General features: G+C 58.9%; 207 protein-coding genes, 2 tRNA genes, 1 pseudogene and 1 riboswitch (2 of these 211 only partly in view). Of the genes and pseudogenes, 129 read left to right on the top strand and 81 right to left on the bottom strand.

The features are described from left to right. The 11 genes from gap to LCH65_RS08020 form a co-directional block, all read left to right on the top strand. A protein-coding gene (gene gap / locus LCH65_RS08070; protein ID WP_003433596.1) for a type I glyceraldehyde-3-phosphate dehydrogenase crosses the window boundary here: on the top strand, positions 1 to 693 show its 3' portion. The gene continues 309 nt to the left of window position 1, outside the view; the window shows 693 of its 1,002 coding nt (coding positions 310–1,002); the start codon falls outside the window, past its left edge; its stop codon occupies positions 691 to 693. Between the two features lie 173 nt (positions 694 to 866). Next, positions 867 to 1,265, top strand: coding sequence for a YbaN family protein (locus LCH65_RS08065; RefSeq protein ID WP_050557974.1), 399 nt, complete (start codon positions 867 to 869; stop codon positions 1,263 to 1,265). Between the two features lie 98 nt (positions 1,266 to 1,363). Further along, a complete protein-coding gene (locus tag LCH65_RS08060) occupies positions 1,364 to 1,720 on the top strand; it encodes a DUF5064 family protein (protein WP_003433598.1) in 357 nt (118 codons plus the stop codon). Between the two features lie 189 nt (positions 1,721 to 1,909). Continuing rightward, positions 1,910 to 3,418: a sigma-54-dependent transcriptional regulator gene (locus LCH65_RS08055; RefSeq protein WP_003433599.1), complete on the top strand. Its 1,509-nt coding sequence runs from the start codon at positions 1,910 to 1,912 to the stop codon at positions 3,416 to 3,418. Positions 3,419 to 3,588: 170 nt separating this feature from the next. Then, positions 3,589 to 5,319 carry a PAS domain-containing sensor histidine kinase gene (locus LCH65_RS08050; protein WP_074805725.1) on the top strand — a complete coding sequence of 577 codons (1,731 nt, stop codon included), beginning with the start codon at positions 3,589 to 3,591 and terminating at the stop codon, positions 5,317 to 5,319. Further along, complete coding sequence (locus LCH65_RS08045; RefSeq protein ID WP_003365327.1) at positions 5,304 to 5,693, top strand: response regulator; 390 nt, start codon at positions 5,304 to 5,306, stop codon at positions 5,691 to 5,693. Before LCH65_RS08050 ends, LCH65_RS08045 begins: the two co-directional genes overlap by 16 nt. A gap of 9 nt (positions 5,694 to 5,702) precedes the next feature. After that, a complete protein-coding gene (locus LCH65_RS08040; protein ID WP_003365329.1) occupies positions 5,703 to 7,832 on the top strand; it encodes an EAL domain-containing protein in 2,130 nt (709 codons plus the stop codon). A 328-nt stretch (positions 7,833 to 8,160) separates the two neighbouring features. Further along, the gene (gene gcvH / locus LCH65_RS08035; RefSeq protein WP_003365331.1) at positions 8,161 to 8,544 is read left to right on the top strand and encodes a glycine cleavage system protein GcvH; all 384 of its coding nucleotides are present in this window, start codon (positions 8,161 to 8,163) and stop codon (positions 8,542 to 8,544) included. A gap of 10 nt (positions 8,545 to 8,554) precedes the next feature. After that, complete coding sequence (gene gcvP / locus LCH65_RS08030) at positions 8,555 to 11,419, top strand: aminomethyl-transferring glycine dehydrogenase (protein WP_072365564.1); 2,865 nt, start codon at positions 8,555 to 8,557, stop codon at positions 11,417 to 11,419. A gap of 80 nt (positions 11,420 to 11,499) precedes the next feature. After that, entirely contained in the window at positions 11,500 to 12,624 is a 1,125-nt protein-coding gene (gcvT, locus tag LCH65_RS08025) for a glycine cleavage system aminomethyltransferase GcvT (protein ID WP_003365335.1), read from the top strand. 411 nt (positions 12,625 to 13,035) lie between these two features. Beyond that, a complete protein-coding gene (locus tag LCH65_RS08020; RefSeq protein ID WP_003365337.1) occupies positions 13,036 to 13,248 on the top strand; it encodes a cold-shock protein in 213 nt (70 codons plus the stop codon). A gap of 141 nt (positions 13,249 to 13,389) precedes the next feature. Here LCH65_RS08020 and lptG read toward each other — a convergent pair whose 3' ends face one another. After that, positions 13,390 to 14,451 carry an LPS export ABC transporter permease LptG gene (gene lptG / locus LCH65_RS08015; protein WP_003433604.1) on the bottom strand — a complete coding sequence of 354 codons (1,062 nt, stop codon included), beginning with the start codon at positions 14,449 to 14,451 and terminating at the stop codon, positions 13,390 to 13,392. After that, positions 14,438 to 15,565 carry an LPS export ABC transporter permease LptF gene (gene lptF, locus LCH65_RS08010; RefSeq protein WP_003316899.1) on the bottom strand — a complete coding sequence of 376 codons (1,128 nt, stop codon included), beginning with the start codon at positions 15,563 to 15,565 and terminating at the stop codon, positions 14,438 to 14,440. The genes lptG and lptF overlap by 14 nt, the downstream gene beginning before the upstream one ends. A 319-nt stretch (positions 15,566 to 15,884) precedes the next feature. Between lptF and LCH65_RS08005 the strand changes: the two genes are divergently transcribed. From LCH65_RS08005 to rlmF, 5 genes are all read left to right on the top strand, one after another. After that, a complete protein-coding gene (locus tag LCH65_RS08005) occupies positions 15,885 to 17,375 on the top strand; it encodes a leucyl aminopeptidase (RefSeq protein WP_003365340.1) in 1,491 nt (496 codons plus the stop codon). 57 nt (positions 17,376 to 17,432) lie between these two features. After that, on the top strand, positions 17,433 to 17,861 hold the full coding sequence (locus LCH65_RS08000) for a DNA polymerase III subunit chi (RefSeq protein WP_002552284.1): 429 nt from the start codon (positions 17,433 to 17,435) through the stop codon (positions 17,859 to 17,861). 7 nt (positions 17,862 to 17,868) lie between these two features. Next, a complete protein-coding gene (locus LCH65_RS07995) occupies positions 17,869 to 18,303 on the top strand; it encodes a hypothetical protein (RefSeq protein WP_003433605.1) in 435 nt (144 codons plus the stop codon). A 188-nt stretch (positions 18,304 to 18,491) separates the two neighbouring features. Next, entirely contained in the window at positions 18,492 to 21,338 is a 2,847-nt protein-coding gene (locus LCH65_RS07990; RefSeq protein ID WP_226439291.1) for a valine--tRNA ligase, read from the top strand. Positions 21,339 to 21,495: 157 nt separating this feature from the next. Then, positions 21,496 to 22,482, top strand: coding sequence for a 23S rRNA (adenine(1618)-N(6))-methyltransferase RlmF (gene rlmF / locus LCH65_RS07985; RefSeq protein ID WP_226439290.1), 987 nt, complete (start codon positions 21,496 to 21,498; stop codon positions 22,480 to 22,482). Positions 22,483 to 23,084: 602 nt separating this feature from the next. On the opposite strand, the gene LCH65_RS07980 is transcribed toward rlmF, so the two are convergent. Further along, complete coding sequence (locus LCH65_RS07980) at positions 23,085 to 23,366, bottom strand: HU family DNA-binding protein (RefSeq protein WP_002552279.1); 282 nt, start codon at positions 23,364 to 23,366, stop codon at positions 23,085 to 23,087. A gap of 393 nt (positions 23,367 to 23,759) precedes the next feature. Here LCH65_RS07980 and yejK point away from each other — a divergent pair, with 393 nt between their 5' ends. Continuing rightward, positions 23,760 to 24,761: a nucleoid-associated protein YejK gene (gene yejK, locus LCH65_RS07975; RefSeq protein ID WP_003365349.1), complete on the top strand. Its 1,002-nt coding sequence runs from the start codon at positions 23,760 to 23,762 to the stop codon at positions 24,759 to 24,761. A gap of 5 nt (positions 24,762 to 24,766) precedes the next feature. Further along, complete coding sequence (locus tag LCH65_RS07970) at positions 24,767 to 25,117, top strand: glutaredoxin family protein (protein WP_054984368.1); 351 nt, start codon at positions 24,767 to 24,769, stop codon at positions 25,115 to 25,117. 61 nt (positions 25,118 to 25,178) lie between these two features. Here the strand turns inward: LCH65_RS07970 and LCH65_RS07965 are convergent, their stop codons facing one another. The 4 genes from LCH65_RS07965 to LCH65_RS07950 all read right to left on the bottom strand — a co-directional run bounded on the left by LCH65_RS07965 (position 25,179) and on the right by LCH65_RS07950 (position 27,532). Then, entirely contained in the window at positions 25,179 to 26,111 is a 933-nt protein-coding gene (locus tag LCH65_RS07965) for a glutathione S-transferase family protein (RefSeq protein ID WP_226439289.1), read from the bottom strand. Positions 26,112 to 26,175: 64 nt separating this feature from the next. Then, the gene (locus LCH65_RS07960) at positions 26,176 to 26,517 is read right to left on the bottom strand and encodes a GIY-YIG nuclease family protein (protein WP_003365356.1); all 342 of its coding nucleotides are present in this window, start codon (positions 26,515 to 26,517) and stop codon (positions 26,176 to 26,178) included. Next, entirely contained in the window at positions 26,510 to 27,001 is a 492-nt protein-coding gene (locus LCH65_RS07955; RefSeq protein ID WP_003365358.1) for a nuclear transport factor 2 family protein, read from the bottom strand. The genes LCH65_RS07960 and LCH65_RS07955 overlap by 8 nt, the downstream gene beginning before the upstream one ends. 87 nt (positions 27,002 to 27,088) lie before the next feature. Next, positions 27,089 to 27,532 (bottom strand): helix-turn-helix domain-containing protein, encoded by a 444-nt coding sequence (locus LCH65_RS07950; RefSeq protein WP_003365360.1) that lies wholly within the window; start codon positions 27,530 to 27,532, stop codon positions 27,089 to 27,091. Positions 27,533 to 27,580: 48 nt separating this feature from the next. On the opposite strand from LCH65_RS07950, the gene LCH65_RS07945 reads away from it, so the two are divergent. Further along, complete coding sequence (locus tag LCH65_RS07945; RefSeq protein WP_054996219.1) at positions 27,581 to 28,519, top strand: aromatic alcohol reductase; 939 nt, start codon at positions 27,581 to 27,583, stop codon at positions 28,517 to 28,519. A 42-nt stretch (positions 28,520 to 28,561) separates the two neighbouring features. Here the strand turns inward: LCH65_RS07945 and LCH65_RS07940 are convergent, their stop codons facing one another. From LCH65_RS07940 to LCH65_RS07920, 5 genes are all read right to left on the bottom strand, one after another. Then, entirely contained in the window at positions 28,562 to 29,791 is a 1,230-nt protein-coding gene (locus tag LCH65_RS07940; protein ID WP_180336154.1) for a CynX/NimT family MFS transporter, read from the bottom strand. Positions 29,792 to 29,958: 167 nt separating this feature from the next. Further along, complete coding sequence (locus LCH65_RS07935) at positions 29,959 to 30,723, bottom strand: amino acid ABC transporter ATP-binding protein (protein WP_003365366.1); 765 nt, start codon at positions 30,721 to 30,723, stop codon at positions 29,959 to 29,961. Between the two features lie 10 nt (positions 30,724 to 30,733). Further along, positions 30,734 to 31,831, bottom strand: coding sequence for an amino acid ABC transporter permease (locus LCH65_RS07930; protein WP_003433619.1), 1,098 nt, complete (start codon positions 31,829 to 31,831; stop codon positions 30,734 to 30,736). A gap of 10 nt (positions 31,832 to 31,841) precedes the next feature. Next, entirely contained in the window at positions 31,842 to 33,023 is a 1,182-nt protein-coding gene (locus tag LCH65_RS07925) for an amino acid ABC transporter permease (protein ID WP_003365371.1), read from the bottom strand. Between the two features lie 70 nt (positions 33,024 to 33,093). Then, complete coding sequence (locus LCH65_RS07920) at positions 33,094 to 34,122, bottom strand: amino acid ABC transporter substrate-binding protein (RefSeq protein ID WP_003365373.1); 1,029 nt, start codon at positions 34,120 to 34,122, stop codon at positions 33,094 to 33,096. 485 nt (positions 34,123 to 34,607) lie between these two features. On the opposite strand from LCH65_RS07920, the gene LCH65_RS07915 reads away from it, so the two are divergent. Both LCH65_RS07915 and rhlB read left to right on the top strand, forming a co-directional pair. Further along, positions 34,608 to 35,267, top strand: coding sequence for an alpha/beta hydrolase (locus LCH65_RS07915; RefSeq protein ID WP_003365375.1), 660 nt, complete (start codon positions 34,608 to 34,610; stop codon positions 35,265 to 35,267). A gap of 115 nt (positions 35,268 to 35,382) precedes the next feature. After that, a complete protein-coding gene (gene rhlB, locus LCH65_RS07910; protein ID WP_161428607.1) occupies positions 35,383 to 36,840 on the top strand; it encodes an ATP-dependent RNA helicase RhlB in 1,458 nt (485 codons plus the stop codon). 3 nt (positions 36,841 to 36,843) lie between these two features. Here rhlB and moaE read toward each other — a convergent pair whose 3' ends face one another. The 5 genes from moaE to LCH65_RS07885 form a co-directional block, all read right to left on the bottom strand. After that, positions 36,844 to 37,293 (bottom strand): molybdopterin synthase catalytic subunit MoaE, encoded by a 450-nt coding sequence (gene moaE, locus LCH65_RS07905; protein ID WP_058397465.1) that lies wholly within the window; start codon positions 37,291 to 37,293, stop codon positions 36,844 to 36,846. Between the two features lie 2 nt (positions 37,294 to 37,295). Further along, entirely contained in the window at positions 37,296 to 37,541 is a 246-nt protein-coding gene (gene moaD / locus LCH65_RS07900; protein WP_003365381.1) for a molybdopterin converting factor subunit 1, read from the bottom strand. Next, positions 37,538 to 38,023 carry a cyclic pyranopterin monophosphate synthase MoaC gene (moaC, locus tag LCH65_RS07895; RefSeq protein ID WP_003341741.1) on the bottom strand — a complete coding sequence of 162 codons (486 nt, stop codon included), beginning with the start codon at positions 38,021 to 38,023 and terminating at the stop codon, positions 37,538 to 37,540. The genes moaD and moaC overlap by 4 nt, the downstream gene beginning before the upstream one ends. A 115-nt stretch (positions 38,024 to 38,138) precedes the next feature. Beyond that, positions 38,139 to 39,533: a PhoH family protein gene (locus LCH65_RS07890; protein WP_003365383.1), complete on the bottom strand. Its 1,395-nt coding sequence runs from the start codon at positions 39,531 to 39,533 to the stop codon at positions 38,139 to 38,141. Positions 39,534 to 39,827: 294 nt separating this feature from the next. Next, positions 39,828 to 41,006, bottom strand: coding sequence for a polysaccharide deacetylase family protein (locus LCH65_RS07885; RefSeq protein WP_226439288.1), 1,179 nt, complete (start codon positions 41,004 to 41,006; stop codon positions 39,828 to 39,830). Between the two features lie 202 nt (positions 41,007 to 41,208). On the opposite strand from LCH65_RS07885, the gene yaaA reads away from it, so the two are divergent. From yaaA to LCH65_RS07810, 15 genes are all read left to right on the top strand, one after another. Further along, entirely contained in the window at positions 41,209 to 41,988 is a 780-nt protein-coding gene (gene yaaA / locus LCH65_RS07880) for a peroxide stress protein YaaA (RefSeq protein WP_003433624.1), read from the top strand. An 815-nt stretch (positions 41,989 to 42,803) separates the two neighbouring features. Further along, positions 42,804 to 44,120: a nucleotide sugar dehydrogenase gene (locus LCH65_RS07875; RefSeq protein WP_003365389.1), complete on the top strand. Its 1,317-nt coding sequence runs from the start codon at positions 42,804 to 42,806 to the stop codon at positions 44,118 to 44,120. 97 nt (positions 44,121 to 44,217) lie between these two features. Then, a complete protein-coding gene (alg8, locus tag LCH65_RS07870) occupies positions 44,218 to 45,702 on the top strand; it encodes a mannuronan synthase (RefSeq protein ID WP_170846032.1) in 1,485 nt (494 codons plus the stop codon). A gap of 40 nt (positions 45,703 to 45,742) precedes the next feature. Beyond that, a complete protein-coding gene (locus LCH65_RS07865) occupies positions 45,743 to 46,915 on the top strand; it encodes an alginate biosynthesis protein Alg44 (protein WP_003365396.1) in 1,173 nt (390 codons plus the stop codon). A 2-nt stretch (positions 46,916 to 46,917) separates the two neighbouring features. Continuing rightward, positions 46,918 to 48,330, top strand: coding sequence for an alginate biosynthesis TPR repeat lipoprotein AlgK (algK, locus tag LCH65_RS07860; RefSeq protein ID WP_003433625.1), 1,413 nt, complete (start codon positions 46,918 to 46,920; stop codon positions 48,328 to 48,330). Next, positions 48,327 to 49,811: an alginate export family protein gene (locus LCH65_RS07855; RefSeq protein ID WP_003433626.1), complete on the top strand. Its 1,485-nt coding sequence runs from the start codon at positions 48,327 to 48,329 to the stop codon at positions 49,809 to 49,811. Before algK ends, LCH65_RS07855 begins: the two co-directional genes overlap by 4 nt. A 26-nt stretch (positions 49,812 to 49,837) precedes the next feature. Next, complete coding sequence (algG, locus tag LCH65_RS07850; RefSeq protein ID WP_003433627.1) at positions 49,838 to 51,448, top strand: mannuronan 5-epimerase AlgG; 1,611 nt, start codon at positions 49,838 to 49,840, stop codon at positions 51,446 to 51,448. 14 nt (positions 51,449 to 51,462) lie between these two features. Then, positions 51,463 to 52,902, top strand: a complete 1,440-nt coding sequence (locus LCH65_RS07845; RefSeq protein ID WP_003365406.1) for an alginate biosynthesis protein AlgX — start codon at positions 51,463 to 51,465, stop codon at positions 52,900 to 52,902. 8 nt (positions 52,903 to 52,910) lie between these two features. Next, positions 52,911 to 54,047 carry a mannuronate-specific alginate lyase gene (locus LCH65_RS07840; protein ID WP_003365409.1) on the top strand — a complete coding sequence of 379 codons (1,137 nt, stop codon included), beginning with the start codon at positions 52,911 to 52,913 and terminating at the stop codon, positions 54,045 to 54,047. Positions 54,048 to 54,236: 189 nt separating this feature from the next. Further along, the gene (locus LCH65_RS07835) at positions 54,237 to 55,793 is read left to right on the top strand and encodes an MBOAT family protein (RefSeq protein WP_226439287.1); all 1,557 of its coding nucleotides are present in this window, start codon (positions 54,237 to 54,239) and stop codon (positions 55,791 to 55,793) included. Between the two features lie 10 nt (positions 55,794 to 55,803). Next, on the top strand, positions 55,804 to 56,979 hold the full coding sequence (locus tag LCH65_RS07830) for an alginate O-acetyltransferase (RefSeq protein ID WP_003365413.1): 1,176 nt from the start codon (positions 55,804 to 55,806) through the stop codon (positions 56,977 to 56,979). A gap of 12 nt (positions 56,980 to 56,991) precedes the next feature. Beyond that, positions 56,992 to 57,660, top strand: coding sequence for an alginate O-acetyltransferase AlgF (locus LCH65_RS07825; RefSeq protein WP_054080674.1), 669 nt, complete (start codon positions 56,992 to 56,994; stop codon positions 57,658 to 57,660). Between the two features lie 118 nt (positions 57,661 to 57,778). Then, positions 57,779 to 59,230, top strand: a complete 1,452-nt coding sequence (locus LCH65_RS07820; RefSeq protein WP_003415201.1) for a mannose-1-phosphate guanylyltransferase/mannose-6-phosphate isomerase — start codon at positions 57,779 to 57,781, stop codon at positions 59,228 to 59,230. 152 nt (positions 59,231 to 59,382) lie between these two features. Continuing rightward, entirely contained in the window at positions 59,383 to 59,847 is a 465-nt protein-coding gene (locus tag LCH65_RS07815; RefSeq protein ID WP_003365419.1) for a hypothetical protein, read from the top strand. Between the two features lie 17 nt (positions 59,848 to 59,864). Further along, positions 59,865 to 60,683, top strand: coding sequence for an SDR family oxidoreductase (locus tag LCH65_RS07810; protein ID WP_226439286.1), 819 nt, complete (start codon positions 59,865 to 59,867; stop codon positions 60,681 to 60,683). Between the two features lie 112 nt (positions 60,684 to 60,795). Here the strand turns inward: LCH65_RS07810 and LCH65_RS07805 are convergent, their stop codons facing one another. The 4 genes from LCH65_RS07805 to LCH65_RS07790 are packed head-to-tail and all read right to left on the bottom strand — an operon-like array spanning position 60,796 to position 65,551. Continuing rightward, a complete protein-coding gene (locus tag LCH65_RS07805; RefSeq protein ID WP_044309205.1) occupies positions 60,796 to 61,656 on the bottom strand; it encodes an HlyD family secretion protein in 861 nt (286 codons plus the stop codon). 25 nt (positions 61,657 to 61,681) lie between these two features. Then, a complete protein-coding gene (locus LCH65_RS07800; protein WP_003365425.1) occupies positions 61,682 to 61,882 on the bottom strand; it encodes a DUF1656 domain-containing protein in 201 nt (66 codons plus the stop codon). Next, positions 61,872 to 64,058, bottom strand: a complete 2,187-nt coding sequence (locus tag LCH65_RS07795; protein WP_226439285.1) for an FUSC family protein — start codon at positions 64,056 to 64,058, stop codon at positions 61,872 to 61,874. Before LCH65_RS07795 ends, LCH65_RS07800 begins: the two co-directional genes overlap by 11 nt. Continuing rightward, positions 64,055 to 65,551: an efflux transporter outer membrane subunit gene (locus LCH65_RS07790; protein WP_072365536.1), complete on the bottom strand. Its 1,497-nt coding sequence runs from the start codon at positions 65,549 to 65,551 to the stop codon at positions 64,055 to 64,057. The genes LCH65_RS07795 and LCH65_RS07790 overlap by 4 nt, the downstream gene beginning before the upstream one ends. Positions 65,552 to 65,734: 183 nt before the next feature. Here LCH65_RS07790 and LCH65_RS07785 point away from each other — a divergent pair, with 183 nt between their 5' ends. After that, on the top strand, positions 65,735 to 66,682 hold the full coding sequence (locus LCH65_RS07785) for a LysR family transcriptional regulator (protein ID WP_017277809.1): 948 nt from the start codon (positions 65,735 to 65,737) through the stop codon (positions 66,680 to 66,682). Positions 66,683 to 66,769: 87 nt separating this feature from the next. Continuing rightward, the gene (locus LCH65_RS07780) at positions 66,770 to 67,744 is read left to right on the top strand and encodes a D-glycerate dehydrogenase (RefSeq protein ID WP_003433636.1); all 975 of its coding nucleotides are present in this window, start codon (positions 66,770 to 66,772) and stop codon (positions 67,742 to 67,744) included. Between the two features lie 47 nt (positions 67,745 to 67,791). On the opposite strand, the gene LCH65_RS07775 is transcribed toward LCH65_RS07780, so the two are convergent. Next, positions 67,792 to 68,694: a DMT family transporter gene (locus tag LCH65_RS07775; protein ID WP_003365436.1), complete on the bottom strand. Its 903-nt coding sequence runs from the start codon at positions 68,692 to 68,694 to the stop codon at positions 67,792 to 67,794. 136 nt (positions 68,695 to 68,830) lie between these two features. Between LCH65_RS07775 and LCH65_RS07770 the strand changes: the two genes are divergently transcribed. Beyond that, on the top strand, positions 68,831 to 69,706 hold the full coding sequence (locus LCH65_RS07770; RefSeq protein ID WP_060708721.1) for an AraC family transcriptional regulator: 876 nt from the start codon (positions 68,831 to 68,833) through the stop codon (positions 69,704 to 69,706). Here LCH65_RS07770 and LCH65_RS07765 read toward each other — a convergent pair. From LCH65_RS07765 to LCH65_RS07755, 3 genes are read right to left on the bottom strand one after another with little or no spacing between them, the layout of a single operon-like run. Beyond that, a complete protein-coding gene (locus tag LCH65_RS07765; protein ID WP_003433638.1) occupies positions 69,695 to 70,027 on the bottom strand; it encodes a DUF3325 domain-containing protein in 333 nt (110 codons plus the stop codon). The two genes, LCH65_RS07770 and LCH65_RS07765, sit on opposite strands and share 12 nt — an antisense overlap. Further along, positions 70,027 to 71,568, bottom strand: a complete 1,542-nt coding sequence (locus LCH65_RS07760) for a PepSY-associated TM helix domain-containing protein (protein ID WP_226439458.1) — start codon at positions 71,566 to 71,568, stop codon at positions 70,027 to 70,029. Before LCH65_RS07760 ends, LCH65_RS07765 begins: the two co-directional genes overlap by 1 nt. Positions 71,569 to 71,588: 20 nt before the next feature. Beyond that, positions 71,589 to 71,933 carry a DUF3649 domain-containing protein gene (locus LCH65_RS07755; protein WP_003365446.1) on the bottom strand — a complete coding sequence of 115 codons (345 nt, stop codon included), beginning with the start codon at positions 71,931 to 71,933 and terminating at the stop codon, positions 71,589 to 71,591. A gap of 200 nt (positions 71,934 to 72,133) precedes the next feature. On the opposite strand from LCH65_RS07755, the gene LCH65_RS07750 reads away from it, so the two are divergent. From LCH65_RS07750 to LCH65_RS07725, 6 genes are all read left to right on the top strand, one after another. After that, positions 72,134 to 72,637 (top strand): sigma-70 family RNA polymerase sigma factor, encoded by a 504-nt coding sequence (locus tag LCH65_RS07750; RefSeq protein ID WP_003433640.1) that lies wholly within the window; start codon positions 72,134 to 72,136, stop codon positions 72,635 to 72,637. Further along, positions 72,634 to 73,611, top strand: a complete 978-nt coding sequence (locus tag LCH65_RS07745) for a FecR family protein (protein WP_226439284.1) — start codon at positions 72,634 to 72,636, stop codon at positions 73,609 to 73,611. The genes LCH65_RS07750 and LCH65_RS07745 overlap by 4 nt, the downstream gene beginning before the upstream one ends. Before the next feature lie 269 nt (positions 73,612 to 73,880). Further along, positions 73,881 to 76,229: a TonB-dependent Fe(3+) dicitrate receptor FecA gene (gene fecA / locus LCH65_RS07740; protein ID WP_044309214.1), complete on the top strand. Its 2,349-nt coding sequence runs from the start codon at positions 73,881 to 73,883 to the stop codon at positions 76,227 to 76,229. Between the two features lie 273 nt (positions 76,230 to 76,502). After that, positions 76,503 to 76,931 carry an HPF/RaiA family ribosome-associated protein gene (locus LCH65_RS07735; RefSeq protein ID WP_226439283.1) on the top strand — a complete coding sequence of 143 codons (429 nt, stop codon included), beginning with the start codon at positions 76,503 to 76,505 and terminating at the stop codon, positions 76,929 to 76,931. Positions 76,932 to 77,789: 858 nt separating this feature from the next. Beyond that, on the top strand, positions 77,790 to 78,122 hold the full coding sequence (locus LCH65_RS07730) for a DUF3509 domain-containing protein (protein ID WP_226439282.1): 333 nt from the start codon (positions 77,790 to 77,792) through the stop codon (positions 78,120 to 78,122). A gap of 263 nt (positions 78,123 to 78,385) precedes the next feature. Beyond that, positions 78,386 to 78,718, top strand: coding sequence for a YXWGXW repeat-containing protein (locus tag LCH65_RS07725; protein WP_003365453.1), 333 nt, complete (start codon positions 78,386 to 78,388; stop codon positions 78,716 to 78,718). Positions 78,719 to 78,779: 61 nt separating this feature from the next. On the opposite strand, the gene LCH65_RS07720 is transcribed toward LCH65_RS07725, so the two are convergent. Then, positions 78,780 to 79,268: a phosphate-starvation-inducible PsiE family protein gene (locus tag LCH65_RS07720; protein ID WP_003316964.1), complete on the bottom strand. Its 489-nt coding sequence runs from the start codon at positions 79,266 to 79,268 to the stop codon at positions 78,780 to 78,782. A 411-nt stretch (positions 79,269 to 79,679) separates the two neighbouring features. Here LCH65_RS07720 and LCH65_RS07715 point away from each other — a divergent pair, with 411 nt between their 5' ends. From LCH65_RS07715 to LCH65_RS07685, 7 genes are all read left to right on the top strand, one after another. Next, positions 79,680 to 79,946, top strand: coding sequence for a YebG family protein (locus LCH65_RS07715; RefSeq protein ID WP_003365454.1), 267 nt, complete (start codon positions 79,680 to 79,682; stop codon positions 79,944 to 79,946). Positions 79,947 to 80,651: 705 nt separating this feature from the next. Further along, positions 80,652 to 81,902, top strand: a complete 1,251-nt coding sequence (gene wecB / locus LCH65_RS07710) for a UDP-N-acetylglucosamine 2-epimerase (non-hydrolyzing) (protein ID WP_003365455.1) — start codon at positions 80,652 to 80,654, stop codon at positions 81,900 to 81,902. A gap of 167 nt (positions 81,903 to 82,069) precedes the next feature. Beyond that, entirely contained in the window at positions 82,070 to 84,286 is a 2,217-nt protein-coding gene (locus LCH65_RS07705) for a cellulose biosynthesis cyclic di-GMP-binding regulatory protein BcsB (RefSeq protein ID WP_226439281.1), read from the top strand. Positions 84,287 to 84,298: 12 nt separating this feature from the next. Then, entirely contained in the window at positions 84,299 to 86,419 is a 2,121-nt protein-coding gene (locus LCH65_RS07700; RefSeq protein WP_003433646.1) for a glycosyl transferase family protein, read from the top strand. Continuing rightward, complete coding sequence (locus tag LCH65_RS07695) at positions 86,416 to 88,380, top strand: tetratricopeptide repeat protein (protein ID WP_080480070.1); 1,965 nt, start codon at positions 86,416 to 86,418, stop codon at positions 88,378 to 88,380. The genes LCH65_RS07700 and LCH65_RS07695 overlap by 4 nt, the downstream gene beginning before the upstream one ends. A gap of 31 nt (positions 88,381 to 88,411) precedes the next feature. Further along, entirely contained in the window at positions 88,412 to 89,284 is an 873-nt protein-coding gene (locus tag LCH65_RS07690; protein ID WP_096107222.1) for a hypothetical protein, read from the top strand. 81 nt (positions 89,285 to 89,365) lie between these two features. Next, positions 89,366 to 90,169: a transglutaminase family protein gene (locus LCH65_RS07685; RefSeq protein ID WP_003365462.1), complete on the top strand. Its 804-nt coding sequence runs from the start codon at positions 89,366 to 89,368 to the stop codon at positions 90,167 to 90,169. A 229-nt stretch (positions 90,170 to 90,398) separates the two neighbouring features. Here LCH65_RS07685 and LCH65_RS07680 read toward each other — a convergent pair whose 3' ends face one another. The 3 genes from LCH65_RS07680 to LCH65_RS07670 form a co-directional block, all read right to left on the bottom strand. Then, positions 90,399 to 90,956 (bottom strand): hypothetical protein, encoded by a 558-nt coding sequence (locus tag LCH65_RS07680; RefSeq protein ID WP_096107223.1) that lies wholly within the window; start codon positions 90,954 to 90,956, stop codon positions 90,399 to 90,401. A gap of 212 nt (positions 90,957 to 91,168) precedes the next feature. Next, entirely contained in the window at positions 91,169 to 92,080 is a 912-nt protein-coding gene (locus LCH65_RS07675; RefSeq protein WP_096107224.1) for an SDR family oxidoreductase, read from the bottom strand. A gap of 110 nt (positions 92,081 to 92,190) precedes the next feature. Further along, complete coding sequence (locus LCH65_RS07670) at positions 92,191 to 92,643, bottom strand: flavodoxin (RefSeq protein ID WP_003433653.1); 453 nt, start codon at positions 92,641 to 92,643, stop codon at positions 92,191 to 92,193. Positions 92,644 to 92,849: 206 nt separating this feature from the next. On the opposite strand from LCH65_RS07670, the gene LCH65_RS07665 reads away from it, so the two are divergent. From LCH65_RS07665 to LCH65_RS07635, 7 genes are all read left to right on the top strand, one after another. Beyond that, positions 92,850 to 93,455 carry a hypothetical protein gene (locus tag LCH65_RS07665; RefSeq protein ID WP_003365472.1) on the top strand — a complete coding sequence of 202 codons (606 nt, stop codon included), beginning with the start codon at positions 92,850 to 92,852 and terminating at the stop codon, positions 93,453 to 93,455. Between the two features lie 151 nt (positions 93,456 to 93,606). Beyond that, positions 93,607 to 94,173 (top strand): antibiotic biosynthesis monooxygenase, encoded by a 567-nt coding sequence (locus LCH65_RS07660; protein ID WP_003346204.1) that lies wholly within the window; start codon positions 93,607 to 93,609, stop codon positions 94,171 to 94,173. A 233-nt stretch (positions 94,174 to 94,406) separates the two neighbouring features. Next, positions 94,407 to 95,117: a dihydromonapterin reductase gene (folM, locus tag LCH65_RS07655; RefSeq protein ID WP_003433655.1), complete on the top strand. Its 711-nt coding sequence runs from the start codon at positions 94,407 to 94,409 to the stop codon at positions 95,115 to 95,117. Between the two features lie 21 nt (positions 95,118 to 95,138). Then, positions 95,139 to 95,702: a GTP cyclohydrolase I FolE gene (folE, locus tag LCH65_RS07650; protein ID WP_003433656.1), complete on the top strand. Its 564-nt coding sequence runs from the start codon at positions 95,139 to 95,141 to the stop codon at positions 95,700 to 95,702. Next, the gene (gene folX, locus LCH65_RS07645) at positions 95,702 to 96,073 is read left to right on the top strand and encodes a dihydroneopterin triphosphate 2'-epimerase (RefSeq protein ID WP_003316983.1); all 372 of its coding nucleotides are present in this window, start codon (positions 95,702 to 95,704) and stop codon (positions 96,071 to 96,073) included. The genes folE and folX overlap by 1 nt, the downstream gene beginning before the upstream one ends. A gap of 43 nt (positions 96,074 to 96,116) precedes the next feature. Next, positions 96,117 to 96,416, top strand: coding sequence for a DUF1244 domain-containing protein (locus LCH65_RS07640; RefSeq protein ID WP_003365478.1), 300 nt, complete (start codon positions 96,117 to 96,119; stop codon positions 96,414 to 96,416). After that, positions 96,409 to 96,750: a HopJ type III effector protein gene (locus LCH65_RS07635; protein ID WP_003365480.1), complete on the top strand. Its 342-nt coding sequence runs from the start codon at positions 96,409 to 96,411 to the stop codon at positions 96,748 to 96,750. Before LCH65_RS07640 ends, LCH65_RS07635 begins: the two co-directional genes overlap by 8 nt. 261 nt (positions 96,751 to 97,011) lie before the next feature. Here the strand turns inward: LCH65_RS07635 and trxB are convergent, their stop codons facing one another. After that, positions 97,012 to 97,974, bottom strand: a complete 963-nt coding sequence (gene trxB, locus LCH65_RS07630; RefSeq protein WP_003316986.1) for a thioredoxin-disulfide reductase — start codon at positions 97,972 to 97,974, stop codon at positions 97,012 to 97,014. 359 nt (positions 97,975 to 98,333) lie between these two features. Here trxB and cysZ point away from each other — a divergent pair, with 359 nt between their 5' ends. Both cysZ and LCH65_RS07620 read left to right on the top strand, forming a co-directional pair. Beyond that, positions 98,334 to 99,095 (top strand): sulfate transporter CysZ, encoded by a 762-nt coding sequence (cysZ, locus tag LCH65_RS07625; RefSeq protein ID WP_003433659.1) that lies wholly within the window; start codon positions 98,334 to 98,336, stop codon positions 99,093 to 99,095. 182 nt (positions 99,096 to 99,277) lie between these two features. Next, the gene (locus LCH65_RS07620) at positions 99,278 to 99,622 is read left to right on the top strand and encodes a hypothetical protein (RefSeq protein WP_096136846.1); all 345 of its coding nucleotides are present in this window, start codon (positions 99,278 to 99,280) and stop codon (positions 99,620 to 99,622) included. A 97-nt stretch (positions 99,623 to 99,719) separates the two neighbouring features. Here the strand turns inward: LCH65_RS07620 and LCH65_RS07615 are convergent, their stop codons facing one another. Then, positions 99,720 to 100,316 (bottom strand): hypothetical protein, encoded by a 597-nt coding sequence (locus tag LCH65_RS07615; RefSeq protein ID WP_096136847.1) that lies wholly within the window; start codon positions 100,314 to 100,316, stop codon positions 99,720 to 99,722. A 321-nt stretch (positions 100,317 to 100,637) separates the two neighbouring features. On the opposite strand from LCH65_RS07615, the gene LCH65_RS07610 reads away from it, so the two are divergent. Continuing rightward, positions 100,638 to 100,937 carry a hypothetical protein gene (locus tag LCH65_RS07610; protein WP_096136848.1) on the top strand — a complete coding sequence of 100 codons (300 nt, stop codon included), beginning with the start codon at positions 100,638 to 100,640 and terminating at the stop codon, positions 100,935 to 100,937. A gap of 80 nt (positions 100,938 to 101,017) precedes the next feature. After that, positions 101,018 to 102,238 carry a glycosyltransferase family 1 protein gene (locus LCH65_RS07605; RefSeq protein WP_096136849.1) on the top strand — a complete coding sequence of 407 codons (1,221 nt, stop codon included), beginning with the start codon at positions 101,018 to 101,020 and terminating at the stop codon, positions 102,236 to 102,238. On the opposite strand, the gene LCH65_RS07600 is transcribed toward LCH65_RS07605, so the two are convergent. The 3 genes from LCH65_RS07600 to LCH65_RS07590 form a co-directional block, all read right to left on the bottom strand. Beyond that, positions 102,207 to 103,310, bottom strand: a complete 1,104-nt coding sequence (locus tag LCH65_RS07600; protein WP_044309923.1) for an NADH:flavin oxidoreductase — start codon at positions 103,308 to 103,310, stop codon at positions 102,207 to 102,209. The two genes, LCH65_RS07605 and LCH65_RS07600, sit on opposite strands and share 32 nt — an antisense overlap. A gap of 157 nt (positions 103,311 to 103,467) precedes the next feature. Then, the gene (locus LCH65_RS07595) at positions 103,468 to 103,956 is read right to left on the bottom strand and encodes a glutathione peroxidase (RefSeq protein WP_003365493.1); all 489 of its coding nucleotides are present in this window, start codon (positions 103,954 to 103,956) and stop codon (positions 103,468 to 103,470) included. Between the two features lie 131 nt (positions 103,957 to 104,087). Then, positions 104,088 to 104,573 carry a peptidylprolyl isomerase gene (locus tag LCH65_RS07590; RefSeq protein WP_003365497.1) on the bottom strand — a complete coding sequence of 162 codons (486 nt, stop codon included), beginning with the start codon at positions 104,571 to 104,573 and terminating at the stop codon, positions 104,088 to 104,090. 14 nt (positions 104,574 to 104,587) lie between these two features. Between LCH65_RS07590 and LCH65_RS07585 the strand changes: the two genes are divergently transcribed. From LCH65_RS07585 to LCH65_RS07575, 3 genes are all read left to right on the top strand, one after another. Beyond that, a complete protein-coding gene (locus LCH65_RS07585; protein WP_003365499.1) occupies positions 104,588 to 104,893 on the top strand; it encodes a DUF3565 domain-containing protein in 306 nt (101 codons plus the stop codon). Between the two features lie 78 nt (positions 104,894 to 104,971). Continuing rightward, a complete protein-coding gene (pta, locus tag LCH65_RS07580; RefSeq protein ID WP_003408730.1) occupies positions 104,972 to 107,062 on the top strand; it encodes a phosphate acetyltransferase in 2,091 nt (696 codons plus the stop codon). A 63-nt stretch (positions 107,063 to 107,125) separates the two neighbouring features. Next, positions 107,126 to 108,034 carry an acyltransferase gene (locus LCH65_RS07575; RefSeq protein ID WP_226439280.1) on the top strand — a complete coding sequence of 303 codons (909 nt, stop codon included), beginning with the start codon at positions 107,126 to 107,128 and terminating at the stop codon, positions 108,032 to 108,034. A gap of 109 nt (positions 108,035 to 108,143) precedes the next feature. On the opposite strand, the gene LCH65_RS07570 is transcribed toward LCH65_RS07575, so the two are convergent. From LCH65_RS07570 to rutR, 6 genes are all read right to left on the bottom strand, one after another. Beyond that, positions 108,144 to 108,833, bottom strand: coding sequence for an OmpA family protein (locus LCH65_RS07570; protein WP_003433676.1), 690 nt, complete (start codon positions 108,831 to 108,833; stop codon positions 108,144 to 108,146). A 113-nt stretch (positions 108,834 to 108,946) separates the two neighbouring features. Continuing rightward, on the bottom strand, positions 108,947 to 109,873 hold the full coding sequence (locus LCH65_RS07565; protein WP_096136852.1) for an ABC transporter permease: 927 nt from the start codon (positions 109,871 to 109,873) through the stop codon (positions 108,947 to 108,949). Then, positions 109,873 to 110,982: an ABC transporter permease gene (locus tag LCH65_RS07560; RefSeq protein WP_226439279.1), complete on the bottom strand. Its 1,110-nt coding sequence runs from the start codon at positions 110,980 to 110,982 to the stop codon at positions 109,873 to 109,875. The genes LCH65_RS07565 and LCH65_RS07560 overlap by 1 nt, the downstream gene beginning before the upstream one ends. After that, positions 110,975 to 112,486, bottom strand: coding sequence for an ABC transporter ATP-binding protein (locus LCH65_RS07555; RefSeq protein ID WP_054080656.1), 1,512 nt, complete (start codon positions 112,484 to 112,486; stop codon positions 110,975 to 110,977). The genes LCH65_RS07560 and LCH65_RS07555 overlap by 8 nt, the downstream gene beginning before the upstream one ends. Further along, positions 112,483 to 113,574 carry a BMP family ABC transporter substrate-binding protein gene (locus tag LCH65_RS07550; protein WP_003365515.1) on the bottom strand — a complete coding sequence of 364 codons (1,092 nt, stop codon included), beginning with the start codon at positions 113,572 to 113,574 and terminating at the stop codon, positions 112,483 to 112,485. Before LCH65_RS07550 ends, LCH65_RS07555 begins: the two co-directional genes overlap by 4 nt. A 213-nt stretch (positions 113,575 to 113,787) precedes the next feature. Beyond that, positions 113,788 to 114,516: a pyrimidine utilization regulatory protein R gene (gene rutR, locus LCH65_RS07545; protein WP_024661845.1), complete on the bottom strand. Its 729-nt coding sequence runs from the start codon at positions 114,514 to 114,516 to the stop codon at positions 113,788 to 113,790. 293 nt (positions 114,517 to 114,809) lie between these two features. Here rutR and rutA point away from each other — a divergent pair, with 293 nt between their 5' ends. From rutA to LCH65_RS07515, 6 genes are all read left to right on the top strand, one after another. Continuing rightward, on the top strand, positions 114,810 to 115,892 hold the full coding sequence (gene rutA, locus LCH65_RS07540; protein ID WP_003433682.1) for a pyrimidine utilization protein A: 1,083 nt from the start codon (positions 114,810 to 114,812) through the stop codon (positions 115,890 to 115,892). Continuing rightward, entirely contained in the window at positions 115,892 to 116,629 is a 738-nt protein-coding gene (rutB, locus tag LCH65_RS07535) for a pyrimidine utilization protein B (RefSeq protein WP_151342608.1), read from the top strand. The genes rutA and rutB overlap by 1 nt, the downstream gene beginning before the upstream one ends. 10 nt (positions 116,630 to 116,639) lie before the next feature. Continuing rightward, positions 116,640 to 117,023, top strand: coding sequence for a pyrimidine utilization protein C (rutC, locus tag LCH65_RS07530; protein WP_003365523.1), 384 nt, complete (start codon positions 116,640 to 116,642; stop codon positions 117,021 to 117,023). A gap of 41 nt (positions 117,024 to 117,064) precedes the next feature. Further along, entirely contained in the window at positions 117,065 to 117,844 is a 780-nt protein-coding gene (rutD, locus tag LCH65_RS07525; protein ID WP_058397483.1) for a pyrimidine utilization protein D, read from the top strand. Positions 117,845 to 117,857: 13 nt separating this feature from the next. Then, entirely contained in the window at positions 117,858 to 118,394 is a 537-nt protein-coding gene (rutF, locus tag LCH65_RS07520; RefSeq protein WP_058397484.1) for an NADH-dependent FMN reductase RutF, read from the top strand. Between the two features lie 242 nt (positions 118,395 to 118,636). Further along, positions 118,637 to 119,830 carry an HD-GYP domain-containing protein gene (locus LCH65_RS07515; RefSeq protein ID WP_003433690.1) on the top strand — a complete coding sequence of 398 codons (1,194 nt, stop codon included), beginning with the start codon at positions 118,637 to 118,639 and terminating at the stop codon, positions 119,828 to 119,830. Between the two features lie 24 nt (positions 119,831 to 119,854). Here the strand turns inward: LCH65_RS07515 and LCH65_RS07510 are convergent, their stop codons facing one another. The 5 genes from LCH65_RS07510 to LCH65_RS07490 form a co-directional block, all read right to left on the bottom strand. After that, positions 119,855 to 122,584 carry a LuxR C-terminal-related transcriptional regulator gene (locus tag LCH65_RS07510; RefSeq protein ID WP_175550565.1) on the bottom strand — a complete coding sequence of 910 codons (2,730 nt, stop codon included), beginning with the start codon at positions 122,582 to 122,584 and terminating at the stop codon, positions 119,855 to 119,857. 209 nt (positions 122,585 to 122,793) lie between these two features. Further along, positions 122,794 to 124,158: a DUF1329 domain-containing protein gene (locus LCH65_RS07505; protein ID WP_226439278.1), complete on the bottom strand. Its 1,365-nt coding sequence runs from the start codon at positions 124,156 to 124,158 to the stop codon at positions 122,794 to 122,796. A 28-nt stretch (positions 124,159 to 124,186) separates the two neighbouring features. Then, positions 124,187 to 126,124: a DUF1302 domain-containing protein gene (locus LCH65_RS07500; RefSeq protein ID WP_003365537.1), complete on the bottom strand. Its 1,938-nt coding sequence runs from the start codon at positions 126,122 to 126,124 to the stop codon at positions 124,187 to 124,189. A 309-nt stretch (positions 126,125 to 126,433) separates the two neighbouring features. Further along, entirely contained in the window at positions 126,434 to 128,116 is a 1,683-nt protein-coding gene (locus LCH65_RS07495; RefSeq protein WP_003433695.1) for a fatty acid--CoA ligase, read from the bottom strand. 169 nt (positions 128,117 to 128,285) lie between these two features. Then, complete coding sequence (locus tag LCH65_RS07490; protein ID WP_054080648.1) at positions 128,286 to 128,918, bottom strand: LysE family transporter; 633 nt, start codon at positions 128,916 to 128,918, stop codon at positions 128,286 to 128,288. 237 nt (positions 128,919 to 129,155) lie between these two features. Here LCH65_RS07490 and LCH65_RS07485 point away from each other — a divergent pair, with 237 nt between their 5' ends. Together LCH65_RS07485 and LCH65_RS07480 are read left to right on the top strand one after the other, a co-directional pair. Next, positions 129,156 to 130,154 (top strand): class I SAM-dependent methyltransferase, encoded by a 999-nt coding sequence (locus LCH65_RS07485; RefSeq protein WP_054080647.1) that lies wholly within the window; start codon positions 129,156 to 129,158, stop codon positions 130,152 to 130,154. Positions 130,155 to 130,193: 39 nt separating this feature from the next. Further along, positions 130,194 to 130,387, top strand: a riboswitch (yybP-ykoY riboswitch). A 13-nt stretch (positions 130,388 to 130,400) separates the two neighbouring features. After that, positions 130,401 to 130,985 carry a TMEM165/GDT1 family protein gene (locus LCH65_RS07480; protein WP_003365548.1) on the top strand — a complete coding sequence of 195 codons (585 nt, stop codon included), beginning with the start codon at positions 130,401 to 130,403 and terminating at the stop codon, positions 130,983 to 130,985. A gap of 54 nt (positions 130,986 to 131,039) precedes the next feature. Here the strand turns inward: LCH65_RS07480 and LCH65_RS07475 are convergent, their stop codons facing one another. From LCH65_RS07475 to LCH65_RS07460, 4 genes are all read right to left on the bottom strand, one after another. Continuing rightward, positions 131,040 to 131,858, bottom strand: a complete 819-nt coding sequence (locus tag LCH65_RS07475; protein WP_003365550.1) for a M48 family metallopeptidase — start codon at positions 131,856 to 131,858, stop codon at positions 131,040 to 131,042. Positions 131,859 to 132,041: 183 nt separating this feature from the next. Beyond that, the gene (locus tag LCH65_RS07470; protein ID WP_003365552.1) at positions 132,042 to 132,671 is read right to left on the bottom strand and encodes an SOS response-associated peptidase; all 630 of its coding nucleotides are present in this window, start codon (positions 132,669 to 132,671) and stop codon (positions 132,042 to 132,044) included. 28 nt (positions 132,672 to 132,699) lie between these two features. Beyond that, entirely contained in the window at positions 132,700 to 132,960 is a 261-nt protein-coding gene (locus tag LCH65_RS07465; RefSeq protein ID WP_003365554.1) for a DUF2007 domain-containing protein, read from the bottom strand. Beyond that, positions 132,960 to 133,142 (bottom strand): CPXCG motif-containing cysteine-rich protein, encoded by a 183-nt coding sequence (locus tag LCH65_RS07460; protein WP_002552181.1) that lies wholly within the window; start codon positions 133,140 to 133,142, stop codon positions 132,960 to 132,962. Before LCH65_RS07460 ends, LCH65_RS07465 begins: the two co-directional genes overlap by 1 nt. A 106-nt stretch (positions 133,143 to 133,248) precedes the next feature. On the opposite strand from LCH65_RS07460, the gene LCH65_RS07455 reads away from it, so the two are divergent. Beyond that, complete coding sequence (locus LCH65_RS07455) at positions 133,249 to 134,412, top strand: 1-acyl-sn-glycerol-3-phosphate acyltransferase (protein WP_032609513.1); 1,164 nt, start codon at positions 133,249 to 133,251, stop codon at positions 134,410 to 134,412. A 307-nt stretch (positions 134,413 to 134,719) separates the two neighbouring features. Next, a complete protein-coding gene (locus LCH65_RS07450) occupies positions 134,720 to 134,926 on the top strand; it encodes a hypothetical protein (RefSeq protein ID WP_046719914.1) in 207 nt (68 codons plus the stop codon). A 77-nt stretch (positions 134,927 to 135,003) separates the two neighbouring features. Here LCH65_RS07450 and LCH65_RS07445 read toward each other — a convergent pair whose 3' ends face one another. Continuing rightward, entirely contained in the window at positions 135,004 to 135,585 is a 582-nt protein-coding gene (locus LCH65_RS07445) for a YajG family lipoprotein (protein ID WP_003365560.1), read from the bottom strand. 228 nt (positions 135,586 to 135,813) lie between these two features. On the opposite strand from LCH65_RS07445, the gene LCH65_RS07440 reads away from it, so the two are divergent. Together LCH65_RS07440 and mqo are read left to right on the top strand one after the other, a co-directional pair. Then, complete coding sequence (locus LCH65_RS07440) at positions 135,814 to 136,047, top strand: hypothetical protein (RefSeq protein WP_003365562.1); 234 nt, start codon at positions 135,814 to 135,816, stop codon at positions 136,045 to 136,047. A 721-nt stretch (positions 136,048 to 136,768) separates the two neighbouring features. Continuing rightward, positions 136,769 to 138,277, top strand: coding sequence for a malate dehydrogenase (quinone) (gene mqo, locus LCH65_RS07435; RefSeq protein WP_046719915.1), 1,509 nt, complete (start codon positions 136,769 to 136,771; stop codon positions 138,275 to 138,277). 88 nt (positions 138,278 to 138,365) lie between these two features. On the opposite strand, the gene LCH65_RS07430 is transcribed toward mqo, so the two are convergent. Continuing rightward, the gene (locus LCH65_RS07430; RefSeq protein ID WP_226439277.1) at positions 138,366 to 139,262 is read right to left on the bottom strand and encodes a homocysteine S-methyltransferase family protein; all 897 of its coding nucleotides are present in this window, start codon (positions 139,260 to 139,262) and stop codon (positions 138,366 to 138,368) included. 110 nt (positions 139,263 to 139,372) lie between these two features. Here LCH65_RS07430 and LCH65_RS07425 point away from each other — a divergent pair, with 110 nt between their 5' ends. After that, on the top strand, positions 139,373 to 140,194 hold the full coding sequence (locus LCH65_RS07425) for an ABC transporter substrate-binding protein (protein ID WP_096120489.1): 822 nt from the start codon (positions 139,373 to 139,375) through the stop codon (positions 140,192 to 140,194). After that, entirely contained in the window at positions 140,191 to 141,024 is an 834-nt protein-coding gene (locus LCH65_RS07420) for an amino acid ABC transporter permease (RefSeq protein WP_003365574.1), read from the top strand. Before LCH65_RS07425 ends, LCH65_RS07420 begins: the two co-directional genes overlap by 4 nt. Before the next feature lie 198 nt (positions 141,025 to 141,222). On the opposite strand, the gene LCH65_RS07415 is transcribed toward LCH65_RS07420, so the two are convergent. From LCH65_RS07415 to LCH65_RS07405, 3 genes are all read right to left on the bottom strand, one after another. Next, complete coding sequence (locus LCH65_RS07415) at positions 141,223 to 141,510, bottom strand: PA4642 family protein (RefSeq protein WP_003365576.1); 288 nt, start codon at positions 141,508 to 141,510, stop codon at positions 141,223 to 141,225. A gap of 66 nt (positions 141,511 to 141,576) precedes the next feature. Continuing rightward, the gene (locus LCH65_RS07410) at positions 141,577 to 142,080 is read right to left on the bottom strand and encodes a hypothetical protein (RefSeq protein WP_003365577.1); all 504 of its coding nucleotides are present in this window, start codon (positions 142,078 to 142,080) and stop codon (positions 141,577 to 141,579) included. A 66-nt stretch (positions 142,081 to 142,146) separates the two neighbouring features. Then, on the bottom strand, positions 142,147 to 142,704 hold the full coding sequence (locus tag LCH65_RS07405) for a hypoxanthine-guanine phosphoribosyltransferase (protein ID WP_003433705.1): 558 nt from the start codon (positions 142,702 to 142,704) through the stop codon (positions 142,147 to 142,149). A gap of 207 nt (positions 142,705 to 142,911) precedes the next feature. On the opposite strand from LCH65_RS07405, the gene upp reads away from it, so the two are divergent. Together upp and LCH65_RS07395 are read left to right on the top strand one after the other, a co-directional pair. Further along, complete coding sequence (gene upp / locus LCH65_RS07400) at positions 142,912 to 143,550, top strand: uracil phosphoribosyltransferase (protein ID WP_003365583.1); 639 nt, start codon at positions 142,912 to 142,914, stop codon at positions 143,548 to 143,550. 4 nt (positions 143,551 to 143,554) lie between these two features. Next, positions 143,555 to 144,832 (top strand): uracil-xanthine permease family protein, encoded by a 1,278-nt coding sequence (locus LCH65_RS07395; RefSeq protein ID WP_003365584.1) that lies wholly within the window; start codon positions 143,555 to 143,557, stop codon positions 144,830 to 144,832. A 196-nt stretch (positions 144,833 to 145,028) separates the two neighbouring features. Here LCH65_RS07395 and hemH read toward each other — a convergent pair whose 3' ends face one another. Both hemH and LCH65_RS07385 read right to left on the bottom strand, forming a co-directional pair. After that, positions 145,029 to 146,051, bottom strand: coding sequence for a ferrochelatase (gene hemH / locus LCH65_RS07390; RefSeq protein WP_024661430.1), 1,023 nt, complete (start codon positions 146,049 to 146,051; stop codon positions 145,029 to 145,031). A gap of 27 nt (positions 146,052 to 146,078) precedes the next feature. Further along, a complete protein-coding gene (locus LCH65_RS07385; RefSeq protein WP_096107988.1) occupies positions 146,079 to 146,981 on the bottom strand; it encodes a TIGR01777 family oxidoreductase in 903 nt (300 codons plus the stop codon). Positions 146,982 to 147,269: 288 nt separating this feature from the next. Here LCH65_RS07385 and LCH65_RS07380 point away from each other — a divergent pair, with 288 nt between their 5' ends. The 12 genes from LCH65_RS07380 (at position 147,270) to LCH65_RS07325 (ending at position 157,214) form a co-directional block, all read left to right on the top strand. Continuing rightward, positions 147,270 to 148,256: an FAD-dependent oxidoreductase gene (locus tag LCH65_RS07380; protein WP_003365592.1), complete on the top strand. Its 987-nt coding sequence runs from the start codon at positions 147,270 to 147,272 to the stop codon at positions 148,254 to 148,256. After that, the gene (locus LCH65_RS07375; protein WP_002552164.1) at positions 148,253 to 148,468 is read left to right on the top strand and encodes a TIGR02450 family Trp-rich protein; all 216 of its coding nucleotides are present in this window, start codon (positions 148,253 to 148,255) and stop codon (positions 148,466 to 148,468) included. The genes LCH65_RS07380 and LCH65_RS07375 overlap by 4 nt, the downstream gene beginning before the upstream one ends. A gap of 107 nt (positions 148,469 to 148,575) precedes the next feature. Further along, positions 148,576 to 149,538, top strand: a complete 963-nt coding sequence (locus LCH65_RS07370; protein ID WP_003365594.1) for a DUF523 and DUF1722 domain-containing protein — start codon at positions 148,576 to 148,578, stop codon at positions 149,536 to 149,538. A gap of 3 nt (positions 149,539 to 149,541) precedes the next feature. Continuing rightward, on the top strand, positions 149,542 to 150,444 hold the full coding sequence (locus LCH65_RS07365; protein WP_044309899.1) for a MerR family transcriptional regulator: 903 nt from the start codon (positions 149,542 to 149,544) through the stop codon (positions 150,442 to 150,444). A 9-nt stretch (positions 150,445 to 150,453) separates the two neighbouring features. Then, positions 150,454 to 151,902 carry a deoxyribodipyrimidine photo-lyase gene (gene phrB / locus LCH65_RS07360; protein ID WP_044309898.1) on the top strand — a complete coding sequence of 483 codons (1,449 nt, stop codon included), beginning with the start codon at positions 150,454 to 150,456 and terminating at the stop codon, positions 151,900 to 151,902. Next, positions 151,895 to 152,317 carry a nuclear transport factor 2 family protein gene (locus LCH65_RS07355; protein WP_003433711.1) on the top strand — a complete coding sequence of 141 codons (423 nt, stop codon included), beginning with the start codon at positions 151,895 to 151,897 and terminating at the stop codon, positions 152,315 to 152,317. The genes phrB and LCH65_RS07355 overlap by 8 nt, the downstream gene beginning before the upstream one ends. Then, the gene (locus LCH65_RS07350; RefSeq protein ID WP_003433712.1) at positions 152,314 to 153,102 is read left to right on the top strand and encodes an SDR family NAD(P)-dependent oxidoreductase; all 789 of its coding nucleotides are present in this window, start codon (positions 152,314 to 152,316) and stop codon (positions 153,100 to 153,102) included. Before LCH65_RS07355 ends, LCH65_RS07350 begins: the two co-directional genes overlap by 4 nt. Beyond that, positions 153,099 to 154,346, top strand: a complete 1,248-nt coding sequence (locus tag LCH65_RS07345) for an FAD-dependent oxidoreductase (protein WP_058397495.1) — start codon at positions 153,099 to 153,101, stop codon at positions 154,344 to 154,346. The genes LCH65_RS07350 and LCH65_RS07345 overlap by 4 nt, the downstream gene beginning before the upstream one ends. Beyond that, complete coding sequence (locus LCH65_RS07340) at positions 154,343 to 155,143, top strand: DUF1365 domain-containing protein (RefSeq protein WP_003433714.1); 801 nt, start codon at positions 154,343 to 154,345, stop codon at positions 155,141 to 155,143. Before LCH65_RS07345 ends, LCH65_RS07340 begins: the two co-directional genes overlap by 4 nt. Then, the gene (locus LCH65_RS07335) at positions 155,130 to 156,398 is read left to right on the top strand and encodes a cyclopropane-fatty-acyl-phospholipid synthase family protein (RefSeq protein ID WP_003433715.1); all 1,269 of its coding nucleotides are present in this window, start codon (positions 155,130 to 155,132) and stop codon (positions 156,396 to 156,398) included. Before LCH65_RS07340 ends, LCH65_RS07335 begins: the two co-directional genes overlap by 14 nt. Beyond that, positions 156,391 to 156,900: a DUF2878 domain-containing protein gene (locus LCH65_RS07330; RefSeq protein WP_226439276.1), complete on the top strand. Its 510-nt coding sequence runs from the start codon at positions 156,391 to 156,393 to the stop codon at positions 156,898 to 156,900. Before LCH65_RS07335 ends, LCH65_RS07330 begins: the two co-directional genes overlap by 8 nt. Then, positions 156,855 to 157,214: a YkgJ family cysteine cluster protein gene (locus LCH65_RS07325; RefSeq protein ID WP_044309893.1), complete on the top strand. Its 360-nt coding sequence runs from the start codon at positions 156,855 to 156,857 to the stop codon at positions 157,212 to 157,214. Before LCH65_RS07330 ends, LCH65_RS07325 begins: the two co-directional genes overlap by 46 nt. Positions 157,215 to 157,652: 438 nt before the next feature. Here the strand turns inward: LCH65_RS07325 and LCH65_RS07320 are convergent, their stop codons facing one another. From LCH65_RS07320 to hemA, 6 genes are all read right to left on the bottom strand, one after another. Continuing rightward, positions 157,653 to 158,171: an acyloxyacyl hydrolase gene (locus LCH65_RS07320; RefSeq protein WP_002552154.1), complete on the bottom strand. Its 519-nt coding sequence runs from the start codon at positions 158,169 to 158,171 to the stop codon at positions 157,653 to 157,655. A 118-nt stretch (positions 158,172 to 158,289) separates the two neighbouring features. Further along, positions 158,290 to 159,105, bottom strand: coding sequence for a glutamate racemase (murI, locus tag LCH65_RS07315; protein WP_003365613.1), 816 nt, complete (start codon positions 159,103 to 159,105; stop codon positions 158,290 to 158,292). After that, the gene (locus tag LCH65_RS07310; RefSeq protein ID WP_161428593.1) at positions 159,098 to 159,868 is read right to left on the bottom strand and encodes a molybdopterin-synthase adenylyltransferase MoeB; all 771 of its coding nucleotides are present in this window, start codon (positions 159,866 to 159,868) and stop codon (positions 159,098 to 159,100) included. Before LCH65_RS07310 ends, murI begins: the two co-directional genes overlap by 8 nt. Next, the gene (gene prmC / locus LCH65_RS07305) at positions 159,862 to 160,695 is read right to left on the bottom strand and encodes a peptide chain release factor N(5)-glutamine methyltransferase (RefSeq protein WP_096105094.1); all 834 of its coding nucleotides are present in this window, start codon (positions 160,693 to 160,695) and stop codon (positions 159,862 to 159,864) included. Before prmC ends, LCH65_RS07310 begins: the two co-directional genes overlap by 7 nt. Beyond that, on the bottom strand, positions 160,696 to 161,778 hold the full coding sequence (gene prfA, locus LCH65_RS07300) for a peptide chain release factor 1 (protein ID WP_003404940.1): 1,083 nt from the start codon (positions 161,776 to 161,778) through the stop codon (positions 160,696 to 160,698). Further along, on the bottom strand, positions 161,775 to 163,052 hold the full coding sequence (gene hemA / locus LCH65_RS07295; protein WP_003433718.1) for a glutamyl-tRNA reductase: 1,278 nt from the start codon (positions 163,050 to 163,052) through the stop codon (positions 161,775 to 161,777). The genes prfA and hemA overlap by 4 nt, the downstream gene beginning before the upstream one ends. Positions 163,053 to 163,278: 226 nt before the next feature. Between hemA and LCH65_RS07290 the strand changes: the two genes are divergently transcribed. The 10 genes from LCH65_RS07290 (at position 163,279) to LCH65_RS07245 (ending at position 172,086) form a co-directional block, all read left to right on the top strand. Continuing rightward, the gene (locus tag LCH65_RS07290; protein ID WP_226439275.1) at positions 163,279 to 165,006 is read left to right on the top strand and encodes a tetratricopeptide repeat protein; all 1,728 of its coding nucleotides are present in this window, start codon (positions 163,279 to 163,281) and stop codon (positions 165,004 to 165,006) included. Positions 165,007 to 165,010: 4 nt separating this feature from the next. After that, positions 165,011 to 165,628: a lipoprotein insertase outer membrane protein LolB gene (gene lolB, locus LCH65_RS07285; RefSeq protein ID WP_226439274.1), complete on the top strand. Its 618-nt coding sequence runs from the start codon at positions 165,011 to 165,013 to the stop codon at positions 165,626 to 165,628. Between the two features lie 2 nt (positions 165,629 to 165,630). Then, positions 165,631 to 166,479, top strand: a complete 849-nt coding sequence (gene ispE, locus LCH65_RS07280) for a 4-(cytidine 5'-diphospho)-2-C-methyl-D-erythritol kinase (RefSeq protein ID WP_054080641.1) — start codon at positions 165,631 to 165,633, stop codon at positions 166,477 to 166,479. Between the two features lie 37 nt (positions 166,480 to 166,516). After that, positions 166,517 to 166,591: transfer RNA gene (locus LCH65_RS07275), tRNA-Gln, on the top strand. Positions 166,592 to 166,636: 45 nt separating this feature from the next. After that, positions 166,637 to 167,578, top strand: a complete 942-nt coding sequence (locus LCH65_RS07270; protein ID WP_003317125.1) for a ribose-phosphate pyrophosphokinase — start codon at positions 166,637 to 166,639, stop codon at positions 167,576 to 167,578. A gap of 124 nt (positions 167,579 to 167,702) precedes the next feature. Continuing rightward, positions 167,703 to 168,317, top strand: coding sequence for a 50S ribosomal protein L25/general stress protein Ctc (locus LCH65_RS07265; protein WP_003365632.1), 615 nt, complete (start codon positions 167,703 to 167,705; stop codon positions 168,315 to 168,317). A 164-nt stretch (positions 168,318 to 168,481) separates the two neighbouring features. Next, positions 168,482 to 169,066, top strand: coding sequence for an aminoacyl-tRNA hydrolase (pth, locus tag LCH65_RS07260; RefSeq protein ID WP_103735737.1), 585 nt, complete (start codon positions 168,482 to 168,484; stop codon positions 169,064 to 169,066). A 21-nt stretch (positions 169,067 to 169,087) separates the two neighbouring features. Beyond that, complete coding sequence (gene ychF, locus LCH65_RS07255) at positions 169,088 to 170,188, top strand: redox-regulated ATPase YchF (protein ID WP_226439273.1); 1,101 nt, start codon at positions 169,088 to 169,090, stop codon at positions 170,186 to 170,188. Between the two features lie 228 nt (positions 170,189 to 170,416). After that, positions 170,417 to 171,181, top strand: coding sequence for a serine O-acetyltransferase EpsC (epsC, locus tag LCH65_RS07250; protein WP_226439272.1), 765 nt, complete (start codon positions 170,417 to 170,419; stop codon positions 171,179 to 171,181). Positions 171,182 to 171,195: 14 nt separating this feature from the next. Then, the gene (locus LCH65_RS07245; protein ID WP_226439271.1) at positions 171,196 to 172,086 is read left to right on the top strand and encodes a VOC family protein; all 891 of its coding nucleotides are present in this window, start codon (positions 171,196 to 171,198) and stop codon (positions 172,084 to 172,086) included. Positions 172,087 to 172,228: 142 nt separating this feature from the next. On the opposite strand, the gene LCH65_RS07240 is transcribed toward LCH65_RS07245, so the two are convergent. After that, on the bottom strand, positions 172,229 to 173,647 hold the full coding sequence (locus LCH65_RS07240; RefSeq protein WP_072365486.1) for a mannose-1-phosphate guanylyltransferase/mannose-6-phosphate isomerase: 1,419 nt from the start codon (positions 173,645 to 173,647) through the stop codon (positions 172,229 to 172,231). A gap of 276 nt (positions 173,648 to 173,923) precedes the next feature. Between LCH65_RS07240 and LCH65_RS07235 the strand changes: the two genes are divergently transcribed. Further along, entirely contained in the window at positions 173,924 to 175,072 is a 1,149-nt protein-coding gene (locus LCH65_RS07235; protein ID WP_072365484.1) for a glycosyltransferase family 1 protein, read from the top strand. 43 nt (positions 175,073 to 175,115) lie between these two features. Here LCH65_RS07235 and LCH65_RS07230 read toward each other — a convergent pair whose 3' ends face one another. The 3 genes from LCH65_RS07230 to LCH65_RS07220 are packed head-to-tail and all read right to left on the bottom strand — an operon-like array spanning position 175,116 to position 179,609. Continuing rightward, positions 175,116 to 176,522 (bottom strand): TolC family outer membrane protein, encoded by a 1,407-nt coding sequence (locus tag LCH65_RS07230; RefSeq protein WP_096136862.1) that lies wholly within the window; start codon positions 176,520 to 176,522, stop codon positions 175,116 to 175,118. Continuing rightward, a complete protein-coding gene (locus LCH65_RS07225) occupies positions 176,519 to 177,841 on the bottom strand; it encodes an HlyD family type I secretion periplasmic adaptor subunit (protein WP_072365480.1) in 1,323 nt (440 codons plus the stop codon). The genes LCH65_RS07230 and LCH65_RS07225 overlap by 4 nt, the downstream gene beginning before the upstream one ends. Before the next feature lie 13 nt (positions 177,842 to 177,854). Then, positions 177,855 to 179,609, bottom strand: a complete 1,755-nt coding sequence (locus tag LCH65_RS07220) for a type I secretion system permease/ATPase (RefSeq protein WP_072365477.1) — start codon at positions 179,607 to 179,609, stop codon at positions 177,855 to 177,857. 817 nt (positions 179,610 to 180,426) lie between these two features. On the opposite strand from LCH65_RS07220, the gene LCH65_RS07215 reads away from it, so the two are divergent. The 7 genes and pseudogenes from LCH65_RS07215 to rfbA all read left to right on the top strand — a co-directional run bounded on the left by LCH65_RS07215 (position 180,427) and on the right by rfbA (position 190,011). Continuing rightward, on the top strand, positions 180,427 to 181,245 hold the full coding sequence (locus LCH65_RS07215) for a hypothetical protein (RefSeq protein ID WP_175550570.1): 819 nt from the start codon (positions 180,427 to 180,429) through the stop codon (positions 181,243 to 181,245). A gap of 17 nt (positions 181,246 to 181,262) precedes the next feature. After that, a complete protein-coding gene (locus LCH65_RS07210) occupies positions 181,263 to 182,723 on the top strand; it encodes a DUF4214 domain-containing protein (RefSeq protein ID WP_072365472.1) in 1,461 nt (486 codons plus the stop codon). Between the two features lie 146 nt (positions 182,724 to 182,869). Beyond that, the gene (locus LCH65_RS07205; protein WP_226439270.1) at positions 182,870 to 185,314 is read left to right on the top strand and encodes a glycosyltransferase family 2 protein; all 2,445 of its coding nucleotides are present in this window, start codon (positions 182,870 to 182,872) and stop codon (positions 185,312 to 185,314) included. Then, positions 185,311 to 187,701, top strand: coding sequence for a glycosyltransferase family 2 protein (locus tag LCH65_RS07200; protein ID WP_072365467.1), 2,391 nt, complete (start codon positions 185,311 to 185,313; stop codon positions 187,699 to 187,701). The genes LCH65_RS07205 and LCH65_RS07200 overlap by 4 nt, the downstream gene beginning before the upstream one ends. Positions 187,702 to 187,748: 47 nt before the next feature. Further along, a pseudogene (locus LCH65_RS07195) lies at positions 187,749 to 188,219 on the top strand (GDP-mannose 4,6-dehydratase); the annotation flags it as partial. Next, entirely contained in the window at positions 188,216 to 189,121 is a 906-nt protein-coding gene (rfbD, locus tag LCH65_RS07190) for a dTDP-4-dehydrorhamnose reductase (RefSeq protein WP_226439269.1), read from the top strand. The pseudogene LCH65_RS07195 and the gene rfbD, both read left to right, overlap by 4 nt. A gap of 8 nt (positions 189,122 to 189,129) precedes the next feature. Then, positions 189,130 to 190,011, top strand: coding sequence for a glucose-1-phosphate thymidylyltransferase RfbA (gene rfbA / locus LCH65_RS07185; RefSeq protein WP_096136867.1), 882 nt, complete (start codon positions 189,130 to 189,132; stop codon positions 190,009 to 190,011). A 109-nt stretch (positions 190,012 to 190,120) separates the two neighbouring features. Here the strand turns inward: rfbA and LCH65_RS07180 are convergent, their stop codons facing one another. From LCH65_RS07180 to LCH65_RS07150, 7 genes are all read right to left on the bottom strand, one after another. Next, positions 190,121 to 191,581 (bottom strand): hypothetical protein, encoded by a 1,461-nt coding sequence (locus LCH65_RS07180; RefSeq protein ID WP_072365459.1) that lies wholly within the window; start codon positions 191,579 to 191,581, stop codon positions 190,121 to 190,123. Next, entirely contained in the window at positions 191,578 to 192,432 is an 855-nt protein-coding gene (locus LCH65_RS07175; protein ID WP_072365457.1) for a polyprenol monophosphomannose synthase, read from the bottom strand. The genes LCH65_RS07180 and LCH65_RS07175 overlap by 4 nt, the downstream gene beginning before the upstream one ends. A 9-nt stretch (positions 192,433 to 192,441) precedes the next feature. Beyond that, positions 192,442 to 192,915, bottom strand: coding sequence for a GtrA family protein (locus LCH65_RS07170; protein ID WP_226439268.1), 474 nt, complete (start codon positions 192,913 to 192,915; stop codon positions 192,442 to 192,444). A gap of 272 nt (positions 192,916 to 193,187) precedes the next feature. Beyond that, positions 193,188 to 195,713: a glycosyltransferase family 1 protein gene (locus LCH65_RS07165; protein WP_058445638.1), complete on the bottom strand. Its 2,526-nt coding sequence runs from the start codon at positions 195,711 to 195,713 to the stop codon at positions 193,188 to 193,190. Next, the gene (locus LCH65_RS07160) at positions 195,713 to 197,377 is read right to left on the bottom strand and encodes a class I SAM-dependent methyltransferase (RefSeq protein ID WP_096136868.1); all 1,665 of its coding nucleotides are present in this window, start codon (positions 197,375 to 197,377) and stop codon (positions 195,713 to 195,715) included. The genes LCH65_RS07165 and LCH65_RS07160 overlap by 1 nt, the downstream gene beginning before the upstream one ends. Further along, positions 197,374 to 198,591, bottom strand: a complete 1,218-nt coding sequence (locus LCH65_RS07155) for an ABC transporter ATP-binding protein (RefSeq protein ID WP_226439267.1) — start codon at positions 198,589 to 198,591, stop codon at positions 197,374 to 197,376. Before LCH65_RS07155 ends, LCH65_RS07160 begins: the two co-directional genes overlap by 4 nt. Continuing rightward, positions 198,588 to 199,382 carry an ABC transporter permease gene (locus LCH65_RS07150; RefSeq protein ID WP_046236391.1) on the bottom strand — a complete coding sequence of 265 codons (795 nt, stop codon included), beginning with the start codon at positions 199,380 to 199,382 and terminating at the stop codon, positions 198,588 to 198,590. The genes LCH65_RS07155 and LCH65_RS07150 overlap by 4 nt, the downstream gene beginning before the upstream one ends. 510 nt (positions 199,383 to 199,892) lie before the next feature. Between LCH65_RS07150 and gmd the strand changes: the two genes are divergently transcribed. The 3 genes from gmd (at position 199,893) to LCH65_RS07135 (ending at position 203,048) form a co-directional block, all read left to right on the top strand. Next, entirely contained in the window at positions 199,893 to 200,924 is a 1,032-nt protein-coding gene (gene gmd / locus LCH65_RS07145; protein ID WP_003414986.1) for a GDP-mannose 4,6-dehydratase, read from the top strand. Next, entirely contained in the window at positions 200,924 to 201,820 is an 897-nt protein-coding gene (locus LCH65_RS07140) for a GDP-mannose 4,6-dehydratase (RefSeq protein WP_072365449.1), read from the top strand. Before gmd ends, LCH65_RS07140 begins: the two co-directional genes overlap by 1 nt. Before the next feature lie 115 nt (positions 201,821 to 201,935). Continuing rightward, complete coding sequence (locus LCH65_RS07135) at positions 201,936 to 203,048, top strand: glycosyltransferase family 4 protein (RefSeq protein WP_072365447.1); 1,113 nt, start codon at positions 201,936 to 201,938, stop codon at positions 203,046 to 203,048. Between the two features lie 63 nt (positions 203,049 to 203,111). Here LCH65_RS07135 and LCH65_RS07130 read toward each other — a convergent pair whose 3' ends face one another. Continuing rightward, entirely contained in the window at positions 203,112 to 205,169 is a 2,058-nt protein-coding gene (locus LCH65_RS07130; protein WP_054080635.1) for a methyl-accepting chemotaxis protein, read from the bottom strand. 669 nt (positions 205,170 to 205,838) lie between these two features. Here LCH65_RS07130 and LCH65_RS07125 point away from each other — a divergent pair. Further along, a tRNA-Met gene (locus tag LCH65_RS07125) sits at positions 205,839 to 205,915 on the top strand. Positions 205,916 to 206,064: 149 nt separating this feature from the next. Here the strand turns inward: LCH65_RS07125 and LCH65_RS07120 are convergent. Continuing rightward, positions 206,065 to 206,961 (bottom strand): LysR family transcriptional regulator, encoded by an 897-nt coding sequence (locus tag LCH65_RS07120; protein WP_072365445.1) that lies wholly within the window; start codon positions 206,959 to 206,961, stop codon positions 206,065 to 206,067. A 130-nt stretch (positions 206,962 to 207,091) separates the two neighbouring features. On the opposite strand from LCH65_RS07120, the gene lldD reads away from it, so the two are divergent. Together lldD and LCH65_RS07110 are read left to right on the top strand one after the other, a co-directional pair. Then, a complete protein-coding gene (lldD, locus tag LCH65_RS07115; protein ID WP_072365443.1) occupies positions 207,092 to 208,234 on the top strand; it encodes an FMN-dependent L-lactate dehydrogenase LldD in 1,143 nt (380 codons plus the stop codon). Positions 208,235 to 208,360: 126 nt separating this feature from the next. Continuing rightward, positions 208,361 to 208,624, top strand: a complete 264-nt coding sequence (locus tag LCH65_RS07110) for a hypothetical protein (RefSeq protein WP_003365686.1) — start codon at positions 208,361 to 208,363, stop codon at positions 208,622 to 208,624. Between the two features lie 163 nt (positions 208,625 to 208,787). Here the strand turns inward: LCH65_RS07110 and LCH65_RS07105 are convergent, their stop codons facing one another. Beyond that, on the bottom strand, positions 208,788 to 210,668 hold the full coding sequence (locus LCH65_RS07105) for a methyl-accepting chemotaxis protein (RefSeq protein WP_072365441.1): 1,881 nt from the start codon (positions 210,666 to 210,668) through the stop codon (positions 208,788 to 208,790). A gap of 376 nt (positions 210,669 to 211,044) precedes the next feature. Between LCH65_RS07105 and LCH65_RS07100 the strand changes: the two genes are divergently transcribed. After that, on the top strand, positions 211,045 to 212,967 hold the full coding sequence (locus LCH65_RS07100; RefSeq protein WP_054080631.1) for a methyl-accepting chemotaxis protein: 1,923 nt from the start codon (positions 211,045 to 211,047) through the stop codon (positions 212,965 to 212,967). Between the two features lie 545 nt (positions 212,968 to 213,512). Continuing rightward, on the top strand, positions 213,513 to 214,946 hold the full coding sequence (cysQ, locus tag LCH65_RS26220) for a 3'(2'),5'-bisphosphate nucleotidase CysQ (protein WP_072365440.1): 1,434 nt from the start codon (positions 213,513 to 213,515) through the stop codon (positions 214,944 to 214,946). Between the two features lie 237 nt (positions 214,947 to 215,183). Here cysQ and LCH65_RS07085 read toward each other — a convergent pair whose 3' ends face one another. The 4 genes from LCH65_RS07085 to LCH65_RS07070 all read right to left on the bottom strand — a co-directional run bounded on the left by LCH65_RS07085 (position 215,184) and on the right by LCH65_RS07070 (position 221,724). Continuing rightward, the gene (locus tag LCH65_RS07085; RefSeq protein WP_072365438.1) at positions 215,184 to 215,963 is read right to left on the bottom strand and encodes a hypothetical protein; all 780 of its coding nucleotides are present in this window, start codon (positions 215,961 to 215,963) and stop codon (positions 215,184 to 215,186) included. 189 nt (positions 215,964 to 216,152) lie between these two features. Beyond that, on the bottom strand, positions 216,153 to 218,189 hold the full coding sequence (locus tag LCH65_RS07080; protein WP_072365436.1) for a glycosyltransferase family 1 protein: 2,037 nt from the start codon (positions 218,187 to 218,189) through the stop codon (positions 216,153 to 216,155). 310 nt (positions 218,190 to 218,499) lie between these two features. Continuing rightward, positions 218,500 to 220,356 (bottom strand): glycosyltransferase, encoded by a 1,857-nt coding sequence (locus tag LCH65_RS07075; RefSeq protein ID WP_226439266.1) that lies wholly within the window; start codon positions 220,354 to 220,356, stop codon positions 218,500 to 218,502. Positions 220,357 to 220,959: 603 nt separating this feature from the next. Beyond that, positions 220,960 to 221,724, bottom strand: coding sequence for an SDR family oxidoreductase (locus LCH65_RS07070; protein WP_003433744.1), 765 nt, complete (start codon positions 221,722 to 221,724; stop codon positions 220,960 to 220,962). Between the two features lie 227 nt (positions 221,725 to 221,951). Here LCH65_RS07070 and LCH65_RS26215 point away from each other — a divergent pair, with 227 nt between their 5' ends. The 9 genes from LCH65_RS26215 (at position 221,952) to LCH65_RS07030 (ending at position 230,278) form a co-directional block, all read left to right on the top strand. Next, positions 221,952 to 222,080, top strand: coding sequence for a hypothetical protein (locus tag LCH65_RS26215; RefSeq protein ID WP_003365695.1), 129 nt, complete (start codon positions 221,952 to 221,954; stop codon positions 222,078 to 222,080). Between the two features lie 142 nt (positions 222,081 to 222,222). Beyond that, entirely contained in the window at positions 222,223 to 223,491 is a 1,269-nt protein-coding gene (locus tag LCH65_RS07065; protein WP_003433746.1) for an OprD family porin, read from the top strand. A gap of 178 nt (positions 223,492 to 223,669) precedes the next feature. Further along, positions 223,670 to 224,497, top strand: a complete 828-nt coding sequence (locus tag LCH65_RS07060; RefSeq protein WP_054080629.1) for an NAD(P)-dependent oxidoreductase — start codon at positions 223,670 to 223,672, stop codon at positions 224,495 to 224,497. Positions 224,498 to 224,539: 42 nt separating this feature from the next. Next, the gene (locus LCH65_RS07055) at positions 224,540 to 225,424 is read left to right on the top strand and encodes an SMP-30/gluconolactonase/LRE family protein (protein WP_024663310.1); all 885 of its coding nucleotides are present in this window, start codon (positions 224,540 to 224,542) and stop codon (positions 225,422 to 225,424) included. A gap of 57 nt (positions 225,425 to 225,481) precedes the next feature. Further along, positions 225,482 to 226,507 carry a TRAP transporter substrate-binding protein gene (locus LCH65_RS07050; RefSeq protein ID WP_003433751.1) on the top strand — a complete coding sequence of 342 codons (1,026 nt, stop codon included), beginning with the start codon at positions 225,482 to 225,484 and terminating at the stop codon, positions 226,505 to 226,507. 62 nt (positions 226,508 to 226,569) lie between these two features. Further along, positions 226,570 to 227,097, top strand: a complete 528-nt coding sequence (locus LCH65_RS07045) for a TRAP transporter small permease (RefSeq protein ID WP_003365702.1) — start codon at positions 226,570 to 226,572, stop codon at positions 227,095 to 227,097. Further along, positions 227,098 to 228,378 carry a TRAP transporter large permease gene (locus LCH65_RS07040; RefSeq protein WP_003433753.1) on the top strand — a complete coding sequence of 427 codons (1,281 nt, stop codon included), beginning with the start codon at positions 227,098 to 227,100 and terminating at the stop codon, positions 228,376 to 228,378. It abuts the gene before it with no gap. Positions 228,379 to 228,462: 84 nt separating this feature from the next. Next, on the top strand, positions 228,463 to 229,434 hold the full coding sequence (locus LCH65_RS07035; RefSeq protein ID WP_054080628.1) for a DMT family transporter: 972 nt from the start codon (positions 228,463 to 228,465) through the stop codon (positions 229,432 to 229,434). Beyond that, positions 229,409 to 230,278 carry an aldose 1-epimerase gene (locus LCH65_RS07030; protein ID WP_054080627.1) on the top strand — a complete coding sequence of 290 codons (870 nt, stop codon included), beginning with the start codon at positions 229,409 to 229,411 and terminating at the stop codon, positions 230,276 to 230,278. The genes LCH65_RS07035 and LCH65_RS07030 overlap by 26 nt, the downstream gene beginning before the upstream one ends. A 31-nt stretch (positions 230,279 to 230,309) precedes the next feature. Here the strand turns inward: LCH65_RS07030 and LCH65_RS07025 are convergent, their stop codons facing one another. Continuing rightward, on the bottom strand, positions 230,310 to 230,686 hold the 3' portion of the coding sequence (locus tag LCH65_RS07025; RefSeq protein WP_054080626.1) for a hypothetical protein. Its footprint extends 187 nt past the window's final position; 377 of the gene's 564 nt are visible here — the last part of the coding sequence; its start codon lies off the right edge, out of view — the gene reads right to left on this strand; it ends in the stop codon at positions 230,310 to 230,312.

Raw genomic sequence — 230,686 nt, 5'->3', positions numbered from 1 at the left:
ACCAGCCGCGACAAGGCTGCCGCGCACCTCACCGCCGGTGCACGCAAGGTGATTATCTCCGCGCCAGCCAGCGGTGCCGATGCCACCATCGTCTATGGGGTCAACCACGACACGCTGCGCCAGTCGCACCAGATCATCTCCAGCGCCTCGTGCACCACCAACTGCCTGGCCCCGGTCGCTCAAGTGCTGCATCGCGAGCTGGGTATCGAAAACGGCCTGATGACCACCATTCATGCCTACACCAACGACCAGAACCTGATCGATGTCTACCACACCGATCCGTACCGCGCCCGCTCGGCGACGCAGTCGATGATCCCGAGCAAGACCGGCGCTGCCGAAGCGGTGGGCCTGGTACTGCCGGAGCTGGCAGGCAAACTCACCGGCATGGCGGTACGCGTACCGGTCATCAACGTTTCGCTGGTCGACCTGACCGTGACCCTGAAGCGTGAAACCACGGTCGATGAAGTCAACGCGCTGCTGAAAGAAGCCAGTCAGCATTCCAAAGTGCTCGGTTACAACGCCCTGCCGCTGGTCTCCCACGACTTCAACCACAACCCGCTGTCGTCGATCTTCGATGCCAACCACACCAAGGTCAGCGGCAAGCTGCTCAAGGTACTGTCGTGGTACGACAACGAATGGGCGTTCTCCAATCGCATGCTCGACAACTGCCTGGCACTGCATAACGCGCAGTAACGGCGCAGCCGCGCTGAAGCATGTGCAGCGAGAGGTGTCCGGGTCATGGACGCTCGCGACCATGCTCAGCGCATGTCAGATCGATGCACTGCGGGTGGTGAAACTGTGCAGGCATGAAAAAGCGCCCGGTGCTGTTAAGCTGACCGGGCTCCCCGAACCTGCCTGTAGAGACCATGACGTACAAACCACCCGGCTCAAGACTTTCACGCCTTTTATACGGCATCCTCGCCTATACCGCGTTGGGCATAGGCATCGTTGCGATCTTCGTTCCCGGCCTGCCAACCACCGAGTTCATTCTGCTGGCCGCCTGGGCGGCAACACGCAGTTCGCCGCGGCTGAACGCCTGGCTGGAAAACCACCGCGTGTTCGGGCCGATACTGTACAACTGGCGTAATGGCCGACTGGTCGCGCGCAAGGCCAAGATCAGCGCCACCATCAGCATGCTCGTCTGTGCCGTGGTGATGCTGAGCCTGATCGGCCATGCCTGGTGGCTGTACCTGGCACTCTCGGGGATGGCGCTGGGCAATCTATGGATCTGGTCGAGGCCGGAACCGGACAAGATCGATCGTTAAGCGCAGGCATGAAGCGAGCGGTACTCTGCGCAAGGCTGAACCGTCCGCTCGCGAGGGGTGTCTGACTGAGCACACTCACCACTTGATGGAGTCACTTCATGTACGAGCCAGGCCATCTGCACCTCACCCACGTGGCGCTTCAACCGTCGGATATCAGCTATGACATCCACTTGCGCTACAACGTGGAGGAAGATCCCAAGCAAGGCACGTCCATGCACTTCACCATGCAGGGCGCAATCAACGGCAAGTCGTTCGAAGAGCAATTCCAGCTGCCCCGTGACCTCGCCTTCAACTTCGCCCACGACGCGAGTCGCATCGCAATAAGGCATGGCTTGCCCAACTCGGCCGCACTGCCCATCGCCCAGCACAAGGACTACGACCGAATGTTCGCGGACATTCGCGACAAACTCCACGCCAAGTCAGGTGACCCGGTGAAGCCGGAGCATCTGGAGTAAGCCAGCGCTGTCGAGGCCCGTAGAACGCCAGCGGGCAGTAGCGGGAGGAATCAGGCACGGAAAACACCATCGTGCCCACGCTGGAGCGTGAGCAGCGATAGGTGTGTGCAAGTCCACAAGCGGATTTCACCAAACCTGCCGCCACAAGGCATACTTGCCGCCCTCTCATTCGCGAACCGTCATCGCCCCATGCGCATCCATGTCAGCTTCATCGACCGCGTCGGTATCACCCAGGAAGTGCTGGCGATTCTGGGTGGACGCAATCTGAATCTGGACGCAGTGGAGATGGTGCCGCCCAATGTGTACATCGATGCGCCGACGCTCAGCCATCAGATGCTCGAAGAGCTCAAGGACGCGCTGTTTCGGGTCAGAGGTGTGGAAGCGATCACTGTGGTCGATATCCTTCCGGGGCAGCGTCGCCACCTGCAACTGGACGCGTTGCTAGCCGCCATGACTGACCCGGTGCTGGCTCTGGACAGCGCCGGGCACGTGCTGCTGGCCAACCCGGCACTCATCGCGCTGATTGGCCGGGAGCCCGCGGGTGAATCCATCGGTGAGCTGTTCAGCGACCCCAGTCTGCATGTCGCGTTGCTGGAAAACGGCTTTCGTCTGCCGCTGCGCGAGATCAACCTGAACGGTGAAGCCCTGCTGCTGGACGCCACGCCGATTACCGAAGCCGGCGCGCTGATTACCCTGTACCTGCCCAGCCGAATCGGCGAACGCCTGTCGGCCTTGCACCATGATCACGCCGAAGGTTTCGACGCCTTGCTTGGCGACTCAGCCGCCATTCGCACCCTCAAGGCACGGGCGCAACGGGTGGCGGCGCTGGATGCACCGCTGCTGATTCAGGGTGAAACCGGCACCGGCAAAGAGTTGGTTGCCCGCGCCTGTCACGCCAGCAGCGCCCGCCACGGCGAGCCGTTCCTGGCTCTGAACTGCGCAGCGCTGCCGGAAAACCTCGCTGAAAGCGAACTGTTCGGCTATGCCCCGGGGGCCTTTACCGGGGCCCAGCGTGGCGGTAAACCGGGGCTGATGGAACTGGCCAACCAAGGCACCGTATTCCTCGATGAAATCGGCGAAATGTCACCCTATCTGCAAGCCAAATTGCTGCGTTTTCTCAACGATGGCAGCTTCCGCCGCGTCGGTGGTGATCGGGAAGTAAGGGTCAATGTGCGCATTCTCAGCGCCACCCACCGCGATCTGGAAAAAATGGTCAGCGAAGGCTCCTTCCGTGAAGACCTGTTCTACCGCCTCAACGTCCTCAATCTGGAGGTTCCGCCGTTGCGCGAGCGCGGTCAGGACATTCTGTTACTGGCCCGATACTTCATGGAACAGGCGTGCGCACAGATTCAGCGTCCGGTCTGCAGGCTCGCACCCGGCACCTACCCTGCCCTGCTCGGCAACCGCTGGCCAGGCAACGTGCGGCAATTGCAAAACGTGATTTTTCGCGCGGCCGCCATCTGCGAACACACTCAAGTGGATATAGGCGACCTGGATATCGCTGGCACCGCCGTGGCGCGTCAGAACGACAGCTCGATCGACAGTCTCGAACATGCCGTCGAAACCTTTGAGCGCAATCTGCTGGAAAAGCTCTATGCGGACTACCCTTCCACCCGCCAACTGGCCAATCGCCTGCATACCTCGCACACCGCAATCGCTCATCGCCTGCGAAAATATGGAATTCCCGACAAGCGTTAGTCGATTAGCGTCATTTATCGAAAATATATTCCGAGAAGTTTCATTTAATAACTAATCTGCCGATAACGATCTGGTATTGTCCATGAACCTCTTATCATCCATTTGAATGGATGTCCGTAGTGTGATTACGGCCGTAATGGCATAAAGGTCAGGTAGTACCGGGAAGTCATATGCCAACCTCGCCAGTGGACCGCCCGCTCGTCGATGCCCAGTCTCGCGCTGAAAAAATCGTCGAATCCCGCCGCCAGAAAATCCTCCTCAAGACTGGTGCACTGCAGGATGCCATTTTCAACAGCGCCTATTTCTCCAGCATCGCAACAGACGAACACGGCGTTATCCAGATATTCAATGTCGGCGCCGAACGCATGCTCGGTTATCACTCCGAGGACGTTGTCGACAAAATCACACCTGCCGACATCTCCGACCCCGCCGAGCTCATCATCCGCGCAGCAGCCCTCAGCCATGAACTCAACACCCCCATCACGCCGGGCTTCGAGGCTCTGGTGTTCAAGGCTTCGCGTGGCATCGAAGACATCTACGAACTCACCTACATCCGCAAGGATGGCAGCCGCCTGTCGGCCATGGTCTCGGTCACATCGCTGCGCGACAGCGCTGAAACCATCATCGGTTATCTGCTGATCGGCACCGACAACACTGCGCGCAAACAGGAAGAAGAAGCTCAGGCACTGCTGGATCAGCGCTTGCGGGACCAACAGTTCTATACCCGCTCGCTGATCGAATCGAACATCGATGCGCTGATGATGACCGACCCGCAAGGCATCATTTCCGACGTCAACAAGCAGATGATGGCGCTGACCGGACGCACCCGCGACGAATTGATCGGTGCGCCCTGCAAAAACTTCTTCACCGACCCGGCGAGTGCCGATGCCGCGATCAAGCGCGTGCTCAGCGAGCACAAGGTCAGTGACTACGAACTTACCGTGCGGGCCTATGACGGCACTGAAACCGTGGTGTCCTACAACGCTGCCACGTTTCACGACCGTGACCGCAAGCTCAAGGGTGTCTTCGCCGCAGCCCGCGACGTGACCGAGCGCAAGCGTTTCGAGCGAACACTGGAAGAAAAGAATATCGAGCTGGAACACGCCAGCCACATGAAGTCCGAGTTTCTTGCCACCATGTCGCACGAACTGCGCACGCCGCTGAACGCCGTGATCGGTTTTTCCGAGGCACTCAGGGACGGCATGGTCGGCGACATGACCGATGCCCAGCGACGCTACATAGGCGATATCTTCAATAGCGGCCAGCATCTGTTGTCACTGATCAATGACATCCTCGACCTGTCCAAGGTCGAGGCCGGCATGATGACGCTGGAGCTAGAATCGGTGGATCTGGACGAACTGCTCGGCAACAGCCTGCTGATCGTTCGCGAGCAAGCCGCACTGCAACATATCCAGCTGAAGCTGGAAACAGAGGCCGACTTCGGCGTGCTTGAGCTCGACCGGCGCAAGACCAAACAAATCGTCTACAACCTGCTGGCCAACGCCGTGAAATTCAGCGAGCCCGGTGGCTGGGTGACACTGGCGGTGCGTCTGGTGCCGCTTGCTCAGGCAGGCCTTATCGACGGTGACTGGCCGACATACGGATTTGCGCTTCCCTCCAGCGACTGTGAGCAGTTTCTGGAACTGAGTGTGAGCGACACCGGAATCGGCATCGCCCAAAGCGACATGAACAAGCTGTTCAAGGCGTTCAGCCAGATCGACAGCGGCCTGGCACGCAAATTCGAAGGCACCGGACTGGGCCTGGCGATGGTCAAGCAGCTCGCCGAACTTCACGGCGGCTGCGTCGCAGTGGCCAGCGTGAAAGACCTCGGCGCACGCTTCGTTGTGTGGCTGCCCATCCGCTCACCTGAATCAGCGGAGGCACGATGGCCCAGATCCTGATCATTGAAGACAACGCGGCGAATATGCGTCTGGCAGAGCTGTTGCTGACCAGCGCCGGGCACGCTGTGCTGTCGGCCGTCGATGCCGAAAGCGGCCTGAAACTGGCTCGCGAGCGCCAGCCCGACCTGATCCTGATGGACATCCATCTGCCGGAAATGGACGGCCTGACCGCCACGTCGCTATTGAAGAAAGACGCCGGCACAGCCGCGATCCCGGTGATCGCACTGACCGCGATGGCCATGAAGGAAGACAAGGAGAAGATCCGCCTGGCGGGCTGCAACGCTTATGTTATCAAGCCGTTGCGCTACAAGGAGTTGTACCGGGTCATCGACACCCTGCTGGAAAAAAATCTGCCTCAACAGTCCATTACCTGAGCATTCGATATGACCCAGAGCGCCGCGACCATCCTGATTATCGATGACGACGTCCATGTCCGGGACCTGCTGGAGGTGCTCTTGCAGAACCAGGGTTATCGGACACTGACGGCGGAATCAGGCGAGATGGCGCTGGCCATGGTCAAACAACAGGCACCCGACCTGATCCTGCTCGATATCATGATGCCGGGCATGGACGGCTATGAAGTCGCCACCCAGCTCAAGGCCGAAAAGGGCACCGCCAATATACCGATCATCATGCTCTCGGCTCTCGACGAGCAGAGTGCCCGCCTCTCGGGACTGGAGGCCGGGGCCGAGGAATACCTCAACAAGCCTGTGGACAGCGCCGAACTGTGGCTGCGTGTGCGTAATCTGCTGCGCCTCAAGTCCTTTGGCGACTACCTGAAAAGCCACAGCCTGATCCTCGAAGACCAATTGCAGCAGCGCACCATCGATCTCGAGCGCTTTCGCACGGTGATGGACGCTTCCGAAGACGCGATTTTCCTGATCAACCGCAACACCATGAGCCTGATCGAATTCAACCGCCGCGCCTGCCAGTTGCTCGGCTACACCGCTGAGGAACTGTCACACAAGACGCCTGCCGAACTGGGCGAAACGTCCATGGAGCAGCTTGAGGTCGTGTACGACCAGATCATTGCCGGCAAAGGCCCCAGCGAGCCACTGGAAACCCAGATTCGCGACAAGAGTGGCCGGGATGTCGAGGTCGAAATCCATCGCCAGGCGTACCGCACCGGCGAGGACTGGGTCATCGTCGGCATCGTGCGCGACATCACCCGGCGCAAGGAAAGCGACCAACGCCTGCTGACCATGGCCCACTACGACACGCTGACCGGCCTGCCCAACCGGGACCTGTTTTTTACCAGCCTGCAAATGGGCATGACCCAGGCGGCCATCAGTCGCTGGAAGCTGGCGGCCCTGACGGTCAATATCGACGGTTTCAAGAACATCAACGAAACCTGGGGGCATGTGTTGGGCGATGAGGTGCTGCTGGAAGTCAGCCGCCGACTGTCGAACTGCCTGAATGCCAGCGACACCCTTGGCCGCGTGGACGGCGATCAGTTCGCCCTGATTCTGATGCTTCGTCCCGGCCAAGCGGATACCCGGCAAACGCTCGAGCGCATCCGCAACGCATTGCGAGCGCCCTTCCACATAGAAGGCCAGAGCCTGGTCATGACCGCCAGCATCGGTATTGCGCTGTACCCGGAGGACGGCGAAGACTCACGCGAGCTGATCAGACACGCCTACACCGCCATGAACAGCGCCCGAAAAATCGGCCCGGACAACTACCGGTTCTATACGCCGCAGATGAACGCCGATGTTTCGGCACGCCTGGACCTTGAGGCTGCCCTGCGCGAAGCCGTGCGTAATCAGTCCTTCGAAATCGTCTACCAACCCAAGCTGGACCTGAACAACGACCGCATATGCGGGCTTGAGGCGCTGTTGCGCTGGCCACGCCCAGGCCACCCAGGCGTTTCGCCCGCTGTATTCGTTCCTGTACTGGAAAGCCTCGGCCTGATCGGTGAAGTCGGCAACTGGGTGGTCGACAGCGTCTGCGCGCAGATCGCGCGCTGGCAACGCTCCGGGCTGGGCTTGTTTCAGGTAGCGGTCAACATTTCGGGGCAACAGATTTCCAGCAGCAGCCTGGTTGCCGACATTCGTCAGGCCCTCGAAAAACACAATGTTGCGCCGCAGTGGCTTGAGGTCGAACTGACAGAAAGTTCGCTGATGGAAAATACCACGCACACCATCGCCACCCTGGGAGCGCTGCGGGCCAATCGCGTGAGTATTTCCATCGATGACTTCGGCACCGGCTATTCAAGCCTGGCGTACCTGCGCCGCTTTCCTATCGACAAGCTTAAAATCGACATCGCATTCATTCGTGAAGTGACCAGCAATCCACAGGACGCGGCCATTGCCAGAGCCATCATCGAGCTGGCTCACAGCCTCGACCTGCAGGTGATCGCCGAGGGTGTGGAAACCCCGGAACAACTGGCGTTCCTGAGGGAAAACCACTGCGATCAAATCCAGGGTTATCTGATCAGCAAGCCGCTGCCGCTTGAAGAGCTCGAAACGTTTTTGTGCTCACCGGAAAAGAAAGCCGCGTCAGGTAAAGGGTGACGCGCGACTGATGCGTTCAGCCTGCTTGATAACGATGACCACTGCGGGATGGATGCACTCACTGCAACCCACTCGTAACGAAAACGCTCCACTGTAACGATTTCACTCCAAAACACTTCCTTCCGTGCGTATCAAGGCCTTGATCAGTCAGGTATTTTCAAATACCTGACGACTGTAGCGTTTTCGCTACACCCAAGATCTAAAGGCTCAGTTAAAAAACATACAACCCTTTGATTTAATTAAAAAAACAAAACATGGCCGCTAAATTGCTAAGTCATAGCTCATATTGTTCGCGTGCTGCGCGAGCCCTGTTCTCCTAGGAGTTTGTATGAGCGATTTGCGATTCACCGTTGACCATGAATGGCTGCGTGCCGAAACCGACGGCAGCGTGACGGTCGGCATTACGCCCTATGCGCAGGAATCGCTGGGCGACGTAGTCTTCGTGCAGCTCCCGGAATTACAGGCCTACACTCAACACGCTGAAGTGTCAGTGGTGGAATCGGTGAAAGCGGCCAGCAGCATCAACATGCCGCTGGACGGTGAAGTCGTCGAGGTCAATTCCGCCCTCGACGCCACACCGGAGCTGGTCAATGAAGATGCCCTGGGTGCGGGCTGGTTCTTCCGCTTCGTTCCACAAGATGCCAACGCCATTAACGGCCTGTTGGATCAGGACGCCTACGACCGCCTGATCAAAGCCAACGCCGAAGCCTGAGGAGCACGCCATGACTGACCGTATTGAACTGAGCACTGCCAACGAATTCATCGCCCGTCACATTGGCCCCCGGGCGGCCGACGAGCAGGCCATGCTGCAAACACTGGGTTTCGATTCAATTGATGCGCTGAGCGAAAGCGTCATTCCGGAAAGCATCAAGGGCACCAGCGTTTTGAACCTGCCTGCCGGGCAGAGCGAAGCTGATGCGCTGGCCTCCATCAAGGCCATCGCCAGCAAGAATCAGCTGTTCAAGACCTACATCGGCCAGGGTTACTACAACACCCACACGCCAGCACCGATCCTGCGCAACCTGCTGGAAAACCCGGCCTGGTACACCGCCTACACGCCCTATCAGCCAGAAATTTCCCAAGGCCGCCTGGAGTCACTGCTCAATTTCCAGACACTGATCAGCGACCTCACCGGCCTGCCGATTGCCAACGCCTCTCTGCTCGACGAAGCCACCGCGGCCGCCGAGGCAATGACCTTTTGCAAACGCTTGAGCAAAAACAAGGCTAGCCAACAGTTTTTCGCGTCCAGCCACTGCCACCCGCAGACCCTCGACGTGCTGCGTACCCGCGCCGAGCCGCTGGGCATCACCGTGGTCGTAGCCGACGAGCACGAGCTGGGCGATGTCAGCGATTACTTCGGCGCGCTGCTGCAATACCCGGCCAGCAATGGTGACGTATTCGATTACCGAGAGCTGGTCGAGCGCTTCCACGCGGCCAATGCACTGGTCGCCGTGGCTGCCGACCTGCTGGCCCTCACCCTGCTGACCCCGCCAGGCGAATTCGGCGCTGACGTGGCAATCGGGAGCGCGCAACGCTTCGGCGTGCCGCTGGGCTTCGGCGGCCCGCATGCGGCCTACTTCTCGACCCGCGATGCCTTCAAACGTGACATGCCCGGCCGTCTGGTCGGCGTGTCGGTAGATCGTCACGGCAAGCAGGCCCTGCGTCTGGCCATGCAGACCCGCGAACAGCATATTCGTCGCGAGAAGGCCACCAGCAACATCTGCACCGCGCAGGTGCTGCTGGCCAACATCGCCAGCATGTACGCGGTCTATCATGGTCCGCGCGGCCTGACACAGATCGCCAATCGCGTTCACCACCTGACCGCAATTCTGGCTGAAGGCCTGAGCAGCCTGGGCCTGAAGGCCGAGCAGGCATTTTTCTTCGACAGCCTGACCCTGCACACCGGCGGCAGAACCGCTGCACTGCATGCCGCCGCACGCGCCAGGCACATCAACCTGCGCGAAATCGATGACCAGCGTCTGGGTCTGTCGCTGGACGAAACCACCTCGCAGTCGGCCGTCGAAACCCTGTGGGCAATCTTCGCCAGCGAAGGCCAGAGCTTGCCGGACTTCGCCGCATTGGCAGACAGCGTGCAATCGCGTCTGCCGGCCGGGCTGTTGCGTCAGTCAGCGATCCTCAGCCACCCGGTGTTCAACCGCTATCACTCGGAAACCGAGCTGATGCGCTACCTGCGCAAACTGGCCGACAAGGACCTGGCGCTGGATCGCACCATGATTCCGCTGGGCTCGTGCACCATGAAGCTCAACGCTGCCAGCGAAATGATCCCGGTGACCTGGGCCGAGTTCGGCAACCTGCACCCGTTTGCTCCGGCCGAGCAAAGCGCCGGTTACCAGCAACTGACCGACGAACTGGAGGCCATGCTCTGTGCGGCCACCGGTTATGACGCGATCTCGCTGCAGCCGAACGCCGGTTCACAGGGTGAATACGCCGGACTGCTGGCGATCCGCGCCTATCACCAGAGCCGTGGCGATGAACATCGCGACATCTGCCTGATCCCGTCCTCGGCGCACGGTACCAACCCGGCGACTGCCAACATGGCGGGTATGCGCGTCGTAGTGACTGCTTGTGATGCACGCGGCAACGTCGACATGGAAGACCTGCGCGCCAAGGCCATTCAGCATCGTGACCAGCTTGCGGCAATCATGATCACTTACCCGTCGACCCACGGCGTGTTCGAAGAAGGCATTCGCGAAATCTGTGGCATCGTTCATGACAACGGTGGCCAGGTCTACATCGATGGCGCAAACATGAACGCCATGGTTGGTCTCTGCGCTCCGGGCAAGTTCGGCGGCGACGTGTCGCACCTCAACCTGCACAAGACGTTCTGCATCCCCCACGGCGGTGGCGGCCCGGGCGTTGGCCCGATCGGCGTAAAATCCCATCTCGCGCCGTTCATGCCCGGCCATGCACGCATGGAGCGCAAGGAAGGCGCGGTCTGCGCAGCACCGTTCGGCAGCGCCAGCATTCTGCCCATTACCTGGATGTACATCCGCATGATGGGCGGTGACGGCCTCAAACGCGCTTCGCAACTGGCGATTCTCAACGCCAACTACATCTCGCGCCGCCTGGAGGAGCATTACCCTGTGCTCTACACCGGCAGCAATGGTCTGGTCGCCCACGAGTGCATCCTAGACCTGCGCCCGATCAAGGACAGCAGCGGCATCAGCGTCGACGACGTGGCCAAGCGCCTGATCGATTTCGGCTTCCATGCCCCGACCATGTCGTTCCCGGTCGCCGGGACGCTGATGATCGAGCCGACCGAGAGTGAATCCAGAGAAGAACTGGACCGCTTCTGCGATGCCATGATCAAGATCCGCGAAGAAATCCGCGCAGTTGAAAACGGCACCCTGGACAAGGATGACAACCCGCTGAAAAACGCGCCGCATACCGCTGCCGAAATCGTCGGCCAATGGAGCCATCCTTACAGCCGCGAACAGGCGGTGTACCCGGTCGATTCGTTGATCGAGAACAAGTACTGGCCTCCGGTCGGTCGTGTCGACAACGTCTTCGGCGACCGCAACCTGGTCTGCGCCTGCCCGTCCATCGAGAACTATCAGGAAGCGTGACAGCCCCGCCTGGCATTGCCTGATCGCGCTGCGCGCACAGGCAATGCCATTGGCACGGCCCGCTCAACAAGGAATCGAACATGTCCACAGAATCACTGCTGACCACTCCCCTGCACGCCCTGCACCGCGAACTCGGCGCGAAGATGGTGCCCTTCGCCGGTTACGATATGCCTGTTCAATACCCGGCTGGCGTAATGAAAGAGCACCTGCACACCCGCGCACAGGCCGGTCTGTTCGATGTCTCGCACATGGGCCAGATTCGCCTCACCGGTACGGACGCGGCCAAGGCACTCGAAGCCCTGGTGCCGGTGGACATCATTGACCTGCCGGTCGGCATGCAGCGTTACGCGATGTTCACCGACGAGAACGGCGGCATTCTCGATGACCTGATGGTGGCCAATCTCGGCAACGACCAGTTGATGCTGGTGGTCAACGCGGCCTGCAAGGATCAGGATCTGGCGCACCTGTGCAAGCACCTGGCCGGGCATTGCAAGATCGAACCACTGTTCGAAGAACGCGCCCTGCTTGCGCTGCAAGGGCCGGCCGCGGTGACCGTACTGGCACGCCTCGCCCCGGAAGTTGCCAAAATGACCTTCATGCAGTTCGCCAGCGTCACGCTGCTCGGCGTCAAATGCTATGTCAGTCGCTCGGGTTATACCGGTGAAGACGGCTATGAAATTTCAGTGCCTGCCGAACAGGCTGAAGCCCTGGCACGCCGCCTCCTGGATGAGCCGGAAGTGGCACCGATCGGTCTGGGCGCACGTGATTCGCTGCGACTGGAAGCCGGTCTGTGCCTGTACGGCCATGACATGGACACACATACCTCGCCGATCGAGGCCAGTCTGTTGTGGGCCATTTCCAAAGTGCGTCGCGCCGACGGTGCGCGTGCAGGCGGCTTTCCGGGCGCCGAGCGAATCTTTGCCCAGCAACAGAACGGCGTCAGCAAGAAGCGAGTCGGCCTGCTCCCCCAGGAGCGCACACCCGTGCGTGAAGGTACCGAGATCGTCGATGAACAGGGCGCTGTTATCGGCACCGTATGCAGCGGCGGTTTTGGACCGTCGCTGACCGGGCCGCTGGCCATGGGTTATCTGCATAACGATTACACGGCGCTGAATACATCTGTCTGGGCAATGGTGCGCGGCAAGAGAGTCCCCATGCTCGTCGCAAAAATGCCTTTTGTTGCGCAACGTTACTTCCGCGGTTAAATAGCGGCGTCAAAAAAACAGCAACACTTCGGTGTTGCTGAAGCGCTGTTCCCCAGCAGTGTTTCGTCAGTATTTCGAACACGTGAACAGCCTGTCATATATGCAAAAAATGCACCTATAAAGTGCAAAATGTTATGACGGATCAATCACCGTGCACGCGGCGCAAACACTGCACATACAAGGCCAAAGCCCCGGAAACAGGGTGCCAAGCAAGGGGGTTGTATTTGTAACGGGACTTGGCGTAGAGTTTCCGAACTGTGTTTGCATGGGTCGCCGAATCTGGACCTGGGCAGTAGCTCTAGGTTTGCTACAACCCGTTCTACGTTTCTTACTTCCTGCAACCAGCCCCAGTGCTCTTTCATACGAAAGAGGCTGTAACCAATTCAAGTCAAGCGTCAAGGAAATAAGAAAATGGCTGAACGTCAGAGCGGTACCGTCAAGTGGTTCAACGACGAAAAAGGTTTTGGTTTTATCACTCCTGAGAGCGGGCCGGATCTGTTCGTACACTTCCGCGCCATTCAGGGTAACGGCTTCAAGAGCCTGAAAGAAGGTCAGAAAGTTACCTTCGTTGCGGTGCAGGGCCAGAAAGGCATGCAGGCTGACGAAGTTCAAGCCGAAGGCTGATAACGACGCACCCACGCAGATACAAGAAGGCCTCTGGCAGCGATGCCAGGGGCTTTTTTGCATGCGGGATTTGCAGGGCTCCGCAAGCGCCCATGAAAAAAGCCGACCCAAGGGTCGGCTCTTTTCAATAAGGCGGATGCATTACCCGGCGCGGCGTAACAGAAGTACCCCGGCCAGCGCACAGGCGGCAGCAGGCAGCAGCACTGCCAGCAAAGGCGGGAAGCCGAACAGCAAGCTCGATGGACCGAGCAGGTCCTGAATGATGCGGAAGGTAAAGCCGACCACCACACCGGTGAACACGCGCTGCCCCAGCGTAACCGAACGCAGCGGGCCGAAGATGAACGAGATCGCCATCAGCACCAATGCGACGGTCACCGCCGGTTGCAGGACCTTGGTCCAGAATGCCAGCCAGTAGCGGCCATTGCTCAAGCCCTGATCAGCCAGGTAATGCGCGTAGCTCCAGAGGCCGCTGATGGACAGCGACTCGGGCGGCATGATCACCGTGCTCAGCAGTTGTGGGCTCAGCGCCACGTCCCAACGCTCGACCGGGGTGTTGATGACCTTGGTGCTGCCGTCATTGAAGTGCGTGGTGGTGACGTCCTTCAATTCCCAGTAATCGGTTTTGAAGTTGGCTTCTTTGGCAAAGCTGGAGGTCAGCATGTGGCGCTGATCGTCGAAACGATAACGTGTCACACCGAGCATCAGGCCATTGGGCTGTACCGTGTTGATGTGGATGAACTCATCGCCCTGGCGGTGCCACAGACCATGACGGGCGCTCTGCGCATCACCTGAGCCCTGCGCCAGCGAGCGCGCGGCCTGGGCCTGGTTCTCGGCGTAGGGAGCGACGTATTCGCCGACCAGCACGCCCGCGATCATCAGCAGCAGCATAGGCTTCATGACCGCCCAGACGATGCGCCCGATGGACACACCCGCCGCACGCATGATGGTCAGCTCGCTGCTGCTGGCCAGCGTACCCAGACCGATCAGGCAACCGATCAGGGCGGCCATCGGCAAGGTGTCGTAGACACGACGTGGCGCCGTCAGCATGACGTAGCTGAGGGCATCCGCCAGTGTGTAGGTGTCGCTGATATCGCCCATCTCGTCGATGAACGCGAACAGCGAGACCAGACCCAGAATGATGCCCAGAACCGCGAGAATCGCCAGCAGGACGCTTTTGCCAATGTATCGATCAAGCTTGACCACGAGTCACCTCCGTGACGCTGCGACGACTCGCCATCTTCAGACGCAGAGGCTCCCAATAGAACAGCAACAGGCCGATGGACAGGTAGATGGCATGCACCCACCACATCCCCAGACTGAGTGGCAGCTTGCCTTTCTCCAGCGAACTGCGCACCGAAATCAGAATGGCCAGGTACGACATATACAGCAGGATCGCCGGCAGCAGTTTCAGGTAACGGCCCTGACGCGGATTGACCCGTGACAGCGGAATGGCCATCAGTGTCACGATGAACACCGACAGCGGCAGCGAAATACGCCACTGCAACTCGGCCACGGAACGCGGTGCCGGGTTGCCGATCAGCTCGCTGGTCGGAATGGCTTCACGGTCGGTGATTTCTTCACTGATTTCCGGCTTGGGCAGCATCGCCCCGTAGGTGTCGTACTTGATCACGCGATAGTCGGCCGCCCCGGGATTGCCGTCATAGCGATAGCCGTTCTCGAGGATCAGGAAGCGACTGCCGTTGGGCCGTACCTCCTGGTGGCCCTTCTCCGCGACCAGCACGGTGATGCCGTTGTCCTTGCTCTTGTCGCTGGACATGCGCTTTTCAGAGATGAACACACCGGCCAGTTGCGAGCGGTCCTCCGACAGTTCCTTGGTGTAGGTGATACGCGTACCGTCGCGCAGCGCCTGAAAACGGCCCGGCACCAGCGTGTCGAACTCGGTCATGGCGTCCTGCTGATTGATCAGCAGCGAAAACTGCGTAGCGCCCTGCGGAGCCAGGCTGAAGCTCAGCCAGGCAACCAGCAGACCGACCAGCGTGGCCGGCCCCATGGTGATGGCCAGCAGACGCTGCTGACTCATGCCGGTGGCGGCCAGCACGGTCATCTCGCTTTCCAGGTACAGGCGTCCGTACGCCATGAGGATGCCGAGGAACAGGCCAAGGGGCAGAATGACCTGCAGAAAGCCCGGCAGGCGGAAGCCCATGATCAGGAACAGTACGCCCGGATCGAGTGCACCGGATGCGGCCTGCGCCAGGTACTTGATGAAGCGTCCGCTCATGATGAAGACCAGCAGTACGGCGCTGACCGCACTCAAGGTAAGCAGCACTTCTCGGGACAGATAACGGAAGACAATCAAACCAGACACTCCAGAGTTGTCAGGCTCAGGCAGCCAAACAGGGAAAATTTGTGAGCCACGGCAACCAGAGCTTCACGCCGAAAAAAGGCGTGGGCCTCAAAAAATATGCGGCATTATCCTGTGATTGTGTGTTTCTGTCACTGCGCACCGGGGATAGTTCGCACATAGACGCCAGACAGGCAGCTCTGCGGGGTTGTCAGCAGTCGTGCAGCGGGGTCAAACTGCAAGGCTTAGCGCAGGCATCGCCCCTGAAAACACTCAGGCCATGCCGCGTACGACATTTATATTGCGACTCTCATCGTCTATTCGGGGACCCCACATGGAATTGGTTGTTAAAAGCGTAAGCCCAGAAACCTTGAAAACCGCAACGCTGGTGGTCACCGTCGGTGAAAGCCGTGTACTGGCCGGTGCGGCCAGAACGGTGGATATCCTCAGCGGCGGAGCCATTTCGCTGATCCTCAAGCGCGGCGATCTGGCCGGCAAGGTCGGCCAGAGCCTGCTGTTGCACAATCTGCCCAACATCAAGGCCGAACGCGTGCTGCTGGTGGGTACGGGCAAGGAAGACGAGCTGTCGGACCGTCAGTTGAAAAAACTCGTCGGCGCAGCGCTCACCTGCCTCAAGGGCCTGGGCGGTACCGATGCAGCGATCGCGCTCGATGACCTGGCGGTGAAAAACCGCGACACCTATGGCATGGCTCGTCTGCTGGTCGAAGCCCTGGCCGACGGTGAATACGTCTTCGACCGCTTCAAGAGCCAGAAGGCCGAAGTTCGCGCCCTGAAGAAAATCACTCTGCTGACCGACAAGGTCAAGGCGGCCGATGTCGAACGCGCGTCGACTCACGCTCAGGCAATCGCCACCGGCATGGCACTGACCCGCGACCTCGGCAATCTGCCGCCGAACATCTGCCATCCGACCTACCTGGGCGAAGAAGCCAAGGCGCTGGGCAAGGCACACAAGAACCTGAAAGTGGAAGTCCACGACGAGAAGAAACTGGCCGACCTGGGCATGGGTTCTTTCCTCGCGGTAGCACAGGGCAGCGCCCAGCCGCCGCGCCTCATCGTCATGAACTATCAGGGTGCCAAAAAAGGCGACCAGCCGTTCGTGCTGGTCGGTAAAGGCATCACCTTCGATACCGGCGGCATCAGCATCAAGCCTGCCTCGGGCATGGACGAGATGAAGTTCGACATGTGCGGCGCTGCCAGCGTGTTCGGCACCCTGCGTGCGGTGCTCGAATTGAAGCTGCCGATCAATCTGGTGTGCATTCTGGCCTGTGCCGAAAACATGCCGAGCGGCACCGCGACACGTCCGGGCGACATCGTCACGACCATGAGCGGCCAGACCGTCGAAATCCTCAACACCGACGCCGAAGGCCGTCTGGTGCTGTGCGATGCACTGACCTACGCCGAGCGTTTCAAGCCGCAGGCGGTCATCGATATCGCAACCCTGACCGGCGCCTGCGTCGTTGCACTGGGCGGCCACACCTCCGGCCTGCTGGGCAATAACGACGCGCTGATCAATCAGTTGCTCGACGCGGGCAAACAGGCCGATGACCGTGCCTGGCAGTTGCCGTTGTTCGATGAGTACCAGGAGCAACTCGATAGCCCGTTCGCCGACATCGCCAACATCGGCGGCCCGAAAGGCGGCACCATCACCGCGGCCTGCTTTCTGTCGCGCTTCACCAAGGCCTACCACTGGGCTCACCTGGACATCGCCGGCACTGCATGGCTGAGCGGCGGCAAGGAAAAAGGCGCCACCGGGCGTCCGGTTCCGCTGCTGACCCAATACCTGCTCGACCGCGCCGGCGTATAAAAAGAGACCCTGGCGTATCGACTGCACAGTCGATACGCCTCCGGTTCTGGAACCCACATGACTCAAGTCGACTTCTACATCCTGCCCAGCGCCGATCCTGCGGCCCGCCTGGACTTTGCCTGCAAGCTGACGGAAAAGGCCTGGCGCCTGGGTCACAAGGTCTATCTGCATTGCAGCGATGCTGCGCAGCGTGAGGACCTCGATGCCCGGCTCTGGCGTTTCAGAGGTGAAGTGTTTCTACCCCATGGCGACGCCGAGAGCGATCACGATGCTGCCGTGGTACTGGGCCTGGGCGACGACTCGGGCGAACACAGTGACCTGCTGGTCAACCTCGACCTGAGCATTCCGGCCTTCTTCAAACGTTTCGCCCGCGTGGCCGAAGTCGTTGTCGAAGACCCCGCCATACGTCTTGCCGCACGCGAGAGTTTCCGTTCTTATCGCGAACAGGGCTATCCTCCGCAAGATCACCGACTGCAGCGCCTTTGAGGACACGATGGATACTTCAAAAAAAGCTGAATCCGCGCACTTGCTGAACGACCTCGAGTCGATCCGCCAACTGCTCGGCGATGACCCCGCACACTCCCCCGTGTCGAACGACACGGCTCGTCCCGAAGGCCAGATTCCCCTGTTGTTCGATGTCGTCGGCGCTCGCCCCGACGCGGCGTATCAACAGGACTTCGACGAAGACGACATCCCGACACTGACACCTGATGCCCATACAGCGCCCGCCCCGCAGGTGCAGCAGACAGCCCAGCCGCAAGCGCAGCCCAACCCTGATGCACTGTTACATCTGGACAGCGAGTTGCGCGCAGCCGCGCAATTGATCATGCAGGATGTGATCGACGACTTCGCCCCGCATATCGAAAACGAAATCAAGCGTCGGCTGGAGGCAAGGCTGGAGCGGCTATTGGCGCAGCAGCAGAAGTGAAGTTTCTGGCTCGGGACCTGCACCTTGGGTAACTGACTGCGAGCGTATCAGAGCCGCCAGCGGACCCTCGGACCACTCGCCGCCTACTGACAGATCTGCCAGTTGTGGCCCGGCACTTATGGCTTGTCGCTGGCCGTCAGGTCTATACTTACCGGTTTCCGAATCAATGCCACAGGTTCCCGCCGCGCATGGACAAGACTTACCAGCCGCACGCCATCGAAACTTCCTGGTACCAGACCTGGGAGTCCGAGAACTACTTCGCTCCGCAAGGCGTGGGTGACTCGTACACCATCATGATCCCGCCGCCGAACGTCACCGGCAGCCTGCACATGGGCCACGGTTTCAATAACGCGATCATGGATGCACTGATCCGTTTCCGTCGCATGCAGGGCCGCAATACGCTGTGGCAACCGGGCACCGACCACGCCGGCATCGCCACGCAGATGCTGGTCGAGCGTCGTCTCGAAGCGCAAGGCGTAAGCCGTCATGAACTGGGCCGCGAGAAGTTTCTGGACAAGATCTGGGAATGGAAAGCCGAGTCCGGCGGCAACATCAGCCGTCAGATCCGCCGCCTGGGCTCGTCCGTCGACTGGAGCCGCGAGCGCTTCACCATGGACGACGGCCTGTCCGAAGCGGTGAAGGAAGCCTTCGTGCGCCTGCATGAAGACGGCCTGATCTACCGTGGCAAGCGCCTGGTCAACTGGGACACCAAGCTGCACACCGCCATTTCCGACCTCGAAGTGGAGAACCATGACGAGAAAGGTCATCTGTGGAACCTGCGTTATCCACTGGCTGACGGCGCAAAGACCGCCGAAGGTCTGGATTACCTGATCGTGGCCACCACTCGCCCGGAAACCATGCTCGGTGATGCCGCCGTCGCCGTGAACCCGCAGGACGAGCGCTACAAGGCACTGATCGGCAAATTCGTCGAATTGCCTCTGGTAGGCCGCCGCATCCCGATCATCGCGGATGATTACTGCGATCCCGAATTCGGCACCGGCTGCGTAAAAATCACCCCGGCCCACGATTTCAACGACTATGAAGTCGGCAAACGCCACAACCTGCCGCTGCTGAACATTTTCGACAAGAATGCCAACGTATTGCCCGCCGCTCAGGTGTTCAACCTCGATGGCACGCTGAACGAAAGCGTCGATGGCAGCCTGCCTGCCGCCTACGCCGGGCTGGACCGCTTCGAAGCGCGCAAGCAGATCGTTGCTGCATTCGATGCCGCCGGGTTGCTGGTCAGTGTCGATGATCACGCCCTTAAGGTGCCGAAAGGCGACCGTTCTGGCACCATCATCGAGCCGTGGCTGACCGATCAGTGGTACGTCTCCACCAAGCCATTGGCCGAGCCTGCGATTGCCGCTGTCGAAGACGGCCGCATCGCGTTCGTGCCCAAGCAGTACGAAAACATGTACTTCTCGTGGATGCGCGACATCCAGGACTGGTGCATCAGCCGTCAGCTCTGGTGGGGCCACCGCATTCCGGCCTGGTACGACGACTCCGGCAAGGTTTACGTCGGCCGCGACGAAACCGAGGTCCGGGCGAAAAACAACCTGGGGCCGGAAATCGCGCTGCAGCAGGACAACGACGTACTGGACACCTGGTTCAGCTCGGGCCTGTGGACCTTCTCCACGCTCGGCTGGCCGGAAAAGACCAAGGCACTGGAGACCTTCCACTCCACCGACGTGCTGGTCACCGGCTTCGACATCATCTTCTTCTGGGTCGCCCGGATGATTATGCTCACCATGCACCTGGTGAAGAACGAGGACGGTACGCCGCAAGTCCCGTTCAAGACCGTCTATGTGCATGGTCTGGTGCGCGACGGTCAGGGCCAGAAGATGTCCAAGTCCAAGGGCAACGTGCTTGACCCGCTGGACATCGTCGACGGTATCGACCTCGAAACGCTGGTAGAGAAACGCACCAGTGGTTTGATGCAGCCGCAACTGGCGAAAAAGATCGAGAAGCAGACCCGCCAGGAATTCGCCGAGGGCATCGCCAGCTATGGCACCGATGCCCTGCGCTTTACCTTCTGCTCACTGGCGTCCACCGGTCGCGACATCAAGTTCGACATGGGCCGCGTTGAAGGCTACCGCAACTTCTGCAACAAGATCTGGAACGCAGCGCGCTACGTACTGGACAAGGGCGAAGACTGCGGCCAGAACGGCGAAGCGGTCGAACTGTCGCTGGCTGATCGCTGGATCATCTCGCAGTTGCAACGCACCGAAGCCGAAGTGACCCGCCAACTGGATCAGTTCCGCTTCGACCTCGCTGCCCAGGCATTGTACGAGTTCATCTGGAACCAGTATTGCGACTGGTATCTGGAGCTGTCCAAGCCCGTACTGTGGGACGAAACAGCACCGGTCGAGCGTCAGCGCGGCACACGCCGCACGCTGGTCCGCGTTCTGGAAGTCGCGCTGCGTCTTGCGCACCCGTTCATGCCGTTCATCACCGAAGAAATCTGGCAGCGCCTCGCGCCGCTGGCCGGTGCGCAAGGCAAGACCATCATGCTGCAACCCTGGCCGGTGGCCAACGAAGCACGCATCGATCAGGCGGCCGAAGACGACATCGAATGGCTCAAGGGCCTGATGCTCGCCGTGCGTAACATCCGTGGCGAGATGAACATCGGTCCGGGCAAGCCGCTGCAACTGTTCCTCAAGAACGTCAGCACCGAAGATCAGCGTCGTTTGAGCGAAAACGATTACCTGCTCAAGAAGCTCGCCAAGCTCGAATCCATGACCGTGCTGACAGAAGGCGCAGAAGCACCGCTGTCCGCCACCGCGCTGGTCGGTGACATGGAAGTGCTGGTGCCGATGGCCGGGCTGATCGATAAAGGGGCCGAACTGGCGCGCCTGGACAAGGAAATCCAGCGTCTGCAAGGCGAAGTGCAACGCGTCGGCGGCAAGCTGTCCAACGCCGCCTTCGTCGACAAGGCACCGCCTGAAGTCATCGCCAAGGAACGCGCCAAGCTGACCGAAGCCGAACAGGCACTGGGCAAGCTGGCCGAGCAACACGCACGCATCGCCAGCCTGTAAGGTGGCCAGAAAAGCCAGCCCGATTATGGGCTGGCTTTTTGTTATCTGAACTTCTGTACTGACTTATTCGCGAGCAAGGCCTATCACGCCGAAGGCGACACTTCGCTTGCTCGCGAATAAGCCAGGCAACTCAACCTCACGGCTGACAATCGAATCCATGACCGATACCCGCAAACCACCGCGCAAGAAGCCTCAGCGGCCAGCCAAACCTACTGCGCCGCGTGAAAAGGCCACCTTGCACCCGCGCAATCGGCATCAGGGCCAGTACGACTTTGCGAAGCTGATTAAATCCAGCCCCGAACTGGCAGCCTTCGTGATCCTCAATCCTTACGGCAAGGAAAGCATCGACTTCGCCAATCCGCAGGCGGTACGGGTGTTCAACCGCGCGCTGCTCAAAGCGTTCTATGGCATTGCCCATTGGGACATTCCGGCCGATTACCTGTGCCCGCCGATTCCGGGGCGCGCGGACTACCTGCACTTCCTCGCCGACTTGCTGGGAGAGGACAATGAAGGCGTGATCCCACGCGGCGCATCCATCAAGGCGCTGGACATCGGCACCGGAGCCAATTGCATCTACCCGCTGCTGGGGCATAGCGACTATGGCTGGCAGTTCGTGGGTTCGGACATCGACAGCACGGCCATCGCGGCGGCTACCACGATCATCAAAGCCAATGGCCTCAGCAAGGCCATCAGCGTGCGCCAGCAGGGCAATCGCAAGCAAATCCTGCTCGGGTTGCTCGACAACAGCGAACGCTTCCACGTGAGCCTCTGCAACCCGCCCTTCCATGCTTCGCTGGAAGAAGCGCAGCGTGGCAGCCAGCGCAAATGGCGTGCACTGGGCAAGGCGGATCCCAAGCGCAAGCTGCCGGTTCTCAACTTCGGCGGGCAATCTCAGGAGTTGTGGTGCGAAGGCGGCGAGATTGGCTTCGTGACCCAATTGATCCAGGAAAGCGCCACATTGCCGGGCCAGGTGGTGTGGTTCAGTACCTTGGTGTCCAAGGCATCCAACCTGCCACCGATCCAGAGCGCCCTGAAAAAAGCCGGCGCGCTTGAAGTGAAGGTAGTCGAGATGGGCCAGGGCCAGAAACAAAGCCGCTTCGTGGCCTGGACCTTCCTTGACAAGGCACAACGCACACCCCACTGATAAGGCTATCGTGCCGCATCGACGATCGTGCGACGCCACGTCGGCAGGCCTTAATCTCGACTATCGTGCGACGCCGCGTCGGCAGGCCTTAATCTCGATTATCGTGCGACGCTCCGCGTCGCATGCCGTTCTGGACGCTCTGCGTCCTCTCTTGAGTATGCAGTGCAGCACAGATCTGTCACGCGGAGCGTCACGCAAGGCATTCCCACGCTGGAGCGTGAGGAACGATAATCTCAACTACCGTACGACGCTCCGCCGACATGCCTTAGCCACGACTATCGTGCGACGCTCCGCGTCGCATGCCGTTCTGGACGCTCTGCGTCCTCTCTTGAGTATGCAGTGCAGCACAGATCTGTGACGCGGAGCGTCACGCAAGGCATTCCCACGCTGGAGCGTGAGGAACGATAATCTCAACTACCGTACGACACTCCGCCGACATGCCTCAGCCTCGACTATCGTGCGACGCTCTGCGTCGGCATGCCGTTCTGGACGCTCTGCGTCCTCTCTTGAGTATGCAGTGCGGCACAGATCTGTGATCAGACGCCCACAAAAAAGCCGTGCCCGGTTAACCGGTGCACGGCTTTTTCACAGCAAGCGGTTGCTTACTTGTTGATCGAGTCGGTCAGCACTTTGGCTGGAACGAACTTGATAACTTTCTTGGCAGCGATTTCGATGGCAGCGCCAGTCGAAGGGTTGCGGCCAGTGCGAGCCGGACGCTCTGCAACTTTCAGTTTGCCGATACCTGGCAAAGTGATTTCCACGCCGTTTTCCAATTGGTCGGCAACAATTTGGCCCAATTGCTCAAGAGCATTACGCGCGGTGGTTTTTGGCGCGTCGATAGCTTCAGCGATATCGGCGATCAATTGGTCTTTAGTAAGAGCCATGGTGGTGTTCCTTCCCTATCAAATTCATTTGGATTGCAGAGCGCAACGTCGGCCCGTGGCCAGGCAACGAACCTGGCCACCCGCTAGCAGCCACGATTAATCGCGAAAGTGTAGATACTGAAACCGGGTAATGGTTCGACCTACGTGTGCGCTAACTGCATGCTTGACGCGCTAAGTGCGCAAGACCGCGCAAAACTAGCACAGAGCCGGGCAAATATCCGCCTCTACCTATCCTTTTGGTCAGGTTTTAATGCTAATTGCACAAAAAACACCCAGCAAACACTCGCTGCAGGCGAAAACCAGCCTGCCCCGGGCCATCAGGCGCATGCGTGCGTTACACTGGGCACCTTGCAACGAGCCGCACGCTCTTCACCTTTTTCAGCCGAGAAGCCCATGCCGATCCGTCACTGCATCGTCCACCTGATCGAGAAGAAACCCGACGGTACGCCCGCTGTTCTCCATGCACGCGACTCCGAACTCGCTGAGTCCCAGGCCATCGAGAACATGCTGGCCGACCTCAACGAAAGCTATAACGCCAAACAGGGCAAGGCATGGGGCCTGTTCCATCCCGAGTCCGGCGCACATCCATTCAGTGGCTGGCTGAAGGAATACATCGACGGTGGCAGCGACTTCACGGCGTTCTCGCGGGTGTCGGTCGAGCACCTGCAAAAGCTCATGGAAGAATCCAATCTGTCAGTGGGTGGCCACGTGCTGTTTGCCCATTATCAGCAAGGCATGACCGACTACCTGGCCATCGCCCTGCTGCACCACAGCGAAGGCGTGGCAGTGAATGCCGAACTGGACGTGACCCCGTCCCGACACCTGGACCTTGGCCAATTGCACCTCGCCGCCCGGATCAATATTTCCGAGTGGCAGAACAACAAACAGTCCAAACAATACATCTCGTTCATCAAGGGCAAGAACGGCAAGAAGGTTTCCGAGTACTTCCGCGACTTCATCGGTTGCCAGGAAGGCGTGGATGGCCCCGGCGAAACCCGCACCCTGCTCAAGGCGTTCAGTGATTTCGTTGAAAGCGAAGACCTGCCGGAAGAATCGGCTCGCGAAAAGACCAAGACCTTGGTCGACTACGCCAGCAGTCAGAGCAAGATGGGCGAACCGATGGGCCTGGAAGAGCTGTCCGAGCTGATCGACGAAGATCGTCCGCGCGCGTTCTATGATCACATCCGCAACAAGGATTACGGCCTGTCCCCGGAAATACCGGCGGATAAGCGCACCCTCAATCAGTTCCGCCGCTTCACCGGCCGCGCCGAGGGCCTGTCGATCAGTTTTGAGGCCCACCTGTTGGGCGACAAGATCGAATACGACGAAACCGCCGGCACCCTGATCATCAAGGGGCTGCCGACGCAACTGACCGACCAGTTGAAGCGGCGGTAATCAACATGCTGCTGCGCACCCTGAAGAAGTTCGCCCTGATCATGCTGGTGGTGGTGATTTACCAGAACTGGGGCAGGATCGAGAATTTCGTCAACCCTCCCCCGGCAGACGTCGCGCAGCGCTACAGCCAGGCAAAAGTGGTGATGTACGCCACCGACTGGTGCGGCTACTGCAAGCAGACCCGGCGTTTTCTGGACAGCAAGGGGATTGCGTATCAGGAGTTCGACATCGAGAAGTCGGAAGAAGGCCGCAAGGCCTATGAAGCGCTGGGCGGCAGAGGCATCCCGCTGATCGACGTCAACGGCACGCTGATCAGGGGGTTTGACCCGGATCAGATACTGGCGGCGCTGAAGTAGCCTACCTGACTATTGTGCCAATGCTCTGCGTCCTCCTTGCGACGCAGAGCATCGTAGAACCTCAGCGCTTCTCGATCCGATAGCCCATTCTCGGGAAGTGTACGTGCACGACACCTGCACGTTCGTCCTCGCGGCGCAGGATCAGTTCTTCGCGGCCGGTAAATACCAGCTCGCCCTCAACCGCTTCGACGCCATAGTCGACTGCAGAAACCGCGACCTTGTCGCCTGCCTTGAAGCCATTTGGATCGACGAAGGTTTCATCCGGCAACGACGCAGGCGTGGCGTTTCTGGCGATGTCGATGGCATCTGCCGAGCTCAGTTCGCTGAACGTGCCATGGCCAAAACCCAGCACACGATCGAGCCAGACCCTGACACTCGGATAATCATCGACAAAGGGTGCAGTGACCGGCGTCTGCTTGAGAAACCACAATGTATGGGCGACCGAGAAATCGGCAATCGACGGTACGCCGAACAGGAAGTCACCGCCGTGCGAGAGTTGCAGTTCCAGACGCGACATCAGCGTAGGCCATTGGTGTTTGACCTGCTCCACAGGCGGGCGCGACGCAGTGCCGCCATTGAACAGCGTCGAACGGTCGGCGACGAACGCCTTGGCGGCGTCTGGTGGCACCTTGGCAAAGCGCACAGCCATTGATTCAGGCTGAAACACCAGGCTAACAGCATGCATGAACAACACCGAATCGGCCCAGGCGGCCAGGCCGGCAACTGTGAACTCCTGCCCCTTCGGATAAAACGCCGGCGACGCTTTTTCCTGCTCCAGACGCCGCGCCATCAGCGCAGTGTCACAGTAGATGTCCGCACCCGCCTGCAACACCGGGGTTCTGCGATAACCGCCCGTCAATGCAGTCAGGTCAGGCTTGGGCATGATCGAAGGGATAGTCACCGAACGCCATGTGAGGCCTTTGAAGCCCAGCATCAGGCGGGCTTTTTCGGCGAACAGCGACGTGGGGTAGTGGTGAAGGATCAACTCGGACATGTTCAGCCTCTGTGCACATGGGAAAAACACAGCTTAACCCGCAGCACCCTGCCCGCACACAGCCTCAAACTGATGGGACAGCATCACGCTCATGGATCGATGACGTTGCGTAGCTGGCAGCCAACGCCTCTTTGGCGCTTTTTTTGAGCTTCTTGATCAGCCGCTCATGGCGCAACGCCTCGCCCTTGCTGGGCCATTGTTCAACGTAGACCAATGCCATCGCCGGACTCGAAGAGAAAAAGCGCGCGCCCTTGCCGCTCTGGTGCATAGCGAATCGGCGCTGCGGATCATCACTGATGCCACAGTACAGCGAGCCGTTGGCAGCGCGCACCAGATAGACAAACCAGGGTTTGCCGACCGCCTGTTCGGCAGTCGGCGCACTCGCGGTGCTGGCAACCTCAGGCACGGCGATTCTCTGAAAAGGTCTTCAGACCCTTGAGCGCCTGAGCCCTCACGGCATTGCGTACCAAAGGCGTCCAGCCAAGCAACAGGCCCTTCAAACCCAAGGCCTGACGCGACCAGCGCCATATGTCGAAATGATCGTGATGCTCGCAGATCTTGCCATCGCGGAACACGAACCGGGCCTGAATATCGTTCACCACCGTGCGCCCGGTCTGGCTGAACAGGTACGTCGCCACCCAGTGCGCACTGCCAGTCTGGTCATCGGCTCGCACCTGATCGAAGACCACCGAGAAATTCTTCGCCCGGGAAGTCAGCATGCGCCACATGTCGCCGACCTGAGCGCCACGCAATTCACCAAAGGCCGGGTCGCTGAACAGCACGTCATCGGTATAACAGGCACTCATCGCCTCGGCATCCAGCTGCGCAAACGCCTCATAAAAGCGGGTGATCAGTGCGCTGTTGGCCTGACTTTGTTCCTCGTAGTTCATGCGTGCACATCCCTTGGCGAATTATCCGTGCACGATAAGCGGCGCCGCTGAAAATGGCGAGGGTTGATGGCGCATCAGCCATCACTTTTACCTGTCCGGATAACGATTTCGCGCTGCACTGAACGCCTCTGAATTTTCAATCACCCAAGTCCACAGCGGAATCATTTGTACCAGCAGCCCCATGCCCAGGTCGGTCAACGAATATTCCACCCTGAGCGGCTTCTCGCAGTAGTCATGACGGGTGATCAACCCGTCCTGTTCAAGCTGGCGCAAGGTATGAGTGAGCATGCGCTGAGTGACACCGTGCAGCTTTCGGCGCAATTCGGCATGGCGCAAAGGGCTGCTGACGCCGAGGGCATGTACCACGCCCAATGACCACCGGTTTCCGGCGTGGCCGAGAATATCGCGCTTGAGACCATCCTCATCATCGCTGAGCGCAGCACAGGCCGCTTCGGAGCGTCTGACCACTTCCTGCGCGTCCAGCCCGCCCGGTATCACCGATGTGCCTACTTTTTGTATGTCGACAGGCATGCCAGCATCTCTCCCGCCTGAATTGAAAGACTGTCCAAAGGGGTCACCATGCAAGCCGATAACGCAAACGTCAAACAACGCATTCTGGTAATAGGCGCAGGAGAGCTTGGGCTCGCCGTGCTGCGAGGGCTGGTCGAGAAAGCCGGAGCATATGACTTGAGCATTGCCGTGCTGCTACGCCAGAGCAGCTTGAGCACTCAAGCGCCCGCCAAGCGTGTGGAAATCGAAGAAATCCGCGCGCTGAACATTGCCATCGAAACCGCCGATCTGGCCGATGCCACCGTGGACGAACTAGCCACTGTCATGAAGCGCTATGACACGGTAATCAGTTGTGCGGGTTTTGCCGCTGGCCGGGGCACTCAACGCAAACTGACCGATGCGGCGCTCAAGGCCGGCATAAAACGCTACCTGCCCTGGCAGTTCGGCGTTGACTACGACCTTATAGGCCGGGGCAGCCCTCAGGATCTGTTCGATGAGCAACTCGATGTACGAGAAAAGCTGCGCGCCCAGCAGCAAACCGAGTGGTTAATCGTTTCGACCGGTATGTTTACAAGCTTCCTGTTCGAACCCGCGTTCGGTGTCGTCGATCTGCAAGGCGGTCGTATCAATGCGCTAGGCAGCCTCGATACGGCCGTGACAGTCACCACCGCAGAGGACATTGGCAGGCTGACCGCTGCCATCGTGATGCACGAGCCGCGCATAGTGAATCAGGTGGTGTACACCGCTGGCGACACATTGACGTACGCCGGGCTGGCCGATCTTGTGGAGCGTGTAACGGGGCGCGACATCGAGCGGCACGTATGGAGTGTTGCGCAGTTGCAGGCCGATCTGACGGAAATGCCGGATGACAATCTGCGCAAATACCGGGCAGTCTTTGCCATGGGCCGAGGCGTGGCATGGGACGTCGCCCGTACCTACAACGCGAAATCAGGGCTGAGCGTCACCAGTGCCGAACAATGGGCCCTGGCCAATCTGGCTCAGACCTGAAGCAGCTCAAGCCCGGTCCGAACGATCAACAATCATCGAAAATCAAACCTTCTCGCTACTGACCTGCACCTGCAGCGCCCGACCGGCACCCATGCCCGCGATGATGGCGCCCAGCCCGAGTACCGCGAAGATCCAGCCAATCGCGCTCCAGCTGCCGGTCATGTCATGCACCACGCCCACGGCAAACGGGCCGGTCGAGGCGATGGTGTAGCCGAAGCCTTGCGCCATGCTCGACAGATTGGCAGCGACATGTGAGTCACGCGAGCGTAGGACGATCAAGGCCAGCGCCAGACTGAACGTGCCGCCCTGCCCGATCCCCAGCAGGATCGCCCAGCCCCACAGACCACCGAGTGGCGCGTACAGGCAGCCGAACAGGCCGATCAGGGTCAGCGACATGACCAGCATGATCGCCAGACGCTGATCCTTGCCGCGTGTGGCCAGATAGGGCACCGCCAGCGCGCTGAGGACTTGCGCGATGATCGAGCCGGACAGCAGCAGACCGGCCTGGGTCGGCGTCAGGCCGCGACCGATGAGGATCGACGGCAACCAGCCGAAAACGATGTACGACAGCGACGATTGCAGGCCCATGTACAGCGTGACCTGCCAGGCCAGTGGATCACGCAACAAACCGCGGACCCGGTAGACATCGCGATGCGTGCCATGCACCTCACGCGCCTGCGGAAGCCACAGCGCTGCGGCAATCAGCGCAGGAACCAGCCAGAAACCCAGGCCAATCTGCCAACTGCCACCAACGTACTGACTCAGCGGCACCGTCGAACCCGCTGCAATTGCTGCGCCCAGGCACAAGGCCATGGTGTAGACACCGGTCATGGCTCCGGCCTTGCGCGGGAAATCACGTTTGACGATACCCGGCAGCAGCACGCCGATGATTCCGATGCTCGCGCCCGCCAGCAGACTGCCGGAAAACAGCCCGATCTGGCCAAACAGACTGCGCACTGCCAGACCTGCTGCCAGCGTCAGAAGCACCACCAGAACCACGCGCTCACTGCCAAACCGGCGGGCAAGAATCGGTGCCAGCGGCGCGAACAAGCCCAGACACAGGACCGGCAAGGTGGTCAGCAGTCCGGCTTCGGCGGCGGACATGCCGAGGCTGTCTGAAACTGTATTGAGCAGTGGCGCAATGCTGGACAACGCTGGGCGCAGGTTGAGGGCAACCAGCACCAGGCCCAGCAACAGCAGCCAGGGGCGCTTCAAAGCAGAATGGGGTTGATCGGTAGTCGGTTGGGGGCTGGGTTGAGCCTTGGCAGTCATCAGTTTCTCGGTCATCAGGTATGTCGACCCTTTTCAGGGGGTCGGTATCCTGTTGGAGAATCATCGCGAATACAAGGTTCAGCGTAATTGCATACAACCCGAACAGCACCGACAGGCATAAAAAAACCGGGCACATGGCCCGGTTTCCTTGTTCAGCAGATGTCCACTCAGTGAATGATCTGGCTGAGGAATAGCTTGGTACGGTCGCTCTGCGGGTTATCGAAGAAGTCGTTCGGCGCAGCCTGTTCGACGATTTCGCCCTTGTCCATGAAGATCACCCGGTTTGCCACGGTACGGGCAAAGCCCATCTCGTGGGTTACGCACAACATGGTCATGCCTTCTTCAGCCAGACCGACCATGGTGTCGAGCACTTCCTTGACCATTTCCGGGTCAAGCGCCGAAGTCGGCTCATCGAACAGCATGATTTTCGGCTTCATGCACAAGGCACGGGCAATCGCCACACGCTGCTGCTGACCACCGGAAAGCTGACCCGGAAACTTGTGGGCCTGCTCCGGAATACGCACACGCTCCAGATAGTGCATGGCGATTTCTTCAGCCTTCTTTTTCGGCATGTTACGCACCCACATTGGCGCCAGCGTGCAGTTCTGCAGGATGGTCAGGTGCGGAAACAGGTTGAAGTGCTGAAACACCATGCCCACTTCACGGCGAATGGTTTCGATCTGCTTCAGGTCCGAGGTCAGCTCGGTGCCGTCGACGATGATACGACCCTGCTGATGCTCTTCCAGACGGTTGAGGCAGCGAATGGTGGTGGACTTGCCCGAACCCGACGGGCCGCACAGCACGATACGTTCACCCTGACGCACATTCAGGTTGATGTCCTTGAGTACATGGAACTGGCCGTACCACTTGTGTACGCCCTCCATGCGGATCATGCCTTCAGCGCCCAGAGGCTTATTGATAACTTCACTCATCACAAAACTCCTAACGCTTGTGGCCTGTGTCCAGCTTACGTTCCAAATGCATGGAATAGCGGGACATACCGAAACAGAAGATCCAGAACACCAGGGCCGCGAAGACGTAGCCTTCAGTGGCCATACCCAGCCATGCCGGGTCGGCGGTAGCCTGCTTGACGCTGTTGAGCAGGTCGAACAGACCGATAATGATCACCAGACTGGTGTCTTTGAACAATGCAATGAAGGTGTTGACGATGCCGGGAATAACCATCTTCAGCGCCTGCGGCAGGATCACCAGCCCCATGCTGCGCCAGTAACCCAGGCCCATCGCCGAGGCTGCTTCGTACTGGCCCTTGGGAATGGCCTGCATGCCGCCACGCACCACTTCGGCAATGTACGCGGACTGGAACAGGATGACGCCGATCAGCGCACGCAGCAGCTTGTCGAAGTTCATGCCCTCTGGCATGAACAGCGGCAGCATGACCGACGACATGAACAGCACGGTGATCAGCGGCACGCCGCGCCAGAACTCGATGAACGTCACGCACACCACGCGCACAGCGGGCATGTTTGAGCGACGACCGAGCGCCAGAACTATACCCAGCGGCAAGGCACCGACGATACCCACGGTAGCGATCACCAGGGTCAGCATCAGACCGCCCCACTGGCTGGTCGGTACGTTGGTCAGACCGAACGCGCCGCCATGCAGCAGGTAGAACGCAACAACCGGATAGATCACCAGGAAGGCGATACCGTAGACAGCCTTGCGTGGAAACTTCGAAATGAACAGCGGCGCAGCGCCGACGATCGCCAGGATAGCGGTCAGGTCGACCCTCCAGCGCAGCTCATTGGGAAAGTAGCCGTACATGAACTGACCGAAGCGCTGCTCGATGAACACCCAGCAGGCGCCCGCCTTGGTGCAGTCTGCCTTGGTCGTGCCGACCCAGTTGGCGTCCAGCAGGGCCCAACTGATGATAGGCGGCACGACCAGATAGATCAGATACAGGGAGAACAGGGTCAGCAGGGTGTTGATCCAGCTGGAGAACAGGTTCTGCCGCATCCACGCCATCGGGCCGAACACTTTGCCCGGTGGTGGCATATCAGGTTTGAAAGTATGAGTTGTCATGCGCTTTTCCTCACCGCTCGATCAGCGCAATGCGCTTGTTGTACCAGTTCATCAGCAGGGAAATGCTGATACTGATCGCCAGGTACACACTCATGGTGATGGCAATGACTTCAATCGCCTGCCCGGTCTGGTTGAGCACCGTACCGGCAAACAGGGAAACCATTTCCGGATACCCGATGGCTGCTGCCAGAGAAGAGTTTTTCGCCAGGTTCAGGAACTGACTGGTCAGCGGCGGAATGATCACGCGCAGCGCCTGCGGAATGATCACCTTGCGCAGCGTCGGCCCAGGGCGCAGGCCCAGTGAGCGGGCAGCTTCGGTCTGACCGTGGCTGACCGACTTGATGCCGGAACGCACGATTTCAGCGATGAACGCCGCGGTGTAGATGGTCAGTGCCAAGGTCAGGGAGATCAGTTCAGGGATCAGCACCCAGCCGCCCGTGAAATTGAAGCCCTTCAGTTGTGGCAGTTCCCAATGCACCGGGCTGCCGAAGATCAGCATGCTCAGACCGGGGATGACCAGCAACAATGCCAGGCCGACCCAGAACTTGTGAAACGGCTGGCCAGTGGCTTCGAAGCGTTTGTTGGCCCAGCGCACCATCATGACGATGGCGATCACGGCAACAACCAGACTGACCAGGAATGCCCAGGCGCCTTCGGCAGGCAACGCTCTGGGCATGTTAAGCCCGCGGCTGCTGACGAAGAACATGTCCAGATAACCATGCGCCTGACGCGGACCGGGCAGCGTGAGGAATACGGCGGTGTACCAGAACAGGATTTGCAGCAGTGGCGGAATGTTGCGGAAGACTTCGACATACACGGTGGCCAGCTTGCTGATCATCCAGTTCGGAGACAGGCGAGCGACACCAATGACAAAGCCCAGCAAGGTCGCCAGGACAATACCGATAACCGACACCAGCAAGGTATTCAGCAAACCGATGACGAACACACGGGCATAACTGTCCGCTTCGCTGTAGTCGATCAGGTGCTGAGCAATACCGAAACCGGCACTGTTTTCAAGAAAACCGAAGCCCGAGGTAATACCACGGTGTTGCAGGTTGGTCTGGGTGTTGTCGAAGATGAACCAGCCCAACGCGATCACCGCCACGACAGTGATGATCTGAAATAACCACGCGCGCACTTTCGGATCGCTCAGAGAGAGCTTTTGCTTGGGTGCGACGATTTGCTTTTCCATGAAATGCCCCAGGAAAAATCCAACAGAACAACGCCCGACAGGCTGGGAAGCCTGTCGGGCGCCGGGTCAATCAACGAATAGGTGGAGCGTACTGGATGCCACCGGCATTCCACAGGGCATTCTGACCACGCTTGATTTTCAGCGGGGTGCCTTCGCCCAGGTTGCGTTCAAACACTTCGCCGTAGTTACCGACCTGCTTGACGATCTGCACGACCCAGTCTTTCGGCAGCTTGAGGTCCTTGCCGTAAGTACCGTCGGCGCCCAGCATACGGGCTACGTCGGGGTTCTTGGTCGACTTGGCTTCAGCTTCAACGTTCTTGGAAGTGATTTTGGCTTCCTCGGCGTTGAGCATGGCGAACAGGGTCCAGCGAACGATCGAGAACCAGTCTTCGTCGCCTTTACGCACGACAGGGCCCAGAGGCTCCTTGGAGATCACTTCAGGCAGAACGATGTAATCGTCCGGCTTGGCCAGCTTGCTGCGCTGTGCGTAGAGCTGCGACTGGTCGGAAGTCAACACGTCGCAACGGCCGCCTTCCAGCGACTTGGCGCTTTCGTCAGAGGTGTCGAAGGTGATCGGGGTGTATTTCAGGCCGTTCGAACGGAAGTAGTCGGAGACGTTCAGCTCGGTGGTGGTACCGGCCTGGATGCAGATGGTTGCACCGTCCAGTTCCTTGGCGCTTTTCACGCCCAGCTTGTTGTTTACCAGGAAGCCGATACCGTCGTAGTAGGTAACGCCGGTGAACACCAGGCCCATGCCCGCATCACGGGAACTGGTCCAGGTGGTGTTACGCGAAAGGATATCGATCTCGCCGGATTGCAATGCGGTGAAGCGCTCCTTGGCGTTCAACTGGCTGAACTTGACCTTGGTGGCGTCGCCGAACACAGCGGCTGCAACGGCACGGCAGACGTCAGCGTCGATACCGGTAATCTTGCCGGTGGAGTCCGGAACGGAAAACCCTGGCAGGCCATCGCTGACGCCGCACTGGATGAAACCCTTCTTCTGAATAGCGTCAAGCGTGGCACCGGCGTTGGCAGCCCCGGTCACACCGAATGCGGCCAAGGCGGTGACGACAGCCAGGGTAGATTTCAACATCTTCATTCAAAAACCTCCAGTTTGCTCTTTGTTGTGTAGGTGTCTCAGTCGCGTCGCACCTTTGTGAGGCGCTAATGACCCGTGCTGGCTTATTTTTGGGTCATGCAACGCTGGGCCTGAATCATGAATTGCCTGCAGGATCATCCCGTCATTCGTCTTCATCATTCAGAATCGGCCCCGTGGACTGAAACCCCATGATTTTCCCGGACCGGAGCGGTACAGGTTGAATCGTGCCGCGAATCCTGACGCATGGACTCCCGAGCTGCTTTTCGATCGCTATAAGTAATAGCCTTATAGTGTTACCGAACGATGTGAGCGACTCGACTCCAGTCCTGCTGTAGCAAAGCCCGTACCAGCATGCTGGCTAAGTCGAATTAGCGACAGGTCAAGACAAAAACTTGTAACCTTGCGACATCTTCTTTCATTTTTAATCTACCCGCGCACCTTATTAATGCGCTCAAAAAGAGCCCGCGCACACAAATGGAGCAGTCATGAGCGATTCTTTGATCATTGAACCTTCCAGCCCCGCCGACGCCTGCGTTATCTGGCTGCATGGATTGGGTGCCGACCGCTATGATTTTCTGCCGGTCGCCGAGGCGCTGCAGGAGTCGTTGCGCACCACCCGCTTCGTACTGCCTCAGGCACCGACGCGCGCCGTGACCGTCAATGGCGGTTATGAAATGCCCAGCTGGTATGACATCAAGTCCATGAGTTCAGAGGCCCGGGCCATTGATCATGATCAGATGGAAGCCTCGGCGCAGAAGGTGCTGGACCTGATCGAGCAGCAGCGCGACAGCGGCATCGACCCGGCGCGAATCTTCCTGGCCGGTTTTTCCCAGGGGGGCGCGGTGGTCTTGCACGCTGGCTACCGTCGCTGGCAGGGCCCATTGGGCGGCGTACTCGCGCTGTCCACTTATGCCCCTACATTCAGCAACGAGATGACCCTGTCGGCGAGTCAGCAACGCATCCCGGCCTACTGCCTGCACGGCAAGCACGACGCGGTTGTGCATTACCCAATGGGCCGCGCCGTCTACGACCACCTCACCGCCCAGGGTGTAACCGTTCAATGGCAGGAATACCCAATGGAGCATCAAGTGTTACCGGAGGAAATTCGCGACATCGGCGTCTGGCTGGCTGAACGGCTTCGCTGAAGCGCTCTGAGCCCCTTGCGACGGACCGCTTTTGTAGCTCGCCATGGATGGCACTACGCCGAGCACGGTTCTTGCTTTACACTGCTCGGCGTACATTCCTTAACCAATTGATGAGATGACCGTGCTCAAAGCACTTAAAAAGATGTTCGGTAAGAGCGAGGCTGAGCAGCCTGCGCCTACTCCGATAACCTCTATTCCCACCTCTCCCGCTGCCACAGGCGACACACCGGATCATGCTGTCCAGACTCAGGCTCTGGACACAACCAGCGAGCCCTCCAAAGCCAGAGCGCCGCGCACCGACAAGCCGAGGGCCGAGCGCCCGCGTCGCGAGCGCGTGACAAAACCGCCCGCGCCGGCCTGGAAACTCGAAGATTTCGTCGTCGAACCCCAGGAAGGCAAGACCCGCTTCCACGACTTCAACCTCGCGCCTGAACTGATGCATGCGATTCAGGACCTGGGTTTCCCGTACTGCACACCGATCCAGGCGGGCGTACTGGGCTTCACCCTCAAGGGCAAGGATGCGATCGGACGCGCCCAGACCGGCACCGGCAAGACCGCTGCGTTTCTGATCTCGATCATCGAACAGCTGACCCAGACGCCGCCGCCTGCAGAACGCTACATGGGTGAGCCGCGCGCGCTGATCATCGCACCGACCCGCGAGCTGGTGGTGCAGATCGCCAAGGACGCCGTCGACCTGACCAAGTACACCAACCTGAACGTCATGACGTTCGTCGGTGGCATGGACTTCGACAAGCAGCTCAAACAACTCGAAGCACGGCACTGCGACATCCTGGTCGCCACGCCTGGCCGCCTGCTGGACTTCAACCAGCGCGGCGAAGTGCATCTGGACATGGTCGAAGTGATGGTCCTCGACGAAGCCGACCGCATGCTGGACATGGGCTTCATCCCGCAGGTACGTCAGATCATTCGTCAGACGCCGCACAAGGGTGAGCGCCAGACCCTGCTGTTCTCCGCGACCTTCACCGAGGACGTGATGAACCTCGCCAAGCAGTGGACGACGGACCCTTCGATCGTCGAGATCGAATCGCTGAACGTTGCCAGTGACAACGTCGAACAGCATATCTATGCCGTCGCCGGCGCCGACAAGTACAAGCTGCTCTACAACCTGGTGACCGACAACGGTTGGGAACGGGTGATGGTCTTCGCCAACCGCAAGGACGAAGTCCGGCGCATCGAAGAGCGTCTGGTGCGCGATGGCGTTAACGCGGCGCAGCTGTCAGGCGATGTGCCTCAGCACAAGCGCATCAAGACCCTTGAAGGCTTCCGCGAAGGCAAGATCCGCGTGCTGGTCGCCACCGATGTGGCCGGTCGCGGCATTCACATCGACGGCATCAGCCACGTGATCAACTTCACCCTGCCCGAAGTGCCGGACGATTATGTGCACCGCATCGGCCGTACCGGTCGCGCCGGCGCCGATGGCGTGTCGATCAGTTTTGCCGGTGAGGATGACTCTTACCAGTTGCCCGCCATCGAGGAAAAACTGGGCCGCAAGATCAGTTGCGAGACACCGCCGACTCATTTGCTCAGGGCCGTGGTACGCAGCAACGCCTGATGCTTACTTCCAGCGATCAGCCGCTTGGTGATCGCTGTGACGACCTTCCACCCAGCGCGTGCCTTCTGACGTGTTTTCACGCTTCCAGAACGGCGCGCGGGTCTTGAGGTAGTCCATGACGAAATCACAGGCTTCGAACGCCGCCTGACGGTGCGCGCTGGCAACGCCGACGAACACAATCGGCTCGCCAGGCTCCAGCGCCCCTACCCTGTGCAACACATCGACGCGCAGCAACGGCCAGCGCTGTTCGGCCTCGGTAACGATTTTTGCCAGTGCCTTCTCGGTCATCCCCGGATAGTGCTCCAGAAACATGCCGGACACTTCGCGCCCGTCATTGAAATCCCGAACATAGCCGACAAAACTGACCACTGCGCCGATGCCGAGGTTGGCAGCATGCAGCGCGTTGACTTCAGTGCCTGGGTCGAAGGCTGCCGCCTGGACGCGAACGCTCATCATCAACCTCCGGTCACGGGCGGAAAGAACGCGACTTCATCGCCATCGGCCAACGGCTCGGTCGGCTTGCACAGTTCCTGGTTGCGAGCACACATCAGGTTCTGTTCGGCAAGCACCTGCCAGGCCTCGCCACGCTGCAGCAGCGTCTGGCGCAACGCATCCAGCGTAGCGAACTCGCCTTCGACGGACTCGTTGTCCACGCCCAGGACTTCACGGTAACGGGCAAAATACTGGACCTGAACCTTCATGACGATACCTGTGCCTGATCGGCAATGAAGTGACCGCTCTTGCCGCCCAGCTTCTCCAGCAGCCGGACCGACTCGATGACCATGCCCCGGTCTACGGCCTTGCACATGTCGTAAATGGTCAGCGCGGCAACGCTGGCGGCCGTCAGGGCTTCCATTTCCACACCGGTCTGCCCGGCCAGCTTGCAGCTCGCGGTGATGCGCACGGCATCATCACCCTCAGCGGCGAGGTGGACCTTGATGCTGGTGAGCATCAATGGATGGCAAAGCGGGATCAGATCGCTGGTTTTCTTCGCCGCCTGAATACCGGCGATACGTGCGACGGCAAACACGTCACCCTTGGGATGACCACCGCTGACGATCATTTGCAGCGTCGTCGGCAGCATGCGCACAAAGGCTTCGGCCACCGCCTCACGGGACGTCACGGCTTTATCCGTGACATCAACCATATTGGCGCGACCCTGGGAATCGAGATGAGTGAGCACAACGTTACTCCTTGGCAGAAGCAAGAAGTGTAGAGGGAGTGGCAGTTACACGCTACAAGCCGTGAGCTGCAAGCAAGGAACCCATTCACACATGGGCTCCCCGCATGCATCTGATTTACAAATGACTCTCCGCGTATTCGGCCAGTATCGAGCGAGGCACGCCCTGCAGGGTGATGTGCACGCCGTTCGGGAAGTCCTTGAAGCGCTCCGTCAGGTAGGTCAGCCCAGAACTGGTGGCCGACAGGTAAGGGGTGTCGATCTGCGCCAGGTTGCCCAGGCAGACCACTTTGGAACCGGCACCGGCACGCGTGATGATGGTTTTCATCTGGTGCGGGGTCAGGTTCTGGCATTCATCGATCAGAATCAGACTTTGCTGGAAGCTGCGACCTCGAATGTAGTTGAGGGATTTGAACTGCAACGGCACCTTGCTGAGGATGTAATCGACACTGCCATGGGTGTTTTCGTCATCCATGTGCAGCGCTTCGAGGTTATCGGTAATAGCGCCGAGCCACGGCTCCATCTTCTCCGCCTCGGTGCCGGGCAGGAAACCGATTTCCTGATCCAGCCCCTGAACGCTGCGGGTGGCGATGATGCGCCGATAGCGCTTGGTGACCATGGTCTGCTCAATGGCAGCGGCCAGGGCCAGAATGGTTTTACCCGAGCCCGCAGCGCCTGACAGGTTGACCAGATGAATATCCGGGTCGAGCAACGCAAACAGCGCCAGCCCCTGATAGATATCGCGCGGCTTCAGCCCCCAGGCCTCCTGATGCAGCAAAGGCTCCTGGTGCATGTCGAGAATCAGCAGTTCGTCGTTCTTGACGCCTTTGATCCAGCCGACAAAACCCTGCTCATCGACAATGAACTCGTTGATATGAACCGCCGGCAGCATTTCAGTGAGCTGCACGCGGTGCCAGGTACGACCACGCTCCTGACGCGTATCGACCTTGCTGACGCGGTCCCAGAACGAACCGGTCATGTCATGGTAGCCACGCGACAACAGTGAAACGTCGTCGACCAGTTGGTCTGTACTGTAATCCTCGGCAGCAATGCCACAGGCGCGCGCCTTGAGGCGCATGTTGATGTCTTTAGTCACCAGCACGACGCTCAAGTCCTTGTTGCGCGCATGCAGGTCAATCAATTGGTTGATAATGATGTTGTCGTTCAGGTGCTCGGGCAGCAGGCTGTTGGGTTCCTCGCGTTTGCTCATCAAAATCGACAGGTAGCCCTTGAGCACGCCTGTACCACGATCGATGGGCACGCCCTTCTCGACTTCCTCCGGCGAAGCTTCGCCCAGGGTCTTGTCGATCAGACGGATGGCCTGACGGCATTCGGCAGCAACCGAATGTTTACCGGCCTTGAGTTTGTCCAGTTCCTCCAGAACCGTCATGGGGATGGCGACGTGGTGTTCTTCGAAGTTCAGCAGTGCGTTTGGATCATGAATCAATACGTTGGTATCGAGCACGTAAAGGATTGGCTGGTTGGTGGAAGGGGTGCGTCCGTGGTCATCCATACTCGCTCACCTTTGTAGAAGCCGGGCGACGCAGAACCACGACAGTACTGCGCCACGAAAAGGCCGCCGGATTCTCCCCTTCAGGCAGGGCAGAAATGTCGCTCAAGGTGGGTCTTGGAAGACGCCACCTGTGTTGCAGGTTTCGGCGGTCTGTATTCGTAATACAGCAAAAGGGATGACAGAAAAAAGCTCTTTGACAGTTTTTTGAAGTTTATTTCACAGCCTGACGAATAGGACTTGGCGGACGTACCCCGCACGTTTAAAGTCGGAAGTCCGCCCACGCCGAATCTGCCTTCATTCCCCTTCCGGCGCAGCCTCTTCACTGCTCTGCAGCCCTTGTTCTTCGGGCGCTTCAGAGATATTTCGGCAATCGTCCCAGATCAACTCGCTTTGCGCGGTATTGGCCAGCAGCAATGGCAGCGCCGACTGCGCCTTGTTGGCCACATCGTGGAATACCACCGTCCCTTTGCGCCAGAGCAGCATGAGGGTCAGTACACGGTCGCCCACCTGCTCTGCAGAAAGCCTTCCGGTGTCGTCTTCGGCGTCGATATTCCACAATGACACGCGCAAATGCTCGGTGCGGAAGAAGTTGCCGCTGTCGGCACGTCGATGGCCATAAGGAGGGCGAAACAGCGGCACGAAGTTGTCCGGCAACACCTGCTGAACCAGTGCCGCGCTGCGTTGCACTGAATTCTGCCAGTCCAGCCACTGACTGTGCGAACGGAACTCCCAGCCCTGGATGCCCACACACTGCTGGCGATACAGCGCCTGCAAACCTGCAACCGACGTGCTGTCGAGACGCTCCTGAAGACTCTTGCCCAGCACGAAGAAGGTGGCGGTCATTTTCTGCTGGCGCATAAAGTCAGCCAGCCAGTCGGTACCACCGTCGGCCGGGCTCGGGCCACTTTCGAAGTTGAGCATGAAGGTGCGATCCGGCATTTCGTCGCCGCTCATCTCATCGGAGTTGTAGCGTTCGATCTCGCTGCTGGTCTGCGGAAACAGGGCTGCCATGAACAGCAGCTCGTTCAGGTAACGCTGGTGGAATGCGGCGCTGGGTCTGGCCCAGTTGGCGTAGAACGAATCGTTGGATACCTGGTATTCCTCGGCGCGCTGCCGCAACTGATCCATGTCCTCGACCAGCACACAGAAATTGGCGTCCTGCTCACAGCTCTTCTGCGCGTTCTGGTAGTTCTCCAGCAACCGCAGCCACAGCCGATGACGAACCACATTCAACGACGGCACGTTGACGAAGCGCAGGCCGAGGCGCTGCTTGAGACCCTCCTCATCGAGCTTTTCGCTCAGGTACAACTCGTGGGCAAAAGCGAGGATCTCCGCACGCGACGCGACGTCGAACAACCCCGGCGTCTCGAGCCGTTCAGGCCAGACGCTGCGGTCAATGGTGGCGATGACCGGCGCTGCCGCCTGCGCCTGAAGCCAGAACAGACCTGCACACACTGCTAAAACGATACGCAAACCCGATGTCCTCTCGATCAACCATTAACGTCATGACCAGCGCGCCACTATAGCTGATATGCGCCGGGCTTCTTATGTCGGCGCGCATACAAAGCCGCAGGTCATGCTGGCATCACCCGCGGAACGGTCTCTATCGCCACCATAGCTGGAGTCGCAGGCTGTCAGCCCCTAGAATCCACGGACGATAAAAGGAGACGATTTCATGCTGATGGTGATTTCCCCGGCAAAAACCCTCGATTTCGAGACACCGCCCACGACCGGCCGCTTCACTCAGCCGCAGTACCTGGACCATTCCCGGGTGTTGATCGAGCAGCTGCGTGAACTGACGCCGGCGCAGATCAGCGAACTGATGCACCTGTCCGACAAGCTGGCCGGATTGAACGCGGCACGCTTTGGCAGCTGGAACCCGGACTTCACCCTCGACAACGCCAAGCAGGCACTGCTGGCCTTCAAGGGTGACGTCTATACGGGCCTGGAAGCGGAAACGCTGAGCGAAACGCAGCTCGACTACGCGCAGGGCCACTTGCGCATGCTGTCAGGTCTGTACGGCCTGTTGCGTCCACTGGACCTGATGCAGCCCTACCGGCTGGAAATGGGCACCCGGCTGGCCAACGCTCGCGGCAAGGACCTCTACGCCTTCTGGGGCACGCGGATCAGCGAATGGCTGAATGAAGCGCTGGCAGACCAGGGCGACGACCTGCTGCTCAACCTGGCCTCGACTGAATACTTCTCTGCCGTCAAACGTTCGTCGCTCAAGGCAAGGATCATCGACACCGAGTTCAAGGACTTCAAGAACGGCCAGTACAAGATCATCAGCTTCTATGCGAAAAAAGCCCGCGGCATGATGAGCCGCTTCGTTATAGAAGAGCGCATCAACGATCCCGAAGCATTACAGGCGTTCGATGCACAGGGCTATCGTTACAACCGCGAACAGTCGACCCCTGACAAGTTGGTGTTTTTGCGCAACATCGCAGAACACTAGATGATGTAACCGTCGTGTAACAGAGCGCTGTTACACGGCCTGTCCTACGATCCAACACCAAATGCCAACTTCATGACGCCAGACAAACGTCAACTTTTCGATTCGCCACTCACGTGCGATTTTTTCTTAAAAAAAAATCCATTTTTTTAACTAGTGGCGTTTCAGCTTTTTACAGTAGTGGCACTTTCATATTCACCCCTCTACACCCCTCGTAAATCGAGGCTTTTACGAAAAAAGCCATCATCTCGATACCCTCCCTGTGACAAATCGGATACCGCAAAATCTGCAAATCAGGACGAGTGGCCAGGAACTAAATACGAATTCATACGCTCCTACATCCCGTAACAATTCTGGGCTGACGTGTAAGAGATCACTTACAGGTCGCCTCGAAAAACGGGAAGTTACCGACACGGAAGCCAGGCCCACGTGATCCTGGCGTCAGGTACCAGAACTAAACTCACATCACTAGTTGATGTTGTAGACAGGCGAAGCGCCGAACCGGTGTGATGCGCAGGATTCGAACAGGACGGCCCTGGCTTGCGCCAGAGGCATGCTTACCGAGGTCCGCCGTCAATCGTCGAACAAGGAGTGGTTTACTGCATCCAAGGAGAGCAAGGCCCTGACCGAACGGACAGGTTACTTGCCGCTTGCACTTAGTGTCATTTGAGTTCGCCTTACTTGTTTTGGGCACTCACTCATTAAATATGCCTGCGTTAGTTCCACGGCGTTGTTAGCCGTGAGGGATGGCGCGTGACATCTGCTGGCCAAAATTAATATCCAGCCAATTTATGGCGTGAAAAATCGAGGAGAATACGATGCGTATCAGCATATTTGGTTTGGGTTACGTCGGTGCAGTCTGTGCCGGTTGCCTGTCTGCCCGCGGTCACGAAGTAGTTGGTGTGGATATTTCCAGCACCAAGATCGACCTGATCAACAACGGCAAATCACCTATCGTTGAACCGGGTCTGGAAGAGCTGTTGCAGAAAGGTATCAGTACCGGAAAACTGCGCGGCACTACAGACTTCGCCGAAGCCATTCGCGCCACCGACCTGTCGATGATCTGCGTCGGTACGCCGAGCAAGAAGAACGGCGATCTGGAACTGGATTACATTGAATCGGTGTGCCGCGAAATCGGTTATGTCCTGCGTGACAAAGCCACTCGCCACACTATCGTGGTTCGCAGTACCGTACTGCCGGGCACTGTTGCCAACGTTGTTATCCCGATTCTGGAAGACTGCTCCGGCAAGAAAGCCGGTGTTGACTTCGGCGTCGCCGTCAACCCTGAGTTCCTGCGCGAAAGTACTGCGATCAAGGACTACGACCTGCCGCCAATGACCGTGATCGGCGAGTTCGACAAAGCGTCGGGCGACGTTCTGCAATCGCTGTACGAAGAACTCGATGCACCGATCATTCGCAAGGACATCGCTGTTGCCGAGATGATCAAGTACACCTGCAACGTGTGGCACGCCACCAAGGTTACTTTCGCCAACGAAATCGGCAACATTGCCAAGGCCGTCGGCGTCGATGGCCGTGAAGTGATGGACGTTGTCTGCCAGGACAAGGCGCTGAACCTGTCCCAGTACTACATGCGCCCTGGCTTCGCATTCGGCGGCTCCTGCCTGCCGAAAGACGTTCGTGCCCTGACCTACCGCGCCGGCAGCCTGGACGTTGAAGCTCCCCTGCTCAACTCGCTGATGCGCAGTAACACGTCGCAAGTACAGAACGCTTTCGACATGGTTGCCAGCTACGACACCCGCAAGGTTGCACTGCTGGGCCTGAGCTTCAAGGCCGGTACTGACGATCTGCGTGAAAGCCCGCTGGTAGAGCTGGCCGAAATGCTGATCGGCAAGGGCTTCGACCTGAGCATCTTCGACAGCAACGTTGAATATGCACGCGTTCACGGTGCCAACAAGGACTACATCGAATCCAAGATTCCGCACGTTTCCTCGCTGCTGAACTCGGACTTCGACCAAGTCATCAATGACTCCGACGTCATCATCCTCGGCAACCGCGATGAGCGTTTCCGCGCCCTCGCCAACAAGACCCCTGAAGGCAAGCGCGTCATCGATCTGGTGGGCTTCATGGCCAACGCCACCAGCGAAGACGGTCGTGCCGAAGGTATCTGCTGGTAAATCAGCCGCAAGCCACAAGCGCCAGGCTCCAGGCCACAGGCTCAAGCAATGTGCTTGCAGCCTGGGGCTTGAGGCTCGCAACTGACTTAGGGATACGATTATGCAGAGGCTCAAGCACGGCCTGTTACAGGCCGCAGGTTGGCTGTTCTATTTAAGTTTACTCATGGGCCTTGCCGCGGCATTGCCTACCAGTATCTTCGACTCACAGTCGAAGAACTTTATATTCCTGATTGGCGCCGTTGGTATCTGGCGCTACTCGATGGGGATCACGCACTTCGTGCGCGGGATGATTTTCCTGTACATCGTCTACCCGCACTTGCGCCGCAAGGTTCGCAAGCTGGGCAGTGCAGCAGACCCGTCCCATGTGTTTCTGATGGTCACCAGCTTCCGAATCGACGCACTGACCACCGCACAGGTCTACAACTCGGTTATCCGCGAAGCCATCGACTGCGGCCTGCCGACGACTATCGTCTGCTCGCTGGTGGAAATGTCCGATGAGCTGCTGGTCAAGAGCATGTGGGCGAAGTTCAACCCGCCGGAGCGCGTCAAGCTGGACTTCGTACGCATTCCGGGCACCGGCAAGCGCGACGGTCTGGCCTATGGCTTCCGCGCTATCTCGCGTCACTTGCCTGACAGCCGTGCCGTGGTTGCAGTGATCGACGGCGACACCGTGCTCAACGAAGGTGTGGTCGCCAAGACCGTACCGTGGTTCCAGCTGTTCGACAACGTCGGCGGCCTGACCACCAACGAGTTCTGTGAAGTACGTGGTGGCTACATCATGAGCGAGTGGCACAAGCTGCGTTTCGCTCAGCGTCACATCAACATGTGCTCGATGGCCCTGTCCAAACGCGTGTTGACCATGACCGGTCGCATGTCGGTGTTCCGCGCAACCGTGGTAACCGACCCCGAGTTCATTGCCGACGTGGAAAGCGACTCGCTCAATCACTGGCGTCTGGGCACCTTCCGCTTCCTGACCGGCGACGACAAGTCCAGCTGGTTCAGCCTGATGCGCCTGGGTTACGACACGTTCTACGTGCCGGACGCAGCGATCAACACCGTGGAACACCCGCCCGAGAAGAGCTTCCTGAAAGCCAGCCGCAAGCTGATGTATCGCTGGTACGGCAACAACCTGCGTCAGAACTCGCGTGCACTGGGTCTGGGCGTACGTCGCCTGGGGATTTTCACCAGCATCGTACTGTTCGACCAGCGTGTGTCGATGTGGACCTCCATCCTCGGTCTGACCGTCGCACTGATCGCCAGCTTCAAGTATGGCGGCGCGTTCCTGTTGATGTATCTGCTGTGGATCGGCATGACCCGTCTGATCCTCACCTTGCTGCTGTCCCTCTCGGGACACAGGATCGGGCCTGCCTACCCGATCATTCTCTATTACAACCAGATCGTCGGCGCGCTGATGAAGATCTATGTCTTCTTCCGCCTGGACCGCCAGTCCTGGACTCGCCAGGACACCAAACTAAGCCGCGACATGGCCAGCTTTCAGGGCTGGTTCAACACGTGGTCGTCCCGAACCATGACTTTCTCGGCTGGCACCATCTTCGTCGCTGTGCTGTTGACGATGGTTTGACCGGGCCAACGGATTAATCGCTTAAGTAGGAAAAATAGCCATGAATACAGCCGTGAATGCGAACGTCGTACATGAATCCGAAGCCCAGCGCCAACACGCGCGGATCAAGATCCCTGCCAAGCTGCGCCTGCTGAATGATCAGCCCAACGCGCCACTGGTACGTGTCGAAGACCTGTCGGCCGGTGGCCTGAGCTTCGTTGCTCCGTCCGGGCAGAAATTCAGCGAAGGGCAGATCGTCAAGGGACGCCTGCAATTCATCATCGACAACCTTGGCCTGGCCATGGACGTCGATCTGCAGGTGCGCTCGATCGACAACGCCAGCAACCGCATCGGTTGCCAGTTCCAGAATCTGGAACCTCAGGACATCGCTACCCTGCGCCACCTGATCACCTCGCACCTGTCCGGCGAAGTCGTCACCCTGGGCGAAGTGCTGGCCACGCTGCAGCGCGATAACTTCACCAAGGCACGCAAGGTCAAGGGCAAGGACAGCGGCATGAGCGCCATGGGTCGCCTGCGCGCCGTGACCTTCAGCCTGGGCGTGTTCATTGTCGGTCTGGCCGCTTTCGGCTTCATCTTCAAGACGATCTACGGCCTGTACTTCGTCAGCCATGCATCGGCTGGTCTGGTCACCATTCCAAGCATGGACGTGACCATGCCGCGTGAAGGTACCGTACAAAGCCTGGTCGCCCAGAATGGCGAAGCCGCCAAAGGCGCGCCACTGGCGTCCTTCAACACCAGCATGCTGGAAATGCTCAAGGGCAGCCTGACCGGTGAAGACCTGCAGCCGGCCAAGATCGAAGAGCTGTATGGCAAGCAGATGAGCGGCACCATGACCAGCCCGTGCGATTGCGTCGTGGCTCGCCAGCTGGTTGCCGACGGTCAGTTCGCGTCCAAGGGCCAGGTGATCTTCCAACTGGTTCCACGCAACGCGCCGGCCACGGTTGAAGCTCGCTTCACCTATCGCCAGTTCAACGACGTCAAGCCAGGCACACGTGTCAGCTTCCAGATCGCTGGCGAAGACAAACTGCGCACAGGTCAGATCATCAGCAGCACCAACCTGAGCGACGCCGACCTGTCCACCGACATCCGCGTGCAGATCAAGCCTGACGAAAGCCTGAGCAGCTCGCTTGCCGGTCGCCCTGTCGAAGTGGTCAGCGATCGCGGCCCGTCCGTGAACTGGCTGATCGATAAAGCAATGGCTGCGGGTCTGTAACCATGAACAGCCCACTACGACGCCTGTCGACCCCCACGCTACTGAGCCTCGCCGTCGCGCTCGGCCTGAGCGGCTGTGCCGGCCTGCCTGATCAACGCCTTGCCAATGAAGCCCTGAAAAACGGCGACACTGCATTGGCGGAGCAGAACTATCGGCAGCTGGCGGACCTGGGCTACAGCGACGCGCAAGTCGGCCTGGCTGATATTCAGGTCGCGACTCGCGACCCGGCTCAGCTCAAGCAGGCCGAGGCTACCTACCGCGCTGCCGCGCAGACCTCCCCTCGGGCGCAGTCGCGCCTGGGCCGTCTGCTGGCTGCCAAGCCCGACGCTACCGAAGCCGAACATCGCGAAGCCGAAGGCCTGCTGAAAAAGGCCTTCGCCAATGGCGAATCCGGCACGCTGATCCCGCTGGCGATGCTGTATCTGCAATACCCGCACACCTTCCCTGAAGTGAATGCGCAGCAGAAGATCAGTGAGTGGCGCGCTGCCGGTTATCCGGAGGCAGGTCTGGCTCAGGTGCTGCTGTATCGCACTCAAGGCACATATGCTCAACACCTCGATGAGGTCGAGAGCATCTGCAAACAGGCGCTGTCGGCCACGGATATCTGCTACGTCGAACTGGCCACTGTCTACCAGACACGTGGCCAGGCCGAGCAGCGCACGGCCTTGATCGAAAAGCTCAAGAGCGACTACGCCGCTGGCCGCGTCAATGCTCAACGTGTGGACAGCGTCGCGCGTGTACTGGGTGACTCCACCATCGGTACACCAGACGAAAAGACCGCTCAGCAATTGCTGGAAAACGTTGCGCCGGGCTACCCGATCTCGTGGGTCACGCTGGCCAAACTGCTTTACGACTTCCCCGAACTGGGTGACGTCAACAAGATGATGGAATACCTGAACAACGGCCGCGCGGCAGACCAGCCTCGCGCCGAGCTGCTGCTTGGACGCCTGTACTACGAAGGTAAATGGGTCACGCCCGATGCCTTCAAGGCCGAGGAGCACCTGAAGAAAGCCACCGCCACGGAAATCTCTGCCCATTACTACCTGGGTCAGATCTACCGTCGCGGCTACCTGGGCCAGGTCTACTCGCAAAAAGCCGTGGACGAGCTGCTGACCGCCGCCCGTGGTGGCCAGAACAGCGCCGACTTCGCCCTTGCGCAACTGTTCTCGCAGGGCAAGGGCACTATGCCCGACCCGGTCAACGCCTGGGTGTTCGCGCAACTGGCGCTGGCCAGTCAGACCCCGCAAGCGACCGAGCTTGCCGAGGCCCTCAATACACAACTGCCGCCTGAAAAGCTCGCCACCGCCAAAGACCTGTTGGCACGCGAGCAAAAAGTCCGGGGCGCTAACGCCACTCAGAACGCGATGGCATTGCAGGCCCTGCAAGAAGAAAAAGACGGTGAGGAAGCATTATGAAGTTGAATCCCCTGATGGCCGCCGGCATGGGCCTTGGCTTCACCCTGTTGTGGGCCTGCCCGACACTGGCAGCGCTGACCGAACAACCGCAAAATTTCGGTATCGAAATCAAAGCCACGGCGCAGGCCGAGGATGATCGCGATCTGGGCACCCGTTCGGGCGGCGACGTCAACGGTGTGGGCCTGGACCTGCGTCCCTGGGTCTATGGCGAGCGCGGCGACTGGAGCGGTTACGCGATGGGCCAGGTGGTCACCGCCACCGACATCATTCAGACCGACCCGCTGGAGCAGAGCAACAGCGACGGCAGCGGCACCCAGACTTCGCGTGGCACGGCCAGCGAGCGCGAAGCCGACAAGACCTACGCCGCACTGCGTGAGTTCTGGATCGGCTACAGCGGTTTCACGCCCTACCCTGGCGAGATCCTGAAAGTCGGTCGTCAGCGTCTGCGCAACGACGACGGTCAATGGCACGACACCAATATCGAGGCCATCAACTGGTCGTTCGATACCACGCTGCTGCGCGCTGAACTGGGTGCTGCCCAGCGTTTCAGCGAATACCGCACCGACCTGACCGAACTGGCACCTGACGACGAAGATCGCAAGCACCTGTTCGGCTCGGTCAGCTACCAGTGGACACCAGGCCATTGGGCCGGTATCCGTGCTCACCACAGTGCCGACGACGGCAAGCTCAAGTCGCAGGGCCAGGTGCTGGATGATCTGGACAAGACCTCCAATGGCGATCTGACCTGGGTCGGCCTGCAGGCTGACAGCGATGCCTACAACTATCGCAGCAACACCAATCAGCTCAACTACTGGGGCAGCCTGACCTGGCTGAACGGAACGCGCGACGAGATCGGCGTGACCTCCGCTCCCAACGACCAGTTCATCGCCGGCGAAAAGAACAGCCGTGACATGAATGGCTGGGCCACCGACCTGGGCCTGCGCCTGCGTCTGGACCCGCAATGGCAAGTCGGCGCCGCCTACTCGCGCGCCAGCAAGGACTACGTCCAGAACGGTCTGGAAAGTAACCGCTCCAACTGGACCGGTACGCGTTCGCGCATCCACCGTTTCGGTGAAGCCTTCCAGGGCGAAATGGCCAACGTGGAAACCGGCTCGCTGTTCGCCTCCTGGCAGATGAACGAGGAATACGACGCGTCGCTGATCTACCACAAGTTCCGTCGCGTGGACGGCAACACCGGTATCGGTGGCTCGGGCATCAACGCGGTGAACGACAACCAGAACGGTACGTTCAGCTCGCTACCGCTGGAAGACGGCAGCAAGGACCTGGGTCAGGAAATGGACCTGGTCGTGACCAAGTACTTCAAGCAAGGCCTGCTGCCGGCTTCGCTGAGCCAGTCGTTCGATGAACCTTCGGCACTGGTGCGCCTGCGCGCAGGTGTCTTCAAGCCAGGCGACGCGTATCAGAACAACGTGGACAGCTACATGCACCGCGCTGTTGTCGACGTCATCTGGCGCTTCTGATGCGAACCGCCAAAGGAGTGCCAGAGATGAACAGTCATACAAGCAACGGGCGTAGCCGACACTGGCCGCACACCCTGCTCGAAAGCGCACTGCTGACCAGCGCCCTGCTGCTGGCCAGCGGTGTGGCGCTGGCCAACGCGCCTGTCGTACCCGACACACAGAAGGCGGTGGTCAAGGAGTTGCACCAGGCCAAGACCTACACCATCACCAGCCCGCCGACCGAGCCGTTGGAAATGGCCAAGCCGGTGTTGCCCGACCTCAAGGGCTACACCGCCGAAGCCGCCCTGAAAAAGATCGTGCGCAACAAACCGGGCAAGGTCACTGTTTCACGGATGATGGAAGAAACCGGCCTGAAGGAATTCATCGGCGGCGATAACAAGATGGCCGAATGGGTCAACCGTCAGCGCGGCATCCCCCAGGCCATCATGATTTCCGACGGCTACGTGAGCCTGCAGGACCTGGCCAGGAAGGTGCCCAAGCAGTTCCTCAACGAGGTTTCGCCAGGTGTCTACGTGGCGCGCCTGCCAATCCTGATCAAGGAAACCGGGATCTTCGAGATCGACAGCAAGACCAAGGAGTTGCGTCTGTCTCAGGAAAAGGGCTCGTTCATCGTCAGTGAAGGCAAGATGCTGATCACTCACACTCAGGTCAACGCCTGGAGTGAAACCCGCAACAGCCTGGCGACCTATCGCAAGCCTGACGAGTTTCGCCCTTTCCTGCTGACCTGGGGTGGCTCGGAAACCTGGATCGCCAATACCAAAATGGCGAGCATGGGCTACGACCAGAGCAAGTCCTATGGCATCAGTATTTCCCAGTACACACCCAACACCGCGAAGATTCTCAAGCGTGCCGAACCGACGGGCTGGATCATCGATTCAGAGTTCTCGGACATGTGGTACGGCTTCTACTGCTATGAAACCCGCGACTTCGTGGTCAAAGGCAACACCTACCGCGACAACATCATTTACGGCATTGACCCGCACGACCGTTCGCACGGTCTGATCATCGCCGAAAACGACGTTTACGGGACCAAGAAGAAGCACGGGATCATCATTTCCCGGGAAGTCGACAACAGCTTCATCTTCCGCAACAAGAGCCACAACAACAAATTGTCCGGCGTGGTTCTGGACCGTAACAGCGTCGGCAACATCGTCGCCTACAACGAGATTTACCAGAACCACACTGACGGCATCACCCTGTACGAAAGCGGCAACAACCTGCTGTGGGGCAATCGCGTGATCGCCAACCGCCGCCACGGTATCCGCGTGCGCAACAGCGTGAATATCAAGCTGTACGAGAACGTCGCCATGGGCAACGGCCTGATGGGCGTTTACGGCCACATCAAGGACTTGAGCGACACCGACCGCGACATTGAGCTCGATCCGTTCGACGCTCAGGTCTCGCTGATCATGGTTGGCGGCGAACTGTCCAGCAATGGTTCCGGCCCGCTGTCCATCGACTCGCCACTGAGTGTCGAGCTGTATCGCGTCTCGATGCTGATGCCTACCAAAGAAGTCGGCATCAGCCTCAACGGCGTCCTCGGTGAGCGCCAGGACGAAATCCTCGACCTGCTGGTACGCCAGAAGAAAGCCGTATTGATCGACCCCGTCGAAAGCCAGACCGAGCTGCGGGAATGAGGAAGGGTATTGTTATGCACGCACATCTGATCAAGCTGTTGAGCCTGTCCAGCCTCACCGCCGCCTTGATGGCCGCCGCTGGTGTCGCTCGGGCAGACGACTCGCAAGCGCCGACGTTCAAGGCCGAGCCTTGCTGCTCACTGTGCCCGGCCGCACATGATGCGAAAAACTACACCACGCGCTATCAGCAGAACTTCACCACGCTGGTCCAGGCTCAGGGTGACTGGCTGTTCCGGACTCAGGAAGACCTGCGCACCGAGTTCGACACCACGCCTGCCGGCTATCGCCGCATGAAACAACTGCACGATGCGTTCAAGAGCAAAGGCGTAGAACTGGTCGTGGTGTATCAGCCGACCCGTGGCCTGGTGGATCGCAACAAATTGTTCCCGGCCGAACGCGACAAGTTCGACTACGACAAGGCGCTGAAAAACTATCAGGCCATGCTTGGCCGCTTCAGCAAGATGGGCTACTGGGTCCCTGACCTGTCGCCGTTGACCAACGAGCAGCAGGCGCATGACTTCTACTTCCGCGGTGACCAGCACTGGACGCCGTATGGCGCACAGCGTACGGCGAAGATCGTCGCCGAAACCGTGAAAAAGATTCCGGCCTACGGCGATATCCCCAAGCGTGAGTTCGAAAGCCATATTTCCGGGCGCATGGGCAAAACGGGCACTTTGCACAATATGGCAGGTCAATTGTGCGGTACCAGCTACGCGATCCAGTACATGGACCAGTTCACCACCGAGCCCAAGGGTGAGGCGGGCGACGGCGACCTTTTCGGCGATTCCGGTAACCCGGAAATCACCCTGGTCGGTACCAGCCACAGCGGCAAGAACTACAACTTCGCGGGCTTCCTGCAGGAATACATGGGCGCTGACGTGTTGAACGTGGCGTTCCCTGGTGGTGGCCTGGAAGGTTCGATGCTGCAGTACCTGGGCAGTGAAGACTTCCAGAAGCGTCCGCCGAAGATTCTCATCTGGGAATTCTCGCCGCTGTATCGCCTGGATCAGGAGACCATCTATCGCCAGATGATGTCGCTGCTGGACAACGGCTGTGAAGGCAAGCCTGCCGTCATGAGCGCCAGCACCACGCTAAAGCCGGGTACCAACGAATTGCTGGTCAATGGCAAGAATGGCATCAAGGACATTCGCAACGGCAGCAATCAGATCGACATCAAGTTTGACGACACCTCGGTCAAAGTCCTTCAGGCCAGACTCTGGTACATGAACGGTCGCCATGAGGATCTGAAAATCGAGAAACCGGAAACGTCAGACACCGATGGACGCTTCGCCTTTGAATTGCGCGAGGATGAGGATTGGGCCAACCAGCAACTGCTGGCGCTGGAAGTCCAGGGACCGGAAGCAGGCACGGCACCACAAAAAGTCGAAGCCAAAGTATGCAAACGCAACGTGTTCCCGAGCGCTGCGACACACACCGCTCAAGCCGGACTATGAGGTGACTTATGCAGACTCCTAAACTGATACGCCCTACCCTGCTGTCGATGGCAATCCTGTCATCGATGGCCTGGGCCACGGGCGCGTCCGCCGCACTGGTTCCACCCAAGGGCTATGACGCCCCGATCGAAAAAATGAAGACGGGCGATCACAACTTCAGCTGTGAAGCCATTCCAAAGCCCTACACCGACAAGCTGGTCTTCCGCAGCAAGTACGAGGGTTCGGACAAGGCACGCGCAACGCTCAATGCGGTATCCGAAGAAGCGTTCCGCGACGCGACCAAGGACATCACCACCCTTGAGCGTGGCGTCAGCAAAGTCGTGATGCAGTACATGCGCGACGGTCGTCCGGAACAACTCGATTGTGCGCTGAACATGATGACCACCTGGGCCAAGGCCGATGCGCTGGAGTCGCGCGAGTTCAACCACACCGGCAAATCCATGCGCAAATGGGCACTGGGCAGCATGTCCTCCGCCTACCTGCGTCTGAAGTTCTCCGAGTCGCACCCGCTGGCCAATCGTCAGCAGGACGCGAAGATCATCGAGACCTGGTTCAGCAAGCTGGCCGATCAGGTGGTCAGCGACTGGAGCAATCTGCCGCTGGAAAAAATCAACAACCACTCGTACTGGGCTGCCTGGTCGGTGATGGCAACCGCTGTCGCCACCAATCGTCAGGACCTGTTCGACTGGGCCGTGAAGGAATACAAGGTCGCTGCCAATCAAGTCGACAAGGACGGTTTCCTGCCCAACGAGATGAAGCGCCGTCAGCGGGCACTGTCGTATCACAACTATGCACTGCCGCCGCTCGCGATGATTGCCAGCTTCGCCCAGGCCAATGGCGTGGACCTGCGTCCGGAAAACAATGGCGCCTTGAAGCGTCTGGGCGACCGGGTGCTGGCCGGCGTCAAGGATCCTTCGATTTTCGCTGAACACAACGGCGAGAAACAGGACATGACGGACCTGAAGAAAGATCCGAAATTCGCCTGGCTCGAACCGTACTGCTCGCTCTACACCTGCAGCCCGGATGTGCTTGAAGAGAAACACGAAAAGCAGCCATTCAAGACATTCCGTCTGGGCGGTGACCTGACCAAGGTCTACGACCCGACGCACGAGAAAGGCGACAAGGGCGATAACGACGGTTCGTGATTCACAGAGTTCTTTGTGGGAGCGGGCTTGCTCGCGAAGAGGCACGCCCAGGCGCTGAATCCGTAAGACCGGACCTCGCCTGAGCTGCTTCACCGACAAGCCGTAACGCGACGTGTTTTACCCCCCAATTTCAACGGGGGGTTTGGGGGGGCTTTAGCCCTTGAATGTTGGACAAACGGAGAGATAAGGATGGTTTTCTCATCCAACGTGTTCCTGTTCCTGTTCATGCCGATTTTCCTCGGCTTGTACTACCTGAGCGGGCAACGCTATCGCAATCTGCTGCTGCTGATTGCCAGCTATATCTTCTACGCCTGGTGGCGAGTGGACTTTCTGGCGCTGTTCGTCGGCGTGACCGTCTGGAACTACTGGATCGGTCTCAAGGTGGGCGCAGCAGGTGTGCGGACCAAGCCGGCACAGAAATGGTTGCTGCTTGGCGTGATAGTGGACCTGTGTATTCTGGGCTACTTCAAATACGCCAACTTCGGCGTGGACAGCATCAACGCAGCCATGACCTCGATGGGTCTGGAACCGTTCATCCTGACTCACGTGCTGTTGCCGATCGGTATCTCGTTCTATGTCTTCGAGTCCATCAGCTACATCATCGACGTTTACCGCGGCGATACTCCGGCCACGCGCAATCTGATCGACTTCGCTGCATTCGTCGCGATCTTCCCGCACCTGATCGCCGGCCCTGTGCTGCGTTTCCGCGATCTGGCCGACCAGTTCAACAACCGTACACACACGCTGGACAAGTTCTCCGAAGGTGCCACGCGCTTCATGCAGGGCTTCATCAAGAAAGTGTTCATCGCCGACACCCTGGCGGTGGTCGCCGACCACTGCTTCGCCCTGCAAAACCCGACCACCGGCGATGCCTGGCTGGGTGCGCTGGCCTACACCGCGCAACTGTATTTCGACTTCTCCGGTTACAGCGATATGGCTATCGGTCTGGGTCTGATGATGGGTTTCCGCTTCATGGAAAACTTCAAACAGCCCTACATCAGCCAATCGATCACCGAGTTCTGGCGTCGCTGGCACATCAGCCTGTCCACCTGGCTGCGTGACTATCTGTACATCACGCTGGGCGGCAACCGCGGCGGCAAATTCGCGACCTACCGCAACCTGTTCCTGACCATGCTGCTCGGCGGTCTGTGGCACGGTGCCAACGTCACCTACATCATCTGGGGTGCCTGGCACGGCATTTGGCTGGCGATCGAAAAAGCGGTCGGTATCAACACCAAACCCTACAGTTTCAACCCGATCCGCTGGGCACTGACCTTCCTGCTGGTGGTCATAGGCTGGGTCATCTTCCGCGCTGAAAACCTGCATGTCGCCGGTCGTATGTACAGCGCCATGTTCAGCTTCGGCGAGTGGCAGCTGTCGGAACTCAACCGCGCCAGCCTGACCGGTCTGCAAGTGGCAACACTGGTGGTGGCGTATCTGACGCTGGCGTTCTTCGGTCTGCGCGACTTCTACCAGAACCGCGAAAAAGACACCGGCAAGAGCGCCAAGGCTGACGGTCCTGCGACCGCTCAACCGGGCACCATCAAGGCCGTTCCCGGCGATGCTCCCGGCAGTCTGCACCTGCCAGGCTACACCGTGGGCAGCGAAGCTCAGGTGCAGCCCGCGTACTGGGTTGCCGACTGGCCACGTTACGCCATGCGTGCACTGATCCTGCTGCTGTTCGTGGCTTCGATTCTCAAACTTTCGGCGCAAAGCTTCTCGCCGTTCCTTTACTTCCAGTTCTGAGGAGCCTGACATGACGCGTTCATTACGAATCCTCTACATCGCCATCTTCCTGGCCATTCTGCTGGTCCTGGGCGTCTGGTCGCTGCGCAGCTTCAGCACCTTCTCGACGTCGGCAGAGACCACTGTGCTCAACGGCAAATGGACCAAGGCGGCGGAAACTCATTACGACGATGAGTTCCCGATCAAGCGCCTGGGCACCAACCTCTGGGCGGCGCTGGATTTCAAACTGTTCAACGAAGGTCGTCCGGGCGTCGTGCTCGGCAAGGACCAGTGGTTGTACACCGACGAAGAGTTCGATGCGGTTGCCAACGGCGAGCAGAACGAAGCCGACAACCTGGCGATCATTCAGGGTGTGCGTGACGCGCTGGAAAAACAGGGCACCAAACTGGTCCTGGCGATCGTTCCGGCGAAGACCCGTCTGTACCCGGAACACATCGGTGACAACAAGCCTGCCAGCCTGCACACCGACCTGTATCAGCAGTTCCACGCGCAGGTCGCCAAGGCCGGGATCTTTGCCCCGGACTTGCTGGCGCCGCTGCAAGCTGCCAAGCAACAGGGCCAGGTTTTCCTGCGCACCGACACCCACTGGACGCCAATGGGTGCCGAAGTCGCCGCGCAGCAACTGAGCGCCGCGATTGCCCAGAAAACACCACTGGAAGGTGAACCTGAGCAGTTCGTCACACAAGCCAAGGGAACCGAAGCCTACAAAGGTGACCTGACTACATTCCTGCCGCTCGATCCGTTGTTCAGCAACATGCTGCCCAAGCCGGACGAGTTGCAGAAACGCAGTACCGATCCGGTAGCAGGCGAGGCGGCAGGCGGTGACGCACTGTTCGCAGACAGCGACATCCCGGTGGGTCTGGTGGGCACCAGCTACAGCGCCAACCCTAACTGGAACTTCGTCGGCGCCTTGAAAGAAGCGCTGCGCAGCGATGTCGTCAACTACGCCGAAGACGGCCATGGCCCGATCCTGCCGATGCTCAAGTACCTGCAGACCGATGCCTTTAAGAACACCCCGCCGCAAGTGGTGATCTGGGAGTTCCCGGAGCGCTACCTGCCGGCACACAACGATCTTGGCGAGTTCGATCCGAAGTGGATCGCCGAGCTGAAGAAATCGCGTGACACCCAAGAAAACGTGGCGCTCAACGCCAAACAATCCGAGTCGCCCAACCGGGCGCAAAACTGAGAGGACTGACTCATGACTTTCAACACTACTGCCAACCGTTCGGCCGCAAAACGCATTTTCAAAACCTGCGCAATGGCCGCAGGTCTGGGCCTGATGTCCCTGCAGGCTTTCGCCGGTGACTCCGCCCTGTACGGCCCGACCGCACCGAAAGGCTCGACCTTCGTGCGTGTCTACAACGCCAGCAACGCTGAAATCAGCGCCACCGTTGGCAACACCAATCTCAACGAAGTGGCGCCACTGGGCAGCACTGCGTTCAGCTTCATGCCGCAGGGCGACTACACCGCCAAGCTGGGCAGCCAGAGCCTGCCGGTGAAACTGGCGGGTGATCACTACTACACCATCGTCAACAACGCCAGCGGCAAGCCACAGCTGGTCGAAGAGCCACCGTTCAAGAACAAGCAGAAATCCCTGGTTCGCGTGCAGAACCTGAGCGACAAGTCGCTGACCCTGAAAACTGCTGACGGCAAGACCGAAGTGGTCAACACCGTTGCGGCCAAAGGCACCGGCGAGCGTGAAATCAACCCGGTCAAAGTCAGCCTGGCGCTGTACGACGGCGACAAGAAAGTCACCGATTTGAAACCTGTGGCACTGGAGCGTGGCGAAGCCGCTGTGCTCTACATCACCGGCAGTGGCAGCAGCCTCTCGCCAGTGTGGGTCAAGCCACCGGTCGCTACCCGCTAAACGGATTATGCCGGTCGGTTCAGGGCATCAGCGTTGAACCGACCCGCGCGGAACAAGAACAAGACAGAAACGACAGACACCTCGTACGGCCCTAATTGAATGCTTTTGGAGAAACAAAATGATTCCAGTTATCTTGTCAGGCGGTAGTGGTTCACGACTCTGGCCGCTTTCGCGTAAACAATTCCCTAAACAGTTCCTGGCGTTGACCGGCGAGCACACCCTGTTCCAGCAAACCCTGGAGCGTCTGGTGTTCGAGGGCATGCAGGAGCCTATCGTGGTCTGCAACAAGGACCACCGTTTCATCGTCAACGAGCAACTCGCTGCGCTGAACCTGGAAACCCAGGCGATCCTCATGGAACCGTTCGGCCGCAACACGGCACCCGCCGTTGCACTGACTGCCATGAAGCTGGTCAACGAAGGCAACGACGGCCTGATGCTGGTGCTGCCAGCCGACCACGTCATCGAAGACCAGAAAGCCCTGCAACGCGCACTGGCACTGGCGACCGTCGCCGCAGAGCGTGGCGAAATGGTGCTGTTCGGCGTACCGGCCAACAAGCCTGAAACCGGCTATGGCTACATCAAGTCCACCGCCGATGCCCTGCTGCCGGAAGGCGTCAGCCGCGTGTCGCAGTTCGTCGAAAAACCTGACGAAAAACGCGCCAAGGAATTCGTCGAAGCCGGTGGCTACTACTGGAACAGCGGCATGTTCCTGTTCCGCGCCAGCCGCTTCCTGGAAGAACTGAAAAAGCATGATCCGGACATCTACGACACCTGCCTGCTGACCCTTGAGCGCAGCGTGCAGGACGGCGACGCCCTTGAAATCGACTCCTCGACCTTCGCCTGCTGCCCGGACAATTCCATCGACTACGCGGTCATGGAAAAAACCCAGCGCGCCTGCGTCGTACCTCTGTCGGCCGGCTGGAGCGATGTCGGCTGCTGGTCGTCGCTGTGGGAAGTCAACGCCAAGGACGCCAACGGCAACGTCACCAAAGGCGACGTCGTCATCCAGGACAGCCGCAACTGCATGATCCACGGCAACGGCAAACTGGTGTCGGTGATCGGTCTGGACAACATCGTGGTCGTCGAAACCAAGGACGCGATGATGATTGCCCACAAGGACAAGGTCCAGGGCGTCAAGCAAATGGTCGCCACCCTGAACGAACAGGGCCGCACCGAGACCCAGAACCACCTCGAAGTGTACCGTCCGTGGGGCTCCTACGATTCGGTGGACATGGGCGGTCGTTTCCAGGTCAAGCGTATCTCCGTCAAGCCGGGTGCCTGCCTGTCGCTGCAGATGCACCACCACCGCGCCGAACACTGGATCGTGGTATCCGGTACTGCGCAGGTGACCTGTGACGAGAACGTGTTTCTGCTCACCGAAAACCAGTCCACCTACATCCCGATCGCCTCGGTCCATCGCCTGCGCAACCCAGGCAAGATCCCGTTGGAAATCATCGAAGTACAATCGGGCAGCTACCTGGGCGAAGACGACATCGAGCGTTTCGAAGACATCTACGGTCGCTCGAACGCGCTGGAAGCGGGTGTGAAGACGCAAACTATCGCTCGTTGATAGGGTTTTAGCTGCACGCTACAGGTAACACAGCCCTCGACAACTCTTTGCGCAGATTTATACGCAGAGAGTTGTCGGGGGCTTTTCATTTGCGCGACGTCCCCCTCCCAGGTTCTGTAGGATGTCCAGCATTACCTTTGCTGGAGACCTGCATGTTTATCGGCATCCTGTTGATCCTGACCTGGCTCATCCTTCTGCTCCGCTACCCGGCGAAGGCCTTGCCCGTCTCGCTGGCTGCGGCGGTCGGGCTTGGGGCGGTGGCGGCCATCGTCATCTGGCAGGACAGCCGGGAAACACGCCAGCTTGAGCGTCTGGATATCCGCCTGAGTTACGATCCGCAAAACTGCCCGGCAGATCGTCCGTTGCAGGTCAGCATCACCAACACCAATCAGGTCACCCTGCAGGAACTGCGTTGGCGAATAGCGGCCTATGCGCCTGGTGATTCAGTGAATCTGATCGACAACACCTACGCATCCGCACGCTATCGCGGCCCCGGTGAACTTCAGGCCAAAGGCACGTGGCAGGATTGCGTGCCGGTGCCGGCACTGCGCAACGGGTACCGCCCGCAAACCCTGGAATTTCGCGCAGAACATCTACAAGGCAGTTTCTCGGACTGACCACAAGGATCTCCCTCATGCCCATCGCTTTGATTACAGGCTGTTCCAGCGGAATCGGCCGTGCTCTGGCCGACGCGTTCAAGGCCACTGGCTATGAAGTCTGGGCCACTGCGCGCAAGACCGAAGATGTCGCGGCACTCAGTGCAGCGGGTTTCATCGCCGTACAACTGGACGTCAACGACAGCCTGGCGCTGGAGCAACTGGCCGCCGGTCTGGAGCACAGCGGCCTGGATGTGTTGATCAACAACGCTGGCTATGGCGCGATGGGTCCCCTGCTCGACGGCGGTGTGCAGGCCTTGCAGCGACAGTTCGAAACCAATGTGTTTTCCGTCGTCGGGGTGACCCGGGCGCTGTTTCCGGCACTGCGCCGCAACAAGGGGCTGGTGGTGAACATCGGCAGCGTATCCGGTGTGCTGGTCACGCCGTTCGCGGGCGCTTATTGCGCATCCAAGGCGGCGGTGCATGCGCTCAGTGATGCGCTGCGTCTGGAGTTGGCGCCATTCGGCGTACAGTTGATGGAGGTTCAGCCAGGCGCGATCGCGTCGAGCTTTGCGCAGAATGCCAGCCACGAAGCCGAGCAGCTGATCAGTGAGCAATCGCCGTGGTGGCCGATTCGCGAAGGCATTCGTGCACGCGCCAGAGCTTCACTGGACAACCCTACCCCCGCCACAGCATTCGCTCGTGACTTGCTCAAGGCCGTGCGACATACCCATCCGCCACGCCTTCTGCGTCTTGGCAACGGCTCACGCCTGCTGCCGCTGATGGCGTGGTTGCTGCCCAAAGGGCTACTGGATATGGGCCTGAGAAAACGCTTTGGATTGAACACCGACTTGTGACGCAGAGCGTCACGAACTGCATTCCCACGCTGGAGCGTGCGGAACGATCACCTGCCTATCGTGCGACGCTCCGCGTCGGCACGCCGTTCTGGACGCTCTGCGTCCTCAAGCATCAGCCGTCTACCGGCCTGACAATCACCGTGCAGGTCATTCCCGCTGCCAGAAGTACGCCTTCAGGTATAGCGTCCAGATGGATACGCACCGGCACTCGCTGGGCCAGACGCACCCAGTTGAAAGTCGGGTTGACGTCGGCGATCAGTTCGCGGCTTTGCGGGTTGTCACGGTCGTAGATGCCGCGTGCAATGCTTTCGACATGGCCCTTCAGCACCTCGCCGCTCATCAGTTGCAGGTCCGCAGCATCACCCACTTTCAGATGCGGCAATTTGGTTTCCTCGAAGAAGCCGTAGACCCAGAACGAGTTCATGTCGACCACGGCCATCTTCGCTTCACCGATACGCGCATAGTCACCGCGATGGACATTGAGGTTGGTGACGTAACCGTCCACCGCCGCCAGTACCCGCGTGCGTGACAGGTTAAGCTCGGCCGCCTCCAGTTGCGCCTGGGCCAACTGGTAATCGGCCAGGGCCGAGGTGGCTACGTTACTCGCGTCGTCACGATTTTCCGCCGAGATGACCAGTTCATCCATGTCGGCACGCCGCCTGGCATTCAGTTTGCGCATCTCCCAGGTTGCCTTGCGTGAAGCCAGTAACGCCTGCGCCTGCTTTACGGCGATCCGGTAATGCTCCGGGTCAATCTGCATCAGCAGATCGCCACGCTTTACCCACTGGTTGTCACGCACCGGCACCTCGACCACAGTGCCGGACACATCGGCGGCCACGTTGATGATATCGGCGCGCACCCGGCCATCGCGGGTCCATGGGCTATCCATATAGTCGATCCACAGCGTACGACCGATCCAGAGCGCGACGGCCAGCACCAGCAACGTGGCAAACAGACTGAAGAACTTTTTCATCCAGAGATTTTTCCCGACTCAGGCGTCAACGATAAAGGGGCAGCGCCAACGCGCCGAAGATGCAGATAAACAGGCTCAGACGCAGCAAGGCCGGGTGCCAGAAATGCCGATACAGGTCAAAACCAGCCAGCAGACGATCCAGCGCCCATGCCAGAACCACGGCCAGCAGAAAGATCAGCGTGAGGGTCGGCATATACAGACCGTGGAAGGCTATTTCACGCGGCATGGGCGACTCCTGAAGCGGTTCGCGCAACGCCATAAGCGGCCAGCGGCGATTGCGGGTCCAGCAGTGACGTGCGGATAAAGTGCAGGTAGCTTTTTACCCGGCGCAGCACCGACGTATCGAAATGCGAGGCGAAGGGTTCATCGGCCTCCTGCACCCGCTTGATGGCCTGATCGACTGCCGAGAGACAGCGCTGCAGATTGACCGCATCAGGCTGGATGAACAGCCGCACCAAAGCGCGCCCCATGACTCGCAGCGCGATGCGCCAGGGCTGGTACTCGGCGTAGGCAGGGTGAATCGGCAGCAGCGCCTGTTCATGGCGCAGCTCGATAATGGCGTGGCCGATTTCCAGCACCACGAACATCCAGCGCAACAACTCGCGCTGAACCAGCGGTTTGCCAATCGCCAGGCCGTACGCCTGATGCATCAGGTCGCGGGTCTGGCTTTCGAAGCTTGAACCCAGACGCTTGAGCGGCGCGCTGATCGCAAACACCACTTGATTGCGCAAGGCCTGTTCCAGGCGTTGCCACATCCAGCGGCTGTTGGGCGGCAGGATGATTGCTCCGGCAGCGGCACAGATCAGCATACCGACGACCATCGCGAGGTAATCGTTGATGAAGGTGTAGGGGTCGTAGACCGTCAGGTTGTCCGGCACCGAGCCCAGGCTGAAAAAAATCAGCAGCCCCAGTCCGTATCCCGTCCACTGTGGACGTGAGCCCAGGTATGCACCGAGCACAAACACCGGGGCCAGCAGCAGGCACAGCAACGGAAAACCGTCGATGTGCGGGAACAGAAAAAAGGTCTCGATAAATCCCGACAGCGCGCCGAGCAATGTACCGCCAGCCATTTGCAGCGACATGCGTCTGGGGTTGTGGGTGGTCGACGACAGAGCAACGGTGGCCGCCGAGGCCAGGACCATGCTCGCGCCGCTGGGCCACGCGGTCAGCACCCAATACACACTCATCAGACCGACCACGCAGGTCGCCCGGGCGCCGGCTGCCAGCGCGGTCATCCAGTGGGTACGCGGTACGAACGAGCCCTTCCACTGTTCACGCTCATGGCTGTGGTCGGCCAGTGATGCATGGGTTCGTGCGTAGTCGAGCAACTCGCTGAGCAGGCGGTACAGCAGCTCGAACGAGGTGTGAAAGTCCAGTCGTTCGGCGTCGCTGGGCAGGGTGTGCTCCAACTCGGCGCGCAGGCTTCTGACCCGTTCGGGGAAGTGCGCCCTGCACGACTCCAGACGCGTGACCAGCAGCTCCGCGTCATCGTTGGTCAAGGCGCGGTCGGCGAATCCGTCGAGCAGCTCTGCAAGGTTTTCAAGGCCGGGATCGATATGCTTCAACACCTGATCGGCCTGTTCGAGGCGCAGACGCTCGAGCAATTGGTGCAGGGCATTGAAGCGCGTGGTAACCGCCATGAATTCGCTGTTCAAACGGTTGAGTCGACCGTTGCGGCGACGCATGTGCGGGTCTTCGAATACCGTGACGCTGCGCAGCCCTTCAAGGCCGATGGCCTCGGCCACAAAACGTACATTGCCGGTTTCAAATTCAGTGCGTGAAATATCGCCGCGCAGGCCGTTGACCACGAAGCGCGCGAACCCGCCGAAGCGCAGATAAAGCGCGTTGCGCATCGCTGCGCTGGAGCTCTGCGGCAGCACCGCTGCGCTGATGGCCGTGGAACACAGGATACCCAGAGTGATTTCCAGTACACGCCACACCGCCGACATGAACGAACCTTCCGGATGCGCCAGGGCAGGCAGCCCCACCATGGCGGCGGTGTACCCGGCCAGCACAAAACCGTACGCACGAAAGTTGCGATAGCGCGCCGCACCGGCCGAACACAGACCGACCCAGAGCGCGAGGCTGCCGAGAAACGGCAGCGGGTTCTGCGCAAACAGGGCCATCAACAGCACCATCATCGCCGACCCGGCCAGCGTCCCCAGCAGGCGATAAAAACTCTTGGCGAACACCTGTCCGCTCTGTGGCTGCATGACGATGAACACCGTGATCATCGCCGTGTGCGGCTGCGGCAGTTCCAGGCGCAGTGCCAGCCAGTAGGTGAGGAATGCGGCGAGCAGCACCTTGAAGATGTAAACCCAGGTCACCCCGTCACTGCGCGCCCAGCTGTGTAATTCGCGACGCCACGGCAGGTCGGTGATGCGCTGTAGCGAGGCGATCATTGCCCGCCCCCGGACTTGGCAGCAGTGTCAGCGGAATGACCAGTGGGATTGCCACTCTCGCCACCGTCACCGCCCAGCGCCACCACCAGCCCGGCGTAGGCTTCCAGCCGCGCGGCCTCGACCTGCTGCTGAATCTGCTGCTGGCGGAACAGCTGCGTGCGCGCATTGAGCACGTTCAGGTAATCGGTCAGACCGCGCTGCCAGGCGATCAACGCGATGTCGTAGGTCTTTTGCGCAGACGCCACCGACTCGGCAGCGAGTGCCTGCTGCTTGTCCATCGAGGCACGCCGAATCAACTGGTCGGAGACACTTTTCAGCGCCATCACCAGCGTCTGGTTGTAATGCGCAACGGCCTGATCGTAAGCAGCCGACGCCTGCCCCAGTTCCGCCCGCAAGCGTCCAGCGTCGAAGATCGGCAGGCTGATGGCCGGCCCGACCTTGTAACCCAGTTTGCTGCCGGTCAGAAACTCCAGCATGCCGCCGCCCGTGGCCATGTAGCTCAGGCTGCCGACCAGATCGACATTGGGATAAAAGCCCGCATGCGCAACGTCGATACCGCGCGCCTGCGCCGCCACCTGCCAGCGCGCAGCCACCACGTCAGGCCGCTGGCCCAGCAGTTCGGCAGGCAATGTCGAGGGCAATGTGAGTGAGGTGTGCAAGGACAGCGCAGGCCGCTGCAAGGCCGCACCCTGCCCCGGCCCCTTGCCTGCCAGCGCGGCCAGCTGGTTTCGACCCAACGCGATGGCCTCTTGCAGCGCGTCGATCTGCCGATGCGCCTCAGGCAGCGGGGTTTCGGCCTGACTGACATCGAAGTGCGTACCGATCCCGCCCTTGAGGCGACGCTGCGCCAGGTCGAGTATCTGTTGCTGCTGGGCCAGTGCCGCCTCGGCGATATCCAGTCGGGCGTAGTCGAGGGACAGCTGGATGTAGGCGCGCACCACGTTTTCCTGCAATTCGAGCTGCGCCTGACGCTGCTCGGCAGCACTCACGTGCGCCAGATCAACGGCCTGCTCGCTGGCGTTGCGTTCACGTCCCCACAGATCCAGCGCGTAGCTCAGGCCCAGTGACGCATTGTTGTCCCAGGTGCGAGTATCGGCCAGCGCGCCGGGGCCATAAAACTGATCCTCGGGCCAGTCGTGACGCATCAGGCTGGCGTTGCCTTGCAGTTGCACAGCCTCGGCGGACTCGGCGACCTGCGCCATCGCTCTCGCCTGGCGCACACGAGCCGCGGCAAGTGCCAGACTCGGGCTGCCCAGCGTCGCCATCTCGACCCAGCGGTCCAGTTGCGCATCGCCGTAGGCACGCCACCATTGCGCTGCGGGCCAATGGGCGTCGAGGGCAGCGCCCTGAATCGCCTGATCCGTGGCCAGGCTGTCGGCGTGCAGGACAGTGCCCTGCGGTTTGATTCCATGTGTTCCGATACAGCCGTTGAGGACCAGCGTAAAAGCCAGGATACCGACGGGCCAGAGCCCTCTGATGATGCGACGCGGCACAGCTGCAAGTTCCCGAACGAAGGTGACACACCTTGAATGGCGGCGATTCTAGGCGGCGCTCGACGCGGCGATAAGCGGGGAGATTTGTGAATCTTTGTTACTGAAACGGCGATAATCCTTTGGTCTGGATACATGCATCCGTTACTTCATGTCACAATTTGCCATCTACTCAGAGAAGTACCCATGGACACCCTGCAAAACATGCGTGCCTTCAGCTGCGTGGCGCAAGCGGGCAGCTTCACTGCTGCCGCCGCCGTGCTGGACACCACCACCGCTAACGTCTCGCGCGCGGTCTCCAACCTTGAAGCACATTTACAGACGCGCCTGCTCAATCGCACCACCCGACGCATTGCCCTCACCGAAGCAGGCAAGCGTTATCTGTTGCGCTGCGAACAGATTCTCGCCTCGGTAGAAGAAGCCGAGGCCGAAGCCAGCGACGCTCATGCCCGCCCGGCCGGGCAGCTCAAAGTGCATTCGATGCCCGGCGTCGGCCAGCATTATGTGATCGACGCCATCGCCCGTTACCGGCGTAACCACCCGGACGTCGCGTTCGATCTGACCATGACTCACCGCGTGCCGGACTTGCTGGAAGAAGGCTATGACGTGTCGATCGTGCTGGCCAGCGAACTGGCTGACTCGGGCTTTGTGTCTCAGCGCCTGGGCATTACCTACAGCATCGTGTGCGCGTCCCCCGAGTACGTGAAAACGTTCGGCATGGCCCACAAGCCTGCCGACCTGCTGAATCATGCGTGTCTGCGTCTGGTGAGCCCGGTGTTCCCGCTGGACAAGTGGCTGTTCGACGGCCCGGAAGGCCAGGAAATGGTCACCATCAACAGCTCGCCGCTGCTGGTCAACTCTGCGGATGCGATGAAAACTGCGATTTCCAGCGGCATGGGGATTGGCATTCTGCCGATCTACTCGGCGATCGAGGGGCTGCGCAACGGCACACTGGTGCGCGTATTGTCCGATTACCGCTCGCAAGAGCTGAACCTGTACGCCATCTACCCTTCACGCCAGTATCTGGATGCGAAGATCAGAACCTGGGTTGAATACCTGCGCGGTTCCCTGCCGGAAATTCTCGCTGCCGATGAAGCCGATCTGCATGTGCAGGCTCTCAAGTCATCGTACTGACATCGTACAACTGCAAAAAGCGGCTGCCAAAGAGCGGGGAGGAATGTTAGCGTGCTACTCATTCAACCGCTCGAGAGTGACTGCCCAATGAAAAAAACCGTACTCGCCTTCAGCCGTGTTTCTCCTGAAATGGCCGAGCGCCTGGCGCAAGACTTCAACGTGATCGTGCCCAATCCCAAACAGGGTGATATCAACGCGCAGTTTGCAGAAGCCTTGCCTGAATCCCACGGGCTGATCGGCGCAGGCCGCAAGCTGGGTCGCGAACAACTGCAGAACGCCACGAAGCTGGAGGTGGTGTCCAGCATCTCGGTGGGCTACGACAACTACGACGTCGACTACCTGAGCGAGCGCGGCATTCTGCTGACCAACACGCCGGATGTACTGACCGAAAGCACCGCCGACCTGGGCTTCTCGCTGATCATGAGCAGCGCTCGCCGGGTCGCCGAACTGGATGCCTACACCAAGGCCGGACAGTGGACGCGCAGCATCGAACCGCCGCACTTCGGCACCGATGTGCATGGCAAGACGCTGGGTATCGTCGGCATGGGTAACATCGGCGCAGCCATTGCCCGCCGTGGTCGTCTGGGTTTCAACATGCCGATTCTGTACAACGGCAACAGCCGCAAGACCGAGCTCGAACAGGAGCTGGGCGCACAATTTCGCAGCCTGGATCAATTGCTGGCCGAAGCGGATTTCGTCTGCCTGGTCGTGCCGCTGAGTGAAAAGACCAAACACTTGATCGGCCGCCGCGAGCTGAGCCTGATGAAGCCCGGCGCCATCCTGGTCAACATCGCCCGCGGCCCGATCGTCGATGAACCCGCGCTGATCGAAGCGCTGCAGAACGGCACCCTTCGCGGTGCCGGTCTGGACGTCTACGAAAAAGAGCCGCTGAGCGAATCGCCGCTGTTCCAATTGAAGAACGCGGTGACCCTGCCGCACATCGGCTCAGCCACCACCGAAACCCGCCAGGCCATGGCCGACCGCGCCTACGGCAACCTGCGCAGCGCGCTGCTCGGTGAACGACCACAGGATCTGGTCAACCCGCAGGTGTGGAAAGGCTGAAGCCCGCGCCTCTGCCGATCTGCCGGAAAGGCACGATAGCCACCAACTCAGGCCAGTTTGCCGCCGACCACGACGGCAACCGGTCTGATCTTCCTGAACACCAGCACGTTGCCGACCATCACCAGCACCAGCCCCAGCAAGGCAGCCAAGGTCCATTGATAGCCTTCCACCCAGGCGGAGATATTCAGCGCCACGACCGGGAACAGCACCGTGCAGTAAGCCGCACGCTCCGGCCCCATGCGCCCGACCAGGGTCAGGTAGGCAGTGAACGCAATCACCGAGCCGGGGATCACCAGAAACAGCAGTGAGCCTACGTAGCGCGTGTTCCATTCGAAGGTGAACGACGTGCCGCTCAGCAGGCAATACATGCCCAGTATCGTTGCCCCGTAGAACATCCCCCACGCATTGGTGGTCAGCGGACGCAGACCGGCTTTCTGCTGCAGGCTCGACAGCATGTTGCCCGCCGAGAAGCACAGCGTGCCGAGCAAGGCCAGTCCCAGGCCGATCAGGGTCTGCCGGCTCGCGCCATGCCCGGACATTTCAGGCCAGAACAGACAGGCCAGACCGATCAGGCCCATGGCGCCACCGGCCAGTACATTGCTGGCGATTTTCTGGCGAAAGAACACCCGTGCGTTCAGCGCATTCCACAGTGTCGAGGTCGAGAACACCACCGCGATCAGGCCACTGGGTATCCACTGGCTGGCCGTGTAGAAGCACATGAAGTTGACGCAGAACAGGCACACGCCCTGCGCCAGGCAAATCAACTGGCCACGACGATTGACCGGCTGCAGACGCTTGCTCAGCAACAGGAATGCAAACAGCACCAACGCTGCCAGGGCAAAGCGATAGACGATCGATACCGGAATCGCGACATCGCCGAGTTGAAGTTTCAGAGCGATCCAGGTGGTGCCCCAGATCAGCACGGTCAGCAGATAAAGCGAGAGGTTCATGGTGCAGGCTCCTTGATGAGCCATCAGTCTGCTGCGTGCCGGTCTGCCAGCGCTTGCACAATCTTGCGCATTTGCTTCAAGCGCTACTGGCAGCGGCGTCGCCAGCGAGTAGGATACAAATCCTAGAGGAATCGTCATGCCCACCATTGAATCCATCCAGGTCTTTCAGGCCCTGAACAGTTCGCCCAATGCCCATCTGGAGCAAAGCGCGCCGCTGGGCGACGGGTTGGTAGCGGCGTTGTGGAACAATCGGCATGACTCGCAGGAATATCACGCACCGACCCACCATACGCTGTCGTGCTATATCGAGGACGGTACCGGGACCTTTCGCCGCGGCAGACCCGACCAGAAAGGCGCGCCGGGCAAACTGTGCATCTTGCCTGCCGGCCATGAGTCCGCCTGGGTAGTGAATGGCGAGATCCGTCTGGCGCATCTGTATTTCAGCCCGGAACAGTTTGCGCTGGGCTGCGTGACCCTGCTGGACCGTGAGCCGCGCGAGATGCAACTGCGGGAAAACACCTTTCTGGAAGACCCCGCACAGGCGGCACGCTTCCGGCAGCTGATTCGCCTGAACTGGGCAGAACCCGGCGAGCGCCTGCTGACCAGCAGCCTGGCGCACGAGATGGTCAGCCATGCGCTGCTCAGCCAGGCTGGGCTGCGCGAAGGGCTGCGCTTGAAAGGCGGCCTGGCGCCGCACCTGCGCCGGCATCTGGTGGACTTCATCGAAATGCATCTCGCCGACCCGCTGAGCCTTGGCCAACTGGCCGGCCTGTGTGCGCTGTCGGAATACCACTTCGCACGCATGTTTCGCGAAAGCTTCGGCTTGCCACCGCACCAGTACCTGCTGGCGCGGCGTATCGAGCGGGCGCGCCAGTTACTGCGCGGCACCGGCAAGCCGCTGGGCGAGATCGCGCTGGCCTGCGGGTTCGCCAGCGCCAGCCATTTCAGCAACCGCTTTCGTCAGGCCACAGGGGCGACACCGGGTGAATACAGAACGGTGTTAGGCCAATAACTGACCTACCGCGGCCAAAGGGCTCAACAGCGCCCCACACCCCGCCAGTGCCAGCACCCAACGCGGACGAAACGACAGCAACGCAACCAGCAACACCGCGCTGCCCATCAGCGCAGCGAACCAGTACACCGTCCCCATCATCCAGCCACAGTCATGAACCGCAGCCCACGACGACAGTAGCAGCGCCCCCCAGCCAGCCAGTTTGAGCAGCCGTCGCCGCTGTTCGGTCAACGGCCCCTTGAGCAGTTCACCGTAATGTCGGGCCATGGACAGACACAGGCACGTGAACCCCACATAACAGAGCAAGGCCGCCAGCAGCATCAGGGGGCCTCCTGAGGTACGACCGGCAACGAGACGCGGGAGGTTTTACCGGCAGGCGCAGCCTTGAACTTCAGCGCCGCCCAGCCCAGGAACAGCCCGGTGACCAGCACCGTCAGGTCAAAAGCCGCCAACACCCGGTTTCCTGACATCAACGAATCCAACAGATAGCGACCGCAGGTCAGCAGATCGAGCACCGGCAGACCGGCGAACAGCAGCGCGCCGAGCCACAGTTGTTCTCGCCATGCGCTACGCCCCTTGCGCAGCGCAGCATGCATGACTGACACGGCCCAAACCGTGAAGAACACGCTGACCTCCCAATCAGCACGCCCGACGAATCCGCCAGGCAGCAAACGATTGGCCCAGAAAAAGCTGGCCACGGCGATCATCAACCCGGACATGCTGGCAATGTTCAGCACTTCGACCACACGCAGTTCCAGCGGCAGCACGCCGGTCTTGGCGTGTTTGAGCTGACGCTTGCCCAGCCACATCACCAACCCGGTGCCGATCATTGCAGTCCCGGCGACACCAAAAATGAAGTACAGCCAGCGCAGCAACGGTTCGGCGAAATGGCCCACGTGCAGGCCATACATCCCGCTGGAAATCAGCAGCGCCAGCGGGCGCTCGGGCACTTCGTTCAACAGTTCGCCGCTGGCACCGCTGAACGTCAGCGCCCCGCCCCGGTCCGGCACAATGCTGCCCTTGTCGTCACGCGTCAGCAGAATCGAAGCGGTGCTGTCGCCCGGATTATCAACGATAACCCGACCCACCTGACCGCTGTCCCATTTCGCATTCGCTGCGTTGACCAATGGCGCAAGCGCCACCAGCGGCGCAGCGGTGCCTTCGCGCTTGACCGTTTCCGGAAACGGATAGGCTTCGCTGTAGAAGGCCTGGACGGTGTCGTACTGGCTGAGAATGCTCGCGGGCATCACCATCGACATGAAGATCACCAGACTGCTGTAAGTGATCATCAGGTGAAACGGCAGCACCAGCACGCCCAGCGCGTTATGCCCGTCCAGCCAGGAACGCTGGCCCTTGCGCGGACGAAAGGTGAAGAACTCCTTGAAAACCTTCTTGTGAATGATGATGCCGGTGATCAGCGCGACCAGCATCACCATCGCTGCGCTGGTTGCCAGCCAGCGGCCCCAGGGATATGGCATCTGCAGTTGATAGTGAAACCGGTAGAAGAAATCGCCACCGCGTGTGTCACGCGCCTGCACCTCACTGCCGGTCTGCGGATCGAGCAGCTTGCGTACGAAGTTGTTGCGCTGGCCCTGTTTGCCTTCGGGCAGCCAGCCGACCATAAGGCCGGGCGTGCGCTGATCGGGCAGACTGATGAACCAGCGCGTAGCCCCGGCGGCATGGCTTTGCAGATAAAGCTGAGCCTGTTGCACGCTGGCGCCTGCATCGAGGGCGCGCACCGGAATCTCCGGCTGCATCCAGTGGGTAATCTCGTCCTTGAAATAGGAAAGCGTGCCGGTCAGAAAAATCGCGAACAGCAACCAGCCAAACAGTAAACCGACCCAGGTGTGCAACCAGGCCATCGACTGGCGAAAACCCTCCTTCACAGCAACCACCGACCACAGGCGTAGGCCGCGCCCAGCAGTGCACAGGGCGTCAGCACCCCGACCCACGCCTGCAGCGCCGTGCGGCAGGCAAAACACCAGAGCACCGCGCCCAGATAGGCGAGAAACGAGAACATCATCCCCGTCACCACCGCTTCGGCGCGGGTAATCGGCAGCCATTGTGCGATGCAGGTACTGAACAACGACGCCAGCAGATAACCGGCAAATACCGCAGCCAGTGTCCGCGAGACAATGGCAAGGCGATAGGCAGCCGTCACGCCCCTGGTTCTGGCTTTTGCCGTGCGCTTTTCCGGCAACGGGCGGCTTGCGGTGGTGACATCCATCAAAGGTTCTGCATTGATTCATGAAACCAGGGAAGCCGGTCACAAGCGGCCAGGAAGGGGTCGCAACGAAAGCCGGCGGTGTGCGCCATTCATCCCGAACGGGACAAATGAACCGCAATATTAATGATAAATATTCTCATACGCAAAAGAGTCTGCCAGAATCCACGCCATCAATGAGTCCCCGTGGATTGTTTCCCGTGATGCCCGTCGCCCACTCCGCTCTCAATCACACTGTCGAAGGCCTGTACAGGGCACACAACGTCTGGCTGACGACCTGGTTGCGGCGCAGGCTCGGCTGCCCGCACAGCGCGGCAGATCTGGCGCAGGACACCTTCATCAAGGTCCTGGGCGCACGCGATACGCCGCAGATTATCGAACCGCGTGCCTTTCTGACGACGATTGCCAAGCGTGTGCTGTGCAATCACTACCGGCGTCAGGACCTGGAGCACGCCTACTATCAGGCACTGGCCGCACTGCCGGAGAGCGTGGCGCCTTCGGAAGAAGAGCGGGCGATCATTCTCGAAACCCTGGTGGAACTCGATCAACTGCTGGACGGCCTGCCGACCCTGGTCAAGCAGGCGTTTCTCCTGTCGCAGGTCGACGGTTTGAGCCATGGCCGGATCGCTGCCGAACTGGGTATTTCCATCGCCACGGTCAAGCGCCATCTGCACAAGGCCGCCCTGCGCTGCTATTTCGCCCTATGAACACCAACAGCGAGTCCCTGAACAAATCCGACATCTCGCCCGCCGTGGCACAGCAGGCCGTTGGCTGGCTGCTGGAAATGCAGGAGGGCACGCTGGATGCCCGCCGTCAGCACGCCTGGCAGCTGTGGCTCAATGGCAACGTCGAGCATCAACGGGCGTGGGCGCACATGCAGCGGGTCAATCAGCGCCTGAGTGGACTGTCCTCGCCGCTGGCGCACGCGGCACTCAATGCGCCGAAGTCCGCCAGCCGTCGGCATGCGTTGAAGCTGCTGTTGCTGCTCGGCGCAGGCTCGGCAGCGGGCTGGAGCCTGCGCGAGCAGATCGCCCTGCAACCTTTGCTGGCCGACTACGACAGTGGCGTGGGTGAACAGCGCAAAGTGGCGTTGAGCGACGGCAGTCAGGTGCAGTTGAATACTGCCAGCGCGGTGGATGTGCGTTTTGATGCTCAGCAGCGCCTGATCGAACTGCTACAGGGCGAAATCCTCATGACGGCCTCGGCGGACACGCGCCCGCTGAACCTGTTGAGTGCCGAAGGCTCGGTCAGGGCGTCGACAGGCGCCAGTCGTTTCAACCTGCGTCAACTGAATGGGCGCACGCAGTTGGCCGTATTTGCCGGAGCCCTTGAAATAGTCCCTGCCGACAAGAGCGGCCCCGGTTTGATGCTGCTGGCCAGCCAACAGGTGACGTTCAGCCGTGATGCCTGGGACAAGGTTCGTCCGCTGGACGCAGGCAGTGGCGCCTGGGCGGACGGGATGCTGGTGGCGTCGCGCATGAGGCTGGTGGATTTTCTCGCAGAGTTGGGCCGCTACCGCCGCGGTCGTCTCAATTGCGATGCGAAGGTTGCAGGGCTGCTTATTTCCGGCAGTTACCCGCTGGCCGACAGCGAGCGCATCCTCGACATGCTCGAACGTGCCCTCCCGGTGCGCGTGCAACGCTTCACGCGGTATTGGGTGAACGTGCAGGCGCGGGTTTGATCGTGATTGCTCGTTTCCACGCCGGGTCCTCATGGTGACGTACACATCCTGAAGAGCCCGAAATACGGGACTGAAACTCCGCTGACTATCGTCCCCATGCTCCGCGTGGGAATGCCGTTCGTGACGCTCTGCGTCACACATCGGTTTTTGGATGACAGCTGGATTTGCGCTGGCCGGCTAAAATTTTTCAAAAAGCGTGAGCCGTTTTTCGACCCTCGCGTGACAGACAGGGAAAGCCTCTCTCAACCTTCCGGTCAAAGGACTCCTGCATGTCAGCCCGCCCTACTCAACTTTCACCGCTGGTGCGCACATTGCGCCATGTCATTTTCGGTGCCAGCCTCTCGGTCGGCAGTCTGTCGATGGTGCAGGCCGCAGAAGTCGCACCCAAGGTGTATCACATTGCGCCGAGCGAGCTTGAAGCGGCGCTGAGCCAGTTCGGTCGTGAGTCTGGCGTGCTGATTTCGTATGGTTCGCAAATCACCAGCGGCCTGAAAAGCCGTGGCCTGGAAGGTCAGTACACACCTGAGCAGGGCCTCAACGCCTTGCTCGAAGGCACCGGCCTGCAGGCCATGGCCGATGGCAATAACGGCTTCACCCTGCAACCGGTCAATGCTGTTGGCGCGCCGATCGAACTGGGTGTCTCCACGGTGGTAGGCGACTGGCTGGGCGCGGCGCAGCAAACCAACGTTTTCGAACATCCCGGCGCACGTGACGTGATTCGTCGTGAGGAGTTCGAGCGGGTCGGAGCGACATCGGCGCGTGAAGTGCTCAATCGCATTCCGGGCGTCAATGCGCCGGACAACAACGGCACCGGCAGCCACGACATGGCGCTGAATTTCGGCATTCGCGGCCTCAATCCACGCCTGGCGTCGCGTTCTACCGTGCTGATGGACGGTATCCCGGTGCCATTCGCGCCCTATGGCCAGCCGCAACTGTCGTTTGCACCGATCAGCATGGGCAACATGGACGCAGTCGATGTGGTGCGTGGCGGTGGCGCAGTCCGTTACGGTCCGCAGAACGTGGGCGGCATCGTCAACTTCGTGACCCGCGCGATCCCTGATGCACCTACTCTCAAAGGCGGCATACAAACCGAGACCAGCCCGTCGTCCAGCCACGACGGCTTCAAGACCACCGGCAACCTGCTGGCCGGCGGCACCGCAGACAACGGCCTGGGCGGTGCGATTCTGTATTCCGGCGTGCGCGGCGGTGACTGGCGTGAACACAGCGATACCGAAATCGACGACCTGATCCTCAAGGGTAAATACCAGATCGACGAAGCCAACAGCCTCAACGCCATGGCACAGTACTACGATGGCGAAGCGCAGATGCCCGGCGGCCTGAGCGTCAAGGACTACGACGCCGACCCTTACCAGTCGACGCGCCTGAAGGACAAGTTCTGGGGCCGTCGCACGATGTTCAACTTCGGCTATCGCTACGAACAGGACGCGCGCGTCTTCACCGCCAACACGTTCTTCACCAAGACCCTGCGCAGCGGCTATCTGGATCAGGGCAGCTTCGTTTCCCTGTCGCCCCGCGAATACTGGGTACGCGGTCTGGAAACGCGCTTCTCGCAAGGCTTTGCGCTGGGCGAAACCTGGCATGAAGTCGGCGTTGGCTACCGCTACGTCAACGAAGCCGGTCACGAACTGCGCTACCGCGAACCGGTCACCGGCAACCTGCCGACCACCGCCAGCCGCAACGACCGCGACACACGCGGCGCGACCGAAGCGCATGCGTTCTACATCGACGACCGCATCGATATCGGCAAGTGGACCATCACGCCGGGCGTTCGCTACGAGATGATCGACACCGCGCAGAACAACAACCTCACCAACGCACGCTACCAGGGCGACTACAGCACTGCGTTGCCGGCGTTGAACGTGCTTTATCACCTGACCGACACCTGGAACCTGTACGCCAACACCGAAGGCTCGTTCGGCAGCGTGCAGTACAGCCAGATGCCTAACCGCGTCACCGGGGATGAAGTCAAACCGGAAAAAGCCCGCACCTGGGAACTGGGCACACGCTACGACAATGGCAACCTGCGGGCCGAGATCGGCGCATTCCTGATCAATTTCGACAACCAGTACGACAGCAACCAGACCAACGACACGGTGATCGCACGCGGCGAGACTCGCCATCAAGGCATCGAGACCAGCGTCAACTATGCACTGGAAGGCCTGAGCCCGATGCTGGCCGGCTACGATATCTACGCGACCTACGCCTTCGTCGACGCCACGATCCGCGAAGACGGCCCGAACAAGGGCAATCGCGTGCCGTTCTCGTCAAAGCACAAGGGAACGATGGGCGTCAGCTACACCGAAGGGCCGTGGAAGCTCAATTTCGACAGCTCCTTCCAGAGCGACCAGTTCGCCGACAACGCCAATACCTCGACTGAAAGCGCCGATGGCAGCACCGGCAAGATCCCTGGGTACATGCTGTTCAGCACCCGAGCCAACTACGATTTCGGCCCGCAACTGTCTGACCTCAACGTAGCGGTCGGGATGAAGAACATCTTCAACCGCCAGTACTACACCCGCTCGTTCGACGACAACAACCGCGGCAAATACGTCGGCGAACCGCGCACGGTGTACGTACAGACGTCGGTCGCGTTCTAGTTTCGGACGCCAGAGCGCCAGAGCAGTGTTCTCCCGGACACCTCTCGTTCCTCACGCTCCGCGTGGGAATGCCGTTCTGGACGCTCTGCGTCCGTTCCTGATTCGTAACCTCGCGCCAGGGCAGCCATTTTTTGCTGCGAAATATTTCTTACACATTGGGGTTGAATTGTCAGGCCATTGCCGCCAACACTGTGAATGAGCGCAAACGAAATCGATTCCGCCAGGAATCGTGCAGTCCAGCCTCGCACGAGCAAGCCCTAATAAGGATTAACTATGCAAATCCAGGTCAATAGCGATAATCACATCGAAAGCAGTATCCGACTGGAGGAGTGGGTTCGTACCACCGTTGAAAGCACGCTCGAACACTACGATGAAAACCTGACCCGCGTGGAAGTCCACATCCGCGACGAAAACGGCGACAAGCCTGGCCCGCACGACATCAAGTGCCAGATGGAAGCTCGCCCCAAAGGACACCAACCCATTTCTGTTTCCCACAAGGCCGATACGGTAGATCAGGCTGTGGATGGCGCTGCTGTAAAACTCGATCACGCCCTTGAGCATCTGTTTGGCAAACTGCGCGGAAAACGAGGCGCCGCACCGACCATCGCCGAACAGGATGAAGATCCGATCAGTCCGGACGCGTTGCTCGAAGAAGAATTTCTGGAAAAAGAGCAGGAGAAAGAAGCCGCTCGTCTGACCTGATGCTTCACTGACACGTTTTGCAAGAAAAGGGCGAACCGGCAACGGTTCGCCCTTTTTGTTCGCCATGGGTTCACGCCCCAATCAGTACGCACCACAAACGCTCGCTGCACAGCTTTGGCCGCCTTGACCCGTCGCTAGCCTCGCCGCCATTTCGATCGCCGGGTGCCGTCCATCGAATTTAACATTCAGCGCCGTGCAGCCCGAGCGCTGTACCTGAGCACCATCGGCGAGCAAAAAAACATGCTGCTCGCTTCCATGAGCAGGCAAGTCAGCCAGTCATACCGACAAGCGTTCAACACTCATCCCGCAGCTCCGCAGCACGACGCTCAACGTCAGAACCTGGACAGTGGGCGAGTACGGTTTCGACCCCGTCTTTACGAATCTCTGACGTCAAGATTCGGTTGTCGGAGTGTCAGACAATCACTCGAAAAAGTCATAAGCAAAACGCATTCGCGAGACGAGCAGGCCATGTCCGGGAGCTGTTTTCGCCCAGCTTGGAAAGCACTGTTCTCAACCGAACTGAACGGCTCGTCCTGTGGCAAAGCCAACCAGGAAGCGGCTGCGGAGTGCTCCCGCTCGGCGGCTTCTAGCGCATCGCCCCTGCAATATGGCCCGAACCATGCAAAGCCCTGTAGTACGCGCCACGAGGCAGGCCATCAGGACGGCCACTTTCTGGCGCGAACTGAACGTCGTGAATGCGTCAAAGCTTCTCTAAACGAAACCCTGTCATCAACGCGAAAGACGACAGCAACACCGTCAGCAGCAAGCGCAGGAGTAACGCAACCGCTGATCAGTCGTCGAGAACCAAAAGGACTAATACCCGGTCAACTTATGCAGACCATTGAGCAGGTGAATGATATGGACAATCCTTTTCAGATGATCACGGACACGTTTCACCCTGACTATCGGGTGAATCTGAGCATTCAAGGGCTGGACGGCAGCATCATGCTGACCTTGTCCAACGAATGCGGCGTCGTTGCCAAGCGCTTGATCAGCGCTGCCCAACGCAATGACCCACAACGCCTGCGCAAGCTGATAGAAAGCGTGCAATTCGGCATCGCCATCGAACGTGGCGACAGCGCGATCAAGATCCTTGCAGCGATGACTGACGGCGCGACGCTGAAAAAGACACCTGTCCCGGCCAATGGTCTGTGGCCACAGAGCCAGGCAACGGTGAATGTCGGGGTTTGATGCACGCCTGCCCTTCCCCGCTGTGCAGTGCCGTTGTTGGCACTGCACAGAGCAAGACTATCCCGATGCCGCTCGATACTTTCCAGCCTGCTTGAACGGGCTTTCCCCCCAGTAAAACCGGCCTTTCGCTATCATTCCCCCTTCCTCCTCTTCAGCAAAAGTACAGATACATCCTGCTACAACAATCCTTGCGCAGAAACATTCGAGCGACTGGGCACTGAGCTCAGCGCCACTGCACCTGCGGTTGATTCCGAGGAGGCAACATGTACTTACGTTATGGGGTATTGATCGCATCACTTGCGATAGCGTCAGGCTGTGTCGAGGAGCGCGTGGTTCATGAACGGCCGCATGTCCATCACGAATACGTTGAAGAAGTGATCGCGCCACAACCGCCACCGGAACGCGTCGTCGAGGTGGAACCGGCGCCTCGTCCCGGCTATATATGGGCACGCGGTTACTGGCACTGGAACGGCCAGCGTTTCGTGCCGGTGCATGGCCACTGGGAAGCAGAGCGTCCCGGCTATCACTATGTACATCCGCACTGGGAAAGCGCCGGTGACGGCTGGCACTGGCGTGCCGGGGTCTGGCTGAACTGATTGGGCTCCTGTCCAGCAACATTGCTGGCGGCATCTTGCACAGATGCCGCCACTGCCTCGATCAGATCTCGCCCTTTTCTTCCGTCACTGCACCTTTGACGGTGCTGGACGAATCGGGAATCTTCGCTGACGGGTACTTGTACGACGCATAGCGCACCACCAGAATCGCAAACGCCAGCAACAGGATGCCGCCACACAGGTAGATGATGCCGATGTCCGGCGGGTTGTGATGGGACACGTCGGAAATCAGCAGCCGGGTCAGTGCAGTGATCGCAACATAGATCAGGAAGCGCACGGGCATGTGGTTGGTCTTGAAATAAATCCCGGTCATCGCCCCCAGTTCGAGGTAGATGAACAGCAGCAGGATGTCATCGACCGTGACGTTGCCTTTCTCGACCATCCCCAGGAATGCGACCACTGACGCCCAGGCAGTGATCGCGCCGATCGCGAACAGGGCGAGAAAGTGGAAGCTCTCCACACACAGGTTGCCCAGTGACTCGGCCTGCGCATGTACGCGGTGTCTTATCTTTACTGCCCATTTATTCCCCATGACGCGTTACCTCTGAACCTTCGTTTATGCCGACCGGACGATGCCGGGTACTCGTGACACTCTTGTGGCCTGCTTTTTAAAGCAGGAACAGGGCCATAGGCTATGGTTGAGAGCGCGGCGGGTTGTCGCAAGGCACATTTGCAGCGCAAAAAAGATGCGTAAACGCCACTATTCAGGCGGGGCTTGATTGGCACATGGCTTTTACTGTATAAAAACACAGTAATCGAGAAATCGCTTCCGCTGTTGCGTCGCAGGCCAGCCTCCCTAAAGGTCTTCACGCAGTGCCCCGCTACACCTGACCGGCGCGCTGGTCATGCACGATCAATGCTTTGCATACCCGCTGGTCAGAGCACGACGCCCTGAACGTCCGGGTCTAGCCCTTTCAACACTGGATAAGACGACGAGGCCAAAATGGCTGTTGAAACCCTTTACCGCAGTACCCGCGATCTGGAGACTACTTTCGTGGACCGTAAACTCGCCGATGCGCACGACCAAATGCTCGAGCTGGCCGAGCTTCTCACCGACGTCCTGATCAAGAACGTGCCGGGGATCTCGGAGAAGCATGCAGAGGACGCGAGCATTTACATGGCCAAGAATCGCGCCGTGTTCGCCGCGGCGTTCAAGAACAACGCGACCGCGCTCAGCGAGCTGTCGGAACCGGCCGAGGCGAAAGACTGATTCCGCTGTGGGCTGCGACTCCCCTCATTGCGAGGGGGTCGCCAATCATTCTCATTTAATGGCTGGGCAATCACCCGTATTGCTGCTACAACTCAATACTGTATATGCCGCGCAAACTTGAACAGCATCTAAGCTAATTCCTAACATCCCGTCTGCCGCTCAGTGTGTCAAACTCGGTACATAATCAAAGTTCCCAAGCGTCATTATATCAGCGTCATTTTTGTGAACCCCTTCTCTCTTCCTGTCATTAAACAGGCGTCAGGATTCTGCTGTAGTGACGCACACCTCGCTGCTGATATTTTTGTTGGAACTTTTTGCCATCATCCAGAATTACAGCGAATAACCCAGCACTCAAAACAGCAGGAAAAGCGTTACCAAGAGCCCCCGAAGACCCCGTATTCATTGGCCTAAGCGCCTTTTTTCAAAAAACACAACCCTGTACTGACCGTGGTGAAAAACTAAAGTTCCTACCCATTGTTACTTTGAAAAATACTTAATAAAACGTTTTGCTTTATTATCTTGTTCTGCTAATAATCCCGACAATTCCGGGTAACAAGGCATATTGCTACATTCACACTGAAGTGAACATCGAGCCACAAACTCCGATCTTTCCGCCCGAGAAACTCATCAACTCGCAGTCTCACCAAGCTGTTCTCAGCCTGGTTTTTGCTGCTGTGCGGCGCGCTAAAGGCGCGGGAGGAAATAATGGCTGGTCTGCACCCCAGAATGAAGGTCCTTTCCATTTTCGGTACTCGTCCGGAGGCCATCAAAATGGCTCCCTTGGTCAGAGCATTGGCTGCAGAGCCGGGTATCGACTCAAGAATCTGCATTACCGGGCAGCATCAAAGCATGCTGCAACAGGTGCTGGACATGTTCGAGCTCAAAGCCGACTATAGCCTCGATGTGATGCGCCCGGATCAGACGCTGAATTCTCTGACGGCTGCGCTTTACGCGGCGATCGACCCGATTCTGGACGAGATGAAGCCGGACAAGGTGCTGGTTCATGGCGACACCACATCAGCGATGGTGGCGGCCATGTCGGCCTTTCATCGCCGCATCCCCATCGGCCACGTCGAAGCCGGTCTGCGCACCGGCGATATCCGTCAGCCGTGGCCTGAAGAGATGAATCGTCGCTGCATCGATCTGATTTCCGATCATCTGTTCGCGCCTACCGCCGAGTCGCGCCGCAACGTGCTGGGCGAACGCCTGCAGGGCATCTCGTTCGTGACCGGCAACACCGTGATCGACGCCCTGCACCTGACGGCCCAGCGAATCGACAGCAATCGCCAGTTGCGTCATGCCCTGGATCGCCAGTTTTCGTTTCTGGTGCCCGAGCGCAGGGTATTGGTGGTGACCGGGCATCGCCGTGAGAACTTCGGCGACGGCTTCCTCAACATCTGCAAGGCGCTGGGCGAACTCGCCAGGCGTGACGACATACAGATCGTCTACCCGGTGCATCTGAACCCCAACGTATTGGGGCCGGTGACCGAGCACCTGGGCGACCTGCCCAACGTGCACCTGATCAAACCGCTGGACTACCTGTCGTTCGTGCGCCTGATGCAACGTGCCCACGTCATCCTCACCGACTCCGGTGGCGTGCAGGAAGAAGCGCCGTCGCTGGGCAAGCCGGTGTTGGTCATGCGCGATGTCACCGAGCGCCCGGAAGCGGTCGCAGCGGGGACCGTGCGCCTGGTGGGCACCGAAACGGACGCCATCATTCGCGGCGTGAACGCCCTGTTTGACGACGACGCCCTGTGGCAGAACGCATCCCGCGCAGCCAATCCTTATGGCGACGGCAAAGCCAGCTCACGGATCGTCGATGCCCTGATGGGCCGTCCGGTGGATGAATTTGTCGCCGAGCTGCCGCGTCAGCGCCAGGACCCGGTGGACATGCAACTGGATACGCGAATCAAGCCTCAGCACGAACATGCAGAGTTGCGCTCGATGGCCAGTTAGCAAAAAGGACGCGCAGGCAGCGCAAACAAACCCTAAAACAATCCGCAGGAAGCAGTCCGCAAACGATACGGGCACCCGGTTCAGACCGAGTGCCCGAAAAACGTTGTAGCAGACCGGCAGCCTGTATCAAGACCCAATGGCCTTGAGCCTTTACCGAGATCTGCACGATGAAATCTTCCGTTGCCGTAAACATGGGCGCGTTTGGCGTACTTGCCTGCGGGATGAGCCTGCTGGCGCTGATGCCTGCATTCGCCCTGGCTGCCGAAAGCCCCCTGACCCAGGCGATCAACCGAATCACTGCCGACAATCGCCAGGAGCGCGTGATCGAGCTGAGGGAGCTGGGTATCGATCGCCCGATCATCCTCAATGCTACCGACGCACGCCGCGAACTGTACCTGCCGGTGCCGGCCAATGTGCCATTGACCGAGGCCACGCTGAATTTCGATGCCAGCTACCTGAACGGCGAGGCTGGCCGCAACACGCTGCTGCTGTCGCTGGACGGATATCCGGTACGCGCGCTGGGCCTCAATGAAGAACAGGGCAATGCCAGCGCGACGCTGGGTGTCGACAAGGCAGCACGGGAAAGCGGTTCGGTACGACTGGGGATCGCCTGGTCGTCGGTGATCTCGAAAGTGCTTTGCGAAGACGAACGTGCGATCGGCAACGTGTTGCGCATCGACCCGCACACGCGCCTGACGTACAGCTATGACGCCAGCCAGTTGCAGGACGTCGGCGCGGTATGGAATGCACTGCCCGGCAAACCCGGCCTGCTGGTCGCACCCGGCACATTGTCGACCGCCAGCTACGATGCCGCCTGGCGTCTGGGCGTAGCGCTGGAGCGCATCGGCAAGCAGGCACGCATCCTGCCGTTTCCTGCGGTGCAGGACAGCGTGGACCTGAGCGGCCTGACTATTCCAGCGGAGCTCAAGCAGATTCCGGCGTTTGCAGGGCTCGAAGGCAAGGGCCAGTACACCCTGCGCGACCCGGCGGAAATCGGTGCATTGTTGATGCTTGGCCAGACACCTGCGTTGCAGGCCGACCTGGCGATCAGCGATCCACAGCTGCTCAAGGCCATCGACGACGCCATGGACGCTCTCCAGGCGCAGGTGCAGGGTCTGGATGCTTCGGCGGCCAGCGCACTGGGCCAGTGGCGCGAGCGTCACATCAAGAAGCCGCTCGCCAACAGCACCGGGGATGACGTAAGCCTGGCCCTGCTGGGCAATCGTGCGCTACTGATGATCAAGCCGGAGTCGGCCAACAAGGCCATTGGCCTGTTCAGTTCGGCGTGGAACAAACTGGCGCGCAATCGTCAGCTGACCATTGGCGAAGAAGCCGCCATGCCGCTGAGCGAAGACGGTCGCGTCGCGCTGATCCGTCTGGGCGGCAAGCCCGGCACGGTGGATGTGCTGGCAAAAACCGACTGGAGCGCCTCGTTCCCGCTGGGCAGCGTTGCCTATGACGGTCGCGTACCGGTGACTGCGATGATCGATATCGCTGCCGCCCCGGGCGCATCGGGTACACCACCGGTTGCCACGCTGTTCCTCAACGATTACCTGATCGGTGCGATGCAACTGACTGCCGATGGCAAGAAAGAGCGCATCGAAGCCCGCATTCCGCAGTACGCACTGGCGGCGCAGAACGTCCTGCGCGTGTCCTTCCAGCGTCAGCCGGTCAGCAACCAGTGCCTGGAAACGCCGCAAGCGTTCCCGATCTCGGTATTGCCGACCAGCCACATCGTGCTGGACAAGGTCACGCCTGACGAAAACTTCTCGGGCATGGCAGCACGCTTCGCCACCGACACGCAGATCATGGTGCCCAAGGGCTACCTTGAGCGCCCGGCCAGCAGCCTGCCGCAAGTCATCCGCATCGCCAGCGCTTCCGGCGTCTCGCCGTTGCGTGCACAGCTCAGCGTCAGCGATGACGCCAGCGTCGCCGTGACACCGGCCAAGGCGTTCCTGGCCTTCGAACTGCCGGTCAAGGACGGGGCCGAGTCGGTCAAGGCCAGCAACGACGGGCACCTGCTGATCAACCACAAAGAACAGACGCTGCTCGACCTCAAGTCGCTCAACCACCTGGCTTCGCTGCAAGTGATCGAAGCCGGCGGCCAGCACGGCATGGTCTATCGCTCGTTGGGCGGTCAGGCCCCGGTTTTCGAACGTCCGTTACTGCTGGAACGTGGCAACGCCGCGGTGCTGGCTGACAGCGGCCCGATCGCCACCTTCGACGCCAAGGACCCGACCGGCAGCCAGATGATCGAGGAGGAGGAAAGCACCGGCATCGACGCCTGGCGCAAACCATCGCTGCTGTGGCTGATCCCGGCCGGCATCGTACTTTTTCTCATTCTGTTGCTGGCTGGCCGTAGCGCCCGTCGCAATCGCTCGTAACAGGCCGCCGCAATGACGTCGCTCTATTGGCCTTACTGGCTGGCCCATTACTACAGCGTGCTGGAAGTCGCGACGATCGTTGTCGGGCTGATCATTCTGGTATCGAGTATCGATGACCTGTTCATCGATATCTGGTACTGGTCGCGGCGGCTGTACCGCAAGTTCACCGCCGAACGTCGCTACCGGCCACTGACTGCCGAGCAGTTGATTGCCCGCGACGAGCAGCCGCTGGCAATCATGGTCCCGGCCTGGCTGGAATACGACGTCATCGCGCCGATGATCGAAAACATGGTGTCGACGCTCGACTATCAGAACTACGTGGTGTTCGTCGGCACCTACATCAACGACCAGCGCACCATCGATGAAGTGGAGCGGATGCGTCGCCGCTACAAGCAGTTGCACCGCGTGGAGGTGCCGCACGCCGGCCCCACCTGCAAGGCCGACTGCCTGAACTGGGTGATCCAGGCGATTTTTCTGTACGAAAAGACTCACGCCGTACAGTTCGCCGGGACCATCCTGCACGACAGCGAAGACGTGCTGCACCCGCTTGAATTGCGCCTGTTCAATTACCTGCTGCCGCGCAAGGACATGATCCAGTTGCCGGTCGTGTCGCTGGAACGCAATTGGTACGAATGGGTGGCCGGCACCTACATGGACGAGTTTGCCGAATGGCACGGCAAGGATCTGGTGGTACGCGAAAGCATGACTGACACCGTGCCTTCGGCTGGCGTCGGCACCTGCTTCTCGCGGCGTGCACTGATGGTGCTGGCGGATGAAAACCAGAACCAGCCGTTCAATACCGAAAGCCTGACCGAGGACTACGACGTCGGCGCGCGATTGGCTAAGTACGGCATGCAGGCGATCTTCGTACGTTTCCCGGTGCAATTTCGGGTGCTGCGCAAGTCCTGGTTCCGCAAGCCTTATGAGTCGACGCTGGAAATGCCGCTGTGCGTGCGCGAATTCTTTCCGGACACCTTCCGCACCGCCTTTCGCCAAAAGGCGCGCTGGACGTTGGGTATCGGTTTGCAAGGCTGGGAGCAAATGGGCTGGACTGGCTCGTTGGCCAACCGTTACCTGCTGTTTCGGGATCGTAAGGGCGTGGTGACATCGTTCGTCAGCATCCTCGCTTACTTTATCCTCATTCAATTGCTGGCGTTGATTGTGCTGCGCTCCAGCGGACTGTGGAACACCAGCTTTCCGACCCCGTTTGAAACCACAGGTCTGATTCAGTACCTGCTGGTGGCCAACGGCATCGCGTTGCTATGGCGAATCCTGCACCGCTGCTACTTCACTACCGTGCTTTACGGCTGGCAGCACGGTTTGCTGTCGATACCGCGCATGGTGGTCGGCAACTTCGTCAACTTCATGGCTGCAGCGCGCGCCTGGCGGATGTTTCTGGTGGGCAAGGTGCTCAACCGCAAGCTGGTCTGGGACAAGACCATGCATGACTTTCCGTCTTCCGACCTGATTGCCGTAGCGCCACGCCGCCTGGGTAGCGTGCTGCTGTCCTGGCAAGCCATCAACGACGAAAAACTGCAGACTGCACTGGCTGAACAACAGACCCGTCAGCTGCCGCTGGGCAGGATTTTGCTTAGCCACGGCTGGCTCGACGATGAAACCCTGGCTGAGGCCATCGCTTTTCAGAACGACCTGCCACGGGTATTCGACATTGCCGGCAAACGTGCGACAAACGATGTGCTGGCCGATGAGTTCTGCCTGCGCTGGCGTGTCGTGCCGTTGCAAATGAATGCGCTGGGTCGCCAGGAAATTGCCGTGGCCAGCCCGCTGCCGCCTGACGGTCTGCAACAGATTACCGAGCAACTGGGTGCCGAGCCGGTGCAGTTGATTGCCCGTGAAAGCGACATCGTCGCGCAGTTGCGTCAGCTTCAGGTGGTCGAGGGTCAGCCGCTTCCAGCCAGAGCGCCACTGCTCGGCGATCTGCTGATCGAGCAAGGCCTGCTGGACCGCGAAGTGTTCCAGAAAGCCATGCTCGGCTACCGCCCGCATGTGCATGGCCGGATCGGCGATTACCTGGTCGACATCGGCGTGCTGTCCAGAGAAACCATCGAACAGGCTGTGGCACGTCAGCACAACCATTACCGATCTGACGATCAAACGGAGCAGCCACTATGAAGCGCCCCTTCATCCTGTCGCTGCTGGTGAGCGGCCTGGGTCTTGTTGCACCGCTCAGCCAGGCGGAAACACTGCCCTTGCCGTTGACCGGACCCGCCTATGCCATCGCCAACGAAGCCTACATGGCCTACAACCGCAAGGACTACGACCTGGCCATCGCCAAGGCGCGCGAAGCGTTGCGTCAGCGTGCGGATGCCGATCAGTTGCGTGATCTGATTGCCCTGGCAGAACGTGACAAATACCGCCGCGATCACCCGGCCCGCTTCCCCAAGGCGCGCCCCAAGCCTGGCTACCTGGAAGGCAATCAGGCGCTGCGTGCCTACGCCAACCGCGACTACGACGGCTCGGCCAGTCATGCACGCAAGGCCATTGCCCAGGCACCTAAGAATCTCGATTACCGCATGATGCTGATCGAGGCGCTGCAACGTCAGCAGCGTCTGGATGAAGCGCAGGCAGCGATCAACGAGGCCGAACAGGCACTGGGGCCGCAACAGGTCCTGACGCGTCGTCGGCAGGCGATTCAGGAGCAGGTGGCAGTCGACAAGGCAGCCACTGGCTATAAAGCATTGGCACGCGGCGATAACGACACCGCAGTCAGCGAGGCGCGGGAGGCTGTGCGCAGTTTTCCCAAACAGATGGCCTACCGCAAACTGCTGGTCAGCGCATTGATCGCTCAAGGGCAGTATGCCGAAGCGCGCTCTGCGGCCACCGAAGCGCTGGCGCTGAATGGCAACGACGCTACCCTGCTCGTCCAGCGCGGACAAATGCGTCAACGCCTGGGTGATCAGGACGGTGCACGTCAGGACTTCGCTCAGGCAATGGCGGTCGGCAACCTGCCGCTGCGTGAGCAGGCCTCGTTGTATGCTGCCATGGGCCAGCCGAGTGAAGCACTGCAACGTCTGCAGCAAGCTCGCGATGCGGGCGAACTGCAACCCGGCGATGAAGTGCAGATTGCCTATTTCCTCAGTCAGGCGGGCGATGATCAAGGCGCACTGGATACGTTCAAGCGTGTCGACCGTCAGTCCGGTCTCAAGCCCCGCGAAGTACAGGATGCCGCCTACAGCGCGATGCGCACATCGGATGATGCGCAAGCCATCGCCTATTTCAAACGCGTCCTCGATTATCAGCAGACCGGCGATCTGCAGATGCCCGCGCAACAGGTGTTCGACACCCGACGCGCCGTGTCTGATCTGTCCCGTGAATGGGGCCTGACCAACACCACGACTTATCGCGGTGCCAGCACCAGCAGCGGCCTGAGCGGCGCGCCCGGCGGCAGCAATGACAGCGTGCAGAACAGCACCGAAGTGTTCTGGCGACCCTTCGGTTACCGTAACGCGCGCTTCGTCGAGCTTTACGGACGCGTCACCGACACGCTGTGGAGCAAGGAAGGCGACTCCGACACAGGCGCGGACGCCTTGCAGGGCGCGCTCGGTATCCGGGTCAAACCGTTCAGCGCAGTCAACGTGATCGGCGCCTTCGAACGCACCTTTCCGCTGGGCAACTCGAACGCCGACGGCGACTGGCTGGTGCGCCTGGGCTACGGCTCGAGCATCGGCACCGACCTGCGCGTCGATGTACCGAGCTGGTGGACTTCGCAGCTGTACGCTGAAGGCGGGCGCTATCTGCAGGACAAGCGCAACTATTTCAACAGTGAATGGCAGGTCGGGCGCAGCTTCCGTCTGGACAGTATCAGCCCGCGGCTGGTGGTGTTTCCCCACGTAGTCGCCGCAGTGGACTACGATTCAAAGATGCGCAGTGAAGTCGACAGCCTCGGCCGTAGCAGCACATCATCCGGTAACGCTGGCGGTCTTGGTGTCGGTACGGGCGTGCGTTACTGGTTCCGTGAAGACAAATACAAGGCACCGCAGTCGTATGTCGATTTCTCCGTGCAGTATCGCGAGAAGGTCTTTGGCGATGACCGTGCAGAAGGCGTCTTCGCGCGCATGACGTTCTCGTGGTGATCCACGCCCGTCATCCATCAGGGAGTAATGTTTGAAGGCTCTGGCCGCACTGCTGCGACAGGCAACATTGATCAAGACCTCGGTGGCCGCCCTGATGGTGGGGGCGATCGCCCTCGGCACCAGCGAGCTGTATCTGCTGATCCAGCCCAAGGGCCCGGGGGTTGTCGGCATCGTCTGGCAACCGGATAACGCAACGGTAGGCATAAGCGGCAACTGGGACAGGCTCGGCGCACGGCAACTGCTCGTGCAGTGGACGGCGGTCGATGATCAGGCGTTCATACCGGGCACCCCGATGACCAGTGTGCCGGTGCTGCCGGACTGGACACGGATCGGCAAGGAGCCGTGGGCCCAGGAAGTAATCCTCGGACTGGCCGGGTACTTCAGCGAAACCCGCTCGCGGGACAATATCGAGCAGCTGGCGGTGCTTTCGGCGCAACTGGCCAAGGTGAAAACGCCGCTCAATGTCACCGGCTGGTACTTCCCCGCCGAGGTCGACCCCAGCTGGAGTCGTGCCAAGGAGTTACCGGCACTGCTGGCGAAACTGCCCAGACCACTGTGGATCAGCGTCTACGACGGCGCCAATATCGGGCCCGCCGCCACAGCGGACTGGCTGAAAACCTGGCTGCCGGACGATATCGGTGTGTTCTTTCAGGATGGTGTGGGCGTCTATGCCCGCACCGCTCCGGTTGCCCGCACCTACGCCGACGCCCTGCGCAAACGGCTGGGCAAGAATCGCGTCAGAATCATCGTCGAAGCCTTTCGCCCGCAGGTAGGCGGCGGCTTCCGCCCGGCAACGGCGGCCGAACTGAAACCGCAGATTGCAGCTTTCGATGGCTATCCGCTGTACCTGTTCGACGGTCCTCACTATGTGACACCCGACCTGATAAAAGCCCTGAACAAGTAGAAACACGTGGCGCTGGACGAAATTCGCGCACAGGGCTACAAAGAGTCTTCGCACTGGATTTCGAGCCGCACGGAGTGGTCCATGACGCCACGTCAGCATTGCCTGGCCTGCCTGCAACAGACACCGCCCTCGGTGTTTGAAGCTGCGTTATGGGTGTCGACCGAACATGACGCACATTTCGAGTGGCATGAGGTAATGAGCGAAATGGCCCAGTTGCAGCGTCAGATAAATTCAGCGCTGCCTGTCCTGCCTGCGCCTGAACTTGCCCAACCGCTGTTACGGCAACTCAACGCCCTGGGCTTTCAGCAGAATGACTGGAACCCTCCCAAACCCGATTCGGCCCTTCTGCACAAGATCGTGCTGCAGCGTCGAGGTCAGCCACTGGGGCTGGCAATGATTGCGCTGGAGATCGCACGGCGCCTGGACATTACCCTGGAAGGCGTGAATTTCCCGGGTCACTTCCTGTTGCGCGTGCCGGGTGCCGATCATCTGCTCGACCCCTGCAGCGGGCGCAGGCTCTATCCCGCTGACTGCCGCGAGCTGTTGATCAGGCAGTTCGGCCCGACCATGCAACTGCGCGCAGAGCATATGACTCGCGCCACCCCGACCAGCATGCTGCAACGGTTGTCGCGCAACCTGCGGCATCTGCACCAGATCAACGATAATGTTCTCGCGGCGCTCAAGGATGCCGACCGCATCGTCGAACTGGGCCAGGCCACCAGCAGCGATCACCTGGCCCGCGCCAGCCTTTATCAGTTGCTCGAATGCCCGCAGGCCGAACGTTTCGATCTGGAACGCGCGCTATTGCTCAGTGAAGACCCGATGCAAAGACTCCAGCTTGCCGAGCGCCTGAGCCGCTTACCGTTAAACCACCGCGTTCATTGAGCAACCTGCTCATTCGCTGCGAATTGTTACCCGCCAGGTAATGCTGCATATCCTGTGCGGGGATTTTTCGGGCGCGTGATGGCGGTTAACCTGCGCGCGTTAAATCGACGTGGATTTGCAAGCTCCCTTGATCCTGCGTTTTGTTTGGCCGCCGTGCAGGTCTCTGTGCAGCGGCCTTTTTTATTGCCCGCAGATTAATACTCTCCGCGTTTATATCGTGCAGCCTGCCTCAGCCCTTGGCATCCGGCGTTCTTTTGATCAGCCCCTTGTTTTCCATGTCCTTGATCTTGCGCATCTCGTAACTGTCGCCCGACTCGGCAAACACCTGAAGATTCTGCATGATATGGATGGTCCTGATGTAATCAGGCAATAGCGCCTTGGCATAGGGATCGCCGCTCAGCGCCTTCTCTTTCATATCGATGATCCGATTGGCAAAAAACTCCAGCGCGTTGATTTCCTTGCTGGGGTCGACCAGTTTGCCTTTCTTGTCGAACTCATCGCCTGCGCGACTCATCAACTCGGCGGTGTGATTATCGATCATGCCGAACTTGTATAAAATCATCCCCGCTCTGTTGAGATCCTTGGGGGTTATCTGTTCGGGATTGAAGCCCTTGAACAGCGGCTTCATCTTGCGTTTTTCCATCGCCAGCGCATTGAGCGCAATCGAATTTTCACCCACCTCCTGAAGCACCTGGGTTACCTGTGCTGCAGCCTTCTTGACCTTGACTCGTTCAGGAGGCGCGACGACGCTTACCGGTGGAAGTTCGCCCCATATTGATTTGGCCATGTGTCACTCCAGATATGAATGTGTTCGAACTTCATATCGGAGTGGAAGATGCTTAATTAATAGACCTGCAAAAATCCATACTCGACCTACAGGGCAAAAAGACAGTTCTTACATAACACAGTGAAACTTCCCATATACAATTAAGCAACCCGCTTAAAGATGCGCACACGTTCAACAAACACTCTCGTCTTGCGTCAGCTAGCAAAGGCGGGTTATTTAACGTACTTCTGCAGGTTGACCATCATCTCTTTCAACGCTTCGCCAGTGTCGGCAGGATGCGCTGCGTTGGCGAAATCACCAATCGCCTGCCACTGCTGCGCAACGTCTTGCGGGCTGAAACCTGTCTGCGGGTCGAAGCAGGCCCCCTGACTGCGCTGCCAACGGACCTTGCCGATCCAGCCGCCGCCCACTTCGAACAGGTCGCCACTGCTCTGACATTGTTCGCTGCACAGGTACACCACCAGCGGGCTGACCAGTTCGGGCTTGAGCAGCTCGAAGACATTATCGGGGATCAGGCCCTCGGTCATGCGTGTGCCGCCCGTTGGCGCTATGGCGTTGACGAAGATGCGGTTCTTGCGACCTTCCAGCGCAAGGGTGCGGGTCAGCCCGTAAAGCCCCAGCTTGGCCGTCGCGTAATTGGCTTGCCCGAAGTTGCCGTAGATACCGGACGTCGATGACGTAAAGATCACCCGTCCGTAGTTCTGCTCGCGAAGGTAAGGCCAGGCGGCACGGGTGACTTTGTAAGCACCCTCGACATGGACGCGATAGACCAGATCCCAGTCGGCGTCCTGCATGTTGGCGAAGGTCTTGTCACGCAGGATGCCCGCGTTGTTGACCAGCACATCGATGCGCCCGAATGCGTCCAGCGCATGCTGCACGATGTGGCCGCCCTCGGTCACCGAATCATGATTGGCTATCGCTGTGCCGCCTGCCGCGCGAATCTCGGCGACGACGCGATCTGCGGCAGACGCGCTGGCACCTTCGCCATGCGCCGAACCGCCCAGGTCATTGACCACCACCCGCGCGCCATGTTTCGCAAACAGCAGCGCATGAGCCCGACCCAGCCCACCCCCTGCGCCGGTCACAACCACGACTTTATCGTCAAAACGTACTGACTCGCTCATCGCTGGCTCCATGCCTCAGGAATACGTTGCGATGAGTGTCGTCCACGTCCGGCACAGCCACAATCAACACTGCTGTGCTGAATCATGTCCGATAAAGACGCGCGATGTTTTCACCCAAGGTGCTTGATGAACGCTTCCAGCCAAGGCTCGGCGTCGGTTTCCGGGGTGACGCTTTCGCTTCCGTCCAGACGCAACATATCCTGGACTTCGGTAACGCCCATTTCAGCGAACAATTCGCGCATCTGCTCACCGCCCGCGCAGAAGGTGTCGCCGTAACTGGCATCGCCCAGTGCAATCACCGCGCCGGGCAAGCCGCGCAGTTCGCCTGGCAGACCGTCGCGCAGCGCTGAATAAAGAGGCATGAGGTTGTCGGGCAACTCACCCATGCCGGTGGTCGATGTCACGGCCAGGATCGCCTGAGGCTCGAAGGCGAGCAGCTCCGGTAACATGAGCCGGGGATTGACGAGCGTCTCATGGCCGGCGGCACGCAACAATGCAGCGGCGTGTCTGGCGACTTCCTCGGCCGATCCGTAGACCGTTCCACACACGATGGCGACTTTCATGGTTATTCCTGCAGCAGCTTAAAAAAGTGAAACATTATGCCTTAGAATGCCGTCTGAATTTTCTACGGACCATTCTGCCTTCGGTCAACCCGGAGAAACACAGCAGAGTTGAAACACTTGAATGAAAAAATATGATGAATGGTCCGAACACATTACGGAATCAATGGTCTTTGTTCTCAATAACCGGTCAGACCGAGCCTCCGCCCATGCAACCTGATTCACTACTCACCCAGGCTGAGCTGGATTTTATCCAGAGCATGCACCGCAACCCTCAGCTGAACGTACGTGACAGTACGCGTAGCCTGCTGGTCAACGGTGGCATCCAGATTCAGGATCTGCTGACCCGACTGGCCGCTCATGAGCAGGTCACGATCCATGCGCAGTTCGAGAATCAGCAGATGAATTTCCCGCTGCATCTGGTCGAGGACGAATTCCACGCACTGCATCTGGAGCTCGGCGCGCCGAGTATTTTCGAGGAAGGCCCGAAGATCCGCCCATGGCGACTTGTGCTGGAAGAACCCATCCCTCTCGAAACAGAAAAGGGTGCATTGACGGCACTCTGGGTTCATGAGTTGTCGTTCAAGGGTGTGTTGCTCGAGTACCGCAAGGAAGGCAAGCTGCCGAGAAACTTTTCCGCCTGGTTCAACCCGCCGGGTCAAGCGCCCATTCCGATGCGCGGCAAGCTGGAGCGAATGATCGGGCAAAACGTCGGTGCCTATCATTTCAGCAAGCATGGCAAGGACGATGCCGAGCGCTTGCGCCAGTACATCCTGCAAGAGCATCGTCGCAAGCATCCATCCTTGCACAAGTAACCTGCCTGCCCGACAACGCTCTACCGGTCTATCAGCGTTTCAGGAATAATCCTTGCTTGCTGTTTACGTGAAGCTGTCGCGACCCACCATCCCGGATCGCGGCATGTGACCTCCCTACCCGGGAATTTCACGCCTATACCGGAGATATACAATGTCTACCTCACCCGTCACCTTGATGGTTGCACGCCGCGTGGCGCAGGGTCGCTACCATGAAATGATGGCCTGGCTGCACGAAGGCGAACAGTTGGCCACGGACTTTCCAGGGTATCTGGGTTCAGGGGTACTGGCGCCGCCGCCCGGCGACGACGAATTTCAGATCATTTTCCGCTTCACCGATGAACACACCATGCACGCCTGGGAGCATTCCGCCTCCCGACGCTCCTGGCTGGTGCGCGGCAGCGGTCTTTTCGCACAACCTTCGGAGCATCGGGTCAGCGGCATCGACGGCTGGTTCGGCGCAATCGATCAGCGTCCGCCACGCTGGAAACAGGCTGTCGCGATCTGGCTGGCGTTTTTTCCCGTGTCGCTGATCTTCAACTTTCTACTCGGCCCGTTGCTCAATCATCTGGACCTGTTACCGCGCATCATGATCAGTACAGCGGTGCTCACCCCGCTGATGGTCTACCTGTTCATCCCGCTGTCCACACGCCTGCTCGCACCCTGGCTGCAGAGCACGCCTGCACCGGCACGCCCTACGCAATCACCTTCCCCTCGCTAGACTCATAAAGACCTGTACACCTTTACACCTCGGTACAGGTCTTGGTCGCGTCCCAGCCCCGCTCGTTCCCTCAGCCTCCCCGTGCTCAGCGCCTTCGAGCACTGCCTCGGCGAGTTTCATGATGCCCAGGGTTGTACAAAAAAATTCTCTGGTATAACTTTGCCTGTAAACCGGAAGAAACAATCGACCGTACAATCCCCGTCCACTACGGATAACCGATACGTGAGCTGTCGATGGCAATGTCTTCTGCACCTATCCTGATCACCGGCGCCAGCCAGCGCGTGGGCCTGCATTGCGCCTTGCGTCTGCTGGAACACGGGCAGCGGGTGATCATCAGTTATCGCACCGAGCACGAAAGTGTGACGGAACTGCGCCAGGCTGGCGCAGTGGCCATCCACGGGGATTTTTCCTGCGAAGCCGGCATCATGGCTTTTGTCGAGCTGTTGAAAACCCAGACCTCAAGCCTGCGGGCCATTGTCCACAATGCTTCCGAGTGGCTGGCAGAAACACCGGGCGATGAAGCCGACAACTTCACACGCATGTTCAACGTGCACATGCTGGCGCCCTACCTGATCAATCTGCATTGCGAGTCGTTGCTGACCGCCAGCGAGGTCGCTGACATCGTGCATATCAGCGATGACGTGACCCGCAAGGGCAGCAGCAAGCATATCGCCTACTGCGCAACCAAGGCCGGCCTGGAAAGCCTGACGCTGTCCTTCGCCGCCAGGTTCGCCCCACTTGTCAAAGTCAACGGCATAGCACCGGCGCTGTTGATGTTTCAACCCAAGGATGATGCGGCCTACCGCGCCAACGCCCTGGCCAAGTCGGCCCTGGGCATAGAGCCTGGTGCAGAAGTGATCTACCAGAGCCTGCGTTACCTTCTGGACAGCACCTATGTCACCGGCACAACACTGACCGTAAACGGCGGACGGCACGTCAAGTAAGCCGCCCCGAGGATCATTCTGATGAGTTCGTCCCTGCCCCAGCACTATCGAGACATTCTGCTCGGCCTTGGTGAAGATCCAGACCGCGAAGGTCTCCTGGATACGCCGAAACGCGCCTCCAAAGCCATGCAGTATCTGTGTCATGGCTACACCCAGAGCGTCGAAGAGATCGTCAATGGCGCGCTGTTCGCCTCCGACAACGATGAAATGGTCATTGTCCAGAACATCGAGTTGTACTCGCTTTGCGAGCACCACCTGCTGCCGTTCATAGGCAAGGCGCATGTGGCGTACATTCCGACCGGCAAGGTACTGGGCCTGTCGAAGATCGCACGCATCGTCGACATGTTTGCCCGCCGTCTGCAGATTCAGGAAAACCTGACCAAACAGATTGCCGATGCGATTCAGAAAGTCACCGGAGCCGCCGGTGTGGCTGTGGTCATCGAAGCCCAGCACATGTGCATGATGATGCGCGGCGTCGAAAAGCAGAATTCAACCATGAACACGTCAGTGATGCTGGGGGCCTTCCGTGACTCGAGCAACACACGCATGGAGTTTCTGCAATTGATCGGACGGAGCAGACAATAATGGCAAGACTCGAACCTGGCACCGCGCGCATCCGGGTCAAGGACCTGCGCCTGCGTACCTTCATCGGCATCAATGAGGACGAAATCCTCAACAAACAGGACGTGCTGATCAACCTGACGATTCTCTATGCCGCTCAGGAAGCGGTCCGGGATAATGACATCGAGCATGCCCTCAACTATCGCACCATCACCAAGGCCATCATCCAGCACGTCGAAGGCAATCGCTTTGCCCTGCTGGAAAGACTGACCCAGGAAGTGCTGGATCTGGTGATGAGCCACGAGGCGGTGACCTACGCTGAAGTGGAAGTCGACAAGCCGCATGCCCTGCGCTTTGCCGAGTCGGTATCGATCACGCTCGCCGGTCAACGCTGAAACTCTTATCATGACGTCAACCGTCCACTGAAAAGAGCCCGTCATGACCGAGCAAGAACGCCTCGAACTCGAAGCCGCAGCCTTCCGCCGACTGGTCGCGCATCTGGACAGCCGCAAGGATGTCCAGAACATCGACCTGATGAACCTGTCCGGCTTTTGCCGTAATTGCCTGTCCAAGTGGTACAAGGCCGCCGCTGACGAAAAGCACATCGACCTCAGCCTCGATGATGCGCGCGAAGTGGTTTATGGCATGCCATACAGCGAGTGGAAAGCCCGCTATCAGAAAGAAGCGAACGCCGAACAACAGGCGGCGTTCGTCAAGGAAACCAAACAACATGACTGATCTGAATTCCCTGCGCACCCGCTTGCGCAGCGGCGAGCATGCGTTTGCCGACACCCTGGCGTTCATCGCCGAAGGCTACGACTACCAGCCTCAGGCCTTCAGAAACGGCGACGTCGACAATGCTGCCGGGCAAAACGAAGGGTCGTGCAAGACGCTGGGCCTGGCGCTACTGGAAGGTTTGACTGACGAGGAGGCACTGCTGGCGTTCGGCGAGCATTACCGCTCGGTACAAGCCACACCTGAAGGCAGCGACCACGGCAATATCCGTGCGCTGATCGCGAATGGTCTGGCGGGTGTGAAGTTTGAAGGCGAGCCGCTCAAGCGCAAGGCTTGATCGGCTGGGTTGAAATCACATCGTTCTAGTGCCCATACCTGGGCACTCCACGCTATACACGCGTCCTGGTAAACCCGGAAAACGGGGTTAAACACAGCATGAGGCAGAGTACAGCCCACTGTGGGAGTGAGCTTGCTCACGAAGGCATCGGTTCAAACACCCTGTTTCTGGGGAATGTGCTGACCTCCTCGCGAGCAATGCGGATCGCTCCGCTCCCATAAGATTTGTGTATAGCGATGAGCGCTTGGGCACGAGAGCAAATCAGAACGATACGTCAGCCAGCCCGTCCAGGTAGCGCTCGACGTCCAGTGCCGCCATGCAGCCGGCACCGGCCGAGGTAATGGCCTGGCGATACACGTGGTCAGCCACGTCGCCGGCAGCGAATACGCCTTCGACGCTGGTCGCCGTGGCGTTGCCTTCACGGCCACCCTGCACAACCATGTAACCGTCTTTCAAGGCCAGCTGACCGTCGAACAACGAGGTGTTTGGTGTGTGGCCGATCGCGATGAACACACCGTCGACTTTCAGCTCGCTGCTGCTGCCGTCGTTGTTCTTCAGGCGCGCACCGGTCACACCCATGTTGTCACCCAGAACTTCGTCCAGTGTGGCGTTGAGCTTGAGTTCGATCTTGCCCTCGGCGACACGTGCGTGCAGCTTGTCGATCAGGATCTTCTCGGCACGGAAGGTTTCGCGACGGTGAACCAGGGTCACCTTGCTGGCGATGTTGGCCAGATACAGCGCCTCTTCAACCGCCGTGTTACCACCACCCACCACTGCGACTTCACGGTTGCGATAGAAGAAGCCATCGCAGGTGGCGCAGGCAGACACACCCTTGCCCATGAACGCTTCTTCCGATGGCAGGCCCAGGTAGCGGGCGCTGGCGCCGGTGGCAATGATCAGAGCATCGCAGGTGTAGGTTGCGCTATCGCCCTGCAGGCTGAACGGCTTGCCAGCCAGGTCAACGGAATTGATGTGGTCGAAGACAATTTCAGTCTCGAAACGCTCGGCATGCTCGCGCATGCGTTCCATCAGCGCAGGACCGGTCAGACCGTGCGGGTCGCCTGGCCAGTTATCAACTTCTGTAGTCGTGGTCAATTGGCCGCCAGCCTGCATGCCAGTGATCAGCAGAGGCTTGAGGTTGGCGCGAGCGGCGTAGACCGCAGCGCTGTAACCGGCAGGGCCGGAACCGAGAATGATCACTCGGGAATGACGTACGTCTGACATGACACACTCCTATCGACCGACCGTTTACGCCGCGGTCGGGACGGCTGGATAAAAAGGACCACCGAAACGCTTGGGGAAGCGTCGTTTGGTTCGGCAGGTCCTGAAAATTCTGACCTGAAGGACAGGTCCTAGATTGCCGAACAGCCTATCGGGGCCGCAGAGGTTAAGGAAATATCGTTTCACAATCCACCCTATAGGTCACTTCTATAGCGCGGGCGCTTGAAAGCGGCGCCATCCGGATATTCTTCGTCGAAGGATACGCCACAAGTCTGACATGCTCAAAAACCGTCGGCGCTCCGCTCTTTCATGGCCATCACAAAGCCGGTAAGGTCACGCCTTTCAAGCACTCGGAGACTCCCATGCCCGCTCCCGCCCTTACCGGCCCGCAATACCTGAGAGAGGGCCTGAAACTGGTCCTCAGCCCTGGCTTGCGCTTGTTCGTTCTACTGCCATTGAGCATCAACGTGGTGTTGTTCTGCGGCCTGATCTATCTGGCGGTGCACCAGTTCGAGCTGTGGGTCGACACCTTCATGCCGACCCTGCCCCACTGGCTGAGCTTTCTCAGTTATATCCTCTGGCCACTGTTCGTGGCGCTGGTGCTGCTGATGGTGTTTTTCACTTTCACCATGGTCGCCAACATCATTGCCGCACCGTTCAACGGGTTTCTGTCCGAAAAGGTCGAAGCCGTGGTTCGTGGCGTAGACGAATCGCCCGATTTCAGCTGGGCCGAACTGGTTGCCATGGTGCCCCGCACCCTGGCCCGCGAAGCACGCAAGCTGGGCTACATGCTGCCACGCATGCTCGGCCTGTTCATCCTGTCGTTCATCCCGGTCGCCAACATCATCGCCGCCCCGCTGTGGCTGTTGTTCGGGGTGTGGATGATGGCGATCCAGTACATCGACTACCCCGCCGACAACCACAAGCTGGGCTGGAACGAAATGCTCGGCTGGCTGAAAAGCAAGCGCTGGCAAAGCCTGAGCTTCGGCGGCATTGTCTACGTCGCCTTGCTGATCCCGGTGGTCAACCTGCTGATGATGCCCGCGGCAGTGGCCGGTGCAACGCTGTTCTGGGTGCGCGAGCGCGGCGCGGATGCGTTGCCGGTGACCCACGCACGAGGCTGAATGCCGACCTGCCGGGCCGCGCCATGCGGTTCGGCACACCCGAAGAAAAATCACACGCATATAAATATGCACCGCAACTCACCCCGCCAACCAAGGCTAAATGGGGCCTCAATCAATCCGTTCATGTGAAGCCAGCTTCCATGAAACTCAGCGACACATGAACTTAACAAGGAAGTTAAATCATGAATGCTCAAGTAAATCCTGCTGCACTGACCACCGACAACGCAACCGTTCAGGAAAAGATCCGCGCCTTTCTGGTCAGTGAACTGGCCGAATGGTCGATCAATCCGGACGACGTATACATCAACGGTGTAAATAACCCGGAAGAACGTTTGGTCATCAGTTCCAGCTCCCTGACTGCAGAGGCAGCCAACCGTGTTTTCGAGAAAGACGCTCCGTCTTACTCTACTCGCACCGCAGGCCTGTTCAGCGTGGCGTATTCGTATGCTGATGAACATCGCCTGGCTGCTCCGGACCTGGCCAAGGTGGGTGAAGTGATCGGCCAACTGGTCAGTGACCTGGGCTGAATGCTCTGATTGAATGGCCGAGTGACAACAAAGCCTGAAAAAGTGCCGAATAGATAATGGATGATCTGTTCGGCACTTCCATTGGCATCAATAGCATCTACCCTGCAGCAGACGCAGAGAGGTAGGTCGGTATACTCATCAACCAGATTACACACCCGGCAAGAATCCATATGCCATTGGCCCATGTCAATCTTGAGTTGGTACTTCCATCTGGATCAAGCGCCGCAGCATTCATCTTCGACTGCACCAGCATTAAATTAAATGTTTGCGCAGTGGCCAGCAGAACGGCCCATACCAGCCAGCCGCCGACCGGTTTGAATTGCATATGCCCGGAAACACCTTGCGAAAGCACCATCCCCACAATAGTCAACGCCAGCAACACCAAGCCGCTAATCGCCCAGTACGCCATGTGACCACGCCCCTGTCGCCGCAGACTTTTGTCCACAGTGCGAAATAGTGGAAAGGCGTAAATAACGGCGAAGATCACACGCGCAACGGGCCACACCTTACTGCCTGAAAATTTCTTGTTCAGCGACCAGTTTCGATAAAACCAGTAAATCGCGAAAAAGCCCGATGTCAAAAGATACAGAATGAAGAATTTCTTTAGAGACACGACATAAAATTCCGGACCTCTACTGTCCGTTTCATCTTTTTCCAGGCCGGCTTTCGGTGGCGCATACATTAAATCTGACATTTCATATCCCTTTGAAAAGAGAGCGGATGCTATCAGACGAATCAAAACCCTGCAAAAAAATATAGCTACAAAGAAGCTTCCTACAAACAAAAGCCTCAAGCCTTACAACCATTACCAAACTCGTCTACCTGACAGTCGGCAAGCGGTTGCCGCTAAAGAACAAACATTACCAACGTTTCAAAAAATTTCATGTAGGCCGTCTCTGTAGGTAAAAAAAATTAACACCCTGCCCACTCGGTTCAAGCGTGTAGGACCAAACTAATTTATCAATATTGGCATTACGCTTGCTCTGTTGCGTCTAGACAACAGGAGCATAGAGTAATGGAAAACATCGTAAATACCGCAACAGTCAAACCCATCAATACCAACCGACCTGCAGGTCTCGAAACACTCCCGCAATCGCGATCAGGTAGGTTTGCTCAGATATTGAGCCAGAGGGTCGAAGACCTTACAGCGACCGAACCTGCCACTCTGGGCAAACATATCCAGCCCCGCTCGACCTTTTTTATGGAAAACATGAGCCTTGAGCAGCTCAGATCTGTGGTCGACGACAACGGATTTCTGCCAAAACCTGCAGCCATGGAGCGAATCGCCGACCCTAAAAATCGCCGAGTGAGATGAATCGGGGCGGTTGATGTGAAGCCACTTGAAGTTCACACAACCGCCACATAACCGAAATGTAACCCGCCGAAACTGCTCCCATGAGCCAAATTCTTAATGTCACCCTGATTACTGAAACCTTCACTCCCGAGATCAACGGCGTTGCCAATACCCTGGGGCGTCTTTGTGAAGGGTTGCGGTTGCGCGGGCACCGGGTCGAGCTGGTGCGGCCACGTCAGAACGACGAGATCGGCGCGGGCGCTGCGGAGGACCTGCTGCTCTGCCGGGGCTGGCCGATACCGGGTTACCCGGGGTTGCAGTGGGGTCAGTCTTCTATGCACAAGCTGTTGCGCCGCTGGCAACGGCGTCGACCGGATGTGTTGTACATCGCCACTGAAGGCCCGCTGGGTTTGTCGGCGCTACGGGCAGCTCGGCGCTTGGGAATAGCGGTGATCAGCGGCTTTCACACCAATTTTCCACAGTACACGCAGCAATACGGCATGGGGTTTATCACTCGGCTGCTGACCCACTACCTACGCTGGTTCCACAACCGCTCGCGCATGACGCTGGTGCCGAGCATCAGCCAGAAGGTGGAACTGGAGCGGCGCGGCTTTGAAAGGATCGAGTTGTTGTCTCGTGGTGTCGACAGCCAGATGTTCAACCCGTCCAGGCGTTCGCAGGCTCTGCGCGAAAGCTGGGGCCTGCAAGCAGGTGATATCGGCGTCATACACGTCGGCCGCCTGGCACCCGAGAAAAACCTGGGCTTGCTCAAAGCCAGCTTCGAAACCCTAAAGAACAGTTACCCGCAACGTAATATCAAACTGATTGTTGTCGGCGATGGTCCGCAGCGCCAGCAGCTTGAGGAGCAGATCCCGGATGCGATCTTCTGCGGCACTCAGCGCGGTGAAGTGCTGGCCATGCACTATGCCTCGGCAGATATGTTTCTGTTCCCCAGCCTGACCGAAACGTTCGGCAACGTGGTCCTTGAAGCGCTGGCCTCAGGCCTCGGCGTGGTCGCCTACGATGAAGCCGCAGCCGGGCAGCACATCCGCCATGGCCACAACGGTGCGTTGGCCATGCCGGGTGACGAGGCGGCATTCATCGACGCGGCGCGCTGGTTGCTGGAAGACAGCGAAACATTGCGCCGGGTGCGCCTCAATGCTCGTCAACACGCCAGTCGCCAGGGCTGGACGGCGATAATCGATCAGTTCGAACGGCAATTGCGTGAGGCCTGCCCGGGCGAAAAACCTGTAAATGCCAAAGAGATCAGGCCGGTAGCCAGCAAGAAGATCAGACCAGTGTCATCAGTGCGTCTCGACTGAAAGGCAGGATGTCCTGCTCGCGGCCCTCGCGCACTTTCAATGCCCAATCCGGATCGACCAGCAGCGCACGTCCCACCGCCACCAAATCGAACTCGTCGTTGCCCAGCCGCTTCAGCAGATTTTCCAGGCTGGCCGGCTGAGCGACCTTGTCGGTGTTGACCATGAACTGCAGGAACTCGCCGTCCAGTCCGACGCTGCCGACAGTAATGGTCGGTTTGCCGGTCAGCTTGCGCGTCCAGCCCGCCAGGTTCAGGTCGGAGCCTTCGAACTCAGGCTCCCAGAAACGCCGGGTAGAGCAATGAAAGATATCCACACCAGCGTCGGCCAGAGGCTGCAGAAACTCGCCCAGCGCCTCGGGCGTTTGCACCAGACGCGCGGCGTAATCCTGCTGCTTCCATTGTGAGAAACGGAAGATGATCGGGTAGTCCGGGCCCACTGCGGCGCGCACGGCCTTGATCAGTTCGAGGGCAAAACGTGAGCGGTTGGCGAGGCTGCCGCCGTACTCGTCGCTGCGCTGATTGCTGCCTTCCCAGAAGAACTGATCGACCAGGTAACCGTGAGCCCCATGAATTTCGACACCGTCCATGCCAATTGCCTTGGCATCGGCGGCAGCCTGGGCGAAGGCCGCCACGACTTCGTCGATGTCCTGCTTGCTCATGCCATGCACCAGCACCTGACCGTCCTTGACCTTCTCCATCGGCCCGTAGGCAGGCACGCTGCCATCCGGCTCGGTGCCAGGACGGCGAACTGCGCCGACGTGCCAGAGTTGCGGAACGATGCTGCCGCCCTCCGCATGTACTGCCTCGACCACCTTGCGCCAGCCGGCCAGTGGCGCGTCACCGAAAAATTGCGGGACATTCGGATAACCGTTGGATGCCTTGTGATCGACCGTCGTACCTTCGGTGATAATCAGCCCGACACCTGCCGCCGCGCGCCGCCGGTAGTACTCGACGACCTTCGAGTTGGGCACGTGCCCTGGCGAAAACGAACGGGTCATGGGGGCCATGACCACACGCGATGACAGCTCCAGGCTGCCCAGACGGAAAGGCGTGAACAAGGCTTCTGCCGACATGCGCAACTCCTGTGAAATGGTCGATTGTCATCAGGCGCGCAGAGTATCGCCGGGCGTCTGCGGTGGCCCAGTACTATTGATCTGGCTGATTTGAGTTCAGAAGCGACGAGCGCGCAAGAAAGCCGGGCGAATGCGAAATGCTACCCCGGCTATACGATCAGCCTTGCGCCAGGGCCTTTTCAATGGCCTGGATCACGGCAGGATCATCCGGAGTGGTACGCGGAGAAAAACGTGCGCTGACACCACCGTTCTTGCCGACCAGAAACTTTTCGAAGTTCCAGGTGATATCCCCGGGAAACTCGGCACCCTCGCCCGCCAGCAAACGGTAAAGCGAGTGACGATCAGGGCCGTTGACGTCGAGTTTTTCACCCAGCGTAAACGTCACGCCATAGTTGAGCTGGCAAAACTCGGCGATCTCTTGCTCGGTACCTGGTTCCTGCCCGGCAAACTGGTTGCACGGCAGACCCAGTATCTCCAGGCCTTGGTCCTTGTACTGCTGATAGAGGTTTTCAAGTGCCGCGTACTGCGGTGTCAGCCCGCATTTGGACGCGACGTTGACCACCAGAACCACTTTGTTCCTGAAATTCGCCAGCGGCAGTTCCTGGCCACCCAGCGCTTTCAATTTGATGTCGTGAAAAGCACTCATGAGAACCCCTTTTGAAACAAGTCGCCCCAGGCTACAACCCGAAAAAAGGCACCGTGACCGCACGCGTAACGAAAGTCGTCATCGCAGAACAGCCAGGGCGCCTTTTCAGTGCCTGAGCTTAGCAGCACAAATCAGTGTTGATGGCCGCCTTCACCATGAACATGGCCGTGCGCCATTTCTTCTTCACTGGCATCACGGATAGCCACAACCTTCACGTCGAAGTTCAGACGCTGACCCGCGAGCGGATGGTTGCCGTCAACGGTGACATCGTCGCCTTCCAGATCACGGATAGTCACGATCTGCATGCCGCCATCCGGGCCGGATGCGTGAAACTGCATGCCGACTTCGAGCTTGTCGACGCCTTCGAACATGCTGCTGCTCAGGGTGCTGACCAGTTCGGCCGAGTACTCACCGTAGGCGTCTTCGGGCTCGACGGCAACGTTCAGCTGGTCGCCTACTTCCTTGCCTTCCAGTGCCTTTTCCAGGCCCGGGATGATGTTGCCTGCACCGTGCAGGTAAACCAGCGGCGCACCACCGGTAGAACTGTCGATGACCTCACCAGCGTCGTTGGTCAGGGTATAGTCAATGGAGACAGCCTTATTGGCGGCGATCGGCATGGGGACAAGACCTTTTGCTTAAGATTGAAGAACGGGCAAGTTTAACCAAGCAATCGCCCGAAAGCGAACGCAACTCTGACGGACGGCCCGCTTTGAAAGGTTCAATCGTTATCGATCTGAGACAGGACGAGCACGGGCACTGGTTCGCGCTGCTGTCGTGCGGCCACACCCAGCACTTGCGTCATGATCCTCCGTGGCAGTCACGCCCTTGGGTACTCGACCCTGCACAGCGTCAACAGATGACCGGTAAAGCCTTTCGTTGCGGCTGGTGTGCGAACGCCGCAGATAACGATAGTCTTGCCGCAGAGAAATCGCGTTAGACGGTTTCCGGACTTTTTCGGTCGGCAGCGCTTCCCTATGTGCTGCGACCCCTTGCACTGCTCAATCGAGAAGCCAGTATGCAGACTTTTTTTATCGCCCCCACTGACTTTGGCGTGGGGTTGACCTCCATCAGCCTGGGACTGGTGCGCACGCTGGAGCGCGCCGGCTTGAAAGTAGGCTTTTTCAAACCGATCGCTCAGCCACACCCCGGCGATCTGGGCCCCGAGCGCTCGACCGAACTGATGGCTCGCACCCACGGCCTCAAGCCGCCCAAGCCTTTGGGGCTGGCGCATGTCGAACGCATGCTCGGTGATGGTCAACTGGATGAACTGCTCGAAGAGATCATCAATCTTTATCAACAGGCAGCGGTCGGCAAGGATGTGCTGGTGGTCGAAGGCATGGTCCCGACCCGCAGCGCGAGCTATGCCGCGCGGGTCAATCTGCATTTGGCCAAGAGCCTGGATGCCGAAGTCATTCTGGTCTCCGCCCCGGAAAATGAAGTGCTCGCCGATCTGTCGGGCAGGGTCGAATTGCAGGCCCAGCTGTTTGGCGGCCCCAAGGACCCCAAGGTGCTGGGGGTGATACTCAACAAGGTGCGCACCGAAGAGAGCATGGAAGTCTTCGCCTCGCGCCTGAAAGAGCACTCGCCGTTGCTGCGCAGTGGCGACTTTCGCCTGCTGGGCTGCATTCCGTATCGCGCCGAACTCAACGCACCGCGTACCCGCGATGTGGCCGAGCTGCTCGGCGCGCAGGTGCTGAACGCAGGCGACTACGATCAGCGCCGCATGACCAGAATCATCATTTGTGCCCGTACCGTGCTCAACACGGTTCCGTTGCTCAAGCCGGGTGTGCTGGTGGTGACGCCGGGTGACCGCGACGACATCATCCTGGCGGTGAGCCTTGCAGCCATAAACGGCGTACCGCTGGCCGGCCTCCTGTTGACCAGCGATACCGTGCCCGACCCACGCATCATGGAGCTGTGTCGCGGCGCGCTGCAGGCGGGGCTGCCGGTGCTGTCGGTCAGCAGCGGCTCGTATGACACGGCCAATCGCCTGAATCAGTTGAACAAGGAAATCCCCATCGATGACCGCGAGCGCGCGGAAAACATCACCGATTTCGTTGCCAGTCATCTGGACGCCAACTGGCTGCACCAGCGCTGCGGCACGCCCCGCGAGCTGCGCCTGTCGCCCGCGGTGTTTCGCTATCAGTTGATCCAGCGCGCGCAGGCGGCCAACAAGCGCATCGTACTGCCTGAAGGCAACGAGCCGCTGACCATCCAGGCCGCCGCCATCTGCCAGGCGCGCGGTATCGCGCGTTGCGTGTTGCTGGCCAGACCCGAGGAAGTGCACGCCGTTGCGCAGGCGCACGGCATCGAGCTGCCGCAGGGGCTGGAAATTCTTGATCCGGACCTGATTCGCGAACGCTATGTTGCGCCGATGGTGGAACTGCGCAAAAGCAAAAGCCTGAATGCCCCCATGGCCGAGCAACAGCTCGAAGACCCGGTGGTGATCGGTACGGTGATGCTGGCGCTGGACGAGGTAGACGGGCTGGTGTCCGGCGTCATTCACTCCACCGCCAACACCATCCGGCCAGCCCTGCAACTGATCAAGACCGCGCCAGGCTGCACGCTGGTGTCTTCAGTATTCTTCATGCTCTTTCCCGAGCAGGTGCTGATGTACGGCGACTGCATCATGAACCCGCATCCGAGCGCCAGCGAGCTGTCCGAGATTGCCTTGCAGAGCGCCGATTCGGCCACTGCGTTCGGCATCTCGCCGCGCGTGGCGATGATCAGTTATTCCAGCGGCAACTCGGCCAGCGGCGAAGAGGTCGAGAAGGTCCGCGAAGCGACGCAACTGGCACGCGAAACCCGCCGCGATCTATTGATCGACGGGCCGCTGCAGTATGATGCGGCCGCCAACGAACAGGTCGCCCGACAGCTGGCTCCGGACAGCGCGGTCGCAGGACGCGCCAACGTGTTCGTGTTCCCGGACCTGAACACCGGCAATACCACGTACAAGGCGGTGCAACGCAGTGCCGACTGTGTGAGCCTCGGCCCGATGCTGCAAGGCCTGCGCAAACCGGTAAACGATCTGCCGCGCGGCGCGCAGGTCGACGACATTGTCTACACCATCGCGCTGACAGCCATACAGGCCGACACGCTGTCCTGATACCTGACACGAGTGCCGCAGAGCAGTCTGCGGCTTCCGATAACTTGCGGAGCCATCTCCTTCATGGATTTCCTGCCTGCCCCGTTACGCGGCGTCATTGCCTCGCTGTTGCTGGCGCTGAACACCATCGTCTGCTGCACGGTGCTGTTCGCGGTCACGATCCTCAAGATCTGCCTGCCCTTCTCTGCGGCACAGCGTTTCACCGACTGGTTGATGAGCCACATCCATGAAACCTGGATCGGCAACAACAATGCCTGGATCAAACTGCTGTGCCACACCCGCTGGCACCTGAGCGGTCTGGAAGGGCTGGATTACAAGCACTCGTATCTGGTCACCAGCAATCACCAGAGCTGGGTCGACATCATGGTCTTGCAGTACGTGCTCAACCGGCGTATTCGCCCATTGAAGTTTTTCCTCAAGCAGGAGCTGATCTGGGTTCCGGTGATCGGTCTGGCGTGGTGGGCACTGGGCTTTCCATTCATGAAGCGCTACTCCAAGGCGTACCTTGCCAAACACCCGGAAAAGAAAGGCAAGGACCTGGAAACCACCCGCCGCACCTGCGCGAAGTTTCGCCATAACCCGGTGGGGATTTTCAACTTCGCCGAAGGCACGCGCTTCACGGCCGGCAAACACGCGCAACAGAACTCGCCGTTCCGCCACCTGCTCAAGCCCAAGGCCGGCGGCATTGCTTTCGTGCTGGATGCGATGGGCGAACAGCTGGAGTCGATCATCAACGTGACCATCCATTACCCTGGCGGACAACCCGGCTACTGGGACCTGCTGTGCGGTAACGTGAGGGAAGTGGTTGCGCACTTCGAAGAGATCAAAATCCCGCAGCAGTTTCTCGGCAAAAATTACGACCAGGACGGCGAATACCGCCTGGAATTCCAGCAGTGGATCAATATGCTCTGGGAAGAGAAAGACCTGCTGCTGGACAGCCTGCATGAGCAGTATCCGGCGCAGCATGGATAGTGACTCGTGGGAGCGAGCTTGCTCGCGAAGAGGCCATCACCTTCGCGAGCAGGTTAGCTCCCACTTCTTTGCCCCGCCGTCAACCAGCCTGCGAGCGGAGCGGCATTGATCAGTACTGCTGACCCGGAATCGGCTTGAGGTTTACCTCGACACGGCGGTTCTGGGCGCGACCGTTGACGTCGGCGTTGCTGGCAATCGGTTGGTCAGGCCCTGCACCGCGCACTGACAGGTGCGATTGATCGACGCCTTGCGAAGTCAGGTAAGTCGCGACGCTCTGGGCACGCTGTTGCGACAGGTCCATGTTGTGCTGGCGGCTGCCGGTGCTGTCGGTGTACCCGACGATTTCAATGTTGTTCTGGTTGAACTGCTTGAGCGAACTGGCCAGGTTGTTGAGCGGCGAATAGAAGCTGCTGGCAATGGCCGAAGAGTCCGTCGCGAAGGTGATGTTACCCGGCATGATCAGTTTGATCTGGTCACCCTGACGCTGTACCTCGACACCAGTATTGGCCATGCTCTCGCGCAACGCAGCTTCCTGCTTGTCTGCGTAATAGCCGTAACCCGCCGATGCGGCACCCGCCACTGCAGCGCCGATCAGGGCACCCTTGCCGCGATGATTGTGATCGATGGCCGCGCCAGCGACCGCACCCGCCAATGCGCCGAGCCCGCCGTACTTGGCCGTTTTGCTCATACCACCGGAGCTTTGCGCCTGGCCTTGATTGTCATAGGGATTGGATGTTGCACAGCCGGAAAGCATGGCTACGGCGGTGGCAACAATGATCAAACGACGCGAGGTAAACATTCAGGAGCTCCTGGTTTTGACGAACGCTGGTAACCGGATTAGAGCATACCCGCTATCAAAAATTCCTTAACCCGTGCTGAACCGCCCGTCTTGCGGGCTTCTGCGCGCATCGCTCAGCGACGCTCCTCGCGAATGTAAGGTTCACCCAGCGCACCGGGCTGGCTGCTCGATTGCCGCTTGCCGCTCGCCACCCAGACCATGACCAACAGGGTGACCGCGTAGGGCGTCATCAGGACGAAATACTGAGGCAGGCGCACGCCGGTTGCCGCCAATTGCGGAATCAGTGCCTCGATCCCGCCGAACAGCAAGGCGCCAGCCAGCGCACGCCAGGGCGACCAGCGTGCAAATATCACCAGCGAAACCGCAATCCAGCCGCGCCCGCCAGTCATGTCGGCGATCCACATCTTGGTGCTGAGCACGGCAATGAAACCGCCGGCCAGCCCCATCAACGCAGAACCAACGAAAATCGCTGCCAAGCGGTAACCAAGTACGGAAATACCTGCGGCATCGGCGGCCTGCGGGTTCTCGCCGACCGCGCGCAGACGCAGCCCGGTGCGCGTACGATCCAGCAGCCAGACCACCGCGATGAAAATCACCACGGTCAGGTACACCAACGGGTTCTGCACAAAGACCCGGCCCACCACAGGCAGCTCGGACAACGGCCACAGTTCGACCGCCTGCAAGCCGCTGACCGGGCGGTTGGTCCAGCCCAGCAGCGTGCCCAGCAACCCGGTCAAGCCCTGACAAAAGAACACCAGCGCCAGCCCGGCGATCACCTGATTGATCCGCAGCACCAGCACCATCAGCGCGAACAGCAACGACACCAGACCTGCCGCCGCCATCGACGCCAGCAGCGAAAGGCCAGGCGAGCCGAGGCTCAACTGCATGCCGATGCCCGCCAGTGCGCCGACCAGCATCAGCCCTTCGACGCCCAGCGCCAGTACGCCGCTGCGCTCGATGAGGATCAGGCCCAGCGCTGCCAGGGCGAACGGCACGGCAAAATCCGGTGCGCTGCCCAGCCAGTGGGAAATAAGCTCCATCAACGTTCTCCTGCCTGAATGCGCCGCAGGCGATGGCGGATGAAAAAGTCCGAGGACGCGACGCAGATCACCAGAATCGCCTGGATCAGTTGCACCATCGAAAACGGAATCTGATAGAACACCTGCAGATTGCGTCCGGCGACGAACAGCATGGCGATCAGCAGCGCGACCACGGTTGCGGCCACTGGATTGTTGCGGGCCAGAAAAGCGATGAGAATCCCGGAAAACCCGTAGCCCTGATAGAACGACTGGGTAAGGCGCCCCTCCTGCCCCGAGGTCACGACAAAACCTGCGAGCCCCGCCAGCGCGCCCGACAGAAGCACGGTGCCGATGATCATCTTGCGCACCGGGACGCCCACGGCCCCGGCGACCTTGGGGTTGGCATCGACGAAGCGCAGGTACAACCCCGCTCGCGAAACACCAACGAACCACAGGGTCAGACCGGTGACCAGCAGCGCCAGAGGGATCGCCGCGTTATACCCGGCAAACAGGTCGGGCAGCCGCTCGAAGCTCTGGAACGCGGGGGAATAGGGAAAGTTGTCTCGCGGGTCCTTCCAACTGCCGTACACCAGGTGCAGGAGGAAATTGGCGGCGATGTAATTGAGCATCAGCGTCGAGATGATTTCGTTGACCTGCCACTTGAGCTTCAGCAGCACCGGGCCCAGGCTCCACAGCAATCCGCAGATAACGGCTGCCGCCATCATCAGCGACAAACGCAAGGCCTCCGGCCCCACCTGAAACAGCGAGATCGCCGTAGCGCCAATCGCCCCCCAGATCATCTGGCCTTCCAGCCCCAGGTTCCAGAAACGTGCTCGAAACGCCATGCACCCGGCGAGCCCGACCATGATCATCGGCGATGCCTGAAACAGCACTGCCTTGAAGTTTTGCCCATCGAACACCGTCTGCACGACGAATTCGTTGAGCAACTCGTCAGCAGGCACGCCAGCAAGAATCAGAATGGTGGTGCAGATCGCCAGCCCGATCAGCAATGCCAGGGCAATGATCAGCGCCTGCAATAGCCAGCCGGTCTGCTGACGAAGTTCCAGGGTGTAGCGCCGCGCCAGCAACGGTTGCCGTACGGATTTCATCGGATGTACTAATTCAGTCATGGCTCACCATCGCTTTGCCGATGGCTTGCCGGTCGGCAGGGTGCGCGAACTCGGCGACGATGCGCCCGCCGTTCATCACGCCGACACGGTCAGCCAGGGCCAATACTTCGTCCAGATCCTCGCTGATCACCAGCACCGCAGCGCCCGCGTCCCGAGCCGCTCGCAAGCGGGCATGCACCGCCTGTGTGGCACGCACATCCAGGCCCCGGCTCGGGCTGTGCACCAGCACCAATTGCGGGTCGCGGCTGAATTCGCGGGCGATCACCAGTTTCTGGGCGTTACCTCCCGACAACAACGCAGCTTTCTGATCGAGAGAGCGCACGCCCTGTACGTCGAAGTCCGCCACGGCGCGCTGCGCATCCTGTTTCAGACGCTTGTAGCCCAGGCGCCAGAAAGAGCCGTATTGCCCGCTGTGGAGGTTGCCGATGGCAAAGTTCTCGGCCACCGACAGCGACCCGGCCAGCGCCGCGCCGTAGCGGTCGGCCGGGATCGAGGCAATGCGCAACTGCCGACGCTGATCGGCCGACGCGCCGCGCAGATCGCCAAACCCGGCCACGTGAATTTCACCCTCAGTGGCTTGCGGAAGCCCCATCAGGGCGTTGGCCAGTTCAGCCTGACCATTGCCGCCCACGCCTGCGATGCCGTAAATCTGCCCGGCGTGCAGGCTCAGGTTGACACCGTTGAGCGTACTGCTGCCGACGCTGCGCAAGTCCTTGACCTGCAAACGCACCTCGCCGGGTGTCGACGGTTGATGTTCGGCAACCGGCACCGATTCACCTACCGTGAGCTGCACCAGTTGCTCGACACTCACCTTCTGCGGGTCAAGGGTTTGCACGGTGCGCCCGCCACGCATCACGGTTACCCGGTCGGCATAGCGTTTGACGTCAGCCATCTTGTGCGTGACCAGAACCACCGCCGCGCCTTGTCGGGCGAATGCCTGAACGGTCAGCAGCAGACGCTCGGCCTCCTGATCGGTCAGCACTGCTGTCGGTTCATCGAGGATCAGAATCCGCGCACCGGCCAGCAGCACCTTGAGGATCTCGACACGCTGCTGCTCGGCGACTGACAGGCTGTCGACGGTACGCGCCGGATCAATCGCAAAACCCAGCGCCTCGGCCTTGCCGACAATCTCCTGTTCCAGCGCACGCAGACGCTTGCGATAGCTGCCTTCGCCAGGTTGCTCGGGCAGCGCCAGGAGAATGTTCTGCGCCACCGTGAACGGTTTCACCAGCTTGAAGTGCTGGTGGACCATGCCGATCCGGTAACGGCTGGCGTCCCTCGGCCCCTGAAGCTGAACCGGGTTGTCGTCCAGCAGCAGGGTGCCGGTTTCCGGTGCGTACAGCCCGGCGGCGATGTTCATCAGTGAGGACTTGCCTGCACCGTTTTCGCCCAGCAGCGCATGCACTTCCCCCCAACAGGCGGTGAAGTCGGCATCGATCAGCGCCTTGAAGCCATCGAACGATTTGCTGATGCCGGTGAGTTGCAGCGCATTGACCTGACTCATTGCTGAGTCTTCACGCCTTCGACGAACCAGTCCATTTTCCACAGGTCCGGGTCAGACAATTGCTGACCGGCCGCCACTCGCTCCTTACCGTCACGATCGGCCAGCGGACCGCTGTAGATGATTTTCCTGCCGGCCAGCAGCTCGGCGCGCTCGGCCTCGATCTTCTTGCGGTCTGCATCGGAAATGATCGTGTCCGCAGTCAGCTTGATATCGGTACCGCCCTGCTGCATCGACAGCAGCGCGCCGTTGGCGGGCGGCGTCCAGTTGCCGGCAATGATTTTCTTCAGCTCCGGCCCGAGGAAGCGATCCCAGACCCACAGCGAAGAGCAGACCGTCGCCTTGGGAGCGAACTCGCTCAGGTCACGATGGTGGCCGGTGCCATGAATGCCCCGCTCCTGTGCGACGATCTGCGGTGTCGGGCTGTCGACGTGCTGACCGACCACATCGGCACCGTTGTCGATCAGCGCCATGGTGGCCGCGCGCTCCTTGACCGGATCGTTCCATGCACCGGTATAGACCACGTTGACGGTGGCCTTCGGATTGATTTGCCGGGCGCCCAGTTCATAGGCGTTGATGGTCCAGTTGACCTGGCCGAACGGGTTAGCGGCGACGAAGCCCAGCTTGCCGGTCTTCGAGGCCGCACCAGCGGCCATACCGCACAGGTACTGGCTCTCGTAGGTACGCCCGTAAAACGATTCGAGGTTGGGCGCATTGGTGGTGCCCGAGCCATTCAGGAACGCGACTTTCGGGTATTTTTTGGCCAGTGCAAGAAAGGTGTCGGAGTAGCCGAACGCAGTGCCGACGATGATGTTGGCACCGCGTGCGATGAGGCGGTCGACCACCGGCGTAATGGCCGCGGCGTTCTCGGGCACGCTCTCGACGTACTGGATCTTGGTGTCCAGATCCTTTTCAAGCTTCACACGTGCTTCGTCGAAGGCCTGAGTCCAGCCGCCATCATTGCGCGGGCTGATATACACCATGGCGATTTTCGGCTTCCCTTCGAGGGTCAATCCTTCAGCCTGAGCGAGGCCGACCGCTCCCAACGCTACGGCCGCACACAATGTCCCGGGCAACAGTTTCTTGTACATAGACGTTTTCCTGAGGGTAATGGCCGATGAGGACCGCACACGCAGGCATTAGCAGCATCCATGCCAGTACAGGAAAAACGCTACGGAACAACGACCTGACGCCATCGAGACGAATAAAACAGATCAAATGGTCCGAATCAGAGCACTTGGTTTGTGCAGGACGTCCGCGCACTGCGCAGGCGGGGTGCGCGGGTCAGGGCCGGCGCCCCCCGTTCACACCTTGCGCGGCAGGATCCCGTCCAGAACCATGCTGCGCAGGCTCGCCAGCACTTCTTCGAAAAACGCCGGATCATCCAGTGTCTTGCCGGTCACGGCCTCGACCTGAGTGCGGAAGTCGGCGTAATGCTGAGTGGTCGCCCACAGAGTGAAAATCAGGTGATGCGGGTTGATGGAGGCCAACTGGCCGCTGTCGATCCAGTGCTGAATCACCGCCACCTTGGCCTGCACCGTGTCACGCAACGGGTGCTGCAACTCGCCCTGAATCAGCGGTGCGCCCTGCATCACTTCCATGCAGAACAGCCGTGATTCGGCCGGATGATCGCGGGACATCTCCAGCTTGGCCTTGATGTAGGCGCTGATCGCCTGCACCGGCTCCTTGTCGGCGGTGAAGTGCACCAGCGGGCTCAGCCATACCTCGAGCAACTGGCGCAGCACGTTCAGGTACAGGTCGTCCTTGCTGCTGAAGTAATACAGCAGGTTGGTCTTGGAGACGTCCGCCAGGCTCGCGACCTGATCCAGGCTGCTGCCGTGCACGCCATAGCGGGAAAATATCTCCAGCGCCGCATCGAGAATCAGCGTGCGCTTGCCTTCCATCAGGCGCATGCGCCGCTTCAGGGATGTCGCACTGGGTTCGCGGGTCGTCTTGACCACGGTCTCCGGCTTGACCTTGCGTACGCGCTTGTTCGCCGGGTCCGCCAGGGGAGGTTTCTTGTTCACGCACATCCATCCAGTGATGCCGAAATGAGCGGGCATCTTAACGGGCGCAGCTGTTTTGTCGATACGGATTGCCTGCGCCGTCAGCCCTGCCCCATCTGCGTGCGCCCTGCACAAACCAAGTGCTCTGATTCGGACCAAATGGTCTGAAATAAACCATGAAAACTTTCAAGCCTTTGAATAAAAACAACAAAATTTTCTGGCCCGCTTAATGCAGAAGGTGATCAAGAGACGATTGAAAGACGATTCAAGTGCCGCCAGTCGCGCCTTGGCACGCATCGACCCACGCAGAGAGGCCTCATATGGACATTGGTATCTTCATCCCCATCGGCAATAACGGCTGGCTGATTTCCAGCAATGCTCCGCAGTACATGCCGACCTTCGAGCTGAACAAACAGATCGTGCAGAAGGCCGAGGGCTACGGCTTCGACTTCGCGCTGTCGATGATCAAATTGCGTGGCTTCGGCGGCAAGACGCAGTTCTGGGAACACAACCTGGAGTCGTTCACGCTGATGGCCGGCCTGGCCGCAGTGACCAGCCGGATCCAGCTGTTCGCCACGGTTGCCACCCTGACCATCCCGCCCGCCATTGCCGCGCGCATGGCCTCGACCATCGATTCGATCTCCAATGGCCGCTTCGGGATCAACCTCGTCACCGGCTGGCAGAAGCCGGAATACGAGCAGATGGGCCTGTGGCCGGGCGACGAGTTCTTCCACACACGCTATGAATACCTGGCCGAATACGCTCAGGTTCTGCGCGACCTGTGGGCCACCGGCAGCAGCGACTTCAAGGGCGAACATTTCAGCATGCAGGACTGCCGCGTCAGCCCTCGCCCTCAGGCCGACATGAAGCTGATCTGCGCCGGTCAAAGTGAAGCGGGCATGGCGTTCTCGGCGCAATACGCTGACTACAACTTCTGCTTCGGCAAAGGCGTCAACACCCCCACGGCTTTTGCGCCAACCGCACAGAAACTGATCGAAGCCAATGAAAAGACCGGCCGCAACGTCACTTCCTGTGTGCTGTTCATGATCATCGCCGACGATACCGACGAAGCTGCACGGGCTCGCTGGGAGCACATCAAGGACGGTGCCGATGAAGAAGCGATCGCCTGGCTGAGCGAGAAAGGTTCGGCGGATAAAAGTGCCGGTTCCAATCTGCGGCAGATGGCCGACCCGACCTCAGCGGTCAACATCAACATGGGCACGCTGGTGGGGTCGTGGGCCACAGTGGCAAGAATGCTCGACGAAGTCGCCAGTGTGCCGGGGACCCAAGGCGTGATGCTGACGTTCGATGATTTCGTCAAAGGGGTCGAAGACTTCGGCGAGAAAATCCAGCCGCTGATGACCAGTCGCAAGCACATTGCGCAACTCAAGGAGGTGGTCTGATGACGACCTCGGTAACCGTCGCAGGCGTTGACCTGCCGGACGTGCAGCCCGCCCGCGAGCTACCCGCCCGTCCCGAACCGCTGTGCATGAAACCCGGCGAAACCGCGCTGGTAGTGGTCGACATGCAGAACGCCTACGCATCGCTCGGCGGGTATCTGGACCTGGCCGGGTTCGATGTCAGCAGCACCGGGCCGGTCATCGCCAATATCAACAAGGCCTGTGCCGCCGCACGTGCGGCAGGCATTCCGGTGATCTTTTTCCAGAATGGCTGGGACCCGGCCTATGTCGAGGCCGGTGGCCCCGGCTCACCTAACTGGCACAAGTCCAACGCCCTGAAAACCATGCGCAAGCGCCCTGAACTCGAAGGGCAACTGCTGGCCAAGGGTGGTTGGGACTACCAGTTGGTCGACGAGCTGACGCCACAGCCTGGCGACATCGTGGTGCCGAAAATCCGCTACAGCGGCTTCTTCAATTCCAGCTTCGACAGCGTGCTGCGCAGCCGCGGCATTCGCAATCTGGTGTTTACCGGCATCGCCACCAATGTCTGCGTCGAGTCGACCCTGCGCGACGGTTTTCATCTGGAGTATTTCGGCGTGGTGCTGGCTGACGCGACCCATCAGGCAGGCCCCGAATTCGCTCAGCAAGCCGCGCTGTTCAACATCGAAACCTTTTTTGGCTGGGTTTCCAGCGTCGATGACTTCTGCACCACTTTCAGCCCTGTCGGGCAACCTTCGTGAGGATATCAGTATGACCAAAAAAGCGATCATCCCTGCCGGCACCAGCAAACCCATCGCGCCGTTCGTACCGGGCTCCATGGCCGACGGCGTGCTCTATGTCTCGGGCACGCTGCCGTTCGACAAGGACAACAACGTGGTACACGTCGGCGACGCCACCGCGCAGACCCGTCACGTGCTGGAAGCCATCAAAACCGTGGTCGAGACCGCGGGCGGGACGATGGACGATGTCACGTTCAACATGATCATGATTCGTGACTGGGCCGACTACGCCAAAGTCAACGAAGTGTATGCCGAGTATTTCGCGGGCGAGAAACCGGCCCGTTACTGCATCCAGTGCGGCCTGGTCAAACCCGAGGCGCTGATCGAAATCGCCAGCATCGCCCACATCGGCTGAATCGCGACTGTGGGCAGTTGACGCCCACCCGGAGAAAACCCATGTTCCATGAGTTTCATGCCTGCCAGCATGCCGATGCACCGACCCTGGTGCTCAGCTCCGGGCTGGGCGGGTCCGGTCGCTACTGGGCGGATGACCTGGCACTGCTGACCCGCGATTACCGCGTGCTCGTCTACGACCATGCCGGAACCGGACGCAGCCCTGCGGTGCTGCCGGCGGATTATTCGATCCGGCACATGGCTATCGAGTTGCTGGCCCTGCTCGATTCACTCGGTATCCAGCGTTGCCATTTCATGGGCCATGCGCTGGGCGGCCTGGTGGGTCTGGAACTCGTCCTGCTGCGTCCGGAACTGTTGCAAAGTCTGGTACTGATCAATGCCTGGAGCAGCCCGAACCCGCACAGCGCGCGCTGCTTTTCAGTGCGCAAGAAACTGCTGTTGAACAGCGGACCTGAGGCCTACGTACAGGCTCAGGCGCTGTTCCTCTACCCGGCGGACTGGATCGCCGCCAACGGCCTGCGGCTGGCCGATGACGAAGCCCACGCGCTGGCGCATTTTCCCGACACCGACAACCTGCTGCGGCGTATCCATGCCCTTGAAACCTTCGACGTGGAGGCCAATCTTGCACGCATCCACACCCCGACCCTGTTGATTGCCAACCGCGACGACATGCTGGTGCCCTGGCAGCAATCCCGGCACCTGGCCAACGCGCTGCCGAATGCAACGCTGGCGCTGCTGGACTATGGCGGCCATGCCTCGAACATTACCGATCCACAGCCCTTCCAACGCGCCTTGTTCGATTTTCTCGGCACACAACCCTGAAAGGACTCATTTCATGACTACTTCCTCTGCAGCTCCCACCATTCTGCCTATCGCTGCTGTCAGCCAGCTGGCGTTTCGCGAGGCGATGTCCAGCCTGGCCGCCGCCGTCAACGTCATCACCACCGATGGCCCTGGCGGACGTGCCGGCTTTACCGCGACCGCCGTGTGCAGCGTGACGGATCAACCGCCGACGCTGCTGGTCTGCATCAACCGCAGTGCATCGGTGTATGACGCTTTCATGGAGAACGGCACGTTGTGCGTCAATACGCTGGGCAACGGTCAGCAGGACTTGTCCAACCTGTTCGGCGGCAAGAGCTCACAGCAGGAACGCTTTGCCTGCGGCCAGTGGGAACCCGGAGTGACCGGCGCGCCGATCCTGGACGGTGCGAAACTGGCGCTCGACTGCAAGGTGAGCCAGTCGATCAGCGTCGGCACGCATGACATCCTGTTCTGCGAAGTCGTGGATATCAGGCATCAGAGCGGCGCAGACGCATTGGTGTACTTCGCCCGTCGCTATCATCACCTGCCGAGCGAAACGCCAGTGTCATGAAGGCTTTGCCGGCTGACTGGCGGACTTGCAGAATGAACCCACCGGAATGCACCAAATAGGCATGATTTTTTGCGACACCTCCGTATACTGGCATTGTGAGATCAGGATGATCCTTGCAGTCAATGAGGTGAAGTCATGTCGGTCCATAGCGCCTGCATCCTGCTGATACCCGCCAGCAGCCCATCGTATGCTCGTCGCGCTTACCCGCCGCCTGGCATGCCTATGCACGCGGGTGGCTGAGCATGCTGAAGAAAATACCTGTGGCTGAGCTTGCCCTGGGCATGTACATCCACAAAATCTGCCGCCGCTGGACCAATGATCCATTCTGGATAGGCCTGGTCGAAGTCATGCTCGATGACATTGAAGTGCTCAGGCGCATCCAGCAATCGGGCACCCAGGAAGTCTGGATCGAAACCGGCAAAAGCCGTGTACTGGCACCCGAGCCCTCGGCCGCCTCGACAGCGCCATCGGCCAGCGACGATACGACTCCGACCAGTCTCGAAAAGGAAGTTCTACGCGCCAGGGTGATCTGTGGACGGGCCAGAGATGCGGTCATGTCCATGTTTACCGAAGCGCGCATGGGCCGGGCCATGGATGTCGGCAATGTGCAATTGCTGGTGGAAGAAATCTCCAACTCGATCCTGCGCCATCCGCACGCGCTGATCAGCCTGTCACGCCTGAAGACATCCGACGAATACACCTACATGCACTCGGTGGCGGTCTGCGCGTTGATGGTTGCGCTGGCCAAACGCATGGGCATGCCTGACGATCAGGTCCGTGAGGCCGGTGTGGCCGGGCTGATGCACGATGTCGGCAAAATGATGATCGCCCCGGCGGTGCTCAACAAACCGGGCCGCCTGACCCGCGACGAATTCGAGATCATGAAGGCCCACCCCGAGCTGGGTGTGAAGATCCTCATGGAGACGCAGCCCGTGGCAGCGTCGGTGATTGACGTCTGCCTGCATCACCACGAAAAGGTCGACGGGTCGGGCTACCCGCATGGCCTGAAAGGCGACCAGATCAGCATCTTCGCGCGCATGGGCGCGGTCTGCGATGTGTATGACGCGATTACTTCCGACCGCCCTTACAAAAAGGGCTGGGGCGTTGCCCATTCGATTCGCGAAATGGCCTCGTGGAAAGGGCATTTTGACGATGTGGTGTTTCAAAGCTTCGTCAAGACCGTGGGTATTTACCCGATCGGCACACTGGTACGCCTGGAGAGCGGGCGCCTCGGCGTGGTGGTCGAACAAGGTCAGGCATCGCTGCTGAAACCGAAAGTGAAGGTGTTCATGTCGGCGCGCACCGGCAAGACGTTCGCCGCGCAAGTCATCGACCTGACTTGCCCTTCCGACCCGGACGGGATCGTCAGAATCGAAAAACCCACCGACTGGGGGCTGGAAGAAGTCGATACGCTGTGGGCGGGCAGCCCGGCCTGAGCGGCCCGGTGAACGCCACCGCTGTCAACCCAGCAAGCCCAGCGTCTTGGCCCTCGCCACCGCTTGAGTACGACGCTCGACCCCCAGTTTGCTGTTGATATGACTGGCGTGGGTCTTGACGGTGTGCAGAGAGATGAACAGCTGCTCGCTGATCTCCTGATTGGAACAGCCCTGTGCAATCAGTTGCAGCACTCCCAGTTCACGCACGCTGAGGCAATCGCCGCCATGTGCCGGCTCGTGCAACGGCGTGCAACAGACCGGGAGTTTTTCCAGCAGCGCAGCTCGAACCCGACAGGGTGGCAGTTGCAGCAGTTGCTCATGCAGCCACTGGGGGTGCTCGGCAATCAGCGCCTTGAACGGTATCAGTGCGCCGCCGGACGCTGCGGGCAGGCTGCGCAGCAACAATTCCCGCGCCTCATCGCGTCGCGCCTGGCTCAGCAGCAGGCCGATCTGCTGGGTCATGGCGATCAGTCCCAGCAGTTTCGCCCCCACCTCCTGAGCGCGCAGCTCAAGCGCCCGCAAGCGCTGCTCGCAGGCAACGCCGTCACCCTGTAGTCGTTCGAGTACGGCACGCTGCAACTCGATGTGTTGCGGCAATTGTGGATGGCATTCAGGGGCCGCAGCGCCGAGACCGCCGTTGTAGGTTTGCGTCAGGCGCAGCAGCCACGCTTCGGCAAGGTCCATGCGCCCCTGCAACAGCCACAGCTCGCATTTGACCAGGGTAATCATCGCCAGGTAGTAGATCGGCGGCACGTCCCAGATGTGCATCAGACGTTCGGCCTCGGCAAGTTCGGCGAAGGCTTCGGCAAAGCGGCCGGCGCAGCCTTCCATGGTGGCGATCACGCAATGACCGATCAGCACGCTGATGTCGCGGCAGGCGCGCGCCTCGGCCAGCCCGGCCAGCAATAACGCCCGCCCCTCGTCCACCTTCAGACGCAGGGTCAGCAAGTAGCCTTCATACAGCGTCAGACGCGCGCGGACCGCGTACAGCCGAACGGTGGACAAGCCCTTGAGGCGTTGCTGCCCCTGCCGTACTTCCTCGAGCGCGCGCAGAATCTCGCCCCGTGCCTGCAGGACTCGGGCGCGGTCGTAATGCGCCAGCGCCTCGAACAACGGATTGGCGACCCGCTGAGCCAGCTCCAGCGCATCACGATTCAACACGCGGGCGCGCCACAGATCACCGTTGGCAACTGCGAGGTTGGCCAGTGTCGACAGGCACACCAGCCGCTGCCCATAGCGTTTTTCCGGCAGGCTCAGCAGGGCTTCGGTGCAATAGCGCTGAGTCTTTTCGCTGTCTCCACGGCCACGGGCGATGATGCCGCTGAGCGCCAGCCACTGGGCGAGCATGGATTTCTGAGCGGTTGCCGAGGGCGCCGGCAGAAACCGGCTCAGTTGATTGGCCAGTTCTTCGGCGGCATCCAGCTGGCAGGCCAGCCCCAGCGCCCAGGCGTAGAGCACGATCAGGCGTGGCGTGCTGGTCAGCAGGTCATCCGGCAAATCCATCTTCCAGCGCAGCAGCATGCCGACGTTCTGTTCGGCCAGCAGTTGCTCTTCCGAGAGGTTCTGCACCAGATTGGCCGCCACATCCAGATGCCCGGCGCGTAACGCCTGCTCGACCGCTTCGTCCAGTTGGCCCTGAGCGCTGAACCAGCGGCAGGCATTGAGGTGCAGACGGGTCGGTGGTGCACCGGCCGCCTGACGCGCGCGCAACAGATCGGAAAACAGATGGTGATAGCGAAACCAATGGCCCTGCTCGTCCAGCGGCACCAGAAAAACCTGATGCGCCTGCAGATAACCCAGCATCTCAACACTGTCATGGCTGTCCCGCGCGGCGTCGCACAGCTCGGCGCAAAAGCGTTCCAGGCAGGCGGTATCGTAGAGAAACGCCTGAACATCGGCAGGCAGGCAGTCGATCACTTCTTCAAGCAGGTACTCGCGAATCAGCACCTCACTGCCACGCAGCGCCTGGGGCAAGGCGCTTTCGTCGCCGGCTTCGGATGCCGCCAGCAACCAGAAGCGTAGCCCGGCGACCCAGCCTTCGCTGCGCTGAATCAGGCTTTGCAACGCCTCGCTGTCGAGCGACCCGCAGTGCCGCTCCAGCACTGCCATGGATTCGGCGTGCGTGAGGCGCAGGTCCTGTTCGTTGATTTCCAGCAACTGCCGCGTCAGACGCAAGCGTGCCAGATGCCAGTCCGGGCGCTGTCGGCTGGTCACCATCACCACCAGCCCGGCCGGCAGATGATTGAGAAGGAACTGCAGGCAGCGATCGAGTACCGGTCCCTGGGCCAGATGATAGTCATCGAGCACCAGCAGCAGCGGCTTGCTCAGTATCAGGTGCATGGCCAATTCGTCGAGCAGGCCGTCGAGCCACTCCTCGAAGGCAAACGGCTGGTGGCGCTGGCGCATCTTCAGCAGGCTCATCGCCTGCACGCCCAGTTGCGGGAAGAACTGTTGAAGGCTGGCCAGCAAACGCTCAAGAAAACGGCCCGGGTCGCTGTCCCGCGCGCTCAGACCCAGCCATACGTTTTGCCAGTTGTCCGGCAACCCCTGACAGAACTCGACAGCCAGCGAGCTCTTGCCGAACCCGGCCGGGGCGCAGATCAGCAGCAGTCGGCCGCCAAGCCCCGCATCGAGACGCTGACACAGGCGCGCACGGGGGACATAACCCTCAGGCAGAGGTGGACGGAAAAATCGTCCTTCCAACGCAGGAATCGCGCCGTCTGCAAACCCTTGCATTCGGGACAGATCAGTCATGGCCGGCTCGTGTAGGAATCGTTGTTTCGGCATCGCGGTGTTCGGAGACTAGCGGGTAAATCGCTACTTTTGAAAGGCCATCACCGAAAAGACTGTAACAAAATTCCTACAGCTTATAAGGCCGCTTTCCACAACTGAAAAAGCCCCGGTCAAGGGGCTTTTCAGGCGCACAAGGCAGGCGCTGCGCTACAGCGTGTATCGATCAGGTATCAACGAACCCCTTCCTGACGCAGCGCGTTGGGGGTGAAGTCGCTGATGCCGGCCGTGAAGCCGAACTCGTAGGCTTTCTTCTCTTCGTTCTTCATGCCCAGCGCCACGTAGCGACCCGATTGCAGGTCGTACAGTGTTTCTACCGCGTACCACGGCACTTGCTTGTCGTAGTAGTTTTCCGAGTGTGCCTCGGCCACGCGCCACAACTGACCACGCCCGTCGTAATGATCGATGACGGCAGCCTGCCAGGTGTCCTCATCGATGAAGAAGTCACGCTTGGCATAGATATGACGCTGCCCTTCCTTGAGGGTAGCGGTCACGTGCCAGACGCGGCGCAGTTCGTAACGGGTCAGGTCCTGGTTGATATGGCCGGCCTTGATGATGTCGGCGTACTTGAGCGTCGGATCGTCCAGCTTGTGGCTGTTGGCGGCGATGTACATTTCCTGCTTGCCGATCAGTTTCCAGTCATAGCGATCCGGCGCGCCGTTGTACATGTCGAGGTTGTCGGAGGTGCGCAGCCCGTCGGACGCGGTGCCCGGCCCGTCATAGGACACCTGCGGCGCACGCCGGACGCGGCGTTGACCGGCGTTGTACAGCCAGGCCGAACGCGGCTCCTTCACCTGATCGAGGGTTTCATGCACCAGCAGCACGCCACCGGCCAGACGCGCCGGGGCGGTGACTTCCTGCTTGAAGTAGAACAGCACGTTGCCCGGATTTTTCGGGTCGAAATCCCTCATCTTGTCGCGAAACACGAACTGATCGGAGAAATACACCAGGCTGTAGGAGCCGTTGGGCTGTGGCGTGGCCTGGGTGACCAGACGCTTGACGCTGCCGCCCCGGTAGCGGGTGATGTGGTTCCAGATGACCTCGACACCGCTGGCCGGGATCGGGAACGGGATGGCCGTGTCGAAGTTTTCCAGACCACTGCCGCCGCCGACCAGCTTGGTGGTGGTGGCATTCTTTTTGATCGCGGCGAACACGTCATCCGGCACGGTGGCACCGCGATGGGTCGGGTACACCGGAATCCGGTAGCTGTCCGGGTAACGCTTGAACATCGCGTATTGGCCCGGCGCCAGCTTGTCCTTGTACTGCTCGACATTGGCCGCAGTGATAATGAACAGCGGTTTTTCACTGGCATACGGGTTGGCAAGGAAACCCTTACTGTCCACCGCCCCGGCGTTTTTCGGCATCGGGCTCCAGGCCGAAATGGTGTTGGCCGCATTACCGGCCTTTTCCGCGCCCATCGGCGTCAGCGAGGTGCCCAGCTTTGCCGCTTCGGACTCGGATACCGCAGCCATCACCCCTGTCGCCAGCAGCGACAGACCCAGAACCCCGGCTTGCAACAGACTTTTTGTTATTTTCATGTTCATCGTCATCCTGAAAACCATGTTCTTAGAAGTTCATGCCGAAGCTGAGCGCCACGAAGTCCCGGTCATCGACCGTGGTGTACTTGCCATCAAAGAAGTTGGTGTAGGAAAGGTTCGCGGTGTAGGTGTTCTGGTACTCGGCATCGAGCCCCAGGCTGACGGCCTTGCGCCCTTCTTCGAAGTTGCCGCCAGGGCCGGGTGAGTAGCCTTTGACGTCATGCGACCAGGCCACGCTCGGCTTGAGGTTGACCCCGGCAAACACGCTGTTGTAATCCCAGATGGCGCGGGCGCGGTAGCCCCAGGAGTTGGCAGTGGTAAAGCCGTCGTCTTCGCAATAGCGGGTCAGGTTGTTCTGCTCGGCACCGGTCAGCGTGCCGGCGTTCAGCGTTGCGCATTGACCGCCAGGCAGCGGCCCAGGGCCATACACCGGATCGCGTCCGTAACGGATTTTGGAGGTGCTTTCGAGCCCGCCCACGTGCGTCCAACCCACTTCACCGACCACCGTCAGACGCTCTGCGCCCATGACCTGATCGAAGAACTGGGTAAATGTGGTCTGCATCTGGGTGATTTCTTTGCGGCGATAACCGGCTTGATCCGTATTCGGCTGACCGCTGAGCAGCGACACGTTGGGGTTGAGCGGTGAAATGCCCGAATAGAGGATGTCGGTGGTGTTGACCTGAATCGGTGCGTTGGGGCGGTAGCTGATCTCACCGCTCCACGCCGTGCCGGTGGGCAGCGTGGTCGAGAAGCTCAGGCCGTACAGGCGAATGTCTTCGGGGTACTCAACGTAGTAACTGGAGTTGCCCGCCACCACCACCGGCAGCAGGCTGGGGGCCAGCGCGGCGGCCGTGCTGGCAGGAATGCCGTTGCGAACCAGCGAACCGACCAGCCCTTGCGGACTGAACGAAGCGGCCGAGCCGCCGCGCCCGCTGAAAATCGGTGCACGGCTGTGGTAATTCATCATGTACGCGCCGAACTCGGTATCCAGCGGTTCGAAGTTGTAACGCAAGGCGAAACCGAACTGGCCGCTGTCGCGCGCATCGCGGTCAGGGCCTCGACGCACCACCGCGCCCTCATCCGGGTTGCCGAACACCACGCCCTGCTGCGACAGCGAATTGAACACCGCACCGCGCGCGCCGGCTGGCAAACCGGCCGCCGTCAGCGAGCTGTTCAGGCCGCTGCGGCTGCGCAAGACCGCCAGGTTGTTGTTGCAGCCATCGGCAATCACATCGGGTTGCGAGAAGAAGGTGCCGCAGTTGTCGACGACCGTCTGATCCCATTCCAGCTGGTAGAAACCTTCGGCAGACAGGTTGTCGGTCAGGCTCTGGGACAGGTAGAACATGTTGACCGGAATCAGGCCTTCCTTGATTTCCGAACCGGGCCGCCGGAACGCCGAGACATCGATCGGGTTGACGCTGTTGATGCCGCCCTGAATGAAGGTACTTTCACCCCAACTGATGACCTGCTTGCCGAAGCGCACCGCGCCGGGCTGATCGGCAATCGAATAGTTGTGATAGACGAAGGCGTCGAGCAGCTGGAACCCGGACGACTTGGCGCCCTCCTTGCGGCCCGAGTCGCTGATGTCCTTGAACTCGCGGTTTTCATCCTTGAGTTCGAAGTCGTACCAGTATTTGCCGCGCAGGAAAACGCCGGTGTCGCCGTATTTCAATTCCAGATCATGAATGCCCTTGAAGATCTTCGAAAACGTCTCCCCACGCTTGAAGTTCAAGTGACCGTCATCGGACGTCTGCGACAGACCACGCCCACCGTTGTTGGCGCCGATCAGGTTCTTGTTGGGATTGGCCGTCGACCAGCTCGCGCCCACCGACAGCGAGGAGTCAAAACTGCCTTCGATCTCGCCAACGTTGAAGGTCACGGCAAAGGCCGGGCTGGCGAGCGATGAGGCAAGGCTGACAGCCAGAGGCAGCCTGGCCCGACGCCAGAAGGGGGATGTGCTTGTCATCGACGCTACTCCTTGTGTTTTATTGTTATGGCGGTGGGGAAATCCAGAAACGAATCAGTCATCGAATCAACACACACGCCAGGTCCGCTCTTGCCATTCCCGGTGCTGACTATAGCCAGCACACTCTGACGCTAGATCCCTCTAAAGTGTGATTTGCACGACCAACGCCTCTGGACCGCCCGTTTCCGGGAGGCCGCCAAAAAACATGTGGCGGGGAGGATGGCGTAATTTGCAAATTTGGCAAGTCACAGAGCAGGACCTGCAGCGCAGACACGTGCCGTCGCCGACGGATACGGCACGCCCGAGGTGTCAGAGGGTCGACAGAAAGGCACTGTTGCTGCTTTGCCACTCCACGATGTCCAGGCGCATGCGTTTCTTGTCCAGCTTGCCGACGCTGGTCTTGGGAATTTCGGTAACAAGCGCGATCTGGCTGGGAATGGCCCACTTATTGATATGACCTTGCTCGACAAACGGCTTGAGGTGTTCCTTCAAACCCTTGGCATCGAGCTGGTGGCCATCACGAATCACCAGCAAGGCAAACGGCCGCTCTCCCCATTGCGGATCGGCGATGCCGACCACCGCCACTTCGCGCACTGCCGGGTGGCGACTGCACAAGTCTTCGAGTTCCAGCGAGGAAACCCATTCGCCACCGGTCTTGATCACGTCCTTGATACGGTCGCGAATGTCGATGAAGCCCATGCCGTCCAGCGTCGCTACATCGCCGGTGTGCAACCAGCCGCCCGCCCACAACTCGGCGCCTTTTTCGGGCTCGCGAAAGTAGCTTCCGGTCAGCCAGGGCGCACGCAAAACCAGCTCGCCTTGGGTTTCGCCGTCGGCCGGGAGGAAGTTGCCCTGTTGATCGATGATGGCGGCCTCCACCAGCATCCCCGGCACGCCGGCCTTGATCCGGTAGGTGATGCGCTCGTCTTCACTGCCCGCTTTCAACTCCTCGTTGATGTGCGCTACGGATATGAGCGGTCCGGTTTCGGACATGCCGTACGCGGCAGTGAGCTGGATACCCTTGGATTTGGCGGCCTGATACAGGCTGCGGGTCAGGGAGCTGCCGCCAATGATGATCTTCCAGCCGCGGAAATCGACATCCTGGGCAGACTTGGCGTTCAGGAGCATTTGCAGGATGGTCGGCACGCAATGAGAGAAGGTGACTTTCTCCCTGCGCCAGAGCTCTACCAGCAACTCTGGATCGTAGCGGCCGGGGTACACCTGCTTCAGACCAAGCATGGTTGCGGCATAGGGAATGCCCCAGGCGTGCACGTGAAACATCGGCGTGATCGGCATGTAGACGTCATCGGTGCCGAGCAGCCGGGTGCTGTCGATACAGCCCATGATGGTCGCCACGCCCATGGTGTGCAGCACCAGTTGGCGGTGGGTGAAATACACCCCCTTGGGGTTGCCGGTGGTGCCGGTGGTGTAAAACGTGGTGGCGACCGAGTTTTCGTCGAAATCCTCGAACACGTATTCGGGGCTGGCCGCCGCCAGCAGGGTCTCGTACTCGCCCACGAGGTTGGGCAGCTCGGCGGTCTTGTCTGGCAAATCGGTCAGCAGCAGGGTCTTTTCGACCGTATTCAGATGTTCGGACATCGCCTGATACAGCCCGGTGAACTCGCTGTTCACCAGCACCAGACGGTCATCGGCGTGATTGATGGTGTAGGCGATCTGCTCGGGAGAAAGCCGCACATTGACGGTGTGGATGACCGCGCCAATCATTGGGATGGCGAACATGCACTCCAGGTAGCGGTGGCTGTCCCAGTCCATCACCGCCACGGTGTCGCCGGCTTTCACGCCCGCCGCGGTCAGTACGTTGGCCAGGCGGCAGATGCGTTCGTTGAGGGTGGCGTAGGTGTAGCGGACCGAATCACGGTAGATGATTTCGCGCGTCTTTTCATAACGACTGCCGGACAGCAGCAGGCGCTTGATCAACAGAGGGCACTGATAAGCGCCATCGGCGGGCGGAAGAACGCGAGTCTGTAACATATGAAGCCCTTTTCAAAGTCCACAGGCGTGGCTGGAAATATGGACTCTAGGGCCTCGGGCTGCCAGTGAAATCAGTAAAAGGGATGATTTGGCGAGACGCCCCGTGCTGTCTGCAAGGGGCGTCCGGGTTGCTGCATATGCTCGGTGTTAGGCGTCCTGAATTCAGGTTTCAGCGGACCTCGGTCAGCGCCAGCTTGATGCCCAGCGCGATCAGCACGCCGCCCATGGCCCGATCGAACCAGTGCCCCATGCGCGCGAATCCTGCGCGTACTCGGGCCTGGCTGAACAGTCGCGCCACCAGACAGAACCACGCCGCCGTCGCCACCGCGAGATACACGCCGTAACCGCCCTGCACCAGCAATGGCGTATGCGGATTGATCACCACGGTGAACAGCGAGAGGAAGAACAGCGTCGCCTTGGGGTTCAGGCCATTGGTGACGAAACCGCTGATGTAGGCACCGCGCGCCGTGCGCTCGCCGGGAGTGGCCTTGATGGCGGCATCGCCCGTCGCAGAGGCCGGTTTGGCGCGCAACGCCTTGATGCCGATGTACAGCAGATAGGCAGCGGCTGCCCATTTCAGCGCGTTGAACAGCACGATGGACTGGGAAACGATAATCCCGATCCCCAGCAGCGAATAGCCCACATGCAGAAAGATCGCCGAGCCGACGCCCAACGCCGCCCAGGTCCCGGCCTTGCGCCCATGAGTCACGCTTTCACGCACCACCACCGCGAAATCCGGGCCGGGACTGGCAACCGCCAGCAAGTGAATCAGCGCAACGGTAAGAAACTCTGCCCAGTACATGTGGGACCTCCTGGAGGATTGACGTCTGACCCGGCAGATTACGCTGTCTGGTGTGTCCGCAACAGGTGCCCGCATTGATGCGACGCAGGGCTTGCTCTAACTATCGTGCGACGCTGGAGCCTGGGGAACGATCATCGCAACTATCGTGCGACGCTCTGCGTCGCATGCCGTTCTGGACGCTCCGCATCCTGCTGGCCCATATCCTGTTAGACTGCGCGCTTTTTCAGGAGCCATTCCATGGACCCGCGCAGCGAAGTGTTACTCCGTCAGGCCGAGCTGTTTCAGGGCTCGCTGTTGTTGGTCGGGCTGCCCGCCGATGACCTGCTCGGAAAACTGCCGGATGCCCGTGGATGGTGCTGGCACGCCGGTGATCAGGCGGCGCTGGACGCACGTTTTGAAGGGCGCGTGGATTTCGGCGTCGAAGCGCCACAGACTGCTTTTGAAGCCGCCGTGCTGTTCCTGCCCAAGGCACGTGACCTGACCGACTACCTGCTCAATGCGCTGGCCTCGCGACTGGCCGGGCGCGAGCTGTTTCTGGTCGGCGAGAAACGTGGCGGTATCGAAGCGGCTGCCAAGCAACTGAGCCCGTTCGGTCGCGCACGCAAGCTGGACAGCGCCCGCCACTGCCAGCTGTGGCAGGTGACGGTCGAGCACGCACCGCAAGCCGTCAGCCTGGAAAGCCTCGCCAAGCCCTACCAGATCGAATTGCAGGACGGCCCGCTTACCGTCGTCAGCCTGCCCGGCGTGTTCAGCCATGGCCGCCTCGACCGTGGTTCAGCCCTGTTGCTGGAAAACATCGACAAGCTGCCCAGCGGCAACCTGCTCGACTTCGGTTGTGGCGCCGGAGTGCTGGGGGCGGCGATCAAGCGTCGTTACCCGCACAACGAAGTCATCATGCTCGATGTCGATGCCTTCGCCACCGCCAGCTCGCGCCTGACCCTGGCCGCCAATGGCCTGCAAGCCCAAGTGCTGACCGGTGACGGCATCGACGCAGCACCGATGGGGTTGAACACGATTCTGAGCAACCCGCCGTTCCATGTCGGCGTTCATACCGATTACATGGCAACGGAAAACCTGCTGAGAAAAGCCCGCCAACATCTTAAATCAGGCGGCGAACTGCGCTTGGTGGCGAATAATTTCCTGCGTTATCAGCCGTTGATCGAAGAGCACGTCGGGCAGTGCGAAGTCAGGGCGCAAGGCAACGGTTTCAAAATCTACAGCGCCAAACGCCCCTGAAATAAGCACTTGCCGAAACGTTTTCGCGGAGGCAGAATCCGCTCCGTCCTAGGGGAGTAGTCTCCCACGAGCGCCATGCTCGTCCGGCACGTATCAACATACTTGGTCCTCAGACCATGGTACGTGCGACCCGGAATCCGCTCAGACGGATCGGTGGTTTGACAAGACCTATGACACGAACACCTTACCCGGGGCGGGGAGGTCGTACGTGTCATAGCCGTGTCGGCCCGCCCCTTAGGAAACCTGATGCTGGAATCATTCTTAATCCCTACCGCAGTGGTCGCACTCGCCGAAATCGGTGACAAGACGCAGTTGCTCGCGCTCATTCTCGCTGCGCGCTTTCGCAAGCCCTGGCCGATCATCGCAGGCATCGTTGCCGCAACGCTGGCCAACCATGCAGCAGCCGGCGCTGTAGGTGCGTGGTTCAGCAGTTATCTGTCAGACGCAGTGCTGCACTGGATACTCGCCGCCAGCTTTACCGCCACGGCGCTGTGGACACTGGTTCCGGACAAGATGGACGATGACGAAGCCAGCACGGCACGCAAGTTCGGCCCGTTCATGACCACGCTGATTACGTTCTTCATCGCTGAAATCGGTGACAAGACGCAGATCGCCACGGTGATGCTGGCGGCGCAGTATTCCTATCTGTGGCTGGTCATTCTGGGCACCACGGTGGGCATGCTGCTGGCCAACGTGCCGGTGGTACTGGCGGGCAATTTCGCCGCCGAGAAACTGCCACTGACCCTGATCCGCCGACTGGCTGCCTGCGCGTTCTTCGTGCTGGCGCTGGTGGCGGTTTACAAGGCAATGCAAGTCAGCGGCTGGGTGTAATGCTGGCCCGTAGCGTTGCAAAGACACTCGCAACGCTACGGACGACTCGTTCACTCAGGATTTGGGGGCAGCCTGATACAGCGGCATGACTTTCGGAATCGCAGCCTGCAACGAAGCGATGCGACTTTCCGAGGCCGGGTGAGTGCTCATGAACTCAGGCTGCGAACCACCGGAGTTCTGGGTCATCTTCTGCCACAGGGTGATCGCCGCATTCGGGTTGTAACCGGCACGTGCGGCCAGCTCCAGACCGAGCAGATCGGCTTCGTTCTCGTTACTGCGGCTGTTGGGCAGTGTCAGGCTGTAGTTGACCACGGTATCTGCCAACGCCAGGCTGTCCTGTCCCAATCCCAGCAAGGCACCTGCGCCCTGCTTGGCCATTGAAACGCCGTATGCCTTGGACATCGCTTCACGCCCATGCTCGCGCAGGGCATGGGCGATCTCGTGGCCCATGACCGCAGCGATTTCATCGTCGGTCAGCTTGAGGGTATCAATCAGACCGGTGTAAACGAAAATCTTGCCGCCAGGACCACAATTGGCGTTCAGCTCGTCGCTCTTGATCAGGTTGACTTCCCACTGCCACTGCGCCGAATCAGGCCGCAATTTGGGCGCCTGGGCAATCAGTCTATTGGCGATTGCATGAACCCGCTTGGCATTGGCGCTGGTGGTGTCCAGCACACCTTTGCTGGTCGCCTCGCCAACGGTCTGCTGGTAGGACTGGGCGTACATTTTGTTGACTTCATCCGTGGAGAGCATGCTGAACATGTACTGTTTGCGCTCCACACCGACCGAGTCGCCACTCGTGGTATTGACTGCCTGACACCCGCCGAGCAGCAACGCAGCGCTCAAGGCACAGAAGGCAAATGAAGGACGCATGGTGTATCTCCTTGTGTGTAAAACGGTCAGTCCCGGGGCAGACCTCTGCGCCAGATACCGGCCAACTGGCATCTTGGTCTTTGACAGGGGTGGATGGTTCCCGCAGGTGTGTCCAGTTTGTATCAGATGTACTTCAACGCGGATATCGGATTTGTCCGATTCGGTGTTTTTTGCCGTCCCCGCCTAGCTTAATGGCGTGAGGCACTCGGGCGCATTCAGCTTGGGATCGTTGACCAGATTGGCCAAAGGCCGTTCGCGCAGCGCCGTCTGCGGGGCAGCCAGCAACGCTTGCAACGTCGGCAGCGGCGTGTCGGCGGCCAGCCAGTCTTTCTGGCCCTTGGCATCCAGAATCAATGGCCGACGCTGGGTCGCAGCCGCCTGGGTGACCACCGCGACGCTCAGGTACGTATGCCCCTGCACCGGATAGGCTTCCCAGATCGCGGCGAAAAACAGCGCGGCGCCCTCCCCCGGCGTCAGCCAGAACGGACGCTTGCGCACCGTGCCGCGCCACTCGTAAAAGCCGTTGGCGGGGAGCAGACAGCGGCGATGGGTGAAGGCATCGCGAAACATCGGCTGCTCGGCCACGGTTTCGGCGCGGGCATGGGCGGGCGTTTTCGACAGGTCGGTGAGCCAGGCCGGCGTCAGGCCCCAGCGCGCGCGCACCAGCTCGATACCGTCAGCGTTTTCGGCGGCGCGCATGATCAACACCCAGTCGGCTGGCGAAATATTCCATTGCGCCTGCTGATCGGCAGGAAAACCGGGCAAGGCGGCAAAGGCAGGGGTCCAGCGAAACAGGGCGTAGCGTCCACACATGGGGGCTAATCAGACTCTTTTAAGGTGCTCAGCACACCAGTACATCGGGGAAGTCGTCCGGCTCATCGCCAGACAGAGGCGAGGCACTATTGTACGCAGTGATCAACGCTCGTGCGCGAGCGACCTGCGCATCTTCGACCTTGAGTGCCAGCAGCCCCAGCCCCGGCAGCTCGCCCATCGCCCCGAGCAGATCGCGACCGGCCAGATGCGCCTTGATGCCTTCACTGGCGAGCATTGCCAGCAGCAACTCGGCCTCCATCAGGTTCTCGGGCTCGTAGATCTTCTGCATCACTCGTTCTCGCTGCGAACGTCCAGATTCCAGTCTTCGCCGTCGGTCTGCAGGTCGAAAATGATCGGGCGGCAACAGACCGGACAGTCTTCAATGTACTGTTGATCGCCACCGGAAAGGTCCAGTACGGCTTCGACAGGTTCGCCGCAATAAGGGCAGTCGTAACTCTGTAATTCCTGCATCACGGTCTCCGGGATCAGTTATGCGTATAATTGACCCATTCTTCAGAAGGCAGTTTTAACAAATCCGTCTTCTTTTTACCCTATTCGATTCAAACAAGAGAGCATGATGGGCGAATTTGATGCCATCCGACCTTACAACGATGCAGAAGTCCCCGCCGTCTTGGCACGTCTGCTGAGCGACAAAGCCTTTCTCGCCATTCTGACCCGATTCCGCTTTCCCCGCCTCGCGGGCGCATTCGGCTGGCTGCTGCAGCCTACCCTGGCGCGCAAGCTGCGCCGCGAGTTTGCCGGTATCGACTCGGTCGCCACGCTGCAGGACAAGGTCGAATATTACGTCGACCACACGATCGAACGCGCCACGGACGGGGTCACCTACACCGGCGTCGAACAGCTGAAGTCCGGTTGCGCCTACCTGTTTTTGGCCAACCATCGCGATATCGTCATGGACCCGGCGTTCGTCAACTACGCCGTGTACCACGCAGGCCTGCCCACTCCGCGCATAGCGATTGGCGACAACCTGCTGCAAAAGCCATTCGTCAGCGACCTGATGCGCCTGAACAAGAGCTTCATCGTGCATCGCTCGATCATCGGGCGACGCGAGAAAATGGCGGCTTATCAATTGCTGTCGGCGTACATCAATCACTCGATCACCAAGGACTGCCAGTCGATCTGGATCGCTCAGGCCGAGGGCCGCGCCAAGGACGGTGACGACCGTACCGAGTCGGCGATCCTCAAGATGTTCCACATGAGCCGCAAGGATGAGCCGTTTGGCGACGTGATCCGTTCGCTGAACCTGATCCCGGTGTCGATCAGCTACGAATATGATCCGTGCGACAGCGCCAAGGCCCGCGAGCTGTACATTCGTGCGACAACCGGCGTCTACACCAAGACGCCGGGCGAAGACGACGTGAGCATTGCCCTCGGCATCACCGGCTATAAAGGCCGTGTCCACGTGAACTTCGCACCGCCGATCACCGAGTATTTCGAGGACACCAAGCAACTGGCCATCGAGATGGACCGGCAGATTCTCGGCGGCTATCGGCTGTTCCCGGTGCATTACCTGGCTTACGCGCAGTGGAGCGATGCCGATCCGGCGCTGGAAGTGCCGAAGGCTGACGCACTGTTCCCGGCCGATGAACTCGAACGCGCCAGGGAGGAGTGGGAAAGTCGCCTGGCTGGCACGCCGATCGAGCACCGCCCTTACATGATTCAGCAATACGCGACACCGGTGCGCAACCAATACCGCGTCAAGGCAGGGCTGGCGCTTTAAGAGTCGGAACGTCTATCGCGCCCATGCTCCGCGTGGGTACGCCGTTCTGGATGCTCTGCGTCCGGTCTTGAGCGCTTCAGCGCGCCGTGACGCAGAGCGTCACCCAAGGCACTCCCATGCTGGAGCGTGAGGAGCGTGAGGAGCGATAGGTATGCGGGAGAGCACGTGTCATGCCCATGCTCCGCGTGGTCATGCGCCCCCGAAATATTCTGCATGACAATTCTCTGCCGCTGTCACCCCAGCGTCATACTTCGCCTGCATTGTGTGGCTCCTCGAGAAACGGACTTCCCTCTCTTTGGAGCTTGTCATGCTGCATGCAAAAAATCAGGATCGCCTTTATCTCATTGCCCCAAGCGATGAGCAGCAGGAGTTGATCGATGGCCTGGCCTTCAATGTTCAGGACCGCCACTGGTTGGTCTACTGCGCACTGGGCGGGCATGTTCATTATGATCTGCCGGATCTGGATCAGGACACGGGGTTGAGTTTTCTGGACTTTTACCAGCAGGCAGCCTGATACCAAACCCGGAACAGCAAAAAGCCCGGCCCCCCTCAACAGGGGCCGGGCTTTTTTTTATCGCGATGGTTAGAGGCTTACTGCGACAGGGTCGAACCGATGGTCGGGTCCTGGAACACGCGGGTCAGTGCGTCGCTCAGCACGTCGCTCACCAGCTTGGTGTTGGTTTCCTGATTCGGCGCCATACCGAAACGCTGATCCAGCGATGCGGCGTAACGACCACTGTAGGTGCGACCGTTATTGCGCACGTCAGCGCGGAACGTCGAGCTGATGGTGGCTTCAGTCACATACAGACCTTCCTTGGGCGACTGGTACTTCAAGTCAGCGAGGGTCACGGTCAACTGCGGAGCGCTGCCGCCCTGGGTCGGCGTAAAGCCCAACAGGCGCACGGCGGCTTCAGCCTGGGCCTGGAGCTTGGGAACGATATCGGCACCGTTGACGCTGATCGAACTGGTTTCCGGGTACATGCCGCCGCGCGTGCCCAGTGTCGGGCCAGGACGGCCGTCGACGACACGCACCACCACAGGCTGCCCGCGCCCTACCGGCGCCAGCTGCGCGTTGAGCTTGGGCGTGGGGCTGAGTTGTTGTGGGCTGTGGGCGCAACCCACCAGGGTCAAACTGCTTACAGCAAGCAAACCGAACAAAATGCGACGCAGCATGCTCATTTCTCCATGGGCCAGACACTGAATGTGCCGCAGTATAGCGGCCTGTAACAGCCGCTAACCAGAGGCCACTGACCGTTAAGCCTCGGACATTCGACACGCATCGGGGTTCACGCAGCAACGCAGGGCGAGATTCATCCGGCACGGTGTAATCATGGCGTCACATCCACGCGGCAGACTCGCCTCCATCGCACAGACGCTCATTCACGTCACAGGAGCTGCGCCATGAATCTGTTCCGGTCTCTGTTCACCGCACGCCCCCAGCATCGCCACTACGCGCGTATCGATCAGGCAGGCATCTGCCGTGCATTCAAACACTGCGCGCAACGTCCGACCGGCGTGGAATGGGTTGAAGTGACCGAGCAACGGATCAGCTGGCTGAATCGACCACTGCCCGCCAGCGCACGCGTGACGCAGCGTAGCGAACGCTCAACGCGCGGCCAGTTGCTCACCGCCTGACCGGAGAGCGAATAAAAGTCATTTAAAGCGATCAATTCCTGCCATTTCATCGCTATAATCTCCCCCCGATTATAAGGACGTCTCCTGATCGGGCCTCGCAGCACTGCTAATCGCCGTATTAGCGCCTTCGTAATGCCCACAGAGAGCCGCCCACACAGGTCATTTGCGCACGAGTGTGCTCGATGAAAGGTGAAGAAAGCTCGAATCGAATCGAACCTTTCCCGCCCGTCAGCGCCTCACTCTTTATGCTCCTGACCTGCCAGCGCTGTCATCGCAGCCATTTCGAGGTTTGGTTCGCGTTCCCAAAAGGACGTGAAAAACGGGTTTCACTACTTCACAAGAGTGTGGCGAGCAAATGAATAGGTACGCGTTTGTAAATGCACCATCAGCGTCTGAACCGACTCTCTTGAACAGGACTGACCGCGACTGCGCCTCCATGACCGGAGCCTGACGCCATCGGCAGGAGCCAATTGCACAAGGGGCTCCCTGACGATGGTCGAATGGCCTCGCAGGCCTGGAAATGCGTTCATGAAGCATTGATGAACCATGACCGGACCTGACCGGGACCTGCGCTTTGGATGCGAAAAATTGCGAAGAATCGGTCAGGCGATCCTGGCAAGGCGCACGAGGGTAGACATTTGATCCAGCCCACGAACACCTGGCAACCAGCCTCAGGATCGTATGCCGTCAATTTGGTGCTGCAGATTTTGGAGACGCGTTAATGGCGCATAAAGAAGCAGTCGATGTAGTACTGGTCGGAGCGGGCATCATGAGTGCCACTCTGGCGGTATTGCTTAAAGAGCTCGACCCCGGCATCACGCTGGAAGTCGTTGAGCTGATGGATTCCGGTGCTGCAGAGAGTTCCAACCCGTGGAACAACGCCGGCACCGGCCACGCAGGTCTGTGCGAGCTGAACTACACGCCGCCTGCGGCTGATGGCTCCATCGACATCAAGAAAGCGGTGCACATCAACACCCAGTTCGAAGTCTCGAAACAGTTCTGGGCCTATCTGGCACGCAAGGGCACCTTTGGTTCAGCCAGATCGTTCATCAACCCGGTCCCGCACCTGAGCTTCGTGCAGGGCGAAAAAGGCATCTCGTTCCTCAAGACCCGTTTTGAAGCCATGAGCAAGCATCACGCCTTCTCGTCGATGGAATACACCGAAGACAAGGCAAAGCTGGCCGAATGGATGCCATTGATGATGCCAGGGCGGCCTGCGGACGAAAAAATTGCCGCAACACGCATGATGAACGGCACTGACGTCAACTTTGGCGCGCTGACCAATCAACTGCTCGGCCATCTGACCAGTGCTCCAGGCACACAGATCAAGTACCGCAGCCGGGTGACCGACCTGACCCGCAACGGCGCTGGCTGGACCGTCAGCGTCAAGGACGTGAATGGCGGCGGCACGCGTGAGATAGATGCCAAATTCGTGTTCCTCGGTGCCGGTGGCGCAGCGTTGCCGCTGTTGCAGTTGTCGGGCATCGAAGAAAGCAAGGGCTTTGGCGGCTTTCCGGTCAGCGGTCAGTGGCTGCGTTGCGACAACCCGGAAGTGGTCAAGCATCACCAGGCCAAGGTCTACAGCCAGGCCGCCGTGGGTTCGCCGCCAATGTCCGTGCCGCACCTGGACACCCGCGTGGTCGATGGCAAGAAATCCCTGCTGTTCGGACCGTATGCCGGCTTCACCACCAAGTTCCTGAAACACGGCTCGTTCCTCGACCTGCCGCTCTCGGTCCGCGTGGCCAACATCAAACCGATGCTGGCGGTGGCGCGCGACAACATGGACCTGACCAAATACCTGGTCAGCGAAGTGATGCAATCAATGGAGCAACGCCTGGAATCGCTGCGCCGCTTCTATCCGGAAGCGAAAGCCGAAGACTGGCGTCTCGAAATCGCCGGTCAGCGCGTGCAGATCATCAAGAAAGACGCGAAAAAAGGCGGCGTGCTGCAATTCGGCACCGAGCTGGTCTCCGCAAAAGACGGCTCATTGGCCGCCCTGCTCGGTGCGTCACCGGGTGCATCGGTGACCGTGTCGATCATGCTTGAGCTGCTCGAACGCTGCTTCCCGGAGAAAACCCGCACGGAATGGGCGACCAAGCTCGAAGAGATTTTCCCGGCCAGGGAAAAGATCCTCGAAACCGATGCGCCGCTCTACGAGCGCATCAGCGCGCAGAACGACGAGGCGCTGGAACTGGTCGAGAAAAGCAGCCAGGAACACAGCTTCGCCTGACCCTACCGCTGCTGCTGTGCTGTAACAAAAAGCCCCGTGAGCCTTTACCAGCCACGGGGCTTTTTATTGGGTTTATTGCAGGTGCCGGTCAGAGGCTTCCGGACAGTACGGCAATGTGCTCCGGGCCAATTCCGCAGCAGCCGCCAATGTGCGTGGCGCCGCGCTTGACCCAGTCTGCCGCCCACTGCTGATAGCCCTGCGGGTCAAGGTCTTCACGCAGCTCATCCAGACCGTCGTTGGCCGTGGCGTCCTTGGGTTGCGGCGGGAAGGCGTTGGCATACGCACCAATGGCTATGTCGACGTTCAACGACTTGAACACCTCACGCGCCGCGTCGATTGCGCCGCCGATCACCTCTGGCTGGCTGCAGTTGAACAGCAGCGTGGCGACCCCCATTGCTGCGGCGGCCCTGGCGGCATCGGCGACCGGCTCGCCTGAGCGCAGACGCGGAGTTTCGTCAGCGTCCTCATCCTGCAGGGTAAACGACAGCCAGAACGGTTTGCCGTCATTGGGCAGCCCGGCGCGGATGGTCTGCGCTTCGAGAATGCAGCTCTGGGTTTCGGCCAGCCACAGGTCGACATACGGCGACAGCCCGGCAACCAGTGGTTTCAGCACATCGGCAGCCTGCTCCGGCTGATACAGGTCAGGGCGATAGGAGCCGAACAGCGGCGGAATGGAGCCCGCCACACGGGCGCGTCCGCCAGAGGCATCGGCCGACTCACGCGCCAGTTGCCCGGCCAGCGCAGCCAGTGCCTGACCTTCGCGGGCAAAACGTTCTTCGCCAATATGAAACGGCACGACGGCGTAGCTGTTACTGGTGATGACCTGAGCACCACTTTCGATATAAGCGGCGTGTACCGCACTCACCGCTTCGGGTGCTTCACTCAATGCCAGAGCCGACCACTCCGGCTGGCGAAACGGGGCTCCGCGACGCTGCAGTTCACGGCCCATGCCGCCATCGAGAATTACAGTTGTGCCTTGAGTCATATGTGATCTGCTTATATGTATATGAAAAAAACTCATTATGAGTCAGTCTTGTATAACGTATTTAATACGGCCCTTTCATCAAACTACAAACACTTTTTCAGGGGAAATCTGTGAATTATCGCGCTCTGCTGGGCATCGGCCTGGTCACTCTGGCGGCCTCCACACACGCTATGGCCGGCGCCACGCTGGATCGCGTGCAGAAAAACAAAGAGCTGGTCAACGTCCTCATGGAAAGTTACCCGCCCTTCTCTTTCCTGAATGACAAGAATGAACTGGACGGCTTCGATGTCGACGTCGCCAAGGCCGTGGCGCAGAAACTGGGCGTCAAGTTGCGCCTTGAAACGCCGTCCTGGGACGTGATCGCCGCAGGCCACTGGAGTGGCCGTTATGACATCTGCGTCTGCTCGATGACACCGAGCAAGGCCCGCGCCGAAGTGTTCAACTTCCCGGTCGAGTATTACGCCTCGCCTGCGGTGATCGTAGTCAACGCCTCGGATGATCGTATTCATTCGGCCAAGGACCTGAGCGGCAAGAAGGTCGGTCTGACCAGCGCCTCCAGCTATGAAAGCTATCTGAACAAGAATCTGGTCATTGATGGCGCCGAAGACAAGCCACTGCAGTACCCGTTCGAAGACGTACAGATCGCCCCGTACGACAACGACAACGTGGCCTTTCAAGACCTCGGGCTGGGTGCTAGCAAGCGGCTGGACGCGATACTCACCAATCTGGTGACCGCAAAACCGCGCCTGGATCAGGACAAGCGCTTCAAACTGGCGGGCGAGCCGCTGTATGAAGAACCCAACTCGGTGGCCATCGAAAAAGACGATCCGGAATGGGACGCCAAGGTTCGCCAAGTCTTCGCCGAACTCAAGAGCGACGGCACCCTGAGCAAGCTGTCGCAAAAGTGGATCGGTGCTGACATCAGCAAATGACTTCCTTTCAGCCCCAGCGCCCACCCGAGCAGGCCGAGCAGAGCCTGCTCAAGCGAGTTTTCGGCTTCCGCACACGGCTTTACCTGACCTGGCTGGCCATGTTTGTGCTGTTCGCCGGTTTCTTCCTGAGCTTCGATCTGAAGCTGTCGATCATCCTCGACAAACTGCCGAATCTGATCGGGCTGCATCTGGCCCCCAACGGCTTTCTGCAGGGCGCGGCGCTGACATTGTTCGTGTCAGTGTGCTCGATCGTGGTCTCGGTGGCGCTCGGCTTTGTCACGGCACTCGCGCGGCTTTCCAGCAGCGCGGTGGCGTTCGGCATCGCCAGCTTTTACGCCTCGTTCTTTCGCGGCACGCCGCTGTTGATCCAGATCCTGCTGATCTATCTCGGCCTGCCACAACTCGGCATCGTGCCCGGAGCCATCACGGCGGGGGTGATCGCGCTGTCGCTCAACTACGGAGCTTACCTGAGCGAGATTTTCCGTGCGGGCATCATCGGCGTCTCTGCCGGACAGCGTGAAGCCGCGCTGGCCCTGGCCTTGCGCCCGGCGCAAATCTTCTGGCGCGTTACCCTGCCCCAGGCCATGCGCACGATCATTCCGCCGACCACCAACCAGTTCATCTCCATGCTCAAGGACTCCTCACTGATTTCAGTGATGGGCGTCTGGGAAGTGATGTTTCTGGCACAGTCTTACGGCCGCTCCAGCTATCGATACATCGAAATGCTGACCACCGCAGCGGTGCTGTACTGGATCATGTCGATCGGGCTGGAGTTGTTGCAGTCACGATTGGAGCGGCATTACGGCAAGGCGTATCAGGCGCGCAAATGACTGCAGCTTTCGTCCGTACGCTTTGCGTGCGGTGCAGCGTAGCCGTGTGACGCAGAGCGTCACGAAATGCATGCCAACGCGGAGCATTGGCACGATAGGTGTTCTCTGGTGCGCCTATCGTTCCTCACGCTCCGCGTGGGAATGCAGTTCCGGACGCTCTGCGTCCAGCCCTGGCAATGCGGAGCCTTGGCAGGATAGTCAACCGCGGGCTTTTTCGATCAGTTCGATGTACTCGTCAGCGTTACGCTGATCCTTGATCAGGGCGATGAAGTCGTTGCCGTGCTCGTCCTTGCCGTCGAAGTCATGGCCCGCTTCCTTGAAGAACACCAGAAAGCGTTCGAAATCGTTGATGCGCAGCCCACGGTAGGCCTTGATCAGCTTGTGCAGCGACGGCGAGGTAGCATCATACGGCTCGAAATCGAGGAACAGTTTAATCTGCTCATCGCCGATCTCATCGCCAATCAACTGCTTCTTATCTTTACGCATTACAGGCTCCAGCAGGTCGCAGACACTTTCACGGTCGGGCAGTTTACCCTCCGGCGAGCGCCGCGCTCAACGCGCACGTGCAGAGGTGGTGTGCAGATCAGCCCAGATGTGCCCGTTGGCATAACTGAGGAACTGGCAATAGACCTTCTCGTTGCGCAGCAAGTCCACCAGCACACGGTATTGGGACAGCGGGTAATAAAGCGTCAACGTGCGCGACGGCTCATCATAGGTCGGCTTTTTAAGGCTTTTGCTATCACCGCCATCGAAGTGCACGAGCACCTGGGAGATGGACGCGCCCTTGTTCAGCGACTTGCCCTTGAGGCGCAGCGACAAGGGCGAGGTGACCGGAATCGGCTGCTGACTCGACTGCCGCTGGTTACCGGCAACGATGGTGTATTCGGTGACACGCATCAACTGTTGCTGCTCGGGCACACCTTCGCGCAGGCTCAGGTCGTCAGGCGGCAGGTATTGATCGTGCATGGGGCTGGCCGAAACCGGCGCAGCAGGTGCGGCAACTGCCAGACCAGACAACAGCACCAACGCCACGGCGCCGGGAATCAGTAGCTTCATTGAGGGTTTCCATGTAATTGCGAATCGACGACCGCCCCTGTTCGCAGAAGCGGCCGTCAGAATGCCTTACATCCCTTTGACCGCATAGATACCGGCAGCGTTACGCCAGTAGCCTTTGTAGTCCATACCGAAACCGAAGATGTAGCGGTCGATGCACGGCAGGCCGACGTAGTCGGCTTTCAGGTCCGGACGGGCCTTGCGGTCGTGGTCCTTGTCGATCAGCACGGCGGTGTGCACGGCGCGGGCACCGGCGTGTCGGCAGAAGTCGATGATGGCACCCAGGGTGTGACCTTCATCGAGAATGTCGTCGATGATCAGCACGTCACGGTCCATGAACGAGACTTCCGGCTTGGCTTTCCAGAACAGATCACCACCGGTGGTTTCGTTGCGATAACGCGTTGCGTGCAGGTAGGACGCTTCCAGCGGGAAGTTCAGGTGGGTGAGCAGCTTGCCGGAGAAAATCAGGCCGCCATTCATGACGCAGAACACGACAGGATTGCGCTCGGCCAGTTCGGCATTGATCTGCGCGCCGACGCGGGCAATGGCCGCATCCACTTCGGCCTCGGTGTACAGGCAGTCAGCTTCGCGCATGACTTGACGGATATGCTCGAGATCAGCGGACATGACGCTCTCCAGGTAAGGCAGTTTGAGAAAAGCGGGCAAAGGTACGCATCCGTTCAAGCCAGAGCAAGTGATTCTGGACTAACGTTGCGTGTGTCTTGCAAAAGCCGCGAACGTCGAAGCTTCGTAACGATACTGCACGTGCTTTAAGACAGTAACAGCTGAATAGATTAACCTAGACCGATTTTTGCCCCGCTGGAGCCTTTCCCCATGCCCATTCGTGAGATCCGTCACCCGCTGATCCGCCACAAGCTCGGCCTTATGCGCCGCGCCGACATCAGTACCAAGAACTTCCGTGAGCTGGCTCAGGAAGTCGGCGCGCTGCTGACCTATGAAGCCACGGCCGACCTGACCCTGGAAAATTACGACATTCAAGGCTGGGCCGGTACGGTGTCAGTCGAGAAGATCGCAGGCAAGAAAATCACCGTCGTGCCGATTCTGCGCGCCGGTATCGGCATGCTGGACGGCGTGCTCAGCCTGATCCCGGGTGCCAAGGTCAGCGCGGTCGGCGTGGCCCGCAACGAAGAAACCCTGCAGGCACACACTTACCTGGAAAAACTGGTCCCGGAAATCGACGAGCGCCTGGCGATGATCATCGACCCGATGCTGGCCACCGGCAGCTCGATGGTCGCCACCATTGACCTGCTGAAGAAGGCTGGCTGCAAGGAAATCCGCGCCATGGTTCTGGTTGCGGCGCCCGAAGGTATCGCTGCCGTAGAGCAAGCGCACCCGGATGTGATGATCTACACCGCCTCCATCGACGAGCGTCTTAACGAACACGGCTACATCATTCCGGGCCTGGGCGATGCCGGTGACAAGATTTTCGGCACCAAGCAGAAGGACGCGTAACCCGATGACGCAGCAGGAGTTCAACGATCCACTGTGGCGCACGATTCTATCCGGCGCGCAAATGCTGTTCGTGGCCTTTGGCGCGCTGGTCCTGATGCCGCTGATCACCGGGCTCGATCCGAACGTGGCACTGTTCACCGCAGGCCTGGGCACGCTGTTGTTCCAGATCGTCACCGGGCGTCAGGTGCCGGTCTTTCTGGCCTCGAGCTTTGCCTTCATCACCCCGATCATCCTCGCCAAGGGCCAGTTCGGTCTGGCCGCAACCATGGGCGGTGTCATGGCGGCAGGCTTTGTGTACACCTTTCTCGGTCTGGCCGTGAAGATCAAGGGCACCGGTTTCATCGACCGCCTGCTGCCTCCTGTGGTGATCGGGCCGGTCATCATCTCGATCGGTCTGGCGATGGCGCCGATTGCAGCCAACATGGCGATGGGCAAGTCCGGCGATGGCGTGCAGTTGATTCCTTATCAGACCGCCATGCTGATTTCGATGCCGGCCTTGCTGACCACACTGATTGTGGCGGTGTTCGGCAAAGGCATTTTCCGTCTGGTGCCGATCATCTCCGGCGTGCTGGTGGGCTTCGCGCTGTCGTTCTACTTTGGTGTGGTCGATACCAAAAAGATCGCTGACGCCGCCTGGCTGGCCTTGCCGCACTTCACCGCACCGGAATTCAACTGGCAGGCGATTCTGTTCATTGTCCCGGTCGCCCTGGCCCCGGCCATCGAACACATCGGCGGGGTGATTGCAGTCGGCAGCGTGACCGGACGCGACTACCTGAAAAAGCCGGGCCTGCACCGCACGTTGTTCGGCGACGGCATCGCCACCACCGCTGCCGGCCTGTTCGGCGGCCCGCCCAATACCACCTACGCCGAAGTGACTGGCGCGGTGATGCTGACCAAGAACTACAACCCGCAGATCATGATCTGGGCGTCGTTCTTTGCCATCATCCTGGCGTTCATCGGCAAATTCGGGGCGCTGCTGCAGAGCATTCCAGTCCCGGTAATGGGCGGCATTCTGTGCCTGCTGTTCGGTTCGATTGCCGCAGTGGGCATGAACACCCTGATCCGCCACAAGATCGACCTGGCCGAAGCGCGCAATCTGGTGATTGTCTCGGTCACGCTGGTGTTCGGGATCGGCGGCGTATTGATCGGCACCGGCAACGGACCGAACGATTTCGGCCTGAAAGGCATTGCCCTGTGCGCCGTGACCGCCATCGCCCTGAACCTGATCCTGCCGGGCAATGACAGCTGGAAGAACAAGCAACTGGATGATCAGTTGCCTTGACGCTTCACTTCTTGACTATCGTGCCAATGCTCCGCGTTGGCATGCAGTTCTGGACGCTCTGCGTCCTGTCCTGAACATGGGGTGCGGCGCAGATTTGTGACGCGGAGCGTCACCCAGGGCATTCCCACACTGGAGCGTGAGAAACGATAAGCGTCTGGAAGAACACTATCGTGCCCATGCTCCGCGGTTCAGCGCATCACAACATCAACGGCGCACGCTCGCACAGCCTGTTCAGCTCTTTCGCCCAGTTGGGGTCGTCGTTCAGGCAAGGGATCAGGATCAGTTCCTCTCCCCCCGCTTCCTTGAACTGCTCGGCACCGCGGTCACCGATCTCTTCCAGTGTCTCGATGCAATCAGCGACGAACGCCGGGCACATGACCAGCAGCTTCCTGACACCTTTCGCCGCCAGTTCATCCAGATGCGCTTCGGTGTAGGGTTCGATCCACTTGGCGCGCCCCAGACGTGACTGGAACGACACCGACCACTTACCGTCAGGAATGCCCATACGCTTGGCGAACGCCGCCGCCGATTGTATGCACTGCGCGCGATAGCAGGTGGCGAGCACTTCGGCGGGTGCGGTCATGCAGCAGTCGTCCTTCAGGCAATGCTTGCCGGTAGGGTCGAGCTTGTGCAGGTGCCGCTCGGGCAGACCGTGGAAGCTCAGCAGCAAATGGTCATAAGGTTGCTCCAGATGCGGCCGCACGCTTTCCACCAGTGCACTCAGGTACTCGGGCTGATCGTAGAACGGCTGCAGAACCGAGAACTGCATCTTCAACGATTTGGCGCGCACCACGCGTTTGGCTTCTTCAATGACCGTGGTCACCGTGCTGTCGGCGAACTGCGGGTACAGCGGCGCCAGGGTGACTTTCTTGAAGCCCTGCTCTGCCAGCCGCGTCAGCACGGTTTCGATGGACGGCTCGCCATAACGCATGGCCAGTTCAACCGGCCCGTGCGACCACTCCTTTTTCATCGCCTGCTGCAGACGCTTGCTCAGCACCACCAGGGGCGAACCTTCATCCCACCAGATGGACGCATAGGCGTGTGCGGACTGCTCGGGCCGCTTGATCAGAATCAGCGAGACCAGCAGCCTGCGCACTGGCCATGGCAGGTCGATCACATAAGGATCCATCAGGAACTGGTTCAGATAGCTGCGCACGTCTGCCACTTGAGTAGAGGCAGGCGAACCCAGATTGACCAGCAACAAAGCGTGATCGGTCATGCAACATCCTATTCATTTCAACAGCGTTCAGTGGCGACCCAGCAAATCCTGCAAGGCGGTGTCGAGTTCGGTGTACTTGAATGTAAAACCAGCTTCCTGCAAACGCTCCGGCCGAGCACGCTGGCCACCGAGCAGCAATACCGAAAGCTCGCCCAGCAATACTTTCAGGGCCAGCGCCGGCATGGGCATGAATGCCGGCCGGTGCAGAGTGCCGGCCAGGGCCTTGGCAAACTGACGATTGCGCACCGGCGACGGCGCACAGACATTATAAGGACCCTTTGCTTCATTCAGATTCAACAGAAAATCAATCGCGGCGATTTGATCCTGGATGTGAACCCACGGCATCCACTGCCTGCCATTGCCGATCGGCCCGCCCATGCCGAATTTGAAAGGAGGTAACAGACGCTGCAGAAAACCGGCACGATCGGACAGCACCAGGCCTGTGCGTATCAGCACCACGCGCACGCCCAGCGCCTCGGCGCGTTGTGCGGTTTCTTCCCAGGCGTTGCACAGCTGGCTGGCAAAGTCTTCCTTGGCAGGCAGCGAGGTTTCGTCGATCTCGCGCTCGCCACTGTCGCCATACCAGCCGACTGCAGAGCCGGAAATCATCAGCGCAGGTTTTTGCTCGCGAGTGCCCAGCCATTTCAGCAGTTGCTCGGTCAGGCCGACGCGACTTTCCCACAGCAACAGGCGGCGCTTGCGGGTCCACGGACGATCCGCAATGGGCGCGCCCGCCAGGTTGATAATTGCATCCACCGGCTGCGTACCCAGCTCATCAAGGCTGGCAATGCCACGCACCGAAGGGCCGCACAGCTCGACGACGTCGGCGGGTTTTCGGCTCCATACCGTCAATTCATGGCCTTGAGCAGACCAGAAACGGCAGAGCGCTCGTCCTATCAAACCAGTACCACCGGTCAGCAATATGTGCATGGCAGATAACCTCGCGTGGCGTAGGTGACAATTGGGTAGTCTTATTTTTACCAGTGACGCTGTCCGTGACGCTGGTCCGGAAAACGAAACTGTCAGCTGAACCATAGGCCACAGCAGAATGAAACGCAGCCTCGAGGCCTTTGCCCGAGTCGCTGAACCGTTCGACCTTGCCAGTGGCAATGTGACTCAACCGCTAAATTCTAAAACCACTGCAAGTTATACCAAACAAGAAGATTGTACAGGTTTTAACTACGGCGTAGTCTGTACAGACAAGGTAACGAGGCCCCTATGACTGTCCCTATCGCAATCATCGGTACCGGTATCGCCGGACTCTCCGCAGCCCAGGCGCTGACATCCGCCGGGCATCAAGTGCACCTTTTCGACAAGAGCCGCGGCAGCGGCGGTCGTATGTCCAGCAAGCGCAGCGACGCAGGTTCGCTGGACATGGGGGCACAGTATTTCACCGCCCGTGACCGACGCTTTGCCACCGCAGTCAAGCAGTGGCAAACCCAGGGTCACGTCGCCGAGTGGACACCCTCGCTCTATAACTTTCATGGCGGCAGGCTCAGCCCCTCTCCGGACGAGCAGGTGCGCTGGGTCGGCACGCCTGGCATGAGCGCCATTACCCGGGCGATGCGCGGCGATCTGCCGGTGTCGTTCTCGTGTCGCATCACTGAAGTGTTCCGTGGCGAACAACACTGGAACCTGCTGGATGCCGAAGGCGAAAGCCACGGCCCTTTCAGCCATGTGATCATCGCCACCCCGGCCCCTCAGGCCACTGCCCTGCTGGCTGCTGCGCCGAAACTGGCCAGCGTCGTGGCAGGCGTGAAGATGGACCCGACCTGGGCCGTGGCGCTGGCCTTCGAAACCCCGTTGCAGACGCCCATGCAGGGTTGCTTCGTGCAGGACAGCCCGCTGGACTGGCTGGCCCGCGACCGCAGCAAACCTGGTCGCGACGCCACGCTCGATACCTGGGTGCTGCACGCCACCAGCCAGTGGAGCAGGCAGAATCTCGACGCTTCCAGAGAACAGGTCACCGAACAGTTGCACGGTGCATTCGCGGAATTGATCGATTGCACCATGCCCCCGCCAGTGTTCAGCCTCGCGCACCGCTGGCTGTACGCACGGCCTGCCGGCTCTCACGAATGGGGCGCCTTGTCGGACGCCGATCTGGGCATTTATGTCTGTGGCGACTGGTGCCTGTCCGGGCGCGTGGAAGGCGCATGGCTGAGTGGCCAGGAAGCAGCGCGCCGACTGCTGGAGCATGTGCAATGAATCAGATCAACCCGCGCAAGCTGCTGCTGTCGAAATGGACAGCCGCCACCCCGCTCAACCGGGAAAAGCACTTCCTGGTCACCGAGCTGTTCAAGGACGAAGAAGGCACTGTGCTGGAAATCGAACTGCAGGCTGTGCTGACCCAGCGCAGCGAGCGGCTGCCGTGGCAGGTGTTGCAACAGGCGGATACCTGGCGAATGGGCTGGAAGTAGCTTTTACCGCCCTCTACAAAGAATTTGACTTGTACAGTTACACCCCTATGATGAAGACAAGTTGTACAGCACGAACTATCTGTACAAGTCTTCTGTAGAGGTGACTGATGGCGACGTCCTTAATCGAAAAACCCAAACTCGGCATCAGTGCCTGCCTGATGGGTGCCGAGGTTCGCTTCAATGGCGGACACAAGGAATCTCATCTGTGTACGCAGGCGCTGAGCAAGTATTTCGATTTCGTCCAGGCGTGCCCCGAAGTCGCTATCGGCATGGGCATCCCCCGCGAGCCGATCAGGCTGGTAGGCGACGCAGAAAATCCAAAGGCGCTCGGCACGGTCAATCGTGACCTGGACGTTACCGAGGCATTGGCGGATTACGGCATACAGATGGCCGATGAGCTGGGCGATATATGCGGTTACATCTTCATGCAGAAATCCCCGTCCTGCGGTCTGGAGCGCGTCAAGGTCTACCGCGAAAACGGCGCTCCGGTCGATGGCGGTGGTCGCGGGATCTATGCGCAGGCCTTCTGCGAACGTCATCCCGATCTGCCCGTTGAGGAAGACGGCCGGCTCAACGATGCGGTGCTGCGCGAAAATTTCGTCACCCGCGTGTTTGCCTATGCCGCCTGGAAACAGCTGTTGAAGGAAGGCATCACCCGGCGCGCCCTGACCGAATTCCACTCGCGCTATAAATACCAGCTGATGGCCAACGATCCGGTGCAGTACAAGGCGCTGGGCAAGATGCTCGGCAGCATGGGCCGCACCGACCCGAACGAAATCGCGCCGTTGTACTTCAGCCAACTGATGGCGGCCTTGAAAAAGTGCGCCACGCGCAGTACGCACACCAACGTCCTGCAACACCTGTGCGGTTATTTGAAACAAACCATTACCAGCGAGGACAAGCAGGAAATCCAGCAGGTCATCGCCCAGTATCACCAGGGCATCGTGCCACTGATCGTGCCGCTGACGCTGCTCAAGCATCATTTTCGCCAACATCCGGACCCCTATGTGGCACTGCAGGTGTACATGCAGCCCCACCCGGAAAACCTCAGCCTGCGCAATGCGATTTGACTCATGAATGAAACAGACACAGACGTGCCGGGCGACTGGCTGCCGATCCGCGAGGTCGCACGACAGACAGGCGTCAACGCCGTTACCCTGCGCGCCTGGGAGCGGCGTTACGGACTGATTGTCCCGCACCGCACCGCCAAAGGTCATCGGCTGTATTCGGACGAGCATGTGCAGCGCGTCATGAAGATTCTGACCTGGCTCAACCGTGGCGTGTCGGTCAGTCAGGTCAAGGGCCTGATCGACGACAATCGCCAGGACGCTCTGCCGCCGACCAACGACTGGGACGCATTGCGTCAGACCTTGCTGGTCGCGATCGGCGAGCTGGCCGAACGCCGGGTCGATGACGTGTTCAATCAGGCGATGTCGCTGTACCCGCCGCGCACACTGTGTGAACAGTTGCTGCTGCCGCTGCTGGCCGAACTGGAACGGCGCTGGCAAGGCAAGTTCGGCGCACAACTGGAGCGCACGTTTTTCTACTCCTGGCTGCGCAGCAAGTTCGGCGCGCGCATCTATCACAACAACCGTCAGCTCAATGGCAGCCCGTTGCTGCTGGTCAATCAGTCCGATCTGCCGCTGGAGCCGCATCTGTGGCTCGCGGCCTGGCTGGTGAGCAGCGCCGATTGCCCGGTCGAGGTGTTCGACTGGCCATTGCCGGTCGGCGAGCTGGCGCTGGCAGCCGAATACCTCAAGCCACGCGGCATATTGCTGTATTCCAGCAAGTCGCTGAACGTGACCCAGCTGCCACGATTGCTGGCCAATATCACCTGCCCTGTCGTGCTGGGCGGACCAACGGTGCAGATCCATAATGCCGAGTTGCTCGTACAGGCCAACGAGATATCTGGACTGACCCTTGCCCATGACGTACTCAGCGCTCAGATCGAGCTGGGCAAGCTCGGACTTATCTAAGGACTTCTCATGCAACTGATCTGGCTGCGCAGCGACCTGCGCGCTCAAGACAACACTGCCCTGACCGCCGCCATGGAGCGCGGTCCGACGCTGGCGGTTTACCTGCTCAGTCCCGCGCAGTGGCGCAGCCATGATGACGCCGACTGCAAGGTCGACTTCTGGCTGCGCAACCTGGTCGAGCTCGAGAAAGCGCTGGGCGAGTTGAATGTTCCCTTGCTGATCCGCGAGGCGGACACCTGGGACCAGGCGCCTGAAGTGCTGGCAAAGCTGTGCACACAGTTCAAGGTCGAGGGCCTGCACCTCAATCAGGAATACGGCATCAACGAGACCCGTCGCGACCAGGCAGTGCAGAAGGCGATGGAAAAAGCCGGTGTGCACTTCAACAGCTATCTCGATCAGCTGTTATTCAAGCCCGGCAGCATCCTGACCAAGACCGGCAACTATTTTCAGGTATTCACCCAGTTCAAGAAGGTCTGCTACACCCGACTGCACGAGGCCATGCCGCACCCGGTGCGCACCCCGAAAGCGCAGCCGGCACAGTCGATAAAAAGCGATCCGATTCCCGATCAGGTCAAGGGCTTTGCCACGCCAGCGAAAGCGTTGCGTGACCTGTGGCCAGCCGGTGAGGCGGAAGCCAGAAGGCGCATGGACGCGTTCGCCGACGAGCAGATCAGCTACTACAAGGACGAACGAGATTTTCCGGCCAAGCCCGGCACCAGCCAGCTGTCGGCCTATCTGGCGGCCGGGGTGATTTCGCCGCGCCAGTGCCTGCACGCGGCCCTGGCCAGCAATCAGGGCGAGTTCGAGACCGGCAACGTGGGCACCGTGACCTGGATCAACGAGCTATTATGGCGAGAGTTCTATAAACACACGCTGGTCGGCTACCCGCGCGTCTCGCGTCATCGCGCCTTTCGCCCGGAAACCGAGGCGTTGAAGTGGCGCGATGCCCCCGAAGAGCTGCGCGCCTGGCAAGAAGCGCGCACCGGGCTGCCGATCATTGACGCAGCGATGCGCCAGTTGCTGGAAACCGGATGGATGCACAATCGGCTAAGGATGGTCGTTGCGATGTTTCTCACCAAAAACCTGCTGATCGACTGGCGCGAGGGCGAGCGCTTTTTCATGCGCCACCTGATCGATGGCGACCTGGCCTCGAACAATGGTGGCTGGCAGTGGAGCTCGTCCACCGGCACCGACTCGGCGCCCTACTTCCGTATTTTCAATCCGTTGTCGCAGTCGGAACGCTTCGACCCCGAAGGCGTGTTCATCAAACGCTGGCTGCCGGAACTGGCGGATCTGAATAAAAAGCAGATTCATGACCCGTCGTTAATCGGTGACCTGTTTGGCGCGGCTGACTACCCGAAACCCATCGTCGACCTGAGCAAAAGCCGCGCCCGCGCCCTGGCAGCGTTCAAGGCCCTACCGGCTCGACAGCCGGCCGCAGGAGTCGAACATGGCTGATTTCCTGCATCGCTTCGCCGAAGGTTTTGCCGCGCTGAACAAGGACAACCTTGACCAGGTTGCCGAGCTGTACAGCGAAGACGTGTCGTTCAGCGACCCGATGCACGATATCCACGGCCTTGCCGCCATGCGCCGCTATTTCGGCGAACTGTACGCCAACGTCCAGGACCTGCACTTCGACTTCCACGCCTTCGACGAGGTGCGCCCCGGCGAGGGCTATCTGGTCTGGACCATGAGTTATTCGCATCCGCGTCTAGCCGCCGGCCGGACAATTCAGGTAGAAGGCTGTTCGCACCTGAAGTGGCGCGACAAGGTTTATCGGCACCGGGACTACTTCGATGCCGGTGCATTGCTCTACGAACATCTGCCCATCATGGGTCGGGTCATCCATTGGTTGAAGAAGAGGTTGGGATGAGCACTCCTGTTGCACGACGCATCTGGTTGACCGGGGCAAGCAGCGGCATTGGCCTGGCGCTGGCCAAAGAACTGCTCAACGCCGGTCATCGGCTCGCGCTGACCGCCCGCACGCTTGAGCCATTGCAAAACCTCGCGAACGTTTATCCCACGCAGGTGCTGCTGGTGACCGGTGACATCACCGACCCCGAGCAAGTCAAGGCGATTGCCGGCGATATCGCGCAGCAATGGGGAGCTCTGGACACCGCCATCTTCAACGCGGGCACCTGCGAATACATCGATGCCCGGCAGTTTGAAGCGGCCATGGTCGAACGTGTGGTGCGCACCAACCTGCTGGCCAGCAGTTACTGCATCGAGCACGCGTTGCCGCTGTTGCGCAAAGGTCATCAGCCGCATCTGGTCGGCGTCGCCAGTGCGGTGACCTACCTGGCGCTGCCCCGCGCCGAGGCCTACGGCGCGTCGAAGGCCGGCCTGCGTTATCTACTAGAAGCCCTGCGTCTGGATCTGGCCAGCGAAAACATCGACGTGACGGTGGTCAGCCCTGGATTCGTCGACACGCCGCTGACGCAGAAAAACGATTTCCCCATGCCGATGCGCTGGCCGGTCGAGAAGGCCGCCAAACATATCGCCAGCAAACTGGGGCGCAACAAACGCCCCTTGGATATCGCCTTTCCGGCGTTGTTCATCTTCAGCATGAGCTTGCTGGCCCTGCTCCCGGCACGCGCCCGACTGGCCCTCGGCAAACGCATGGCGCGCAACGAATCGTCGAATAAGGACGCGCAATGAAGATCGCAGTCATTGGCAGCGGGATCGCTGGCCTGACCAGTGCCTACCTGCTCAACCGCGCGCATGAGGTGACCGTGTTCGAGTCTTCGGACTGGATCGGCGGGCACACTCACACGGTGGACGTGCAGGTCGAGGGCCGCGCCTACGCCATTGACACCGGTTTCATTGTTTTCAACGACTGGACCTACCCCAATTTCATTCGCCTGCTAAGCCAGCTGGGTGTCGGCTTCAAGCCCGCCGAAATGAGCTTTTCGGTGCATGATCCGCGCACCGGCGTGGAATATAACGGCAACAACCTCAACAGCCTGTTCGCCCAGCGCAGCAATCTGCTGTCGCCACGGTTCTGGGGCATGCTGCGCGATATCCTGCGTTTCAATCGCCAATCGGTCGATGATCTGGAAAACCAGCGCATCGCGGCGGACACCACGCTGGGCGAATACCTGAAGACCGGCGGTTATGGCCAGCGCTTCATCGATCATTACATCGTGCCTATGGGCGCGGCGATCTGGTCGATGTCGCTGGCCGACATGCTCGGCTTCCCGTTGCAGTTCTTCGTGCGTTTTTTCAAGAATCACGGCCTGCTCTCGGTCACCCACCGCCCGCAATGGTGTGTGATTCAGGGCGGTTCCAGAAGTTATGTGGAACCGCTGACAGCCTCGTTCCGCGAGCGCATTCGTCTGTCGTGCCCGGTCACACGTGTCGAGCGTGACAGCGAAGGTGTGACGCTGCACAGCGCCATGGGCAGCGAACGTTTCGACAAGGTGGTGTTTGCCTGCCACAGCGATCAGGCCCTGGCCCTGCTGGCGCAGCCATCGAGTGCCGAGCAGTCGATTCTCGGCGCCCTGCGCTATGCCGAAAACGATGTGGTGCTGCACACCGACACGCGACTGCTGCCCAAGCGCAAACTGGCCTGGGCGAGCTGGAACTACCGCTTGGGCGGCGGCGAACAGCAGTCGGCCGCCGTTACCTATGACATGAACATTCTGCAAGGGATCGAGAGCGACACGACGTTCTGCGTCAGCCTCAATCAGACTGCCGCCATCGACCCGGCCAAAATCCTTGGCCGCTACCACTATGCCCATCCGCAATACAGCCTCGGTGCGATCGCTGCACAGGCGCGCTGGGAGGAAATCAACGGTGTCGATCACACTTGGTACTGCGGCGCCTACTGGGCCAATGGCTTCCACGAAGACGGCGTGGTCAGCGGCCTGCGTGTCGCCCAGGCCTTTGGTGAAACGCTGTGAACAGCGCCCTCTACAGTGGCTGGATCAGCCACCGGCGGTTTGCACCGCGCGCCCATGAGTTCACCTATCGGATAGGCCTGCTCTATCTGGATCTGGATGAGCAGGACAGCGTGCTGGGGCTTTCCCCACTGGCAGGTCGGGGGCGTTTTGCGCCGTTCTCGTTTCGTGAGCGAGACTATCTGCCAGAGCTGACCGGGCAAGGGCTGACGCTCATCCAGGCGGTCCGCGAGCGGGTCGGCAAAGCGTTGGGCCGCATTCCGTCGGGTCGCGTCTGCCTGCTGACCCAGGCACGCAGTTGGGGCCTGTCGTTCAACCCGGTGAGTTTTTTCTACTGCCATGAGGCAGACGGCACACTGGCCGGCATTCTGTGTGAAGTCACCAACACCCCGTGGGGCGAGCGCTACAGCTACGTGCTGCCCGCCACCGGTGAAGGCCATCAGCATTTTGCCGTGGCCAAGGCCTTTCATGTTTCCCCGTTCCTGCCACGTGATCTCGAATACCGCATGAGCTTCAGCCAGCCCGCCGAACGGATTGGTGTACACATGGCTGACTGGCAAGGCGAGCTGAAGATGTTCGACGCCACGCTCAATCTGACCCGCCAGAATCTGAACCGCAAGACGCTGCACCGCTATCTGATCGCTTATCCATGGATGACCGCGAAAACCTGTCTGGCCATTTATTGGCAGGCCATGCGCCTGCTGGTCAAACGCATACCCATCTTTTCCCATCAGGCCGCTGACGGCGAGTACCGTGCTGCCGCCGCGCAATCCAAGGACTCACTCCATGAAAAGCAGTAGCAGTAGTTTTTCTGCCAATCTGGGCACCAATGGTTTGACTGCCAACCTCTTGCGTCGAGGCGTGCTGAGGCAACTCGCAGGACTGCGTAACGGCCAGTTGGTAGTAATCGAACGGGGTGAGCGCCATGTGTTCGGCAAGAACGGCGCACTGATTCAGGCTGAAATCCACATTCTCGATTCGGCAGCCTGGGGCATGGTCGCCAGCAACGGTTCCATCGGTGCGGGTGAGGCCTTCATTCATGGCTACTGGACGACACCAGACCTGACGGCGGTGGTCCGGGTGTTTGTCAGCAATCTGGATGTGCTGGATGCGATGGAGGGCGGAATGGCACGCCTGACCCGCCCGCTGATTCATGCGCTGCACTGGCTCAACCGCAACACGCGCGAAGGCTCGCAGAAAAACATCGCGGCCCACTACGACCTGGGCAACACCCTGTTCGAGCAGTTTCTCGACCCGACGATGATGTATTCGGCCGCGCAGTTCCTCAGCGAAGACGACACGCTGGAACAGGCGCAGTTGAACAAGCTTGAGCGTATCTGCCAGAAACTTGCCTTGAAACCCACCGATCACCTGCTGGAAATCGGCACCGGCTGGGGGAGCATGGCTATTTACGCTGCGCAGCACTACGGCTGCCAGGTGACCACCACGACCCTGTCCAAAGAACAGTTCGCCTACACCGAGCGACGGCTGATCGAACTGGGCCTGCAGGATCGCGTGACGCTGCTGCTGACCGACTACCGTGACCTGACCGGTGAGTATGACAAGCTGGTGTCCATCGAGATGATCGAAGCGGTCGGCCATCGCTTTCTGCCCACGTACTTCAAGCAATGCGCGAACCTGCTGAAAAGCAACGGCATGATGCTGTTGCAGGCGATCACCATTCGCGAGCAGCGTTACGCACAGGCCAAACGCAATGTGGACTTCATCCAGCGTTACATTTTCCCCGGTGGCGCCCTGCCCTCGGTGGCGAAGATGCTCGACATCGTCGGCAGCGATACCGACATGAACCTGCTGCACATGGAAGATTTCGGCTTGCACTACGCACGCACCCTGCGCCTGTGGCACGACAACTTCAAAAACGCTCACGGCAAACTCGCTGAGCTGGGTTACGACGAGCATTTCCTGCGCCTGTGGGAGTTTTACCTGTGCTACTGCGAAGGCGGCTTCCTGGAGCGGACCATTGGCACCGCGCAACTGCTGCTCGCCAAGCCCGAAGCGCTGCGCGAACCCTTGCTTGGGCGCTTCAATGCTTAAATCCATCGCCAATGCGCTGTTGTTTCAGATCGGCTGGTTCGCCTGCGTACTGGGCGGCAACAGCTTCTGGCTGCTGATCGCCATCGGCGTCCTGGCGGTGCATTTTATGTGGATCAGCTCATGGGCAGCCGAAGGCCGGCTGATTCTGACCGTGACCATGATCGGTATCGTGCTGGACAGTGCCTTGATGACACTCGGCGTTTTTGATTTCGGCACGGGCGGCTATCTCTTGCCGCTGTGGCTGGCGCTGTTGTGGGCGGTGCTGGGCACCACGCTCAATCATTGCCTGGCCTGGACGGCGAAGCCACTATGGCGCGCAGTCGTGCTGGGCGCTATTGGCGGCCCGATGTCGTACTATGCCGGCTCGCAACTGGCACAGGTCCATCTTCCCCTTGGAGTGTGGCCAGGCATGCTGGTGCTGGGCCTGGTCTGGGCGGGTGTATTTCCCCTGCTGCAATGGCTGGCAGCCCGCGCCGCCAGACACTCGGGAGAACCGCTCTGAACGCTACACTCATCCCGCTCGCAGAGATCCACGGCGAAGAACCCGCGGTCACGTGTTCGACCTGCGCAGCCTGCTGCTGCCAACTGGAAGTGATGCTGATCACCGATACGGGCGTGCCTGAGCGTTACATCGATACCGATGAGTGGGGTGGCGAGGTCATGTTGCGTCTGGATGACGGCTGGTGCGCTGCGCTGGATCGCAACACGATGATGTGTACGATCTACGAGAAACGCCCGTTGATCTGTCGTGAATTCGAAGCGGGTGCGGAAGATTGCCTGAACGAACGCAAAGGGATTGCGACGGCTTATCTTTGATCAGTGTTGCCTGGTTGATAACTATCGTTCACACGCTCCGCGTGGTAATGCGTTTCGTGACGCTCCGCGTCACACGGCGGTTCTTCGACATCAGGTGAATTGGTGCCCGACTCAGGTCACCTTTTCGCCCCTCGGCGAGTTACTTTGATAAGGCCAAAGTAACCAAAGCCTTTCGCTCCTGTTTCCGGCCCGACTTCGTCGGGTTCCTTCGCCCTGACACTGATCCGGGGGCCGCCGCAACGGGCCATCCTTGGCCCGGTGCGGCTTGCTCGGCGTTCTGCCTCGCATCCCCCGGATCAGCGCCAGAACTCAGCCGTCACTAACGTCGCACTCTGCGTTGTCAGTGCCATCGCGATAAAAAAGCATTTTGTGCGCAATGGCTTTGGGCAGGGCATTACGTTGTGCTGTAGCGAAGCGTTGGCACGAATGCCAGTCAAATCAGAACGGCATCTTGTAGTGCAGTGCGTAGCTTTCTATACCGTCGTTCGGCTCTTTGATGCCGGCGTTGGAGTAGTGGGTCGCACGGATACCGACTTCATGCCCGCCCGCGAAGCGCAGACCAAAACCGATACGGTCTTCGAAGTTGAAGGCAGAACCGAACTTGCGGTCTTCAACCTGGGTGTTGGAGAACACCGAGACGCCGATACCGGCTTCTACGTATGGCTTGACGTTGCCGTTGCCGAATTCGTAGACCAGAACCGGGGAGAACGACAGGCTGTGGTTATCCTTGTAGTCCTTGCCATCCCAATAGGTGTAAGCGCCATCCCAGTAGCCGGTCAAACGGCCGATGTCGCTTTGCAGCCAGGTTTTATCCCAATCGAACTGCACGCCCAGACGATAAGTCATGGTCGACTCGCCGGTCTGACCGACCGAAAACTCAACACCATCAGCCTGCGCGATTGAAGCTTGCCCTGCCAAAGCGGCCGCAATCACGGCCAGGCAAAAGAGTCTCTTCATGAGAAACGTCCTAAATATATTAAATTGTACGAAAAGTGTTGGAATTCATCAGCCGCTTTTATAGAAGCCGCGGAGGCGACGTTAGTTCACCCCAAAAGCGCCTTTTTTCACGTTTTTTTTACAAACGGAAGCTTCTCACATCGCCGACGTTTTGCGACAAAAAAGGTAGGATTTTTCTGAAATTGTCCGGTATGTCACTAGACCAATACACAGTGTCGCGTGCGACACCACTGGCAAGCAGGTCGGACCGTGCCAAAAGACGCTGCAGCTGTCGCGCCACTGCGGCTCCGGTGTCGATCAGGGTGACCGATTCGGGGAGCATTTGGCGCAGCAATGGCTTGAGGAACGGGTAGTGCGTGCAGCCCAGAATGATCGTGTCACAGCGCGCTGCCAGTAGCGGCTCTACATAGTGCTGCAGCAACTGACGGATTTGCGGGCTGACCAGATCGCCGGTTTCGATCAGTTCGACCAGCCCGGGGCACGGCTGGGTCACGACCCGCACATCGTTGGCAAAACGGTCCAGCAAGGCCGCGAAGCGGGCGCTTTGTAGCGTTCCGGTGGTCGCCAGCACACCGACGACACCGCTGCGGGTCGCCTCGGCAGCCGGTTTGACCGCTGGCTCCATGCCGACAATCGGCCAGTCCGGGTAGCGCTGACGTATGTGCGACACACCTGCTGCCGTGGCCGTGTTGCAGGCGACGACCAGCGCCTTGGCACCCTGCTCGCGGAAAAACCCGGCAATCGTCAGGCACCGCTCAATGATGAATTCGGGAGTCTTTTCGCCGTAGGGAATGTGCCCGCAGTCCGCCAGATACAGCAGCGACTCGCTGGGCAGCAGCTGACGGACTTCATTGAGCACTGACAGACCGCCGACCCCGGAATCAAAGATTCCGACCGGCGCATCGCTGCCATGGCTCATATGAACGTCAAGCATGCTCGCCCTGCACGCTGGCCGGACCACAGACGCTGCACGCCGGGTCTCGCTTGACCTTCAGTTCACGAAAACGCGTGCTCAAGGCGTCGATCAATAACAGTCGACCAACCATGGGTTCGCCAAAACCGGCCAGCAGCTTCAATGCTTCCAGCGCCTGCAGGCTGCCAACCAGACCGACCAGCGGCCCGATGACACCCGCCTCGCTGCAGGTCAGCTCGGCTTCGCTGCCATGCCCGTACAGACAATGGTAACAAGGGCTGTCCGCACGACGCGGATCGAACACCGACAACTGCCCTTCGAGCCGGATCGCCGCTCCGCTGACCAACGGCTTGCCGGCGGCGACACAGGCGGCATTGACCGCTTCGCGGGTGGCGAAATTATCCGAGCAATCCAGCACCAGATCGACAGCCTGCACCGCCGCGTCCAGTGAGTCGGTATCCAGCGCTGCGCGATGAGCGACAAGGGTGATCTCGGGATTGATCGCGCTGAGCCGGGCGATGGCCGAATTCACCTTGGCCTGCCCGATGCTCTGAGTGTCGTGGATGATCTGGCGTTGCAGGTTGGTCAGGTCGACGTGATCGAAATCCGCCAGATGCAGCTCACCAACCCCTGCGGCGGCCAGATACAGGGCCACCGGCGAGCCAAGCCCGCCGACGCCCACGATCAGCGCACGACTTTGCTTGAGTCTTAGCTGGCCGTCGATATCGACGTGTTGCAGCAGAATCTGGCGACTATAGCGCAGCAGCTCCTGGTCACTCAGCACGGCTTGCATCCGAACGTGATGCGCTCATGCTCGCCCAGATCACGGCGCGTCTGAATACGCTCGAAGCCCTCGCGAATCAGCAGTTCACGCACCGCAGGCCCCTGATCGTAGCCGTGTTCCAGCAGCAGCCAGCCATCCGCGTTGAGGTGTGCAGGCGCCTGTTCGATGATCGTGCGCAAGTCATCCAGCCCGTCGGAACCGGCCACCAGCGCACTGCTCGGCTCAAAACGCACGTCACCAGCCGACAGATGCGGATCGGCGTCGGAGATGTACGGCGGATTGCTGATGATCAGGTCGAACTGTCGACCTTGCAGGCCACTGAACCAGTGACTTTCGAAGACTTCAGCGTTATTCAGTTGCAAGCGCTGCCGGTTGCGTTCGGCCAGGGCGACGGCCTCTGGCACACGGTCAACCGCGGTGACCTTCCATTGCTGGCGTTCGTTGGCCAGCGCCAGCGCAATCGCGCCGGTGCCGGTGCCGAGGTCCAGCACCTGAGCGGGTGCGTAGGCAGGCACCAGTTCCAGAGCGGCCTCGACCAGCATTTCGGTCTCGGGGCGCGGGATCAACGTGTGCGGCGCGACTTCCAGATCAAGCTTCCAGAAGCCCTGCTGGCCGAGAATGTAAGCGACCGGCTCGCCCTTGCGGCGGCGCTCCATGTAACCGGCGAATGCCACCGCGGCTTCGGTGCTGACGATGCGCTCGGGCCAGGTGTGCAGAAAACTGCGCGGTTTGCCCAGCGCTGCCGCGAGCAGCAACTCGGCATCAAGGCGTGCAGTCGGTGAATCGGGAAGCTCGGCGCTTCTAAGTACACTTGCGATGATGGTCATTTACTCACCCAGTGCCGCAAGTTGATCAGCCTGATATTCAGCGAGTAGCGGCTCTATCACTGCATCGACCCCGCCCGCCAGAACTTCATCCAGCGAATACAAAGTCAGGTTCACGCGGTGATCCGTCACTCGCCCCTGAGGGAAATTATACGTACGTATGCGCTCGGACCGGTCGCCCGAGCCAACCAGCAGCTTGCGTTCGCTGGCGATGGCATTGGCCGCCGCGCTGGTCTGCTGATCATTCAGTTTGGCAGATAGCCAGGACATTGCCCGGGCTCTGTTCTTGTGCTGCGAACGCTCTTCCTGACACTCGACGACAATACCCGACGGCAAGTGGGTAATGCGGATCGCCGAGTCGGTCTTGTTGACGTGCTGACCACCGGCACCCGAAGAACGATAGGTGTCGACCCGCAGGTCGGCAGGGTTGATCTCGATCGCCTGCTGCTCGTCAGGCTCCGGCAACACCGCCACCGTACAGGCAGAGGTATGAATACGGCCCTGGGATTCGGTCTCCGGCACACGCTGCACACGGTGCGCGCCGGACTCGAATTTCAGCTTGCCATAGACGCTGTCACCCTCGACACGCGCGATGACTTCCTTATAGCCGCCATGCTCGCCTTCGTTTTCGGACAGAATCTCGACCCGCCAGCCACGCCGCTCGGCGTAACGCGAATACATGCGGAACAGGTCGCCGGAGAAGATCGCCGCTTCATCGCCGCCGGTGCCCGCGCGAATTTCCAGAAACACGTTACGACCGTCGTTCGGGTCCTTGGGCAACAGCATGCGCTGCAATTGCGCTTCCAGCTCGACCAGTTGCTGCTTGGTTTCGCGAACTTCCTCGACGGCCATTTCACGCATGTCCGGATCGCTGTCCTTGAGCAGCGCCTGTGCGCCCTCCAGGTCACCCTGCACCCTGAGCAACTGCGCGTAGAGCGCAACGACCGGCTCCACTTCAGCGTATTCACGGGAATAGGCGCGAAAGCGTGTCTGATCGCTGATGACTTCCGCGTCGCCGAGCAGCGCGGTCAGTTCCTCGAAACGGTCGCTGAGCACATCCAGCTTATTGAGCAGTGAAGCTTTCATTGCGGGGTTTTATCCGTCGAGCCCTCACCGAGGGCAAATAGTTCCTGGGCCATGGCCAGCGCATCGACGCGACCTTCGGCAGACAGCTTCTTGAGCTGCACGCTCGGTGCATGCAGCAATTTGTTGGTCAGGCCACGCGCCAGCTGGATCAGTACGTCCTCGGCATTGCTGCCGTTGGCCAGCATACGTTGCGCCTTGCTCAGCTCTTCGTCACGCAGCCGTTCGCTTTGCTGACGATAGGCACGCAGCACATCGACTGCGGCCAGTTCGCGCAGGCGCGACATGAAGTCCTCGGCACCCACGCTGACCAGTTGCTCGGCGGCCAGCGCCGCGCCCTGACGGCTCTTGAGGTTCTCTGCCACCACTTCATGCAGGTCATCAACGCTGTACAGGTAAACATCGTCCAGCTCGCCGACTTCAGGCTCGATATCCCGCGGTACGGCGATATCGACCATGAAAATCGGTTTGTGCTTGCGCAGCTTCAGCGCACTTTCCACGGCGCCCTTGCCCAGAATCGGCAACTGACTGGCCGTCGAGCTGATCACGATGTCGCTGTTGACCAGTTCCGCCGGGATGTCCGACAGCAGCACCGCGTGCGCGCCGAACTCGGCGGCGAGCATGCTGGCGCGCTCCAGCGTACGGTTGGCGACCACGATACGCTTGACGCCCAGATCATGCAGATGCCGGGCGACCAGCGTAATGGTCTCGCCTGCACCGATCAACAAGGCCTGGCTGCGTTGCAGGTCACTGAAAATCTGTTTCGCCAGGCTGACTGCGGCAAAGGCCACAGAGACCGGGTTCTCGCCGATGGCGGTGTCGGTACGCACCTGTTTGGCGGCGCTGAACGTCGCCTGGAACAGTCGACCGAGCAATGGCCCGACCGTGCCGGCTTCGCGGGCAACCGCGTACGCGGACTTCATCTGGCCGAGAATCTGCGGCTCGCCGAGCACCAGCGAATCGAGCCCCGAGGCGACACGCATCATGTGCCGCACGGCAGCGTCATCTTCGTGCACGTAAGCACTGGCACGCAGTTCTTCAAGACTGAGGTGATGATAATCGGCGAGCCAGGCAAGAATACTGTCCGCGCCGAGGTGCTCGTGTTCGATGTACAACTCGCTGCGGTTGCAGGTCGAGAGGATCGCAGCCTCGCGGCTTTCCGTCAGTTGGCAGAGCTGCTGCAATGCCTCGACCAGCTGTTCCGGGGTAAACGCCACACGCTCGCGAACGTCGACCGAGGCGGTCTTATGGTTGATACCGAGTGCAAGGAAGGCCATTCAGGGTCGCAGGTGGTGACGTGAAGCCGGTAATTGTCCTACTTCGATAAGCTCAGAACAACCACCACATATTATTGTCCCACTACAATCGCTCGTCGCAGACCGTGCTTTTGGGTCCGCGACACTGCAAACACACGCATTGCATCAGTTTTTCCGACGGCTGTGGGTTTTGCCAACAGCCTTGTGTCATGATGCTCACACCGCAGGTAAGCCGCCCTTCTTATATATGAATAGATCCTCCGCGTTGTTCCTTGCTCTCGCCTTTCTGGGCGGCTGTCAGTCCATGACTCCCGCCTCGTCACAGCCTGTGCCCGCTCAAAAGGACGCCCCGCCCGCGCCTGAAGCCAAGCCGCAGGTCTATGGCTCGTTCACTCAGGACACCCTGGTCAGCCTGTTGAGTGCGGAGCTGGCTGGCCAGCGCAACCGCTTCGACATCGCCCTGGACAACTACGTGACCCAGGCGATCAAGACCCAGGACCCGAGGGTCTCGGAGCGCGCTTATCAGATTGCCGAGTACATGGGTGCCGATCAGTCGGCGCTGGATACCGCATTGATCTGGGCGAGGAACGCACCGGGCAATCTTGAAGCGCAACGCGCCGCCGCCATTCAACTGGCGCGCGCCGGGCGTTACGACGATTCGCTGGTGTACATGGAGAGAGTCCTGCAAGGCCAGGGCGACACGCACTTCGATTTCCTGGCCCTGTCGGCGGCCGAAACAGATCCGGACACCCGCAATGGTCTGCTCAAGAGCTTTGACCGACTGCTGGGCAAATACCCGAACAACGGTCAGCTGATTTTCGGCAAGGCGCTGTTGCTGCAACAGAACGGCGATTCCGAACAGTCGCTGAAACTGCTTGAGGACAATCCGCCTAAAGAAGGTGAAATCGCGCCGATCCTGCTGCACGCCCGCCTGCTGCAAAGCATGAACCGAGGCAAGGAAGCGGTGCCCCTGCTGGAAAAAAGCATCAAGAAATACCCCGACGACAAGCGCCTGCGCCTGACCTATGCGCGCATGCTTGTCGAGCAGAACCGCATGGAAGACGCGAAAGTGCAGTTTGCCGCACTCTTGCAGCAGTATCCGGATGACGACGAGCTGCGCTTCTCGCTGGCCCTGGTGTGCCTTGAAGCCAAGGCCTGGGACGAAGCGGCGGGCTATCTGGAAGAACTGATCGCCCGTGGCGCGCATGTCGATTCAGCGCACTTGAATCTGGGCCGCATCCACGAAGAGCGCGATGACCCGCAAAGCGCGCTCAACGAATACGCTCAGGTAGGCCCCGGCCCGGACTTCCTGGCGGCGCAATTGCGCCAGGCCGATATTCTGGTCAGCAACGGCAACGGTGCCGAAGCCGCCAAACGGCTGTCCGAAGCCCGCGCCGAAGAGCCCGATTATGCCGTGCAGCTGTACCTGATCGAAGCCGAAACCCTGACCAGCAATGATCAGCTGGATCGTGGCTGGCAGGTATTGAATCAGGCGCTCAAGCAATACCCGGATGACGCCAACCTGCTGTATACCCGCGCCATGCTGGCTGAAAAACGCAATGATCTGGCGCAGATGGAAAAAGACCTGCGGACCATCATCAAGCGCGAGCCGGAAAACGCCATGGCGCTGAATGCGCTGGGCTACACCCTTTCCGATCGCACCACGCGTTATAGCGAAGCCCGCGAACTGATCGAAAAAGCTCACCAGATCAGCCCTGATGATCCGGCAGTGCTCGACAGCCTTGGCTGGGTGAACTACCGCCTGGGCAATCTGGACGATGCCGAGCGCTACCTGCGTCAGGCACTCGAGCGCTTCCCCGACCACGAAGTCGCCGCTCACCTGGGCGAAGTACTCTGGGCCAAGGGCGAGCAGCGCGAAGCCAAAAAAGTCTGGGCCAAGGCCCTGGAACAACAACCCGACAGCACCGTCCTGCGCAGCACACTGCGACGCTTGACCGGATCAGAGACCCTTTGACGTTATGTTTTTGCGCCATGTAATCGTATTCAGCCTCATCGCCCTGCTCACCGGCTGCGCCGGCCTCACCTCCCGCGAAGCCGTTCAGGGCAAGGGTGACCCCGCGCAATGGCGCGAGCACAAACAACAACTGAGCAGCCTCGATGGCTGGCAGATCAACGGTAAAGTCGGTATCCGCGCGCCGAAAGACTCTGGCAGCGGCACCCTGTTCTGGCTGCAACGCCAGGATTACTACGATATCCGCCTGTCCGGCCCGCTCGGCCGTGGTGCAGCGCGGCTGACCGGCAGGCCCGGCGCCGTGGTGCTCGAAGTCGCCAATCAGGGCCGCTACGAAGCCACCTCGCCAGAATCACTGCTGCAGGATCAACTGGGCTGGAAGCTGCCCGTGTCCCACCTCGTATGGTGGGTACGCGGTCTGCCGGCACCGGACAGCAAAAGCAGCGTGACACTCGATGGCGACAACCGGCTGGCCAGCCTTGAACAGGATGGCTGGCAGGTGGAATACCTCAGTTACGTCGAGCAGAACGGTTATTGGCTGCCAGAGCGCGTCAAGCTGCACGGGCAGGACCTGGATGTCACGCTGGTCATCAAGGACTGGCAGCCTCGCAAACTGGGGCAATGACCATGAGCACGCCAAAACTGGTTTTGCCTGCCCCGGCAAAACTCAATCTCATGCTGCACATTCTGGGACGTCGCCCTGACGGCTATCACGAACTGCAGACGCTGTTTCAGTTTCTCGATTACGGCGACGAACTGGGTTTTACCGTTCGCGAAGATGGCGAGATTCGCCTGCAGACCGATGTTCCCGGCGTTCCGCATGACAGCAACCTGATCGTCAAAGCTGCCCGAGCGCTGCAAAAACAGTCCGGTTGCACACTGGGCATGGATATCTGGCTGGAAAAACGCCTGCCCATGGGTGGCGGTATCGGCGGCGGCAGCTCGGATGCAGCGACCACCCTGCTGGCCCTGAATCATTTGTGGCAGCTCGGTTGGGATGAGGATCGTCTGGCGCAACTGGGGCTGACGCTGGGCGCCGATGTACCGGTTTTTGTGCGTGGACATGCCGCTTTTGCTGAGGGCGTCGGCGAAATTCTCACCCCGGTGGACCCGGAAGAACCGTGGTATTTGGTGCTCGTTCCGCAAGTCGCTGTAAGTACAGCAGAAATTTTTTCAGATCCGTTGTTGACACGCGACACGCCGCCCATTAAAGTGCGCCCCGTTCCCAAGGGAAACAGTCGAAATGACTGTAAGGCGGTTGTAGAGAGGCGTTACCCAGAAGTACGTAACGCTTTGAATTTGTTAGGTAAATTTACCGAAGCAAAATTAACCGGAACTGGAAGTTGTGTGTTTGGGGCCTTCCCAAACAAAGCTGAAGCTGATAAAGTCTCGGCCCTTCTTACAGAGACCCTTACGGGGTTCGTAGCGAAAGGAAGCAACATCTCGATGTTGCATCGTAAGCTGCAAATTCTGTAGCAGGAATTGAGTGCCAGGCACTCGATTGATTCAATACAGGGGCGTCGCCAAGCGGTAAGGCAGCAGGTTTTGATCCTGCCATGCGTTGGTTCGAATCCAGCCGCCCCTGCCATTTTCTATACTCATCCAGGTTACCCTCAGCCTCTAGGTACTGCGCGTGTCCAAGATGATGGTCTTTACGGGGAATGCCAACCCCGATCTCGCTCGGCGTGTAGTACGTCAGCTGCATATCCCACTGGGTGATGTTTCTGTTGGAAAATTTTCCGACGGTGAAATCAGCACTGAGATTAATGAAAACGTCCGCGGTAAAGACGTCTTTATCATTCAGCCGACCTGCGCACCCACGAACGACAACCTGATGGAACTCGTCGTGATGGCTGATGCCTTCCGTCGCTCCTCAGCGTCCCGAATCACTGCTGTGATTCCCTACTTTGGTTATGCCCGCCAGGATCGCCGTCCGCGCTCCGCACGTGTTGCAATCAGCGCAAAAGTTGTCGCTGACATGCTGACCGTGGTGGGAATCGATCGTGTACTCACGGTTGATCTTCATGCTGACCAGATTCAGGGCTTCTTCGACATTCCGGTAGATAACATCTACGGCTCCCCCGTTCTGGTGGATGACATCGAAGATCAGCGCTTTGAAAACCTGATGATCGTTTCCCCGGATATCGGCGGTGTCGTGCGTGCACGTGCTGTCGCCAAATCCCTGGGTGTCGATCTCGGGATCATCGACAAACGCCGTGAGAAAGCCAATCACTCCGAAGTGATGCATATCATTGGTGATGTCGAAGGGCGTACCTGCATTCTGGTTGATGACATGGTCGATACCGCCGGCACGCTGTGCCACGCGGCCAAGGCCCTGAAAGAGCATGGTGCTGCCAAGGTCTTCGCCTACTGCACACACCCTGTGCTGTCGGGTCGGGCGATCGAAAACATTGAAAATTCCGTGCTGGACGAACTGGTGGTGACCAACACCATCCCGTTGTCCGCCGCCGCTCAAGCCTGTGGCCGTATCCGTCAACTGGATATTGCCCCGGTAGTCGCCGAAGCGGTTCGCCGCATCAGCAACGAAGAATCGATCAGCGCGATGTTCCGTTAACTGACATCACGCAGACGAAAAGCGCCCCGCCCTGACATCCGGTCAGGGCGGGGCTTTTTTGCCCATACCATCCGAGCGCTGGTCGCAAACGCAACGGTGGATGTGGTTAATTTGGAGATACAACATGAACGAATTTACCCTGAATGCAGAACAGCGTTCCGACCTGGGGAAAGGTGCGAGCCGCCGCCTGCGTCGTCTCGCTAGCCTGGTTCCAGCTGTCGTCTACGGTGGCGACAAAGCCCCCGAGTCCATCAGCATGCTGGCCAAGGAAGTTGCCAAACTGCTGGAAAACGATGCGGCCTACAGCCACATCATCGAGCTGAACGTTGGTGGCAAGAAGCAAAACGTCATCATCAAGGCGCTGCAACGTCACCCGGCCAAAGGCCACGTGATGCACGCTGACTTCGTGCGCGTTATTGCCGGCCAGAAACTGACCGCAATCGTGCCGATCCACTTCCTGAACGAAGAAGCTCCGGTCAAGAAAGGCGGCGAGATCTCGCACACTACCACTGAACTGGAAGTGACCTGCCTGCCGAAAGACCTGCCAGAGTTCATCGAAGTTGATCTGGGCACGCTGGAAGTAGGTGACAACGTTCACCTGTCCGAACTGAAAGCCCCTAAAGGCGTTGAGTTCGTCGCTTTGGCACACGGTACTGACCTGGCAATCGCCAACGTCCACGCACCGCGTATCGTCAAAGACGAAGAAGAAGGTGAAGCTGAAGAAGGCGCTGCCGAGTAATTCATTACTTGGTAACGTCGGAGTTGCTCAGGAGACATCGCGAGCGATAGCAGGCAAAGCGGGCGAGATCGCTGAGTTTACATCATGGTAAATGAGCAGTTTTCGTCCACATTGCCGCTGTCGTCAGCGGTTCAACCCTCAACTCCAAAGGAAGAGCCCCTGTCGTGACCGCCATACAACTGATCGTGGGCCTGGGAAATCCAGGCGCCGAATACGAACAGACCCGGCATAACGCAGGGGCTTTTTTTGTTGAGCGTATTGCTGCGGCGCAACGAGTCAATCTCGTTCCCGAGCGCAAATTCTTTGGCCTGACCGGGCGCTTCACGCACCAGGGTCAGGATGTTCGTCTGCTGATTCCCACCACTTACATGAACCGCAGCGGCCAGGCTGTCGCGGCACTCGCCGGCTTTTATCGCATCCCGGTCGAGTCGATTCTGGTGGCGCATGACGAACTTGACCTGCCTCCAGGCGTCGCCAAACTCAAAGTGGGCGGTGGCCATGGCGGTCATAACGGGCTGCGCGACATCATTGCGCATCTCGGCAATCAGAACACATTCCATCGCTTGCGGCTTGGCATTGGCCACCCGGGCGATGCCAGCAAGGTATCCGGCTTTGTCCTGGGTCGAGCGCCACGCGCCGAACAGGAAAAACTGGACGCCAGTATCGACTTTGCCCTCGGCGTGCTGCCGGATATCTTCGCCGGTGAATGGAACCGGGCGATGAAAAACCTGCACAGCCAGAAGGCCTGACATCACTCGAGGGGAAACACCATGGGATTCAATTGCGGCATCGTCGGCCTGCCTAACGTCGGCAAGTCCACCCTGTTCAACGCCCTGACCAAATCTGGTATCGCGGCCGAGAACTTCCCCTTCTGCACCATCGAACCGAACAGCGGCATCGTGGCCATGCCCGACCCGCGTCTGGCGGCCCTGGCAGCTATCGTCAACCCGAAACGCATCCTGCCGACCACCATGGAGTTCGTCGACATCGCCGGCCTCGTGGCAGGCGCTTCGAAGGGCGAAGGCCTGGGCAACAAGTTTCTCGCCAACATCCGCGAGACCGACGCCATCGCCCACGTGGTGCGCTGCTTTGAAGACGAGAACGTGATTCACGTTTCCAACAGCGTCGACCCCAAGCGCGATATCGAGATCATCGACCTGGAACTGATCTTCGCCGACCTCGACAGCTGCGAGAAGCAACTGCAAAAGGTTACCCGCAACGCCAAGGGCGGCGACAAGGACGCAGTGGTCCAGAAAGGCCTGCTTGAGCAGTTGATTGCACACTTCAGCGAAGGCAAGCCTGCACGCAGCCTGATGAAGAGCATGAGCAACGACGAGAAGACCACCATCCGTGGCTTCCACCTGCTGACCACCAAGCCGGTCATGTACATCGCCAACGTCGCCGAAGACGGTTTCGAGAACAACCCGCTGCTGGACGTGGTCCGCGCCATCGCCGAAGAAGAAGGCGCAATGCTGGTGCCGGTCTGCAACAAGATCGAAGCCGAAATCGCCGAGCTCGATGACGGCGAAGAAAAAGACATGTTCCTCGAAGCCCTGGGCCTCGAAGAACCCGGCCTGAACCGCGTAATTCGCGCTGGCTACGAAATGCTCCACCTGCAGACCTACTTCACCGCAGGCGTCGAAGAAGTCCGCGCCTGGACCGTCCGTGTCGGTGCAACCGCACCACAGGCCGCAGGCGTGATCCACACCGACTTCGAAAAAGGCTTCATCCGCGCCGAAGTGGTGGCGTATGACGACTTCATCCAGTTCAAGGGTGAGTCAGGCGCCAAGGAAGCCGGGAAGTGGCGTCTGGAAGGCAAGGAATACATCGTCAAGGACGGTGATGTGATGCATTTCAGGTTTAACGTCTGATTCGAGTCTTCGGTTTCAGGGGCATCCTGAAACACTTCGAACTGCACACCTCGATAAAACCGCGCCCTGACGCGGTTTTATCGTTTTTGGGCTGCCTGCGAGAAACGCGCCTTGCGCCTGATACGCTCCATTTTTGTGTTGCACTAAAAGCAACAAAGTTTTCAGTTTGTGTTTTTGCTCGCTCTTCGACCCCATGTCCATACTCCCCTACCGACACAGGAGATGGATATGAGCCCTCTTTGGCAGCGCCTTCGCGAACAGGCTCACCAGTTGAGCGAACGCAATCCAGCATTAGGCGAATACGCCAAAAGCCACCTGCTCGACTACGAAACGTTCGAGGCTGCGCTTGCCGCAAACCTCGCGCGTCAGATTCAGGCTCAAGCCAGTAACGTAGCACTGGAGAGCTGGTTCAAGTCGATCATCGACGCCAACCCCGGTATCGCAGAAGCGGCCGCAGCCGATATAAACCACCTGGAAATCGTCAATCCGGCTTGTCCTGACCACCTCACCGCTTTTCTGACCTTCCGCGGTATCCTCGCTGTGCAGGCTTATCGCATCGCCCACGCACTCTGGGCTGAAGGAGACGTGCAAAGCGCGGTGCTCTTACAGAACTGGGCGGCCAATACCTGGAGCATCGACATTCATCCTGCCGCTCGTCTGGGCCGGGCGCTGTTCGTCGATCACGGTATTGGCCTGGTCATTGGCGAGACCGCTGTAGTCGAGGATCAGGCAAGCCTGTGGCACGGCGTCACTCTGGGCAGCACACTCAGCGAGGCGGGCGACAGACATCCCAAGATCCGCCGGGGCGCATTGATTTGCGCCGGTGCAACCGTTCTGGGAAACATTGAGGTGGGAGCGCGTGCAATCGTGGCGGCCAATGCGGTGGTACTCAAGCCGGTAGCCGCAGGAACCGTGGTTGCGGGCGCTCCAGCCAAGGTAGTAGGCGACGCTCCCGCAGCCCTCGCTACCTTTAACGCAAAATCCCGACGCTAACAGGAGATCCCGCCATGACAGCTACCGCGCAGTTCCCGCAGGGTATCGATCATCCTCTGGTCACGGTACGCAATCACTCCGAGGCACTGGAACTCTATCGCAAGATGGGGTTCGCGCCCTCTCCGGTCAGCCGTCACCCTTGGGGAAGTGTCACATCCCTGATGATGTTCCCGGGTAACTTCATCGAACTGATCGGCGTAGAGGATGCCTCCAAATTCGGAACTAACGCGGTAAACGGCTTCTGTTTCGGCCGTCAGTTGGGGCAATTTCTCGACCGCGGTGAAGAAGGCATTTCGTTGGTAGCACTGCACAGCAAAGATGCCGATGCTGACCACACCCGTCTGGTGCAGGCTGGTCTGGAAAGTCAGGGTCGTATCGACTTTCGCCGCAAGATGACCTTGCCCGATGGTCGTCAGGATGAAGCGGTGGTTTCCCTGGCCTTGTTTATAGACCCTGAACTACCGGACGCCTCCAACTTTATCTGCCATCAACACAGGCCAGAGCTGATATGGGTTCCAGACTGGCAAAACCATCCCAATGGCGCGGACGCAATCCTGGCGATCACCTACCTTGCAGAACACCGGTTACTGGAGACCCGCTGGAGAGCGATCTATGGCGATGCGGTGAAGTACAACGACGAGGTACTGGAAGCAGATACACGATGCGGCCTGCTCAGGGCCATAGACGCAGCCACGGCAGCCCGAGAGTTTGCAGGCATCGAACTGCCCGGCAGCGTTGAAGAGCGTCCCCACGCGATTGCCATCCGGCTGCACACCAAACGCCTCGATGCGCTGCGCGCGATCCTCGAAGACAACAAGGTTGCGCATCGAGATGCCTCGGGGCGCATCTACGTCGCACCGCAAGCCGCCGGCAACGTCATCCTGGAGTTCACTCAGAACCGCTAGACGAGGCTTATCCAAGGACCTGTCACTGTCCTGAGCGATCAGGCGGCAAACACATGGACAGAACAACCGCTCCTTTCCCAACGAAAAACGCCCCGCAAACAGGTTTGCGGGGCGTTCGGACCAACATTCAGCGGATGCCGGATTACTTCTTCAGACGACCGTAGCGGTCTTCAAAGCGCACGATGTCGTCTTCGCCCAGGTAAGAGCCGGACTGCACTTCGATCAGTTCCAACGGCACCTTGCCAGGGTTGGCCAGCGAGTGCTTGACGCCCAGCGGGATGTAAGTGGACTGATTCTCGGACAGGATCAGTTCCTTATCGTCGCAGATAACCTTGGCGGTACCGGATACAACGATCCAGTGCTCGGCGCGGTGGTAGTGCATCTGCAGCGACAGGCACTCACCTGGCAGTACGCTGATGCGCTTGACCTGATAACGCTCGCCGAGATCGATCGTGTCGTAGTGGCCCCACGGGCGGTTGACCAGTGGATGAGTGACGAACTCGGGACGCTCTTCTGCCTGCAGACGCTTGACCACGTCCTTGACCTGCTGGCTGTTGTGCTTGTTGGCAACCAGGACGGCGTCCTTGGTTTCGATAACGATCAGGTCCTCGACGCCAACAGTGGCAACCAGTCGATGGTGCGACTGCACCAGGCAGTTGCGCGTGTCGATTGCCATCACATCGCCTTCCAGGCGGTTGGCATTTTCGTCGTGCGGGCCCACGTCCCAGATCGCTGCCCAGCTGCCCAAATCGTTCCAGCCTGCATCCAGTGGCACGACCAGACCAAGGTCGGTGTGCTCCATGACCGCGTAGTCCACGGACTCATCGGCGCACAAGGCAAACTTCTCGGCCGAGACATGCAGGAAGTAGTTGTCGGCATCGGAGTCAGCCAAGGCTATGCGGCAGGCAGACAATATGTCGGAGCGATGCTTTTTCAGCTCAGCCAGGAACACCGAGGCACGGAACATGAACATACCGCTGTTCCACAGGTAAGCACCTGAGGATAGGTATTCGGCAGCCATCTCCGGGGAAGGCTTTTCCTTGAAGGCCTCGATCGCGAAGCCACCCTGAGCAATGGATTCACCACAGTGAATGTAGCCAAAACCGGTTTCAGCGTGAGTCGGGGTGATACCGAATGTCACCAGACGGCCTGCCTCAGCGTGCGTCTGTGCAACCTCTACCGCTTGTCGGAAAGTTTCTTCATCATGGATATGGTGGTCGGCAGCCAGCACCAGCAGGATCGGGTCGGTGCCATCAGCCATCGCTTCAATCGCAGCCAAGGCGATGGCCGGCGCCGTGTTGCGGGCAAGTGGTTCGAGAATGACACGACGACTGCCCATTTTCGCAACACGTAACTGCTCGGCGACAATGAAGCGGTGATTTTCGTTGCTCACAACAACCGCAGGCGCGTGTTCAAGGCCTTTCAGGCGAGCCAGTGTGCGTTGAAACATGGTTCCCTGATCCTGGCCATCAAGGGCAAGAAACTGCTTCGGGAAACTCTGCCGCGACAAAGGCCATAACCGCGAACCACTACCGCCAGCCAGGATTACAGGGGTGAACATAGACGCTCCATTCTTGGGCCACGAAGGCGTGGCAAAGGCCCATTATCCGGGTGCTCTGGCTGCTATGCAACATGAAGGCCACTACAATATGCCTGCCATTCAGTAACTCCGTCGCCGCAACTGCTCGCCACCCCGTGCGAGCCAAGCCGCCGCATGTTAGTCTTCGCGCCCGATTCCGCGCCTGATTCCGCATATCCGCCACACGCAAGCGTAATACGCTGCCTTGGTACACCATTGAGAAGTAATGTAATTGATCGACATTGAGAACGACAGAACATGGATATAGGCTTGAGTTGTACGGTCTGGGCGAAAGGCGAACGTGCCGGCCATCTGGACGGTATCGGCATATATTCCAGGGCGCTTTGGCACAGTCTGACCAAGCTGAGTCAGGCTGAAGATATCCACGTCAAACCTTACGCATTCGGCAAGCACCTGCCAGTCCTGGCCTGTGGTCAGCCGCAACAGTTGTCCAGCGACTACCGTATTCATGCCGTGCTCAGTGGCGTCCTCAAACTGCCATTGGGTAGCTCGGCAAGCATCGCCAAAGACGTACAACTGTTCCATGCCACGGATCACCATATCCCGCGGATCAAAGGCGTACCTGTCGTCGCTACGATCATGGACATGATTCCGGTGCTGCACCCGGAATGGATCAAGCAAGACCTCAAGCGCCTGAAAAGCTGGCTGTTCACCACCAGCATCGAACGTGCCGATCACATCATCACCATCTCCGAATACAGCAAGCAGGACATGATTCGTCACCTGGGCATAGCGCCAGAGCGCATCAGCGTCACGCCCCTAGGCGTGGACCCTGTGTATTTCGAGCGCATCGGCGCCGCCGAGCGCAACAGGGTGCTGGACGCCTATAGCCTCAAACCCGGCTTCTTTCTGGTAGTCGGCACCCTGCAGCCTCGCAAAAACCTGCAGCGCGTGCTGGAAGCCTTCCAGCAACTGCCCGCACAGGTACGTAAAGAGCATCCGTTGGTAATTGTCGGTCGTGACGGTTGGAGCAACGAAGAACTGCTACCGCAGCTTGAGGCGTTGCAGCAACGTGGCGAAGGTCGCTGGCTGAGTTACCTGCCACAGAATGAGGTGCTGGCGCTGCTGCAAAGTGCCGGAGCGCTGGTGTTTGCTTCGCTGTATGAAGGGTTCGGCCTGCCGGCCATCGAGGCATTCGCGGCGCAGTGTCCGCTGATCGCGTCCAACAATTCTTCACTGCCGGAAGTGACGGGGGATGCAGCATGGGCTGTCGACCCGAACAGTGCGGAGAGCATCAGCACTGCAATGCTCGCCGTACTGGAACAGCCAGAAGAGCGTGAGCGCAAAGTTCAGTCAGGGCTGGGGCGTGCGCGTCATTTCAGTTGGGATGCCTGCGCGCAGAGCACGCTGGATATCTACCGCAAGGTGCTGGCGGCTCGTCGCTAGAAGAGCCACCAGGCACAAGCCCTTAAGCGCGTAGCAGGTGCGATCAGGGCGTCTTTTTCAAGGCCGAGTCCGCAGCCTTCTCGACTGCCGGATTGGTTCCACCCAGCCAGACATTGACGCTGTCGACACTCTCCTGCGGCGGACGGCCTGCCCATCGATTGAGGATGAACAGGTTGGTGATGAAGTCGTACTGTGCCCTGAGCAGGTCACGCCGCGCCTTGAACTCGTTCTGCACGCTGGTCAGCACATCGACCGCGTTCACCACGCCATAGGAAAAGGCTTTCTGCGCCGCAATACTCGATTGCTCTGCCGATCCCAGCGCGTTCTTGTTGGCGCGGATCTTCTCGACACTGGAAAACGCCGTCAGGTAGGCGTTGGTGGTTTCCTTGACCACCTGGCGGCGCACGCTTTCCACATCCTGTTCGGTGGCCAGTTGCTCGTTGTACAGCCCACGCACCCGCGCAGAGGTCGAGCCGCCGCTGTAAATCGGCACGCGCACGCCGATTGTCGCCACATAGCTGTCGCTGCGCGGTGACAGGGTGTTGTCGTAGCCCACGTCACTTTGCTGGGCACCCAAGGTGAAGGTCAGCGTCGGATAATGCCCACCCTTGCCTTCACGTACCGCGGCGTTGGCAACGTCGAGACTGCTTTCACGAGCCTTGAGCAGCGGGTTGCTGTCGATGGCCTGGGCCACCCAGGTATCCATCGATTTAGACGGCGCCTGCAGCGCAATGTCGTTTCTGATGCGGCTCAAAGGCTCGGTGATCGGCCGCCCGACAATTTCAGAGAGCGCAGCACGGCTGAGCCTGATCTGGTTACGGGCATCAACCTCCTGTGCGGCCAGCAAATCGACACGCGCCTTTAGATCCAGCAGATCAGTGACCACGGCCATCTTCTTGTCGTACATCGCATTGACCCGATCCAGGCTCTTTTGCGTCGCCCGGCGCTCAGCCATGATCAGCTCGAGTTCATCGTCGGCAGACAGCGCCTGGAAATACCGTTTGGCCAGATCAACCGTGGCCTCAGCCTGGGCATCTTCGGCCTGATGCCCCTTCTGCTCCGTCGTGCTCTTGGCCTTCTGGTAGGCTTCCCAAGCCTGTTTGTTGTACAGGTACTGGGTCAGGTTGAGCGAATAGCTGGAGTTGTTATAAAGCTCGCGCTCCGTGTCATCCTTGCGCAGGATCCGGTTGTAACTGCTGTTCGCAGTGACCTGCGGCAACAGCCCGCCAAAGGCATCACGCTCGCTGTCGACTGCCGACTGAGCACGCAGATAGGCAGACAACACTCGCGGGTCTTCCAGACGCGCCTCTCGATACAGTTTCATCAGATCCACGGAGTATGCCGAAGCACTGGTGACCTGAGGCGCAGCGGGCTGCGTAGGGTCTGCATGAACCTGAATACTGACCAGCCCGAGGGAAAGGAACACAGGAACGAAGCGCAGCACGATCATTCCTCGATCATTGATTTGATAAACACATTGGACGCCGGCTTCAACAGGTATTGAAGCATGGTCCGTTCGCCAGCATTGATCAGCACTTCAGCGGGCATGCCCGGCTGCAGCTTGTGGTCACCAAGACGCTTCAAGCCTTTCTCGGTCAGTTTTACCCGAACCAGGTAATACGGCTCACCGGCATCGTCTTTCAAACGGTCGGCGGAGATACGCGTCACCTCACCCTCGATGACAGGAGTAGTAGCACTGTTGAAGGCGCTGAAGTGAACGTCCGTCAGCTTGCCGATGGAAATCCGGTCAATGTCGGTGATAGCGACATGAGCCTCAACGACCAGCTCGGAAGATTCCGGCACGATATCCAGCAACGGCGTGCCAGCGCTGACTACACCGCCCACGGTATGAACCTTCATGTCCAGTACCATGCCGTCCTCAGGGGCCCGAATGACCACGCGAGACAGACGGTCCTGCAGCGCGGTAGCGGTCTCCTGCAAATCGAATACCTTTGACTGCACATCGCTCAACTCTTTCGCGACGTCAGAGCTGAAGTTCTTGTTCAACTGAATGATCTGCAGTTCGGTCTCGCTGATCTGTAGCTGAGTCTTGGTGATCGTGGACTCGTGATCGGCCACTTCGGACTTGAGCATGTCCAGCTTGCGCTCCTGCTCAAGCAATCGTTGCTTATCCACGAAGCCCTGAGATAGCAGATCCTTCAGCTCGGTGATCTCACTGCTGTAGGATTTTTCAAGGCTGATCTTGGTGCGGATCATGTCTCGCAGACCACTGATCTGCTGCTTCAATTGCCCGATGCGCTCGCGTTGTACCGATATCTCGGTCAGGCGGGAGTTTTTCCGGGTGCTGAATACCTGTTGCTCGCCTGCTATGGCCTCTTTGGCCCGCACACTGTCCGTACCACTGATGGTCAGTGGCGGAATCGAGGGCAGTTCGTCGCGCTCGGCGCGCAGTCGCGCCTCCCTGGCCTGGGTAGAAATCAACTGATTGCGGGTCGACTCGTATTGAGAGCGCAATTGCGAGTCGTCCAGCACGATCAGAGGATCACCCTTGTGAACGGTGTCCCCATCACGGACAAGCAGTTCCTTGACGATACCGCCTTCAAGATGCTGAACCGTCTTGCGATAACTCTGCACCATCACCACACCTGAGCCATACACCGCATTATCCAATGGAGCCAGCGCTGCCCAGGTACCGAACAGGCCGAAGGTGACCAGTACGATCGCCACACCGATCCGGCGAATCCCGCGATCGGAGGTGGGCATGTCATCCGCGTGAGTGTCGAGCGTGGATATTGTCTTAATGCTCATTCATGAATTCCTTTCACGCGCCAGGTTGCGCCGGTGCAACACCGGTGGCTGCAGGAGCCACTCGTTGCTGAGCCTGCTGCGCCTTGGCCTGTTGCTGTGCCAACTCGGCAATGACCTGATCACGCGCGCCGTACAAGGTGATGGTGCCGGCGTTCATGACCATTACCCGGTCAAGCCGCGACAGAATATTGGGGCGGTGAGAGACGATGAATACCGTGGCACCTGACTCCTTGATCAGTTGCAGCGCCACGCTCAGGGCACGCTCGCCGACTTCATCGAGATTGGAGTTGGGCTCATCCAGCACAATCAACCGCGGGCTGCCGTAGATAGCCCTGGCCAGACCGATGCGCTGACGCTGTCCACCGGACAGGTTGACGCCATCACTGCCGATCACGGTGTCGTAGCCGTCAGGCAACTGCAGGATCATTTCATGCACACCCGCGGTGCGCGCCGCCAGAACCACTTTCTCGGGGTCGACCTTGGTAAACCGGGCGATGTTATCGCTGATGCTGCCCTCGAACAGTTCGATATCCTGTGGCAGATAGCCAAGGTGCGGGCCAAGCTTCTGTTTGTCCCAGGCACTGATGTCGGCACCGTCCAGACGCACCGTGCCGTGCTGCGCAGGCCAGATGCCCAACAGAGCTCTTACCAACGTCGATTTGCCTGCCGCGCTCGGCCCGACAATACCCACAATGGTGCCAGCCGGCGTTACGAAACTGATGTTGCGAATGACCGGGTTCTTGCCACCCGGCGGTGTGACTACCAGGTTTTCGACCTGAATATGCCCTTCGGGATCAGGCAAAGCCATGCGATCCGGTTCGTTATGCAGCTTTTCAAGCGTTTCACTCAGGCGAGTGTACTGAATGCGCGCAGCCACAAAACCTTTCCAAGTGCCGATAATCTGATCGACCGGAGAAAGCGCGCGCCCCAACAGCAGTGAGCCAGCCATCATCAAGCCAGGATTCATTTGGTGAGTTATGACCAGGTACGCACCCAGAGCCAACATGATCGACTGCGCCCAGTTCCTGAAGGTTTTTGAGATTGAGGTAACAATACCGCCCTTGTCGCTGGCATCAGACTGCAGCACCAGGACTCTGCGCTGACGAACACCCCAACGAGCCATCAGAGTATCGAGCATCCCCATGGACTCGATGACTTCAGCGTTACGCAGGTTTTTGGTAGTCACCAGATTCGCAACCATGCTCTGCTGATTGGCTTCGGTCAGTGCCTTACCGGTGAACCGGTGGTTCAGATAGGCAAGTATTATCAGCACGATTGCAGAACCGACGGTCATCCATCCAAACCATGGGTGAAACAGGAACATCACGGCGGTATAAATGGGCAGCCAGGGAGCATCAAAAAATGCGAAAAGGCCATTACCGGTAAGGAACTGGCGCAACGATGTAAGGTCGTTTAGAGATTGTGCCGACGCATCCATACCGCCACTTCTCAACGCTTTCCTGAAACTGGCTCGATAGACGTCACGGCTTAGAAGGACATCCAGCCTGTTGCTGATACGAACCATGATTCTGGAGCGAACCCACTCCAGCGCTCCCATAGTGATCATCAGTACGGTCAGGATCAAGGTCAGCATGATCAAGGTCGGGACGCTGCTGCTGGGCACCACTCGTCCGGATATCTGAATCATGTAAAGGGTGGGGGCCAGCATCAAGGCGTTTACAAACAGACTGAAGAAACCGACTGAGATAAAGCTGCCTTTGCAAGCCTTGAGGGCTACCTGCAAATTATTTTCGTGTGAACGACTCATAGAATCCGTACTGATGAGAGAGCGATGAACGCGCGGCAGTGTAGCACCTGCTTTTGAAGCAAAGCAGCATTGAGGCGCCATCAAAATACGCAAAATTCAGCCAGATACAAGTGAAGGTTTCCGGGCGTCAAGGTTCGACACCGCCACACATACCGCCGGAAACCTGAACAAACTTCGAAAGTTAAATCTTTCAATCTGACAGTGCAAAAAAGCGCGCAATGCAAAAACTGTCATATAGGCAAAGGCGCAGTAAGCAGTGAAAGGATACGGATCCGACTTCAACAAGCCTTTATACGGCATAGACCGTCAGCACACGAGGCGCCCTGCCTGCAACTTAAACGATTCACCTATCGTGAATTGTAGAACAATATCGAGAGCTGGACCCGCTTGATATGAAATTCGACAGATTTGCCAAATCTGGTCTTTAGAGAAAAACGTAAATCTCTACGCCAGCGCGGAAACATCTCGAATCAATCGGACCGAGCACAAGAAAGGACTCGAAAACCTGTGGCATTCCGCCGCTTTGCGACAATAAAACGGTACTTTTGGCCAGAGTTTGTACACGAGAAATCTCCTACACAAAGCCACGAAAATTCATCTGATTCAAATTGACTTTTCCTACCAAAGGACTAATCTCGCAATCTGGCTAGCACAGAGCCACCAACCATGTGTAGCAGTACCCGAGCAGTGTGTTATCAGCCCTGTAGAAGGACTGACGGCGTAGCCGGCTTAGGATAAGAAGGAAGCTTGTTGGGTGCAGTCTCCAGAACTTGATGGACTAAAGATCAGCTCTCGCGTGACGCTGCTCGAGCCAGGAATGTACATATTCCGTTATGCCTCGCAGCCACCCGCGGACAAGCCTGTGTGCATCGCACTGCAGCAAGCCCCCCTTGGTAAGGGATCTATTGATTTCTTTCCGGCCGAAGGTGTCAGCAAGAACATGCTGACCCGGCTTGGCGATACCATCGTTGCTCGCGTCAAGGGTGGCATTACCACGGTTCTGATCACCGAATACCATATGTTCGATGCAGTCATCGACCCTATCGACTTGCGCATCGACCGAATCGACACCTCCACCGCCATCATGCGCAATTTCACTATTGCTGCGACCGCCGAACCGAGCGCGGCGATCTCGTCAACTCCCATGCCCGTGGCGCTCAAGCTGGTTGCGCATCTGCAGGGAGAAGGTGATGTGGTCTCTACGGAAGGCTGGGCAGGCGAACCTCACGGCACCCGGCGCCTTGAAGGGTTTTCCATCCTGTGGGGCGACAAGCCGGCAGGCGTGGACCTGGTTTACACCTCTACCGTTGCAGGCTCCGGCCCTAGCCCTAATGTCGCTTCGGGAGCCTTCACAGGTACCCGCGGCAAGTCTTTGCCTCTGGTCTGCGCAGGTTTCAGCCTGGTAGGACCCAATCAGCATTTTTACGAATTGTCTGGCCACCTTGTCTTCCGCGGCGCTGCGCCGCAGGTCATTGTCGCCAACCAGATGATGTACGGCCCCACTGGCACAGAGCCCCTGGTGGCGTTACACATTTGCATCGCACCCGCTACGAAGATGAACGCTGCCCGCTATAAGTCTCCGTGGGAAAACTCTGCATTGACGCAGAAAATTAGCAGCACAGGCCAGATGGCTTGAAGTAACAGGAATTTCCCATGCAATACGATGCCCCGGTAACTACAACTCAGTTCAACACTTTTCTGACGGCTACCAATCTGACTGACAGCACCACGGCTGCAATCAGTACTCTTCTGGCTCTCGACACTGCGACCACCGTAGACCTCGCTAGCTGGGATGGCGTAAACGCTCTCCAGATTCCTACCGGCCAAACCGGTACTACTGACGTCATCACCGGCACTATCGCTGGTGCACGTGGCGATCTGGTCACCCTGAATGTTACTGCTGAAGTGGCTGCTGCCAAGGCAATCATTCTGGACAGCCAGGCTAACCTGAACGTCAACATCACTCCGACCATCGCTACTGATGCTGCTGCCGACGTTTCGTCGCTGGCTCGCGTTGCTGTGTCGGCTGATGCTTCCGCTACCACTCAGTTCCTGCTGACCACTGGTACGGGCGATGACGTAATCATCGTCAATGGCAATCAGAACAACTTCATCGATGCAGGTGCAGGCAACGACACCATCATCACTGGCAACGGTAACAACACTGTTATCGCTGGTGCTGGCAACAACAACGTGATCACCGGTAGCGGCAACGACACCATCGTTCTGAGTGGCACCAACCACGCAGACGTCGTCAATGCAGGCGCAGGCTACGACGTTGTTCAGTTGGACGGTTCGGTTGCTGACTACACCTTCACTGCTGGCAACAACTTCAACGTCAACCTGACCGGCGCGCAAACTGCCTCGATCACTGGCGCTGAGTTCCTGACCTTCGTCAACACTACTACCAGCGCTGTTGAAACTGTTGTTCTGGCACAGAACGATACAGAAGCTACAGCTCTGCGCATGTTCGAAGGCATTCTGGGTCGTGACGCAGATCTGGGTGGCGCTCAGGCGTTCGCTGGCCTGGCGAATTCCGGTGCATCGTTGACCGACATCGCCAATAGCTTCCTGAACTCCTCCGAGTTTGCCGATACTTCCTCTGCGGCTCCTATCAGTAGCTTGTACACTGAACTGTTGGGCCGTGCGGCAGACGCTGGTGGCCTTGCCAACTGGCAAGCAGTGATAGCTAACGGCGGCACTCTGGCTGACGTTGCAGCAGGCCTCGCCGTTTCCACCGAGGCGCAAGCTCTCGACCAGTCGAACGGCGACTTCGTCCGTGACCTGTACACCTCAGTACTGGGTCGCGATGCCAATCAGGATCAAGGTGGCCTGAGCAATTGGGTATCCCAACTGTTCAACGGCACCAGCCGTGCTGAAGTGGCTCAGGGCATCGCTGGTTCGCAGGAAGCTGCAACCAAGGCAGATAGCGATTTCATCAACAATCTGTACCTGACCGCTACCGGTCGCGCCGCTGATGCAGGCGGCAAGGCTGCATGGAGCGACTTACTGGCCAACGGCGGCACCCACGCTGATGTTGCTATCGGCATCGTAGGTTCTCCAGAGGCAGTAGCACATAACGACAACGTTATCGTGCTGCACGGCGCGGTGTAACTAGCCCCGTCGTTGTAACAAATACGCCCGGCCGCAAGGCCGGGTCGTATGCAAAAAGGGGCGACTTTCGGGTCGCCCCTCTTTTATTTTTAAAGTGAACACGCCAGCTTATGTCCAGACACCTCGACCGTGGGCGAGAAACGCTCATGGATATGTTTCATCGCCACCGCCAGGCCGATGAGCACGACCTTGCCACCGTGGCACTCGAGTGTGCGCTGCAGACCCCTGAATACCGTCCGGAAGCACTGGTCTGGAAAGGTATCGAGGCCCTGCCGCAAGACCCAAAGCTTGCCTTTATTTATTTGCTCAACGCCGCGCACGCGTTTCCTTTGCGTGCGGACATTCACGCCCTGCTCGGGCGCAGCATCATTGCCCAGGGTCAGCCGTTACTGGCCAACCGTTACATGAGTAATGCCTGGCAAAAACTGCCTGCCGACGCTTCGCTACGCATGATGCTCTGGCAGGCACGCAGCCTGTCGGAAACACCTGAAGACTTGCGCCGCATCATTCTCGCGCACCTTCCTGATATTACCGCTGCCAACGAACTCGCTCTGGTACTCAAACTGCTGGCTGCGCAGACCGGATTGCCAGGCGCGCTCGGCGTGGTCCGTTACCTGCCTGATGTGCAGGAGATCCACGGCTGGGCCATCGACGTGCACAACGTGCAGACGCCTGTGTCGTTGCAACTGGAAGCCAACGGTCACTTGATCAGCATGGTTGCCAGCGCCCCGCACCCGTTACTGACAGCGGCAGGATTGCCTGCGGCTCACGGCGGTATTCGCATCAAGGTGCCCAATGCCACCCCTGCCGTGCATGTGCGCTTCGATAACGGCACCGCGCTGCTGGGCAGCCCACTGTCAGCGATGCCGGTTTTCGTTGCTCCACCTGCGGCGTTGAAGGTTGGTGACAAGCAGCCGGTGGATGTACTCATCCCTGTTTACGACGGCCTGGAAGAAACCCTTGAGTGCATCAACAGTGCACTGGAGGCGCGCAAACGTAATCGCACACCTCACCGCCTGGTGGTGATAGAAGACGCAACGCCGGTCCCCGCTCTGCGCAAAGCCCTCAAGGTTCTCGCGGGCAAGGGCAAAATTACTCTGGTGCAGAACCCCATCAACCTGGGCTTCATCCGCAGCATGAACCGCGCGATGGCGTTAAGCCCCAAGCAGGATGTGGTCTGGTTGAATGCCGACACCCGTGTGCAGGGTGACTGGCTGGACCGGCTGCGCACAACTGCCTATGCCGACGAGACCATTGCCTCGGTCACCCCGTTCACCAATAACGGCGAGTTGATGAGCTTTCCTGAAAGCCGATTCAGCCATCCGATGCCCAGCGCAGCAGAACAGGCCCGCCTGGACGATCTGGCGCGAATGACTGGCAGTCCGGCCATGGAGCTCGAAACCGGCTGCGGCTTTTGCCTGTACATCAAACGCAGCGCTCTGGACAGTGTGGGTTATCTGGATGAAGTCGAACTGCTGCGCGGTTATGGTGAGGAAACTGACTGGTGCCTGAGAGCGCGCGGCCTGGGTTGGCGTCATGTCGGAGCGCCGAATGTGTTCGTTGCGCACCAGGGTGGCATTTCATTCGGCGCCGAAAAGGCGCTGCGGGTTGCGCACAATAACGCCATCCTCAAGCGTCGATACCCGGACGCGTCATCGCGCTATGAAAACTTCTGCCTGCGCGATCCCATCAGGCCCGCGCGTCAGGCTCTGCAACGCGCGCGCCTTGTGCAACTGCCCGAGCAGTTGTCGACACCCGCATTACGGCAGTTGCATATCGCCAACAGCACATCGCAAGCGCCTTTAAGCCTCACCTGGCGCAACAAGGGCCAGCATGCGCAGGCAACGCTGCAGGCCAACGTGCTGCCGCTGGCATTCAGCCTTGATTACGAACTGCCTGCCCACACCGAGCAACTGCTGCAAGACCTGCGCAGCCTGCCACTGGACGAACTGATCTATCAGAACCTCGCCAATTGCCCTGAAGCGCTTTGCGCACTGGCCGAACAACTGGATAAACCTTACCGAATCGTTTGCCGCGATGACGTGTTGCTCACGCCAGACAGCCGCTTCGACTGGCCGCATTTCGCACGCAAGGCGCAGAGCATCGAGTTGCCGTGGCAGGCCCTGCGCGAGCGTTACGCTGCCGCTCTGCCCCAGGCCAATATTTTGATCCGGTCAGCCCCTCAAACGCTGCCGAACAACGATCTTGTACCAACCACCCTGCTGATTGCCGACCGCCTTTCAGACCCTGACATCGCCAAACAGTGGCTGGAACTGGGCAGGCGCATCACATACGAAAACCAATCTCTGGTATTGCTCGTTGCAGAGGACGGCCCGTGGGTCAAACCCTTGCTCGCCACTGGCGCAATTCATGCGTTACCCATCGCGCAAGGCCTGAGCCAGGCCGACTCCGTCTTGCTTGCCGGATGCACCGCTGCATTGAGCCTGGAGCGCAGCCCAGGCGCATCCTGGCGCGCTGCGGACCTGGCTGTCGAACTGGATCTGCCGCTGTACGCCATGCCAGGGCCGCTCGCCCAGGAAGCCGGAGCATTACCGATCAACACACTGCCTATTTCATTGAGTCGGACATGATCTCAGAACACACACCGGTCAACTCCGACCCGCCCCCCCAGCCCTCCGGTAATACACGATTCAATGGTGCCATCACCGGCCTGTATGGCGATGTACTGCAAGGCTGGGCGCTCGATACCCTGCATGCGGATGAACATCTGGTTGTCGAGGTCTACATCGACGGCGCCTGCGTTTCACTGGTCCGGGCCGACCAGTTTCATCCCCGCGCCGGTGCGGATGATCCATTCCATGGCTTTGGTGTACAGCTGCGCCAAGGCTGGCTGGATAATGCAAAGCACATCAGCGCCCGGGTGGCCAACAGTGACTACTGGCTTGCTGGCGACCTGCAATTACCGACCACGCCCAGCGCAGAGCCGGCGCCCATCGCGTCTCAGGTCTGGCACAGCGGTGGCCTGAGGCTCGGCGGCTGGTCTTGGGACCCGGATGCACCGCAGCGGCATGTGCAAATCACCGTGCGAGAGGGCAGTCGGGTACTTGGTCAAGCTACGTGCAATGTTCATCACCAGGCGCTGGTCTATCGAGCAACGAGCGATCACGGTTTCAGTTTTGATCTGCCTTGGGAACTGGCTGATGGTAAGCCACATACACTGGACATCGAAAATGACCTCGGCCATACGCTATCCGGCAGCCCAATAACCCTGTGCTGCTGGCACGACGGGCTGGAAGGTCTGCTCAAGCAGCATGAGCACGCACCCACCGAGCAAAATCTGGCATTGCTGACCCGGATTGCAGCGGACCAGGCAATGCGCCTGCCGAAAAGTGCAGGCTTTCATCATTACCCCGAGTGGTTTGAACGCTTCCGTCCTGCTGCGCCAAAAGACGATCAACCGCAGCAATGCAGGATCGGTTTGCTGTTAATAAGTGATGGCAACAGCACGCTTGAAGCCATCAGCCTCGCGAGCCTGAACGCCCAGCCCACAGCGCCTCATCAGTTGGTCAAAGCAGACGCCGCAGACCTGCTGCCCGCACTCAAGCAGTTACTTGAAGCCGGCTGCGATGCAGTGGTCCCGCTGATGGCCGGCGATCATCTGGGAATGCACGCACTGGAACACCTGAGTGCTCTGCTCGACGATGGCTGTGCGTGGGGTTATGCAGATTGTGATCGCGATGGTCCGCAAGGCGAGCGTAGCCTGCCGTGGTTGAAACCGGTATGGGACATCGACCTGTTTATGGGGGCCGATATCTTCACCCCCGGTGCGATCTTCGGCGCTGCGATCATCGATAAGGCACTGGCGCTGATAGCCGCCACTGATGGCCAGCGAACTCTTGATTGGCATCAGTTGAGCGCGGCCATCGCTCTGGCCAGCGAAACCGGTCAGGCTATGGTGGCGCATCTGCCGCAGGTGCTCTACCACCGCAGCCAATTCGCCCCGGCCAGCCCCGAGCAGGTCGAGCCATCAGCCCAGCGTCTGAACGCCATCGCCTGGTTGAGCGAAAGCCTCGCATCAGGTGCCAGCGTCACACAACTGCCGAACTTCCCGGCGCTGTTGCGTACGCAGTGGCCCTTGCCGGCCACCCTGCCCCGCGTCAGCCTGATCGTTCCAACCCGCGACCAACTCGGGTTGCTGCGCACCTGTATCGAAGGCCTGCTGACCGCGACTGATTATCCTGACCTGGAAATCATCGTTGTCGATAACCAGTCCAGCGACCCGCAAACCCTGATTTATCTGCAAGAGTTGTCTGGGCGCGGAGTGAAGGTTCTGCCCTACCCTCACCCTTTCAATTATTCGGCCATCAACAATTACGCCGCCACCCACGCCTCCGGTGAACTGATCGGGCTGGTCAACAACGACATCGAAATCATAGCAGCCGACTGGTTAACGGAAATGGTCAGCCAACTGCTGCGTCCGAACGTCGGCGCAGTAGGAGCCAAACTGCTGTGGCCCAACCGCATGGTGCAACACGGCGGCGTGGTGGTCGGAGTCAATGGACTGGCCGCGCACACTGGCAACCATCTGGAACAACGCGATGCCGGCTACCTGGGGATGAATCAGATCACCAGACGCCAAAGCGCAGTTACGGCGGCATGCCTGCTGTTGCGCAAATCGGTCTTCGATACGCTGCAAGGCCTGGATGAACAGGCTTTCCCGGTGGCTTTCAATGACGTGGATCTGTGCCTGCGTATTCGACAACAAGGCTTAAACATCATATGGACGCCATTTGCCGAACTCATCCACGCCGAATCGGCCAGCCGCGGCAAAGACCAGACTCCGGAAAAGCGAGCCCGCGGCCAGCGCGAACAGCAAGGCTTTATCGAACGCTGGTCCCAATCTGGCCAAAGCGATCCGTACTATCACCCGGCGCTAAGCCTGGATTATTTGAGCGGGCCTTACGGGGGCTTGGCGATTCCGCCAAGACATAGGCAGTTACGACGCGTAGGCACTTAACTCAAGAGATCTTATGAGTATTTGCAAGCCTAGCCTTCAGGTTGTGCAAGGCGCTACTGGTCTAAGGTGATGGCCAACAGTTCCGAGACTGTTGTACGTAGAAGATCACTACTGCGGTATTCGCCGTGCTCTGGAAGTCGATGCGCTAGGCTAGACTTACAATATGGCGGCTGGAACAAGAAGGCCAATATCGATATTGTCCAGACCCTGTGTGCCTTGCTCGATGAACTGGCTCCAGCCGCCGGGCTTGAGGTCATCAATCGGAAGACCGGCCAGCCGGTCAGAGCTTACGCAGAGCTGATCACATATGTGACCCATCGCCATGGCCATGACCGTCGCTATGCGATCATGCGCGCAAGATTGAACGCGAGCTGGGCTGGAAGCCTGTGGAAACCTTTGACACCAGAATTCGCAAGACCGTGGAATGGTATCTGGCCAATCAGAAATGGGTAGGTGGCGTCATGGATGCAAGTTACCGTGACTGGATCGTGCAACAGTATGAGGTCAGCGACGCATGAAGATTCTGCTGCTGGGCAAGAATGGGCAGGTTGGTTGGGAACTGCAGCGCGCTCTGGCGCCGTTGGGCGAGGTGATTGCGCTGGATCGTCAGGGTGCCGATGGCCTGTGCGGTGATCTGGCCGATCTGGAACGCCTGGCCGCCACGGTTCGTGCGCTGGCGCCTGATATGATCGTCAACGCAGCGGCCTATACGGCCGTGGACAAGGCCGAGAGCGAGCCGGACCTGGCGATGTTGATCAACGGCGAAGCTCCGGGCGTCTTGGCTAGAGAGGCTGCCGCACTGGGCGCATGGCTGATTCACTACTCCACTGACTATGTGTTTGATGGCAGTGGTGAAGAACAATGGCAGGAAAGCGCGCCAACCGCTCCGTTGTCGGTCTACGGCCGCAGCAAGCTGATGGGCGAGCAGGCGATTCAGGCCAGTGGTGCCAAGGCATTGATACTGCGCACCAGTTGGGTGTATGCGGCACGCGGCCATAACTTTGCCAAGACCATGCTGCGCCTGGCCACCGAACGTGACTCGTTGAACGTGGTAGCAGACCAATACGGCGCCCCCACCGGTGCCGAACTGATCGCCGACGTCACTGCGCAGATTCTGCATCGAGTGCGCGCTGATCAGAACCCGGCAGCATTGGCAGGCATCTATCACCTGGCTGCTGCCGGTGAGACGTCATGGCACGGCTTTGCACAGTTCGTTCTGGAACACGCCGCACGTAATGGCGTGGCATTGAAGGTAGCGCCCGACCAGATCGGCGCCATCCCCACAGAAGCGTATCCAGTGCCGGCACCGCGCCCGCGCAATTCGCGGCTGGCTTTGGCTAAACTCGAAACTGCTTTTCAATTAAAGATGCCGTCTTGGCAACAAGGCGCACAACGCATGCTGGACGAAATCCAGCGCTAAGGACTCTCATGGCTCGTAAAGGAATTATTCTCGCCGGTGGCTCGGGTACTCGTTTGCACCCGGCCACACTCGCTGTCTCTAAACAGCTGCTACCTGTGTACGACAAGCCGATGATCTATTACCCGCTGAGCACGCTGCTGCTGGCCGGGATACGCGATATTCTGATCATCTCCACACCACAGGACACGCCACGCTTCTCGCAGCTGCTGGGCGACGGCAGCCAATGGGGTCTGAACCTGACCTACGCCGTACAGCCAAGCCCGGATGGCCTGGCTCAGGCGTTCACCATAGGCGCAGACTTCATCGGCAACGATGCATCGGCGCTGGTACTGGGCGACAACATTTTCTACGGCCATGACTTCCAGTCGCTGCTGCTCAATGCCAGCAACCGTGAGTCGGGTGCCTCGGTCTTCGCATATCACGTGCAGGACCCCGAGCGTTATGGCGTAGCCGAATTCGATGACAGCGGCCGAGTGCTGTCGCTGGAGGAGAAGCCGCAGGTTGCCAAGTCGAACTACGCCGTCACCGGCTTGTACTTCTACGACAATCAGGTGGTCGATCTGGCACGTCAGTTGAAGCCCTCCCCACGCGGCGAGCTGGAGATCACCGATCTCAACACGCTGTATCTGGAGCAGAAGCAACTTCACGTCGAGATCATGGGGCGTGGCTATGCCTGGCTGGACACCGGCACGCATGACAGCCTGCTAGAGGCCGGCCAGTACATCGCCACGCTGGAAAGGCGCCAGGGCTTGAAGGTCGCCTGCCCGGAAGAGATCTGCTACCGCGCGGGCTGGATTGATGGTGCGCAGCTTGAAAAGCTTGCACAGCCGTTGATCAAGAATGGCTACGGCCAGTATTTGAAGAATGTGCTGAAGGAAAAGGTCTTCTGATCTGAATCTGGCGGTTCGAGATGCCAGATCGATAAAGGGCGCGATACCGTTTTTAACGGCATCGCGCCCTTTCGCTGTTTAGCGCTGCTGACAGGAGTTACATCTGGAGTCAGTTGACTTCAAGCACCATTTTGAGCAGTTTTTTCTCACCTACAACGATAGGCTCGGCCTTCTTGACAACCAGTTGGTTATCACCTGTGACACCGAAGTTACCAACGATTTCGTTTACGCAAAGCTCAGTGGTGTCGAAGAAGCAAAGCGCCGTAAATTCGCCCTTGCCCTTTGTCGTTGCCAGGAAGTCATCTCTGAGGACTCCGCCACGAAACGCAGCGCCATAGACCGGCAAATCAGGCTGCAGATGCTTGGTTTCGAATACAGCGGGCCAGACGTCCCAGAAAGCACCAGCAATGACCTCGGCTTTTTCTTCCACAGCCACATTGGCCACGGCACTGGAATTGGAGCGCCATGGTGCACCAACCAGCTCTTTATAAGTCGCTGTGAAACCACCCAGAGGAAAAAATACACAGTACACCAGTGCAAGCCCCGGGATGAGCAGTGCGTACTTGTACCGACCCAGCATGAGTGTACGGGTGATGACAAAACCGAACACACTGGCGATGATGAGTTCGCTGGTCAGGAAATAACGTATGTTATGTAGGTTCATTTGAACCCATAGTGTGTTGGCCAACAGTACAACGATGGCCAACGCTACGCACAACACGCCGCTTAATTCAAGAAATTTTTTCTCTGCCGATATCTGATAACAAACGAATGTGATAGCGAGGAACAGCAGAAATGCGCCAAGTTTAAGATTCTGATAAATGACATGCAGGGCATCAATGACGGCCTGAAGCGATATCAAAAGACCTAGCTCAGTAGGTGCCACGCCATAGGTCTGGCTATGATAGCGCGCGATCAGAACCGCCAGGCAATTGATGACAAAAAAGGAAAGGTATCGTTTCCAGGAAGGCCACCTCAAGACGCCAAGCAGAAAGATCGCGGGGATCGCGTAGGTCAGTAACGCATAGTTAGTGGCGTAAGCGACACTGCACACAAACAATGCAATGGCAGCAATAACAGGCTTTGGTAGTTTTGAGTAGGTCAGTGCGTAAGCGAAGGCCAGCATGACCAGCGATGTACCGAACGTATTGTGCTGAACATAGAAATTGAAATGAGCGTATTGGCTCAGGCAAGCCAGCAATATGACGTTGGTAATTGCAATTGCGACCAGCAGAAACTTCGGGCTCCTGTTGAAGAAGATCAATATGCCCAACGGGGACAGATACGCGAACAGGCTGCGAAAGAAAACCTGCACCCTCAAATTGGTCTCCACATCTGTAAATGGCGAGGCCAGTGCGGGTATGAAATTCAGCAGGCGGTCCTGGCCCCAGAAATACCAGGTCAACTTCTGGGTCGACATCAGCGAGGTCAGGATCCCATCGCCATCCTGAAAGCCGGCTAACGCCTGGGTAAGCGGGAATACCGCACCCGCTATGACTCCAGACATTACTATAAGCAGGACACCCAGAAGCAGCTTGCGACGATCATCACTGGTAGAGGTACCTGTCATGCGCTTTTCGCACCATGCTGACGGTTACCGCAGCTCAGACAAACGTCGTCCTTGATATCTTTTGAGTTCGGCTGATCTACTTTGATCAGCGAGAATTCACATTGGCACTTCTCGCATTTCATTATCACGTTGTTCACAGCAGGAGAAATCTTGGTGAAATGACTGATTGCCGTCAGCCTGAGCAAATTAGCGATGCCGCGGAAGATTTCCAGTGGAGGAATCTTCGACACACCAGCATTGCGCTCATGGAAGTGGATCGGACGTTCAGATAGTTTCAGACCATGTCGATAAGCCTGAACAATCACCGCGAGGAAGAATGAGTAGCCACCCACGACCAGCGTGTCGAAGTCGATTGCATTCAACCGGCTGACGCGAAACGCGCGAAAAGAGGTAGTGAACTCGGTCAACTTGATGCCCAGCAATAGCCTGGCGGCTTTGTTTGCTGCCTGACTGACGCGCAGACGATAGCCTGTGTAATCACACTTTCCGCCTTCAGCGTAACGAGAGCCGATGACCAGATCAGTGGTCGCATCAAGAGCGCCAATCAGCTTCGGGATGTCAGCGGGGTCGTGGGAGTGGTCGCCATCCATGGTGACAAGAATGTCGTATGAATGAAAAATCGCATACTTCCACGCCAAAAGATGCGCAGTACCCAAACCAAGTTTTCCGGGACGTACGATCACTTTCAGGCTTGGCCTGGCCAAGGTGGCCAGAATATCAAGGGTGCCGTCCTTGCTGCTGTCATCGACCACAAGGATATCCGCATCGGGTGCGGCAGCGGTGATCCGCTCGATCATGGACGTTACGTTGCCTGCCTCATTGTAGGTGGCAAAAAAAATCAATTTTTTCATTATTTTTGCTTAATTCTGTTCAATTGGTTTGGGTTTTGGAGACAGCATTTTCCAAACGAAGTTATAGGACATGAAATAATTCCAGAGCGAACCCACCACGATGCCACACAGCGCGGAAATCATAGGCATCTGTATCCGGTCGTAAACCTCTCCAGAAATCAGCAAGCTCAAACCCAGCCCAAGAGAAGTGATCGTCAGATAGATCAAATACCCGGCAATGATTCGCTTGCCGGCCAGGCTTGTCTCACGGTAGGTCGACTTGTTGTTCATCAGATAGTTGAAGCTGGCAGCAACGATCATCGCTCCCGCGTTGGCGTACCGGAAGCTGTCCGTCGAGGTCAGCATGAGTGTTTTGAGAACACTCATGTGTACCAGAACACCAAGTGATCCAACGATCAGGAATGAGATGAGTGATAAGGGAAATATCCCTCGGGTAATTCTGTAAGCGAGGTTGGCGATTCTTCGTATTAAATTAGGTATCACGCTGTTCACTACCGTATGGAAGGTTTTGACGCTGACAAACGCTGATTAACGCGCAGAAATCGCCCAAAAAATAGGCCGGAATGATAGGGTTTTTAGGCCTATCTAGCAAGCAACACGACGTTACAACCAGACCAAACGACAACACACGCCACGTCGTACAAGGTCCAGATGAACGCCTACGAGCAAGCAAAACAACCTAAATCTCACACCATTTTCAGGCCACAGGACTACTCCTGCAGCACATGATCAGAACTTGAGCCAAGAATAGCGTTTCAAAAAGCGTACTTTTCTATCTCGCCAATGAGCTGCTGCGCGCTACCTTTCCAGGTAAGCCAAGGCATCTCGCCGGACTGTGGATGTTGCTTCTGCTCGAAAAGAATCAACCACTCAGTCAGGCTATCGGCGACGTCCTGTGCACTCGCGCCATTGAAATACCAAGCAAACTCACCCGCCACCTCGCGAAATACAGGCAAGTCTCTCGCGATGATCGGCAGCTTGTATTGCGCTGCTTCAATCAATGGCAGACCAAAGCCTTCACCGTAGGAAGCTGCTATCAGGCAATCTGAATGGTTATAGAGATGCTCGAGGTACTCATCACTTACCCCGTCCAGCCACAGCAATTGCTTGCCCAGTTGCTCATGGCTCATCAGCCGCGCCGCCAGATCATCCACCAGCCAGCCATGCTTGCCAACGATGATCAGATTAGCCTTGACACCTGCCGCCCATAGCAGCTCAAACGCGTCCAGCGTCTGTGCGTGTCCCTTACGGGGCTCAAGTGTACCCACCATGAGAAAGTGCGGGAAAGGCTCAAGCGACTCTATGCGAAGTGCGGGATTTTCCGGAAAGCCGGTCGACGGCATTGATTGGTCAATATCGGCGCCTAGATGGAAAGCGCCTATGCGGAAAGGGCGAGTACGCGCGGGAGCATTGTGCTCCAGCCACTCGCGCATTTCGTCTGCAACCGCATGAGATATACACATCGCGCCATCATACTGGGCAACTGCGTGAATCCACTTCACGTAATGCGCCTGCAGACTGTCAACAAAACAGTGCGGCAGTTGAAGAATCAGAAGATCGTAGACAACAAAGAAGATGTTGACCCCATGGGCCTGCATCGTATCCAGATAAGTCTGCTTATGTGGCAGAACATCCATCAACAGATCGAGGCAAAGGTAGGTATCACCCGCACGGTAGCTGATGACTTCGTCCTCTTCTGCTTCACTGGCCTCCTTACCCAGAAACAATGTCGTAAACTGCGCTGCATACCGGTAAAAAGGCTCACCTGCCTTCGTATAAACCGGCTTGATAACATAGCCCTCAGGAGCGTGGTTCAGCCATTCGGCCAGGATGCTGCGTACAACTCGCTGTATTCCGCTCTTGCCGTCATGTTTGCACAATTCCGAGATATCAACGAACAGCGTTGGTTTATCTGCGGGGCCCTGCAAAGAAAAATCAATGGCTTTGGCAAGGCGCGAGATATCCAGATCTCCAGAGCCCAAGTGCCCTGTCGCGGCCAAGGCGTCAACCAGAGCCAATGCACTATCTTTTTCCGGCGAAATTCTGTCCGCCGAACGTCTGAAATTGGCCAGAGCCTGTTCGAATGCCTGGACCGAGGCAATGCCAGTACGGTCCCATGAGAACTTCTCGGCACGCTGCAGACCATGGCTGACAAGGGTATTTCGGAACGAGTCATCGGTGAGTACGGTACGGATTTTCTCGGCAATCGCCTTGACGTCGAACGGATCAAACGTCGCGTCATGCCAACCGATGACTTCTGGCACGCTAGAGGTATTGGCACCTATTACCGGCGCACCACACTTCATCGCCTCGAGCGGTGGCAAACCAAAACCTTCATGCCAAGACGGAAATACGTACACCTGACATGAGCTATATAACGCCACCAGCTCAGCGTCAGTGACATAGCCCGTTAGCACCACATCATTTGGGCTCAGGCCAAGTTCTTCGGCGAGTGCCAGATAAGTGTTTACATGGAAATCTGGCATTTTTCCTGCAAAGACTAACTGAATGTCGCTCTGCTCCGCCTTGATCATTGAAAACGCTCTGATCAGTTGTGGCAGGTTCTTGCGCTCGTCAGCTCCGCCGGAATAAAGCACGAACCTCTCTCGCAGGCCGAACTTTTTTTCAAGATCGGCGCGTTCATCAATACTCAAAGCAACCGGCTGAAAAACATCGTCTGCGGCTGTCGACACATTGACGACCCTGGAGTCATCAAGCGGTAGCAGAGACAGCGCCTCTTCCTTCGCAAACTCCGAAATAGAAAGCAGAAGACCGTAGTGTTTGAAGTCCTCAACCTTGTTCAGATAATGCTTTTTGTAGACGGGATTGTTGTCTAAGTACTTCTCCGGACTCACGAAGGGGATCAGATCATACAGTGTCGAGCTGACCAACGATGTCGTGTCCAGGAGAGGGCTGCCAATGACCGCATCGTCGCCATACCCTTCGACTGCGCTAGTGACATGCACTACATCCGGCTTCAAGTCGCTGATGCAGGCTTGCCGAATCCGCTGCGCCACATCCCTCCTGACACCATTGGCCGGATCCATATCAGATACCGGCCCTTGGGCATACCATACACGTATATGACTCTGCGGCAGAAAGCCGACAAACGCTGCGCGGATGCTTTCAATACTTTCGCTAAGCATACCGTTGAGGACCAGGTAAACCTCGTGGTCACCACGATTGCGCACAATACCCATCGCCAGAGAAAGACTATAACGACCAATACCGCGGAACCGGCTTTCTGTTTGTGCGCCCTGCATGTCAATTACGATGCGCATTATTCTTGCCCTCTAATCATAGCTTCCCTGAGGGCATTCTCGATGGTGCGGCCTCGCTGGGTCAGTGGTGCGTGATCAATCACGCCGTGCGGTGGATCGCTGATAATGGTTTCAGGTGCCGGGTTCACAGTCGCTTGATGCATTCCACTCAGCTTGGCGTGAAGCCAAGGACTGGATTTCAAGACAGCGAGGACTGGACGTTCGATTGCTGGTCTACGTGCCAGCCACAGCCGCGCATGTGGAACGGTGCGACGCAGTGCCTGGCCGAGCGTAGGACGACTGCGGCGGAACGGCCAGTAAATGCAGCGCGCGATGAACCGCAGCGGTGCAGTAAGGCGCCAAGACGTGCTCCGGTGTACCGCATTCAACTGCTGCTCATAGGCTGTAGCGCGCAACCACCAGTGATGTGCATTGCCCAGCGACGCATTCAAACGTGCATTCAAATCGTCAAGTTGCGCTTGCGCCTGAGCCTGCTCTGCCTGTCCATCAGTTAAAGAATCCCGAGTCAGGAGTTCAATCCTGGTCTGGAGCTGCCCTATGGTGGCCAAGGCTTCATCAATACGATCCTCTGCCTGCTTTAAATGATGGAACGTATCTTCCTGCAACAACTGCACAGTGTGGTAGCGCGACTCCGCAAGATCAGCGCGCAAGCCAATCTCTCGTAACTGCGCGTCCATGTACGTACGATGTTCTTGAAGTTGGGTATCCATACGTTCGTGAAGCGCTTGCAGTTGAGCTTCCATTCGTGCGTAATTTATATCAGTACGCCCTCCAAGCTCATGAACGACGACTTCCAATTGCTCGCTGTGCTGCACGGCATGTTCGATGTCGTGCTTGGCTTGCTCGCTCTGAATCGTTAGCTGTTTTGAAAGAGCTTCCAGGTTCTGATTGCGCTGTTCAATCTCCTGCAGTCGACTCAAGGTCTGCTCATCATATCGCTTGGCAAGCGTATTGAGCGGAAGGCCATAGTCCGTCGAAAACGCATTATCAAAATGTTCGAGCTGTTCATCTGATGCCGTTTTTTGAGCGACAATCGCATAATCAGGGCTAGCCCCCCCCAAAACGTCCATCAGATCGACGGGACCACCCTCTGCCAATACCGTAGGTTCGTGAAGGCGCATCAGCTTCGAACGACTGAACCCAGAGAACTCGATCAGAAAATCCAGTAACAAGTGCGGAATCGGGCGTTCATGGGTCGGATCAAGATAGAAATGTTGCGTGCCCACTACCAGATTTTCTGCGTTGGGCGTCTCCAGAATCAATAGTCCTGCCGGCTTCAAAACTCGCAGTGCTTCTGCAACCAGGACTTTCAGATCCTTGAAGGGTATGTGCTCTGCAATATGAAAACCTGAAACAAGTGCCTGACTTTCGTCAGGCATCTTTTTTAGCGCACTCAGTGCATCATCCAGTTCAACGGGCAAACCGCGTTCGATGCAGGCGTCGAGCATGCCATTATCCATATCGATACCGAGCGGAGCGAAGCCTGTCTGAATCAAGATTTCGAGCCATTCTCCGCGACCACAGCCAAGATCCAGAGCCTTGGACGCTGGATACAGTCTTTCGAGAGGCTGAATGAACGGAAAGAATGCCTGTTGCCGCTCGCGAATCAACTCACGGGAACCACGATGGCGGTCTTCAAAGGCGCGATAGAAAGGAAGGGTCATCGATTGCACTCCACAACAGGCGGCAGCCAAGCCAGTCCTACAAACTCGCTTTGCGAAATATTGACTACGTTAAACACAAGCGTCAGGTCCACCCACTCATAGTTGCGTGATAAATGACTGTCTGTTGTATGGAGCGCTACCGCAATCGAGTAAGAGCCCGGACCGAGGTTGGCCGCAAAGCTGAACACGTAGTCCAGCGACTCGCCCGCCTGTAGATCAACAACCTTGCACCCCATGTGGTGAGTGTTGGTGCCATACACCGGCTGTCCAAGTCGGTCCTTGACCAGGTAACCCACCACCAACTCGGGGATAGCGCTATTCACTTGAGCGTTAACACGCAATGAAACCGGCTCACCAACAGACACATATTCAATGCGTTCGCCCGCAGCGTTATGCAAAGTCACGGGGCCTATTGTGGCCTCGCCGCTACCTGACCGCGTCTGCACAACACCCTCCTCCAGCTCTCGAGTCTGCACGGTGGCGTTTTCTTTTTCAGCGATCAAAGCATTGTAAAAGTCCATGACCTCTTCGGGCTTGCCATCCTTGATGACGGTGCCTTTTTCAAGAAGGATCGCTCGATTACACAATGCCTGAATGGACCCACGGTCGTGCGACACGATCAACAGGGTTGTGCCTTGCTTTTGAAACTCGCGTATGCGGTCAAAGCTTTTGTGCTGAAAATAACTGTCACCTACCGACAAGGCCTCGTCGACAATAAGGATCTCAGGCCTGATGGCAGTAGCGACGGCAAATGCCACACGCATCTGCATACCACTCGAATAGGTGCGCACCGGCTCATCGAAATAGCTTCCGATCTCCGCAAAGGCTTCAATCTCGCTGATAACGGTATCTATCTGGTCGGCATTGAAGCCCATGAGGCCTGCCGCATGATACACATTCTGACGGCCAGTCAGATCAGGGGTAAAACCCATTCCCAGCTCAAGAATCGCAGCGATGCGTCCATTGACCTGCACATTGCCTTCAGTCGGCTGCAGGGTGCCAGTTATCATTTTCAACAGTGTCGACTTGCCCGCGCCGTTCTGTCCGACAATGCCTATAGCCTCACCCGGGTGAATCGAAAAGCTTATATGTTTGAGAACCCAATGTTCCTCTTTGGGCTTGGTACTCAGCCCAAACCAGCGAGCGATACGCTGAAACTCGGAGGCATAGACGCGATAGGCCTTACCCAGATTATTGACACTTAGCAGGCTCATAGTACATCCACCATTTCCGGCGCCGCCCGGCGAAACATGAAGAGGCCCAACAGCATCAACCCAACAGCAACAGAGGCAGTGACGGCCATACTTTGCAGATCAGGCGCTCGCGCATAAACCAGAACATCGTGATAGGCGCTGACGATCGGAAACATGGGATTGATGCCCATGACACTCTTGAATTGCTCAGGGATGATGTTGAGCGGGTAGACAATCGGGGTAAACCAGAACCATACCTGCAGCAGAATGGGAATGACCTGACCGACGTCGCGTATGAATACGTTCAACACGCCGAGAATCAGCCCCAGACCTACAGCAAGCGCAGTGATCACGATGGTCAGCGGAATCAGCCACAACATTTGCCAGTGCGGCCATTGTCCCAACGCTGCGAAGACCAGCAAGATGGCGGCAAACAGCAGTACGTAGTTGAGCAGGCATGAACCCGCGACAATCACCGGCAATGTAATACGCGGAAAGCGCATTTTTTTCATCAGGTTGCCCTGATCGATGAACAGCGTCAGGCAACGACCGATGATTTCAGAAAAATAGCTCCAGGCCAGCATACCGGCCATCAGGTAGACCGCGTAGGCATACTTGTTGTCGATGCCAGGTAGTTTGGCAGCCAGAACGTTGGAGAGAACCAGCGCGTAGATCGCAACCTGTGCCAGCGGGTTGATAATCATCCACAGGCCACCCAGGCGGCTGCGGGAGAATCGTGCGGAAAACTCATTGCGTATAGATGAAAAGACGAATCCCCGGTAACCCCAAAGGCTTCTGAACAGCTCCAACATTGATGACTCCTGAAAAGGGTGAAGTCGTGCTTACCCTGAGTGTTTCCGTTTCGCGCAACGTTACTCAAGGCCTCAATCGAGGCTCGCCCTGTGAGAGGCTTAAGAAGCCGCGATACGTAAAAAGCAGAAAAGGTTTCTGGGGGCGCACTATATCGCCTTCGCTGGAATAGTCACCGTCTAGTCTACAAATCCCCGCTTTATAGTTGAATTGTTCATGAAGTCCAGCCGGGTCTGACGGTGGAAAGCATCGAAAAATCAGCTATTTTCGGGCAAGCCTGCGCCAGCTTGAAAATCACGGAGATTGAAGACTCCCAATGATGCCTCATGGCCATAGCGATTGCACCGCCAGACACTCGGGATCGCGGATCACTCACTCTTGAAAGCTAAGGATCTATGGGTGAAACAGTCGTATATAGGCTTTCTAACCTGTATCATTGCACACCAGACATACAGTACAAGCCTCGAGAATAACCCGGGGCCCCGTTCCTCGATGGAGTTAAAAGACATAGCATGAAAGCAATCATTACCGGCATTACTGGTCAAGACGGCGCTTACCTGGCTGAGCTGCTGCTCGAAAAAGGCTATACCGTTTACGGCACCTATCGCCGTACCAGCTCCGTCAATTTCTGGCGCATAGAAGAGCTCGGGATCCAGAACAACCCTAATCTGCATCTCGTCGAGTATGACCTGACTGACCTGTCTGCCAGCATTCGCTTGCTGCAAACCACGGGCGCCACCGAGGTCTACAACCTCGCGGCACAAAGCTTCGTGGGCGTGTCGTTCGAACAGCCGTTGACCACTGCCGAAATCACCGGCATCGGCGCAGTCAACCTGCTGGAAGCCATTCGCATCGTCAACACCAAGATCCGTTTCTACCAGGCATCGACTTCCGAGATGTTCGGCAAGGTCCAGGCCATCCCGCAAGTAGAAAGCACTCCGTTCTACCCGCGCAGCCCGTATGGCGTCGCCAAGCTCTACGCTCACTGGATGACCATCAACTACCGTGAGTCGTACGACATCTTCGCCACCAGCGGCATCCTGTTCAACCACGAGTCGCCGCTGCGTGGCCGTGAGTTCGTAACCCGCAAAATCACCGATTCGGTTGCCAAGATCAAACTGGGCCTGATCGAGTCGTTCGAACTGGGCAACATGGACGCCAAGCGCGACTGGGGTTTTGCCAAGGAATACGTCGAAGGCATGTGGCGCATGCTGCAGGCTGATGAGCCGGACACCTTTGTCCTGGCCACAAACCGCACTGAAACCGTACGCGACTTCGTGAGCATGGCATTCAAGGCCACTGGCGTGACCATCAAGTGGGAAGGCGAAGCCGAGTCGGAAAAAGGCATTTGCGCAGACACTGGCAAGGTACTGGTTTCGGTCAATCCGAAGTTCTATCGTCCGACCGAAGTCGAGCTGCTGATCGGTAACCCTGCAAAAGCCAAGGAAGTCCTGGGCTGGGAACCGAAGACCAATCTGGAAGAGCTGTGCCGCATGATGGTCGAAGCGGATCTGCGTCGTAATGAAAAAGGCTTTTCGTTCTGATGAGTATTGCCGGCAAGCGCGCACTGATCACCGGAATCAACGGCTTTACAGGCCGTTTCATGGCGAACGAGCTTGCCGCCCAGGGCTGTGAAGTCCTTGGCGTCGGCAGTCAGCCTTCGGACAGTCCAGGCTACTACCAGGTGGATCTGGCAGACGTGGCAGGTCTTCGCAAGCTGCTGGCAGACACTCAGCCGGATATCGTCGTGCACCTCGCAGCATTGGCGTTCGTCGGGCATGGGGCAGCGGATGCTTTCTATCAGGTCAACCTGATCGGCACCCGCAACCTGCTCGAAGCGATCGATGCCTGCGGCAAGGTGCCTGACTGTGTGTTGCTGGCGAGCAGCGCCAATGTCTACGGCAATGCTTCATCCGGCATGCTGGATGAAACGACTCCGCCCGCACCGGCCAATGACTATGCCGTGAGCAAACTGGCGATGGAATACATGGCGAGCCTCTGGCACGCCAGGTTGCCCATTGTCATCGCCAGGCCGTTCAACTACACCGGCGTCGGGCAGGCAGAGAACTTTCTGCTGCCCAAGATCGTTTCGCACTTCGCACGCAAGGCCAGCACCATCGAACTGGGCAACCTTGATGTGTGGCGTGATTTCAGTGATGTGCGCGCTGTTGTCAGCGCCTACCGTGGTCTGCTGGAAGCCTGCCCGGTCGGACAGACGATCAACGTCAGCTCCGGCGTGACGCACTCGCTGCGCGAAGTGATCGACATGTGCCGGGAAATCACTGGCCAGGATATCGACGTTCAGGTCAACCCTGCGTTTGTCCGGGCCAATGAGGTCAAGACCTTGTGCGGCAACAACGCTCGCCTGCGTGCGTTGGTCCACGACTGGGAGACCCCGCCGCTTCGGGAAACCCTGAGCTGGATGTTGCCCTCCGCTTGATTGGTGGGCAGTTACAAAATAAGGCCTGTCTACCTGGTAGACAGGCCTTTCCTTTTTAAACACCCTTAAAGCCCGTGGTGAACGACTCAGCACGCATGGCTGAATCAGGCAGACGATGATCAAGGTTCTTCACTTCTTCAAAACCTACTACCCGGACACCACCGGCGGGATAGAGCAGGTCATTTTCCAGCTCGCTCAGGGCTGCCGTGCGTTGGATGTAGAAAGCCAGGTGCTGACGCTGAGCCCCTCCCCCTCCCCCGCTCGCCTGCAGGTCGCAGACCACCAGGTCACGCGCGTGAAGGAAAACTTCAATCTGGCGTCCACGGGCTTTTCTGCAAGCGTCTTCAGTCAGTTCAGGGAAATGGCCGCGGAAGCCGATCTGGTCCATTTTCATTTCCCCTGGCCGCTGATGGATCTGGTGCATTTCGCCACCCGCCATGGCCGGCCAACGGTGCTCAGTTATCACTCGGACATCATCAAGCAGCGCACACTGCTGAAGCTGTACAGCCCGTTGATGAACCAGTTTCTCAAACGCATGGACCGCATTCTGGTGGCCTCGCCCAATTACCTGCAGACCAGCGAGACCCTGAAACCCTTCGCCGACAAGACCGTGGTCGTGCCGTACGGGCTGGATCAGTCGGCCTATCCGGTGGTCCCGGCGCAGAAACGTTCAGAATGGCAACAGCGCGTGCCGGGCAAGTTCTTTCTGTTCGTCGGCGTGCTGCGCTATTACAAGGGCCTACATACACTGCTCAGTGCCTTGGAGGGCGTTGATTACCCGGTGGTGATCCTCGGTGGCGGACCTCAGGAGGCCGAGCTCAAGGAACAGGCCGAGAAACTGCAACTGCGCAACGTGCTGTTTCTCGGTCGACTGGACGATGAAGACAAGGCGTGTCTGCTGCAGATGTGTTACGCCCTGGTCTTCCCTTCCCACCTACGCTCGGAAGCATTCGGCATCTCGCTGCTTGAAGCCTCGATGTACGGCAAGCCGATGATCTCCTGCGAGATCGGCACCGGCACGACCTACGTGAATATCGACGAAGAAACCGGCCTGGCAGTACCACCGGAAAATCCGCTGGCGTTGCGCGAAGCGATGCGCCGCTTGTGGGAAGACCCGCAGAAAGCGGCCCGCTTTGGCGAGAACGCGCTGGCACGCTTCCATGAGGTGTTCACCGCCGAAAGGATGTGCGCGTCGACTGTGCAGGTCTATCAAAGCCTGCTGAAATGAATGTCATCTCTCGATGAATAAAAAAGCCCCATCACTGGGGCTTTTTACTGACTATTTGGCGTATCACCCCAACCGAAACCGCGCCGTATTGTCATTCAGCGCCCGACTGCCCTGACTCAAGGTATCCGCCGCCTGATTGACTGCGCGGGCACCTTGCAGCAAACGCCCTGCGGCCTGATCGACCTGCTGGATGTTGCTGCTCACTTCATCAGCGGTCGACGCCTGTTCTTCCACGGCGGTCGATATCTGCGCCAGCGTATCGGTCACACCCTGCACTGCCGTGGCGATTTCGCCCAGGCGGACGCCCAGCCCGGTCACCGACTGCGCATCGTTGACGGCTTGCCCGCAGGCCGCTTCCATCAGGTTGACCGCCTGCGTCACGGTGGAGCGCAAGCTGTCGACCGTGCCGGCGATCTGGGCGGTCGAGGCCTGGGTACGCTGGGACAGGCTGCGCACTTCATCGGCAACCACCGCGAACCCGCGTCCTTGTTCACCGGCGCGTGCCGCCTCGATGGCTGCGTTGAGGGCCAGCAGGTTGGTTTGTTCGGCGATGCCGCGAATGGCATCCACCACCGATTGAATCTGCTGGCCCTGCTCGCTGACCCGACCCAGCGCGGCGGCAGTCTCGGTCAGACGCTGATTGAGCTGCTGGATACTGTCAGTGGTGCGCTGGCTGTCCTGACTGCTTTGCTGAGCAATCTGACGCGTCTGCCGAGCGCTTTCCGATGCCTGCTCACAGCTTCTGGCCACGCCCTGGGAGGTGGCGGCCAGCTCGGTGGCTGCTGCGGCGATCTGACTGATCTGTTGTTGCTGGTCTTCGACCTCGCTCAGCGTTCCGCTGGACTGGGCATTCAGCGTCAGCACCGCATCGCCGACGCGAACCGTTTCCTGATTGACGCCCAGCAGGCTGGTACGCAGTTGCACCACCGCGACGTTCAGCGCGCGACTGATGGCAGCAAGCTCGTCACGGCCCTGCACAGCCACTTCCACACACAGATTGCCGTCACGCAGGGACTCAGCCAGCGTGGTGATGCCTTTGGCGCTATTACGGATCGAGGATTGCAGACAGGCGAACAGATAGATTGCCATGATCACCAGGACACAGAAGATCACTGCCATCGGGATGAACTCGGTGTTGGAGCTCTCGTGGTAGTAATCGAGACGTCCATTGAGCGCGTCAAGCGATTGCCTGCGCAAATCTGCCGTGCTGCCGGTCAGGGTGTCGATGCTCTTTTCGAACTCTTCAGGCTTGAGCTTGATGCTGCCGCCGAAAACACCGTCATCAATGACCTTAAGCTGCGTCTCCAGCACTTGTATTACTGCAGCGTACTTGTCCGCCCAAGGCTGCAACTGCTCGGGAAGCTTGGACAGCAGCAGGCCGGCAGCCTTTTGCATCTGATCCTTGGAGTCATCGATGCGACCGCGCAGATCACGCATTTGCAGACGGCTTTGCAGACTGAACTGACCCGATGCCACCGACGTCTGCCCGACACTCGACAGACGGCCGATACGCTCGATCAGGTCCGGCACTTGCTGGGTGGAGAGCTGCATGAGCATGTAGGTTTCAAGCCAGGGGTCGAGAATCAAACCGCTGTCCATCGCGATCTGCTCGCGCAGCGCCTGGACCAGATTCAGCACCGTAGTGAATCGGTCATAGCCATCAGGCCACCAGCCCACTGTGCGCAATGATGCCGTGTCCAGACCGGTGACAGCGGCTTGAAGCGTCTTGAACCGGTTCATGGTATCGACAGGCGCCTTTTCCTCGACCAATGCGGCCTGAACGCCTTCCAGCGCCTTGGCAATGCGAGGGATCCCCGCATCGACGTTGGCCATCGCCGCCTTCGCTGCCGGGGTCGGCTCGCGCAGGATATCGGCGGCTTTCCAGCGTGCGGCATGATCGCGCTGAGCGGACAGCTCGATGTTCAGATCGTCGAGCGCCAGCAACTGACGCACGCCGGATTGCTCCCCGGAAATGACATCGAGCTTGTTGCTGTACTCCTTGGTGATGACCCACGCGCTGCCCGCCAGCGGCAACATGAACAGCAGGAACAAGACCTGAAACTTGCGAGCAAAACCAAAATGTCCCATCAGGCGCATGCCTGGTGACAAAAGACTGTTCATGTCCTGCGACTCCCCGTGAACACCTGCCAGATCTGCACAAACAGAGGCGATGCCTTTTGTTGGAAAAACACTAGCAGCAAAATGCCATGTTATTGTTTCAATGACGATACGCGTCGCCTCAGATTGATACGCAAAGTGTCGCCATTCGTTGTTTTTGGCGTCAAAAAGCTTCTCAAACGAGCTATCAGGCACAACCAAGCAAGAACCGGACCGCCCAGCCGACGGGAAAAGCGCTTTACGGCAGCCATTTTCTTATCCCGTAAAAGCTCGAAACCAGGTGCAAGCTTTTGCAGCAGTGGCTCGCGATTTCAGCAAGCCGCGAAAAGATGTGGATCGAAGAGTTGATTCCGATGCTCGGTAAGCAGGCCTAGCAGGCGCGAGGCTCACAGAAGCCAAAAAAAGCCGCAAGCTGGCCAGCGCGCTGCACCCGGACCGTGAACAGGATGCCGATGAGCGCGAACGGACAACGGCGCCAAGGCCTGGCTCAGGGAGCGAAGGGAGATGGCCGAGTGCTATTCGATGACCTGAAGATACTCGACACCCTGTTCCGGTAAGCGCCCGGAAAGACGTTCCGACAAGCGCTGCCACCTAACCGGTTGATCGCACGCAATTATTTTTCACAACAACGCTTGACACATATGCGTTCTCCGAGAATAATGCGCGCCACTTGGCTACATAGCTCAGTTGGTTAGAGCATAGCATTCATAATGCTGGGGTCCGGGGTTCAAGTCCCTGTGTAGCCACCAAGTACCGATTCACAGTTTTCTTCTGATCACTGTGAATCAACAAGAAGCCCGCCTCGTGCGGGCTTTCTTGTTTCTGGACTTCCCGTTTTGTCACACCTCTTATGCCTCCCAGCCCCCCCTGCGTGTGCTTAAAGCACGCCTCCGGGATTTCAGGACGTCGTCGGGAGACGGGTTTCCCTAGCGAGCGCCAACCAGGCCTCGGCCGCAGGTGACAAGTGCGCGTTCTTGCGCCATGCCAACACCATATGCCAATCCGTATCCGGCTCGTCCAGCGCAACCAATCGAATCCCGTCGTGATAGTGCTTTTGCGCCAGCATCCTCGGCAAAAATGCGACACCCAGTCCTGCCGAGACCAGATCCACAATAAAGTCGACCTGACCACTGCGTGCAGTCACTTTGGGCGTAACGCCCTTGCGGTCGCAGGTCAGTTTGATCATGGTGTTCAGTGCAAACCCCACCTCGAAGAGGATAAATGGCGTTTCGGCCAGGTCTTCAATGACGACTCGTTTGCGCTTGGCCAATGGATGGTTCTCTGCCATGACCACCACCACCGGCTCGATACGCACATCCTGGTAATCGAACTCTTCACTGAACGAGTTCATCTTCAGCAGTGCTGCCAGCTCGACTTCTCCCGACGCCAGGCACTCATGCAGTTTGCTCGCGCCGTGTTCGGTGAGCTGAATATCGATATCCGGATAGCGGGCGCGGTATTGAGTGAACATGGCGGCGAAAAGCGCACCACTGCCCACGGGTGGCAGACCGATGCGCAACACGCCGCCCTTCAAACCACGCAGGTCGTTGAGCTCGGTCAGCAGATCGTTGCGCTCGGCCAACAGGGTCAAGGCGCGGCGGTAGACGATTTCACCGGCGGCGGTCAGTTCGCTGCGGTGGCCAATGCGGCTCAACAGCGGCGTGCCCAATTCGTCTTCAAGGGTCTTGACGGCTTTGCTGACGGTGGACTGGGTAAGCGATACCACGTCAGCGGCCTGGGAGAAGCTACCCTGACGTACCACTTCGACAAAAGTGCGTAATGTTCGAAGGTTCACAAGTATTCGATTTCCGACTGAATTTAAGTTGTATTAGTTGTTTTGATCATAGTCGGTTTTTCCGTAATCTGAATCTGCCGCTCACCCCTGGCGGCCTTGGTTCGTAGATTTATTCGCTCAGGAAAACGTCATGATTATTTCTTCGGCATCCGATTACCGTGCAGCGGCCAAACGCAAACTCCCGCGTTTTCTGTTTGATTACATTGACGGCGGTGCGTATGCAGAGCACACGCTGCGTGCCAATGGTTCGGACCTGGCCGATATCAGCCTGCGCCAGCGGGTCCTGAAAAATGTCGATAACGTGAGTCTTGAAACCAGGCTGTTTGGCGAATCCCTGGCCATGCCGATTGTCCTCAGCCCCGTGGGTTTGAGCGGAATGTATGCGCGCCGCGGTGAAGTTCAGGCAGCCAAGGCCGCGGCGAACAAGCGGATTCCATTCTGCCTGTCGACGGTGTCGGTGTGTTCGATTGAAGAGGTAGCGTCGCAGAGCAAGCAGGCGATCTGGTTTCAGCTATACGTGCTCAAAGACCGTGGCTTCATGAAAAACGCTCTGGAGCGTGCCAGGGCAGCCGGCGTCACGACGCTGGTCTTTACCGTCGACATGCCAACGCCCGGCGCGCGTTATCGCGATGCGCACTCGGGCATGTCCGGGCCTTATGCCGCGCCTCGACGCATTCTGCAAGCCATGACCAAGCCGGACTGGGCGCTGAATGTCGGCCTGCTCGGTCGCCCTCATGATCTGGGCAATATCTCCAGATACCTGGGCAAGGCCACCACGCTGGAAGATTATGTGGGCTGGCTGGCGAACAACTTCGACCCGTCCATCAGCTGGAAGGATCTGGAGTGGATTCGTGAGTTCTGGGAAGGCCCGATGATCATCAAGGGTATTCTCGATCCGCAGGATGCCAGGGATGCGCTGAGTTTTGGCGCGGACGGCATTGTGGTATCCAACCACGGCGGACGTCAGCTGGATGGCGTGCTGTCCACCGCCAAGGCCTTGCCGCCTATTGTTCAGGCGGTCGGCAGTGACCTGACGGTGCTGGCCGACTCCGGCATTCGCTCGGGTCTTGATGTGGTGCGCATGCTCGCTCTTGGCGCCAAAGGCATGTTGCTCGGACGCTCGATGGCCTATGCGCTGGGCGCCGATGGGCAGCGTGGCGTCGAGAATATGCTGGATATTTTTGCCAGGGAAATGCATGTGGCGATGACGTTGACCGGGGTGACATCGATTGAGCAGATCGACGAAAGCATCCTTGTTAAAACAGTTGCTTGAAGGCCGGGACTGGATCGTTACTCGAGTCGGCCTTTCGACGAACTGCATTTTTCACTCTGAATGCCTGGTCTATGCTCGAAAATGATGGCTCAAGACGAGCCAGCATTTCTCATGAAGGAGCGAAGCATGCGTAAACTCGTACTCTCAATGACCGCCGCCCTCTTCCTGGCGGGTGCTGTAGCGCCCGTGGCCTTAGCAGAGAGTGAGCTCGAAAAGGGTGTCCGACACGATAACCGTGAGCTGGATAAAGGTGTCGATCATGACGCCAAGGAAGTGGACAAAGGTGTGAAGCACGACGCCGACGAGGTCGACAAAGGTGCAAGGCATGACGACAAAGAGCGTCACAAGGCTGACAAGCATATCGATAAAGAAGTTAAAAAAGATCTCTGACCAAAAAGCCTGCCATTGAGCAGGCTTTTTTATGGGCGGATGACGCTGTAACGTCCGGCGGGTTTGATAAAACACCTACGCACAGGTGCTTCTAGCCCTCACCCTTACAGACCGGGCCATCTACTCAGGGCAAGTGGCCCGGCCTCTGTCACTGGATATACGGTCAAATCTTGAAACTGTCGACCAGTTGTTTCAAACGTCCGGCCTGTTGCGAAAGCGCAGCACAATCCTTGAGCGTTTCATTAAGGTTGGCCACGCCTTGTTGATTGAGCGTGTTGATCTGATTGATATCGATATTGAGTGTTTCGACAACAGCGGTCTGCTCTTCTGTCGCCGCAGCGACGGATTGATTCATGCCGTCGATATCGCCAATGCGCCGCGTTACATCGCGTAGACGACTACCGGCCTGATTGGCAACTTCGACACTTTCCTGACTCGACGTCTGACTTTCATTCATGTTGAGTACGGCGTGCTGAGAGCCGGTCTGCAGGCCGCCAATCATCTTGTGGATCTCGTCGGCAGATGTCTGGGTGCGATGCGCAAGGTTGCGCACCTCGTCGGCCACTACCGCAAAACCGCGTCCGGCTTCACCCGCGCGGGCAGCTTCGATAGCGGCGTTGAGCGCCAGCAGGTTGGTCTGCTGCGAGATGCCTTTGATGACATCAAGAATGTGGCCGATGTTTTCGGTGCTGGCGTTGAGTTGCTCGATCTGCGTGCAGGAATCACTGATCTTGGCCGACAACGCGCTCATGGCGTGGATGGTCTTCTCGACCACTACCTGACCGTCTTCTGCCTGATTGCGGGCCTCACTGGCCTGGATCGAGGCGTCCGATGCGTTGCGGGCAATCTCCTGGGTTGCAGCCCCCAGCTCGTTGATCGCTGCAGCGACGCTGTTGGTCCGGGCGCTCTGCTCATCGAAACCGACGATGGACGAGTTGGAGGAGTTGACCACCCGCTGCGACAGGTCATGCACCTGAAGCGTTGCGGAGGAGACCTCAGCGATGGACGCATGCACGCGCTCCACGAACTGATTGAACGAACCACCCAGTGCGGCGAACTCGTCCTTGCCCTGAATACTCAGACGCCGGGTCAGGTCACCCTCGCCCTGGGCGATGTCCTGCATCGCACGGCCCATGTCGGTCAGCGGGCGCATCAGCGCGCGAATGAGCAGGCTCAACAGCAACGCAATCACGGCAACGGCAATCAGCACGGCAACCATCGCCGAGCTGCGAAACTGGCTCAAGGGCGCATAGGCCTTGTCCTTGTCGATCGACAGACCGATGTACCAGTCAGCCGAGGGCAGCCCGTTAATCGGGGTGAATGACAGCAGCCGTTGCTGACCATTGAGGGTCACCTCACGCAGGCGCGCGTCCAGGCTGATGGTCTGTCCGGGGTAGATGTCCTTGAGATTTTTCATCACCTGTTCCTTGTCCGGACTGACGATGATCTGCCCGTCGCCACTGACCAGAAAGGCGTAACCCAGCCCACCGAATTCGACCGAGTTGATGATCTTGACCAGCGTGTCGAGGCTCAGATCGCCACCGACGACACCGGTGATCTGACCTGCCGCCTTGACCGGGCTGGCGATCGTTACCACCAGGCCACCCACGGAAGCCTGATAAGGCGCACTGAGAATGGTTTTGCCCGCGTCGACAGTGGACTTGTACCAGGGCCGCTGACGAGGGTCGTAGCCCACAGGCATGTCCACGTTGGGCCGCTGAGTGAACGTGCCTTTGCTGTCACCGACATAGGTGAACTGGAAGGTCGATACCAGCGCAGACTGCGATACCAGCCCGCTGAGATCGGAATTGACCCCCTGAAAGGCTACGTTCTGGGTGAGATTTTCCAACACCAGAATGCGTCCGCTCAGCCAGTTCTGGACGCTGCTGGCAGTCAGCTGACCCGCTTGGCCCACGGAGGACTCAAGGTTCTGGTTGATCGTCTTACGTTGCAGGTAATCGTTGTAAAAGGTGAACAAGGCGAACGCCAGCACCACTACACCGGCCGCGGCCAACAGGATCTTATGACGAAACTTCAAATTCATGACAAGGCATCTCAAAAGGACTGCTAGAAGAAGGCTCAGATGCCAGAGCAACTTGCGACACAAAAAATGTCATGCCCTGCACACACAATGAACCTACAACGAATAGGGTTTTAATCGCGTAAACACAGCCAATAGCGTGCCTTTCCCGTGAAATGCTGCGCTGTACTCCAATGACGTTGGCAGTGCTTTATAACGGTGTGCCGACGCAATTGATATGCCTGAAAAAAATACTCGGCGCGTTTTGGAACTTTCTTTATTTTTTATTTCAGCTTGGCCGGTCCCTGCCGATAGCGTCTGTATACCTCACCCTGCCCTGACCTGTATGCCATACCTTTCAGGGATAACACCGTTTCAATGGCAGTTGTTGGAGAATTCAATGAGTAGCTGGTTTGCAAACATCAGCGTGAATATGAAACTGGCCCTTGGGTTCGGTCTAGTACTTGTTTTTACAGCCATTCTTGCATTGACTGGCTGGACCAGCATGAGCGGGCTGATCAATCGCAGCAACTGGATGAGTGACATTACTTCACTCAATGCCCAGTTGACCAAACTGCGCGTGACACGCCTCCAGTACATGGTGGCCGACGGCGACGAGAAGGTTGCCGAAACCGTGCAGACTTCGCTGGACAGCTTCAAGGCGTATCAGGAAAAACTTCGGGCCTCGTTCAAAAGTCCCGAAAACGTGAAAATGCTCGATCAGTTGGGCATCGTGATCGCTGACTACCAGAAGTCCCTCAACAACATGCGCAGTGGCTACAAGGCCAGCACTGCGGCTCGTGATGAGCTGACGACCCATGCTGTCAAAAGCCTCGCGGTGTTCGAGCAGCTTGTGACTGAAGTCAAAAATATGGACCCGGCTGACGCCAACCGCTTCGAGCAGTACCGACTTGTCACCGACGCAAAAGATGACTTGAGACTCGCACGCTATGAAGTGCGCGGTTACACCACCAATGCCACACCTGAGACCGAGCAGGCAGCCGTCTCGAAACTGGATGCGGCCATCAAGGATCTGGATGCGCTCAAGGCAACCTTCAGCGGCACTCAGGCCGATCAGCTCAGGCAGCTGGAAGCCTCGTTGATGGCATACCGGGCGACCTTGCAGAACTTCAAGGCCGCCACGGGCACGATTGTCCAGGCGCGCAAGGAAATGACCACGCAAGGCCAGGATATCGTCAAGATCAGCGAGGACATGTACAAGCTGCAACTGGATCGCCGCGATCAGGAAAGCGCACAGGCACGTACCACTCAGATCGTCTGCACACTGCTGGCGATCATTCTGGGCATCATCGCCGCAGTCATCATTACCCGGCAGATTACCCGTCCTCTGCAGGAAACCCTGGCGGTGGTCGATCGTATCGCATCCGGTGACCTGACCCAGACCCTGGCCGTGACACGCCGAGATGAGCTCGGCGTTCTGCAGCAAGGCATCCAGCGCATGGGCACCACACTGCGCGAGCTGATTGGCGGTATTCGCGACAGCGTCGTACAGATCGCCAGTGCCGCCGAAGAACTGTCGGCGGTTACTGAACAGACCAGCGCTGGCGTCAACAGCCAGAAAGTCGAAACCGACCAGGTCGCCACCGCCATGCACGAGATGTCGGCGACGGTTGCAGAAGTGGCGCGTAACGCCGAACAGGCCTCGCAAGCCGCTTCCAACGCCGACCGCGAAGCGCGTGACGGTGACAAGGTGGTGGGTGAAGCGATCGCCCAGATCGAGCGACTGGCCAACGAAGTGGGTCGCTCGGCCGACGCCATGACTCAGTTGGAGCAGGAAAGCGACAAGATCGGCAAGGTGATGGACGTCATCAAGGCGGTGGCCGAACAGACCAACCTGCTGGCGCTCAACGCTGCTATCGAAGCAGCGCGTGCGGGTGAAGCCGGACGTGGTTTTGCCGTGGTTGCCGACGAAGTCCGCGGCCTGGCACAACGTACGCAGCAATCCACCGTGGAGATCGAAACACTGGTCGCTGCGTTGCAGAGCGGTACGCGCCAGGTGTCCAGCATCATGCTCAACAGCCGTGAACTGACCGTCAGCAGCGTGACCCTCAGCCGTAAGGCTGGCACGTCGCTGGGCAGCATCACGCAGACGGTGTCGAGCATTCAGGCGATGAACCAGCAGATTGCCGCCGCCGCTGAAGAGCAAAGCGCGGTTGCCGAGGAAATCAGCCGCAGCATCGTCAACGTGCGCGATGTCTCCGAGCAGACCGCTTCGGCCAGCGAAGAAACCGCTGCGTCCAGCGTCGAACTGGCGCGCCTGGGCGGGCAGTTGCAAACGATGGTCAGCCACTTCCGGATCTGATCACCCGGCGTTGACATCAAGCCCGGTCTTTACCGGGCTTGATTGTTTCTGCACTCCTGACAGTCACGCACATCTGCTTCTAAAACGAGTCCACTGCGACGTTTTGACATATTTCGTGAATGTTTAACGCCCAGTATTGAAGAGCTGCAGGCAAGCATTTTGCTGACGGACCCGACTTCGATGTCGCTTCAGCCGCCCTCCTTGAAGAGGTGTGCCCAGCATTGATTAGCCGCGAAGAGGTTTTGAGCGGTGGGGGTTTGTAGGCTTGAGGATGATCGTTAACGGGCGTCATGACAATGCTCAAATCAATCTGCCTGATGCTAAGCGACCGTTAGAACGGGCGATTTATGTATAGGCATTTCAAAACTGCTATACAGTGCAGTCCATTGAATCCTCTGACCGAAATCAAGTGCAAGTGGCTACGTTTCCGCAAACACAGCCGTCTGGGACTGTTGGATACGCTTGATGGCATTCAGGGCGGATGTGGAAAGGAGTGCAACCTGACTTCTTGTTAACCGCTTCTTAAGGGAATTACAGCGAGTACGATGATCGACATCCAACTTATCCGCCGAATTGCCGAGGGCGCCGGCCAAATCATAATGTGCGTCCATCCGCATGGATGCGTCGTCCAAAGCGAACAGAACGATAGTTCGCTGACTGAGGGCGATCAGCTTGCTCACAGGCATATCCTCACGGAGCTGAAGACGCTGACCCCGGAAATCCCTGTGCTCTCAGAGCCGTCGGCCCGGATGGACAGTGAACTTCGACGCCGGTGGTCGCGCTACTGGCTGATCACACCGCTAGATGGTACGAAAGAACTCAGCACGAAAAACGACGCCTTCACCGTCAACATTGCTCTGATTGAGCATGGCGAGCCCGTACTAGGCGTGGTACACGCGCCAGCGCTGTGCGTTAGTTATTGGGGATTACGTGGTCTCGGTGCCTTCAAGGCCTCAGCCGATGGCGACGTGCGACCCATTCGTGTAGCGGTACCGCCTGCGGACGAGCCTGTCTATCGGGTCATCGACGGTCGTTCATACGTCTCGGTGGAGTTCGATGCGTTCATGGCTGGCATGCGTCATTCTGAATTAAGCAGCATAAGCACCTCGCTAAAACTATGCCTGGTTGCAGAGGGGGCTCCCGACGTATATCCACGTATCGGACCGACCAGCGAGTGGGATACGGCGGCGGCACATGCGGTGGTCAGTGCAGCAGGCGGTCAGGTACTGGCTTGGCCCACACTGGAGCCTCTAAGTTACAGTCAGCGCACCGACACTCTTGTAAATCCGTTCTTTATTTTATGTGCTGCGCCGAGTTCGGTCTCGCTTCCGGAAGTTGGGCCCTGGAGGGACGGCATCGTCTACGAACGCCGCGAGCACAATAGTAAAGCGGAGGTGATCTGGCACCGTACCCAGGTTGACCAAACCATGCGCGCAGCCAGCCTCAACCAGCGCCCGCGGTGTATCTGGCTGACCGGGCTGTCCGGCTCGGGCAAGTCGACAATCGCCAATTCGCTGGAACTGTCTCTGCACAAAGCTGGACGGCATACTTATCTGCTTGACGGCGACAATGTGCGCCAAGGGCTAAACAAGGATCTAGGCATGACTGCCGAAGGTCGTGCGGAGAATATCCGTCGCGTAGGTGAAGTGGCCAAATTGATGGTGGACGCTGGAATGATTGTAGTGACCGCCTTCATTTCACCGTTCCGCGCTGATAGAGATAGAGTGCGTGCACTATTCTCGGAGGACAGTTTCATCGAGGTCTTCGTCGATACTCCGCTGCAAGAATGCGAACGGCGCGACGTCAAAGGGCTGTACGCCAAGGCGCGCCGAGGCGAACTAAAAGACTTTACCGGCATTGACAGCAGCTACGAGGAACCTATCAGTCCAGACGTGCATCTGTTTCCGGGCGAGAACAGCCTGCAAGCCTGTGTAGAAACCTTGCTGCGCGCGTTGGGTGAGCCACCCACCCGCAGTTGATCATGACCCGGTGCGCTTTACCGCACTGTTAGTCGCCCTCTGCGGCGAGGGCGGGCCCTGATCAAGCCGCTTTTCGATGGTACTCGGCGTCGCCACGCGGGTGGCTCAGTGGCGCGCCGTTACGGAGCTGAAAACCCTAGGGGTAGTCGACGAAGCGTTTGGCGCAAAATACGATGATATCTTCAACCTACCGCGCGTTAGCGGTAAGTGGATAGAACATGCTCACGTGGAGGTATTTCAGAAAAAAATACTATTAGCGGCGTTCTTGTAGGATATATTTAATGTCTCATACAGAATAATATCAGCCCAACACAGCTCTTTAATAGTATCTATGGTTGCCTCATTGAATTTGCATGTTCTGGCTCCTGATACATTCTCTCTCGGGGCGAGAATGACCTGCTGACTGTTAGAATCATTTTTAAGCAGAAGCTCGGCCATCCTGGAAATAAGCAAGTCGGATTCTGACACGTCAGCTATATAAAAATCCCCCTGAGAAATCAGGCTTAGCGATAAACTTTCGATGTCGTGACTATGACGTGCACCGCAGTCCACACCCAGCAGGTATTTTGACTGTATGTTGCTAACCTCAGCGAGGGTTTTTTCATCGCAGAAGAACGCCTCTGGCGTCATCGCTTTGCAGTGTTCATAGAGCGGATGTTCGACTCCCTTTATAGCAGACTCTGAAGTAATCCAGTGAAAATATGATTCAACCTGCTCAAGAGGATCTCGTATGACCGAACATATTGTTGGATTAGGCACCTGAGCATCTGAGATTATTTTATTGACTGCACCCACTGTGAAGTGCCCGCCGATAAATTTGATCGCCTCATTACTGTCGCTGGAGAAAAATGCGTCTTCGTCAGCCAGATTATTTATATCACCGTCGTGACCGTGCCAGAAAAAATGGCCGCCAGGCCTTAGCATTTTATTAAAAAAAGATCCTAGCGAAGTACCCGCACACTTCGGTATGTGTATAAAAAAAACCACATCATCAGAAATTGCTATTGATTTCTTCATTTAATTCGCGTACCCGTTATAGTTTGCCTGATTTCAACGATAGGGAGGCGGAGCTTACACCCCCTATCTTCGACAGCATCCTTAACACCGCAGCTCCCCTTAAGGCTCGGGGAGCGAAAGCTAAATATCTGCCGCATACTGCGCCTAGGCTATTTTGACGTCACGGTGCCCAGACTCTGCGTTTAGACCTCATAGAAGCAGGCCTTCAAGGATGTCAATCCGTTCCCCAAGATCATGTGCTATGGCCACAGAGATCAGGCTCAGAAAAAGATCTCGTGGCTCTGGGTGCTGATTTTTCTTGTGGCTTCTTCTGATGAACTCTATTTGCAGACACCCGGTCTGGTCGGAAACCGCATTTATCTTAATAAGTTTATGGCCTGCTATCTCGCTGTCCTTAAGCACCATGAGGTCGTTATATTCTTTATTTTGAGCTATCTCAAAACTAATCGAATCCAGGTTTGGGGGCAGCCAGTACTTTATGTAAACCGCTACTTTTTGTTGTGGCTGGGAAGTTTGTATCCTTATTGCTCCGTAATTCCCCTGCAACCAGCGACCGCAGCTTTCTGGAACAAACCAGTCTCCCTGACTCAGGATGGAGTAAGCTGTTGAACGATGAATAATGTAGTCAAAAAAGCTTTCCTTCGAACTGACCACGTTGGAAAAACGGTAAATCATCCCACCTTTCAAGGAGGTATCCACCGCTTTTATGTCATCGCTCTGGTGGGTAGCGTCCAGCAAATTATCCAGGTCCAATGCGTAGTCTTGCCAGGTTCTAGGCCTGTAGGAGCTCTTTATAAGGGCTTCTCTTGCTTTTATTTCCGACCTGTTTTCAATATAGTAAAGTACCTTGCTCGCTATATCATTAACGTCTCTGGGGTCAAAGTAATCAGCGTAGATACCGCCTGCCTCAGGCAACGAGGTAGTATTTGAGCAAATACAGAATTTTCCTCTTGTGAGGCTTTCCGTTACCGGCAGCCCCCACCCTTCATACAGGCTGGGATACACGGTAAACAAGCAATTTGAATACAGCCACTCCAAGTCACTGTCAGAAGCATCATGAATAAATGTTACTTTCCTGAAAAGCTCTTTATTATCTTGAACCAGAGCCTGTACTTCATGGAAGCCCCAGCCGCTTTTCCCAACAATAATCAATTGTGGTGGTTTTTTGTCAAGCAGCTTTTCCCAAGCCTTTATAAGTGCGGCGTGATTTTTTCTCGTTTCGATGGTGGACACAAATATGCAGAACTCGTCCTCGATAAAATACCTGCTTTGTATTTTGCTGTTTGAGGACTTTATTGACGGGTGCGAGCCTAAGGGTATGAAGGTGCTCTGTGATTCGTTAGGAACGATATTTTTATCGAGTATGAAACGATCGAGTTCTTTTTTAGTGTATTCAGATATCGAGACTAGTATGTCCGAGAGTGAAACTATCTCTGACAGCCAAAGTGAAAAACGTACAGAGAGTTCGGGTGGCAGCGTGCTTCTGCTGTGGTACGGTATAAGATCATAAACAATGGTGCCATACTTTATTTGCTTTTCAAACTTTAACTTTTTTATGGCCAATGTGTAGTTCTGAAAGCTGAACGACGCCCCGGTACCGAACAACATATCCCCATCGGCTATATTGACCGGAACGGTATTGCTTGTGGCCAGATTTATCAACGGCGTTAACCCATCGCCTTTGATGTCACCTAACACCGCGCCAATGAGCCCCTTGAACGCATCTCGCTCTATTTCGTAGAGGTTGTTATCTGCCTCTGACAGGAGCGTGCAGAACTTGTAGTTATTTTTGCGATCTTCTTCAATTATCGACTGGCACAACTGTGACACCAGGCGCTGTATCCCGGTCACTCTTTTTTCGTGCCGCAGAAAGTTAATCAGATCTGAAACTTCTAAGTAGATTGTTTTTTTTGTGGCCAATCTCTGTGCTGAAATCTGATCAGCACTTTGGAGACTGGTTCCTGTGCTGATTTCCATAATCTCTGCAGACAGGTATTCATCCTCCGAAAGCTCAGGGTGAAAAACGATGTTAAACGAGTGATCGCCACTTCCTATTTTTGACTGTTCCAGATCGGCCCGATATTTGTTCGCCGTCACTTTCATCTTTCTGTTACTGGTTGTTATGCCTATCTCTTTATGTTTCCCTGGAGTGTCAGGCGAAAATATCCAGCCATCTAGAGTTCTTTTTGTAAATTTATCTATCGAGTACTTAATACTTTCCGTCATCTTCTTCTTCCGTAAGAGTCACAAACTCTAGCGCTTTCGTCTTCATCCAGGTAGGTTCCGGACTGGACCTCAATTTATATGCAGCCTGATTGTTTAGGGTTTCTCATCTCTGGATATCTCCCAGAGACCTATGGATTTTTTAAGTAAGCCGCGTTGCTTTTCGCCCTCTGTTACATTCGCAGCACCGAGCATCGCTACGTCTTGTAGCTTGCCCCCTCGCACGGCCCGTGCAGCCTCTGCTGGCTCGGCAGAAGGATGCCATCGCCGACGGATAGCATACCCGGATGAAACGCATCATGATGTTGATTCACTATGGTTGCCGCTTGAGTTCGATCAAGTCGGCTATTCGGCGGCGGTAAACCGCCCCAATGGCAGCAGTAGAGAAAATTTCGTTAAAACGCTGACCATGTGCCAAAGGTGAACATCCATTTTCATCGGATAGCCGATTGGCGACGTCAATCATGGCCTGCGCTGCTGCGCCGATATCCGGCTCTGCCCAGAATTGACCCTCTGCCTCGATATATTCATCCGGTTCTAGAACTTGCAAGCGGAAAGGAACAAGCCGTGCGCCCGCCGCACGGCAGAAATCAGTATTTCCGCCGTAATCCGTGGCGATGACCTCTAAGCCGAGTAACAAGGCTTCGGCAATGCCCCGCCCAAACCCCTCGGCACGGTGCAAGGATACAAAGCAATCACAGGCACGGTACAGCTCCAAGACATCGGTTTTTTCAAGCATCGCATCGATGATGAAGATACGCGAGTCATTCTGGGCGGTAGATTGGATTTGCCTCCAGATCGAGTTTTTCGGGTCAGGGCGCATGCACTTGATGACCAGACCGACGTGTTGATCTGCGCTGGTGAAAGCTCGCAGAAAAGCTTCGACAACGCCGAGCGGATTCTTGCGAGAGATAAAGGAGTTTCCGTCGAAGGAAAACACGAACAGTGTTTTATCCTGCGGCAGGCCAAAACGTGCTCGCTGGCGCAGTGCGTTGGTGGTATCGACTTCGTCGGGCAGGCGAACGGCCATCGGCATCCAACGCACCGGAACCGGGCTGGCACGTTGCATGGCCTGTTCGATATGTCGGCTCGATGCCCAGGCCTCGTCGATAAGGTTGAAGCAGTGCTCCCAATTGGCTGGCCAGTTGTGCAGTTCCCATGGCCAGTAGCCGATGGTGTAGCGACCGCGAAATAGTTCGGCACCGCATGTAAGAAAGAGCCTTAGATGCTCCATAGCGGTAAGACAAACGATATTGATGCCATAGCGAGGGGTGTCTGTTATCCACTGCGCGATGCTGCGATCCTGCTGGCGTACGTTACTGCCTGGGGCGAAATCGATGACGCAGAAGGGTATGCCTGCAGCCTGGCAAGCATGCGCGGCCATGCGGACGTCCTCGCCGATACCCAGCTCGCCGAAGGCATAGCCGATCAGGTTTACGCCGAAGCTCTCATTGCTGTGTTGGAATGACTGGGCGGTGTGTTCAGGCCATGCCTGGAGCGGGATTTTCTGGAGCAATGGCAGTCCCGTTTCATGCGGGGCATTTTGGTCAAGCCAGCCCTTGAATCCCGCGAGGCCTGCCGCAGTATCCTGCCGGAATATAGCCTGCAGGTCTGGCCGTTTCTCTGACAATAGGCGTGCGAAACGGCTTTTGAGCAGATCAGGTTGATCCAGCAGAAAGCGTCGTTGCCAACCGGGTATATCCTGCCCGCTCACCGCCAGATCCTGCCAGCCACCAGACCCGAAAAACCAATAAAGTGCATCACGCTGTGCATCAGAGGTCTTCAGTTCAGAATCGATGCCAAGATCGCTGCGCCCATGAATTACCAGTTGCAGGAAGCGCGAAATACCACCGGACCATTCGCTGTAAGGCACGCTGGCAGGTTGGGAGAGTGTTTTCCAGAACGGTGTCAACTGACGAAGAGCTGCATATTCACGGCGGCCATGTAACACACACCAAGCTAGGAAGCGGCACCTTCCATCAAGCGTGTCGAGCGGGAAATCGTTTTGCAGATCCTGATCGCGCAATTGCCAGATGGCGAGATGGAGACCGTAAATAGCACTGATGCCCGGTACGTCAAGCCCCATAATTGGCTGGCTGTAAGCATACTCAGCACCGACCTGAAAGGGCAGGCTTGCAAAAAGCTCGGCGATTTTTATTGGTTGCGACATGGCTCGCTTCTGGCTATTGGGCTTGCGTCTGGTGCGCCTGCAACTCACCGCCACGACCTAAAAATGAACGAAATGCCCTCGAGCACTCTGACTCCTGGAAGCCGGCTTCGCTGAGCTTTTGCCTGACCGCTTAGCAATGAAGCCGTTGCGGTGGCCCATCATGTAGTCGTTACCGTGCGCTAGCGAAACCTAGTGGCCAAGAAGCATATCCAAAATGAACCCGAATTACCAAGCAAGGTAGGCTTTTGGCCGTTGACTTACCGGTGCGTGTCAACTTACCTGTCGATTTCGTCTACTTTACCCGCCCGTTGCAGCCTTGATTTCAAGGCGCTCAAGGTTTGGATAAACCGCGCCCTGCGCTTAGAGCCTCCAAGTAGTTAGCAGATCGCCGCCGCTGAAGAAATCAGCCGCAGCATCGTCAACGTGCGCGATGTCTCCGAGCAGACCGCTTCGGCCAGCGAAGAAACCGCTGCGTCCAGCGTCGAACTGGCGCGCCTGGGCGGGCAGTTGCAAACGATGGTCAGCCATTTCCGGATCTGATCACCCTGCGTTGACATCAAGCCCGGTCTTTACCGGGCTTGATTGTTTCTACACTCCTGACAGTCACGCCTGTGGCGGCTGCCCGTTGGACGCCGACAGGCCGCCATCGACCGGCAGGTTGACGCCGGTCACGAAGCGCGCGTCGTCACTGGCCAGGAAAGCGATCACATCGCCGACGTCTTCGGCTTCACCCGGGCGACCCAGTGGGATGCGCTCCATGAACTTGGCCATCAACGCTTTGTCACCGAGCATATCTTCGGTCAGCTCGCTGCGGGTCAGTGAGGGGCAGACGGCATTCACGCGCACGCCGTCAGCACCATGGTCCATGGCCAGCGAACGAGTGAAGTTGGTGATCGCGCCCTTGGCCGCGTTATAGAAACTCATGCCCCAGTCGCCGCCCAGACCGGACACCGACGAGACGTTGATGATGTTGCCTTTGCTGGCGATCAGTGCAGGCATGGCGGTACGGGTGCAATAGAACACGCCGTCCAGGTCCACGGACATCAACTCTTTCCAGTCCTCTATGCCCAGCTCGGTCACTTTGCCGGACTTGACGATACCAGCATTGTTGACCAGCACATCCAGGCGCCCGAAGCGCGTCGCCACTTCCTTGAACAGCGCTTCCACGTCGCTCGGGTCGGCCACGTCCGCGGCTCTGACCAGGTGCCCTTCGCCCTTCAGTTGGGCGGCTACTTTGGCCAGCTTGTCGTGATTGCGGCCGACCAGCACGACGCTTGCGCCTTCCTCGGCAAAACGTTTGGCGGTCGCTGCGCCGATTCCGGAACCGGCACCTGTGACGACGACGACTTTCTGGGTGAAACGATTCATTCGGCAGTCTCCAAAAAAATGAATGGGATTATCGGGTGGACTGCACACCCGGCCGCAGCGTTCACTCGCATTTGATTTTGGTGTCAATGGCTCTGTAAATGACCGGTGAATCGTTAAACCTCGACCATGGGTGCGTTGACAACGCCGCAGCGGTCTGCAAATAATCCCCACGGTTGTACGACAACCTATAACGCCAAAAATAAAAACAACACCGAGGCCAGTCCATCATGAACACTCTCGCCGCGCCTGCTCGCTCGATCAGCAAGGGCTCAATCATTGAAGCCCTGATCAGTGACGCCTTGTTTACTGAAAACTCGCACTACCAGACACCCTTCTCGATTCACAACATTCGCTGAAACACAGCGAACGGTACTCGGCCGCCTGCAGGTCGAGGCCATGCCTGGCGACAGGCATCACGTAATCCTCGAAGGTGTCGGCCGCCGCTTGCGCGCGGCCAGGAAAGGGGACGGTTTCACTAAACAAGGGAGCACAACAATAATGACATCTCACACTACCCGCTCACGCATCCTGCTGGGCTTCGGCGGTATGACGCTGATTTTCCCGATGCTCGGCATGGCCGAAGGTTTCGTCGACGACACCAAGGCCACACTTACCCTGCGTAACGCCTACTTCAACCGTAATTTCACCAATCCTGCATACCCGAGCAGTGCCGCGCCACAGAGCAAGGCCGAGGAATGGACACAAAGCTTCATTCTCGACGCCAAGTCGGGCTTTACTCAGGGTGTGGTGGGTTTCGGGGTTGATGTGCTGGGCCTATATTCGCTCAAGCTCGATGGCGGCAAGGGTACGGGCGGCACTCAGCTGCTACCGATCCACAGCGACGGGCGTCCGGCCGATGATTTCGGGCGCCTGGGCGTGGCGGGCAAGGCGCGGGTTTCCAAGACCGAACTGAAGGTCGGCGAGTGGATGCCGGTGCTGCCGATCCTGCGCTCCGATGACGGTCGTTCGTTGCCGCAGACGTTTCGCGGTGGTCAGGTCACGTCCAAGGAGATCGACGGCCTGACGCTGTATGGCGGCCAGTTCCGCGGCAACAGCCCACGCAACGATGCGAGCATGGAAGACATGTCGCTGAACGGGCGAGGCGCATTCACCTCGGACCGCTTCAACTTCGGCGGCGGCGAGTATGTCTTCAACGACAAGCGCACCCAGGTAGGCGTCTGGTACTCGGAACTGCAGGACATCTATCAGCAGCAATTCTTCAACCTGCTGCACAGTCAGCCGCTCGGCGACTGGACCCTGGGCGCGAACCTGGGTTACTTCATCGGCAAGGAAGACGGCAACAAACTGGCCGGCGACCTGGATAACAAGACGGCCTACGCGCTGCTCTCGGCCCGCTATGGCGGCAGCACCTTCTATGTCGGTCTGCAGAAGCTGACGGGCGATACCGCGTGGATGCGCGTCAACGGCACCAGCGGCGGCACCCTGGCCAACGACAGTTACAACTCCAGCTACGACAACGCCAAAGAGAAATCCTGGCAGCTGCGCCATGACTACAACTTCGCGACGCTGGGCGTACCCGGCCTGACCCTGATGAACCGCTATATCAGCGGCGACAATGTGCACACCGGCAACATCACTGACGGCAAGGAATGGGGCCGGGAGTCTGAACTGGCCTACACCGTCCAAAGCGGTGCGCTGAAGAATCTGAACGTCAAATGGCGCAACTCCAGCCTGCGTCGTGATTTCAGCACCAACGAATTCGACGAAAATCGCGTGTTCGTCAGCTACCCTATTTCGTTGCTCTGAAAGCGTGGCAGAGCCTGTTGGCCACGGCAGGTTTTGCCTTGTTACAAATGTATCCGGCCAAGTGCGTGCACAGCCCGTTTTTAGACCTTGGCCGCGTTGACAATCAGCGTATGCGGTGCCGATAATCCGGCAAGTCATACGACAACAGATGACAAAAATAACAATCGGGACTTCTCTCATGGCATCGGCTCATACCACTCAAACTCCCTTCAATCGCCTCCTGCTGACCGGCGCGGCAGGTGGCCTGGGCAAGGTATTGCGCGAAACTCTGCGCCCTTACACAAAAGTGCTGCGGCTTTCCGACATTGCCGAGATGGCGCCCGCTGTCGACGGCAGTGAGGAAGTTCAGGTCTGCGATCTGGCCGACAAGAACGCCGTGCACCAACTGGTCGAAGGCGTCGACGCGATCGTGCATTTCGGCGGTGTGTCGGTCGAACGCCCGTTCGAGGAAATCCTCGGCGCCAATATCTGCGGCGTGTTCCACATCTACGAAGCCGCCCGCCGGCACGGCGTGAAACGCGTGATCTTTGCCAGCTCCAACCACGTGATCGGTTTCTACAAGCAGACCGAGACCATCGACGCGCACTCCCCTCGCCGCCCGGACAGTTACTACGGTCTATCCAAGTCCTACGGCGAGGACATGGCCAGCTTTTACTTCGATCGCTACGGCATCGAAACCGTCAGCATCCGTATCGGCTCATCGTTTTCCGAACCGCAAAACCGCCGAATGATGAGTACCTGGCTGAGCTTTGCTGACCTGACTCAGTTGATCGAACGCTCGCTGTACACGCCAGACGTGGGCCACACCGTGGTCTACGGCGTCTCGGACAACAAGACCGTCTGGTGGGACAACCGCCTGGCCAGCAAACTGGATTACAAACCGAAGGACAGCTCGGAAGTGTTCCGCGAGAAGGTCGACGCCCAGCCGCTGCCGGCAGCCGATGACCCGGCAATGCTTTACCAGGGCGGTGCCTTTGTGGCTTCAGGACCGTTCGGCGACCAATAAGCAGCGCTTTCCCCTCGCAGCACTCTGGAGACACGAACCGTCATGGATGCCGAACTGATTGTCGATGCACAGAACGCCACCGGCGAAAGCCCGGTCTGGAGCGTGCGTGATCAAGCGTTGTACTGGGTGGATATTCCCAAGGGCGAGTTGCATCGCTGGGATTTCAATCAGGACAGCACGCGCAGCTGGAAAGCGCCGCAGATGCTGGCCTGTATCGCCGCCGACAATCGGGGTGGCTGGGTGGCGGGGATGGAGAACGGAATCTTTCATTTGCAGCCCTGCGAAGACGGCAGCCTGATCAGCACGCTTCTGGCCAGCGTCGAACACGCGCAGGCAGGCATGCGCTTCAATGACGGCCGCTGCGACCGACAGGGTCGTTTCTGGGCGGGCACCATGTTTATGGACATGGCCGCAGGGGCGACGGTGGGGGCGTTGTATCGCTACAGCGCCGGCCAGACCACGCTGAACGCACAACTCAAGGACTTCATCGTCCCCAACGGCCTGGCGTTCAGCCCCGACGGCAAGGTCATGTACCTGTCCGACTCGCACCCCGGCGTGCAGCAGATCTGGGCCTTCGATTACGACACCGACAGCGGCACGCCGCGCAATCGCCGCCTGTTCGTCGACATGAACCATCACCTGGGTCGCCCCGACGGCGCGGCGATCGACACCGACGGCTGCTACTGGATCTGTGGCAACGACGCAGGCCTGGTTCACCGCTTCACCCCCACCGGCAAACTCGACCGTTCACTGGTCGTGCCGGTGAAAAAGCCAGCCATGTGTGCCTTTGGCGGCCCCAATCTGGACACGCTGTTCGTAACGTCCATTCGCCCGGGTGGCGATATTAGCGATCAGCCACTGGCTGGCGGCCTGTTCGCCCTGCGACCTGGGGTTCAGGGCCTGGAGGAACCCACGTTTCAGGGCTGACAGCGCCCTGCCGAAAATCCCGTAGCTCTACCAAAAATAACAAAATCGGAGATATCCATGGACTTCAAACGCAAGCTTCTCATCGCAGCACTTCCGCTGGCCTTCTGTGTGTCAGGCATGGCCCACGCTGATGTCAAAATCAAGTTCGCCGAGGTTCACCCTGCTGGCTATGCGCCGGTCGTGGCAGAACAGAACATGGGCAAGAAACTCGAAGAACAGTCCAAGGGCGAGATCAGTTTCAAGATGTACGCGGGTGGCGTACTCGGCTCCGAGAAGGAGGTCGTTGAGCAGGTGCAGAGCGGCGCCGTGCAGATGACCCGCGTCAGCCTCGGCATCGTCGGCCCGGTAGTGCCGGACGTCAACGTCTTCAACCTGCCGTTCGTATTCCGTGACCAGGCGCATATGCGCACCATCATCGATGGCGAGATCGGTCAGGAAATCCTCGACAAGATCACCAATTCGCAATTCAACATGGTCGCTCTGGCCTGGATGGATGGCGGCACCCGCAACCTATACACCAAGAAGCCGGTACGGCAGATTTCCGACCTCAAAGGCATGAAAATCCGCGTTCAGGGCAACCCGGTGTTCATCGAAACCATCAACGACATGGGCGGCAACGGCATCGCCATGGCCACCGGCGAGATCTTCAGTGCCCTGCAGACCGGCGTCATTGACGGTGCGGAAAACAACCCGCCGACGTATTTCCAGCACAACCACTACCAGAACGCCAAGTTCTTCACCATCACCGAACACCTGATCCTGCCCGAGCCCATCGTGATGGCGAAAACCACATGGAACAAGCTCAACCCCGAGCAGCAAGCACTGGTGAAAAAGCTGGCGCGTGAAGCGCAGATGGAGGAGCGAGCGCTGTGGGACAAGTCGTCAGCCGATGCCGAGACCAAGCTCAAGGCCGCTGGCGTGGAATTCATCACGCTGACGCCTGAGCAGAAGAAAGCCTTCTACGACGCGACTCAACCGGTCCGCGACAAATTCGGCGCGCCTTACAAGGATCTGATCAGCCGCATCGAAGCGGTCCAGACCAATCCGGCACTGGCTGCACCCAGTACCCCAGCGGCCCAATAAGCCTGTCCGATTACGCAGCGGGGACGAGCATCAGCTCGTTCGCCGCCGCAGTGGTGAGCCTTATGAAAAATACGCTTTTGCGCATCAACGACACGCTTTATCGGGTCTGCATCGGCATTGCCGGTCTCTCGGTGTTGATCATGACCCTGATCATCCCCTGGGGCATCTTTGCCCGCTACATCCTCGGCAGCGGTTCCAGTTGGCCTGAACCCACCGCCATCCTGCTGATGGTGGTGTTTACCTTCTTCGGCGCCGCCGCCAGTTACCGGGCCGGTGCGCACATGGCCGTGTCAATGGCTGTGGAGCGCATGCCGCAGCAGGTGCGCAGAGCCGCCAGCGTGGTGGTGCAGATTCTGATGGGGATCGTGGCCCTGTTCATGATTTTCAAAGGCTTCAAGCTGTGCGCCACCACCTGGAATCAATTCGTCGGCGAACTGCCGTTTCTGCGCGTCGGTATCTCTTATCTGCCGATTCCTCTCGGCGGCCTCGTGACGCTGGTCTTCGTTCTGGAAAGGCTGTTGCTGGGTGACCAGAGTCATCGCGCGGTCATGCATTTCGACGTCGTTGAAGAAAGCGAAGGTGCCGCATAAATGGACGCTTTTATACTGTTGGGCAGCTTTATTGCGCTGATCCTGATTGGCATGCCGGTGGCCTACGCGCTGGGCCTTTCAGCCCTGATCGGCGCCTGGTGGATCGACATCCCGGCCGATGCACTGATGATCCAGATTGCGGGTGGCGTGAACAAATTCTCGCTGTTGGCGATTCCGTTCTTCGTGCTGGCCGGAGCAATCATGGCCGAAGGCGGCATGTCGCGACGTCTGGTCGCGTTTGCCGCAGTGCTGGTGGGCTTCGTGCGCGGGGGCCTGTCGCTGGTCAATATCGTGGCTTCGACCTTCTTCGGCGCGATCTCGGGTTCCTCGGTGGCCGACACGGCCTCGGTGGGTTCGGTGCTGATCCCGGAAATGGAACGCAACGGCTACCCGCGAGACTTCTCGACGGCAGTGACCGTCAGCGGCTCGGTGCAGGCGCTGCTGACACCCCCCAGCCACAACTCGGTGCTCTATTCGCTGGCGGCAGGCGGTACAGTGTCGATTGCATCGCTGTTCATGGCCGGGATCCTCCCGGGTCTGCTGCTCAGCGCAGTGATGATGGGCCTGTGCATGATCTTCGCGCGCAAGCGCAACTACCCCAAGGGTGAAGTGATCCCGCTGCGCCAGGCACTGAAAATTGCCGGTGAAGCGCTTTGGGGCATGATGGCCATGGTCATTATTCTCGGCGGCATTCTGTCGGGGATTTTCACGGCCACCGAGTCGGCGGCTATTGCCGTGCTCTGGTCGTTCTTCGTTACCATGTTCATCTACCGCGACTACAAATGGCGCGACCTGCCCAAACTGATGCATCGGGCGGCACGCACCATTTCCATCGTGATGATCCTGATCGGTTTTGCCGCCAGCTTCGGTTACATCCTGACGCTGATGGAAATCCCGATGAAGATCACCACCGCATTCCTGACCCTGTCGGACAACCGCTACGTGATCCTGATGTGCATCAACGTGATGTTGCTGCTGCTCGGTACGGTCATGGACATGGCGCCGCTGATTCTGATCCTGACCCCCATTCTGTTGCCGGTCATCGTCGGCGTCGGCATCGATCCGGTTCACTTCGGCATGATCATGCTGGTCAATCTGGGGATCGGGCTGATTACCCCGCCGGTGGGCGCGGTGCTGTTTGTCGGTGCCGCTGTGGGTAAAGTCACCATCGAAGCGACGGTGAAAGCACTGGTGCCGTTCTATGTTGCGCTGTTCCTGGTGCTGATGCTGGTGACCTATGTTCCTGCCATCTCGTTGTGGCTGCCGAGCGTCGTGCTCTGACGTCTCCAGTTGCAAGGCTGCCGGAGCGCTTGAAAGGGCTCCGGCATGCACCTCTGTTGTCCAGCCAAGGAGGCTGGTTTGCGTATGTCTGCCCCTGCCCTGTTTCCGCGCCACATTGCCGTGCTGATCCTGGCGCTGCTGGCCTGCTCGTTTGCCGGCAACCACATCGCGGCACGCATTGCCTTCGATCATGACACCGGCCTACTGCTGGCCATTCTCTGTCGCTCCGGCGTGACCTTGCTGGTATTGACCAGTCTGGTGTTATGGCAGCGTGAAAGGCTCAGCCTGCCTGCCAGTACCTGGCGCTGGCAGCTGCTTCTGGGGTTGCTGATCGCCACGCAGAGCTTTTGCATCTACTCGGCGGTAGCGCGTATTCCGGTGGCCCTGGCCTTACTGGTGGTCAATGTCTCGCCGATCCTGCTGGCGTTGCTGACCTGGGCATTGGGCGGTGCCCGGCCAACGCGGCGCGCAGCCGGCCTGATGGGCCTGATTCTGTTTGGCCTGACGCTGGCGCTGGATGTGCCACAGCGCCTGTCGAACCCCGGCAGCAGCGAGCCGCGATGGCTGGAGGGTGTCGCCTACGCGTCGACCGCGGCGGTGGTGTTCGCCTTTGCGCTGTGGATTACCGATAACAAACTGGCGGGCATGCGCGGCAGCGTACGCAGCATGCTGACCATGGCCGTGGTGTTTGTCGTCGCAGCCATCGCCGGCAGCAGCGGCGTGCTGCCCGGCGGCGTGGGTCTGCCAAAGAGTTCTGTCGGCTGGACCGCACTGGCCAGTCTGGTGGTTTTGTACGGGCTGGGTTTCTCGCTGCTGTTCATCTGCATGGCACGGCTGGACATCGCCCGCAACGCGCCAGTGATGAACATCGAACCGGTGGCCAGCCTGCTGTTTGGCTGGCTGATTCTCGATCAATTGCTCAGCAGCGGTCAGGTGGTCGGCGGGCTGATCGTCGTCAGCGGCATCGTGCTGCTGACCTGGCGTCGCGCCCAATCGCCTGACTCTCAATCATCAAGAAAGGCTTTGAAGCATGTCCACGAACGTACTGACCCTTGAAGATGGCCTGACCCGCCTGACACTGGCCCCCGACATCGGCGCCAGTATCGTCAACTGGATCGTCCTGGCCAGTGGGCAACCCCTGCTGCGCCCCAGCGACGAACAGGCTCTGGCGGCCGGGACGCCTCGTCGGCTGGCCTGCTACCCGCTGGCACCGTGGTCGAACCGGATCGGCAACGGCGGTTTCGAGACACCAGACGGCTGGCTGGCCCTGGAGCCCAACAGCGCCAACGACCCGCTGCCGATTCATGGCAGCGCCTGGCAGCAGTCATGGACGGTCATTGAGCACACTTTAGATCGGGTCTTTCTGCAACTCGACAGCCAGACGCCATTCGCCTACCGCGCGCACCTGCGCTACACCCTGCACGACGGCAAACTGAGTATCGAACTGACCACCACTCATCTGGACAGCCGCGCCATGTGGCACGGCCTGGGCTTGCACCCTTACCTGCCACGCACGCCTCACACACGCTTGCAGGCCAAAGCTGCGCAGGTCTGGCTGTGCGACGAGGCAGGTTTGCCGAATGAGTTGCAGGATCTGCCCGCCGAATGGGACTTCCAGCACAGCAACAGGCTGCCCGAAGCACGGCTGGACAACGGCTTCACCGGCTGGGACGGCCACAGCGTCATCAGCCAGCCGGACCTGGGCTATGAACTGCACTGCCACGCCACCGGCAGCGAGTACTTTCTGGTGTTCTGCCCTCCGGGACTGAATTTCTTCTGTTTCGAGCCCGTCAGCCACCCGGTGAATGCCCATCATTTGCCTGGGCATCCGGGGTTGAAGCTGTTACGGCAGGGGGAGTCGATGGGGCTAGGGGTCAGTCTGCATCACAAGCCCTTGTAGCAGGCTGTTTCATGCCTTCCCTGGCCATCTGTTACTGGGCAATCACCAGTGTTGAAAGACCCCTAACGCTGGTTACGCCGGTCGTCTTGGCGCAATCGTTGCTCAATGTGGACTCGATATCGCCAAGTACAAATGTACTCATCGCCTTGGCATTCTTGTACCGGCCATCGACGATTTTTCCGACACCCACAATGGTCGTATTCAGATTACCGATATTATTGAGCGTCGCACTGAACTCGTAAGTACTGGTGGCGCCATCGCTCCAGTTGATGACCCATGTAATAGTCGGCGTTTGCAGCAGCAACGACTGACAGGAAAAATTCGCCTGAAAGTTTTGACTGGACGAAGCGCTGACTGCCAGAGGAAATGAAGGAGAAACACAGGCCCCCCAGTTGCTTGTCGTCGATA

This window comes from Pseudomonas sp. MWU16-30316 (genome assembly GCF_020515645.1).
Classification (GTDB): Bacteria; Pseudomonadota; Gammaproteobacteria; order Pseudomonadales; family Pseudomonadaceae; genus Aquipseudomonas; species Aquipseudomonas cerasi.
This window is presented reverse-complemented; position numbering and strand designations above follow the sequence as displayed.

Coding starts and splice junctions, on each gene's coding strand:
- LCH65_RS08065 (WP_050557974.1), top strand. CDS start 867: ATGACGTACAAACCACCCGGCTCAAGACTTTCACGCCTTTTATACGGC.
- LCH65_RS08060 (WP_003433598.1), top strand. CDS start 1,364: ATGTACGAGCCAGGCCATCTGCACCTCACCCACGTGGCGCTTCAACCG.
- LCH65_RS08055 (WP_003433599.1), top strand. CDS start 1,910: ATGCGCATCCATGTCAGCTTCATCGACCGCGTCGGTATCACCCAGGAA.
- LCH65_RS08050 (WP_074805725.1), top strand. CDS start 3,589: ATGCCAACCTCGCCAGTGGACCGCCCGCTCGTCGATGCCCAGTCTCGC.
- LCH65_RS08045 (WP_003365327.1), top strand. CDS start 5,304: ATGGCCCAGATCCTGATCATTGAAGACAACGCGGCGAATATGCGTCTG.
- LCH65_RS08040 (WP_003365329.1), top strand. CDS start 5,703: ATGACCCAGAGCGCCGCGACCATCCTGATTATCGATGACGACGTCCAT.
- gcvH (WP_003365331.1), top strand. CDS start 8,161: ATGAGCGATTTGCGATTCACCGTTGACCATGAATGGCTGCGTGCCGAA.
- gcvP (WP_072365564.1), top strand. CDS start 8,555: ATGACTGACCGTATTGAACTGAGCACTGCCAACGAATTCATCGCCCGT.
- gcvT (WP_003365335.1), top strand. CDS start 11,500: ATGTCCACAGAATCACTGCTGACCACTCCCCTGCACGCCCTGCACCGC.
- LCH65_RS08020 (WP_003365337.1), top strand. CDS start 13,036: ATGGCTGAACGTCAGAGCGGTACCGTCAAGTGGTTCAACGACGAAAAA.
- LCH65_RS08005 (WP_003365340.1), top strand. CDS start 15,885: ATGGAATTGGTTGTTAAAAGCGTAAGCCCAGAAACCTTGAAAACCGCA.
- LCH65_RS08000 (WP_002552284.1), top strand. CDS start 17,433: ATGACTCAAGTCGACTTCTACATCCTGCCCAGCGCCGATCCTGCGGCC.
- LCH65_RS07995 (WP_003433605.1), top strand. CDS start 17,869: ATGGATACTTCAAAAAAAGCTGAATCCGCGCACTTGCTGAACGACCTC.
- LCH65_RS07990 (WP_226439291.1), top strand. CDS start 18,492: ATGGACAAGACTTACCAGCCGCACGCCATCGAAACTTCCTGGTACCAG.
- rlmF (WP_226439290.1), top strand. CDS start 21,496: ATGACCGATACCCGCAAACCACCGCGCAAGAAGCCTCAGCGGCCAGCC.
- LCH65_RS07980 (WP_002552279.1), bottom strand. CDS start 23,366: ATGGCTCTTACTAAAGACCAATTGATCGCCGATATCGCTGAAGCTATC.
- yejK (WP_003365349.1), top strand. CDS start 23,760: ATGCCGATCCGTCACTGCATCGTCCACCTGATCGAGAAGAAACCCGAC.
- LCH65_RS07970 (WP_054984368.1), top strand. CDS start 24,767: ATGCTGCTGCGCACCCTGAAGAAGTTCGCCCTGATCATGCTGGTGGTG.
- LCH65_RS07965 (WP_226439289.1), bottom strand. CDS start 26,111: ATGTCCGAGTTGATCCTTCACCACTACCCCACGTCGCTGTTCGCCGAA.
- LCH65_RS07955 (WP_003365358.1), bottom strand. CDS start 27,001: ATGAACTACGAGGAACAAAGTCAGGCCAACAGCGCACTGATCACCCGC.
- LCH65_RS07950 (WP_003365360.1), bottom strand. CDS start 27,532: ATGCCTGTCGACATACAAAAAGTAGGCACATCGGTGATACCGGGCGGG.
- LCH65_RS07945 (WP_054996219.1), top strand. CDS start 27,581: ATGCAAGCCGATAACGCAAACGTCAAACAACGCATTCTGGTAATAGGC.
- LCH65_RS07940 (WP_180336154.1), bottom strand. CDS start 29,791: ATGACTGCCAAGGCTCAACCCAGCCCCCAACCGACTACCGATCAACCC.
- LCH65_RS07935 (WP_003365366.1), bottom strand. CDS start 30,723: ATGAGTGAAGTTATCAATAAGCCTCTGGGCGCTGAAGGCATGATCCGC.
- LCH65_RS07930 (WP_003433619.1), bottom strand. CDS start 31,831: ATGACAACTCATACTTTCAAACCTGATATGCCACCACCGGGCAAAGTG.
- LCH65_RS07925 (WP_003365371.1), bottom strand. CDS start 33,023: ATGGAAAAGCAAATCGTCGCACCCAAGCAAAAGCTCTCTCTGAGCGAT.
- LCH65_RS07920 (WP_003365373.1), bottom strand. CDS start 34,122: ATGAAGATGTTGAAATCTACCCTGGCTGTCGTCACCGCCTTGGCCGCA.
- LCH65_RS07915 (WP_003365375.1), top strand. CDS start 34,608: ATGAGCGATTCTTTGATCATTGAACCTTCCAGCCCCGCCGACGCCTGC.
- rhlB (WP_161428607.1), top strand. CDS start 35,383: ATGACCGTGCTCAAAGCACTTAAAAAGATGTTCGGTAAGAGCGAGGCT.
- moaE (WP_058397465.1), bottom strand. CDS start 37,293: ATGAGCGTTCGCGTCCAGGCGGCAGCCTTCGACCCAGGCACTGAAGTC.
- moaD (WP_003365381.1), bottom strand. CDS start 37,541: ATGAAGGTTCAGGTCCAGTATTTTGCCCGTTACCGTGAAGTCCTGGGC.
- LCH65_RS07890 (WP_003365383.1), bottom strand. CDS start 39,533: ATGGATGACCACGGACGCACCCCTTCCACCAACCAGCCAATCCTTTAC.
- yaaA (WP_003433624.1), top strand. CDS start 41,209: ATGCTGATGGTGATTTCCCCGGCAAAAACCCTCGATTTCGAGACACCG.
- LCH65_RS07875 (WP_003365389.1), top strand. CDS start 42,804: ATGCGTATCAGCATATTTGGTTTGGGTTACGTCGGTGCAGTCTGTGCC.
- LCH65_RS07865 (WP_003365396.1), top strand. CDS start 45,743: ATGAATACAGCCGTGAATGCGAACGTCGTACATGAATCCGAAGCCCAG.
- algK (WP_003433625.1), top strand. CDS start 46,918: ATGAACAGCCCACTACGACGCCTGTCGACCCCCACGCTACTGAGCCTC.
- LCH65_RS07855 (WP_003433626.1), top strand. CDS start 48,327: ATGAAGTTGAATCCCCTGATGGCCGCCGGCATGGGCCTTGGCTTCACC.
- algG (WP_003433627.1), top strand. CDS start 49,838: ATGAACAGTCATACAAGCAACGGGCGTAGCCGACACTGGCCGCACACC.
- LCH65_RS07845 (WP_003365406.1), top strand. CDS start 51,463: ATGCACGCACATCTGATCAAGCTGTTGAGCCTGTCCAGCCTCACCGCC.
- LCH65_RS07840 (WP_003365409.1), top strand. CDS start 52,911: ATGCAGACTCCTAAACTGATACGCCCTACCCTGCTGTCGATGGCAATC.
- LCH65_RS07835 (WP_226439287.1), top strand. CDS start 54,237: ATGGTTTTCTCATCCAACGTGTTCCTGTTCCTGTTCATGCCGATTTTC.
- LCH65_RS07830 (WP_003365413.1), top strand. CDS start 55,804: ATGACGCGTTCATTACGAATCCTCTACATCGCCATCTTCCTGGCCATT.
- LCH65_RS07825 (WP_054080674.1), top strand. CDS start 56,992: ATGACTTTCAACACTACTGCCAACCGTTCGGCCGCAAAACGCATTTTC.
- LCH65_RS07820 (WP_003415201.1), top strand. CDS start 57,779: ATGATTCCAGTTATCTTGTCAGGCGGTAGTGGTTCACGACTCTGGCCG.
- LCH65_RS07815 (WP_003365419.1), top strand. CDS start 59,383: ATGTTTATCGGCATCCTGTTGATCCTGACCTGGCTCATCCTTCTGCTC.
- LCH65_RS07810 (WP_226439286.1), top strand. CDS start 59,865: ATGCCCATCGCTTTGATTACAGGCTGTTCCAGCGGAATCGGCCGTGCT.
- LCH65_RS07805 (WP_044309205.1), bottom strand. CDS start 61,656: ATGAAAAAGTTCTTCAGTCTGTTTGCCACGTTGCTGGTGCTGGCCGTC.
- LCH65_RS07800 (WP_003365425.1), bottom strand. CDS start 61,882: ATGCCGCGTGAAATAGCCTTCCACGGTCTGTATATGCCGACCCTCACG.
- LCH65_RS07795 (WP_226439285.1), bottom strand. CDS start 64,058: ATGATCGCCTCGCTACAGCGCATCACCGACCTGCCGTGGCGTCGCGAA.
- LCH65_RS07785 (WP_017277809.1), top strand. CDS start 65,735: ATGGACACCCTGCAAAACATGCGTGCCTTCAGCTGCGTGGCGCAAGCG.
- LCH65_RS07780 (WP_003433636.1), top strand. CDS start 66,770: ATGAAAAAAACCGTACTCGCCTTCAGCCGTGTTTCTCCTGAAATGGCC.
- LCH65_RS07775 (WP_003365436.1), bottom strand. CDS start 68,694: ATGAACCTCTCGCTTTATCTGCTGACCGTGCTGATCTGGGGCACCACC.
- LCH65_RS07770 (WP_060708721.1), top strand. CDS start 68,831: ATGCCCACCATTGAATCCATCCAGGTCTTTCAGGCCCTGAACAGTTCG.
- LCH65_RS07765 (WP_003433638.1), bottom strand. CDS start 70,027: ATGCTGCTGGCGGCCTTGCTCTGTTATGTGGGGTTCACGTGCCTGTGT.
- LCH65_RS07760 (WP_226439458.1), bottom strand. CDS start 71,568: ATGGCCTGGTTGCACACCTGGGTCGGTTTACTGTTTGGCTGGTTGCTG.
- LCH65_RS07755 (WP_003365446.1), bottom strand. CDS start 71,933: ATGGATGTCACCACCGCAAGCCGCCCGTTGCCGGAAAAGCGCACGGCA.
- LCH65_RS07750 (WP_003433640.1), top strand. CDS start 72,134: ATGCCCGTCGCCCACTCCGCTCTCAATCACACTGTCGAAGGCCTGTAC.
- LCH65_RS07745 (WP_226439284.1), top strand. CDS start 72,634: ATGAACACCAACAGCGAGTCCCTGAACAAATCCGACATCTCGCCCGCC.
- fecA (WP_044309214.1), top strand. CDS start 73,881: ATGTCAGCCCGCCCTACTCAACTTTCACCGCTGGTGCGCACATTGCGC.
- LCH65_RS07735 (WP_226439283.1), top strand. CDS start 76,503: ATGCAAATCCAGGTCAATAGCGATAATCACATCGAAAGCAGTATCCGA.
- LCH65_RS07730 (WP_226439282.1), top strand. CDS start 77,790: ATGGACAATCCTTTTCAGATGATCACGGACACGTTTCACCCTGACTAT.
- LCH65_RS07725 (WP_003365453.1), top strand. CDS start 78,386: ATGTACTTACGTTATGGGGTATTGATCGCATCACTTGCGATAGCGTCA.
- LCH65_RS07720 (WP_003316964.1), bottom strand. CDS start 79,268: ATGGGGAATAAATGGGCAGTAAAGATAAGACACCGCGTACATGCGCAG.
- LCH65_RS07715 (WP_003365454.1), top strand. CDS start 79,680: ATGGCTGTTGAAACCCTTTACCGCAGTACCCGCGATCTGGAGACTACT.
- wecB (WP_003365455.1), top strand. CDS start 80,652: ATGGCTGGTCTGCACCCCAGAATGAAGGTCCTTTCCATTTTCGGTACT.
- LCH65_RS07705 (WP_226439281.1), top strand. CDS start 82,070: ATGAAATCTTCCGTTGCCGTAAACATGGGCGCGTTTGGCGTACTTGCC.
- LCH65_RS07700 (WP_003433646.1), top strand. CDS start 84,299: ATGACGTCGCTCTATTGGCCTTACTGGCTGGCCCATTACTACAGCGTG.
- LCH65_RS07695 (WP_080480070.1), top strand. CDS start 86,416: ATGAAGCGCCCCTTCATCCTGTCGCTGCTGGTGAGCGGCCTGGGTCTT.
- LCH65_RS07685 (WP_003365462.1), top strand. CDS start 89,366: ATGACGCCACGTCAGCATTGCCTGGCCTGCCTGCAACAGACACCGCCC.
- LCH65_RS07680 (WP_096107223.1), bottom strand. CDS start 90,956: ATGGCCAAATCAATATGGGGCGAACTTCCACCGGTAAGCGTCGTCGCG.
- LCH65_RS07675 (WP_096107224.1), bottom strand. CDS start 92,080: ATGAGCGAGTCAGTACGTTTTGACGATAAAGTCGTGGTTGTGACCGGC.
- LCH65_RS07670 (WP_003433653.1), bottom strand. CDS start 92,643: ATGAAAGTCGCCATCGTGTGTGGAACGGTCTACGGATCGGCCGAGGAA.
- LCH65_RS07665 (WP_003365472.1), top strand. CDS start 92,850: ATGCAACCTGATTCACTACTCACCCAGGCTGAGCTGGATTTTATCCAG.
- LCH65_RS07660 (WP_003346204.1), top strand. CDS start 93,607: ATGTCTACCTCACCCGTCACCTTGATGGTTGCACGCCGCGTGGCGCAG.
- folM (WP_003433655.1), top strand. CDS start 94,407: ATGGCAATGTCTTCTGCACCTATCCTGATCACCGGCGCCAGCCAGCGC.
- folE (WP_003433656.1), top strand. CDS start 95,139: ATGAGTTCGTCCCTGCCCCAGCACTATCGAGACATTCTGCTCGGCCTT.
- folX (WP_003316983.1), top strand. CDS start 95,702: ATGGCAAGACTCGAACCTGGCACCGCGCGCATCCGGGTCAAGGACCTG.
- LCH65_RS07640 (WP_003365478.1), top strand. CDS start 96,117: ATGACCGAGCAAGAACGCCTCGAACTCGAAGCCGCAGCCTTCCGCCGA.
- LCH65_RS07635 (WP_003365480.1), top strand. CDS start 96,409: ATGACTGATCTGAATTCCCTGCGCACCCGCTTGCGCAGCGGCGAGCAT.
- trxB (WP_003316986.1), bottom strand. CDS start 97,974: ATGTCAGACGTACGTCATTCCCGAGTGATCATTCTCGGTTCCGGCCCT.
- cysZ (WP_003433659.1), top strand. CDS start 98,334: ATGCCCGCTCCCGCCCTTACCGGCCCGCAATACCTGAGAGAGGGCCTG.
- LCH65_RS07620 (WP_096136846.1), top strand. CDS start 99,278: ATGAATGCTCAAGTAAATCCTGCTGCACTGACCACCGACAACGCAACC.
- LCH65_RS07615 (WP_096136847.1), bottom strand. CDS start 100,316: ATGTCAGATTTAATGTATGCGCCACCGAAAGCCGGCCTGGAAAAAGAT.
- LCH65_RS07610 (WP_096136848.1), top strand. CDS start 100,638: ATGGAAAACATCGTAAATACCGCAACAGTCAAACCCATCAATACCAAC.
- LCH65_RS07605 (WP_096136849.1), top strand. CDS start 101,018: ATGAGCCAAATTCTTAATGTCACCCTGATTACTGAAACCTTCACTCCC.
- LCH65_RS07600 (WP_044309923.1), bottom strand. CDS start 103,310: ATGTCGGCAGAAGCCTTGTTCACGCCTTTCCGTCTGGGCAGCCTGGAG.
- LCH65_RS07595 (WP_003365493.1), bottom strand. CDS start 103,956: ATGAGTGCTTTTCACGACATCAAATTGAAAGCGCTGGGTGGCCAGGAA.
- LCH65_RS07590 (WP_003365497.1), bottom strand. CDS start 104,573: ATGCCGATCGCCGCCAATAAGGCTGTCTCCATTGACTATACCCTGACC.
- pta (WP_003408730.1), top strand. CDS start 104,972: ATGCAGACTTTTTTTATCGCCCCCACTGACTTTGGCGTGGGGTTGACC.
- LCH65_RS07575 (WP_226439280.1), top strand. CDS start 107,126: ATGGATTTCCTGCCTGCCCCGTTACGCGGCGTCATTGCCTCGCTGTTG.
- LCH65_RS07570 (WP_003433676.1), bottom strand. CDS start 108,833: ATGTTTACCTCGCGTCGTTTGATCATTGTTGCCACCGCCGTAGCCATG.
- LCH65_RS07565 (WP_096136852.1), bottom strand. CDS start 109,873: ATGGAGCTTATTTCCCACTGGCTGGGCAGCGCACCGGATTTTGCCGTG.
- LCH65_RS07560 (WP_226439279.1), bottom strand. CDS start 110,982: ATGACTGAATTAGTACATCCGATGAAATCCGTACGGCAACCGTTGCTG.
- LCH65_RS07555 (WP_054080656.1), bottom strand. CDS start 112,486: ATGAGTCAGGTCAATGCGCTGCAACTCACCGGCATCAGCAAATCGTTC.
- LCH65_RS07550 (WP_003365515.1), bottom strand. CDS start 113,574: ATGTACAAGAAACTGTTGCCCGGGACATTGTGTGCGGCCGTAGCGTTG.
- rutR (WP_024661845.1), bottom strand. CDS start 114,516: ATGTGCGTGAACAAGAAACCTCCCCTGGCGGACCCGGCGAACAAGCGC.
- rutA (WP_003433682.1), top strand. CDS start 114,810: ATGGACATTGGTATCTTCATCCCCATCGGCAATAACGGCTGGCTGATT.
- rutB (WP_151342608.1), top strand. CDS start 115,892: ATGACGACCTCGGTAACCGTCGCAGGCGTTGACCTGCCGGACGTGCAG.
- rutC (WP_003365523.1), top strand. CDS start 116,640: ATGACCAAAAAAGCGATCATCCCTGCCGGCACCAGCAAACCCATCGCG.
- rutD (WP_058397483.1), top strand. CDS start 117,065: ATGTTCCATGAGTTTCATGCCTGCCAGCATGCCGATGCACCGACCCTG.
- rutF (WP_058397484.1), top strand. CDS start 117,858: ATGACTACTTCCTCTGCAGCTCCCACCATTCTGCCTATCGCTGCTGTC.
- LCH65_RS07515 (WP_003433690.1), top strand. CDS start 118,637: ATGCTGAAGAAAATACCTGTGGCTGAGCTTGCCCTGGGCATGTACATC.
- LCH65_RS07510 (WP_175550565.1), bottom strand. CDS start 122,584: ATGACTGATCTGTCCCGAATGCAAGGGTTTGCAGACGGCGCGATTCCT.
- LCH65_RS07505 (WP_226439278.1), bottom strand. CDS start 124,158: ATGAAAATAACAAAAAGTCTGTTGCAAGCCGGGGTTCTGGGTCTGTCG.
- LCH65_RS07500 (WP_003365537.1), bottom strand. CDS start 126,124: ATGACAAGCACATCCCCCTTCTGGCGTCGGGCCAGGCTGCCTCTGGCT.
- LCH65_RS07495 (WP_003433695.1), bottom strand. CDS start 128,116: ATGTTACAGACTCGCGTTCTTCCGCCCGCCGATGGCGCTTATCAGTGC.
- LCH65_RS07490 (WP_054080648.1), bottom strand. CDS start 128,918: ATGTACTGGGCAGAGTTTCTTACCGTTGCGCTGATTCACTTGCTGGCG.
- LCH65_RS07485 (WP_054080647.1), top strand. CDS start 129,156: ATGGACCCGCGCAGCGAAGTGTTACTCCGTCAGGCCGAGCTGTTTCAG.
- LCH65_RS07480 (WP_003365548.1), top strand. CDS start 130,401: ATGCTGGAATCATTCTTAATCCCTACCGCAGTGGTCGCACTCGCCGAA.
- LCH65_RS07475 (WP_003365550.1), bottom strand. CDS start 131,858: ATGCGTCCTTCATTTGCCTTCTGTGCCTTGAGCGCTGCGTTGCTGCTC.
- LCH65_RS07470 (WP_003365552.1), bottom strand. CDS start 132,671: ATGTGTGGACGCTACGCCCTGTTTCGCTGGACCCCTGCCTTTGCCGCC.
- LCH65_RS07465 (WP_003365554.1), bottom strand. CDS start 132,960: ATGCAGAAGATCTACGAGCCCGAGAACCTGATGGAGGCCGAGTTGCTG.
- LCH65_RS07460 (WP_002552181.1), bottom strand. CDS start 133,142: ATGCAGGAATTACAGAGTTACGACTGCCCTTATTGCGGCGAACCTGTC.
- LCH65_RS07455 (WP_032609513.1), top strand. CDS start 133,249: ATGGGCGAATTTGATGCCATCCGACCTTACAACGATGCAGAAGTCCCC.
- LCH65_RS07450 (WP_046719914.1), top strand. CDS start 134,720: ATGCTGCATGCAAAAAATCAGGATCGCCTTTATCTCATTGCCCCAAGC.
- LCH65_RS07445 (WP_003365560.1), bottom strand. CDS start 135,585: ATGCTGCGTCGCATTTTGTTCGGTTTGCTTGCTGTAAGCAGTTTGACC.
- LCH65_RS07440 (WP_003365562.1), top strand. CDS start 135,814: ATGAATCTGTTCCGGTCTCTGTTCACCGCACGCCCCCAGCATCGCCAC.
- mqo (WP_046719915.1), top strand. CDS start 136,769: ATGGCGCATAAAGAAGCAGTCGATGTAGTACTGGTCGGAGCGGGCATC.
- LCH65_RS07430 (WP_226439277.1), bottom strand. CDS start 139,262: ATGACTCAAGGCACAACTGTAATTCTCGATGGCGGCATGGGCCGTGAA.
- LCH65_RS07420 (WP_003365574.1), top strand. CDS start 140,191: ATGACTTCCTTTCAGCCCCAGCGCCCACCCGAGCAGGCCGAGCAGAGC.
- LCH65_RS07415 (WP_003365576.1), bottom strand. CDS start 141,510: ATGCGTAAAGATAAGAAGCAGTTGATTGGCGATGAGATCGGCGATGAG.
- LCH65_RS07410 (WP_003365577.1), bottom strand. CDS start 142,080: ATGAAGCTACTGATTCCCGGCGCCGTGGCGTTGGTGCTGTTGTCTGGT.
- LCH65_RS07405 (WP_003433705.1), bottom strand. CDS start 142,704: ATGTCCGCTGATCTCGAGCATATCCGTCAAGTCATGCGCGAAGCTGAC.
- upp (WP_003365583.1), top strand. CDS start 142,912: ATGCCCATTCGTGAGATCCGTCACCCGCTGATCCGCCACAAGCTCGGC.
- LCH65_RS07395 (WP_003365584.1), top strand. CDS start 143,555: ATGACGCAGCAGGAGTTCAACGATCCACTGTGGCGCACGATTCTATCC.
- hemH (WP_024661430.1), bottom strand. CDS start 146,051: ATGACCGATCACGCTTTGTTGCTGGTCAATCTGGGTTCGCCTGCCTCT.
- LCH65_RS07385 (WP_096107988.1), bottom strand. CDS start 146,981: ATGCACATATTGCTGACCGGTGGTACTGGTTTGATAGGACGAGCGCTC.
- LCH65_RS07380 (WP_003365592.1), top strand. CDS start 147,270: ATGACTGTCCCTATCGCAATCATCGGTACCGGTATCGCCGGACTCTCC.
- LCH65_RS07375 (WP_002552164.1), top strand. CDS start 148,253: ATGAATCAGATCAACCCGCGCAAGCTGCTGCTGTCGAAATGGACAGCC.
- LCH65_RS07370 (WP_003365594.1), top strand. CDS start 148,576: ATGGCGACGTCCTTAATCGAAAAACCCAAACTCGGCATCAGTGCCTGC.
- LCH65_RS07365 (WP_044309899.1), top strand. CDS start 149,542: ATGAATGAAACAGACACAGACGTGCCGGGCGACTGGCTGCCGATCCGC.
- phrB (WP_044309898.1), top strand. CDS start 150,454: ATGCAACTGATCTGGCTGCGCAGCGACCTGCGCGCTCAAGACAACACT.
- LCH65_RS07355 (WP_003433711.1), top strand. CDS start 151,895: ATGGCTGATTTCCTGCATCGCTTCGCCGAAGGTTTTGCCGCGCTGAAC.
- LCH65_RS07350 (WP_003433712.1), top strand. CDS start 152,314: ATGAGCACTCCTGTTGCACGACGCATCTGGTTGACCGGGGCAAGCAGC.
- LCH65_RS07345 (WP_058397495.1), top strand. CDS start 153,099: ATGAAGATCGCAGTCATTGGCAGCGGGATCGCTGGCCTGACCAGTGCC.
- LCH65_RS07335 (WP_003433715.1), top strand. CDS start 155,130: ATGAAAAGCAGTAGCAGTAGTTTTTCTGCCAATCTGGGCACCAATGGT.
- LCH65_RS07330 (WP_226439276.1), top strand. CDS start 156,391: ATGCTTAAATCCATCGCCAATGCGCTGTTGTTTCAGATCGGCTGGTTC.
- LCH65_RS07325 (WP_044309893.1), top strand. CDS start 156,855: ATGGCTGGCAGCCCGCGCCGCCAGACACTCGGGAGAACCGCTCTGAAC.
- LCH65_RS07320 (WP_002552154.1), bottom strand. CDS start 158,171: ATGAAGAGACTCTTTTGCCTGGCCGTGATTGCGGCCGCTTTGGCAGGG.
- murI (WP_003365613.1), bottom strand. CDS start 159,105: ATGCTTGACGTTCATATGAGCCATGGCAGCGATGCGCCGGTCGGAATC.
- prmC (WP_096105094.1), bottom strand. CDS start 160,695: ATGACCATCATCGCAAGTGTACTTAGAAGCGCCGAGCTTCCCGATTCA.
- prfA (WP_003404940.1), bottom strand. CDS start 161,778: ATGAAAGCTTCACTGCTCAATAAGCTGGATGTGCTCAGCGACCGTTTC.
- hemA (WP_003433718.1), bottom strand. CDS start 163,052: ATGGCCTTCCTTGCACTCGGTATCAACCATAAGACCGCCTCGGTCGAC.
- LCH65_RS07290 (WP_226439275.1), top strand. CDS start 163,279: ATGAATAGATCCTCCGCGTTGTTCCTTGCTCTCGCCTTTCTGGGCGGC.
- lolB (WP_226439274.1), top strand. CDS start 165,011: ATGTTTTTGCGCCATGTAATCGTATTCAGCCTCATCGCCCTGCTCACC.
- ispE (WP_054080641.1), top strand. CDS start 165,631: ATGAGCACGCCAAAACTGGTTTTGCCTGCCCCGGCAAAACTCAATCTC.
- LCH65_RS07265 (WP_003365632.1), top strand. CDS start 167,703: ATGAACGAATTTACCCTGAATGCAGAACAGCGTTCCGACCTGGGGAAA.
- ychF (WP_226439273.1), top strand. CDS start 169,088: ATGGGATTCAATTGCGGCATCGTCGGCCTGCCTAACGTCGGCAAGTCC.
- epsC (WP_226439272.1), top strand. CDS start 170,417: ATGAGCCCTCTTTGGCAGCGCCTTCGCGAACAGGCTCACCAGTTGAGC.
- LCH65_RS07245 (WP_226439271.1), top strand. CDS start 171,196: ATGACAGCTACCGCGCAGTTCCCGCAGGGTATCGATCATCCTCTGGTC.
- LCH65_RS07240 (WP_072365486.1), bottom strand. CDS start 173,647: ATGTTCACCCCTGTAATCCTGGCTGGCGGTAGTGGTTCGCGGTTATGG.
- LCH65_RS07235 (WP_072365484.1), top strand. CDS start 173,924: ATGGATATAGGCTTGAGTTGTACGGTCTGGGCGAAAGGCGAACGTGCC.
- LCH65_RS07230 (WP_096136862.1), bottom strand. CDS start 176,522: ATGATCGTGCTGCGCTTCGTTCCTGTGTTCCTTTCCCTCGGGCTGGTC.
- LCH65_RS07225 (WP_072365480.1), bottom strand. CDS start 177,841: ATGAGCATTAAGACAATATCCACGCTCGACACTCACGCGGATGACATG.
- LCH65_RS07220 (WP_072365477.1), bottom strand. CDS start 179,609: ATGAGTCGTTCACACGAAAATAATTTGCAGGTAGCCCTCAAGGCTTGC.
- LCH65_RS07215 (WP_175550570.1), top strand. CDS start 180,427: ATGTACATATTCCGTTATGCCTCGCAGCCACCCGCGGACAAGCCTGTG.
- LCH65_RS07210 (WP_072365472.1), top strand. CDS start 181,263: ATGCAATACGATGCCCCGGTAACTACAACTCAGTTCAACACTTTTCTG.
- LCH65_RS07205 (WP_226439270.1), top strand. CDS start 182,870: ATGGATATGTTTCATCGCCACCGCCAGGCCGATGAGCACGACCTTGCC.
- LCH65_RS07200 (WP_072365467.1), top strand. CDS start 185,311: ATGATCTCAGAACACACACCGGTCAACTCCGACCCGCCCCCCCAGCCC.
- rfbD (WP_226439269.1), top strand. CDS start 188,216: ATGAAGATTCTGCTGCTGGGCAAGAATGGGCAGGTTGGTTGGGAACTG.
- rfbA (WP_096136867.1), top strand. CDS start 189,130: ATGGCTCGTAAAGGAATTATTCTCGCCGGTGGCTCGGGTACTCGTTTG.
- LCH65_RS07180 (WP_072365459.1), bottom strand. CDS start 191,581: ATGACAGGTACCTCTACCAGTGATGATCGTCGCAAGCTGCTTCTGGGT.
- LCH65_RS07175 (WP_072365457.1), bottom strand. CDS start 192,432: ATGAAAAAATTGATTTTTTTTGCCACCTACAATGAGGCAGGCAACGTA.
- LCH65_RS07165 (WP_058445638.1), bottom strand. CDS start 195,713: ATGCGCATCGTAATTGACATGCAGGGCGCACAAACAGAAAGCCGGTTC.
- LCH65_RS07160 (WP_096136868.1), bottom strand. CDS start 197,377: ATGACCCTTCCTTTCTATCGCGCCTTTGAAGACCGCCATCGTGGTTCC.
- LCH65_RS07155 (WP_226439267.1), bottom strand. CDS start 198,591: ATGAGCCTGCTAAGTGTCAATAATCTGGGTAAGGCCTATCGCGTCTAT.
- LCH65_RS07150 (WP_046236391.1), bottom strand. CDS start 199,382: ATGTTGGAGCTGTTCAGAAGCCTTTGGGGTTACCGGGGATTCGTCTTT.
- gmd (WP_003414986.1), top strand. CDS start 199,893: ATGAAAGCAATCATTACCGGCATTACTGGTCAAGACGGCGCTTACCTG.
- LCH65_RS07140 (WP_072365449.1), top strand. CDS start 200,924: ATGAGTATTGCCGGCAAGCGCGCACTGATCACCGGAATCAACGGCTTT.
- LCH65_RS07135 (WP_072365447.1), top strand. CDS start 201,936: ATGATCAAGGTTCTTCACTTCTTCAAAACCTACTACCCGGACACCACC.
- LCH65_RS07130 (WP_054080635.1), bottom strand. CDS start 205,169: ATGAACAGTCTTTTGTCACCAGGCATGCGCCTGATGGGACATTTTGGT.
- lldD (WP_072365443.1), top strand. CDS start 207,092: ATGATTATTTCTTCGGCATCCGATTACCGTGCAGCGGCCAAACGCAAA.
- LCH65_RS07110 (WP_003365686.1), top strand. CDS start 208,361: ATGCGTAAACTCGTACTCTCAATGACCGCCGCCCTCTTCCTGGCGGGT.
- LCH65_RS07105 (WP_072365441.1), bottom strand. CDS start 210,668: ATGAATTTGAAGTTTCGTCATAAGATCCTGTTGGCCGCGGCCGGTGTA.
- LCH65_RS07100 (WP_054080631.1), top strand. CDS start 211,045: ATGAGTAGCTGGTTTGCAAACATCAGCGTGAATATGAAACTGGCCCTT.
- cysQ (WP_072365440.1), top strand. CDS start 213,513: ATGATCGACATCCAACTTATCCGCCGAATTGCCGAGGGCGCCGGCCAA.
- LCH65_RS07085 (WP_072365438.1), bottom strand. CDS start 215,963: ATGAAGAAATCAATAGCAATTTCTGATGATGTGGTTTTTTTTATACAC.
- LCH65_RS07080 (WP_072365436.1), bottom strand. CDS start 218,189: ATGACGGAAAGTATTAAGTACTCGATAGATAAATTTACAAAAAGAACT.
- LCH65_RS07075 (WP_226439266.1), bottom strand. CDS start 220,356: ATGTCGCAACCAATAAAAATCGCCGAGCTTTTTGCAAGCCTGCCCTTT.
- LCH65_RS07070 (WP_003433744.1), bottom strand. CDS start 221,724: ATGAATCGTTTCACCCAGAAAGTCGTCGTCGTCACAGGTGCCGGTTCC.
- LCH65_RS26215 (WP_003365695.1), top strand. CDS start 221,952: ATGAACACTCTCGCCGCGCCTGCTCGCTCGATCAGCAAGGGCTCAATC.
- LCH65_RS07065 (WP_003433746.1), top strand. CDS start 222,223: ATGACATCTCACACTACCCGCTCACGCATCCTGCTGGGCTTCGGCGGT.
- LCH65_RS07060 (WP_054080629.1), top strand. CDS start 223,670: ATGGCATCGGCTCATACCACTCAAACTCCCTTCAATCGCCTCCTGCTG.
- LCH65_RS07055 (WP_024663310.1), top strand. CDS start 224,540: ATGGATGCCGAACTGATTGTCGATGCACAGAACGCCACCGGCGAAAGC.
- LCH65_RS07050 (WP_003433751.1), top strand. CDS start 225,482: ATGGACTTCAAACGCAAGCTTCTCATCGCAGCACTTCCGCTGGCCTTC.
- LCH65_RS07045 (WP_003365702.1), top strand. CDS start 226,570: ATGAAAAATACGCTTTTGCGCATCAACGACACGCTTTATCGGGTCTGC.
- LCH65_RS07040 (WP_003433753.1), top strand. CDS start 227,098: ATGGACGCTTTTATACTGTTGGGCAGCTTTATTGCGCTGATCCTGATT.
- LCH65_RS07035 (WP_054080628.1), top strand. CDS start 228,463: ATGTCTGCCCCTGCCCTGTTTCCGCGCCACATTGCCGTGCTGATCCTG.
- LCH65_RS07030 (WP_054080627.1), top strand. CDS start 229,409: ATGTCCACGAACGTACTGACCCTTGAAGATGGCCTGACCCGCCTGACA.